The 184,751-nt window shown below is 70.7% G+C and carries 180 protein-coding genes, 1 tRNA gene, 5 pseudogenes and 1 riboswitch (1 of these 187 cut by a window edge); of the genes and pseudogenes, 81 read left to right on the forward strand and 105 right to left on the reverse strand.

Features of this window, described 5'->3' with window-relative positions; genetic code table 11:
* Positions 1 to 8, reverse strand: partial view of a hypothetical protein gene (locus ICC28_RS16505; RefSeq protein ID WP_188289328.1) — the start only. It extends 175 nt beyond the left edge of the window; the window shows 8 of its 183 coding nt (coding positions 1-8); it begins with the start codon at positions 6 to 8; its stop codon lies beyond the left edge, outside the window.
* 321 nt (positions 9 to 329) lie between these two features.
* On the opposite strand from ICC28_RS16505, the gene ICC28_RS16510 reads away from it, so the two are divergent.
* Complete coding sequence (locus ICC28_RS16510; RefSeq protein WP_188289492.1) at positions 330 to 2,378, forward strand: HelD family protein; 2,049 nt, start codon at positions 330 to 332, stop codon at positions 2,376 to 2,378.
* A gap of 245 nt (positions 2,379 to 2,623) precedes the next feature.
* On the opposite strand, the gene ICC28_RS16515 is transcribed toward ICC28_RS16510, so the two are convergent.
* Positions 2,624 to 3,319, reverse strand: coding sequence for a copper homeostasis protein CutC (locus ICC28_RS16515; protein WP_188289329.1), 696 nt, complete (start codon positions 3,317 to 3,319; stop codon positions 2,624 to 2,626).
* A gap of 145 nt (positions 3,320 to 3,464) precedes the next feature.
* Here ICC28_RS16515 and ICC28_RS16520 point away from each other — a divergent pair, with 145 nt between their 5' ends.
* Together ICC28_RS16520 and ICC28_RS16525 are read left to right on the forward strand one after the other, a co-directional pair.
* Positions 3,465 to 4,130, forward strand: coding sequence for a hypothetical protein (locus tag ICC28_RS16520; protein ID WP_188289330.1), 666 nt, complete (start codon positions 3,465 to 3,467; stop codon positions 4,128 to 4,130).
* Positions 4,131 to 4,139: 9 nt separating this feature from the next.
* Entirely contained in the window at positions 4,140 to 5,243 is a 1,104-nt protein-coding gene (locus ICC28_RS16525; RefSeq protein WP_223188951.1) for a GNAT family N-acetyltransferase, read from the forward strand.
* On the opposite strand, the gene ICC28_RS16530 is transcribed toward ICC28_RS16525, so the two are convergent.
* Both ICC28_RS16530 and ICC28_RS16535 read right to left on the reverse strand, forming a co-directional pair.
* A complete protein-coding gene (locus ICC28_RS16530) occupies positions 5,240 to 5,503 on the reverse strand; it encodes a DUF4031 domain-containing protein (RefSeq protein WP_188289331.1) in 264 nt (87 codons plus the stop codon). The genes ICC28_RS16525 and ICC28_RS16530 overlap by 4 nt on opposite strands.
* On the reverse strand, positions 5,500 to 5,895 hold the full coding sequence (locus tag ICC28_RS16535) for a hypothetical protein (RefSeq protein WP_188289332.1): 396 nt from the start codon (positions 5,893 to 5,895) through the stop codon (positions 5,500 to 5,502). The genes ICC28_RS16530 and ICC28_RS16535 overlap by 4 nt, the downstream gene beginning before the upstream one ends.
* A gap of 55 nt (positions 5,896 to 5,950) precedes the next feature.
* On the opposite strand from ICC28_RS16535, the gene ICC28_RS16540 reads away from it, so the two are divergent.
* The 4 genes from ICC28_RS16540 to ICC28_RS16555 all read left to right on the forward strand — a co-directional run bounded on the left by ICC28_RS16540 (position 5,951) and on the right by ICC28_RS16555 (position 10,280).
* Entirely contained in the window at positions 5,951 to 6,874 is a 924-nt protein-coding gene (locus ICC28_RS16540; protein WP_188289333.1) for a MurR/RpiR family transcriptional regulator, read from the forward strand.
* Between the two features lie 65 nt (positions 6,875 to 6,939).
* A complete protein-coding gene (murQ, locus tag ICC28_RS16545) occupies positions 6,940 to 7,869 on the forward strand; it encodes an N-acetylmuramic acid 6-phosphate etherase (protein ID WP_188289334.1) in 930 nt (309 codons plus the stop codon).
* Positions 7,870 to 7,884: 15 nt separating this feature from the next.
* A complete protein-coding gene (locus ICC28_RS16550; RefSeq protein WP_188289335.1) occupies positions 7,885 to 9,249 on the forward strand; it encodes a PTS transporter subunit EIIC in 1,365 nt (454 codons plus the stop codon).
* Positions 9,250 to 9,311: 62 nt separating this feature from the next.
* Positions 9,312 to 10,280, forward strand: coding sequence for an ankyrin repeat domain-containing protein (locus ICC28_RS16555; protein WP_223188953.1), 969 nt, complete (start codon positions 9,312 to 9,314; stop codon positions 10,278 to 10,280).
* 46 nt (positions 10,281 to 10,326) lie between these two features.
* Here the strand turns inward: ICC28_RS16555 and ICC28_RS16560 are convergent, their stop codons facing one another.
* The 5 genes from ICC28_RS16560 to thrC form a co-directional block, all read right to left on the reverse strand.
* Complete coding sequence (locus ICC28_RS16560) at positions 10,327 to 11,457, reverse strand: NADH:flavin oxidoreductase (RefSeq protein ID WP_188289336.1); 1,131 nt, start codon at positions 11,455 to 11,457, stop codon at positions 10,327 to 10,329.
* 199 nt (positions 11,458 to 11,656) lie between these two features.
* Positions 11,657 to 13,279: a chaperonin GroEL gene (gene groL, locus ICC28_RS16565; protein ID WP_188289337.1), complete on the reverse strand. Its 1,623-nt coding sequence runs from the start codon at positions 13,277 to 13,279 to the stop codon at positions 11,657 to 11,659.
* A gap of 323 nt (positions 13,280 to 13,602) precedes the next feature.
* Positions 13,603 to 13,806: a cold-shock protein gene (locus ICC28_RS16570; RefSeq protein WP_004986573.1), complete on the reverse strand. Its 204-nt coding sequence runs from the start codon at positions 13,804 to 13,806 to the stop codon at positions 13,603 to 13,605.
* 430 nt (positions 13,807 to 14,236) lie between these two features.
* Positions 14,237 to 14,512, reverse strand: coding sequence for a MoaD/ThiS family protein (locus ICC28_RS16575; RefSeq protein ID WP_188289338.1), 276 nt, complete (start codon positions 14,510 to 14,512; stop codon positions 14,237 to 14,239).
* A complete protein-coding gene (gene thrC / locus ICC28_RS16580) occupies positions 14,509 to 15,792 on the reverse strand; it encodes a threonine synthase (RefSeq protein ID WP_188289339.1) in 1,284 nt (427 codons plus the stop codon). Before thrC ends, ICC28_RS16575 begins: the two co-directional genes overlap by 4 nt.
* 18 nt (positions 15,793 to 15,810) lie before the next feature.
* Positions 15,811 to 15,949, reverse strand: a riboswitch (SAM riboswitch).
* Positions 15,950 to 16,125: 176 nt separating this feature from the next.
* On the opposite strand from thrC, the gene ICC28_RS16585 reads away from it, so the two are divergent.
* The 3 genes from ICC28_RS16585 to otsB all read left to right on the forward strand — a co-directional run bounded on the left by ICC28_RS16585 (position 16,126) and on the right by otsB (position 19,432).
* Positions 16,126 to 17,070, forward strand: coding sequence for a glucosyl-3-phosphoglycerate synthase (locus ICC28_RS16585; protein ID WP_188289340.1), 945 nt, complete (start codon positions 16,126 to 16,128; stop codon positions 17,068 to 17,070).
* Between the two features lie 62 nt (positions 17,071 to 17,132).
* Entirely contained in the window at positions 17,133 to 18,536 is a 1,404-nt protein-coding gene (locus tag ICC28_RS16590; RefSeq protein WP_188289341.1) for a trehalose-6-phosphate synthase, read from the forward strand.
* 44 nt (positions 18,537 to 18,580) lie between these two features.
* Positions 18,581 to 19,432, forward strand: coding sequence for a trehalose-phosphatase (otsB, locus tag ICC28_RS16595; protein WP_188289342.1), 852 nt, complete (start codon positions 18,581 to 18,583; stop codon positions 19,430 to 19,432).
* Between the two features lie 356 nt (positions 19,433 to 19,788).
* On the opposite strand, the gene ICC28_RS16600 is transcribed toward otsB, so the two are convergent.
* Together ICC28_RS16600 and ICC28_RS16605 are read right to left on the reverse strand one after the other, a co-directional pair.
* Positions 19,789 to 20,022 (reverse strand): DUF3263 domain-containing protein, encoded by a 234-nt coding sequence (locus tag ICC28_RS16600; RefSeq protein ID WP_188289343.1) that lies wholly within the window; start codon positions 20,020 to 20,022, stop codon positions 19,789 to 19,791.
* Between the two features lie 40 nt (positions 20,023 to 20,062).
* The gene (locus ICC28_RS16605) at positions 20,063 to 21,283 is read right to left on the reverse strand and encodes an ABC transporter substrate-binding protein (protein ID WP_188289495.1); all 1,221 of its coding nucleotides are present in this window, start codon (positions 21,281 to 21,283) and stop codon (positions 20,063 to 20,065) included.
* Positions 21,284 to 21,440: 157 nt separating this feature from the next.
* Between ICC28_RS16605 and ICC28_RS16610 the strand changes: the two genes are divergently transcribed.
* The 3 genes from ICC28_RS16610 to ICC28_RS16620 all read left to right on the forward strand — a co-directional run bounded on the left by ICC28_RS16610 (position 21,441) and on the right by ICC28_RS16620 (position 24,646).
* Positions 21,441 to 22,382: an ROK family protein gene (locus ICC28_RS16610; protein WP_188289344.1), complete on the forward strand. Its 942-nt coding sequence runs from the start codon at positions 21,441 to 21,443 to the stop codon at positions 22,380 to 22,382.
* The gene (gene nagA / locus ICC28_RS16615) at positions 22,382 to 23,599 is read left to right on the forward strand and encodes an N-acetylglucosamine-6-phosphate deacetylase (RefSeq protein ID WP_188289345.1); all 1,218 of its coding nucleotides are present in this window, start codon (positions 22,382 to 22,384) and stop codon (positions 23,597 to 23,599) included. The genes ICC28_RS16610 and nagA overlap by 1 nt, the downstream gene beginning before the upstream one ends.
* A 117-nt stretch (positions 23,600 to 23,716) precedes the next feature.
* The gene (locus tag ICC28_RS16620; RefSeq protein WP_188289346.1) at positions 23,717 to 24,646 is read left to right on the forward strand and encodes a 1-phosphofructokinase family hexose kinase; all 930 of its coding nucleotides are present in this window, start codon (positions 23,717 to 23,719) and stop codon (positions 24,644 to 24,646) included.
* A 6-nt stretch (positions 24,647 to 24,652) separates the two neighbouring features.
* Here ICC28_RS16620 and ICC28_RS16625 read toward each other — a convergent pair whose 3' ends face one another.
* The gene (locus ICC28_RS16625) at positions 24,653 to 25,603 is read right to left on the reverse strand and encodes a carbohydrate-binding protein (RefSeq protein ID WP_188289347.1); all 951 of its coding nucleotides are present in this window, start codon (positions 25,601 to 25,603) and stop codon (positions 24,653 to 24,655) included.
* Between the two features lie 119 nt (positions 25,604 to 25,722).
* On the reverse strand, positions 25,723 to 27,375 hold the full coding sequence (cdgB, locus tag ICC28_RS16630) for a diguanylate cyclase CdgB (protein WP_188289348.1): 1,653 nt from the start codon (positions 27,373 to 27,375) through the stop codon (positions 25,723 to 25,725).
* A 320-nt stretch (positions 27,376 to 27,695) separates the two neighbouring features.
* Between cdgB and ICC28_RS16635 the strand changes: the two genes are divergently transcribed.
* A complete protein-coding gene (locus ICC28_RS16635) occupies positions 27,696 to 28,274 on the forward strand; it encodes a flavin reductase family protein (RefSeq protein WP_188289349.1) in 579 nt (192 codons plus the stop codon).
* A 49-nt stretch (positions 28,275 to 28,323) separates the two neighbouring features.
* Positions 28,324 to 28,788: a GNAT family N-acetyltransferase gene (locus ICC28_RS16640; RefSeq protein ID WP_188289350.1), complete on the forward strand. Its 465-nt coding sequence runs from the start codon at positions 28,324 to 28,326 to the stop codon at positions 28,786 to 28,788.
* Between the two features lie 179 nt (positions 28,789 to 28,967).
* On the opposite strand, the gene ICC28_RS16645 is transcribed toward ICC28_RS16640, so the two are convergent.
* On the reverse strand, positions 28,968 to 29,468 hold the full coding sequence (locus ICC28_RS16645; RefSeq protein WP_188289351.1) for a hypothetical protein: 501 nt from the start codon (positions 29,466 to 29,468) through the stop codon (positions 28,968 to 28,970).
* Between the two features lie 71 nt (positions 29,469 to 29,539).
* On the opposite strand from ICC28_RS16645, the gene ICC28_RS16650 reads away from it, so the two are divergent.
* Positions 29,540 to 30,922 carry a M1 family metallopeptidase gene (locus ICC28_RS16650; protein WP_188289352.1) on the forward strand — a complete coding sequence of 461 codons (1,383 nt, stop codon included), beginning with the start codon at positions 29,540 to 29,542 and terminating at the stop codon, positions 30,920 to 30,922.
* A gap of 21 nt (positions 30,923 to 30,943) precedes the next feature.
* On the opposite strand, the pseudogene ICC28_RS16655 reads toward ICC28_RS16650, so the two are convergent.
* From ICC28_RS16655 to ICC28_RS16665, 3 genes and pseudogenes are all read right to left on the reverse strand, one after another.
* A pseudogene (locus tag ICC28_RS16655) lies at positions 30,944 to 31,048 on the reverse strand (M4 family metallopeptidase); the annotation flags it as partial.
* Between the two features lie 20 nt (positions 31,049 to 31,068).
* Positions 31,069 to 32,019 (reverse strand): GNAT family N-acetyltransferase, encoded by a 951-nt coding sequence (locus ICC28_RS16660; protein WP_188289353.1) that lies wholly within the window; start codon positions 32,017 to 32,019, stop codon positions 31,069 to 31,071.
* A 153-nt stretch (positions 32,020 to 32,172) separates the two neighbouring features.
* Positions 32,173 to 32,748: a TerD family protein gene (locus ICC28_RS16665; protein WP_188289354.1), complete on the reverse strand. Its 576-nt coding sequence runs from the start codon at positions 32,746 to 32,748 to the stop codon at positions 32,173 to 32,175.
* A 170-nt stretch (positions 32,749 to 32,918) separates the two neighbouring features.
* Here ICC28_RS16665 and arfB point away from each other — a divergent pair, with 170 nt between their 5' ends.
* A complete protein-coding gene (gene arfB, locus ICC28_RS16670) occupies positions 32,919 to 33,347 on the forward strand; it encodes an alternative ribosome rescue aminoacyl-tRNA hydrolase ArfB (protein WP_188289355.1) in 429 nt (142 codons plus the stop codon).
* A gap of 51 nt (positions 33,348 to 33,398) precedes the next feature.
* Here arfB and ICC28_RS16675 read toward each other — a convergent pair whose 3' ends face one another.
* From ICC28_RS16675 to ICC28_RS40570, 5 genes are all read right to left on the reverse strand, one after another.
* Positions 33,399 to 33,737 carry a hypothetical protein gene (locus tag ICC28_RS16675; protein WP_188289356.1) on the reverse strand — a complete coding sequence of 113 codons (339 nt, stop codon included), beginning with the start codon at positions 33,735 to 33,737 and terminating at the stop codon, positions 33,399 to 33,401.
* 213 nt (positions 33,738 to 33,950) lie between these two features.
* Complete coding sequence (locus ICC28_RS16680) at positions 33,951 to 34,265, reverse strand: barstar family protein (protein WP_223188996.1); 315 nt, start codon at positions 34,263 to 34,265, stop codon at positions 33,951 to 33,953.
* A 102-nt stretch (positions 34,266 to 34,367) separates the two neighbouring features.
* Positions 34,368 to 34,739 (reverse strand): ribonuclease domain-containing protein, encoded by a 372-nt coding sequence (locus ICC28_RS41515; RefSeq protein ID WP_188289358.1) that lies wholly within the window; start codon positions 34,737 to 34,739, stop codon positions 34,368 to 34,370.
* 167 nt (positions 34,740 to 34,906) lie between these two features.
* Complete coding sequence (locus ICC28_RS16690; RefSeq protein WP_188289359.1) at positions 34,907 to 35,653, reverse strand: class I SAM-dependent methyltransferase; 747 nt, start codon at positions 35,651 to 35,653, stop codon at positions 34,907 to 34,909.
* Positions 35,650 to 36,318: a hypothetical protein gene (locus ICC28_RS40570; RefSeq protein ID WP_223188956.1), complete on the reverse strand. Its 669-nt coding sequence runs from the start codon at positions 36,316 to 36,318 to the stop codon at positions 35,650 to 35,652. Before ICC28_RS40570 ends, ICC28_RS16690 begins: the two co-directional genes overlap by 4 nt.
* 70 nt (positions 36,319 to 36,388) lie before the next feature.
* On the opposite strand from ICC28_RS40570, the gene ICC28_RS40575 reads away from it, so the two are divergent.
* The gene (locus ICC28_RS40575) at positions 36,389 to 37,081 is read left to right on the forward strand and encodes a hypothetical protein (protein WP_223188957.1); all 693 of its coding nucleotides are present in this window, start codon (positions 36,389 to 36,391) and stop codon (positions 37,079 to 37,081) included.
* Positions 37,082 to 37,594: 513 nt separating this feature from the next.
* On the opposite strand, the gene ICC28_RS16700 is transcribed toward ICC28_RS40575, so the two are convergent.
* The gene (locus tag ICC28_RS16700) at positions 37,595 to 37,822 is read right to left on the reverse strand and encodes a hypothetical protein (RefSeq protein ID WP_223188958.1); all 228 of its coding nucleotides are present in this window, start codon (positions 37,820 to 37,822) and stop codon (positions 37,595 to 37,597) included.
* Between the two features lie 149 nt (positions 37,823 to 37,971).
* Here ICC28_RS16700 and ICC28_RS16705 point away from each other — a divergent pair, with 149 nt between their 5' ends.
* Together ICC28_RS16705 and ICC28_RS16715 are read left to right on the forward strand one after the other, a co-directional pair.
* Positions 37,972 to 39,312, forward strand: a complete 1,341-nt coding sequence (locus tag ICC28_RS16705; protein ID WP_223188959.1) for a tetratricopeptide repeat protein — start codon at positions 37,972 to 37,974, stop codon at positions 39,310 to 39,312.
* A gap of 668 nt (positions 39,313 to 39,980) precedes the next feature.
* Complete coding sequence (locus ICC28_RS16715) at positions 39,981 to 41,228, forward strand: tyrosine-type recombinase/integrase (RefSeq protein ID WP_188289498.1); 1,248 nt, start codon at positions 39,981 to 39,983, stop codon at positions 41,226 to 41,228.
* Positions 41,229 to 41,423: 195 nt separating this feature from the next.
* Here ICC28_RS16715 and ICC28_RS16720 read toward each other — a convergent pair whose 3' ends face one another.
* From ICC28_RS16720 to ICC28_RS16730, 3 genes are all read right to left on the reverse strand, one after another.
* On the reverse strand, positions 41,424 to 41,813 hold the full coding sequence (locus ICC28_RS16720; RefSeq protein ID WP_078861412.1) for a hypothetical protein: 390 nt from the start codon (positions 41,811 to 41,813) through the stop codon (positions 41,424 to 41,426).
* 5 nt (positions 41,814 to 41,818) lie between these two features.
* Positions 41,819 to 48,394, reverse strand: a complete 6,576-nt coding sequence (locus ICC28_RS16725; RefSeq protein ID WP_317454029.1) for a polymorphic toxin-type HINT domain-containing protein — start codon at positions 48,392 to 48,394, stop codon at positions 41,819 to 41,821.
* 477 nt (positions 48,395 to 48,871) lie between these two features.
* On the reverse strand, positions 48,872 to 52,588 hold the full coding sequence (locus ICC28_RS16730) for a LamG domain-containing protein (protein WP_317454030.1): 3,717 nt from the start codon (positions 52,586 to 52,588) through the stop codon (positions 48,872 to 48,874).
* Positions 52,589 to 52,957: 369 nt separating this feature from the next.
* Between ICC28_RS16730 and ICC28_RS16735 the strand changes: the two genes are divergently transcribed.
* Positions 52,958 to 53,602 (forward strand): hypothetical protein, encoded by a 645-nt coding sequence (locus ICC28_RS16735; protein WP_188289361.1) that lies wholly within the window; start codon positions 52,958 to 52,960, stop codon positions 53,600 to 53,602.
* Here ICC28_RS16735 and ICC28_RS16740 read toward each other — a convergent pair.
* Both ICC28_RS16740 and ICC28_RS16745 read right to left on the reverse strand, forming a co-directional pair.
* Positions 53,594 to 53,831: pseudogene (locus ICC28_RS16740) on the reverse strand (IS5/IS1182 family transposase); the annotation flags it as partial. The gene ICC28_RS16735 and the pseudogene ICC28_RS16740 overlap by 9 nt on opposite strands.
* A complete protein-coding gene (locus tag ICC28_RS16745; RefSeq protein WP_223188960.1) occupies positions 53,794 to 54,543 on the reverse strand; it encodes a pentapeptide repeat-containing protein in 750 nt (249 codons plus the stop codon). The pseudogene ICC28_RS16740 and the gene ICC28_RS16745, both read right to left, overlap by 38 nt.
* A 134-nt stretch (positions 54,544 to 54,677) precedes the next feature.
* Between ICC28_RS16745 and ICC28_RS16750 the strand changes: the two genes are divergently transcribed.
* Positions 54,678 to 55,841 (forward strand): FAD-dependent oxidoreductase, encoded by a 1,164-nt coding sequence (locus ICC28_RS16750; RefSeq protein WP_188289363.1) that lies wholly within the window; start codon positions 54,678 to 54,680, stop codon positions 55,839 to 55,841.
* Between the two features lie 88 nt (positions 55,842 to 55,929).
* Complete coding sequence (locus ICC28_RS16755) at positions 55,930 to 56,910, forward strand: zinc-binding dehydrogenase (RefSeq protein WP_188289500.1); 981 nt, start codon at positions 55,930 to 55,932, stop codon at positions 56,908 to 56,910.
* 31 nt (positions 56,911 to 56,941) lie between these two features.
* Here ICC28_RS16755 and ICC28_RS16760 read toward each other — a convergent pair whose 3' ends face one another.
* Complete coding sequence (locus ICC28_RS16760) at positions 56,942 to 58,348, reverse strand: NAD(P)/FAD-dependent oxidoreductase (protein ID WP_188289364.1); 1,407 nt, start codon at positions 58,346 to 58,348, stop codon at positions 56,942 to 56,944.
* A gap of 62 nt (positions 58,349 to 58,410) precedes the next feature.
* Between ICC28_RS16760 and ICC28_RS16765 the strand changes: the two genes are divergently transcribed.
* Together ICC28_RS16765 and ICC28_RS16770 are read left to right on the forward strand one after the other, a co-directional pair.
* A complete protein-coding gene (locus tag ICC28_RS16765; protein ID WP_223188961.1) occupies positions 58,411 to 59,334 on the forward strand; it encodes an aminoglycoside phosphotransferase family protein in 924 nt (307 codons plus the stop codon).
* Positions 59,335 to 59,343: 9 nt separating this feature from the next.
* A complete protein-coding gene (locus tag ICC28_RS16770) occupies positions 59,344 to 59,817 on the forward strand; it encodes a GNAT family N-acetyltransferase (RefSeq protein ID WP_188289366.1) in 474 nt (157 codons plus the stop codon).
* Here ICC28_RS16770 and ICC28_RS16775 read toward each other — a convergent pair.
* Both ICC28_RS16775 and ICC28_RS16780 read right to left on the reverse strand, forming a co-directional pair.
* Positions 59,801 to 61,558 carry an HEXXH motif domain-containing protein gene (locus ICC28_RS16775; RefSeq protein WP_188289367.1) on the reverse strand — a complete coding sequence of 586 codons (1,758 nt, stop codon included), beginning with the start codon at positions 61,556 to 61,558 and terminating at the stop codon, positions 59,801 to 59,803. The two genes, ICC28_RS16770 and ICC28_RS16775, sit on opposite strands and share 17 nt — an antisense overlap.
* Positions 61,555 to 61,728, reverse strand: coding sequence for a hypothetical protein (locus ICC28_RS16780; protein WP_188289368.1), 174 nt, complete (start codon positions 61,726 to 61,728; stop codon positions 61,555 to 61,557). Before ICC28_RS16780 ends, ICC28_RS16775 begins: the two co-directional genes overlap by 4 nt.
* Before the next feature lie 190 nt (positions 61,729 to 61,918).
* On the opposite strand from ICC28_RS16780, the gene ICC28_RS16785 reads away from it, so the two are divergent.
* From ICC28_RS16785 to ICC28_RS16795, 3 genes are all read left to right on the forward strand, one after another.
* Positions 61,919 to 62,956: an effector-associated domain 2-containing protein gene (locus ICC28_RS16785; RefSeq protein ID WP_188289369.1), complete on the forward strand. Its 1,038-nt coding sequence runs from the start codon at positions 61,919 to 61,921 to the stop codon at positions 62,954 to 62,956.
* A 129-nt stretch (positions 62,957 to 63,085) separates the two neighbouring features.
* Positions 63,086 to 63,256 (forward strand): hypothetical protein, encoded by a 171-nt coding sequence (locus tag ICC28_RS16790; protein WP_188289370.1) that lies wholly within the window; start codon positions 63,086 to 63,088, stop codon positions 63,254 to 63,256.
* Positions 63,257 to 63,274: 18 nt separating this feature from the next.
* Positions 63,275 to 65,077 carry an HEXXH motif domain-containing protein gene (locus ICC28_RS16795; protein ID WP_188289371.1) on the forward strand — a complete coding sequence of 601 codons (1,803 nt, stop codon included), beginning with the start codon at positions 63,275 to 63,277 and terminating at the stop codon, positions 65,075 to 65,077.
* Between the two features lie 15 nt (positions 65,078 to 65,092).
* Here the strand turns inward: ICC28_RS16795 and fxsT are convergent, their stop codons facing one another.
* From fxsT to ICC28_RS16810, 3 genes are all read right to left on the reverse strand, one after another.
* Positions 65,093 to 69,406, reverse strand: coding sequence for an FxSxx-COOH system tetratricopeptide repeat protein (fxsT, locus tag ICC28_RS16800; RefSeq protein WP_317454031.1), 4,314 nt, complete (start codon positions 69,404 to 69,406; stop codon positions 65,093 to 65,095).
* Between the two features lie 4 nt (positions 69,407 to 69,410).
* Positions 69,411 to 70,886 carry an effector-associated domain 2-containing protein gene (locus tag ICC28_RS16805; RefSeq protein WP_188289373.1) on the reverse strand — a complete coding sequence of 492 codons (1,476 nt, stop codon included), beginning with the start codon at positions 70,884 to 70,886 and terminating at the stop codon, positions 69,411 to 69,413.
* Between the two features lie 394 nt (positions 70,887 to 71,280).
* Positions 71,281 to 71,354: transfer RNA gene (locus ICC28_RS16810), tRNA-Thr, on the reverse strand.
* A 205-nt stretch (positions 71,355 to 71,559) separates the two neighbouring features.
* Between ICC28_RS16810 and ICC28_RS16815 the strand changes: the two genes are divergently transcribed.
* The 3 genes from ICC28_RS16815 to ICC28_RS16825 all read left to right on the forward strand — a co-directional run bounded on the left by ICC28_RS16815 (position 71,560) and on the right by ICC28_RS16825 (position 74,216).
* A complete protein-coding gene (locus ICC28_RS16815) occupies positions 71,560 to 72,648 on the forward strand; it encodes an ABC transporter ATP-binding protein (protein WP_188289374.1) in 1,089 nt (362 codons plus the stop codon).
* 205 nt (positions 72,649 to 72,853) lie between these two features.
* Positions 72,854 to 73,309 (forward strand): hypothetical protein, encoded by a 456-nt coding sequence (locus ICC28_RS16820; RefSeq protein WP_188289375.1) that lies wholly within the window; start codon positions 72,854 to 72,856, stop codon positions 73,307 to 73,309.
* Between the two features lie 181 nt (positions 73,310 to 73,490).
* Positions 73,491 to 74,216 (forward strand): NDP-sugar synthase, encoded by a 726-nt coding sequence (locus ICC28_RS16825; protein ID WP_188289376.1) that lies wholly within the window; start codon positions 73,491 to 73,493, stop codon positions 74,214 to 74,216.
* A gap of 6 nt (positions 74,217 to 74,222) precedes the next feature.
* On the opposite strand, the gene ICC28_RS16830 is transcribed toward ICC28_RS16825, so the two are convergent.
* From ICC28_RS16830 to ICC28_RS16860, 7 genes are all read right to left on the reverse strand, one after another.
* Positions 74,223 to 74,423 carry a hypothetical protein gene (locus ICC28_RS16830; protein ID WP_188289377.1) on the reverse strand — a complete coding sequence of 67 codons (201 nt, stop codon included), beginning with the start codon at positions 74,421 to 74,423 and terminating at the stop codon, positions 74,223 to 74,225.
* A gap of 199 nt (positions 74,424 to 74,622) precedes the next feature.
* Complete coding sequence (locus ICC28_RS16835; RefSeq protein ID WP_188289378.1) at positions 74,623 to 76,245, reverse strand: DoxX family protein; 1,623 nt, start codon at positions 76,243 to 76,245, stop codon at positions 74,623 to 74,625.
* Positions 76,246 to 76,475: 230 nt separating this feature from the next.
* Complete coding sequence (gene rlmB / locus ICC28_RS16840; RefSeq protein ID WP_188289379.1) at positions 76,476 to 77,417, reverse strand: 23S rRNA (guanosine(2251)-2'-O)-methyltransferase RlmB; 942 nt, start codon at positions 77,415 to 77,417, stop codon at positions 76,476 to 76,478.
* A 98-nt stretch (positions 77,418 to 77,515) separates the two neighbouring features.
* Complete coding sequence (gene cysS / locus ICC28_RS16845) at positions 77,516 to 78,910, reverse strand: cysteine--tRNA ligase (protein WP_188289380.1); 1,395 nt, start codon at positions 78,908 to 78,910, stop codon at positions 77,516 to 77,518.
* Positions 78,911 to 78,963: 53 nt separating this feature from the next.
* Entirely contained in the window at positions 78,964 to 79,461 is a 498-nt protein-coding gene (gene ispF / locus ICC28_RS16850) for a 2-C-methyl-D-erythritol 2,4-cyclodiphosphate synthase (RefSeq protein WP_188289381.1), read from the reverse strand.
* A complete protein-coding gene (ispD, locus tag ICC28_RS16855; protein WP_188289382.1) occupies positions 79,451 to 80,200 on the reverse strand; it encodes a 2-C-methyl-D-erythritol 4-phosphate cytidylyltransferase in 750 nt (249 codons plus the stop codon). The genes ispF and ispD overlap by 11 nt, the downstream gene beginning before the upstream one ends.
* Positions 80,201 to 80,565: 365 nt before the next feature.
* Positions 80,566 to 81,048 carry a CarD family transcriptional regulator gene (locus ICC28_RS16860; RefSeq protein ID WP_003953493.1) on the reverse strand — a complete coding sequence of 161 codons (483 nt, stop codon included), beginning with the start codon at positions 81,046 to 81,048 and terminating at the stop codon, positions 80,566 to 80,568.
* Between the two features lie 612 nt (positions 81,049 to 81,660).
* On the opposite strand from ICC28_RS16860, the gene ICC28_RS16865 reads away from it, so the two are divergent.
* Positions 81,661 to 82,320: a DUF461 domain-containing protein gene (locus tag ICC28_RS16865; RefSeq protein WP_188289383.1), complete on the forward strand. Its 660-nt coding sequence runs from the start codon at positions 81,661 to 81,663 to the stop codon at positions 82,318 to 82,320.
* A 90-nt stretch (positions 82,321 to 82,410) separates the two neighbouring features.
* On the opposite strand, the gene ICC28_RS16870 is transcribed toward ICC28_RS16865, so the two are convergent.
* Complete coding sequence (locus ICC28_RS16870) at positions 82,411 to 83,091, reverse strand: response regulator transcription factor (RefSeq protein ID WP_015659563.1); 681 nt, start codon at positions 83,089 to 83,091, stop codon at positions 82,411 to 82,413.
* Positions 83,088 to 84,338 carry a sensor histidine kinase gene (locus ICC28_RS16875; RefSeq protein WP_188289384.1) on the reverse strand — a complete coding sequence of 417 codons (1,251 nt, stop codon included), beginning with the start codon at positions 84,336 to 84,338 and terminating at the stop codon, positions 83,088 to 83,090. The genes ICC28_RS16870 and ICC28_RS16875 overlap by 4 nt, the downstream gene beginning before the upstream one ends.
* Positions 84,339 to 84,565: 227 nt before the next feature.
* Between ICC28_RS16875 and phoU the strand changes: the two genes are divergently transcribed.
* The 3 genes from phoU to ICC28_RS16890 all read left to right on the forward strand — a co-directional run bounded on the left by phoU (position 84,566) and on the right by ICC28_RS16890 (position 85,984).
* Positions 84,566 to 85,258: a phosphate signaling complex protein PhoU gene (gene phoU, locus ICC28_RS16880; RefSeq protein ID WP_188289385.1), complete on the forward strand. Its 693-nt coding sequence runs from the start codon at positions 84,566 to 84,568 to the stop codon at positions 85,256 to 85,258.
* A 196-nt stretch (positions 85,259 to 85,454) separates the two neighbouring features.
* Positions 85,455 to 85,619, forward strand: coding sequence for a hypothetical protein (locus ICC28_RS16885; RefSeq protein ID WP_188289386.1), 165 nt, complete (start codon positions 85,455 to 85,457; stop codon positions 85,617 to 85,619).
* 116 nt (positions 85,620 to 85,735) lie between these two features.
* A complete protein-coding gene (locus tag ICC28_RS16890) occupies positions 85,736 to 85,984 on the forward strand; it encodes an SCO4226 family nickel-binding protein (protein WP_188289387.1) in 249 nt (82 codons plus the stop codon).
* An 8-nt stretch (positions 85,985 to 85,992) separates the two neighbouring features.
* Here ICC28_RS16890 and ICC28_RS16895 read toward each other — a convergent pair whose 3' ends face one another.
* Complete coding sequence (locus ICC28_RS16895; protein WP_188289388.1) at positions 85,993 to 86,955, reverse strand: nuclear transport factor 2 family protein; 963 nt, start codon at positions 86,953 to 86,955, stop codon at positions 85,993 to 85,995.
* Positions 86,956 to 87,164: 209 nt separating this feature from the next.
* Between ICC28_RS16895 and ICC28_RS16900 the strand changes: the two genes are divergently transcribed.
* A complete protein-coding gene (locus ICC28_RS16900) occupies positions 87,165 to 87,461 on the forward strand; it encodes a ribosomal protein L7/L12 (RefSeq protein WP_188289389.1) in 297 nt (98 codons plus the stop codon).
* Between the two features lie 286 nt (positions 87,462 to 87,747).
* Here the strand turns inward: ICC28_RS16900 and ICC28_RS16905 are convergent, their stop codons facing one another.
* Positions 87,748 to 88,242, reverse strand: coding sequence for a nitroreductase/quinone reductase family protein (locus ICC28_RS16905; RefSeq protein WP_188289390.1), 495 nt, complete (start codon positions 88,240 to 88,242; stop codon positions 87,748 to 87,750).
* A 452-nt stretch (positions 88,243 to 88,694) separates the two neighbouring features.
* Between ICC28_RS16905 and ICC28_RS40580 the strand changes: the two are divergent.
* Both ICC28_RS40580 and ICC28_RS16910 read left to right on the forward strand, forming a co-directional pair.
* Positions 88,695 to 88,950 (forward strand): annotated as a pseudogene (locus tag ICC28_RS40580) (site-specific integrase); the annotation flags it as partial.
* A gap of 14 nt (positions 88,951 to 88,964) precedes the next feature.
* Positions 88,965 to 89,261, forward strand: coding sequence for a ribosomal protein L7/L12 (locus ICC28_RS16910; protein WP_188289391.1), 297 nt, complete (start codon positions 88,965 to 88,967; stop codon positions 89,259 to 89,261).
* Between the two features lie 80 nt (positions 89,262 to 89,341).
* On the opposite strand, the gene ICC28_RS16915 is transcribed toward ICC28_RS16910, so the two are convergent.
* The gene (locus tag ICC28_RS16915; protein ID WP_188289392.1) at positions 89,342 to 90,103 is read right to left on the reverse strand and encodes a phosphoglyceromutase; all 762 of its coding nucleotides are present in this window, start codon (positions 90,101 to 90,103) and stop codon (positions 89,342 to 89,344) included.
* A 151-nt stretch (positions 90,104 to 90,254) separates the two neighbouring features.
* Here ICC28_RS16915 and ICC28_RS16920 point away from each other — a divergent pair, with 151 nt between their 5' ends.
* The gene (locus ICC28_RS16920) at positions 90,255 to 91,511 is read left to right on the forward strand and encodes an MDR family MFS transporter (protein WP_188289393.1); all 1,257 of its coding nucleotides are present in this window, start codon (positions 90,255 to 90,257) and stop codon (positions 91,509 to 91,511) included.
* 54 nt (positions 91,512 to 91,565) lie between these two features.
* On the opposite strand, the gene ICC28_RS16925 is transcribed toward ICC28_RS16920, so the two are convergent.
* Both ICC28_RS16925 and ICC28_RS16930 read right to left on the reverse strand, forming a co-directional pair.
* Entirely contained in the window at positions 91,566 to 91,787 is a 222-nt protein-coding gene (locus ICC28_RS16925; protein WP_188289394.1) for a hypothetical protein, read from the reverse strand.
* Between the two features lie 297 nt (positions 91,788 to 92,084).
* Positions 92,085 to 92,510, reverse strand: a complete 426-nt coding sequence (locus tag ICC28_RS16930) for a DUF2000 domain-containing protein (RefSeq protein ID WP_223188962.1) — start codon at positions 92,508 to 92,510, stop codon at positions 92,085 to 92,087.
* 49 nt (positions 92,511 to 92,559) lie between these two features.
* Here ICC28_RS16930 and ICC28_RS16935 point away from each other — a divergent pair, with 49 nt between their 5' ends.
* Positions 92,560 to 93,360 (forward strand): helix-turn-helix transcriptional regulator, encoded by an 801-nt coding sequence (locus ICC28_RS16935; protein ID WP_188289396.1) that lies wholly within the window; start codon positions 92,560 to 92,562, stop codon positions 93,358 to 93,360.
* 18 nt (positions 93,361 to 93,378) lie between these two features.
* Entirely contained in the window at positions 93,379 to 94,044 is a 666-nt protein-coding gene (locus tag ICC28_RS16940; RefSeq protein WP_188289397.1) for a methyltransferase domain-containing protein, read from the forward strand.
* Here ICC28_RS16940 and ICC28_RS16945 read toward each other — a convergent pair.
* The 5 genes and pseudogenes from ICC28_RS16945 to mshA all read right to left on the reverse strand — a co-directional run bounded on the left by ICC28_RS16945 (position 94,026) and on the right by mshA (position 97,906).
* Positions 94,026 to 94,817 carry a hypothetical protein gene (locus tag ICC28_RS16945; protein ID WP_223188963.1) on the reverse strand — a complete coding sequence of 264 codons (792 nt, stop codon included), beginning with the start codon at positions 94,815 to 94,817 and terminating at the stop codon, positions 94,026 to 94,028. The two genes, ICC28_RS16940 and ICC28_RS16945, sit on opposite strands and share 19 nt — an antisense overlap.
* A 102-nt stretch (positions 94,818 to 94,919) precedes the next feature.
* Complete coding sequence (locus ICC28_RS40585; protein WP_223188964.1) at positions 94,920 to 95,132, reverse strand: hypothetical protein; 213 nt, start codon at positions 95,130 to 95,132, stop codon at positions 94,920 to 94,922.
* A gap of 336 nt (positions 95,133 to 95,468) precedes the next feature.
* Positions 95,469 to 95,982: pseudogene (locus tag ICC28_RS16950) on the reverse strand (ABC transporter permease); the annotation flags it as partial.
* A 93-nt stretch (positions 95,983 to 96,075) separates the two neighbouring features.
* Complete coding sequence (locus tag ICC28_RS16955) at positions 96,076 to 96,576, reverse strand: YbjN domain-containing protein (RefSeq protein WP_188289399.1); 501 nt, start codon at positions 96,574 to 96,576, stop codon at positions 96,076 to 96,078.
* Complete coding sequence (gene mshA / locus ICC28_RS16960) at positions 96,569 to 97,906, reverse strand: D-inositol-3-phosphate glycosyltransferase (protein WP_188289400.1); 1,338 nt, start codon at positions 97,904 to 97,906, stop codon at positions 96,569 to 96,571. The genes ICC28_RS16955 and mshA overlap by 8 nt, the downstream gene beginning before the upstream one ends.
* A 252-nt stretch (positions 97,907 to 98,158) precedes the next feature.
* Between mshA and ICC28_RS16965 the strand changes: the two genes are divergently transcribed.
* The 3 genes from ICC28_RS16965 (at position 98,159) to ICC28_RS16975 (ending at position 102,063) form a co-directional block, all read left to right on the forward strand.
* Positions 98,159 to 98,956 (forward strand): class I SAM-dependent methyltransferase, encoded by a 798-nt coding sequence (locus tag ICC28_RS16965; RefSeq protein ID WP_188289401.1) that lies wholly within the window; start codon positions 98,159 to 98,161, stop codon positions 98,954 to 98,956.
* Positions 98,957 to 99,384: 428 nt separating this feature from the next.
* Positions 99,385 to 100,488: a C40 family peptidase gene (locus ICC28_RS16970; RefSeq protein ID WP_188289402.1), complete on the forward strand. Its 1,104-nt coding sequence runs from the start codon at positions 99,385 to 99,387 to the stop codon at positions 100,486 to 100,488.
* Positions 100,489 to 100,773: 285 nt separating this feature from the next.
* Positions 100,774 to 102,063 (forward strand): PP2C family protein-serine/threonine phosphatase, encoded by a 1,290-nt coding sequence (locus ICC28_RS16975; protein ID WP_188289403.1) that lies wholly within the window; start codon positions 100,774 to 100,776, stop codon positions 102,061 to 102,063.
* A 30-nt stretch (positions 102,064 to 102,093) separates the two neighbouring features.
* On the opposite strand, the gene ICC28_RS16980 is transcribed toward ICC28_RS16975, so the two are convergent.
* The 4 genes from ICC28_RS16980 to ICC28_RS16995 all read right to left on the reverse strand — a co-directional run bounded on the left by ICC28_RS16980 (position 102,094) and on the right by ICC28_RS16995 (position 104,729).
* Entirely contained in the window at positions 102,094 to 102,438 is a 345-nt protein-coding gene (locus ICC28_RS16980; RefSeq protein WP_223188965.1) for a DUF2516 family protein, read from the reverse strand.
* A gap of 105 nt (positions 102,439 to 102,543) precedes the next feature.
* Entirely contained in the window at positions 102,544 to 103,203 is a 660-nt protein-coding gene (locus tag ICC28_RS16985; RefSeq protein WP_188289404.1) for a hypothetical protein, read from the reverse strand.
* Positions 103,204 to 103,283: 80 nt separating this feature from the next.
* The gene (locus ICC28_RS16990) at positions 103,284 to 103,889 is read right to left on the reverse strand and encodes a helix-turn-helix domain-containing protein (protein WP_188289405.1); all 606 of its coding nucleotides are present in this window, start codon (positions 103,887 to 103,889) and stop codon (positions 103,284 to 103,286) included.
* A gap of 114 nt (positions 103,890 to 104,003) precedes the next feature.
* Positions 104,004 to 104,729: a class I SAM-dependent methyltransferase gene (locus tag ICC28_RS16995; RefSeq protein WP_188289406.1), complete on the reverse strand. Its 726-nt coding sequence runs from the start codon at positions 104,727 to 104,729 to the stop codon at positions 104,004 to 104,006.
* Between the two features lie 156 nt (positions 104,730 to 104,885).
* On the opposite strand from ICC28_RS16995, the gene ICC28_RS17000 reads away from it, so the two are divergent.
* Complete coding sequence (locus ICC28_RS17000; RefSeq protein WP_188289407.1) at positions 104,886 to 105,995, forward strand: protein phosphatase 2C domain-containing protein; 1,110 nt, start codon at positions 104,886 to 104,888, stop codon at positions 105,993 to 105,995.
* 58 nt (positions 105,996 to 106,053) lie between these two features.
* Here ICC28_RS17000 and ICC28_RS17005 read toward each other — a convergent pair whose 3' ends face one another.
* The 6 genes from ICC28_RS17005 to ICC28_RS17030 form a co-directional block, all read right to left on the reverse strand.
* Complete coding sequence (locus ICC28_RS17005; RefSeq protein WP_188289408.1) at positions 106,054 to 108,090, reverse strand: HelD family protein; 2,037 nt, start codon at positions 108,088 to 108,090, stop codon at positions 106,054 to 106,056.
* 41 nt (positions 108,091 to 108,131) lie between these two features.
* A complete protein-coding gene (locus ICC28_RS17010; protein WP_188289409.1) occupies positions 108,132 to 108,755 on the reverse strand; it encodes a TetR/AcrR family transcriptional regulator in 624 nt (207 codons plus the stop codon).
* A gap of 34 nt (positions 108,756 to 108,789) precedes the next feature.
* Complete coding sequence (locus tag ICC28_RS17015) at positions 108,790 to 110,934, reverse strand: aminoglycoside phosphotransferase family protein (RefSeq protein ID WP_317454032.1); 2,145 nt, start codon at positions 110,932 to 110,934, stop codon at positions 108,790 to 108,792.
* A gap of 213 nt (positions 110,935 to 111,147) precedes the next feature.
* The gene (locus ICC28_RS17020; protein ID WP_317454033.1) at positions 111,148 to 111,993 is read right to left on the reverse strand and encodes a GntR family transcriptional regulator; all 846 of its coding nucleotides are present in this window, start codon (positions 111,991 to 111,993) and stop codon (positions 111,148 to 111,150) included.
* Positions 111,994 to 112,170: 177 nt separating this feature from the next.
* Complete coding sequence (locus ICC28_RS17025) at positions 112,171 to 112,971, reverse strand: HAD family hydrolase (RefSeq protein WP_188289411.1); 801 nt, start codon at positions 112,969 to 112,971, stop codon at positions 112,171 to 112,173.
* Positions 112,920 to 113,798: a winged helix-turn-helix domain-containing protein gene (locus ICC28_RS17030; RefSeq protein WP_188289412.1), complete on the reverse strand. Its 879-nt coding sequence runs from the start codon at positions 113,796 to 113,798 to the stop codon at positions 112,920 to 112,922. The genes ICC28_RS17025 and ICC28_RS17030 overlap by 52 nt, the downstream gene beginning before the upstream one ends.
* Before the next feature lie 151 nt (positions 113,799 to 113,949).
* Here ICC28_RS17030 and ICC28_RS17035 point away from each other — a divergent pair, with 151 nt between their 5' ends.
* Positions 113,950 to 114,138 (forward strand): hypothetical protein, encoded by a 189-nt coding sequence (locus tag ICC28_RS17035; protein WP_188289413.1) that lies wholly within the window; start codon positions 113,950 to 113,952, stop codon positions 114,136 to 114,138.
* 35 nt (positions 114,139 to 114,173) lie between these two features.
* Here ICC28_RS17035 and ICC28_RS17040 read toward each other — a convergent pair whose 3' ends face one another.
* The 3 genes from ICC28_RS17040 to ICC28_RS17050 form a co-directional block, all read right to left on the reverse strand.
* Positions 114,174 to 115,076, reverse strand: coding sequence for a winged helix-turn-helix domain-containing protein (locus tag ICC28_RS17040; protein WP_282702901.1), 903 nt, complete (start codon positions 115,074 to 115,076; stop codon positions 114,174 to 114,176).
* Between the two features lie 284 nt (positions 115,077 to 115,360).
* Complete coding sequence (locus ICC28_RS17045) at positions 115,361 to 116,605, reverse strand: GNAT family N-acetyltransferase (protein WP_188289415.1); 1,245 nt, start codon at positions 116,603 to 116,605, stop codon at positions 115,361 to 115,363.
* Between the two features lie 508 nt (positions 116,606 to 117,113).
* Positions 117,114 to 117,728 carry an aerial mycelium formation protein gene (locus ICC28_RS17050; protein ID WP_188289416.1) on the reverse strand — a complete coding sequence of 205 codons (615 nt, stop codon included), beginning with the start codon at positions 117,726 to 117,728 and terminating at the stop codon, positions 117,114 to 117,116.
* Positions 117,729 to 117,874: 146 nt separating this feature from the next.
* Here ICC28_RS17050 and dtd point away from each other — a divergent pair, with 146 nt between their 5' ends.
* A complete protein-coding gene (gene dtd / locus ICC28_RS17055; RefSeq protein WP_188289417.1) occupies positions 117,875 to 118,312 on the forward strand; it encodes a D-aminoacyl-tRNA deacylase in 438 nt (145 codons plus the stop codon).
* Here the strand turns inward: dtd and ICC28_RS17060 are convergent.
* Genes ICC28_RS17060 through ICC28_RS17070 form a run of 3 tightly spaced genes read right to left on the reverse strand, consistent with a single transcriptional unit; the run spans position 118,309 to position 120,347 of the window.
* Positions 118,309 to 119,274, reverse strand: coding sequence for a YgfZ/GcvT domain-containing protein (locus ICC28_RS17060; RefSeq protein WP_188289418.1), 966 nt, complete (start codon positions 119,272 to 119,274; stop codon positions 118,309 to 118,311). The genes dtd and ICC28_RS17060 overlap by 4 nt on opposite strands.
* A 10-nt stretch (positions 119,275 to 119,284) precedes the next feature.
* A complete protein-coding gene (locus tag ICC28_RS17065; RefSeq protein ID WP_188289419.1) occupies positions 119,285 to 119,722 on the reverse strand; it encodes a Fur family transcriptional regulator in 438 nt (145 codons plus the stop codon).
* Positions 119,723 to 119,771: 49 nt separating this feature from the next.
* A complete protein-coding gene (locus ICC28_RS17070; protein WP_188289420.1) occupies positions 119,772 to 120,347 on the reverse strand; it encodes an FABP family protein in 576 nt (191 codons plus the stop codon).
* A 255-nt stretch (positions 120,348 to 120,602) separates the two neighbouring features.
* Between ICC28_RS17070 and ICC28_RS17075 the strand changes: the two genes are divergently transcribed.
* Positions 120,603 to 120,965 carry a DsrE family protein gene (locus tag ICC28_RS17075; protein WP_188289421.1) on the forward strand — a complete coding sequence of 121 codons (363 nt, stop codon included), beginning with the start codon at positions 120,603 to 120,605 and terminating at the stop codon, positions 120,963 to 120,965.
* Here ICC28_RS17075 and ICC28_RS17080 read toward each other — a convergent pair.
* The 8 genes from ICC28_RS17080 to ICC28_RS17115 all read right to left on the reverse strand — a co-directional run bounded on the left by ICC28_RS17080 (position 120,959) and on the right by ICC28_RS17115 (position 126,948).
* On the reverse strand, positions 120,959 to 121,339 hold the full coding sequence (locus ICC28_RS17080) for a VOC family protein (protein WP_188289422.1): 381 nt from the start codon (positions 121,337 to 121,339) through the stop codon (positions 120,959 to 120,961). The genes ICC28_RS17075 and ICC28_RS17080 overlap by 7 nt on opposite strands.
* Before the next feature lie 10 nt (positions 121,340 to 121,349).
* The gene (locus tag ICC28_RS17085) at positions 121,350 to 121,610 is read right to left on the reverse strand and encodes a DUF3099 domain-containing protein (RefSeq protein WP_188289423.1); all 261 of its coding nucleotides are present in this window, start codon (positions 121,608 to 121,610) and stop codon (positions 121,350 to 121,352) included.
* Between the two features lie 144 nt (positions 121,611 to 121,754).
* Positions 121,755 to 122,042 (reverse strand): DUF1416 domain-containing protein, encoded by a 288-nt coding sequence (locus tag ICC28_RS17090; protein ID WP_188289424.1) that lies wholly within the window; start codon positions 122,040 to 122,042, stop codon positions 121,755 to 121,757.
* Positions 122,043 to 122,073: 31 nt separating this feature from the next.
* Positions 122,074 to 122,919: a sulfurtransferase gene (locus ICC28_RS17095; protein ID WP_188289425.1), complete on the reverse strand. Its 846-nt coding sequence runs from the start codon at positions 122,917 to 122,919 to the stop codon at positions 122,074 to 122,076.
* A gap of 450 nt (positions 122,920 to 123,369) precedes the next feature.
* Positions 123,370 to 124,107: a DUF2993 domain-containing protein gene (locus ICC28_RS17100; RefSeq protein WP_188289426.1), complete on the reverse strand. Its 738-nt coding sequence runs from the start codon at positions 124,105 to 124,107 to the stop codon at positions 123,370 to 123,372.
* A 492-nt stretch (positions 124,108 to 124,599) separates the two neighbouring features.
* On the reverse strand, positions 124,600 to 125,754 hold the full coding sequence (locus ICC28_RS17105; RefSeq protein WP_188289427.1) for a hypothetical protein: 1,155 nt from the start codon (positions 125,752 to 125,754) through the stop codon (positions 124,600 to 124,602).
* Between the two features lie 3 nt (positions 125,755 to 125,757).
* Positions 125,758 to 126,012, reverse strand: a complete 255-nt coding sequence (locus ICC28_RS17110) for a MoaD/ThiS family protein (RefSeq protein WP_188289428.1) — start codon at positions 126,010 to 126,012, stop codon at positions 125,758 to 125,760.
* Between the two features lie 39 nt (positions 126,013 to 126,051).
* Positions 126,052 to 126,948 carry an alpha/beta hydrolase gene (locus ICC28_RS17115; RefSeq protein ID WP_188289429.1) on the reverse strand — a complete coding sequence of 299 codons (897 nt, stop codon included), beginning with the start codon at positions 126,946 to 126,948 and terminating at the stop codon, positions 126,052 to 126,054.
* A gap of 183 nt (positions 126,949 to 127,131) precedes the next feature.
* Here ICC28_RS17115 and ICC28_RS17120 point away from each other — a divergent pair, with 183 nt between their 5' ends.
* The 6 genes from ICC28_RS17120 to ICC28_RS17145 all read left to right on the forward strand — a co-directional run bounded on the left by ICC28_RS17120 (position 127,132) and on the right by ICC28_RS17145 (position 132,603).
* Positions 127,132 to 127,911 (forward strand): winged-helix domain-containing protein, encoded by a 780-nt coding sequence (locus tag ICC28_RS17120; RefSeq protein ID WP_188289430.1) that lies wholly within the window; start codon positions 127,132 to 127,134, stop codon positions 127,909 to 127,911.
* An 83-nt stretch (positions 127,912 to 127,994) separates the two neighbouring features.
* Positions 127,995 to 129,029, forward strand: a complete 1,035-nt coding sequence (locus tag ICC28_RS17125) for a LacI family DNA-binding transcriptional regulator (protein WP_188289431.1) — start codon at positions 127,995 to 127,997, stop codon at positions 129,027 to 129,029.
* A 122-nt stretch (positions 129,030 to 129,151) separates the two neighbouring features.
* Positions 129,152 to 130,132: a S1C family serine protease gene (locus ICC28_RS17130; RefSeq protein ID WP_188289432.1), complete on the forward strand. Its 981-nt coding sequence runs from the start codon at positions 129,152 to 129,154 to the stop codon at positions 130,130 to 130,132.
* A gap of 10 nt (positions 130,133 to 130,142) precedes the next feature.
* Positions 130,143 to 130,316 (forward strand): hypothetical protein, encoded by a 174-nt coding sequence (locus ICC28_RS17135; protein ID WP_188289433.1) that lies wholly within the window; start codon positions 130,143 to 130,145, stop codon positions 130,314 to 130,316.
* 98 nt (positions 130,317 to 130,414) lie between these two features.
* Complete coding sequence (locus ICC28_RS17140; RefSeq protein WP_188289434.1) at positions 130,415 to 131,152, forward strand: response regulator transcription factor; 738 nt, start codon at positions 130,415 to 130,417, stop codon at positions 131,150 to 131,152.
* Positions 131,149 to 132,603, forward strand: coding sequence for a sensor histidine kinase (locus ICC28_RS17145; RefSeq protein ID WP_188289435.1), 1,455 nt, complete (start codon positions 131,149 to 131,151; stop codon positions 132,601 to 132,603). The genes ICC28_RS17140 and ICC28_RS17145 overlap by 4 nt, the downstream gene beginning before the upstream one ends.
* A gap of 90 nt (positions 132,604 to 132,693) precedes the next feature.
* Here ICC28_RS17145 and ICC28_RS17150 read toward each other — a convergent pair whose 3' ends face one another.
* The 5 genes from ICC28_RS17150 to ICC28_RS17170 form a co-directional block, all read right to left on the reverse strand.
* A complete protein-coding gene (locus tag ICC28_RS17150; protein ID WP_188289436.1) occupies positions 132,694 to 133,347 on the reverse strand; it encodes a hypothetical protein in 654 nt (217 codons plus the stop codon).
* A gap of 42 nt (positions 133,348 to 133,389) precedes the next feature.
* Positions 133,390 to 133,755: a hypothetical protein gene (locus ICC28_RS17155; RefSeq protein ID WP_188289437.1), complete on the reverse strand. Its 366-nt coding sequence runs from the start codon at positions 133,753 to 133,755 to the stop codon at positions 133,390 to 133,392.
* Positions 133,752 to 134,102, reverse strand: a complete 351-nt coding sequence (locus ICC28_RS17160; RefSeq protein ID WP_188289438.1) for a DUF6247 family protein — start codon at positions 134,100 to 134,102, stop codon at positions 133,752 to 133,754. Before ICC28_RS17160 ends, ICC28_RS17155 begins: the two co-directional genes overlap by 4 nt.
* A gap of 96 nt (positions 134,103 to 134,198) precedes the next feature.
* The gene (locus tag ICC28_RS17165; RefSeq protein WP_188289439.1) at positions 134,199 to 134,405 is read right to left on the reverse strand and encodes a DUF397 domain-containing protein; all 207 of its coding nucleotides are present in this window, start codon (positions 134,403 to 134,405) and stop codon (positions 134,199 to 134,201) included.
* Positions 134,402 to 134,605: a Scr1 family TA system antitoxin-like transcriptional regulator gene (locus ICC28_RS17170; protein ID WP_317454034.1), complete on the reverse strand. Its 204-nt coding sequence runs from the start codon at positions 134,603 to 134,605 to the stop codon at positions 134,402 to 134,404. Before ICC28_RS17170 ends, ICC28_RS17165 begins: the two co-directional genes overlap by 4 nt.
* Between ICC28_RS17170 and ICC28_RS17175 the strand changes: the two genes are divergently transcribed.
* The gene (locus ICC28_RS17175) at positions 134,604 to 135,008 is read left to right on the forward strand and encodes a Uma2 family endonuclease (protein WP_188289440.1); all 405 of its coding nucleotides are present in this window, start codon (positions 134,604 to 134,606) and stop codon (positions 135,006 to 135,008) included. The genes ICC28_RS17170 and ICC28_RS17175 overlap by 2 nt on opposite strands.
* A gap of 2 nt (positions 135,009 to 135,010) precedes the next feature.
* On the opposite strand, the gene ICC28_RS17180 is transcribed toward ICC28_RS17175, so the two are convergent.
* The 7 genes from ICC28_RS17180 to ICC28_RS17210 all read right to left on the reverse strand — a co-directional run bounded on the left by ICC28_RS17180 (position 135,011) and on the right by ICC28_RS17210 (position 143,407).
* Complete coding sequence (locus tag ICC28_RS17180) at positions 135,011 to 136,018, reverse strand: hypothetical protein (protein WP_188289441.1); 1,008 nt, start codon at positions 136,016 to 136,018, stop codon at positions 135,011 to 135,013.
* Between the two features lie 20 nt (positions 136,019 to 136,038).
* Positions 136,039 to 137,256 (reverse strand): ABC transporter permease, encoded by a 1,218-nt coding sequence (locus ICC28_RS17185; RefSeq protein ID WP_188289442.1) that lies wholly within the window; start codon positions 137,254 to 137,256, stop codon positions 136,039 to 136,041.
* Entirely contained in the window at positions 137,253 to 137,930 is a 678-nt protein-coding gene (locus ICC28_RS17190) for an ABC transporter ATP-binding protein (protein WP_188289443.1), read from the reverse strand. The genes ICC28_RS17185 and ICC28_RS17190 overlap by 4 nt, the downstream gene beginning before the upstream one ends.
* A complete protein-coding gene (locus ICC28_RS17195; protein ID WP_188289444.1) occupies positions 137,927 to 139,489 on the reverse strand; it encodes a hypothetical protein in 1,563 nt (520 codons plus the stop codon). The genes ICC28_RS17190 and ICC28_RS17195 overlap by 4 nt, the downstream gene beginning before the upstream one ends.
* 113 nt (positions 139,490 to 139,602) lie before the next feature.
* On the reverse strand, positions 139,603 to 140,100 hold the full coding sequence (locus ICC28_RS17200; protein ID WP_223188967.1) for a hypothetical protein: 498 nt from the start codon (positions 140,098 to 140,100) through the stop codon (positions 139,603 to 139,605).
* 223 nt (positions 140,101 to 140,323) lie between these two features.
* Positions 140,324 to 141,517, reverse strand: a complete 1,194-nt coding sequence (locus tag ICC28_RS17205; protein WP_188289445.1) for a DUF2993 domain-containing protein — start codon at positions 141,515 to 141,517, stop codon at positions 140,324 to 140,326.
* Between the two features lie 72 nt (positions 141,518 to 141,589).
* Entirely contained in the window at positions 141,590 to 143,407 is a 1,818-nt protein-coding gene (locus tag ICC28_RS17210) for a bifunctional metallophosphatase/5'-nucleotidase (RefSeq protein ID WP_188289446.1), read from the reverse strand.
* 166 nt (positions 143,408 to 143,573) lie between these two features.
* Here ICC28_RS17210 and mshD point away from each other — a divergent pair, with 166 nt between their 5' ends.
* The gene (mshD, locus tag ICC28_RS17215) at positions 143,574 to 144,512 is read left to right on the forward strand and encodes a mycothiol synthase (protein WP_188289447.1); all 939 of its coding nucleotides are present in this window, start codon (positions 143,574 to 143,576) and stop codon (positions 144,510 to 144,512) included.
* A 119-nt stretch (positions 144,513 to 144,631) separates the two neighbouring features.
* On the opposite strand, the gene ICC28_RS17220 is transcribed toward mshD, so the two are convergent.
* From ICC28_RS17220 to ICC28_RS17240, 5 genes are all read right to left on the reverse strand, one after another.
* Positions 144,632 to 145,258: an ABC transporter gene (locus ICC28_RS17220; protein WP_317454035.1), complete on the reverse strand. Its 627-nt coding sequence runs from the start codon at positions 145,256 to 145,258 to the stop codon at positions 144,632 to 144,634.
* A 185-nt stretch (positions 145,259 to 145,443) separates the two neighbouring features.
* On the reverse strand, positions 145,444 to 146,958 hold the full coding sequence (locus ICC28_RS17225; RefSeq protein WP_188289448.1) for an ABC transporter permease: 1,515 nt from the start codon (positions 146,956 to 146,958) through the stop codon (positions 145,444 to 145,446).
* Positions 146,955 to 147,815, reverse strand: coding sequence for an ABC transporter ATP-binding protein (locus ICC28_RS17230; protein WP_188289449.1), 861 nt, complete (start codon positions 147,813 to 147,815; stop codon positions 146,955 to 146,957). Before ICC28_RS17230 ends, ICC28_RS17225 begins: the two co-directional genes overlap by 4 nt.
* Positions 147,812 to 148,639 (reverse strand): zf-HC2 domain-containing protein, encoded by an 828-nt coding sequence (locus tag ICC28_RS17235; protein WP_188289450.1) that lies wholly within the window; start codon positions 148,637 to 148,639, stop codon positions 147,812 to 147,814. The genes ICC28_RS17230 and ICC28_RS17235 overlap by 4 nt, the downstream gene beginning before the upstream one ends.
* Positions 148,636 to 149,187, reverse strand: coding sequence for an RNA polymerase sigma factor (locus ICC28_RS17240; protein ID WP_188289451.1), 552 nt, complete (start codon positions 149,185 to 149,187; stop codon positions 148,636 to 148,638). Before ICC28_RS17240 ends, ICC28_RS17235 begins: the two co-directional genes overlap by 4 nt.
* Positions 149,188 to 149,298: 111 nt before the next feature.
* Here ICC28_RS17240 and ICC28_RS17245 point away from each other — a divergent pair, with 111 nt between their 5' ends.
* The 11 genes from ICC28_RS17245 (at position 149,299) to pstB (ending at position 161,159) form a co-directional block, all read left to right on the forward strand.
* Positions 149,299 to 149,685: a GntR family transcriptional regulator gene (locus tag ICC28_RS17245; protein WP_188289452.1), complete on the forward strand. Its 387-nt coding sequence runs from the start codon at positions 149,299 to 149,301 to the stop codon at positions 149,683 to 149,685.
* Positions 149,682 to 150,626, forward strand: a complete 945-nt coding sequence (locus ICC28_RS17250) for an ABC transporter ATP-binding protein (protein ID WP_188289453.1) — start codon at positions 149,682 to 149,684, stop codon at positions 150,624 to 150,626. The genes ICC28_RS17245 and ICC28_RS17250 overlap by 4 nt, the downstream gene beginning before the upstream one ends.
* A complete protein-coding gene (locus ICC28_RS17255) occupies positions 150,623 to 151,639 on the forward strand; it encodes an ABC transporter permease (RefSeq protein ID WP_188289454.1) in 1,017 nt (338 codons plus the stop codon). The genes ICC28_RS17250 and ICC28_RS17255 overlap by 4 nt, the downstream gene beginning before the upstream one ends.
* Positions 151,636 to 152,532 carry a hypothetical protein gene (locus ICC28_RS17260; RefSeq protein WP_188289455.1) on the forward strand — a complete coding sequence of 299 codons (897 nt, stop codon included), beginning with the start codon at positions 151,636 to 151,638 and terminating at the stop codon, positions 152,530 to 152,532. The genes ICC28_RS17255 and ICC28_RS17260 overlap by 4 nt, the downstream gene beginning before the upstream one ends.
* 302 nt (positions 152,533 to 152,834) lie before the next feature.
* A complete protein-coding gene (locus ICC28_RS17265) occupies positions 152,835 to 155,066 on the forward strand; it encodes an RNA degradosome polyphosphate kinase (RefSeq protein WP_188289456.1) in 2,232 nt (743 codons plus the stop codon).
* Complete coding sequence (locus tag ICC28_RS17270) at positions 155,047 to 156,225, forward strand: CHAD domain-containing protein (protein WP_188289457.1); 1,179 nt, start codon at positions 155,047 to 155,049, stop codon at positions 156,223 to 156,225. Before ICC28_RS17265 ends, ICC28_RS17270 begins: the two co-directional genes overlap by 20 nt.
* Positions 156,226 to 156,387: 162 nt before the next feature.
* On the forward strand, positions 156,388 to 156,786 hold the full coding sequence (locus ICC28_RS17275; protein ID WP_188289505.1) for an NUDIX hydrolase: 399 nt from the start codon (positions 156,388 to 156,390) through the stop codon (positions 156,784 to 156,786).
* A 265-nt stretch (positions 156,787 to 157,051) separates the two neighbouring features.
* Positions 157,052 to 158,176 carry a phosphate ABC transporter substrate-binding protein PstS gene (pstS, locus tag ICC28_RS17280; protein WP_188289458.1) on the forward strand — a complete coding sequence of 375 codons (1,125 nt, stop codon included), beginning with the start codon at positions 157,052 to 157,054 and terminating at the stop codon, positions 158,174 to 158,176.
* Positions 158,177 to 158,280: 104 nt separating this feature from the next.
* Positions 158,281 to 159,288 carry a phosphate ABC transporter permease subunit PstC gene (pstC, locus tag ICC28_RS17285; RefSeq protein ID WP_188289459.1) on the forward strand — a complete coding sequence of 336 codons (1,008 nt, stop codon included), beginning with the start codon at positions 158,281 to 158,283 and terminating at the stop codon, positions 159,286 to 159,288.
* Entirely contained in the window at positions 159,285 to 160,337 is a 1,053-nt protein-coding gene (gene pstA / locus ICC28_RS17290; protein ID WP_188289460.1) for a phosphate ABC transporter permease PstA, read from the forward strand. The genes pstC and pstA overlap by 4 nt, the downstream gene beginning before the upstream one ends.
* Positions 160,338 to 160,382: 45 nt before the next feature.
* Positions 160,383 to 161,159, forward strand: a complete 777-nt coding sequence (pstB, locus tag ICC28_RS17295; RefSeq protein WP_188289461.1) for a phosphate ABC transporter ATP-binding protein PstB — start codon at positions 160,383 to 160,385, stop codon at positions 161,157 to 161,159.
* A 108-nt stretch (positions 161,160 to 161,267) separates the two neighbouring features.
* Here the strand turns inward: pstB and ICC28_RS17300 are convergent, their stop codons facing one another.
* Positions 161,268 to 162,266: an inorganic phosphate transporter gene (locus ICC28_RS17300; protein ID WP_188289462.1), complete on the reverse strand. Its 999-nt coding sequence runs from the start codon at positions 162,264 to 162,266 to the stop codon at positions 161,268 to 161,270.
* A 7-nt stretch (positions 162,267 to 162,273) separates the two neighbouring features.
* Complete coding sequence (locus ICC28_RS17305; RefSeq protein ID WP_188289463.1) at positions 162,274 to 162,894, reverse strand: DUF47 domain-containing protein; 621 nt, start codon at positions 162,892 to 162,894, stop codon at positions 162,274 to 162,276.
* Between the two features lie 234 nt (positions 162,895 to 163,128).
* Between ICC28_RS17305 and ICC28_RS17310 the strand changes: the two genes are divergently transcribed.
* Complete coding sequence (locus tag ICC28_RS17310) at positions 163,129 to 163,491, forward strand: metal-sensitive transcriptional regulator (protein WP_188289464.1); 363 nt, start codon at positions 163,129 to 163,131, stop codon at positions 163,489 to 163,491.
* Between the two features lie 34 nt (positions 163,492 to 163,525).
* On the opposite strand, the gene ICC28_RS17315 is transcribed toward ICC28_RS17310, so the two are convergent.
* Together ICC28_RS17315 and ICC28_RS17320 are read right to left on the reverse strand one after the other, a co-directional pair.
* Complete coding sequence (locus ICC28_RS17315) at positions 163,526 to 163,702, reverse strand: hypothetical protein (RefSeq protein ID WP_188289465.1); 177 nt, start codon at positions 163,700 to 163,702, stop codon at positions 163,526 to 163,528.
* 78 nt (positions 163,703 to 163,780) lie between these two features.
* Positions 163,781 to 164,608 (reverse strand): hypothetical protein, encoded by an 828-nt coding sequence (locus tag ICC28_RS17320; protein WP_188289466.1) that lies wholly within the window; start codon positions 164,606 to 164,608, stop codon positions 163,781 to 163,783.
* 510 nt (positions 164,609 to 165,118) lie between these two features.
* Between ICC28_RS17320 and ICC28_RS17325 the strand changes: the two genes are divergently transcribed.
* Positions 165,119 to 166,705: an FAD-binding oxidoreductase gene (locus tag ICC28_RS17325; RefSeq protein WP_188289467.1), complete on the forward strand. Its 1,587-nt coding sequence runs from the start codon at positions 165,119 to 165,121 to the stop codon at positions 166,703 to 166,705.
* Positions 166,706 to 166,775: 70 nt separating this feature from the next.
* Here ICC28_RS17325 and ICC28_RS17330 read toward each other — a convergent pair whose 3' ends face one another.
* From ICC28_RS17330 to ICC28_RS17345, 4 genes are all read right to left on the reverse strand, one after another.
* Positions 166,776 to 167,483, reverse strand: a complete 708-nt coding sequence (locus ICC28_RS17330; protein ID WP_188289468.1) for a phosphatase PAP2 family protein — start codon at positions 167,481 to 167,483, stop codon at positions 166,776 to 166,778.
* Between the two features lie 204 nt (positions 167,484 to 167,687).
* Positions 167,688 to 168,695, reverse strand: a complete 1,008-nt coding sequence (locus ICC28_RS17335) for an NlpC/P60 family protein (protein ID WP_223188968.1) — start codon at positions 168,693 to 168,695, stop codon at positions 167,688 to 167,690.
* A 141-nt stretch (positions 168,696 to 168,836) separates the two neighbouring features.
* Entirely contained in the window at positions 168,837 to 169,193 is a 357-nt protein-coding gene (locus ICC28_RS17340; RefSeq protein ID WP_188289469.1) for a hypothetical protein, read from the reverse strand.
* 45 nt (positions 169,194 to 169,238) lie between these two features.
* Positions 169,239 to 169,766, reverse strand: a complete 528-nt coding sequence (locus ICC28_RS17345) for a hypothetical protein (protein WP_188289470.1) — start codon at positions 169,764 to 169,766, stop codon at positions 169,239 to 169,241.
* Positions 169,767 to 170,061: 295 nt separating this feature from the next.
* On the opposite strand from ICC28_RS17345, the pseudogene ICC28_RS17350 reads away from it, so the two are divergent.
* Positions 170,062 to 170,413: pseudogene (locus tag ICC28_RS17350) on the forward strand (DUF1330 domain-containing protein).
* A 9-nt stretch (positions 170,414 to 170,422) separates the two neighbouring features.
* On the opposite strand, the gene ICC28_RS17355 reads toward ICC28_RS17350, so the two are convergent.
* Positions 170,423 to 171,181 (reverse strand): PIG-L deacetylase family protein, encoded by a 759-nt coding sequence (locus tag ICC28_RS17355; RefSeq protein ID WP_188289471.1) that lies wholly within the window; start codon positions 171,179 to 171,181, stop codon positions 170,423 to 170,425.
* A gap of 25 nt (positions 171,182 to 171,206) precedes the next feature.
* Positions 171,207 to 172,121, reverse strand: coding sequence for an oxidoreductase (locus tag ICC28_RS17360; RefSeq protein ID WP_188289472.1), 915 nt, complete (start codon positions 172,119 to 172,121; stop codon positions 171,207 to 171,209).
* A 72-nt stretch (positions 172,122 to 172,193) separates the two neighbouring features.
* Between ICC28_RS17360 and ICC28_RS17365 the strand changes: the two genes are divergently transcribed.
* From ICC28_RS17365 to ICC28_RS17395, 7 genes are all read left to right on the forward strand, one after another.
* The gene (locus ICC28_RS17365) at positions 172,194 to 172,796 is read left to right on the forward strand and encodes a TetR/AcrR family transcriptional regulator (protein WP_188289473.1); all 603 of its coding nucleotides are present in this window, start codon (positions 172,194 to 172,196) and stop codon (positions 172,794 to 172,796) included.
* A 460-nt stretch (positions 172,797 to 173,256) separates the two neighbouring features.
* A complete protein-coding gene (locus ICC28_RS17370) occupies positions 173,257 to 173,565 on the forward strand; it encodes a hypothetical protein (protein ID WP_003991275.1) in 309 nt (102 codons plus the stop codon).
* A 189-nt stretch (positions 173,566 to 173,754) separates the two neighbouring features.
* Positions 173,755 to 174,585, forward strand: a complete 831-nt coding sequence (locus ICC28_RS17375) for a hypothetical protein (RefSeq protein WP_188289474.1) — start codon at positions 173,755 to 173,757, stop codon at positions 174,583 to 174,585.
* On the forward strand, positions 174,575 to 175,894 hold the full coding sequence (locus ICC28_RS17380; RefSeq protein WP_188289475.1) for a hypothetical protein: 1,320 nt from the start codon (positions 174,575 to 174,577) through the stop codon (positions 175,892 to 175,894). Before ICC28_RS17375 ends, ICC28_RS17380 begins: the two co-directional genes overlap by 11 nt.
* A gap of 23 nt (positions 175,895 to 175,917) precedes the next feature.
* Positions 175,918 to 177,459, forward strand: coding sequence for an SCO6880 family protein (locus tag ICC28_RS17385; protein WP_411158602.1), 1,542 nt, complete (start codon positions 175,918 to 175,920; stop codon positions 177,457 to 177,459).
* 11 nt (positions 177,460 to 177,470) lie between these two features.
* Complete coding sequence (locus tag ICC28_RS17390; RefSeq protein WP_188289477.1) at positions 177,471 to 178,886, forward strand: ATP-binding protein; 1,416 nt, start codon at positions 177,471 to 177,473, stop codon at positions 178,884 to 178,886.
* A 10-nt stretch (positions 178,887 to 178,896) separates the two neighbouring features.
* Positions 178,897 to 180,441, forward strand: coding sequence for a type IV secretory system conjugative DNA transfer family protein (locus tag ICC28_RS17395; RefSeq protein ID WP_188289478.1), 1,545 nt, complete (start codon positions 178,897 to 178,899; stop codon positions 180,439 to 180,441).
* A 33-nt stretch (positions 180,442 to 180,474) separates the two neighbouring features.
* On the opposite strand, the gene ICC28_RS17400 is transcribed toward ICC28_RS17395, so the two are convergent.
* A complete protein-coding gene (locus ICC28_RS17400; protein ID WP_188289479.1) occupies positions 180,475 to 181,020 on the reverse strand; it encodes a GNAT family N-acetyltransferase in 546 nt (181 codons plus the stop codon).
* A 94-nt stretch (positions 181,021 to 181,114) separates the two neighbouring features.
* On the opposite strand from ICC28_RS17400, the gene ICC28_RS17405 reads away from it, so the two are divergent.
* Genes ICC28_RS17405 through ICC28_RS17420 form a run of 4 tightly spaced genes read left to right on the forward strand, consistent with a single transcriptional unit; the run spans position 181,115 to position 184,741 of the window.
* Entirely contained in the window at positions 181,115 to 182,035 is a 921-nt protein-coding gene (locus tag ICC28_RS17405; RefSeq protein ID WP_188289480.1) for an ABC transporter ATP-binding protein, read from the forward strand.
* The gene (locus tag ICC28_RS17410; RefSeq protein WP_188289481.1) at positions 182,032 to 182,808 is read left to right on the forward strand and encodes an ABC transporter permease; all 777 of its coding nucleotides are present in this window, start codon (positions 182,032 to 182,034) and stop codon (positions 182,806 to 182,808) included. The genes ICC28_RS17405 and ICC28_RS17410 overlap by 4 nt, the downstream gene beginning before the upstream one ends.
* Before the next feature lie 17 nt (positions 182,809 to 182,825).
* Entirely contained in the window at positions 182,826 to 184,070 is a 1,245-nt protein-coding gene (locus ICC28_RS17415; protein WP_188289507.1) for a sensor histidine kinase, read from the forward strand.
* Positions 184,067 to 184,741, forward strand: coding sequence for a response regulator (locus ICC28_RS17420; RefSeq protein ID WP_188289482.1), 675 nt, complete (start codon positions 184,067 to 184,069; stop codon positions 184,739 to 184,741). The genes ICC28_RS17415 and ICC28_RS17420 overlap by 4 nt, the downstream gene beginning before the upstream one ends.
* Positions 184,742 to 184,751 lie beyond the last annotated feature (10 nt).

A 184,751-nucleotide genomic window follows, 5' to 3' on the forward strand; every position in this document is an offset into this window, starting at 1 on the left:
GCGCTCATGTCTCCATGGTGGATTCCCGGACATAAAGGGGGCATCGGCCCGGAGGGCGAACCGGTCCGCCGACGCGTAATACCCGGGAGGGAGGCGCCCCGTCAGGGAGGAGGGGGCGGGCTCCGGGCGTCCCCTAGGGGACGCCCGGCGGGATAATTCGTTGGCCTGCGTCCGGCCCGCTCACCTAGAATCTCCGCTCTTGCCCGCCTCCCTCTCGGAGTGCCGCCGCCCGGACGGAAACCGGACGGCTTCTCACGGCGCCCGTACGGCACGTGTCCGTACCGGAGCGTCCTCCTTCCCGCAGGTCTTCCGGAGGCATTCCCGTGTCCGTGTCCACGCCCGTCGACGACGACCCCCTCTCTCGTGAGCGCTCCCACCTCGCCTCCTCCCGCGCCGCCCTGCGCGCGATGCGCGAGGAGGTCGAGGCCCTCGACATCACCGACGTCACCGCGAACTGGGTCAACGCCGAGGTCCTCACCCGCCAGATCGACGAGCGGATCAAGGCGCTCGCCGACCTCAGCGACACCCCGCTGTTCTTCGGCCGCCTCGACTACCTGCACGCCCCGGGCGCGGAGGGTGCGGAAGGCGGCGAGGGCGAGCGGTTCTACATCGGGCGGCGGCACGTTCACGACGCCGTCGGCGACCCGATGGTGATCGACTGGCGGGCGCCGGTGTCGCAGCCGTTCTACCGGGCCTCGAAGAAGGACCCGATGGACGTCGGGCTGCGCCGCCGCTTCGGCTACACGGGCGGGGACCTGACCGCGTACGAGGACGAGCACCTGTCGGACCCGGCGGAGGCGGCCCGCACCAGCAAGCTGCTCCAGCAGGAGATCGAGCGGCCGCGTGTCGGGCCAATGCGGGACATCGTCGCCACGATCCAGCCGGAGCAGGACGAGATCGTACGGTCGGGTCTGGGCGGGACCGTGTGCGTGCAGGGCGGTCCTGGCACCGGGAAGACGGCGGTCGGCCTGCACCGGGTGGCGTATCTGCTGTACGCCCACCGTGAGCGGCTGGCCCGGACCGGCACGCTGGTCATCGGGCCGAACCGGTCCTTCCTGCACTACATCGAGCAAGTCCTGCCCGCGCTGGGTGAGTTGACGGTGCGGCAGGCAACCGTGGACGACCTGGTCGGGCAGCAGGTGGAGGTGCGCGGCGCGGACGACGCGGCGGCGGCGATCGTCAAGGGTGACGCCCGGATGGCGGAGGTGCTGCGCCGGGCGCTGTACTCGCACGTGACGATGCCGACGGAGCCGGTCGTGGTGGTGCGCGGGTCGCGGCGGTGGCGGGTGCCCGCGTACGAACTCGAAGACATCGTGCGGGAGCTGCTGGAGCGGGACATCCGGTACGGGGCGGCGCGTGAGGCCCTGCCGCAGCGGATCGCGCACGCCGTGCTGGTGCAGATGGAACGGTCCGGGGAGGCGCCGGACGACCGGGTCCAGGACGCGGTGGCCCGCAATACGGCGGTGAAGGCCGCGGTGAAGGCGGTCTGGCCGGTGGTCGAACCGGCGAAGCTGGTGCTGCGGTTGCTGACGGACGCGGAGTTCCTGGCGGAGCACTCGGAGGGGCTGCTGTCCGAGGACGAGCGGAAGACGATCCTGTGGGCGAAGCCGGTGCGGTCGGTGAAGTCGGCCAAGTGGTCCGCCGCGGACGCGGTGTTGATCGACGAGGCCGCCGATCTGGTGCAGCGGACGCATTCGCTCGGGCATGTGGTGCTGGACGAGGCGCAGGATCTGTCGCCGATGCAGTACCGGGCGGTGGGGCGGCGGTGCACGACGGGGTCGGCGACGGTGCTGGGGGATCTGGCGCAGGGTACGACGCCGTGGGCGACGCGGAGTTGGGCGGAGGCGCTGGCGCACCTGGGGAAGCCGGAGGGGGTGGTGGAGGAGCTGACGGCCGGTTTCCGTGTCCCTACGGACGTCATCACGTACGCGTCCCGGCTGCTGCCGCACATCGCGCCCGGGCTGACGCCGGTGGCGTCGGTGCGGGAGAACCCGGGGTTCTTCGAGGTGCGGGAGGCCTCGGGCGCGGGTGATGTGGTCGCCGCGTGCGAGGAGTTGCTGCGCAACGAGGGCTCTACGGGGCTGATCGCGGCGGACGCGCGGATTCCGGCGTTGGCGGAGGCGTTGGAGGAGGCGGGCCTCGGCTGTCTCGCGCCCGGTGAGGAGACGACCGCGGAGACCCGCCTGACCTTGGTCCCGGCGTCGCTGGCGAAGGGCCTGGAGTACGACTACGTGGTCCTCGACGAGCCGCAGGCCGTGGTGGACGGCGAGCCGGACGAGCGGACGGGGCTGCGGCGGCTGTACGTGGCGCTGACGCGGGCGGTGTCGGGGCTGGTGGTGACCCATTCGGCCCCCTTGCCACAGCAGCTGACGGCGTAATACCCCGGGACCTTCTTTCGCCCCCGCCGCCCCTACCCGTCCCGTCCCTGGGGGCTGCCGCCCCCAGACCCCCGCTTCGGCCCCGAAAGGGCCTCGTCCTCAAACGCCGGACGGGCTGGGTGATGCGGCCCTGCGCCGATCAGCGCCGTCCACCCTGCGGGCAGTCGTGCCGCTGGGGCGGCACGGGTGGGCGCAGGCGGCACCCCCGTAGCGCCGGGGTGCGCGTCCGGCCGCCGCGCTGGGGGTCACGCCGCGTCCAGCGTCCTCCGCCACTCCCGTACCGCGTCCGCGGAGACGGGGCCGGTCCAGCCCTCGGCACCACGGGCCGCGCCGCCGATGTGGAAGGCGTCGAGGCCGGCCGAGACGAGATAGGGGACGTGGGCCAGTTGCAGGCCGCCGCCGACGAGGATCCGTTGTTCGTACCCCGGCTCCCCTCTCCGCGCCGCCTCCGCCAGCAGCGCCGGCAGCCCCGTGCCGACGCCCGCGGAGGAGCCCGCGGTCAGGTAGGTGTCCAGGCCGGGCAGCCCGTCGAGGGCCTTCCGCACCGCGTCCCGGTCCGTCGCGTGGTCGATCGCCCGGTGGAAGGTCCACCGGCAGCCGCCCAGCGCCGCCACCACCCGCTCCACCGCATCGAGGTCGACGAGGCCATCCGCGTCGAGGAACCCGAGCACGAACTCCGAGGCCCCGGCCGCCCTCATCTCCTCCGCGACACCCACCAGCCGCCCGACGTCCCCCGCCGCGAACCCGTCCGCCAGCCGCAGCATCACCCGCAGCGGAATGTCGACGGCGGCACGGATCCCGGACACGGTCGCGGCCGACGGGGTGAGCCCGTCGGCCGCCATCTCGGTGACCAGTTCGAGGCGGTCCGCGCCTCCGGCCTGGGCGGCGACCGCGTCCTCGACGTCGAGGGCGATCACCTCCAGGAGTGCACGCTTGCTCATGGGGCCCCATTCGTCGGGTCGGCGACTACTACAACTGCTACAGGTCTAGTCCAATCTAACGGGTGTGCCGCCCGGAAGCCCCCCAACCCCGGTCTCCGGTCCCACGCCTGTCCCCACCTCCGCCCCCATCCCCGACAATGGGCACATGGCCGACCTCCACGCCCTGCGCACCCGCTTCGTCCGCGCCCTCGAAGGAGCCCGCAGCCCCGGGACCGCCGGCCCGGACCCCCTGCCCTACGCCGACGATCTCCTCGCCCGCTGGCAGGAGCCGCAGCGCCGGTACCACACGCTCGCGCACCTCACCGCGGTCCTCGACCACATCGACGTACTGGAGAAGCAAGCGGACGACCCGGACGTCGTACGGCTGGCCGCCTGGTTCCACGACGCCGTGTACCTCCCCGACCGCTCGGAGAACGAGGAACGCTCCGCCCGCCTCGCCGAACGCGCCCTGCCCGAAGCCGGCGTCCCCGGGGCGAAGACCGCCGAGGTGGCCCGCCTCGTCCGGCTCACCGTCACCCACGCCCCCGCCGACGACGACCTCAACGGCCAGGTCCTGTGCGACGCCGACCTCGCGATCCTCGCCGCGCCGCCGTCCGCGTACGCCGCCTACACGGCCGCCGTCCGTGAGGAGTACCACTTCGTGCCGAACGACGCCTTCCGCGAGGGCCGGGCCGCCGTCCTGCGCCAACTCCTCGCCCTGCCCCGCCTGTTCCGCACCCCGCACGGCACGGAGCACTGGGAGGCGACGGCCCGTTACAACCTCCGGTCCGAGCTGGAAATGCTGTCGCTCCCGTCGCCCCCGTCCGCATAGCCTGACCGCATGCGAAACGTGGGCGGGGAACGCGTGCAGGAGGCGGTGGCGGGCTCGGTGGCCCTGCTGCGGACCGTGACCGACCGGGACTGGGAGGGGGTCGGGGCGGGCCGCCTGGAGTGGAGTTGCCGCGCGACCGTCCTCCACATCGCCTCGGACCTCATCGCCTACGCCGGCCAGCTCGCCGGCCGTGCGCAGAGCGCGTACGTCCCCTTCGGCATCACCCTCGACGACGGCACCGACAACGACGGCCTGCTGGACGTCGTCGAGACCACCGGCGCCCTGCTCACCGCCGCCGTCCGTACGGCACCGCGCGAGGCGCGCGCCTTCCACCCGTACCCGTTCCGCAGCGCGAACCGCGAGGGCTTCGCCGCGATGGGCGTCGCCGAGGTGCTGCTGCACACGCACGACATCGCCGAGGGTCTCGGCCTGGCGTACGAACCCGCCCCGGAGCTCGCCGAGTTCGTCCTCACCCGGATCTTCCCGCAGGTCCGGCCCGGCCCCGACCACTGGCGCACCCTGCTGTGGGCCACCGGCCGCGGCGAGCTGCCGGACCGCGCGGCGCTCACCGAGTGGCGCTGGCACAACAACCTGGTGGTCCCGGCCGACCGCCTCACCCTCCAGGGCGTCACCCCCGCCTCCGCCGCCGACCTGGCCGCGGGTGGCGACGGTGGCTTCGCCTGGGTCGAGGACGGCCCGTGCGACGGCACCCGTGAGGCCGCGAAGATGGTCCTCAAGGCCTACGAAGGCGGCGTGCACCGCGCGGAGTTCGGGGTCTTCGCCCTCGTACGACGTGAGGACGGGCGGGCCGTCGGCGCCATGGGCTTCCACGGCGCCCCGGACGAGGACGGCCGCGTCGAGATCGGCTACGACCTCACCGAGTCGTCCCGCGGCAACGGCTACGCGACCGAGGCCCTGAACGCCCTCGCCGCGCACGCGCTCGCGCGGGACGACGTACGGGCCGTGATCGCGATCATCGACCACGACAACGTGCCGTCGCAGTCCGTGGTGACGCGGGCGGGGTTCACCAGGGCCGCCCTGGACGAGGAACGCGCGACGAGCGAGGGCCGGGAGGCGGACGGCCCGCTCCGGGTGTACGTGCGTACGGCCTAGGGCCGCCCTTTCGGCCTGCGCAACCCCGCCCCGTGCAGCAGCCGCACCACTTCCCGGCTGCTCACCTCCACCGCGCCCGCGGCCACCACGTCCGCGTACCGGTGCGAGGGGATGTCGTAGTGGTCCCGCTCGAAGGCCTTGCGGGGCACGCCCAGCCGGTCGGCGAAGGCGTGCAGCTCGGCGAAGGAGACGTCACTGACGAGGTGGGACCACATGCGGCCGTGTCCGGGCCAGGTGGGCGGGTCTATGTACACCGTCACGAGGACGCCGTCCCGTCGGCGGCCGACCCGAGCGCCCCGACGGCCGCGACCTTCACGCCCGCCTTGTGGCAGACCCAGTGCGGGTCGGGGCCCAGCTCCGGTTCGACGTCCAGGGCGTGCGGGTCGCCGGAGCCGCACACCGGGCACAGCGGCCAGCGGCCGTACCGTTCCAGCAGGGCGTCCTGGACGTCCTGGGCGACCAGACCGGCCACGTACTCCGCGCCCTCGGGCCACTGCTCGACCCACCACCGGCGTTCCACGACGGAGTCCTCGACCAGTGACACCACGTCCGCCTCGGCAACCTCCCCGGCGACCAGATCGGCGAGCACGAGCGCGCGTGCCGCGTGCAACGCCTGCTCCAGGGGGCTGAGCGGGTGGTCTGAGGGATCCATGCATCCATTGTGCGCACTCTTGACCACAACCCCGAGGCGAAAATATCTTTCACACGTGACCCAGCATGTGAAGGAAACTTTCGGGAACCCGGGTCAGCCCGGCGGCCCGCCCCCCGCGCCCGCCGCCCTCGCGGCCAAGGTGCGCACACTGGCGCCGTCGATGACCCGTTCCATGCAACGGGTCGCCGAGGCCGTCGCCGGTGACCCGGCCGGCTGCGCCGCCCTCACCGTCACCGGCCTCGCCGAACTCACCGGCACCAGCGAGGCGACCGTCGTCCGCACCGCCCGGCTGCTCGGCTACCCCGGCTACCGGGATCTCAGGCTCGCGCTCGCCGGTCTCGCGGCGCAACAGCAGTCCGGGCGGGCGCCCGCCATCACCACGGACATCGCGGTGGACGACCCCATCGCGGACGTCGTGGCGAAGCTGGCCTACGACGAGCAGCAGACCCTCGCCGACACCGCGGCCGGCCTCGACACCGCGCAGCTCGGCGCGGCGGTCACGGCCGCGGCCGCCGCCCGGCGCATCGACGTGTACGGCGTCGGCGCCTCGGGCCTGGTCGCCCAGGACCTCACCCAGAAGCTCCTGCGCATAGGGCTGATAGCCCACGCGCACAGCGACCCCCACCTCGCCGTGACGAACGCCGTCCAGCTGAGGGCAGGGGACGTGGCGATCGCGATCACGCACTCCGGGTCGACCGGCGACGTCATCGAACCCCTGCGGGTCGCCTTCGAGCACGGGGCCACGACCGTGGCGATCACCGGCCGTCCGGACGGCCCCGTCACCCAGTACGCCGACCACGTCCTGACCACGTCCACCGCGCGCGAGAGCGAGCTGCGCCCGGCCGCCATGTCGTCCCGGACCAGTCAGCTCCTCGTCGTGGACTGCCTGTTCGTGGGCGTGGCGCAACGGACGTACGAGACGGCCGCGCCCGCCCTCTCGGCGTCGTACGAGGCCCTCGCACACCGGCACCGGCGGTAACGGCGCCTCGCGCACCGGCGGTGGCCGACAGCACCCGCAGACATTCCGAAATGAGCCGCACCTCCATGACCTCCGCATCCCGTGATCTCCGCGCCGAGCTGGAGTCCCTGACCACCGAGGCCTTCCGCCCCGAGCTGGCCGACATCGACCGCCTCCCCACCCTCGACATCGCCCGCCTGATGAACGGCGAGGACACCTCCGTACCCGCCGCCGTGGCCGAGCGGCTGCCCGAGATCGCCGCCGCCATCGACGCCGTGGCCGAACGCATGGCACGCGGCGGCCGACTGGTCTACGCGGGCGCGGGCACCGCCGGACGGCTCGGCGTCCTGGACGCCTCCGAGTGCCCGCCCACCTTCAACACCGACCCGACACAGGTCGTCGGGCTCATCGCGGGCGGCCCGGAGGCCCTGGTCACCTCGGTGGAGGGCGCCGAGGACTCCCCGGAACTGGCCCGCGCCGACCTCGACGCGCTCGCCCTCACCCCCGCCGACACGGTGGTCGGCATCTCCGCCTCCGGCCGCACCCCGTACGCCCTCGGCGCCGTCGAACACGCCCGCGCCCTGGGCGCGTTGACCATCGGCCTGGCCTGCAACGCCGACAGCGCGCTCGCGGCCGCCGCCGACCACGGCATCGAGATCGTCGTGGGCCCGGAACTCCTCACCGGCTCCACCCGCCTGAAGTCCGGCACCGCCCAGAAGCTCGTCCTCAACATGCTCTCGACGATCACGATGATCCGCCTGGGCAAGACCTACGGAAACCTGATGGTCGACGTGCGCGCCTCGAACGACAAGCTGCGCGCCCGCTCCCGCCGTATCGTCGCGCTCGCGACCGGCGCGCGGGACGACGAGATCGAACGCGCCCTGGCGGCCACCGGCGGCGAGGTGAAGAACGCCATCCTGGTCGTCCTCGCCGGCGTCGACGGCCCGACGGCCGCCCGCCTTCTGGAGGAGTCCGACGGCCACCTGCGTGCCGCGCTGGCGGCGGCGGGCGGCTGACCCCAGTCTGCGGGGGTGAACACCTCCTCCCACGACACCGCCGCCGCCCTCCTCCCCCTGGTCGGCGGCCCCGCGAACGTCACCTCCGTCGCCCACTGCATGACCCGCCTGCGCCTGGGCCTGGCCGACGCCTCCCTGGTCGACGGGGACGGCGTACGGGCGGTGCCGGGTGTGCTCGGGGTCGTCGAGGACGACGACACGTACCAGATCGTGCTGGGACCGGGCGTGGTGACGACGGTGACCCGCGCCTTCGAGGCACTACTGCTCAAACGGTCACACCAACAGCGCAACGCGACCCCGGCGAAGTTGCTCCTGCGACGACTGGCGAACATCTTCGTCCCGCTGATCCCCGCACTGATCGGCTGCGGAGTGCTGGCAGGCCTGAACGGGCTGCTCCTGAACCTGGGTCGGCTGCCGGGCGTGACTCCGGCGCTGTCGGTGATCTCCGGCGCCTTCATGTCCCTCATCGCGGTGTTCGTCGGCTACAACACGGCGAAGGAGTTCGGCGGCACCCCGGTCCTGGGCGGAGCGGTGGCGGCGATCGTGGTGTACCCGGGGGTCGCAAACGTAACCGCGTTCGGCGTGCCTCTCGCCCCCGGCCAGGGTGGAGTACTCGGCGCCCTGGCGGCGGCCCTGCTGGGCACGTACGTGGAGAAGTGGTGCCGGGGACGCGCCCCCGCCGCCCTGGACGTCCTGATCACACCCACGGTGACGGTCCTGACCGCCGGCCTGGGCACGCTGTACGTCCTCATGTACGCGGCCGGCACAGTCTCCTCCGCCATCGGCACGGCATCGAACTGGCTCCTGGCAACGACGGGAGCATTCGCGGGCCTCGCCCTCGGCGGCCTGTTCCTCCCCCTGGTCATGCTCGGCCTCCACCAGGCCCTGATCCCCATCCACGCCACCCTGATCGAACAACAGGGCCACACCGTTCTGCTCCCCGTCCTCGCGATGGCGGGCGCGGGCCAGGTCGGCGCGGCGATCGCGGTCTACGTCCGCCTGCGCCACGACACCTCCATGCGCACGACCATCAAGTCCGCCCTCCCCGCGGGGCTGTTGGGCGTCGGCGAACCTCTGATCTACGGAGTCTCGCTCCCCCTGGGCCGCCCCTTCCTCACCGCCTGCGTGGGCGGGGCGGCGGGCGGGGCGTTCGTCGGCCTGTTCGCCATGCTCGGCACGAAGGTGGGGGCGACGGCGATCGGCCCCTCGGGCTGGGCACTGTTCCCGCTGCTGGCGGGGGGCGCGGGAGGGCTGTGGCGGACGGCCGCGATCTACGCGGGCGGGCTGCTGACGGGGTACGCGGTGGGCTTCGCAACGACTTATGTCTTCGGCGGCCTGCCGACCACCGGCAAGTCCCGCCCCGCTCCCGAGAGTCGGTGACCGCCCAGCACTGTCAGTGGCGCCTGCCACAGTGTCGGTACGGAGATCGAGAGGGGCGGGCGATGGTGGACGAGATGCACGGCTGGGCGGGGATGGAGTACGAGGGCTGGAAGGACCGCGAGGAGGTGCGGCGGCGGCTTGAGGCGGGGGCCGATCCTGAGCGGTGGGGGCGTGGAGGGGGGCGGCCGTTGCACCGGGCCGCCGTGTTCGGCTCGCCGGAAGTCGTCGCGGAGTTGGCGCGGCGAGTGGCGGACGTAGACGCGTTGGAGAACGGCACGACAGCCTTGTGGGACGCGGTCCTCGACGGTCGTACGGAGAACGCGCGGGCGCTGGCCGCCGCCGGGGCCGACCCGTGGTGGACGGGTTTCGGCGGCTGGTCGCCGGGACGGCTGAGCCTCGCCGGGCCGGAGCCGGGTCTGTTCCCGCTGCCCGAGGGGGTGCCGGGGCTGACGGAGGCCGAGCGAGCGGTGGTTGAGGAGGGGCGGCGGCTGAAAGCGGTCCTCGGGGACCTCTATTACGACGGCCTGGGCCTGGCATGCGTGGCCGGGATCGACGCCGAGGAGGCGATACGGCGTCTGGCGGCGACCCCGGCGGACGGCGGACTTCTGGACGAACTGCTGGAAGATCCGTACGCCTTCGACATGGACGAGTCACTGAGGATCGTCGGCGTGACGACCGTCCCCGGCGGATGCGTCGTCACCCAGCCCTGGGGCTACGCCCCGCAGCAGACGGTCGCCATGAAGCTGCTGTCGGAAGGCACCCTCGCCTACGGCCTGTACGCCAACCCCAAGAGCGGCAACCAGGGTTCCGTCTTCCGCGACGGCGTCGGCGAGGGCTGGGACCTCCACCCGGGCGGTGGGCCGTATCCCGAGGACAGCCCGGAGGACGTCCTGTTCGCCTACGTCCACCACTACAGCGCCGTCTCCTTCTCCCTCGCCTACGCCGGCCTGCGCCCGACCGACGCCCGTTGCGTCATGGGCCCGCCGGACGCGTGGGTGGAGCTGCCGGAGCGCGACTACTGGACGACGTGACACACGGCAGCCCCCAAGCCGGGCAAGCTACGAGGCCCGGATCGACTCAGCTCAACGACCGCAGCGACGCCACCTCGTACGGAGCCAGCTCGTCGAAGCGTCCGGCCAGCACCTTCGCGGCCCACTCCGGGTCCTGAAGCAGCGCCCGCCCCACCGCCACCAGGTCGAACTCGTCGCGCTCCAGCCGGTCCAGGAGGTCGTCGATGCCCTTCACCTGGGCGCCCTCGCCCTGGAAGGACTTGATGAACTCGCCGTCGAGGCCGACCGAGCCGACCGTGATGGCGGGCTTGCCGGTCAGCTTCTTCGTCCAGCCGGCGAGGTTGAGGTCGGAGCCGTCGAACTCGGGCAGCCAGTAGCGGCGCGTGGAGGCGTGGAAGGCGTCGACACCGGCCGCGACGAGCGGGGCGAGCAGGGCTTCCAGCTCCTGGGGGGTCTCGGCGAGCCGGGCGTCGAAGTGGTAGGACTTCCACTGCGAGTAGCGGAAGATCACCGGGAAGGACGGGGAGACCGCCGCCCGGACCGCGGCCGCGATCTCCGCCGCGAACTTGGTACGGGCCACCAGGTCACCGCCGTAGGCGTCGGTGCGGCGGTTGGTGCGGGACCACAGGAACTGGTCGATGAGGTAGCCGTGGGCGCCGTGCAGCTCGACGCCGTCGAAGCCGATGCGCTCGGCGTTCGCCGCGGCTTCCGCGAACGCGGCGACGACATCGTCGAGGTCGGCCTGGGTCATCGCCTTTCCGGCGCCCTCGGTGCCGTCCAGGCGGAGGCCGGAGGGGCCGACCGCGGGGGCGTCCGCGAACGGCGGGGCGCCCGCTTCACGCACCATGCCGATGTGCCACAGCTGCGGCACGATCTTCCCGCCCGCCGCGTGCACCTCCTCGGCGACCTTCGCCCAGCCCGCCAGCTGCTCCTCGCCGTGGAAGCGGGGCACGCGGTCGCTGTCACCGGCCGACTCGTGGCCGACGTAGGTGCCCTCGGTGACGATCAGTCCGACGCCCGCGGCCGCCCGGCGGGAGTAGTACGAGGCCACGTCCGCGCCCGGAACGCCGCCCGGGGAGAAGTTGCGCGTCATGGGCGCCATCACGATGCGGTTCGGGACGGTCAGGCCGTTGATGGTGACCGGACGGGACAGGACGTCGGCGGCCCGGGACCCGGGCTCGGCGGAGGTGGCAGTCACGCGGAGTACTCCTCGGTATGTGCATGCGCATGGACCAGGTTTACGGGTCAACAGCCCCGCCGACCACACCATTTCCGCCCGCTCTGTGACGCCGGACACACCCGAGGGCGGCACCCCCTGTGACCAGGGAGTGCCGCCCTCGGCGTGGTACAGCTACGGACTCGCGATCCTCGGTGGGACCAGAAGATCCCCTGAAGGATCAGAAGTCCATGTCACCGCCCGGCATGCCGCCCGGAGCGGCCGCGGCGGCCTTCTCCGGCTTGTCGGCGATGACGGCCTCGGTGGTGAGGAACAGCGCGGCGATCGACGCGGCGTTCTGCAGCGCGGAACGCGTCACCTTCGCCGGGTCGATGATGCCCTCGGCGACCAGGTCGACGTACTCGCCGGTCGCGGCGTTCAGGCCGTGGCCCGGGGTCAGGTTGCGCACCTTCTCCACCACGACACCGCCCTCGAGGCCGGCGTTGACGGCGATCTGCTTCAGCGGGGCCTCAAGGGCGAGCTTGACGGCGGCGGCACCGGTCGCCTCGTCACCCTCCAGCTCCAGCTTCTCGAAGACACCGGAGGCCTGCAGCAGGGCCACGCCACCACCGGCGACGATGCCCTCCTCGACGGCCGCCTTGGCGTTGCGCACGGCGTCCTCGATGCGGTGCTTGCGCTCCTTGAGCTCCACCTCGGTGGCGGCACCGGCCTTGATGACCGCGACACCGCCGGCGAGCTTCGCCAGGCGCTCCTGCAGCTTCTCGCGGTCGTAGTCCGAGTCGCTGTTCTCGATCTCGGCGCGGATCTGGTTCACGCGACCGGCGACCTGGTCGGCGGAGCCGGCACCGTCGACGATGGTGGTCTCGTCCTTGGTGATGACGACCTTGCGGGCGCGGCCCAGGAGGTCCAGGGTCGCGTTCTCCAGCTTGAGGCCGACCTCCTCGGAGATGACCTCGCCGCCCGTGAGGATGGCGATGTCGCCGAGCATGGCCTTGCGGCGGTCACCGAAGCCCGGGGCCTTGACGGCGACGGACTTGAAGGTGCCGCGGATCTTGTTGACGACCAGGGTCGACAGGGCCTCGCCCTCGACGTCCTCGGCGATGATCAGCAGCGGCTTGCCCGACTGCATGACCTTCTCCAGGAGCGGGAGCAGGTCCTTGACCGCGGAGATCTTGGAGTTGGCGATGAGGATGTACGGGTCGTCGAGGACGGCCTCCATACGCTCCATGTCGGTGGCGAAGTACGCCGAGATGTAGCCCTTGTCGAAGCGCATACCCTCGGTGAGCTCCAGCTCCAGACCGAAGGTCTGGGACTCCTCGACGGTGATGACGCCTTCCTTGCCGACCTTGTCCATGGCCTCGGCGATGAGCTCGCCGATCTGGGTGTCGGCGGCGGAGATGGAGGCCGTGGAGGCGATCTGCTCCTTGGTCTCGACGTCCTTCGCCTGCTCCAGCAGGGCGGCGGAGACGGCCTCGACGGCCTTCTCGATACCGCGCTTGAGGGCCATCGGGTTGGCGCCGGCGGCTACGTTGCGCAGGCCTTCCTTGACCAGAGCCTGGGCGAGAACGGTCGCGGTGGTCGTACCGTCACCGGCGACGTCGTCCGTCTTCTTGGCGACTTCCTTGACCAGCTCGGCGCCGATCTTCTCGTACGGGTCCTCCAGCTCGATCTCCTTGGCGATGGACACACCATCGTTGGTGATCGTGGGGGCGCCCCACTTCTTCTCAAGGACGACGTTGCGGCCCTTGGGGCCGAGGGTGACCTTGACGGCGTCGGCGAGCTGGTTCATACCGCGCTCAAGGCCGCGCCGCGCCTCCTCGTCGAACGCGATGATCTTGGCCATGTGAAGTGGTCCCTCCAGGACTGGGGGTGAGTACCGCAAATGGACCGCGCCCGCGCCCGCGACGGACGGCCTGCCTGCCTCGTGGTTCCTTGCCCCACCCGGCCAGCGGGCCTCACCGACCCGGTCCTCGTTGTCACTCTCACCTTCAGAGTGCTAACGCCAATGATTAGCACTCGACCCCTTCGAGTGCAAGGTGCGCCCGCGAAGCGGGCCGGTTGCGCCCGGAGCGCCGGCATGACGAAGGGCTCGTGCCCGAGGGGTGGGTACCCCGGGACACGAGCCCTTCGTCAGAAGACGTCGCTTGCGGTTCGTTGGTCGCGCGTTCAGGCAGTGACGCGAACCATGTCGGCCTGCGGGCCCTTCTGGCCCTGCGAGATCTCGAACTCGACCCGCTGGCCCTCTTCCAGGGTGCGGTAGCCGTCCATCTGGATCGCGCTGTAGTGGACGAAAACATCCGCACCACCGTCGACCGCGATGAAGCCGTACCCCTTCTCCGCGTTGAACCACTTGACGGTGCCCTGAGCCATGCCTAACTCCCCTATTACTGGCCCTTGCACAGATCCACACTTCGCAGATCCGGGTCAGACCTCACCCCCCACGGTTTGGGGGCGTGCGCCGGAACGCGTCGACCGCGGCTGAATGTATCTGTCCAACTGCCGTCTGCAACAGGTCAATCGGACGAGAATTCTGGACGCGCCCGGTCCGGAATGTGGTGAGAATTCGTCCGAATTCAGGGCAAGTCGGGCCCCACAAAAGGCACAGAAGGCGCAAAAGGCACGCACACTTTGGCTACTTCTCATCGCATGCGGAGTCCGGGCACATATGCGCCCGGCATGCGGGAAGCCGCTGTTTCCCCAACTCTATCGCGCTCAACCATGCAGAATTGCCCCCTCCGTTTCTCTTACGGAGAGGGCAATTCAACGAGCTGACAGTGACGGCGATTACCGACGGTAAGGGTCAGCCTCCGGCGACGGCCGGAATGATCGAGACTCCGGCGCCGTCCGGCGTCGCCGTCTCCAGGCCCTGCTCGAAGCGGACGTCGTCGTCGTTGACGTAGACATTGACGAACCGGCGCAGCTGACCCTGGTCGTCGAGCACCCGGGCGGCGATGCCGGTGTGGTTCTTCTCCAGGTCGGCGATGACCTCGGCGAGGGTGCCGCCCTCGGCGGTCACCTCGGCCTGGCCGCCGGTGTAGGTGCGCAGGATGGTGGGGATGCGGACGGAAACGCTCATGCGAGGCCAGCCTCTCGGAAAGAATCAAGGTTGGGACGGATCGTGGCGGTCAGGCCGGTGCCGGCCACCGCGTCGAGGGTCTTGAGGCCGTCGCCGGTGTTCAGGACGACCGTCGTCAGCGCCGGGTCCAGCAGGCCGTTCTCGATGAGCTTCTTCGTCACGCCCACCGTCACACCGCCCGCGGTCTCCGCGAAGATGCCCTCGGTCTGCGCGAGCAGCTTGATCGCGTCGACGACCTGCTCGTCCGTCACGTCCTCCACCGCACCGCCGGTCCGCCGCGCGATGTCCAGGACGTACGGCCCGTCCGCCGGGTTGCCGATGGCCAGCGACTTGGCGATGGTGTTCGGCTTCTGCGGGCGGACCACGTCGTGACCCGCCTTGTACGCCACCGACACCGGCGAGCAGCCCTCGGCCTGCGCGCCGAAGATCTTGTACGGCTTGTCCTCGACGAGCCCGAGCTTGATCAGCTCCTGCAGCCCCTTGTCGATCTTCGTGAGCTGCGAGCCGGAGGCGATCGGCACGACGAGCTGGTCGGGCAGCCGCCAGCCGAGCTGCTCGCAGATCTCGTACGCGAGGGTCTTGGACCCTTCCGCGTAGTACGGCCGCAGGTTGACGTTGACGAAGCCCCAGCCCTCGCCGGCCGGGTCGCCGATCAGCTCGGAGCAGAAGCGGTTCACGTCGTCGTAGTTGCCCTCGATACCGACGAGCTCACCGCCGTAGACCGCGGCCATGACGACCTTGCCCTGCTCCAGGTCGTGCGGGATGAACACGCAGGAGCGGAAGCCGGCGCGGGCGGCGGCGGCGCCGACGGCACCGGCGAGGTTGCCGGTGGAGGAGCAGGAGAGCGTGGTGAAGCCGAAGGCGCGCGCGGCCTCCAGGGCCTGGGCGACGACCCGGTCCTTGAAGGAGTGCGTCGGGTTACCGGAGTCGTCCTTCACATACAAACCGCCGGTGACGCCGAGTTCGCGGGCCAGATTGTCGGCCTTGACGAGCTTGGTCCAGCCCGGATTGAGGTTGGGCTTGTCGGCCACGTCCGCGGGGACGGGCAGCAGCGGCGCGTAACGCCAGATGTTCGCGGGGCCCGCTTCGATGCGCTTGCGGAGGTCCTCGGCGTCGTAGGCCGAGAAGTCGTAGGCGATCTCCAGCGGGCCGAAACACTCCTCGCAGGCGAAGACCGGTCCGAGGGGGACGCGGTGACCGCACTCGCGGCAGCTCAGGGCCGCGGCGGGACCGAGGTCGACGGTGGAGTTCCCGGTGGTTGCAACAGTCTGCACAGCCATGTGAGGCGAGGCCCTTTCTCCTCATCTTCCTCACGACGCATCTCGCCGTGAGACGGATTTGGCACCTTCCCTAGCCGGGAGCCTCGCGCGAACGAGACCGGCTGGAGGGTTGCCGGGGCTTCATCGGGCCGTATCCCTCTGCCCCTCTGGATGAGCGGTATGAAGTTGTGACAGCGGATGATCCCGGACATGCGATGGTCATCCGCGTTGTTCAAGACTGTAACCGACGCCCTGGACAGTTGAGATAGTCGTCCGAACCGCGAGATGGATCACCACGTGCGTCCCACGTGCATCCAGGGAACTCGCCAAGAGAACGCTAAGGAGCCGCGCACTGTGCTGGAAGAAGTCGAGCGCTGGCTGAGCACCCGCTCCTGGTCCGTGACGGACCGCCCCCTCCACCAGCTGCTGAACGCCAAGCAGCGCACGGGCCAGTCGGTCTCCGTCGTGCTGCCCGCGCTCAACGAGGAGGAGACGGTCGGTGACATCGTCGCCGTGATCCGTCATGACCTCATGCAGCAGGTCCCGCTCGTCGACGAGATCGTCGTCGTCGACTCCGGGTCGACCGACCGCACCTCCGAGGTCGCCGCGGCGGCCGGGGCAAGAGTCGTGCACCGCGACGCGATCCTGCCGCGCATCCCGACCGTCCCCGGCAAGGGCGAGGTGCTGTGGCGCTCCCTGCTGGCCACCGGCGGGGACATCGTCTGCTTCATCGACGCCGACCTGAAGGAGTTCCGGTCGGAGTTCGTCTCGGGGATCGTGGGCCCGCTGCTCACCGAGCCCGGGGTGGACCTGGTCAAGGCGATGTACGACCGTCCGCTCGGCCAGGCCGCCGGACAGGGCGGCCGGGTCACCGAGCTGATGGCCCGCCCGCTGCTGAACATGCACTGGCCGCAGCTCGCGGGCTTCGTGCAGCCGCTGGGCGGGGAGTACGCGGCCCGCCGCGGCCTGCTGGAACAGCTCCCCTTCCCCGTCGGCTACGGCGTGGAGCTGGGCATGCTCGTCGACGCCCTGCACCTGGTGGGCCTGGACGCGCTGGCCCAGGTCGACGTGGGCGTGCGCAAGCACCGGCACCAGGACGGGCAGGCGCTGGGCCGGATGTCCGCCGCGATCTACCGCACCGCCCAGCTGCGGCTGGCCCGCGGGCATCTGATCCGCCCCTCGCTCACCCAGTTCGAGCGGGGCGAGGACGGTTTCGAGCCGCGTACGTACTCCGTGGACACGGAGGAGCGGCCGCCGATGGTGGAGATCGTGGAGTACGCGTCGCGCAAGGTGGCGTAACGCACGTCGCGCCATGCGTCTCGTACGTTTGAGCGTTTCCGGCTCGGGCTAGGTTGAGGCGTATGGCTTCCACGCACGGTGCTGCACAGGTGCTGGTCGCGTCCAATCGCGGCCCGGTGTCCTACGAGGTGCAGGAGGACGGATCGCTGCACGCCAAGCGGGGCGGCGGCGGACTGGTGTCGGGCCTGTCGGCCATCGGCCCGGACGCCGGCGCCCTGTGGGTGTGCTCGGCACTGTCCGACGGTGACCGCGAGGCGGTTCGGCGCGGCGTCGGAGAGACGGGCGTACGGATGCTGGACATCGACGCCGAGGTCCATGCCGACGCGTACAACGGCGTCGCCAACTCCGTGCTCTGGTTCGTCCACCACATGCTGTACCAGACGCCGGTCGAGCCGGTGTTCGACAACGAGTTCTGGCGGCAGTGGGGGAACTACGCCCGCTACAACCGGGCCTTCGCGGAGGCGCTGGCCGAGGAGGCGGGCGACGGCGCGGCGGTCCTGGTCCAGGACTACCACCTCACCCTCGTCCCCGGGATGCTGCGCCGGCTGCGCCCGGACCTGCGGATCGCCCACTTCTCGCACACCCCGTGGGCACCGGTGGACTACTTCCGCATGCTGCCCGACCGGGTGGCCCGCGAGGTGCTGGAGGGCATGCTCGGCGCGGACCTGCTCGGCTTCCTCACCCACCGCTGGGCGGAGGCGTTCACCGCGTGCTGCACGGAGATCGTGGGCGGCCTCGGGGACACCCGGGTCGGCGTGCACGGCCTGGGCGCCGACGCGGACTTCCTGCGCGAGCGGTCGCACGAGGCCGACGTCGAGGAGCGGATGGCGGCGCTGCGCGCGGAGATCGGCGCGGGGCCGGACGGACAGCCGCGGAAGACGGTCGTGCGGGTGGACCGCACGGAGCTGTCGAAGAACATCGTGCGCGGCCTGCTGGCCTACCGGGAGCTGCTGACGGACTTCCCGTGGTGGCAGGAACGGGTGGTGCACGTCGCCTTCGCGTACCCCTCCCGGCAGGACCTGGCGGTGTACCGCGACTACACGGCGGAAGTGCGGCGGGTGGCGGACTCGATCAACGAGGAGTTCGGCACGGCGGACTGGACGCCGGTCGTGCTGCACGTCAAGGACGACTTCGCGCGCTCCCTGGCGGCGTACCGGCTGGCCGACGTGGCGCTCGTGAACCCCATCCGGGACGGCATGAACCTGGTCGCGAAGGAGGTGCCGGTCGTCTCCGACGAGGGCTGCGCGCTGGTGCTGTCGCGGGAGGCCGGGGCGTTCGAGGAGCTGGGCGAGGACGCGATCGTGGTCAACCCGTACGACATCGGCGGCACGGCGAACGCGCTGCACGAGGCCCTGGGGATGGCGGCGGACGAGCGGGCGGAGCGTACGAAGAGGCTGGCGGCGTCCGCGACGGCGCTGCCACCGGCGGCGTGGTTCCTGGAGCAGTTGCGCGCGCTGACGGGCTGAGATCTGCCGTGCGTGCCTCCGGCTCCCGTGGATAGGGTCCCCGTATGGGCAGCCACACGGACTCCACGGACGCACTGCCGACCCCTTCCACCCCCGCCGGGCGTGCGGGTCTTGACGCGATCCTCGCGCGGCCCGGCCGCGCGGTGATCGCGCTCGACTTCGACGGCACGCTCTCCCCGATCGTGTCGGACCCCGAACAGGCCCGCGCCCACCCCGACGCGGTGCCCGCGCTCGCCGCGCTCGCGCCGAAGGTGGCCGCGGTCGCCGTGGTCACCGGACGTCCGGCCGACGTCGCGGTCCGCTACGGCGGTTTCGCCGGCGTTCCCGGTCTGGAGCACCTCGTCGTCCTCGGCCACTACGGCGCCGAGCGCTGGGACGCCGTCTCCGCCTCCGTCACCGCCCCCGACCCCGACCCGGGAGTCGCGGCCGTCCGCGCCGAGCTGCCCGGAGTCCTCGACGGGGTCGGGGCCCGGCAGGGCACCTGGGTCGAGGAGAAGGGCAGCGCGGTGGCCGTCCACACCCGCCGCGCCGAGGACCCCCAGGCCGCGTTCGAGGCCCTGCGCGAGCCCCTCACCGAACTGGCCGCCCGCCACGGCCTGATCGTCGAGCCGGGCCGCATGGTCCTGGAACTCCGCCCGCCCGGCATGGACAAGGGCGTCGCCCTCCTCGACTACGTCCGCGAGATCGACGCCACCTCGGTCCTCTACGCCGGCGACGACCTGGGCGACCTCCCCGCCTACGCCGCCGTGGACAAGCTCCGCACCGACGGCACCCCGGGCCTGCTGGTGTGCAGCGGCAGCGGAGAGGTCCCGGACCTGGAGGAGAGGGCGGACGTGGTGGTACCGGGCCCGGCGGGGGTAGTAGCGCTGCTGAGAACCCTCGCGGCCCGGTTGTAGCCCCACCGTCCGGGCCCCCGCGGCCCGCACTCGGCGAGCCGACCGGCGCGCGGTGGCCCCGCGCCCCGGACGGCGGCTGCACCGTGCGCCACCCGCTGAAGCAGGGCACCCCGACCACGCCGGGCAGGCGGCTCCGGCCGGCGCACCAGCCCACGCTCACGGCTCCGAGCGGCGGACCCCCCACACCCGCACCCAGGACTCCGCCCGGCGGACACCCCGCACCCACGCACCCGTGCGCCCACCGGCGGGCGCACCGCGCCCAGGACGCCCCGACAGGCGGGCGCCCTGCACCCCACGCCCAGACCGGCGGGCTTCCCACCCCCGGCCCCACCGGCAGATGCCCCGCGGCCCCCCGTTCAGCGCTCCGAACGGCGGGTGTCCCGGACCCGTCTCAGGCGGTTCACCGTGATCGGGTCGTGGGCCAGGGCTCGTTGGTCGTCGAGGAGGGCGTTGAGGAGTTGGTAGTAGCGGACGGGGGCCAGCCCGAGTTCCTCGCGTATCGCGCGTTCCTTCGCTCCCGGGCCCGCGAAGCCCCGGCGCTCCAGCGCGAGGATCGCCTGCTCCCTGCGCCCCAGCGGCTCCTGTTCCATATCCCGCACCGTAGCCCGCGCCACTGACATCGGGGCGGGGCTACTGGGCGTTCTCCTCCGCCACCGCGGTGACCTGGAGCTCCCGGAGCACGGTCGACGGGTTGCCGCCGGGCCCGACCGCCTTGCCGATCCTCTGCTTGACCTCGGCGCTGACCGCGGCCCAGGAGATCCGGCCCACGGGGTACAGCTCGGAGGCGGGCAGGGCCTCCAGGAAGGGCTTGAGCTCGGTGTCCTGCTTCGACGAGCTCATGACCTCGGAGACGGAGTTCGTCACGGGCAGCAGGTCGTACTCGCGGGAGAACGCGAGCACGTTCTCCTCGTCGTAGACGAAGTCGAGGAAGTCGCCGACCTCCTCGGCCTGGCCGTTCTGCTTGAAGGCCATCATCCAGTCGGCGACGCCCATGGAGACCTTGCTCGGCCCGTCGGCGCCGGGCATCGGCACCATGCCGAACTTCACACCCTTGGCGGTGGCCGCCTTCATCAGCGAGGGGTGCCCGTTGAGCATGCCCACGTCACCATCGGTGAACGCCTCGAAGGCGGCGGCCCGGTTGAGGCTCGCGGGCGCGACGGGCCCGGTCAGGTCCTTGCCGACCAGCTCGTCCTTGAGCCAGCTGAAGGTCTTGACGTTCTCCGCGGAGTCGATGTCGTAGGTGCCGGCGTTCGGGTCGGTGTAGCCGCCACCGCCGCTGAGCAGCCACTGCATGGTCTCGGCCTGCGCTTCTTCGGGGCCCAGCGGGAGGGCGTACGGGTACTTCACGCCCTCCGCCTTCAGCGCCTCGGCGTCGGCGGCCAGCTGCTCCCAGGTCTGGGGCGGCTGGATGCCTGCCTGGTCGAAGAGGGTCTTGTTGTAGAAGAGCAGGCGGGTGGAGGAGGCGAACGGCATGCCGTACTGGGTGCCGTTGACCGCTCCGGCGGCGGCGAGCTGCGGCACGAAGTCGGCCTGGGTGGTGATGGAGAGCAGCTCGCTGGCCGTGTAGAGCTTGCCGGCCCGGGCGTAGTCGGCGTACGCGCCGATCTGCGCCATGTCGGGCGCCTTGCCGGCCTCGACCAGCTCCTTGACCTTGCGGTCGACATCGGTCCAGGAGTACACGCTGACGTCGATCTTCACCCCGGGGTGGGCGTCCTCGTACTCCTTGACCAGGGAGTCCCAGTACTTCTTGGAGCTGTTGGCCGCGCTGTCGCCGTAGTCGGCGGCGACCAGCCTCAGCGTCACCTCGTCCGAGCCCCCGGTGAGGCCGCAGCCGCCCAGGACCGCCGTCATGCCCAGCGCGGACACCACCGCGATCGTCCCTGTCCTACGCCGCTGCACCGCTCTTCAGCCCCAAATCCACCGCGAAAACTTTCGAAACGTCGTCATAAGGTCTACACCACGCGAGTGGACTAGACCTCTTGCGGGTCCGCGGTCCACACTGTCCCCCGTGAGACATGTCATCGCCCTCGACGTGGGCGGCACCGGGATGAAAGCCGCCTTGGTCGGGGCGGACGGCACGCTGCTGCACCAGGCCCGCCGGGCGACCGGCCGCGAGCGCGGCCCCGAGGCGGTCGTACGCACCATCCTCGACTTCGCCGCCGAGCTGCGCGCCCACGGCACCGAGCGGCTGGGCGGACCCGCGGCCGCCGCCGGCGTCGCCGTGCCCGGCATCGTCGACGAGGCACGCGGCATCGCCTCCTACGCGGCCAACCTGGGCTGGCGCGACGTACCCCTGCGCGAGCTGATCGGCGCCGAGCTGGGCATCCCCGTCGCCCTCGGCCACGACGTGCGCACCGGCGGCCTCGCCGAGGGCCGCGTCGGCGCCGGGCGGGGCACCGACCGCTTCCTGTTCGTGGCGCTGGGCACCGGCATCGCGGGCGCGATCGGCCTGGACGGCCGGGTGGAGGCGGGGGCGCACGGTTTCGCGGGCGAGATCGGCCACATCGTCGTGCGCCCCGGCGGCACCCCCTGCCCCTGCGGGCAGCACGGCTGCCTGGAACGGTTCGCGTCCGCCGCGGCCGTCAGCGAGGCCTGGGCCGCGGCCTGCGGGGACGCGGAGGCGGACGCCGCGGACTGCGCCAAGGCCGTCGCGTCCGGCGACCCGAACGCCGTACGGGTCTGGCAGCGGGCGGTGGACGCCCTCGCCGACGGCCTCGTCACCGCCCTCACCCTGCTGGACCCCCGCACCCTGATCATCGGTGGCGGCCTCGCCGAGGCGGGGGAAACCTTGTTCACACCACTGCGGGACGCCGTCCGGCAGCGGGTCACATTCCAGAAGCTGCCGGAGATCGTCCCGGCGGCGTTGGGAGACACCGCCGGATGTCTCGGGGCCGGCCTGCTGGCCTGGGACCTCGTCAACCACACCGACCGTACGGAGGTAACCCCCTGATGGCAGCCGACGCAGGGGCGCGGGGCCCAATTGAATCTGCGGCCACCGCCGCGCGGGCGCGACAAGCCCCCACCGGCCCGCAGACGATCCTCAAGGGGGCCCGAGTCGTACTCCCGACAGGAACCATCGGCGCAGGCCAAGTGATCGTCGAAGACACCCGCATCACCGCCACCGCCCACCCGCACGCGCACGTCATCGACGTAACCAACCACTACCTGGTCCCGGGCTTCGTGGACATCCACAACCACGGCGGCGGCGGAGCCTCCTTCACCTCGGGCACCGTCGACGAGGTGCTCACCGGCATCCACACCCACCGCCTGCACGGCACCACCACCCTCGTCGCCTCCACCGTCACCGGCGACATGGACTTCCTCGCCCAGCGCGCGGGACTGCTTTCCGAGCTGGCCGAGCAGGGCGACATCGCCGGCATCCACTTCGAGGGCCCGTTCATCTCCCCGTGCCGCAAGGGCGCGCACTCCGAGGAGCTGCTGCGCGACCCCGACCCGGCCGAGGTCCGCAAGCTGATCGACGCGGCGCGCGGCCACGCCAAGATGGTCACCCTCGCCACCGAACTGCCCGGCGGCATCGACTCCGTACGCCTGCTGGCCGAACACGGCGTCATCGCGGCCGTGGGCCACACGGACGCCAGCTACGAGCAGACGGTCGAGGCGATCGACGCGGGCGCCACCGTCGCCACGCACCTGTTCAACGCGATGCCCGCGCTCGGCCACCGCGCCCCCGGCCCGATCGCGGCGCTGCTGGAGGACGAGCGGGTCACCGTCGAGCTGATCAACGACGGCACGCATCTGCACCCGGCCGCGCTGGAGCTGGCGTTCCGTCACGCGGGCGCGGCCCGGGTCGCGTTCATCACGGACGCGATGGACGCGGCGGGCTTCGGCGACGGGCGTTACATGCTCGGCCCGCTGGAGGTGGAGGTGGCCGACGGCGTGGCGCGGCTGGTGGAGGGCGGCTCGATCGCGGGGTCCACCCTCACCCTGGACCGCGCCTTCAAGCGGGCGGTGACGGTCGACGGGCTGTCCGTGGCGGACGCGGTGGCCGCGCTGTCCGCCAACCCGGCCCGGCTGCTGGGCATGGACGACCGCATCGGCTCCCTGGAGCCCGGCAAGGACGCCGACCTGGTGCTGCTGGACTCCGCGTTCGACGTCAAGGGCGTGATGCGCAAGGGCGCGTGGGTGGTCGATCCCCAACTGGGCTGATTCATCCGGCAGGAGGAGGACGGCGGACGGCCCGAGGACTGGGCCGTCCGCCGTCTCTTTGGCATGATCGGGCCCCGTAAGAGACGGCACGCACATTTTCGGGGGAGGTCGGCCCGGGTGATCCTCACGGTCACGCTGAACACCGCGCTCGACATCACCTACCGCGTACGGGGGCTGCAACCCCACGCCTCGCACCGCGTCTCGGAGGTGACCGAACGCCCCGGCGGCAAAGGCCTGAACGTGGCCCGCGTCCTGGCGGCACTCGGCCACGAGGTCACGGTCACGGGCTTCGCGGGCGGCGCCACGGGCCGGGTCGTCCAGGACGGCCTACGGACCACCCGCGGCCTGGCGGACGCCCTGCTCCCCATCGCCGGGGCGACCCGCCGCACGATCGCCGTGGTCGACGAACACACCGGCGACACCACCCAGCTCAACGAACCGGGCCCGATCATCTCCCCCGCCGAATGGTCCGCCTTCCGCGAGGCCTACGACGATCTCCTCACGTCGGCCTCGGCGGTGGCCCTGTGCGGCAGCCTGCCGCCGGGGGTGCCGGTGGGCGCGTACGCGGGCCTGGTCCGCGCGGCGCGGGCGGCGGGCGTCCCTGTCCTCCTGGACGCCGCCGGAGAGGCCCTGCGCCGCGGGGTCGCCGCACGCCCCGACATCATCAAGCCCAACGCCGACGAACTGGCCGAACTCACCGGCTCCCACGAGCCGTTCCGCGCCACGCAGGACGCACGACGCCGGGGCGCCCGGTCCGTGGTGACCTCCCTCGGCCCCGACGGCCTCCTCGCCCACACCCCCGACGGCCACTGGCGCGCCACCCCTCCGGCCCGCGTCCACGGCAACCCGACGGGCGCGGGCGACGCGGCGGTGGCGGGCCTGCTCTCCGGCCTGGTGGAACAACTCCCCTGGCCCACCCGCCTGGCACGGGCAGCGGCCCTGTCGGCGGCGAGCGTCCAGGCACCCACGGCGGGCGACTTCGACCGGGGGACCTACGAGGAGTTGCTGGGGCGGGTGACTGTGGCGGGAGAGGTCACCGCCGCGTGATCAGGACTAGGAGTCGACCCAGCCCTCCACCAGCCATGCCTGGTCGATGAGGGCGTCGCACTGGTCGCCCTCCTCGCAGGAGACCTTGAACGTGTTGGTCCCCTTGTTGAGCTGGACGTAGTTGTAGGTCTTCGTCCAGCCCTTTTCGTAGTCGCCCTCATCGGCGTTCGCCCAGTTCTTCAGGCCGACCGGCGTGGTGGCCGGGGTGCCGTTGACCGTGAGGGTGGCGGTGCCGTCCTTGCCCGGGACGCTGTAGCCGACGTACAGGGTGTACTTGCCGGACTCGGGGATGCCGTTGGCGGTCCAAGTGAGGGACGCGCCGACCTTGTTGAAGCCGTCGACGTAGACACCGCCGGACGCCTTGGCTCCCTTGACGGCGGAGGCGGTGCCGGCGCCTCCTTCGAGCCGCATCGCCTTCGCGTCGATCTCGGGCAACTTCACCTCGTCCTCGGCGCTGTCGCTCCCCGTAGGCGTCGGTTCCGCGCTTTCGGACTGGGTCGGCGTGGAGCCCGCCTCGTTGCCGGGGTCGTCGCCCTTCTTGTCGTCGCCGCCCGCCATGGCGACCGCGATGCCGATGACGACCGCGGCGACGACCGCGATCGCGCCGATGAGGAGGCCCTTGGTGTTGGGCCCCCGGCCGCGGCCGGAACCGGAACCGGAGCCGCCGCTGTAGGCCGGCTGCTGGGGGGCCGTCGGGCCGCCGCCGTTGCCGGGGAAGGTCTCGGGGGCCGCGTAGTGGGCGCTCGGCTGGCCGTACGCGCCCTGCTGCTGCGGCACCGCCTGCTGCTGCCCGCCGTACGTGCGCTGGCCGACCGCGCGCACCCGGTTGACGGAGTTGGGGTAGCCGTAGCCACCGGACGGCGGCTGGGCGCCGTTGGCCTGCCCGTCGGCGTAGAGGTAGCCGAACGGGTCGTCGTCCTCGGGCGGCGTGCTCGCGCCGTTGTTGCCGGACGTCATCCCTCTGGTCTCCTCACCGGGTGCGGGCGATGCGGTACGTGTGTGACGAAGGGCGAGCCTACCCGCTCCGGCTGCCCCAAACGGGTGACTCAGACCGCATCAACTCGCTGACCTGGGGTTCACCCAGCGCGCCTGTGCTGTTTGGGACGAGATCGTTTCTCTACGTACATCCGTTCGTCGGCCGACTTCAGCACCTCGTCAGCCGTCATGCCGCAGTGCGCCCACCCGATGCCGAAGCTCGCGCCCACCCGCATGGCCCGTCCGTCGACCCGGATGGGCTGGATGATCTCGTTGCGCAGCCGTACGGCGAGGTCCTGGGCGTCGGCCCGGCCGAGCCCGTCGGCGAGGACGACGAACTCGTCGCCGCCGAGCCGGGCCACGGTGTCGCCGTCGCGGACGCCCCGGGAGAGCCGGCGGGCCACCTCGATGAGGACCGCGTCACCGGCGTTGTGCCCGAACCGGTCGTTGATCGACTTGAAGCCGTCGAGGTCGCAGAAGAGCACCGCGAGCCCCTTGGTGCCGTCGTCGCGCTCGCCCTCGGGGGCGACGGTGTGCACATGGTGGTCGTAGGCGTCGATGGCCTGCGCGCCGGGGCGGAAGTCGAAGCCGTGGCCGTTGACGTCGTAGACGGGATGGCCGTAGGCGGCGTCGAGGGATTCGAGGGCGCCGGGCTCGGTCTGGCGCTGACAGAGGCGGGCGGAGAGCCGGGAGCGCAGTTCGGCGGAGTTCGGCAGGCCGGTCAGGGAGTCGTGGGAGGCGCGGTGGGCGAGCTGGAGCTCGCGGCGCTTGCGCTCCTCTATGTCCTCGACGTGCGTCAGCAGAAACCGGGGGCCGTCGGCGGCGTCGGCGACGACGGAGTTGCGCAGGGAGACCCAGACGTAGGTGCCGTCGCGGCGGCCGAGGCGGAGTTCCGCCCGGCCTCCTTCGGCGGAGGTCCTGAGCAGGGTGCCTATGTCCTCGGGGTGGACGAGGTCGGAGAAGGAGTAGCGGCGCATCGCGGAGGCGGGGCGGCCGAGGAGGCGGCAGAGCGCGTCGTTGGTCCGCAGGATCCGGCCGTGCTGGTCGCCGCCCATCTCGGCGATGGCCATGCCGGAGGGCGCGTACTCGAAGGCCTGGCGGAAGCTCTCCTCGCTCGCCCGAAGCGCCTGCTGCTCGCGTTCGAGTCTGACCAGTGCCCGCTGCATATTCGCGCGTAGACGTGCGTTGCTGATCGCGATGGCGGCCTGGAACGCGTACATCTGGAGCGCCTCGCGGCCCCACGCGCCCGGCAGCCGGCCGTTGCGCGGCCGGTCCACGGACAGGACGCCGATCAGCTCGCCGGAGGCGCCGCCCTGCACGCCGGGCGTGTACATCGGCGCGAAGAGGCGGTCGGAGGGGTGCCACTCGTCCTCGAAGCGGGGCGCGGGTCCGTCGGTGTACCACTGCGGGACGTCGTCGTCGTCGAGGACCCAGCCCTCGGTGTGCGGGATGAACACCAGGTCACCCCAGTGCTCGCCCATGGCCAGCCGGCGGTCCCAGGACTCGCGGGAGCCGACGCGTCCGGTGATCAGCGCCTCGGCGGCGGGGTTGCCGGAGAAGGCGGCGACGACCAGGTCGCCGTCGGGGCGGACGAGGTTGACGCAGGCCAGCTCGTAGCCGAGGCCGGTGACCACGCCGTCGGCGACGGTCTGCAGCGTGTCCGCCAGGCTGCGGGCGGTGTTCATGTCCGCCATGACCTGGTGCAGCTGCCGCAGGGTCGCAAGACGGACGTACGGCTCCGACTCGGTCTCCATGCTCGCCCTCCCCCCGAGACCTCGCAGCGAATCAAGGGTTGTCTTCGGCGTCGTCCCCGCCACTGAATCACAGCGCGCTGCCCACTCGGTACACAGGGTCAACAATTAGTGCCCCTTGTGACTCAAGTCACAGCGAAAGATGAACAATTGAGCGGGGTTTCTGTGTTTTTCCTGTCCGTTTGCTGAACGCAAACTTTGTACGGAGCGCGACGGAGGGCGGTGGAGCGCTCCGCCCCCGCAGGGTCGGTCCGTGGTCCTAGGTCCGGTCTCGGCCCGGGGCCCGATGCGCCGCGCTCGCCGCGGAGACTAGCGTTCCGGGCGTGCCGAACATTCCCTCCGCCGCCCCGCCCCCGATCACCGCCCCGCCCCTCGACGGGCATGCTGAAGGGGTGAGCAACGACGAGTTCCGTGCCGCCATGTCCCGGCTGGCGTCGGGCGTGGTCCTGGTGACCGCCTTCGAGCCCCCGCTCGCCGCCGACGGCCCCAAGGGCGAGGACGTCGGCATGACGGCGACGGCGTTCCTGTCGGTCTCCCTCGACCCACCCCTGGTGCTGGTCAGCCTGCGCACCGGCTCCCGCATGGACGACCTGCTCGACGAGCAGCCCCTGTGGGCGGTCTCCGTGCTGTCCGAGAGCCAGCGGCACATCGCCGGCCGGTTCGCCATGAAGGGCCGCATCAGCGACCGGCTCCTCTTCGAGGACATCCCCTACGTACGCGGCGAGGCGACCGGCGCCCCGCTGGTGGGCGGGGCGCTGGCGACGCTGGAGTGCCGCACGGAGAAGAGCGTGGTCGCCGGCGACCACACGCTGGTGATCGGGCGGGTCCTGACCGCGTCCCTGCCCAGCGCCGAGGGAGGGCCGCTGATGTACTTCCGGGGCCGCTACCGGCAGTTGGGCTGACCCGGAAACCCGGGTGACCGCACCCGGCCACCCGCCCTAACCTGCGCGTATGACGTCCAGCACCCCCCGCCTCGAAGCGCTCACCCCCAAGAACCTCGACGCCGCCCTCGGCATACGCGTCCGCCCGGAGCAGGAGTTCGCAGTCGCACCGGTCGTGAAGTCCCTCGCCGAGGCGTACGTACACCCCGAGGCCTGGCCGCGACTGATCCTCGACGGCGACCGGGCGGTCGGCTTCGTCATGGCCTTCTTCGACATCGACTGGTACGAGAACGGCACCGCCCTCCGCTCCGGCCTGTGGCGCCTGAACATCGCCGACGGCGAACAGGGCCGCGGCTACGGCCGTTTCGCCGTCGACTCCGTCGCCGCCGAGATCCGCCACCGCGGCGGCAAGGAGCTCTACGTCACCTGGCACCCCGGCGACCACGGCCCGGAGAACTTCTACCTACGCCTGGGCTTCCGCCCCAACGGGGAGGTCGTGGAGGGGGAGACGGTGGGGGTGCTGGAGCTGGGCTGAGGGGGCGGGCCCGGTCGGACGAGGCCACTGCGGGCGAGCGGGCGGCGGGTGCCATGATGGGCGGCCGCCTGTCCGTCCAACGATCCCCTCAAAACACCGACAGTTGGTGTCGCGCGTGCTGGACGGTCAAGCGTGAGGGATGCGTGGCGGAGCGCGGCACCCTCACCGGGCGGGTGGGGTCAGCCCACCCGTGGAAACCGTGCCTGGAGCGTCCAGATCGCCGGGTTGTCCGCCAGGTCCTCGTGGAGGTCGCAGAGGTCGGCGATCAGGTCGTGGAGGAAGTCGCGGGACTCGCGGCGCAGGGCGGAGTGGGAGAAGGTGAGTGGGGGGTCTTCCGCGGGCATCCAGTCGGCCTCGATGTCGACCCAGCCGAAGCGGCGTTCGAAGAGCATGCGGTCGGTGGACTCGGTGAAGTCCAGTTCCGCGTGCTGGGGGCGGGAGGCCCGGGAGCCCGCCGGGTCGCGGTCGAGGTTCTCCACGATGTCGCACAGCGCCCACGCGAAGTCGAGTACCGGCACCCATCCCCAGGCTGTGGACAGTTCCCGGTCCGCCTTGGTGTCGGCGAGGTAGACGTCGCCGCAGAACAGGTCGTGGCGCAGGGCGCGGACGTCCGCGTTCCGGTAGTCCGTCTGGGGCGGGTCCGGGAAGCGGTTGGAGAGGGCGTAGCCGATGTCGAGCACGTAGGTGATGGTGTCACGCCCCGTACGAGGTCACGGCCGCGTAGGCGCCACGGCCTCGTAGGATCGCCACCGTGTCCTGGTTCGCGCGGCTGCGCCTGGTTTCCGTTCTGCTCACGCTCGCGCTCACGGCCTGCGGCGGTGACGGCGGACACGGCACTCCCGGCAGCTCCGGCCTGGGCGACCCGTACTTCCCGAAGGCCGGGAACGGCGGCTACGACGTCACCCACTACGCCCTCGACCTCGCCTACGACCCCGGCACCCGCCACCTCACCGGCACCGCGACCCTCACCGCCCGCGCCACCCAGGACCTGTCCGCCTTCAACCTCGACCTCAGAGGGCTGACGGTCGACCGCGTGACCGTGGAGGGCGACCGTGCCCGCTGGCACCGCACCGGCGACGAACTCACCGTCCGCCCGCCGCGCGGTCTCGCCGCGAGGGACACCTTCCGGGTCACCGTCCGCTACTCCGGCACCCCGGTCACGATCACCGACCCGGACGGCTCCGAGGAGGGCTGGATCCCCACCGTGGACGGCGCGCTCGCCCTGGGGGAGCCGATCGGCTCGATGACCTGGTTCCCCGGCAACCACCACCCCTCCGACAAGGCCTCCTACGCCATCACCGTCACCGTGCCCGAGGGCCTGCGGGCCGTATCCAACGGGGAGTTGACGAGCGAGCGGACCGAGAAGGGACGTACCACCTTCGCCTGGCGCGCCGCCGAGCCCATGGCGAGCTACGTCGCCACCCTCGCCGTCGGCGACTACGACATCCGCCGCTCGACCGCCGCCGGCGTGCCCGCGTACACGGCCGTCGTTCCGGAGGAGGCGGAGGCGAGCGCGAAGGTGCTGGCGAGGCTGCCGCAGGTCATGGAGTGGGCGGCGTACAACTTCGGGCCGTACCCCTTCTCCTCCACCGGCGCGATCGTCGACGGCCAAGGCGTCTCCGGTTACGCCCTGGAGACCCAGAACCGTCCCGTCTTCCCCGGCGCCCCCGACATCGCGCTGCTCGTCCACGAGATCGCCCACCAGTGGTTCGGCAACTCCGTCACCCCGCGCTCCTGGCAGGACATGTGGCTCAACGAGGGGTTCGCGACCTACGCCGAGTGGCTGTGGGAGGAGGACCAGGGCGGCGACACCGCCCAGGAGACCTTCGAGGCGCTGTACGACAGCGAGGACGCCGACCTGTGGGCGTTCCCGCCCGCCGAGCCGACCGGCCCCGGGCACATCTCCGACCGGCCCGTCTACGACCGCGGCGCCATGGTCGTCCACCAGATCCGCCGGGCGGTCGGCGACGATACTTTCTACGACCTCGTCCAGGGCTGGACGGCCGACCACCGCCACGGCACCGCGGACACCGCCGGCTTCACGGCCTACGTCGAGGAGCACGCACCGGACGTGGACTTCGGCCGCGTCTGGGCGGACTGGCTGTACGGGGAGGGGAAGCCGGACCGCCCGTGACGGTCCGGCCCCCGCGCGAGATCAGTTGACGTTGACCGCCTTCCAGGCCGCCGCCACCGCGTTGTACTCGGCGCTGCCCGAGCCGTACAGGTCGCCCGCCGCCATGAGGGTTGCCGTGCGGGCCGACAGCCGTTTCCGGCGATCCGTTATGCGGACGTCTCCCACTGCGTCAGAAGCGGGCCCAAGTCGGGCGGCCACACCGCGTCCGTGGCGGCGGCCAGCTCCTCACGCGTCCACCAGCGCCAGCCGAGAATGCCGTCCGCCGCGTGCTCGGCGGCCACTTGGGGCCCCGACGGTTCGCGGCGCGGGCCCCGGGTGACGTAGATGTGCTCGTACTGGCGGACGGGGATGTCGGCGCGGGTGAAGTCGTGCTCCCACGTGCACAGCAGCGGGCCCGCCGCCAGGTCCTGCCAGCCCGTCTCCTCGACCAGTTCGCGCAGGGCGCCCTGGCGCGGGGTTTCGTCCGCCTCCAGGCCGCCGCCGGGCAGTGCCCAGTGGATGCCGACCTCGCTGTTGTCGTACCGGAAGAGGAAGACCGCGCCCTCGGGGTCGACGACGGCGACACGGGCGGCCCGGCGCGGGGTGCGCAGGAGCTTGCGCAGGACCGTGCAGGGGCGGCCCCGTTGGCGGTCCTCGCGGTGGTCGAGCACCTCGTAGCCGAGGGACGTCCAGAAGGCGAGGCCCTTGGCATTGCCGGCGAGAACGGCGAGGCGTACGGCGGTGGCGCCCGCGGCGCGGAGACGCTCCTCGACGCCCTGCGCGATCCGCCGCCCGTGCCCCTGCCCGTGCAGGCTCGCGTCCACCATCAGCAGCCCGATCCACGGGTCCGGGTCGGCCGGGTCGGGGTGACGGGCGAGCGTGATGACGAGGCCGGCCAGCCGCCCCTGGACGCGGGCGAGCAGCACCTCCACGTCCGGGTGCGCCAATTCGTCGGCCAGCGCGGTCGCCACCTGCTCGGGGCGGATGTCGTCCGGGTCCGGGAAGTCGCCGCTGAGGGCGTGGAACTCGTGGTTCGAGGCGTAGAGCGCGGTGAGTTCGGTCAGCAGCGGGGCCGGGATGTCGTGGTCGGGGGTGAGGAGGAGCGGGTCGAGGTGCACGGGCGGGACGCTACCTGCTCGGGTCGCGGATGCCTTCGGATACGCGAGAAGCCGGGATACGTGGAAACCCCGGATATGCGGGGCCCCCGAAGGCCCCCGGACACGCGGGAACCCCCAGCCGAAGCCAGGGGTTCCCGTCTCGCGCTGCGTCCGTCAGACGTTCACGCCGAAGTCCTGGGCGATGCCCACCAGGCCCGAGGCGTAGCCCTGGCCGACCGCGCGGAACTTCCACTCCGCGCCGTTGCGGTACAGCTCGCCGAAGACCATGGCGGTCTCCGTGGCGGCGTCCTCGGACAGGTCGTAGCGGGCGATCTCGGCGCCGCCGGCCTGGTTGACGATGCGGATGTAGGCGTTGCGCACCTGGCCGAAGTTCTGCGAGCGGTTCTCGGCGTCGTAGATCGAGACCGGGAACACGATCTTGTCGATGTCGGCCGGGAGCCCGGCGAGGTTGACGTTGATCGCCTCGTCGTCGCCCGCGCCCTCGCCGGTGCGGTTGTCACCGGTGTGGACGATCGTGCTGTCCGGCGTCTGCTTGTTGTTGAAGAAGACGAAGTGGGCGTCGGAGTACACCTTGCCCTCCGTGTTGACCGCGATCGCCGAGGCGTCGAGGTCGAAGTCCGTGCCGGTGGTGGTGCGGACGTCCCAGCCGAGGCCCACGGTGACGGCGGTCAGGCCCGGAGCCTCCTTGGTGAGCGAGACGTTGCCACCCTTGGACAGGCTTACTGCCATGTTGGGAGTCCCTTCCCTTTGTATGCGTACGAGCAGTACGGCGGTACTGCATGAAGCTACAGCTACCCCTAGGAACGCGAGGGCGCGAGGGAAGGTTCCAGCCCTCTTTACTTTCTTTACCGACCGATATTCGCGTGACGTGGCCCGGACAGACGGGCGACCATGGGGGCATGTCCGGTCCTTACGTCATCCGCGGCTCCGTCTCGCTCCCCGAGGCCGAGCTCATGTGGCGTTTCTCGCGGTCGTCCGGGCCCGGCGGGCAGCACGTCAACACCAGTGACTCGCAGGTGGAGCTGCGCTTCGACCTCGCCCGCACCAAGGCGCTGCCCGACGTGTGGAAGCGGCGGGCACTGGAGCGGCTGGCCGGCCGTCTCGTCGACGGCGTCGTCACCGTACGCGCCTCCGAGCACCGTTCCCAGTGGCGCAACCGCGAGACCGCCGCCGTACGCCTCGCCTCCCTCCTCGCCGAGGCCACCGCCCCACCCCCCAAGCCCCGCCGCCCGACCCGCATCCCACGCGGCATCAACGAACGGCGCCTGCAGGAGAAGAAGCAGCGCTCACAGACCAAGCGGGGGCGGTCGGGGCGGGATTGGGGCTGAGCTGAACGCTCGGGGCGCGCGACCGGGCTGTCACATACGGAGCTTGCGCTCCTACCGAAGGTGCAGGCGCCGCATGATCGACCAGGACACCCACAGGTACAACAGCCATACGGCGCAGACGCAGCCGTAGACGAGCATCGCTGACGCGGACAGGTTGCCGTTCACGACGAACGCCAGCAGCAGCCCGATCGGTCCCGTGATCGCCAGCCAGAAGATCCTGCGGTTCAGGCTGGACTTGTCACCGCCACCGTCTACGCCCACGTCCGGCTCCGTCTCCAGCGCGACGTCATCGACGCCTTGGGGCACGCCCTCGGCGGCCAGGACGACGACCCTGACGACCCACCCACTGCGGTCGCCACCCGCTGACGTTGCCGTCAGCGTTGCCGTCAAACGCCATATGGAGCCCGGCCGGAAGGACTTCCGGCCGGGCTCCATATTCATTGCGCGGAGAAGCTGAGGTTTGGTGCGGGCGCAAGGAGAACCCGCATCACAGGATCTCAGCCTGTCACCCTCCAGAGATGATCACATCGGTCGGCGGCCAGCAATCACATGCAGTGAAGGAGCCACCGTCGGAGCTGCGCTGTGCTCAGGTTCAGCCAAGAACTACTCTCTTGAAACGAAGACACGAACCTGTTTTGGGCGTCCGACCGTAAACGCCTCATCAGTTAGAGACTCGGCGACTTCAGCCAGGACCGAACACGCATCCTCAAATTCCTTCGGAGAATCCTCGAAAAAACGCAACGAGTCTTCCCAAATGATCGCAATTTTCTGATCATCGGTTGAGTAGATCCCGCCCCAGAGGGAATCAGAAAGCGCGTCCAAGCTATGCGAGCTTACTACCGGGGGATCCAGCGGAAGTACCGCGCGAACGGCGTTGAAGAATGCCGCGCGACCACCCGCACCCCCGGCAGTGGTCATGGAGTACACGCGATACCCCTGCCGGGCGAGACCACTCGCAAGACAATAGATTTCATCACCACGGACCCACGTAAGCCCTGACTTAAAACCCGTCACGCCCTATCACCGAACCTGAACAAATGCCGGATCTCCAGAATCGCCATAGTGAGTCCACGTGTAGTACGTCTCACCCGTCTGATCGTTGCGGACCACGCGAAGAGGGCCAGCCCCTGGAGTGCCGGGTGGCGGCTCCACACGATACTCGCGGTAGGGAGAGCTACTCCCCTGTCCGCCAGGCAACTTCCCTTCGCGATTCCTAAATGGAATGCCCCATCTCCTTGCGGTCGGACCAGTAGGGACTGTTCCCGCGCCAATATGACTCAACGTGCGGCCAAGAGCAGCCTCTTCTGCCGGAGGGAGAGACCCGGGAGTAATCCGCGCCACTATCGGACAGTTGCTATTGTGAACGAGGACCGGAGTCTGCCCCGCCAGCACATAGTACGTGTGCTACGCGGTACCCCTCTACCTGCTTCTTCGCTGGTCAGCGCGGTTTTTGCGTTCCGCTGGCGTCCGTGGTTGTGCGGGGAAATCCGTGGCTGTTGCCGTCGCTACTGCCGTCAGGAGTCGGGCGGCGGTGCCGGTGCCTTTTCTCGCTCCGCCGGTCACCGCGGAGTTTGTCGGGCCACCGTGTATGCGGTGGGGCCGGTGAGCCCTGTCCCTGTGCCGTCGAGCATGTCCAGGACCTCGAAGCCGGCGGCCTGGGCGTAGCGTTCGAGCTCCTGGGGGAACAGGACGCGCCTGCGGATCTCGTCTCGGGCCTCGTCGCCCGAGGGGAGCATCCAGTGCCGGTGCATGGTGTTGATCTGGGTCCGCAGGTCCCACGTGTGGCGGATGGTGACGGTCGCGGGTCCCGTCGGGGTCTCGACCGTGGCGGTGGTCGGCTCGGTCCGGGTGATAGGGGCGACGGGGGAACACAGCACGAGCAGCGTTCCTGGCCGGGCGTGGGCGGCGAAGGTGGCGAAGACCTGGCTGATCGCCTCGTTGTCGTGTACGTAGGCGAGGCTGTTGCCCATGCACGTCACCACGTCCCTGCGGCTGCCGAGTCGTGCGGTGCGCATGTCACCGGTGCGGATGTCCAGCTCGGGCCGGGCTTGGTGGGCGTAGTCGACCATGCCGGGCTGGAGGTCCACGCCGATGCACTCGAAGCGCTTGGCGAGGATCTCCAGGTCGCGGCCGGTACCGCATCCGAAGTCGACCAAGGTCCGGGCGTCCGGCCGGTGCAGCTCGATCAGGGTCTGGCACATTCCGGCGCTCGTGCTGTCGGACTGGACCACGTCGTAGAGTGCCGGATCGCGGTACAGGAGGTTGGTGGCTTCCACGTGCTCCGCTTCCGTGTCGGGGCTGGTCACATGAGGCTTTGCAGTCCGACCTCCAGGGCGAGCACATCGCACAGCAGATCGGGGACGACCGGCGCGGAGTCAGCGTTCCTCCCCGCATTGGCGAGAGCCTTGCCGTCAACGTAGCCGAGGTCCACCAGGATGGACTCCTTCAGCATGTCGTCCAAGACCGGCAAGCCGTAGGAACGTAAACCCTTCTCCAAGACGGCCAGGAAGTTCTCCGGTTCGGTCGGCGCCGCCACCCACTCTGGCAGCCCGGCCCGCCGGATCCGCTCGCGGAACAACGCCTTGCCGCGCTTGTGCTCGTGCGGTAGCTGCTCCATGAACCGCACGATCCGCGGGTGTGCGAGCGGACTCACCGGCCATATTCCGGCCCGGAGGAATCCGGGGTTGTGCATCCCGAACGCCATCAGGGTCGGTACGGGCAGTACCGGGATGGGTGCCAGCTGCTCGTTCACCTCGGCGAGTGCTCGGGCTGCCTTGACTCCGAGCCACGGTACGGGTTCGGGTGTCGGCAGTTCGGCCTGTGTCCTGGAGTGGTGGGCGTTGATCTCGTCGCCGCCGCTGCCGGTGAACATGACCTCGCACCACCGGGCGGCTGCCTGCTCGCGCACGACATCGAACGCCTCCTGGTAGAAGGCTCCCGCCGGGTCGTGCGGCTTGCACAGAGCGCGCACGCCTCCGGGGCAGAAGGGTGGGTGCTGTATGGCCGGGGATGGCCGGGGTGGCCGTGTCGCTGAAGCCGCAGTGCTCCACAAGGGCCCGACGCCGCTCGCGCTGCTGCCTGCCAGTGTTCCCTCCCACCAGCAGGCCGAAACTGTACGCCTGGGGGAAGCGAGCTGCTTTCACGGCCAGGGCGACGTTCCCGGAGTCCGCTCCGCCGGACAGCTCAACGCCCACGCATCCGGTTGCCGTCGGCGCCTGGCGGATTACGTCGGTCAGCAACTCGTCCAGAGCGGCGAGTGGTTCAACGCCGGGACGCAGCGTACGTGGCTCAAGTACGTGTTCGGCGGGGTCGGGGTAGTGGATGCTGAGTCCCGAAGGGGTGAACGTGGCCGCTGCCCGTTCGGTGAGGCGGTAGACGCCTTGGAAGAGCGTCTCGGACGTGTAGCGGTGCTGCCTCGTCAGCGTGCGGGCGACGACACGCGCCACCAGACGGTCGGCCCGCAGATGCGGTCGCAGCAGTGTCAGGTCCCACGAAGCGTGCAGTTCGCCGGCCTTCTCTGTCAGATAGAGCGGGGCTGTACCGAAGACACCCGCCGCCAGTCGGGCTTGTCCGGGCTCCATGGTGAGTTCGACGAAGTCGGCCTCGTCCCGCTTGCACTCCTTCACGCGGACCCGTACGCGCGGCGCTTGGTCGTCGTTGACTTCCATGACGAGAGTGGACACGTTCGCAGGCTCGAGCCAGCTCTCGCCGTTGATCCAACGGGCGCCCTGTGATCTCCACTTGGGCTCCTGGAGATCGGCCAGGCGCAGACGCATCGACAGCATGTCGTCCCTTTCCGATGTCGTGCGGCGGGGCGGGGCCGCGTACGGCCCCGCCCCGCCTGGCGTCAGCCCTGGATCACTTGCTGCAGTGGTCGCCGTTGTTGTCGCCGCCGCCCGGCATCTTGTCGAGCAGCGCGGCCTCGACGGCCGGGACGCCGGTGATCAGGTCGCCGGTGAACAGCTCGTCCACGTTCATCGTTTTCTCCCTTACGGCTTTCAGTGGACTCCGCGGCGGATGCTGCGGAGTTGGACCCGTCCAGCTGCCGGACCCTTGCGAAGAAGGCAGCCGGGCGGGGTGCCCGCCGTTTGCAGTCGGCGGGCCCTCCCTCGTCACGGGTGGGGAGCCTGGATGCGGTGACGGGGAGGAGTCAGGTGGGTGGGGACGCGGCAGCCACGCCCAGGACGAAGCCGACCGATCCCGAGATGGTGATGATCAGGAGCGGTCCGGCGTAGCGGCCAGCCGATTCACAGCCGCTCCCCACGGCTGCGCTCGTTGACCTCGCGTACTGCGGCGCTCAGCCTCGCCGCCCCCTCCTCAAGCGTGGCACTGCGGTGCTGCGGGCAGAGACACAGCGAGAACCGGTTCGAACCCGGTCGCAGGTCCGCGCCCTCGTAGGTGTCGATCCTCAACACCCCATCCAAGCCCCGCTCCTCGGTCATCCGGGCCAGACAGGCCCGTGCTTCGCTTCTCATCCCTCAGCCCCTCAGACGACGGCTGCGGCGAGGACTCGCCGTTCCCTGCTGCCTGTACGCAACCGCACGATCACTCTCGGCGGTACCGTTGCCGCAGCGTCAGGACTTGAAAGCCTTGAAAGTTCGCAAGGACGCGGGGAGTTGAGGGCATGGCCAAGCGTGAACCGAACGCGGCTCTTGGGCGCATGCTCGCCGAGAGCCGCTGGACTCACCGCCAGTTCGCGCGGGCGGTGAACCGCGTCGGTACGGAGACCGGAATCCCTCTGCGTTACGACGAGTCGGCGGTGAGCCACTGGCTCGGCGGCACCGTCCCTCGCGGTGCGGTGCGCGGATGCATCCTCGAAGCCCTCTCCCGCCGCCTCGGCCGCCCCGTCACCCATGCCGAGGCCGGGCTGCCGGTTCCACGCGATCGCTCCTCCGCGGCTGCGGATACCGTGGAAGGGGTGATCGACCTGGGGAGGCTGGATATGGACCCGTCCCGGCGCAGCGTCCTGGGTGCCGGTCTGTTCTCCGTGGCCGTCACCATTCCCGGCTGGCCTGATGTAGTCGGGCGTGCCGATGCCATTCAGTCCGGCCGCACGAGTCGCATCGGCATGAACGAAGTGGACATGGTCATCGCCATGACCGAGCGCGTCTCAGAACTGGACGACGAGTTCGGCGGCCGTCACGCACGCCCCATGGCGGCCTCGTTCATGGTCAACACCGTGGCCTCCTACCTGCGTGCCGACGCACCCGAGGCCGTACGCAAGGCGATGCTGTCCGCCGCCTCGGACCTGCTCTACCTGACCGGCTACATGGCCGTGGACGAAGGGCTGCACGGTCTCGCGCAGCGCTACTACGTCAAAGCCCTGGAGCTGGCGGGCGCTGCCGAAGACCACTTGACGTACTGCACCACCCTGCGAGGCATGAGCGTCCAGGCAGTCGACCTCCGCCACGGCGCGAAGGCGATGGAGCTGGCCGACGCCGCTGCCGCTGCCTCCCCGAAAGCCGGCCCTCGGATGCTGGCCTTCCTCGTCGGCCAACAGGCACACGCCGCTGCCCAGACCGGCGACCGTACGGGCGCGTTGCGCTACATCCGGGAGGCCGAGGCGGCCATGGACCGCGCCGAGTCACGAGGCAAGGCGTTCGGCTCGTACGACCCCTCTTCGCTCAACTACCACGTCAGCCAGGTACGTTACGAACTCAGCGACAAGTCCGGAGCCGTCGAAGCCATGCAACAGGCGGACCGGCTCCGCCCCAGCACGTACCAGCGCACACGAGTACACCGCCGCGGCCTGCTGGCCGAGCGGCAGCTGGAACTCGGCCACCTGGAAGCGGCCTGCGCCACCTGGCACCAGGCCCTCGATGACTACCCCAAGGTGCAGTCCGGCCGCGCCGACGAGCGCGTGAAGGCGATGTTCGGTCTCCTGCGCCCTCATCTGAAGAACGCAACGGCCCGCGACCTGTACGACCGAGCACGGACGATCGCACCACCCTCGCTGGTCACCTGATCCCGCACCGCCTTCAAGCTCAGCCACAGAAAGTCAGCCACGGCGGCGGGCGCGCCGAGAGAGCACCCGCCACGTGTGCTTCCAGTAACCCCGCGCCGGCCTCAGCCCCGCCTCTTCGTTCCGTCTCGGCATCCGCCCTCCTCCGGCCTGACCGCTCGGCAGCGGAATGGCCTGCTCGATCTGCGGTCTCGCCTGTGACCGCACGCCGACGACGATCGCGGCTTTCGGCTGCCACGGCCTGACGTGGTGCTGTGTGGCGTTCGGCGCAGTCGGCCTGGCGCCGCCGCTGCGGACCGATGCGGTTGCTTCCGGGATCAGGGTCACCTCGCTTGCCTGCCACCGCGCGCCGAGTGGCCGGTGGGCGTCGCCAGCGGGGCGGCAGACAGGAGCGGGCGGCGGCCACCGGCCGCCGGCGCGCGGCGGCCCGCGTCAGCGGGGCGCCCTTCTTGATCAAGTAAAGAAACTCTGAACAGCTCTCCGGGAGTCGTCCCCCCTGCTGCCACGCCGTGGCGTGGTCCGGAGTCAGCGCCGGCGTCGACCTTCGGCAAGTCTGTCGCGCAGGAGCTGGGCCTTGGCGGCCTTCTCCTCGTCGGTGTAGTTGCCGCTGAGGCGCTTGCGTTGCTCCACGACGGCACGCATCGCGTCCCGGTGGGCTGTGGCGGCTTCGAATTCGGCGCCGGCCTTCGCGAGGCGTTCCTCGGCGGCCTCCAGTAGCCAACGGCGACGGCACCGTCTACCAGCGTAAGGACAGCCGCTGGGAAGCCGCCGGATACGTCCTCGCCCCCGGCAACACCCGTCGCCGTGTTCGCGTGTATGGCACCACCCGCAAGGAGGCCCTGGCCAAGCTCACCGAGAAGATCGCCAACAGCAACCGCGGCCTCCCCGTCCCCTCCGCGCAGGGCAGCGTGGCCGCGTATCTGACGTACTGGCTGGAGAACGTCGCCGTCCACCACCTCCGCGAGAACACCCACACCCGCTACACCGCCTGCGTCGACCGGTACCTCATCCCCGGCCTGGGTAAGAAGAAGCTCATCAAGCTCACCGCCAAGGACGTCCGCACCTGGCTCAACCAGCTCCGCACCACCTGCCAGTGCTGCACCCGCCACATCGACGCACGGCGCGACCAACCCCACTGCTGCGCCGTCAGCCGGTGCTGCTCCAAGCGGCTTTCTCCGCTGACGCTCACCTACATCCACTCCGTACTCAAGTCAGCCCTAGAGCACGCCGTGCGCGAGGAGGAGATCCCTCGCAACGTCGCCCGTAACGTCCGCACCGGGACCCCACGGCCTCGACGCTTCGAACCACTCACCGCCGACGAAGCCCGCCAGTTCCTCAACACCGCGCAAGATCACCGGCTGCGCGCACTGTTCGAGCTCGCTCTTCACACCGGGCTCCGCAAGGGTGAACTCCTCGGCCTGAACTGGGAGGACCTCGACCTCGACGCAGGTACCGCCGCCATCCGCCGCACACTCCAGCGCACCAATGCCGGCGGTCTCACCACCCTGCCCACCAAGACACGGGCCTCCGAGCGCCGCATCGCCCTCCCCGCTCGCTGCGCGCAGTCGCTGAAGCTCCACCGTGAGCAGCAGAAGCGCGAACGTGAGGCCGCAGGCACGGCGTGGCAGCACAGCGTGCACGTGTTCACCACTGCGCAGGGCAGACCGATTGACCCGACCAACCTCAGCCGCGTCTTCAACACGCTCCTCCGCCAGGCCGGCCTCCGCCGCATCCGCTTCCACGACCTCCGCCACTCGACCGCGACGCTGCTCCTGGAGCAGGGAGTCGAACTCGTCGTGATCAAGGAACTCCTCGGCCACGCCCACATCGGCGTCACCGCCACCGTCTACGCCCACGTCCGACTCCGCCTCCAACACGAAGCCGTGACCGCCCTCGGAAACGCTCTCGACCGCCCCTGACCCCGACGCACGGCAACGGCGGCGAACACCCCTGGTGTTCGCCGCCGTTGCCGTCAACTACTGCCGTCACGTGACGGCATAACAGGCGAAGCCGGTCACGCAAGGACCTCTTGATTTCGCTATAGCGAACATACAGAGTTCCGCAATAGCGCCAATCAGTGAACTGACGGTCACCTTTCTACGCAGATCCAGATGCTATTTCTTCGAGATCATCGAAATCCCACCTGTCGCTAGCGTGAACATCCGCGCGAGAACTCTCCGAACAGCAGGATCTCGATCGATTCGATCCAGAGATTTCAGCCTTGCCGGATCAAGGTCGATAGTGGCGACTCCGCCAGCATTCTGGTCACCATCCGTCGCGAAAAGCAGCAGACATCGATACGCCTGCACAACCCCTCCGCGCTCCTCCCGCATCAACGGCCGGAGCAAAACGGCGCCTTCCCTGACCTGACTCCGAAGCGCATCCACGGAGGACCATCGAGTTGCCCAGCCTCGCTCCTCCGCCTCTGCCTGGATCACCAGCAACGAGTCGAAGCTGATCTCACACACGCGGAAGTCGGGGTCCGTCAAATGGATGAGTGCCATCAGAACTAATCCCCATCGTAGACGTCGATACGAATCTGCGTATCCGGGTCAAGACTCCCGTCCCTGATCCTTCTCAGAACCTCGTCCTTGCGGTGATGACCTCCCAGAATCGTGCCATCACGCGAGACGAGGATTCCATCTCCCTCAGCAGCATTGTTGATGCCGTCCAGGAGCTCATCATTACTCAGCTCCTCGTGATACCACTGCGAAGCCGGGTCCCGGGTCTTCTGCCCATCGGTGTACTGGCCGAGATCACCAGCATTTTCGTGACGTGCAGATATTCCCGACCCGCTCGGCCCGCACCCCTTGCCATTGCTGTTGTGAACGAGTACAGGCGTGTCCCCAGCCAGCACATAGTACGCGTGCAAGTCAGCAACGGTGAGATTGTAGGTCACCGCTCGTCGAGTGAAGGCCTTATTGCCCGTAACGATCGCCGTATCGGCGTCGTCGGTGAGCAGTGTCATGCCCACTTTGAGATCACGGGCTTCGACCCAGCGCTTCTCCGAGGGCGACCAGAAGGGGTGCTCGTAAGTCGCTACGAGCTGCTCGACACCACCATCAGTCGCAATGGAGAGTTCGTTGAACTTTTTGTCTTCCTTTGTGCGAATGAGGTTCGTGACCTCACGCGGACCTACCTCACCCGTTTCCGGATCTGCCGCTAGGACCTTGTCGCCGACGCGAACATCTTCGATGTTCTTCGTTTTTCCATCGGCCATGAGCACATCCGTGCCGGCGAGGAAGCACTGACCACAGGTCGGCTTTTTCGTGTTCTTCGGGGTGGGCAGCCTTCCTAGTCCGCTACGCCCACCGACACCCATCTCGCTCATACCGGCGACCACGTTACTTGCGAAGAAATTGAAGAAGAACTCCTTCATAGACGGGCAGCCGGTTGCATGGCACGCGTCGAGGAGCCCCTTCCCCACAACAGTCTGAACATAGGTGTCGTCGGCGTTGTCGATGTAGAAGTCAAGCCCATAGATCGACTTGTTCAACTCTGCGTAGAAGTGCTGAATGAACTGTGCGGTCCCGGACCACTCGGCCGGTATATGAACACCGGGCAGCAGGGTGATGTAGCCGTCGCCGTTCGTGTCGGAATTGCGAGGCCCTTCATCCATCCAGGTGATATTGGTGTCCTTGGCGTTGGTGTTCGCGTGACCGGGGTTCGTCACGCCATCGCCGTTGCTGTCGTTCTTCGGGCAAGGCACATCGAACCCAGGACCGCATGCAATCTTTCGGCCATCGGGGTCGGAGAACGTGGCCGGGTTCTGCATTCCGTAGGAATAGCCGTTCAGCGTCTGGTGCAGATCGAGCTGGAGTACGGGGTCGACGCTGATGAACTGACCGAGGCTAGGGTCGTATTCCCGTGCCCCGATGTGAGTCAGGCCAGTGCTCGCGTCGGCCGACATGCCCAGGAATGCCTTGTCGTCCGGCCACACGCCCGTCACCTGGCCGCGGTTCGCGCCGAAGGGCGTGCTATAGCGCTTGCTCAGGCTCTGGCCGGCGTCGCCGGTGATGGCGACGGTGCTCGTGCCGTGGTGGTCGGCCGCGAGGAAGCTCAGCTTCTGCGTGCCAGTCTCGTTCGTACGCAGGGCAATGCTGGAACCGGCCGCACCGTAGTACCGGTTGGCCCACTTCTTTCCGGTCTTCAGATGCACTTCTGTGGCACCCAGGTAAAGGACTGTTTCACCGCCGGGGGCGTTGTCACGGCGGATGAGCAGAGCGCCGTCGGCGTCGTACACGTAGTTCGTGGATGTGGCTGATGCGTCGTCGGTCAGACGAACCAACTGGTCTTCTTTGCTCCAGTCGAGTGTCTGCGTGACGGTGGCGCCGGCCTTCTTGACGCGCTTCTCCGTGTTGCCCGTGTCGTCGTACGTGTACTGCGGAGCGACGCCGGTGCAGTTCCCGGACGTCGTGGTAGCGCTCAGGGCATGCGGTCGAGTCGAGTCGTAGCAGTAGGTGGTGGTGACTGGGGTGCCCGAGTTCTGGCGTTCGGTCTTTCGCTGGCCGGAAGCGGTGTAGGTGTAACTGGTCCAGTAGGGTGCGGGGCCGCCGAGATTGGCCGTGGTGCGCCCCGCGGGGGAACAGTTGGCGGTCTTGGGCGTCCAGGCTTCGCTCAGGCGACGGTAGGCGTCGTACGTAAAGCACTGGTTGTCGGCGCCCGTGCCCGTGTTCGCGCTGTCGGTGATCGCCGTGACGTTTCCGGCGTCGTCGTAGGTGTACGTCAGGTCCTGGACCGGGCCCCGGGTCTGGTCGTCCACGGCGGCCGTCAGGAGGCGGCGCGTGCCGCTCTCGTAGGTGTTCGTGAGGAAGACCCGCTTGGTTCCTTCGGCCGTTGATGTGCCGAGTTGGAGCTGGGCCGCTTGGCCGAGCGCCGTGTAGTCGGTCGCGAGCAGGTATCCCGAAATACCGGAGAGTCCGGTCTGGAGACCGGAGCTGTTGTAGCGATGGGTGAGTAGTTCGGAAGCAAGGCCCGCGGCTGCGGGTTCTCTGGTGGTCGCTACCGTGCCGTCAAGGCGGTAGTCGGTCTCGAAGGTGGTTGTCGGTGTGACAGCCTCGGAGGTCACCAGCGGGTCGTCTGACGGCAAGGTGAGGCTGATGGCCGTGGGCCGGTACAGGGTGTCGTATGCCGTGACCGCTTTGGTGTAGCGCTTGCCTGTCTTGCCGTTCTCGTACCGGATCGACTCGCTGGGCTGCCCCTTCAGAAGGGTGTCGTAGGTCCAGGCGGCGAGCTGGTTGGCGTCGGTCTGGGCGGTGTGCCACAGGCCGGTCTTGCGGCCGAGTTCGTCGTAGGAGTAGAGGAGAGTGCGGTCTTCGTCGTCTTTCGTGGTCTCGACCTGGTCGAGGGCGGTGTACGTCCTTCTCGTCGTGCCCTTGTCTGGGTCGACGGCCTGCACCTCGCGGCCGAAGAGGTCGTAGGCGTAGGACCACGCGGTCTGGTCGGGGCCGGTGATGGTTTCCGGTTTGCCGTCGCGTGTGTAGGTGTAGCGGACTCTTGTGTAGGGCGTACCGGTGGAGGCGCCGTACGCGGTGTCGTTCGGCTGAGTTCCGGCGTAGGTACGGGTCTCAGACGTACGGCCGAGGTGGTCGAGGATGGTGCGCGTGGCGTTGCCACCCGCTGGTGCGCTGGTTGCGGTCGAGTCCCCTGTGTAGGTGGCCGTGGTTTCCCACTTCTTCACACCTCCGACGAGGAAGGCCGTCTTGGTGGGCCGCCCAGCGCCGTCGTATTGGGTCTCGGTCTGCGCGCCACCGGCGTTGGGAACTTGCGCATAGGTGCCACTGGGGCTCTTGAGATTGTCGTAGACGTCCGTATGGGTCTGGTGGGCCAGACCGCGGCTGTCGTAGCGCGTCTCGGTGAGGATTCGACCACCCAGCGGAGACGGGGCTTGTATCTGGATCGGGCGTAGCTGGGAGTCGTAGAGGGAGTACGTCGTCGAGTAGTTCGTGCCGTCTGCCTTGAGCGTGGCCACGGAAGACCAGGGAGCCGCGTTGCGTGTGAGGCCGTAGTTGTATTTGGCGTTGGGGCTGGCGCCGCCGGACTTGGAACGGTTGGGCAGCCAGGTGGCGGTGATACGGCCGAGGGCGTCGTAAGTGTGCTCAGTGCGCTTGACGTTGGCGTCGAGTACGTAGTTGGTCGTGCCGCGGGCCGGGTTGTAGTTGGTGGTCGTCTGGTGTGACTGGTTGTTGGAGGCGAGCTTGGGTGCTCTGACGACCATGGTGGTGAGCGGTCCGGCGGCGGCTGGGTAGTACGTCGTCGTGGTGCTGTTGCCCTTGGCGTCCGTGACGGTGAGCGGCCGGCCGAGCTTCGCTGCTGTGTTGTCGTAGGTCGTGGTGTTCACGGTCTGCCAGCCGGTGGTGGCCGAAGGATTACGGTCGGCGGTTCCGGAGGCGGCTGGGTAGGCCTTGGCGCGGCCGGTCCAGGTGGCCAGGCCCAGGGACGGCACCTGGCTGGGCGCCCAGCCGGTTGCTGTGGGGTTGTCGTAGACGACGGCGACGTCCGACAGGACATCACCACGGCTGCCGGAGTTCGTCGGCAGCGTGAGGATGTCGTCAGTGTTGGCACAGGGCTTGGAGACGATTCTGTTGCGCGATACGAGACTGGTGAGCCCCTTGGTGGAGTTGCGGGCATACCACGTGCGTGTGCAGGTCTCATCTCCGGTCACGGCCCAGTTGCCATGGTCCTCGACACTGGTCGTCATGCCGTAGGTGGTGTCGTGGGAATACGAGGTGGCGGTGGTTCGCCATTTCTTCTCGACAGTCAGGTAGGTGTGGCTGTAGGTGCGAGCCGTCCTGACGAAGTGAGCTTTGGCGTTGGCGTACGACTTCTGCTGGCTGGCCGTCTGGTGGGACCAGAGGTTGTTGACGGTGGCAGTGATTGCGGTGGAGGCCCCGTTGTAAGTGATCTGCTGGCGCAGTTGGCCGGCATAGCGATCGTGGTCATCCAGGTCGGCAACGTCGAGGTCATCGGTGGTCGTGGTGGAGTCGTTGCTCAGGTCGATGCCCTTGACGACCGCGGTGCGTGTTGTGCCGTCCTTACGCTTGTCGCCGTTCATGCCCTGCATGAACAGCTTCACTGTCTTGGATCTGGTGGTCCCCGGGTCCCCTGTGTAGATGGTGACCTTCTGATAGCCGCGCCAGATGGACCAGGTGCGCTGGTCTTCCTTGGTGAAGGGGTCGTCGCTGTAGTGCCAGCCGGGGGTGGAGTAGTCGTAGGAGAGCTGGGTTCCGGGGTTTCCTGCGGCCGGATCGTTCGTGGTGATGGAGGTGACGCGGTACTTGTGGAACCAGTCCAGACCCGGGTCACCGCCGTTGATGGGCCAGTAGACCGGGTAGCAGGACAGGTTGTTGTTGTCTTCGGCCGCGGGCATGGTTCTGCCGCGGACGCACTCCGGCTCGGAGAGTGTGACGGACGTGATCGCGCCGGTCTCGGATGTGATGGAGGAGATCCTGGGCCGGGTAAGCGGAAGGATGTCGTCACTGGGCGAGTCAACCCGGTTGGGACGCTGTTGGTAGGTGAATTCGATCGGCGGCACGGACAGGGCGGTGCCATTCTTGCCCGTGCGCGTCAGCGACGTGAGCGTGAGGACCTGGTCCGAACTGTTGCCGATGTCCTGACCGTCGAAGAACGCTTGCGACAGGGTGTAGGTGTCGACTGGCTCGAAGGCGTCAGGTTCCGCAGCCCGCGACCAGAAGAAGGTGTCTATGCTGGACAGCCTTTTGCGTGTGAAGAAGGAGGGTCCAGTGGCCTGACAGTCTGTCTCGCTGGCTGAGCAAATGCTGTCGAAGGGCACATCGGGCCAGTTGTCCGCTGTGTCAGCGGTGAGGGACGAGCAGCTGGTGGTGCAGCGTTCCTTGTAGGTGAAGGTGACCTTGTCGGATGCCGGGGCGGTGAACAGCGTCTCGGCTCGCTGACCGTAGAGAATCTCCTTCAGGTAGCCGCCACGGACATACCGAGCGAGCGCCGTCTTGCTGCCGTTCTGCGCATAGTGGTTGCTCTCTGCGGCATACCAATAAGTGGCGGCGTTGCCGTGAACGTCCTGGACCAGGTCGAGGTTCCAGCGCCATGCCTGAGTCTCTACACGGTCCTTGAACTGGGTGCCTTTGCTGTAGCCAGGCTCTCCGCTGTCGTCACCGAAGACCGGCACCGTCCATGCCGAGTTCGTGCGCTCGGTCCCTGCACCGGGAAGCTTGTTCAGGCCGAAGGTGTAAGTGGTGCCATCACTGGTGGTCAGCTGCCAGTGCTCGCCACCCTCGTCGCCATTGTCCGCGCCCGTGAGACGGACGACCTTGGAGGCGTCGTCGTCCTTGAGACGCCACGTTCCACTGCTGTCGTCCTTGACGAGCTCTGTGGCCCTTCCGTTCAGCACGAGTGAGGCGTTGTCGTACTTCCAGCACAGGTCGAATTTGTCGGTCTGTCCGTCGTCGTCACAGGCACCGTACTTGCGCTCGATGTATGAGGAGGTCAGGTCGAAACCCTCGCCCACCAAGGAGCCTTGGTTGTTTGTGTTGGCGGTACGGCCGTCAATGCTGCCGGAGTCGTAGGACAAGGCCAGGGACGGCGCGGGGCCTGCTGCCGCAGGAGGTGTCGTGATCGGGTATGACCAGGTGAACGCGCCGGACGAACCGCCCGCCTCCCAGGTGGAGGAAGCCGCCAGCGAGGTCGCCTTGAAGTCCCCGGCACCTGCGGTGGAAGCAGTCGTTGAGGTGGCCATGAGCGCCATGACCGTCGGCGCGTCGTCCGACGCCGCCGCGATGCTGGTACGTGCGGTAACGGTCTCGGCGTGGACGTCGTTGTCCGTCGAGTTCTCCACCTGGGCGGCCCGGCACCGCTGCTTGCCGGGGGTTGTCAGCACACACGCGGGCAGCGTGACCAGGCCCAGGCGCGAGGACCAGTTTCCGCCCACGGCAGAGGCGAAGGAGCTGTAGTCGACCGTGATCCGCGCAGCGCCGGCCTCTTCGGCCTCGACCGTGAACAGCAGGCCCGTCACTCCGGCTCTGCGAGCCGTCTTCTGATCCAGGACCCTGACCTTCACGTCGCCTGCGGCGCGCGTACGTGCCTGCCGCGAAGACACGCTGGCCTTCACCGCCGTAACGGTGACGGGGCCAGCGTCCGTTCGGGGAGAGCTCGTCAGCTTGCTCTCGGTCACGGACGGCGCGGGCCAAGCCGTGCGGCGCTCGGTGTCCGCCGATGCGATCAAACGTTGGTTGGCCCTCTTCTGCCTGGCTGCATGAGCCCGGGCCGCCTTGGCTCGGGGTGAGTTCACCTCCACCACACGCGTCGGTTCAACTTCGGGGACATCAGGGCGGCCCGGCAACTCTGCGGCTGCGGCCAGCGGGGTGAGCGGTGCCGGGACTGACAGGACAACGGCCAGCAGCACCGTCAGCGCTGCGCGCCGACCTCGAAGGCCTGGGCGGGGCAGGCGAAAAGACACGGGAAGGCTCTCCAGACGAGAAAGGGCAGCCGATGTGTGACTGGAAACGTGGAAGAAAGAGGGCTGAGCGTCTTGCAGGCGGATCGGCTGCCGTCCGCCGCGCATCGAGCCGCGGACGGCAGCCGTTGATCAGTAGCCGACGAGGGTTTCCACTTGGGTGGCGTCTTCTACCGCACCCGCCCACAGCCTGATGTCTGTGATCCGGCCGGGAAGGAAGTGGCTCCAGGCGCTGCTCGACCAGCCCTTGCCGGCCGCGAACTCGCCGCTACCGACAGATGCCGTGTACGCCACCGGGTCGCCTTGAGGACCGCTGCCGACGTAGAGGGTGATGGTGCGCGTGTGGGCGTCGTACGCTCCGACCAGCCCGACCTCAGCATCCAGGACAGCAGTCTCCGTACTGTGCACTGAGGTACCGCTGCCGTCAGCTGTCAGACGGCCGAAGTGCCAGCGTGCCTCCGGCACACTCCGCATCACTTGGTTGCCTTCGTCGTCGAGAACCGGGTAGCCCTCATCGTCGACCACTGGCTCACTGGCCATGCCGGTCTTCTCGACCCACAAGCTCCATGAGGAGCCACTCGCTGTTCGTTGGCCGAGGACTTGAGCACGGTGTCCGATGGGCTTGTCAGCCAAGGCGTCGGACACGACTTCGACCTTCGCCGCCACGGTGAACGAGCCAGTGTCCGACACCAGGGAACGAGAGGCGGTGGCCCCACCGGTAGTTCCGTTGAACACCAGTGCCTCACCATCGAGAGACGCGCCTGAAGACAGGCGCAGCTGATTGCCGTATCCGCTCAGATCCGGCAGAGACGTGCCATCCGCATCGTCAGGCGCGTAGTGGGCCACCAGTTCCGCATACGCCTTGCCATTGGCGTCCTTGAAACTGGCCTCTCTCGCGATCTGCACGGCGCCCTTGGCGGCCTGCCAGACCGACACCTCGTCCACTTCACCGGTGAAGTAGTCGGAGTAGGCACCCTTGTACTTCGCCCGGCCGATCTGCAAGGCGCCACTGGACGACCACGCACCGGTGGTGAGGGTGTCGCTGCCCTGCTTGGCTCCGTTGACGTACAGAGTGAGCGTCTTGGCGGTCGTGTCGACAACCGCAGCCAGATGGGTCCACACCTTGGGCTGCGGAACCTCTGTGGAATCGACACGCTGATTGTCCACGGCAGTGATGGCGCTGTCGGCATCCGACAGACGCAAGCACCATCGGTCGACGTTGGCGCAATATCCCAGGAAGAACGAGCTGGAGTGGCCGCCGTCCTGCCCCAACACCGTCTGAGTGGTGCCGGTGGCGCCCAGTCGCACCCAGGCGGCCACTGTGTACGACGCCTGGGTCTCCAACACCTTCCCGGCTGTGGCCGCGTAGGACTGGCCTCCCAGGTACAAAGCCTTGTCCTCGCCTGTCACGTTGTTCTCCGTGACGACCCCGCGGCGGCCGGTGTCCACCCGGGTGCCACCGTTGATCGTCGCGTCATCGCGGTAACTGGCCTCAGACGCAGAGACATCAACTGCAGCGCCCGCTGGCTCGTTGAAGGTCCACGCGCCAACCGGGCCATCGCTCTCCTTGACCAGGAAGCGCACTGCGTTCTCGCCACCCGGCCGCCCTGCCGCGTCTTTCGCTTGAACGGCCAGCGCCATAGTGCCCGAGTCGATCGGAGTGATCGGTTCTGTGACCGTCGCCCCGGTTATCCAGTCGCCCCACTTGCTGTCGGTGGACAGCTTGTATCGATAGGCGACGTTCGTATCTCCGCTGGCCGGTCCGAAGGTCACCCTGCCCGAAATATTCGGTCCGCCTGCCGGTGTGCAGGATGCGGGTAGACAGGGGCTGTATACGGTGTTGAAGGTGATCGTGGGAGGCTCTGGTCGGGTGCTGTCCACGGTGAAGTAGCAGTACGGTGTCCAGCCGCTCGTCAGCTTGCTGGCTCCCTTGTTGTAATAGGAGCGCGTGACGGCCCGGTAGCGATACTGCTTGTGATCGGCCAGCGTCGCGTTCCAGACCTTGTTCTGGTCGACACCGTCCCCTACGTAACCCGTGACAGGACTCTCTGATCCGGTAGTCGGCTCTTTCGCGTCCGACCACGTTCCGTCCTCGTTCTTCACATCGACATCGAAGTACACGCGCAGGGACGCTCCGCTCTCCCCGCCCGCAGCAGTCTGCGGCGTCGCCGCAAGCTTGGGCTGCGAGTAGGTCCACATCGTTGGGGCGGAGGCATTCTTGGAGCAGATTTCAGTGGTGCCGGCTTCCAGCCCGTACTCTGTGGGCACTGCGGGCTTCCCGACATAGTCCACGACGATCACTGCATCGTCATCGAACCGCTTCCAAGCGATAGGGTCCGACTCGTCTTTCGCCTTCAGCATCAGCGTCAGCGTCGAGAACTTGCCGTCGGCGAACGCCTTCACCGTGGGCGTCAGGTTCTCGTCCGGCTCGTCCGGGTTATCGCGAAACGTGATCGGCGCCCGGGGCTGCGAGGGCGAACAGAGGCTCCCTCGCCCCGCCGACACGTGACGGTCGCCCATCTGGTCCCAGGAATTGTCGGCCTTCGGCCCTCCCGGCCCCGGCCATTTCGAAGACGACGAGATGCCGTCGGTGCGTTCCAAGTCAACCCAACGGGCGTCGCATGAGAAGGACCACGTCTCGGTGACCTCGAAACGTGCGTCCAGAATGTGCTTACCCTTGAGCTTGCCCGGCGTGAACTCGAAATACATGCGGTTCGTGTAAGCACTACCGGAGGTGCAGTAGTAGACGAAGCCGCCGATCACAGCCGAGCTGCACCGGCCCACGCTCATGCCATTGTCGCCGCCGGAGAAGTTGTAGAAGACGTCGCCGTCCGAGGACAGCACCGTACGTTCGGACTCGTTCAACTCCACGGAGGGATCGATGTAGAGCGGCAGTTCTGCGCTAGTGGTCGCGTTGATGAGGCCGCTGTCCGGTGTGACCGTCACCGCAGACGGACTCACGTCGACCTCCATCACAGCCGACTCGTCACCTGACCCAGGGCCTGACAGCGGATCACCCTCGTCCACGGGGCCCGCTGGCCGCATCTCGGGGTCCGCGGGCGCCTCTTCCTGACCGGCCTGAGCGAGCGGCTTCACCATGACCGTTTGAGCACTCGGGCCACTTACTTGCGCGCTTGAGGTCGTGGCACCACCAGCCGAGTTCCACATACGGGCCGACGGCGAGCGGAAGACCACCTGACCATTGCCGTCGACCGCCCCCATGCTGCCTGCGGAACCCTCACGAACCCGCAAACCGGTGACATCCATCGAGTACTCGATCGAGGTCAGTCTGGAATCATTGGCCGCTTCGACAGTCTCGATCTCCAAGACCTGCCGGAAACCCTCCACCGTGGCAGTGAGGATCAGGTTTACGTCCGGGAGCACGTCGTCGTAGATCGCCCGCTGTCCCGCGAGGCGCGGCTCGGGCAACTCGCCCGGCCAGCCCAGGGTCACCGACTTGCCCCCCTCGGCGATGGTCACCAGCTCCTTGCCATCGCCCCCGGGCGAGAAGGTCAGGTCTACCGCTGCAGCCTTCGGCCGAATGATCCTGTCCGCCCCTCGCACCAACGTGGCATCCGGCGCGGTCCAGCCGCCTCCAGGCTTCGCCACCCGCACCGGGACGATCGACTTCTCCAGCGTGAACGTTTCCCCATCGGGGTTGGCGAATACCGTCTCGCGCTCAGTGCGTTCACCGATCACCTCGACTCGTTCGCCGGTCGCGGCCGCATCGAGGTGCGCCTGCTGCGCCTCCGGCAGACCGTCGACCTCCGCAGCGACAGCTGGCGCGACGAGCACGGGCATCGAGCCAAGAAGCGCCAGCACGGCCAACCACGACAGGCTGCGTCGCACGCCTCGGCTGCCTCTTCGAGGCCGCAGCTTCCCGGACGACACGCGTCCACCCCCCCCGTTCACAAGATTCACACAGGTGAGCGAACGAGACAGCAGCCGGTAGTAACTGTCAAGTTACGCGCAGTGTTTAACCCGAGTATGCCTTAAAAGTCGGGTGCTTCGGATTTGCGCCCACTGAAGCCGCTGGTTACTACATGCACTTATCTGGGCGATAAGTAATCTATGCAGGATTCTGACTGCCTGAACGCATAGCGACGCGACCACTCCCCATGAAATAGCCGTATGCTCCCACCACCATGAGGAGAGGTTGAAGAGATGCGGTGGAGAACTGGAAACCGGCGGACGCGCGCCCTGGCCGGAGCGGGAACAGTGGCCATGCTCATCGCTGGCTGCGGATCAGAGCAGGACAATTCCAACGATGCGCCTGCAGCAGCCAAGGTGCGCCCTAGCAATACATCGGTCGCCACGGAAAGCGTGGTTAGTGATCGCGTATTGAACATACCAGACATCAAACAGCTCATGCCGAACACAGAAAACCTGCCCGGCTGGAAAATGATCAGCAGAAGGGCTACGAAGAACCGGATTCTGTGCGACGGAGTTTTCGCAAATTCCTGCAAGGGTACAGTGGGTCTCGGCTATTCCGATTTCACGCACGGAAAGGCCACACCCGAGAAATTTGCACGTATCAGCTTCAACGTTTATTCTTGCCGCAACGAGCTGGCCGCAAAGAAACTCTACGGCGAATTGCCCTTGGATGGCGGAAAGCTAAGCACTGGCCCTGAAGGTATCGGGGACCAGCAGGCCGCCGCACGGGGGAAAGCTGGCGAGGTCACAACCGTTCAGAGCAAAGTACGAGTCAATAACACGGTCATATGGGTTTATGTCACGGGCTCGGAGCAGACCGCCACCGTTGAACGTCTCGACGCCGGAGTGCGGTTGCTCTATGAGCGGGTACGGCAGGCCAAGCAAGGCATCACGCCTATAGTCAGTGAGCCTTTTCCAACCTCACTCTGAGCTGGCCGGATGAAGGGTGAGGGCGGCCTGGACGAGGCTGGTGATCCGGGTGGTCGAGCACCGCAATTCGCGAAGGATGCGTGAGGGCTTGAGGTACGGCGACGGCCTGCTCGACGAGGGCCCGGATCTTTGCGTGAGACCGGTTCACCGCTGTCTGGCCCGCAGAGGGAGCCTCCCGCCGCCCACCCCCGTCACCCCTCCACCCTGATCCCCAACTCCCCCGCCAACACAGCCGCCAGCTCCACCAGTTGCCCCGTACTGATCACCGCCCCCGCCAACCGGTCCACCCCGCGCGCGATGTCCAGCTCCGCCACTCCCCGCAGGTCGACGTCCGTCAGCGTGACCCCGGTCAGATCCACCCGCTTCAGCGCGCAGTCGGCGAACTCGACCCGTTCCAGCCGCGCCCCACCGAAGTCCGGCTCGACAAGCACGCACCCCTCAAAGACAACGTCCCGGAGCCGGGCCCCTCGCAGGTTCAGGTAGTCGATCTTGCCGCCGCGGACCACCACCCGCTCCAGCACGGCACCGTGCAACTGCGCCCCGCCCAGCCGGGCGTCGACGACCTCCACGTCCCGCAACGTCGCCTCGGACAGGTCGGTGCCCACCCCCCGAATCCCGGTGAGCACCGAGTCCAGGACGCGCGCATGACGCAGCCGCGTCTCGTCGACCGCGCAGCCCGTCAGCGCGCAGTCCATGAAGCGCGCGCCCCCGCCGTCCTGCCCCGCGAGGTCCCGCTCGCGGAACTCCAGGCCGTCGTAGTCCCCGTCCGGCTCCAGATCACCCCCGTACGGCTCCAGCGGCGGCAGCCGCAGCTCCGGGCGCCGCGCCGCCTTCACCCTCGCGCCACTGCCACCGCCGTCACCTCTGCCACCACCGCCACCGCCGCCACCACCGCTGCCACCGCTGCTGCCACCGCTGCCGTTCGACCTCGTAGTCGCCATGCCCCCCATGCTGCACCCCAGCACCGACAACGCCCGCCCAACGCCCTGACCTGCAAAAACACACCCCATGTCACACCCCGCCCCCACAACGCGTCGTATGGACACGAGGCACCCCATCCCAAGGGAGACCAGCCATGCACCGCATCACCGTCATCGGCGGCGGCTTCGCCGGACTCACCGCCGCCGTGACCGCCGCCGAGGCGGGCGCCAAGGTCACCGTGTACGAGGCCCACCACACGCTGGGCGGGCGGGCCCGGACCGCCGAGGGCCCGTACCGTACGAACGAGGGCCCGCACGCCCTCTACAGCGGCGGCCCGCACTGGACCTGGCTCAAGCAGCGCGACCTGCTCGGGGAGCTGGCCCCGCTGCCGCCCCTGGAGGCCGCCCGCCTCCGCCTGCGCCACAAGGGCGTACTGCGCCGCACCCCGCCCTTCGCGATGCTCAAGCTGCTGCGCCGCCGCCTGCCCCCGGCCCCCGCCGACGTCGACTTCCTGACCTGGGCGAGCGACATCGCCGGCGAGGAGGGCGCCCGTGCCGCCGCCCACTACTCGGCCGTCGCGCTGTTCCACCACGACCCCGGCTCGCTGTCCGCCGCGTTCGTGCAGGAGCGCCTGCGCCGCGCCACCAAGCTGCCGCCCGAGGCGCACTACCCGCGCGGCGGCTGGGCCTCCGTGATCGACCGGATGGCGAGCCGTGCCTGGAACCTCGGCGTGCGGATGGAGACCCTGTCCCGGGTGACCACCCTGCCGACGGACACGCCGGTCGTCGTCGCCACCTCCCTCGACGCCGCCCGCCGCCTCCTCGGGGACGAGAGCCTGACCTGGCCGAGCGGCCGTACCGCCCTCGTCGACCTCGCCGTACGCACCCGGCGCGGGGACGCGTTCGCCGTGTCCGACCTGGACTCCCCGGGCTGGATCGAGCGGTTCACGGCACAGGACCGGACCCTCGCACCGGCCGGCGAGCAGTTGATCCAGGGTCAGATCCCGCTCGCGCCGGGTGAGTCGAGGGCGGCCGGCGCGGCCCGTGCCGAGGAGCTGCTGGACCTGGCCTTCGAGGGCTGGCGCGAGCGCGTGACCTGGCGGCAGGAGGCGGTCGCGAACGGCCGTACCGGCGCCGTCGACCTGCCCGGCCGCAGTTGGCGGGACCGGCCCGCCATCGACCGCGGCGACGGTGTGTATCTCGCGGGCGACCAGGTCGCCGCCCCCGGTGTGCTCTCGGAGGTCTCCTTCAACAGTGCGCTCACGGCGGTGTCGTTGGCGCTCGGCCGGAAGCCGGCCCTTGACCTCAAGCATGCTTGAGGTTGAAGAGTGGACGGCGCACGGCAACCGCAACCGCACCAGCACCAGCACCAGCACCAGCACCAGCACCAGCGATGGGGGATCCCTGATGCACGCCATCCGTCTGCACGCCTTCGGACCGACCGAGAACCTCACCTACGAAGAGACAGAAGACCCGCTGCCCGGGCCCGGCCAGGTCCGTATCGCCGTCGCCGCGGCCGGTGTCCACCTCCTCGACACCGCGCTCCGCGAGGGCATGCAGGGCCCGGCACCGGCGCCCACCGTCCTGCCCACCGTTCCCGGACGCGAGGTCGCTGGCGTGGTCGAGTCCCTCGGCAAGGGCGTCGACGGCCGGTGGCTCGGGAAGAATGTGGTCGCCCACCTCGGCTTCGCGCCCGGCGGCTACGCCGAACTCGCCGTCACCGACGTCGAACGCCTCCACGAACTCCCGGAGAACCTCGACTTCGCCGAGGCGGTCGCCATGATCGGCACGGGGCGTACGACGATGGGGATCCTGCAGTTCGCCGAGCTCGGCCCTGACTCGGTCGCCGTGATCCCGGCCGCGGCAGGCGGCATCGGCACCCTCCTCGTGCAGTACGCCAAGAACGCCGGCGCCACCGTCGTAGGGCTGGCCGGCGGGCCCGGGAAGACCGCCCGCGTCCTGGCGAACGGCGCCGACTTCGCCGTCGACTACAAGGACCCGGACTGGCCCGGGAAGGTCCGCGCCCACCTCGGCGGTCGGGCCGCCACCGTGGTCTTCGACGGCGTCGGCGGCAGCGTCGCACGGGAGGCCGTCGCCCTGCTCGGACCCGGCGGCAGGCACATCGTCTTCGGCTGGTCCGGCGAAGGGCTGCACGACGGCGAGCCCTACCTCGTCGAGGGAGTCTCCGAGCAGGTACTCGGCCCCGTGATGCTGAGCCGGGCGGGCGGCGCCAATCCCGTACGCACCCTGGAACTCCGCGCCCTCGCCGAAGCCGCCGCCGGCCGCCTCACCCCGGCCGTGCAGCGCTTCCCGCTCGCCGAGGCCGCCGCCGCACACCGGGCGCTGGAGAACCGGGGTACGACGGGCAAGGTGGTCCTGGAGCCGTAACGGACCACAAGAAGCAGACCGCGCCCCCTCCTCAGTGCCGCCCCGCCACCCGGTCCGCCGCCCGCGCCAACCGCGAAGACTCCGCCGACCGTCCCGCCGACTCCCGCCGGTCGGCGGCGCGGTACACGGCGTACAGGCCCTGCACCCCCAGCCAGCGCAGCGGCTCCGGCTCCCACTTGCGCACCTTGTGGCCGACCCACGGCAGGTCGGTCAACTCGGTGCGTCCGCCCTGCCCGGAGTCCAGCTGGACCAGGTCCCGCAGGGTGCGGGCCGCCAGGTTCGCCGTGGCCACCCCCGACCCGACGTAACCTCCCGCCCACCCGAGCCCCGTCGACCGGTCCAGCGTCACCGTCGCGCACCAGTCCCGCGGCACTCCGAGCACCCCCGACCAGGCGTGCGCGACCCGCACCCCGGCCAGTGGGGGAAAGAACGCCAGCAGGATCTCCCGCAGGGCGGCGATCGTCGCGTCCTGCGTCCGCCCGTCGTTGTCGGTCCGCGATCCGAAGCGGTACGGAACTCCCCGGCCGCCCAGGGCGATCCGCCCGTCCGCGGTCCGCTGGGCGTACATGTACGCGTGGGCCATGTCCCCGAGCGTCTCCCGCCCGTCCCAGCCCAGCGCCTCCCACTGCGCGTCGGTCAGCGGCTCCGTCGCGATCATCGACGAGTTCATCGGCAGCCAGGTCCGCCTCTCGCCCCGGAGCGCCGCCGTGAATCCCTCCGTGCAGCGCAGGATGTAGGGGGCGCGGACCACCCCGTACGGTGTCACCGCGTGCTTGGGACGGATCTCCGTCACCGGTGTCCGCTCGTGGATCACCACGCCGAGCGCCTCGACCGCCGCCGCTAGGCCCTTGACCAGCTTCACCGGGTGTACCCGCGCCCCGTGCGGCGTCCACGTCGAGCCGACCGCGTCCGCGACCCGGATGCGCTCGGCGGTCTCCCGGGCGCCGTACAGTTCCCGGTCCTTCTCCCCGAACGCCAGCTCCGCCTCGTGGAAGGCCTTCAGCCGCGCCAACTGGGCGGGAGTGCGGGCGACTTCGAGCACCCCGCCCTGGTGGACGTCCGCGTCGATGCCCTCCGCCGCCGCTACGGCGACGACCTCGTCCACCGTGTCGTTCATCGCCCGCTGCAGCGCCACCGCGGCGTCCCGGCCGTGCAGCTTCGCGTACCGGTCGCGTCCCGCGATGCCGTTGTACAGCCAGCCGCCGTTGCGCCCGGACGCGCCGTAGCCGCAGAACTTCTGCTCGAGGACGGTGATCCGGAGGAAGGGGGCGGCCTTCTTCAGGTAGTACGCCGTCCACAGTCCCGTGTATCCGCCGCCGACGACCACGACGTCGGCGGCGGCGTCCCCGGAGAGCGGTTCCCGCACCGCGGGGAGGCCGTCGTCCGCGTACCAGAAGGAGATGCCGCCGTTGACGACATCGCTGCCCGAGCTGCTCATGGCCGGGACGTTAACCGGTGCGGGCGGCCGCTGTCTCCTTCGGATTCCGCGGTTTTATTCGCATGCGGTACGGCCCTGGCGTCGTTATCGTCCGATGCGTGATCGACGTTCCGGAAGCCCTGGCCACAGCGCAGTCGGAGTACAACGGGGCGGCGGGCCGCGCCTTCGTGGCCGGTCTGCCGGAGCTGACGGCGGAGTTCGTCCGGCGCTGGGACCTGGTGATCGACGGCCCGCCGATGCACGGCGTCGCCGCCCTCGTCGTCCCCGTCGTCCGCGCGGACGGCATCCCGGCCGTCCTCAAGCTCCAGCTCCTCGACGAGGAGAGCCGGGGCGAGCCGGTCGCGCTGCGCCTGTGGAACGGCGACGGGGCGGTACGGCTCCTCGACCACGACCCGGCCACCCACACGATGCTCCTCGAACGCCTGGACGAGCGGCGGATGCTCGCGCACCTGCCCGACACCCACGAGGCCGTCCTGATCATCGCCCGTCTGCTGGCCCACCTCACCGCGGGCCCCGCCCCCGACGGCATGCGCCGCCTCGGTGACATCGCGCGGGACATGCTGGAGCGGACGCCCCGGGCGCTGGACCGCGTACCGGACCCGGAGGCCCGCGCCATCGTCGCCGACTGCGCGGCCGCCGTACGGGAGGTCGTCGACGAGCCCGGCGACCGCCTCCTGCACTGGGACCTGCACAACGAGAACGTCCTCGCCTCCGACCGCGCCCCCTGGCTCGCCATCGACCCCAAGCCACTGGCCGGGGACCCCGGCTTCGAACTGTGGCCCGCCCTCTACAACCACTACGACCCCGACGACGTCCGCTGGCGCTTCGACGCCATGACGGACGTCCTCGCCCTGGACCGCGGCCGGGCCCTCGCCTGGACCCTGGGCCGCCTCCTCCAGAACTGCCTGTGGGACATCGAGGACGGACGCCCCCTGGACCCCGACCAGCTCGAAATGGCCCGGCGCCTGCGCGGCCGACGGAGTTAACCTCCCCGCATGATCCGCACCGCGACCCCCGCCGACATCCCCGTCATCCACACTCTGGTCCGCGAACTGGCCGAGTACGAGAAGGCCCCGGACGAGGCGAAGGCCACCCAACAGCAGCTCCACGAAGCCCTCTTCGGTGACCGCCCGGCCGCCTACGCCCACATCGCCGTCGACGACACCACCGGCGAACCGGTCGGCTTCGCGCTGTGGTTCCTGAACTTCTCCACCTGGCGCGGCGTCCACGGCATCTACCTGGAGGACCTCTACGTCCGCCCCACCGCCCGCGGCGCCGGCCACGGCAAGGCCCTGCTCACCGAGCTGGCCCGGATCTGCGTCGAGCGCGGCTACCAGCGCCTGGAGTGGTCGGTCCTGAACTGGAACGCCCCGTCCATCGCCTTCTACGAGTCCCTGGGCGCCCGCCCGCAGGACGAGTGGACGGTGTACCGGCTGACGGACGAGGCGCTGCTCAGGCTGGGCGGCTGACCAGCCCCCGGGCGGTCTCCAACGGGTCGGCGTCCGCGCCGAGTTCGGCGTGCACGGCCATCACCAGCTCCGGCCGGGCCAGCACCGCCTCGCCCGCCGGGTCCCCGGCCGCCCGCGCGGCGAGCCCGAGCCCCACCCACGTCTCGGGATCGCCGCCGCCGCTCAGGATCCGCTCCCGGAAGGCGCGCAGTGCCCCGGCGGTGTCCCCCGTGACCAGCGCGATGTCCTCGGCCCGTGCCCCGCTGACCGCGGCCCCGGGGTCGGCGCGCAGGGCTTCGAACCCCGCCGGGTCGGCCAGCAGCCAACGCAGCAGTACGGCCCGGGTGTCGAAGCCGCGGGCGGGGCTGCCGGGGACGAGGGCGGGCCGGTACTCGGAGGCGGCGGGCCCCGGTGCCGACACCCGCAGAGCCTCCGGCACGCTTCCGGCGCGCCCCTTCTCCCTCACCCCGGCGCAGGCCCGCGCCACCACCCCCGGATCGGGCCGCAAGTGGTACGCCCGCCAGGTCGCCCGATGGTCTGCGACGGCCAACTCGGCTGCGGCCAGGGCGGGTTCCGGCACCGGCTCCGCCAGCCACGGTTCCAGCCGGGCGGTCAGCCCGGCCACCAGTCGGCGGCCCAGGTCGGTCAGGCCGTCGGACGGGGCGATGGCGTGCAGGGCGTGTGCGGTCTGGGCCCGCCACAGGGCGAACTCGAACCGGCCGAGCGGATGCGTGCGCCGCCGCCAGAACCCGGTGACGCCGTAGAAGGCGTACACCCCTTGCAGCAGGCCGCCCAGGGGCCGCGGGTCGTCGCGCCAGGGGGCGTAGTGCAGGCGGCGGTCGGCGCCCTGGTCCTCGTAGAGGGTGAACAGGTGCATGAAGGCGCTGAGTTTGTTGTGCTGGAACTCGTGCACCAGGGTCGAGGCGAGCTGTTCGCCGTCGTCGGGGACGGAGGCGAGCGCGGCTCCGAAGGCGTCGCCGGAGGAGGCGCTGTGCGGGCGGAAGCGTTCGGCGCGCGGGCGTGGCACGAGGGTGACCAGCCCGCCGGCGAGGGCGCGGGCGTCCTCGGCGTCCAGGCCGCGCAGGATCTCCCAGGCCTCGGTGAACAGGTCCTGCCAGACATCGGCGGCGACGGGCTCGGCGGGGACCGGCCCGCGCAGGGTGCGGTACGGGTCGGTGTCGTCCAGCAACAGTGCGCAGCCGTCGGCGTCCAGCCGCGTCAGGGCGTGCCAGTCGGGCCCGTCGAGCGGCCGCCCGGCGACCAGGACCCGCCCCGCGACGGCGGACACCTCGGCCGTGTCGGCCGCGCCGGCCACCCGCATCGCGCCGAGCCCGGGCAGTACCGCCCACCCGTGCCGTACGGGGACGGCGGCCCGGAAGTCCAGGCCGGCGCCGATCGCCGCGCTCGCCGCGAGGGCGTGCAGATGGCCGAGCTCCGCCCACAGGGGTGCGTCACCGTCGGCGGTGCCGCGCAGCCGGCGCAGGGTGTGCGCGGCCCACACGCCGACCGCCGGATAGGCCAGCAGCTCCTCGACGACGTCTTCGGCGGCCGCGCGGGCCCGCGTCAGCAGCCGCCAGGCGTCGGCCGGGGGCGGCAGGGGTCCGGTGGGAGCGTCGGCACAGGCGTCCAGCAGGGCCCGCAGGACGAGCAGCCGCCAACTGCGTTCGCTCGCCCGCAGCGCGGACACGGTCGCGGGCCCGCCCGTGCCGCCCAGCAGTTCCTCGAACGACTCGGGCGCGAGGACGTGGAGGCCCGGCGTCACCGTTCGTCGCGCTGCGGGTTGTAGCCGCCGAGGCTGCTCGCCGGGTCGTCGATACGGCTGAGCAGGCGCCGCAGGGAGCCGTCCGCGGCCGGGAGAGGCATGGCGGGCCAGGCGTCCAGGGGAACACCACTGAGGTCGATCAGCTCGGACTCGACTCCGGACTTCTCCATGACGCCGCCCATTTCAGTTTTTAAGCTTTTTGCGCTTATTTAAGGGGTTTTAAAGTGCCTCAGCGACCTTAATGCATCACAGGAGACACACAGGTTCGCAGCACCGAATCTGCTCAGATCGAGTGACAGCGGGACCGGTTCGGGTATGGATCCGGTGTAACTCAACCCGCGGATATGACCGAGGAGTTGCGTGACGGGCGGACTGGACGCGGCGCGGGTGGCGGAGGTGCTGGTGCGCCCGGCCACCGGTCTGCCCGTGCGGCGCGGCTCCGGCTACCGGGTGGGCGACCGCTGGGTCCTCACCGCCGCGCACGTGGTCCGCGACGCCGGTCCGAGCGCGACGGCCGTACGGTTCGGCACCGGCGCTGCCGACGCACCGCCCGCCCCGGCCCGCGTGGCGCTCGCCTCCGACAAGGCCGACGTGGCCCTGCTGGAACTCACGGACCGGGCACCGGCACCCGCCACCGGACCGCCCGCCTACGGCGCCGTACCGGCGTCGGACCTCGCCCTGCCCTTCACAGCCGTGGGCTACCCCCGCCTCACCCTGCGCCGACCCCACGCCCCCTGCCACGCGAGCGGAACGATCTCCGCCCTCTCCGCCCACCGCTCAAGCGCCCTCGAACTCACCGTCACCCCACCGGAGTCGGCCCCCGACCCGGACCGCTCGCCCTGGGAGGGCATGTCCGGCGCGGCGGTCTGGTACCACGACACCCTGATCGGCCTGATCGGCGCCCACCACCGGACCGACGCCCCGAGCCGTCTCACCGCGGTGCGCGTCGACCGCTGGTACGACCTGCTGACCCCCGCCGAACTGACCGCCCTGCACCACTTCGCCGGCCTCCCCGCGACCCCCGGCTCCCTCACCGCCCCCTCCCCCCACCCCACCCTCTCCGACCTGCCCGCCGACCTGCCCCTGCGCGAACTCGACGGCCTGGTCACCGCGTTGACCGCGATTCCCGCCGTCAGTGACCGCACGGCCCTGGCCCTCGTCCTGGACAGCATCGACCCCGTGATCGCGGCCATGAGCCCCCGCTCCCCCGCCCTGCGCCCGGACGTCTTCGGAATCCTGAGCACCTGCCTGCGCTATCGCGGGACCTTGGACCAACTCCTGGAAGCGATACGGTTGGTTGAGGGCGACTCCGCCGGGGTGGCCCGCATGGACCAGGAGGCGGTGGAGTTGACCCGGCGCCACCGCGGAGCCGACGACCGACGTCGTCCACACGCATGACCTGATATCGCAGCGCTGTGCGGGCCCAGGGTTTCATCCCTCGTGCGGCGGGCCATTATCAGGGGGATGTGAGCAGCCGCATCGCACATACAGCCGGGGGGAAGGGGTTTGGCCGTCATGGAGCCATCTGTGGCCGCCGTCGAGTCCAACCTAGTCGATCTCGCGGGGGTGTCTCTTGAAGCGCTGCGCTCCATGGACAGTCGAATTCTCGCCGAGTCGCTGGAGGAGCTGCGGCCGGGAATCGACCACCAACTGGCCAGCGTCAGTGAAATCGACGGCGGGGCCGAGCGTTTCGACTGACGCCGAGGGGGACTGCCGGTGAGTGCCGAGCAGTCCCTGCCGCACCATCGCCTGCCGCCCGACGCCCTGGCCGAGCTGATTCGCGGCGAGGGAGGACCGGCCGCGCTCGACCTCCTGCTGAGAGCCGAACGCAGCCGCCGACTGCTCCTGCTGCGGATGCTCGACGACACCACGGACCTCGGCCCCGCCTGGGACCTCCTCAGCGCGGCCCAGCAACACCACCCCACCGCCGTCAACGACCTCCTCATGTACCCCCAGACCGGAATGTGGCTGGCCACGACGCTGCGTCGGCTGCGGGGAAAGGAGCCGCAGGACGAGCCGCCCCTGTGGGTGGTTCTCGGCCACTTCGCGGCCCTCGCCGCGGCGGCGGCTCTACGCGCGAAACTCGACTTCGCCATCCAGGTGCCGGTGCGGCACGGCCGGGTACCGCTGCCCACCCTCGGCTGCGCGATGTTGCCGGTGTCCGAGCCGTGGGCGACGGCGACGGTGCGCAGCCGGTCCGGACAGACCGTGGTCGCCGTACCCGGGTGCGAGGTCGCCGTACCGACCGACCCCGGTACGGCCGGACCGGGATGGCATCCCCTGCACCACGTCTCGGTCGGTCCGGCAGAGCGGCGGCTGGAAACCGTCCTGGACGATGTCGACCCGTACCGGACGTACCCGCGGCCGACCGAGCCGCGCCCCCTGTCCGAGGAGACGGCCGCGCACTGGCGGAGGACGCTGGAGCGGGCCTGGGCGGTGCTGCTGCGGGAGCTGCCCGAGACGGCCGCGGCCATGCGGTCGGGGCTGCTCTCGCTGACGCCGACAGCGGCAAGGGAAAGGTTTCGGCCACGCAGCGTATCCGCGGGGGACGCCTTCGGCGGTATCGAGGCCTCCGAGCCGGACGACGCCGCCCAGCTCGCCGCCACCCTCGTACACGAGTTCCAGCACACCAAATTGGGCGGTCTGCTGCACCTCGCTCCGCTGCTGACGCCCGCCCCCGAAGGAACCGGGGAACTCTGGTACGCGCCCTGGCGTGACGATCCCAGGCCTCTGGAAGGCCTGCTCCAGGGCATTTACGCCTTCGCGGGGATCGCCCGTTTCTGGAACGCACACCGAGTGGCGCCGTCCGCGCACAGCCCCCTGGCGCACTTCGAGTTCGCCCTGTGGCGGGCCCAGACAGCGACGGCCATCGAGCAGGTCCACCGTCATCCGCGCTGCACCCCGCTCGGCAGGGCCCTGTTGGTCGCGCTGCGCGACCAGTGCGCGCAGTGGCTGGCGGAGCCGGTGCCCAAGGAGCCGCTCGCACTGGCCCGGCTGTGCGCCGACGACCATGCCGCTCGCTGGCGGGCCCACCACCGGCGGCCCCCCGCCGCGGCCGTGCGGGCAGCGGTGCACGCGTGGCAGCGCGGGGCGAGCGGGCCGCCCGCCTCCCTGGCGGCCGAGCCCGAGGTCGTGCCCGACCCCTCGGCCCGCTGGCTGGACAGCCTGGCGGTCCTCGTCCGCTACCGGCTCAGCGCAACGGCCGACGACCGGCGACCCGACGCTGCCGCCACCGAGGTCACCGGGGCGCTCTCCGGCGACGCTCTGCTGGCCGCCGGCGAGGCCACGGCAGCCCGGCACGCCTACACGGCACACCTGAAGGCGGAGCCCGAGGCAGCCGGAGCCTGGGCGGGCCTCGGCCGCGCCCTCGCCGCGGAGAACACCGAGCCGACGGCCGCCCACCTGCTGTCCCGCCACCCGGAACGCGCACGGGCGGTGCACCAGGCGCTGCTCCGGGTCACGGACTCCCCGCCGGACCCGGTCCGCCTCGCGGCCTGGCTCGGCTCACCGCCGGCCTGACCGCGACGGACCGGCTCACATCGGCATGGGGTCGATGTCGCAGTCGGTCCGCTGCCGGGCCCGGGCCTGCACCGTCGCAGGATGGGGGGCGGCCTCCGCGGTGCTGAGGCGAGGCGCGTCCAGGGCCTGCTCCATGCGGGCCAGCGTGTCCGCGCGCAGTGCCTCGCCCGCCTCCCTCTCCCCCACGGCGACCAGGTCCAGGGACAGGTTCGCCGCCCCCACCAGAGTGGTCGGATGCCCCTCGCCCAACCGCGCCCGGCACAACTCCAGGGTCCGCTCACCGAGTTCGCGGGCCTCCGCCGGCTGCCCCAGCGCGCTGAGGTCACTGGCCAGGTTGATGGAGCAGGCCAGCACGATCGGATGATTCTCGCCCAGACGACCGGTGAGCGACTCCAGCGCGGCCTCGTCTAGCTCCTTCGCCTCCTGCGCCCGTCCCAGCAGCCGCAAGGTCACCGCCAGGTCGACATCGGCCGCCGCGATGTGCGGGTGATGGGCCGGGAAGACCTTGCGGAAGCGCTCGCGGGCCGTCTCGCCACGCTCGCGGGCCTCCTCCAGTTCGCCGTTGTGGCGCAGCGCCACGGACAACGTGAGCGCGGCCAGCAAGGAGTCGGGGTGGGTGTTGCCGTAGCGGCGGGTGAGCTGTTCGGAGGCTTCGCGAGCCAGTTCCAGCGCGGCGGCGTGGTCGCCTTCCTTGCGGCTGGCCTCGCTCAGCTGCCGGATCCTCTCCAGCGTCGTGGGGTTGCTGGAGCCGAACGTCGCCCGGTATCCGTCCACGACGGCCTGCTGCAAGGACCGCGCGCCCACGTAGTCACCCGTCTCGCGGACATCGACGGCGACGCTCGCCTCGGTCACCAGTGACTGCTGGTGATCGCGGCCGAACAGGCGGGTCTTCATGGCGTGCGTGCGCCGGTCCAGCTCCAGCGCACGCTGGAAGTCGCCGACCACGCGCAGGCTCACCCCGAGGTTGTGGGCGGTGACCAGCGTGGTGGGGTCGTCCTCGCCGAAGGCGCGCCGGGCCCGGTCGTACGCCATCTCGTCCAGTTCGGCACCGGCGGCGAATTCGCCCTGGGCGCGCCGGACCGCGGCTTCCAGGTTCAGTGCCACCAGGGCGTCCTCGCGATTGTCCTCCCGGTCCGTGGGCGCCGTGCGGGTGTAGACGTGCCTGAGCCGGGAGACGACGCGGGAGGCGTCGTCGTAGCGCCCCACCCGCAGGAACACGAAGCCCAGCCACCAGCCGATCAGCAGCGTCTGCTGGTCCTCCTCGCCGAAACGCCGCTGCCAGGTCTCCCAGGCCTGCTCCGAGAACTCCAGCGCGACCCGGTGGTCTCCCCAGTACCACAGGTACTTCGCGACGTTCATCACCAGCTCGCGCACCCACGGCTGGTCGGACTCGATCGCCCCGGAGGCGATCACATGGCCGTACAACTCCGCGTACCGCGGCCAGTTGGCGGACTGGCTCGGTCCCTTGGGGTCGGCTGCGGCCAGAAGGGTGTGGGCCCCATTGCGCATGCGGTTCTGTTCCTCGGGGGTCATGCGGTGGATCAGCACGGCCTGGACCAGGCGGTGCATCTCGATCGAGTTGGTCCGGTGGTCGATGCGGGCGAGGGAGTAGCGGTTGATCTCCCGTATGGCGCGGGCCAGGCGCATCGGGTCGTTGAGGGCGCGGTCGAGTTCGGGGTCGATGGTGGAGCCGCCGAGACCGGAGAAGATCGAGCGCGAGATGGGGTCGGGCGCGAAGTAGGAGCACAGTTGGAGCAGGCGCAGCGCGGTGCGGCTGCGGGTCTCCAGGTGGTCCAGGGAGACGTTCCAGGCGGCGGCGACCGGCAGCTGGTAGTCCGGCGGCGGGGAGACCTCGAGGAGTTCGGCGCGCTTGTGCTCGAAGAGGCGGAGGTATTCGGAGACCGGCATGCCCGTCTCCGCCCGCCAGGCCGCCGCCTGTTCCAGCGCGAGCGGCAGGTCGCCGAGGGCTTCGGCGAGGCGGTCCGCCTCGGCGTCGTCGAGTTCCTCGGAACCGGAGCGGCGCAGCAGCTCCTTGCTCTCCTCGCGGGTGAAGACGTCGACTTCGAGGGAGGGGCCGACCACGCTCCAGCGCCGGTTGCGGGAGGTGACGAGGATGGTGCCGCTGCCGCCGGTGGGGAAGTAGTCGCGCACCCGCTCGGGGCTGTCGGCGTTGTCGAAGATCAGCAGCCAGCGGGAGTACGGCCGCCCCTCGCGCAGCGCCTCCCGCAGCGCGGGCGTCGCGATGTTGGCCTCGGCGCTGGTGACCAGGCCGAGCCGCTGGGCCAGTTCCACCAGGGCCTGCCCGATCTGGCCCGGCCGCTCGGCGGGGATCCACCACACCACGTCGTACTCGGACTGGTGGCGGTAGGCGTACTCGATCGCCAGCTGGGTCTTGCCGACGCCGCCCATGCCGTGGATGGCCTCGGGCAGCACGGTGGTGGTGCCCTCGCGCAGTCGCTCGCTGAGCCGTTCCAGAAGGTCCACGCGGCCTGTGAAGTTCGGGTTGCGCGGCGGGATGTTGCCCCAGACGCGCGGCGTCGAACGCCCGCTGTCCACCGCGGGCTGCGTGTGCGTGGCGGTCATGGCCGTGGCTCCTTCTGAAGATGTCCCGGCCTCGGCCGGTGCGTGCACGGAGGGTCGGCGGGCGGCCGGGCCCGGGTGCTTGCGCAGGCTGACGCTGTTCTGTCGGTCGTACTCGCGCAGTGCCCTGGCCAGCCGCTTTGCCCTCGGCAGGAACTTGCCGGAGAGTGCCCTGAGCGCTGCCAGTTCCACGCGCAGGAACGCCACGTTGCGCCGGGTCACGGACGGCACGTCGGCCGTCTCGAACAGCTCCTCGGCGTCGGGCAGCACCGGTTCGGTGCCCTCGGCCCGGGCGGCCAGCAACTCCCGTACGTCGTGCAGCACTCGGGCGGTGTCCCTGCGGCGGGACAGCGCCAATAACTCCTGGCGGATGTTGGGGCCGAAGACGAAGGCCACGTCGGCGGCGCGCTCGGCGTCCGCGCCCGCGGGCCGCACCAGGCCGCTCATCAGCAGCTCCGCGAGATGGGCGGGCCCGGCGCCCGGCAGCGAGGCGGTCACCGCGCTCATCACCGGCAGCGTGAGCGGGGCCGCCGCGAGCCGGGTGGCCAGCGCGAACGCGGTCGGCGAGACGGCCGCGCGGAACTCCGAGACCCGCTCCCAGGCCGGTACGGCACTGGCGGGGTCGGGCACGTCCTGCACCCACGGCACGGCCCGCGCCGCGTCGGCCCGCCGCTTCCAGTCACGGGCCCTGAGCCCGGACATCTCCACCCAGCCGTCGGTCCGCCCGGCCACCAGGTCGACCCAGCCGGACAGGGAGCGCTCGGTCAGCTCCAGCACGGGCACCGGCACCACCCCGGCGCGCGCGTCGGGGTCGTCGACGGGTTCGAGGGGGGAGGTGCGCAGCTCCCAGCGCAGCAGGTCGTTGGGCGCCCAGGACCCGGCGCTGCTCAACCGCATGCGGTGCACGTCCAGGCCGGTGCGGGACCACAGCTGCTGCGGCAGCAGGTGCAGCACCGACAGCGGCTCGCTGCGGCCGAGTTCACGCAGCAGCGGCAGCACCGCGTCCGACCGCCAGCCCGCGGCCAGCCCGTCGGTCAGCACCAGCACCACCCGGTGCTCGGAAGGGCTCGGCGGCAGCCGGTCCAGCCGGATCCGGGCCGGCTCGGTGTCATCCGAACTGAGCAGTCGTACGGTGGTGATCTCGCCCAGCCGTTCCTGGTGGGCCAGTTCCCCCACCAGCTCGCCGACCGTCTCCTCCCAGACCCGCATCGTCACGTGGTCGTCGACGACGAGCAGCACGGAGGGAGGGGCCGCGGACGGCGACCGCTCCAGCTCGCTCAGAGCATGCGGAACGGCGTCGAGTGAGGCTTCGTCGTACGCCGGCCCAGCCGCTGATCGTGGGACATCGTCACACTGCATAAGCGCTCTCAGAGCGTCCGGTAAGGCCCGAGGACGGAGGGAGTGCCGAAGAGGGGATCCCGAGGGCGCGGGCATGCGTGACATCCACGTGCCAAGCCTGGCAGTGGTCTGCATGGTGTGCAAGACGGCAGGCCACAGGGGGTTGCAGCACGAGCTGGACAGTCGCTCGCCTGATGGAACGCGCCCCCCTGCGGTGTCGAGCACGCCTGGCCTGTGGGCCTGTCTCGGCTCCAGCGTGACACCGCGCAGTGCCCGGTGCAAGGCCGTCTGCCACTCTGCCGAAAGGAGTGTCCGAGGGCCTGCCGAGAGGAACGCCCCAGAACCTGTCGACCGGAGTGCCCCGGGACCGTCGGAAGGCCGTGGCCGGCGCCGTGCGCTCTGCCCGGTCATCGGCCTACACCGGCCCTACGGGGCCCGGCTTGCGCTCGGGGTCGTCGAGCAGGATGGCCAGATGCCGCCCCACGTGCCCGTCCCAGCGGTCGGGGCCGAGGGCCAGCGCCTCCTGGCGCCACTTCCCGACGCGTTCCGCGAGGCTGCCGAGCCCGCGGTCCTGGAGGATCTCGCCGATGGCGTCCTGGAAGCCCGGGTCGGAGCAGTCCGTGCGGTGCCAGACCATCGCGGGCACCCCGGCCCGCAGCCCGGCGAGCACCTCGCGGCGGCCGGTGCCGCTGTCGTCGCCGGGCGGCTCGCTGAGCACCAGGCAGACCGCGTGCCGGTCCTCCTTCAGCTCCCGCTCCAGATGGAAGAAGTACGCCCCGTCCTGCGCCGGGCGGCTCCAGTGCGGATGGCTGTCCGCCGGGCGCTCCTTCAGCTGCCGCCACTTGTGGTGCCACGGCCGGTGCCAGGCGGCGCGCTGCAGCCGCTCCAGGCTGCGCACCAGGACCGGGTAGTCCATGGCCAGCGGGGTCGGGTCGGGGTGGTCGGACTCCTTGGACCACCACTCGACCGGCTCGTTGAGCAGTTCCCAGGGCAGGACGAACTCCAGGATCACGGGCTGGCGCAGATCGGCCCAGCGCGCCTCGCAGTCCTCGATCAGCCGCTCCACCGCGCCCGGCAGCTCCTCCCGGCGCAGACGGACGGTCTCGCCGCGCACGGGATGCCAGCCCTCGGAGTCGGACTGCCGCCAGTGCGAGAGGTAGTAGCAGTCGGCCTCGATACGGTCCGGCTCGAACTGGATCATCAGATAGGCGGGGACCAGCGAGGGCGGGGACTGCGGGAACTCCGAGTGCTGCCACTGCGCCAGCAGGCTCTCCAGGCCCAGCTCCTGCGCCTGGCGGCGGTTGAAGCGCCGCAGCACCTCGGCGGCGTCCGCCCGGCCCTCCTCCATCAGCCGGTCGGCGGACAGGGCGAGGAAGGCCATGTTGAACGGCAGCTCGTCGGCCGGGGAGTTCTCACCGGCCAGCCGCAGGAAGACCTGCCAGCCGTTCTGGCACCAGGCGGGCAGCTCCTGCACCCGGGAGCGGCTGGCCCGCCTGGCCATCGGCGACAGCTCCGAGGCCCGCAGGGACTGCAGGACCGGCCGCAGCGGAGCGAGGTCGGCGTTGTTGAAGAAGTCGACGGCCTCCCACTCGTCCACCAGCGGCCACAACGCGGCGACGCTCGCCGACTGCTGCTCCACGTACTCCAACGCCCGCACCAGACAGGCCGGCCCGTCGCCGACCGCCGTACTCGCCTTCACCACGTGCAGCAGCCACGGCCGCAGCCGCTCCCCGCCGTACGGTTCCACGGGCGAGCCCAGTTCGTCGGCGAGCATCTCCCGCCATAACTCGCGGCTGCTGGTCTGTCTCACCGTGGCCGAGTCCTGGAGGGCGTCCACGATGGAGACGACCAGCTCGTTGCGGACCCGTTCCGGACTGCGGCGCCCTGTCACCCCGTACCTCCCGGCGCGGTTCCCCTCGTTGTGCCGACCAGGGTACGGCCGTGGGGCGGGGCGTGGCAGCGGAGTGGACAGGACAGGCCCCGCGGGGGGAGAGAAGAGTCCGGCACCTGCCGGGTGCGCGTTCCCCGGCCCGGTCGGCGAGTCCGGCTAGCCGAAGAGGATGTCGCCCACGGTCTCAAGCCAGTACCGCACCTGGTGCCGCCGCCGGCAGAACCGCTTCGGACGCCTCCATCGGCGCCGGTCCAGCGGCCGATTGCACTCCTTGCACCGCTTCATGCGGATCGCGGATCCCCCACCCATGCCGGACACCGTAACGGCCCACCGGATCGCCTGCGCGAACGCCCCGCGATCATGGATCGCGGGGCGTTCGCGCAGGCGGAGAAAGAGCCCCCTGTCGGATTCGAACCGACGACCTTCGCTTTACAAGAGCGGCGCTCTGACCAGCTGAGCTAAGGAGGCGCGCACCTGCGTGCCCGTGCAGTGTACCCACGTCCCGGCGTGCCCCTGTCGAAAATTTCCGCGAAGTTCACAGGGCGCCGGGTACTGACAGACCAGGTGAACGCCAGGTACCGTCCAAGGCCAGTCCACTCACATGGACTACACCACCACCTTCCTACAACGGATCGTCCGGCACGTTCCTGCCGGTAGAAGGGGGCCCATTCCCATGGCCACTGTCTCGTTCGACAAGGCGACCCGGATCTACCCGGGTTCCGAGAAGCCCGCCGTAGACGCGCTCGACATCCAGATCGAGGACGGGGAGTTCCTCGTCCTGGTCGGCCCGTCCGGCTGCGGCAAGTCCACCTCGCTGCGCATGCTGGCGGGGCTCGAAGACGTCAACGGCGGCGCGATCCGCATCGGTGACCGTGACGTCACGCACCTGCCGCCCAAGGACCGGGACATCGCCATGGTGTTCCAGAACTACGCGCTGTACCCGCACATGACGGTCGCCGACAACATGGGCTTCGCGCTCAAGATCGCCGGTGTGCCGAAGGCGGAGATCCGCCAGAAGGTCGAGGACGCGGCGAAGATCCTGGACCTCACCGAGTACCTGAGCCGCAAGCCGAAGGCGCTCTCCGGCGGTCAGCGCCAGCGTGTCGCCATGGGCCGCGCCATCGTGCGTGAGCCGCAGGTGTTCCTCATGGACGAGCCGCTGTCGAACCTCGACGCCAAGCTCCGCGTCTCGACCCGTACGCAGATCGCGTCGCTGCAGCGCCGCCTCGGCATCACCACCGTCTACGTCACCCACGACCAGGTCGAGGCCATGACGATGGGCGACCGCGTGGCCGTGCTGAAGGACGGTCTGCTGCAGCAGATCGACTCGCCGCGCAACATGTACGACCGCCCGGCCAACCTCTTCGTCGCCGGCTTCATCGGCTCCCCGGCCATGAACCTGGTCGAGGTCCCGATCGCCGACGGCGGCGTGAAGTTCGGCAAGTCGGTCGTCCCGGTCGACCGTGACGCGCTCTCCGCCACCACCGACAAGACCGTCACCGTCGGCGTCCGCCCCGAGCACTTCGAGGTCGCGGGCGCGGACTCGGACCTGGGTCTGGCGGTCACCGTGAACGTGGTCGAGGAGCTGGGTGCCGACGCCTACGTCTACGGCACCGCCAAGGTCGGCGAGGAGTCCAAGGACCTCGTGGTCCGCGTGAGCGGCCGTGCCGTCCCGGAGAAGGGCAGCACGCTGCACGTCGTCCCGCGCTCCGGCGAGGCCCACGTGTTCTCGACCTCCACCGGTGCGCGCCTCTCCGACTGAGGCGCGGACCGGGTGAAACGCCCGGGTTGACGGGAAGGGCCCCGCAGGCTGCTGCGGGGCCCTTCCCGTTGTCGACAAATACCCCGGCAGACCGGTCATTTCGAGCAGCGGGCGTCAACGCACTACCCAAAAAGCGGCACCATTTCGTCCCCCGAACCGGTGACTAAATGTCGCCAAATCATTACCGGACGCTACCCTCACTCGCGTGAAGCACTCCACTAACCAACAGACGCGTCGCGGCCGGGGCCCCGCCCGCCTGATCGGCCGCTCCCTCGCCCTCGTCCTGCCCGTCGTCCTGGTGCTCTCCGGGACCCTCGCGGTCACCCGGGTCAACTGGTCGGGGAACCCCTCGGACTCGGTGCTCACCGCGTCGGACGCCTCGGTGTCGGACGCCAAGCCGGGCGACACGCCCCGTGCCCCGCACGACGTGCTGCGCGACCGGTTGCTGACCGAGCTCCAGCGGGAGGACCCGGGCGTCGCGCTCACCCACCTCCAGGAGGCCGTCAACGGCCGCCCGTCGCTCGCCAAGCACTGCGCCTCCATCGCCCGCGCCCTCGGGCACGCCGCGGTCCGCCTGTACGGCCCGACCCGCGCCCAGTCCTACGCCCGCCCGGTCTGCGACACGTCGTTCGCGTCGGGAGTGCTGGCAGCGCACAGCTGATGACGAGGGGCCTGCGTCCCTGACGGGCCCGTCAGGGACGCAGGCCCGTCAGGAGCGCGGGGCTGTATTCATGTGCGGCTCCGCCGCGCGGGCGCGACCAGCCCCCACGACGCCGCACCCGCAAACACACAGAACCCCCCGAGCTCATAGGCGCACGCCCGGTCCCGCCTACAGTTCGCCCATGACGACCGCCGCCCCTCACCCCGTACAAGCCGTGATCCTCGCCGGAGGCCAGGGCTCCCGGCTGCGCCCGTACACCGACGACCGCCCCAAGCCCATGGTCGAAATCCCCGGCACGGGCACGCCGATCATCGGTCACCAGCTCGCCTGGCTCGCCGAGGAGGGCGTGACCGACGTCGTGGTCAGCTGCGGCCACCTGGCGGACGTACTCAAGGAGTGGCTCGCGTCGGCGGACCTCCCCGTGCGGGTGACCACCGTCGTCGAGGCCGAGCCCCTCGGACGCGGCGGCGGCCTGAAGTACGCGGCCGCTCACCTGCCGTACCCCGACCGGCCCTGGTACGCCACCAACGGGGACATCTGGACCCGCTTCTCGCTGCGGGACATGGCCGGCTTCCACACCGAGCGGGACGCGGTCGCGACCCTTGCGCTGGCACGGCCGCGCATCCCCTGGGGGGCCGTACGGACCGACGGCTTCGGACACGTCACGGACTTCATCGAGGCGCCGCCGACGACGTACGAGATCAATGCGGGCGTCTACGTCTTCGCGCCGGAGTTCGCCGCGCTGCTGCCCGAGCGCGGGGACCACGAGCGGACGACGTTCCCGCGGCTCGCGCGGGAGCGGAGGCTGGCCGGGTTCCCCCTCCCCCAGGGCGCGTACTGGCGGGCCATCGACACGGCGAAGGACCTGACCGAGGCGGCCAGGGAGCTGGCCGCCCTCAAGTCCTGACGCGCCTCACCGACACAGGGCCTCCACCGGCCGGATCCGGGCCGCGCACATCGTCGGGCAGAGCCCCGCGAGCACACCGGCGACCAGGACGCACGCCGGGGCCGCGGCGAGCGTGCCGGTGTGGCCCACCGGCGCCCAGGCGCGGACCGTCGGCGCCCCGGCATGGAACCACCGGCGTGCCGTTGTGGCCCACCGGCATCCCGGCATGGAACCACCGGCATCCCGGCGCGAACCACCGGCGCCCCGGCGCGGACCACCGGCATCCCGGCGCGAACCACCGCAACGACGGCCACGGTGAACACGCCGAAGCACGGCGAAGGCCGACACGGAGTTCGTGTCGGCCTTCGGCTCAAGGGTTCGTCGTGTCAGCCGGTGGGCTACCCCAGAATGCCGCCCACCGGCCCGTCTACCCCAACAGGCCGCCCACCAGGCCCGGTTCACCGGAGGTGGATCCTCCGCCTCCCGAGCCGCCCGGCGTGCCGCTGCCGCCGGTGGTGCCGCCCGAGGTCGGGCCGGAGCTGGTGCTCGGGGCCTCGTCCACCGGGGTGGTCTGCTGGGGCGGGGCCTCGCCCGTGGTGCCCTGGGTCTGGCTCGGGGACGTGCCCGCGGCGCCCGCGGTGCTGGTGTCCCTGGTGGCGCCCGGCGTCGTGGCGGCGCCTGCCGTCGGTGACGAAGTGGCGCCCTGGGTGGGCGAGGTGGAGGCCGACGGGGTGCGCTTCTGCTTCCGCCCGGGCTCCGAGGGGAGCGGGGAGCCGGGCAGCTCGTTGCGCGGGGCCTCGCCGGGCCCGGGGACGACCACCCGGTCGGCGTCGCGCACGGCACCGCCGAGCAGCGAGCCGAGCAGCAGGGTCAGGCCTACGACGATGGCGGTGACCAGAGTGCCGCGGCGCAGCACATAGCGGCGCAGGTCCCAGATGTCGGCGCGGGGACCGAGCCGCCGCCAGGCGTTGCCCGCGAGCCGCCCGTCGACGGAGTAGACGGGGGCGCCGGCGATGATCAGCGGGGACCAGGCGGCGAGGTAGATGATGTCGGGGGCGTCGTAGGCGGGGACGCTCTTCCAGCTCACGGTGACGAGCAGCGCGGCCGACAGCAGCGCGCCGATCACGGCGGCGACCCGCTGCCAGCAGCCCAGGACCGTGAGGACGCCCACGATGACCTGGAAGAAGGCGATGACCAGGCCGGAGCCGACGGGGTGCTCGAGGGCGAACTGCCGCAGCGGCTCGGCGACTTCCCAGGGGTGCAGGGTGTTGAGCCACTTCACCATCGAGCCGCGCTTGCCGCCGTCGAAGTAGACGGGGTCGCACAGCTTGCCCATGCCGGCGTAGATGGAGATGAAGCCGAGGAAGATGCGCAGCGGGAGGAGGACCACGCCCAGGTTCATCCGGCGGCCCGGGTAGTAGGCGTGCCGGGCCGGTTCGTCGCCGGAACGCCCGGTCCGCGAGTCGTCGCCGGAATCCGCGAACCGCTGCTCGTCGTAGGCGAGTTCCTCGTCGTAGGAGCTGCCCACCGGGCGCATGTCGGGCAGCAGCCGGGTGGCGTCGCCGTCCGGCGGGGTGCGCTGGGCGCCGACGACGGGGGTCTCCACGGTCTGGGCGAGGTCGTCGTAACCGTCGTCGCCGTAAGGGCCGTCTGCGATGTCCACGCGCGGGATGACCTGGGTGGCGCCGGCGTCGTTCGGTTCCTCGCCGTGGCGGACGCTGCCGCCCCGCACCGCCTGCAGCAGCCGGTGGGCGCCGGTGTCGTCCGGGGCGGACTTGCCGCTCCAGACCACCGGCCGACGGCGGGCGCCGGTCGCCGCGCCGACCGCGGGGATGCGGGCGGTGTCCTCGCCGGCGGTCAAGTCCCGTGCGATCCGCGGTGATTGGGTGCGCCGCGTCGACGCGCCCAACTGCACGCGGAAGCTCGCATGATTGACGATGATCTGCGCCGGATCGCTCGGCACCTTCACCATGCTCAGCGCGGGAGCGTCGTCGAATCCCGACGAGCGGTCCCCCGTGGGTGTGCGGGGTGTTCTGGTGTCCACACTCATCTAACCGAGTGACGTGTGTTTAGGACACTGCTTTGACCTCCCGGATCTGTCCGGACCGCGTCAAGCTCACGCCGCGCGGCCGGATTACCCCGCACGGGTGACGCCCCCCGACACCAGTCCGGACCGAGCGCTCCGCCGGAAGCACGGCGACGGACCGTCGTTCGTCCGCGGCACCGCCGTAGCCGGTCGCACAGTTCCCCGCGCCCCTCCGGGGCGCCCCCGTGCCCGTCTCAGGCGCGGCGTCGTGCCGTCTCGTACAGGACGATGCCCGCCGCCACGCCGGCGTTCAGGGACTCGGCGCCGCCCGGCATCGGGATGCGGACGCGGAAGTCGCAGGTCTCGCCGACCAGGCGGGACAGGCCCTTGCCCTCGCTGCCGACGACGATGGCGACGGGGCCGCCGAGGGCCTCGAGATCGCCGAGTTCGACCTCGCCGTCCGCGGCGAGACCGACGACGACGATGCCGGCCTTCTTGTAGGCCTCCAGCGCGCGCGTGAGGTTGGTGGCGCGGGCGACCGGCGTACGGGCGGCGGTGCCGGCGGAGGTCTTCCAGGCGCCGGCGGTCATGCCGGCCGCGCGCCGCTCGGGCACCACGACGCCGTGGCCGCCGAAGGCGGAGACGGAGCGCACGACGGCACCGAGGTTGCGCGGGTCGGTGACGCCGTCCAGGGCGACGATCAGCGGGTCCTCGCCGTCGTCGAACGCGGCGCTCACGAGGTCCTCGGGGTGGGCGTACTCGTACGGCGGCACCTGCAGGACCAGGCCCTGGTGGTTGAGGCCGTTCGTCATCCGGTCCAGCTCGGGACGCGGGGCCTCCATGAGGTTGATGCCCCCGCGGTCGGCCGCGAGCTGGAGCGCCTCGCGCACCCGCTCGTCGTTGTCGATGAACTGCTGGACGTAGAGGGTGTTCGCGGGCACGCCCTCGCGCAGCGCCTCGACGACCGGGTTGCGCCCGACGACCAGCTCGGACGTGCCCTTGCCGCCCCGGCCGCGCGGCGCCGGACGGCGCTGGACCTGCTTGGCCTTGGCGGTGGCGATGCGGTTCTTCTTGTGCCCCTTGCGCATCTCGGCGGGCGGCGTCGGACCCTTGCCTTCCAGGCCCCGGCGCCGCTGGCCGCCACTGCCGACCTGCGCGCCCTTCTTGCCGGACATGCGGCGGTTGTTCGCGGCCATGACCTACCTGTCTGTGTGGAGAGATGGAACGACGGAAAAGTCGTATGTCTATGCAGTGTGCCGCCCGGAGGGCCGGGCGGCACAATCGATCACTGCGCTCAGCGCGCGCCGAGGCTCCAGCGCGGCCCCTGCGGACCGTCCTCGATCGCCAGCCCGGACTCCTTGAGCCGATCCCGGATGGCGTCCGCGGTGGCCCAGTCCTTACGGGCCCGCGCGGCTTCCCGCTGGTCCAGCACGAGGCGTACGAGGCTGTCGACCACGCCGTGCAGATCGTCGCCCCGGTCGGACTCCCCCGCCCACTGCGCGTCCAGCGGATCGAGGCCGAGCACGCCGAGCATGGCGCGCACCTCGGCGAGGCGGGCCACGGCGGCTTCCTTGTCGTCGGCGGCGAGCGCGGAGTTGCCCTGCCGGACGGTGGTGTGCACGACGGCCAGCGCCTGCGGGACGCCCAGGTCGTCGTCCATCGCCTCGGCGAAGGCGCTCGGCACCTCGGCGGCCGGCGCGACGGGCCCGGCCAGCTCCACCACGCGCTGCACGAAGCCCTCGATCCGGGTGAACGCGGCCTCGGCCTCGCGCAGGGCCTCCTCGCTGTACTCGATCATCGAGCGGTAGTGCGGGGTGCCGAGGTAGTAGCGCAGCACGACGGGCCGCCAGTGCTTGACCATCTCGCTGACGAGCACGGAGTTGCCCAGCGACTTGGACATCTTCTCGCCGCTCATGGTGACCCAGGCGTTGTGTACCCAGTACTGGGCGAAGTCGTCGCCGAAGGCCTTGGCCTGCGCGATCTCGTTCTCGTGGTGCGGGAAGACCAGGTCCAGGCCGCCGCCGTGGATGTCGAAGGCGGAGCCCAGGTACTTGTGGGCCATCGCCGAGCACTCCAGGTGCCAGCCGGGACGGCCGCGGCCCCACGGGGTCTCCCAGTCGGGCTCGCCCGGCTTGCTCGCCTTCCACATGGCGAAGTCACGCGGGTCGCGCTTGCCGGAGACGCCCTCGTCGGGCTGGCGCAGGTCGTCGATGTCCTGGTTGGACAGCGCCAGGTAGTCCGGGAAGGAGCGCACGTCGAAGTAGACGCTGCCGTCCGCCTCGTAGGCGTGCCCGCGCTCGATCAGGCCGCGCATCATCTCGACCATCTCGGTGACATGACCGGTGGCGCGCGGCTCGTACGTCGGCGGCAGGCAGCCGAGTGCGGTGTAGCCGTCGTTGAACGCGCGCTCGTTCTCGTAGCCGATGGACCACCAGGGGCGGCCCTGGTCGGCGGACTTGGTGATGATCTTGTCGTCGATGTCCGTGACGTTCCGGACGAACGTGACGTCGTAGCCGCGGTACTCGAACCAGCGGCGCATGATGTCGAAGTTCAGCCCGGAACGGATGTGCCCGATGTGCGGTGCGGCCTGCACGGTGGCGCCGCAGAGGTAGATCGAGACACAGCCCGGCGTGAGCGGGGTGAAGTCACGGATCTGCCGGGCGCTGGTGTCGTACAGGCGAATAGTCACGGGTCCAAGGGTAGTAGGCGTTCCCCTGTGCCTCCGACGGTTGTGGACAACGCTCACCCCGCCGATCTGGCCACCAGCGCGGTCGCCACCGCCATCAGACCTTCACCCCTACCGGGGAAGCCGAGACCGTCCGTCGTGGCGCCCGACACCGAAACGGGTGCCCCGGCCGCCTCCGAGAGGATCTTCTGGGCCTCGTCACGGCGCTTGCCGATCTTCGGGCGGGGGCCGACGACCTGCACCGCGATGTTGCCGATGACGAAGCCGGCCTCGCGGACGATCCGGGCCGCCTCCGTCAGCAGGGTGACGCCGGAGGCGCCGGACCACTCGGGCCGGCCGGTGCCGAAGTGCTGTCCGAGGTCGCCGAGCCCGGCGGCGGAGAAGAGCGCGTTGCACGCGGCGTGCGCGACGACGTCGGCGTCGGAGTGGCCGGCCAGGCCGGTCCCCTCGCCCTCCCACTTCAGGCCCGCGCACCACAGCTCGCGGCCCTCCTCGAAGGCGTGGATGTCGGTGCCGATGCCGACCTGGGGAAGCAGCGGCGCCTCAGAAGCCATCGTTGAGCCTCCTGCGCGCGAGGACCGCCTCGGCCAGCACCAGGTCCAGCGGCCGGGTGACCTTGAATGCCTCCTCGTGGCCGGGCACGACCACGACGGCGCCGCCGAGCTGCTCGACCATGCTCGCGTCGTCGGTCACGTCGTCGGTGACCGTCTCGTGGGCGCGGACCAGGGTCGCCCGGTCGAAGCCCTGCGGTGTCTGCACGGCCCGCAGCCGGGCCCGCTCCGGGGTGGCGACGACCGGCTCGGGCGCGCCCTCCGCGGCCGGCCCGACCTCCTTGACGGTGTCGGCGAGCGGCAGGGCGGGGACCACGGCCACCGCGCCCTCCCGTACGGCCTCGATCACGGCGTCGACCGTGTCCACGGGGACCAGCGGGCGGGCCGCGTCGTGGACGAGGACGATGTCGTACTCGGGCGGCAGGGCGTCCAGGCCGAGGTGCACGGATTCCTGGCGGGACTCGCCGCCCGGGACGACGACGAAGTCGGTCCGGTCGGGCAGCGCGTGCGCGTCGAGCAGTGACTTCACCTCGGCGGCGCCGTCCGGCGGGGCCACGACGACGACCAGGGAGACGGCGCGGGACGCGGCCATCGCGCGTACCGCGTGGATCAGCATCGGGGTGCCGCCCAGCGCGCGGAGTGCCTTGGGCGCGCCGGGGCCGAGACGTACGCCTCGGCCGGCGGCCGGAATCACCGCCGCGGTACGGGCCTGCGCGGGCGTGGGGCGCGATTCGTCAGACATCGGTTCCTGTCAGGTTTGTGTGCTGGCCTTGCGTGGGTATGGCCTGGGAAGTGCCGGGCGCGACGCCTTGACCGGACCCTTCCGTGACCCCGGTCGAGCCTGCTGCCCGGGCCCGGCACGCCAAGTATCGGGGGAACCTTCCCCGAAGGACGCCTTGAAGCACGTACAAGAACGTCTTGTACCAAGAACGCCTTGTACTGGAACGCCCCGAGGCACGTACGGCGGTGGGACGGTACGCACAAACGCACATGCCGCAGCGCCCGGCGACTGTGAATACGTCATCGGGCACCGCGGCATTTCAGTGTGCTGCTGACTGAGCTTGTGCTGCTGAGTGAGCTGAGCGGGCTGGCTGCCTGCCGGCTGTGTCAGGACGCGAGAACCTCGTCGAGCAGGGCCTCGGCCTTGTCCTCGTTGGTGTTCTCCGCGAGAGCGAGCTCGCTCACCAGGATCTGGCGGGCCTTGGCGAGCATGCGCTTCTCACCGGCGGAGAGTCCGCGCTCGCGCTCACGACGCCACAGGTCACGCACGACTTCCGCGACCTTGATGACATCGCCGGAGGCGAGCTTCTCCAGATTTGCCTTGTAGCGACGCGACCAGTTCGTGGGCTCCTCGGCGTACGGCGCGCGCAGCACCTCGAAGACCCGGTCCAGTCCGTCCTGACCGACCACATCACGCACGCCGACGAACTCCGCATTGTCCGCTGGCACACGCACCGTCAGGTCACCCTGGGCGACCTTCAGCACCAAGTAGGTCTTGTCCACGCCTTTGATCTGGCGAGTTTCGATGGCCTCGATCAGCGCGGCCCCGTGATGGGGATAGACCACGGTGTCGCCAACCTTGAACGTCATGTGACAGGTACCCCTTCCGTGGCTATCCAGGGTAACACGGAAACTGCGGGTTCTGAATGGCGTTTTCGCAGGTCAGGGCATATCTCGGGGCTTGACAACAGTAACAGGAACGTGCTTCGCGGACCGATCGGAAGACGGTATTCGCAGGTCGGAGCGGCTCTCCGGGGGAGGAGAAACGCGCACGTTACACGCATCCACAGGCCCTGCCAAGCGGATGAACGTCCGCATATGTCCGGTTCCAAGTGTGCGACTTCCGCTACTCCGTTCGGTGTCCGGAGTCGGGTACCAGACGAATCCGGAATTGATCACGAGGAGCGCTCGACGCACAGTCGGTGATCAATTTCGGGACGGTCGTGCATTCCTGCACGGAAAATCTGCACATCGGCGCCGCGGCTATGCGCACGGGACTTATGCGAATGCGGGAGGCGCGTGGAGCCAATGTGACTCATGGGTCAACCGCGACGGACGGGACGGGTGAAGGAGTGGCTCTTCGCGGCTCGGGGGAGGGTCGGGTGCGGTCGCGCGGGAACGGCTCGGTAACCTAAAGGCCGCTGACAGACACTTAGGGCGGCTTTACGCGCCCCCCGTTCGAGTCAAGGAGTTGCCGCCGCCGTGAGCAGCAGCCTTCGACGCGGTGCCCTCGCCGCCGCCGCCATCGCGTTCTCGATCGCCTCGCTCGCCGCGTGCGGTGCCGGCAACAACGCCCAGACGCTGGAGATCAAGCCGGACAACGCGGCCACCGCGGTCGGCGACATCAAGATCCAGAACGCCATCGTCGTCACCCAGCCCGACCTGGAGTCGACCGGCCCCGCCGTCATCGCCGCGACCCTCTTCAACGACGGCACCACCGCCCAGAAGCTGGAGTCGATCACCGTCGACGGCAGCGGCAAGGCCGACCTCAAGCCCGCCAAGGGTCAGAGCCTGACCATCCCGGCCGGCGGCTCCCTGGTCCTGGGCGGCGAGAACAACGCCTCCGCGGTGCTGGACAGCGGCCGTGAGGCCATCAAGGACGGCGACGCCCAGAAGATCACCTTCACCTTCTCCAAGACGGGTGAGGTGAGCCTGCGCGCCTTCGTCGTGCCGGCCGAGAGCTACTTCAAGGACTGGGGCCCGGCCGAGGTCCCGGCCGCGCCCGGTGAGGAGACCGCGTCCCCCACGACGGAGCCCACGGGCGAGGCCACGGAGGAGGGCGCGGAGGGCGACGGCTCCACCGCCACCCCGGCCGACTCCGCCTCGGCCTCCGCGACGGAGGAGGCAGCGGCCGGCCACTGACGCCGCATACGGCTGTACGACGAAGGGCGGGACCTCGCGCAGAGGTCCCGCCCTTCGTCGTAGCCGTATGCGGCGTATGTACGGCGTTGTTTACGGCTCGAACTTGTAGCCCAGGCCGCGCACCGTCACCAGATAGCGGGGCGCGCCCGGGTCCGGCTCGATCTTCGCGCGCAGGCGCTTGACGTGGACGTCGAGGGTCTTGGTGTCGCCCACGTAGTCGGCACCCCAGACGCGGTCGATGAGCTGCATGCGGGTCAGGACGCGGCCCGCGTTGCGCAGGAGCATCTCCAGCAGGTCGAACTCCTTCAGGGGCAGGTCGACCTTGGAGCCGGAGACGGTGACCACGTGCCGGTCGACGTCCATGCGGACCGGGCCCGCCTCCAGCGCGGCCGGGGTGACCTCCTCCGGCTCCCCGCGGCGGCGCAGGACGGCCCGGATACGGGCGACCAGCTCGCGGGAGGAGAACGGCTTGGTGACGTAGTCGTCGGCTCCTATCTCCAGCCCGACCACCTTGTCGATCTCGCTGTCCTTGGCGGTCACCATGATGACGGGGACGTTGGAGCGGCCGCGCAGCTGGCGGCAGACCTCGGTGCCCGGCAGGCCGGGCAGCATCAGGTCGAGGAGGACGAGGTCGGCGCCGTTGCGCTCGAACTCGTCGAGTCCGTCGGGCCCGGTGGTCGCGACCGCGACCTCGAAGCCCTCCTTGCGGAGCATGTACGACAGGGCGTCGGAGAAGGACTCCTCGTCCTCGACGACGAGCACACGGGTCACGGAAGGACCTCCGGGGCGGAAAGCGGTTCGTACGAATCATGGATGGACTGCCCGGCCTCGTCGTCGAGGGCGGGATTCTGCGACGCGCGGTCACGGGCCGCGCCCGCCTCCGGCAGCCTCAGAGTGAAGGTGGAGCCCTGTCCCTCGGAGCTCCACACCGTGACCTCCCCGCCGTGCGAGGCGGCCACGTGCTTGACGATCGCCAGCCCGAGTCCCGTACCGCCGGTGGCGCGGGAGCGGGCCGGGTCCACGCGGTAGAAGCGCTCGAAGATGCGCTCCTTGTCCTTGTCGGAGATGCCGATGCCCTGGTCGGTGACGGCGATCTCGATGAGGTCCCCGCCGGGCGCGGTCACGCGGCGGGCGGCGATGCCGACGCGGGTGCGGGCGGGAGAGTAGTTGACGGCGTTCTCGACGAGGTTGCCGAGGGCGGCGGCGAGCTGGCCGCGGTGGCCCCAGATGCTGAGGTCCGCGGTGCCGCCGGAGGCCATGGTGATCTGCTTCGTCCCGGCGGCGTGCCGGCAGCGGTCGACGGCCTCGGCGACCAGCTCGTCCACGCGCACGGGCTCGGCGTCCTCCAGCGGGTCGTCGTTCTGGACCCGGGAGAGGTCGATGAGCTCCTGGACGAGGTTGGTGAGCCGGGTCGCCTCGATCTGCATGCGCCCGGCGAACCGCTCCACGGCCTCCGGGTCGTCCGAGGCGTCCATGACGGCCTCGGACAGCAGGGAGAGCGCGCCGACCGGGGTCTTGAGCTCGTGGCTGACATTGGCGACGAAGTCGCGCCGTACCGCCTCTATCCGGCGGGCCTCGGTGAGGTCCTCGACGAGCAGGAGCACCAGCCGGGAGCCGAGCGGCGCCACCCGGGCGGAGACGGCGAGGGCCTCGCCGCGTCCGGTGCCGCGCCGGGGCAGGTCCAGCTCGACCTGGCGTATCTCGCCGTCGCGCCGGGTGTCCCGGGCCATCCGGAGCATCGGCTCCACCGCCAGCTTGCCGCCGCGCACCAGCCCGAGGGCGTAGGCGGCGGAACTGGCCTTCACGACGGCGTCGGCCTCGTCCAGGACGACCGCCGAGGAGCGGAGCACGGACAGGACCGTGTCCACGCCCGGCGGCAGCACCGGGTCGGTGTGCAGGGAGGTTCTGGTGGGTCGCGCCTGGTCGCGTTCGCTCCAGCGGAACGCCAGCATGGCGACCACGCCGGTGAGCACCCCGGCGATCGCTGCCGCTGCGGCGACCGCCGCGTTCACGTCCATGCCTCAAGGTTAGGCACGGGATCGCTCCAGGCCACAGCCATCGGAGTGCGAGCTCGAACACTCGTCGCCCAGAGTTCACCCGGGAGCTAGTAATGGTTCATTTGGGGTGACGGAAACCGACGCGTAGGGGGCCGAACGTGGGACCGTGGGGTTCGCACCGGCGGTCCGTGCCGGGGCCTCGGCCCCCGGAGCCCCCGAAGAACACGTACGTACGAGAGGGAACCCTGATGCGGGACGCGTACCACGAGGAACTTGACTCGATCAGCGACAGCCTGGTGGAGATGGCCCGCCTGGTCGGGTCGGCGATCGGGCGCGCCACGACGTCGATCCTCGACTCCGACCTGAAGCTGGCCGAGAGCGTGATCGAGGCGGACCAGAAGGTCGACGACCTCCAGCACGAGCTGGAGGCGCGGGCGATAGCGCTGCTCGCCCGTCAGCAGCCGGTCGCGACGGATCTGCGGATCGTCGTCACCTCGCTGCGGATGTCGGCCGACCTGGAGCGCTCGGGCGACCTCGCCCAGCACGTGGCGAAGCTGACCCGGCTGCGCTACCCCGAGCGGGCCATCCCGCACGACCTGCACGCCACGATCCTGGAGATGGGCCAGCTCGCGCAGCGCCTGATGGCGAAGGCGGCCGAGGTGATCGTGACGAAGGACGTCGACCTGGCGCTCCAGCTGGAGACCGACGACGACGAGATGGACCTGCTGCACCGCACCCTCTTCCAGCACCTGATGGACGAGCGCTGGAAGCACGGCATCGAGACCGCCGTCGACGTCACCCTGCTGGGCCGCTACTACGAGCGGTTCGCCGACCACGCGGTGGCGGTCGCCAAGCGCGTGGTCTTCCTGGTGACGGGCGAACACGCGGACGAGCTCCAGGGGACGGATGTGGCGTCGGTGGCGGGGGTGGAAGGGGCCTGAGAACGAGGGGCCTCCTCCCCTGCGGGGTCTGATGGCGGGCGGGCCTCCTCCCGCACGGGGATCTGGGCACGCCCGGATCCTGCGCGGGAGGGCGCCCGGTTGCCGGACGGGGCGCGTGGAAGCCTCAGTGCGCCGTTGATGCGCCCAGCGGAGCGGGCATGCAATGGGCACAGGCACGAGCCCTGAAGGAGGGACCATGGCCGAATCCCCCAGCACGCCCGGCACGACGCCCGACCCCACGCAGGAGCAGCGGACCGAGCAGCCCGCCGAGATCAGGAACCTGATGCTGATCGGAGCGTGCGGCTGCGGGTCGGGCTGCGGCTGCGGCTGCCAGTCCGGCAATCCGTGCCAGTGCGGATGACGTCCCTACGACGTTGAAGGGCCCCGGCGCAGGCCGGGGCCCTTCGTCGTGCCGACGGGCGGCTCGGGGCGCAGTATGGAGGGAGGGGCGGGCGTCCGAGAGGAGGTGGGCCGGTCATGGCGCAGTTCATGGACGTGCACCACGGGATGCAGGGCATCACCGCAGAGCAGCTGAACGAGGCCCACAAGGCCGACCTCGCCATCGAGAAGGACGAGGGCGTGCACTCCGAACGGGCCTGGGCGGACCCGGAGTCCGGCATCGTCTACTGCCTCTCCGAGGCACCCTCGGCCGAGGCCGTCCAGCGCGTCCACGAGCGCGCCGGGCACAAGGCCGACGAGATCCACGCGGTGCCGCTGTCGATCTGACCCGGTTCCTAGAACATCGTGTTGTCGTTCGCCGAAGTCTCCGGCACGTCCTGCAGCGCGTCCCAGTGCTCGACGATCTTCCCGCCCCGCACCCGGAAGAGATCGACGACCGCCTGACCCCGCTCACCCGGTGCGTTCACGTAGTGGCTGTGGACCGCGACCAGGTCTCCCTCCGCGATCACCCGCTTCCGCGCGACCGTCAACTGCGGGAACTGCTCGAAGTAGCCGCCCAGCCCCGCCCTCACTCCCTCCACGCCGTCGGCGATGTTCGGGTTGTGCTGGTGGTACTCAGGGCCCCAGTAGCGGTCGAGCGCGGACAGGTCCTTGTCGACCAGGAGTTGGTCGAAGGCCTTGGTGACCAGCTTCTTGTTGTACCCGGTGACCCACCTCGCCCCCGGCTTCTCCGTCCGCGGCCAACTCTCCGTCGAGAACATGTCGTTGCCGTTGACCGAGCTCTCCGGCACGTCCTGCCCCACGTCCCAGTGCTCGGCGATCTTCCCGCCCTGGAAGCGGAAGATGTCGAAGACGGCGGTGCCCCGCGTGCCCGGCACCATGACGACGTTGGAGTGCACGAGAACGAGGTCGCCCTCGGAGATGACCCGCTTGATGTCGTACTTGGCGTCCGGGAACTGCTGGTGCAGCGCGACGCCGAGGTTCTTGAGCGTTTCGGCGCCGTCGGGGGCGAACGGGTTGTGCTGGATGTAGTCCGGGCGTACGTAACGGTCGACGACGGCCGTGTCGCCCTCCTCGAACACCCCCTTCAACACCCGGGCGACGACGGCCTTCTGGTAGCCGAGGCGGGCGTGGTCGCCGTATCCGGCGTGACCGGCGTGGCCGGCGTGGCCGACGGCGGCAGCAGGCGCTGAGGCGGGGACGGCGACGGCTACGGCCGGCACCGCGGCGGTGGCCAGCAGTGCGGCGGAGGCGGCCGCAGCGACGAAGGTCCTGCGGACAGAGGTGGTGGGGGGCACGGCACTCTCCAGGCAGTTGAAAGTTCAAGCTGACACTTGCCAAAGGAAAGCACTAACCAGGAGTTAGCGTCAAGATCCCGGGGTCGAGCGCTTCCGGCCCGCGGTCGACGCGGGCGCCGGACACGGCCTGCGGCAAGGCGAGCCCGAGAACCCGTGACTGCCGCCCTCGAAGGCGCGTACGCTCGCGTTCACCGAGGCAGGAGGGCGAGATGTCCGACGAGGGGTCCACCGAGTACCACGTCCCGCTCTGCGACGACCCGTCCCACGAGGTGCTGCTCATCGACTGCGGACCCCGCGAGACGGACGCGATCCGAGCCGTGCACAAGGTGACCGGGCTCAGCCTGTGGCACAGCCGGGCACTGGCACGCCGAGCACCCGTCACCCTCCTTCAGGGGCTGTCCGCGTACAGAGCCCAGTCCGCCGTCGCCGTACTCCAGAGCGCCGGCGCCCGAGCGGAGTGGCGCCAGGAGCCGAAGCCCGCACGGCGCACGACCACATCGCCGTAACCCGCTCAGAGGCGGCCGGGGACTGGTCAGATGTGATGGACTCGTGCGCCTGGTGGTCGTCGTTGGTCGTCATTGGCCACTGTCGAGCGGCATCGAGCGGCATCGGACTGTCGGGGGAACCGAGGGTGGTTCGAGCGTTGACCAGGGCAAATGGTCGGGACAGGGCCTCTGGTGCGGTTGTCGTGCGGTCTGACCGACGTCTGCTCGCAGGCAGGCGCTGCTGAGCACGGAGGGGTGGACGCCGTTCCCCTTGAGGTGCCGGTTGGAATGATGAGGCGTCGGCCGATCAGTTGCCCTGCGTAGGGTCCGGCACACTGGCTCGGGGCTCCAGAACCACCACCGCAGTGTCGTACGGCCGGCGTGCCGCGTAGGCGTCCAGATTCTTGTCGATCTCGCGCCACCTGGCCCACAGCCGTGACCGCTCATCACCCAGTGCGGCGCGACCGTGAACCAGCCGCTGCCCGTCGACCAGATCGGCGGTCACGTCCGGGTGGGCCTGCAAGTTGAGCCACCAGGCGGGCTCGGCCTCACCCCACCCGTTCATCGCGAGCGAGACCAGGTTCGGACCGTCTTCGAAGTACCCGATGATGACGCTGCGCCGACGGCCCGTGCGGCGGCCGGTGGTGGTCAGCCGCAGGGCGCCCCAGCCGTTGGCACGTGGCCGCCATAGGCCGAAGCGGCCTCCGAAGACCCGGTACAGACCCCGATGCGCGTACCAGGCCAGACGGATGACCCAGCGCGGCGGCAGCCAGGGTTTCTTGGCCCGTTGCTCGACCGACATGGCGACCTCCCGCCTGCCCGACAGCCTCGGTTGTGCACACGACGCTAACCGCGGTCGTCAACGGCCGGTAGAGTCGAACAGCCCTTTCGTGAACGGCGCCGAATGCGACGGAAACTGAGACGGACGGCGGGGCCTACCCCGGTCGCCGTGCACGTTCGCGGTCGAGCATGCGAACACTCCGGGTACGACCCTTGTGGTCACCACCGGCCAGCCACATCCGAGCAACTGGATCGGCGGTGAGGCAGAGCTCGTACTGCCGTCTGCTGTGGCTGCGGCTGTTCGGCTTGCCCTGTGTGAGGGGTGGACTCCGACGGCTATGGGCCCTGCGTTCCACCTCTACCAGCCCGTCGCCTTCTCGCCCTCGGCACAACGCTGTCCGGCAAGTCCATGTACCTGCGCCACCTCATCACCGGACTCGCCCCGTAACCGGTCGCCCTCGTCGGCATCGACTGCATGTCTGGCGTACGTCCCTCAACGAGGAGGTGTGGAAGCGGGCGCTTGCTGCGGCTGGGGCCATCCCCGAGCGGCAGCCAGGTGAGTCGTACGCCGAGTCTCGCGAGAACGGCACGCACGCGCTTCGGCACTTCTACGCCTGGGTGGTCCTTGACGGCCCTCCGCGTGTACGCCCATCTGATGCCGTCCAGCCAGGAGCGCACTCGAAAAGCCGTGGCTGGCGTTCTCGAGGGCGCGTACGCTCCCGTTCGCTGAGGCAGGAGGGCGAGATGTCCGACGAAGAGGCCACCGAGTACTACACGCTGCTCTGCGACGACCCGTCACACGAGGTGGTCCTCGTCGACTGTGGGCCCCGCGAGATGGATGTGATCCTGGCCGTGCGAAAGGTGACCGGGCAGAGCTTGTGGCACAGCCGGGTCCTGGCGCGCCAAGCCCCCGTGACCCTCCTTGGGGGTCTGTCTGCGTACCGGGCTCAGTCCGCTGTCGCTGTTCTCCAGAACGCCGGCGCCAGAGCGGAGTGGAGACAGGAGCCGGAGCCCGGAGAGCGCACGGCCCCATCGCCCTGACGGCCCGGAGACGGCCCAGAGGCAGCGAAAAGCCCCCTTCCGGCGGAGAAACCGCAGGAAGAGGGCTTACTCGTGGGCTCTTACTTCTTCTTGCCCTGGTTCTTGACCGCCTCGATGGCCGCTGCGGCCGCCTCGGGGTCGAGGTAGGTGCCGCCGGGGTTGAGGGGCTTGAAGTCGGCGTCCAGGTCGTAGGCGAGGGGGATGCCGGTGGGGATGTTCAGGCCCGCGATGTCGGCGTCGGAGATGCCGTCGAGGTGCTTGACGAGGGCGCGCAGGGAGTTGCCGTGGGCGGCGACGAGGACGGTGCGGCCCGCGAGGAGGTCGGGGACGATGCCGTCGTACCAGTACGGGAGCATGCGGACGACGACGTCCTTCAGGCACTCCGTGCGCGGGCGCAGCTCCGGCGGGATCGTCGCGTAGCGGGGGTCGTCCGACTGGGAGAACTCGGTGCCGTCCTCCAGCGGGGGCGGCGGGGTGTCGTAGGAGCGGCGCCACAGCATGAACTGCTCCTCGCCGAACTCGGCGAGGGTCTGGGCCTTGTCCTTGCCCTGGAGGGCGCCGTAGTGGCGCTCGTTCAGACGCCAGCTGCGGTGGACCGGGATCCAGTGGCGGTCCGCGGACTCGAGGGCCAGCTGGGCCGTGCGGATCGCGCGCTTCTGGAGGGACGTGTGGACCACGTCGGGGAGAAGATCGGCGTCCTTCAGAAGCTCGCCGCCGCGGACTGCCTCCTTCTCGCCCTTCTCGTTGAGGTTGACGTCCACCCAGCCGGTGAACAGGTTCTTCGCGTTCCATTCGCTCTCGCCGTGGCGGAGGAGGATCAGCTTGTACGGTGCGTCGGCCATGTGTAGGAGCGTAATCGAAGGTTTTGATCGCTTGCGCGTCCGCTCGAAGAGCGGACGGTTGACGGGTTCTGTTAATTGAGTGGTCCGCGACGGCCCCTCCTGCGTAAGTTGCGCATACCGCTTGTGACTCTTACACCTCTGGGAGACAGCCATGTCCGTCGCCGCCCTGCGACGTGCCGCCCGGGAGACCGTCTCCGGGCTCCCCCGTGAGTTCTGGTGGCTGTGGACCAGCACCCTGGTCAACCGGCTCGGCGCCTTCGTCGCCACCTTCATGGCCCTGTACCTGACCCTCGACCGCGGCTACTCCGCCTCCTACGCCGGTCTCGTCGCCGCCCTCCACGGCCTCGGCGGCGTGATCTCCTCCCTGGGCGCCGGGGTCATGACGGACCGGCTCGGGCGGCGGCCCACCCTGCTGGTCGCCCAGGCCTCCACCGCCGCCTCCGTCGCGCTGCTCGGGTTCATGCACCACCCCGTCGCCATCGCGGGCGTCGCCTTCCTCGTCGGCATGGCCTCCAACGCCTCCCGGCCGGCCGTGCAGGCGATGATGGCCGACATCGTGCGCCCCCAGGACCGGGTGCGGGCGTTCTCGCTCAACTACTGGGCCATCAACCTCGGTTTCGCCGTCTCCGCCATGGCCGCCGGGTTCATCGCCGAGTACAGCTACCTCGCCGGGTTCCTGATCGAAGCGGCCATGACGGCCGTCTGCGCCGTCGTCGTCTTCGTGAAGCTGCCCGAGTCCCGGCCCGAGAGCGGCGGGACCGTCAAGGCGGGGGACGCGGTCGGCCTGGGGACCGTGCTGCGCGACGGGCGCTTCATGGGAGTCGTCGGGCTGTCGTTCCTGGTCGCGCTGATCTTCCAGCAGGGTTCCGTGGGACTGCCGGTGGCCATGGGCGAGGCGGGCTTCACCCCGGCCGACTACGGCCTCGCCATCGCCGTCAACGGCGTACTCATCGTGGTCCTGCAGATCCCGGTCACCCGGTTCATCGAGCACCGGGACCCGCGGCGGCTGCTCGTGATCTCGTCCGTCCTCGCGGGCTACGGCTTCGGCCTCACCGCCTTCGCCGGGTCAGTCGGCGTCTTCGCGCTCACCGTCTGCGTGTGGACCCTCGCCGAGATCGTCAACGCGCCCACGCAGACCGGGCTCGTCGTCCGCCTCTCCCCCGTGCACGGACGCGGCCGCTACCAGGGCATGTACACCATGTCCTGGGCGGTGGCCTCCCTCGTAGCCCCGCTGATGTCCGGCTTCGTCATCGACCACTACGGCGCCGAGTGGCTGTGGGGGCTGTGCGCCGTCATCGGCACGCTGGCGGGGCTCGGGTACGCGGTCCTGATGCGGCGGCTGCCGGCCGAGGAGCCGGTCGTCGAGGCCCCGGCGGCGCCGAAGCCCGACCTCAGCAGCACGGCCTGAAGCCCTCCGCCGGGGATTGTTCCCCCGGCGGAGGGCGGGTCCGCGAAGCCGCGATCAGATGGTGACCGTGACGCCGACCTGCTGGTACTGCGCGGCCGTGGCCAGGGCCTGGCCCTGGACCGCGCCGACCTGGGCGCCGACCTCGGACAGCACGTCCGCGCTGCTGACGACCGTGGGACCGGCGGTCACGGTGGCCTCGGGGTGCACGCCGCCGGAGACGGAGTCGAGGTCGGCGTCGGAGATCTCAAGGGTCTCGAACCGGGGAGCGGAGTTCATGGGGAAACTGCCCTTCACATGGGTGTTCACAGGGGAATGGATCCCGTTGGGGACGGGTGCGAGGGATCAAACCACGGAGTGCTCCGGCCCTCCACCCAACCACCGCCGCCACCCGGGCAGTTCGCTCCGCGGCCTCCGCATCCGTGCGAACGCGGGCACGAATCGGGGGCCGTATCTCTACACGCCGCTTCCCACAACAGCCCCCACAGGCCTTGCCGTCGCCGCCGCGAACAGGACATCTCCGCACCAACGGAACCCACCTACCGGCGAGTTGCGCACGCCCTGTGCAGATTCCGGTCACGGGTGCATCCGCGCCCCCTTCAACACCTTGTCCACCGCGTTCCGCGGCCCGTACACCGCCAGTCCGACCACATCCAGCTCCCGCGTCGGCACCGCCCGCACCGCCGCCCGGTTGTCGCGGTCGTTGCCCGTGACGAACAGGTCGCTGGTGAAGACCGCCCGGGGCAGCGCGCGGGACAGCACGCGCGCGTGGGCCGCCGTCAGCGTCTCCTTGGTGCCCTCGAAGACCAGCACCGGCTGGCGGAACATGGGCAGGTACGGGACGCCGTCCGCGTCCTCGTAGGGCTCGCCGATCACCTCGGGCAGCTGGGCGCCCAGGCCGCTGACCAGGAACGCGGTGACGTTCAGGCGCTGCCAGATCTCCAAATCCGCGCGCAGCAGGACGGCGATCTTGGTGTCGTACCGGAGGGGTTCAGTGGTCATACGACGAGACTGCCGACCGGTGCGCGACGGTGTCTTGTACGTTCTTTGCATGGCCGCCCGGCAGGAAGTCACCGCGTGGCGTCCCCGTGTGCCGGGCGTCACGGAGGTCTTCCACGCCCGCTTCACCGAGTACGCGTATCCGATGCACGTCCACGAGGCGTGGACGCTGCTCATCGTCGACGCCGGGGCCGTACGGTACGACCTCGACCGGCACGAGCACGGCACCCCGCACGACACGGTCACCCTGCTGCCGCCGCACGTCCCGCACAACGGCTCCCCGGCCGGCCCGGGCGGCTTCCGCAAGCGCGTCCTCTACCTGGACGGCACCCACCTCGGCGACGAGCTCATCGGGGCCGCGGTGGACGGGCCGGACCTGCGCGATCCCGTACTGCGGCGGCGGGTGGGGCAGTTGCACACCGCGCTGGCGCGGCCCGGCGAGGAGCTGGCGGCGGAGAGCAGGCTGACGCTGGTGGGCGAGCGGCTGCGGTCGCATCTGCGGCCCCTCGGCGCCGCGCACCCCCGGCGGGCGGATCCCCGCCTGGCGCGGCTGCTGCGCGAACTCCTCGACGAGCGCGTCGTGGAGGGCCTCGCGCTGGACGAGGCGTCCGCGCTGCTGGGGGCCCATCCGGCCCATCTGGTACGGGCGTTCAGCACCGCGTACGGCATCGCGCCGCACCAGTACCTCAACTCCCGCCGGGTCGACCGGGCGCGCCGGCTGCTGCTCGACGGGCGGCCGGCCGGGGAGGTCGCGGTGGCGACCGGGTTCTACGACCAGGCCCATCTCACCCGGCACTTCCGGAAGTTGGTGGGAGTGACCCCGGGCCGGTACACCCGCGCGCGGGAGCGCTGATCGCCGTACCCTCCCTGCATGGACTGGCATGCGTGGCACGACGCGTACGACGCCCCCGACTCCTGTCTCAGCCGACGCCTGGCGCTCGTCCAGGAACGCATCCGTACCGCCCTCGACGAGGCCCCGCCGGGTCCGCTCCGCGCGCTCAGCCTCTGTGCCGGTCAGGGGCGTGACCTGATCGGGGCGCTCGCGGCGCATCCGCGCGGCGGCGACGTGCAGGCCCGCCTCGTCGAACTCGACGAGCGGAACGTGGCGGCGGCCCGGCGGCTGGCCGCGGCCGCCGGTCTGCCCGGGGTCGAAGTCGTCGCCGGGGACGCCGGGTTGACCGACCACTGCGTCGGCATCGCCCCGGCCGACCTGGTCATGCTCTGCGGCGTCCTCGGCAACCTGACGGACGCCGACACCGAACGCGTCCTCGACCACTGCGTGCGGCTGTGCCGGACGGGCGGCACGGTGGTGTGGACCCGGACCCAGCACTACGACACGCGCGTGTGCGAGTGGCTGGAGGAGCGGGGGTTCGAGCGGGTGTGGGTGACCGGCCCCGACATCCCCTACGGGGTCGGGGCCCACCGCTTCACCGGCGAGTCCCTCCCCCTCGTCCCCGGGGAGCGCATGTTCACGTTCGTCGGCTACCAGGCCCTGCGCCGACCGGCCCCGGGCACGGCTCAGGTGACGTCTACGTAGTCGCCCTTGGCCTTCGCGCCGCCCGTCGTCGCCGTCTCGCCGAACGCCCAGCGCCAGTAGCCGTCGGCGGAGGCGGTGACCGTGGTCTTCAGGTAGCCGGCGGAGCTCGCCCGCACGTACTTGACCGTCTTGTACGTGCGGGTGCCCGCCTGCCGGAACTGGAGCTTGGCCAGCTTGCCGGGGAAGCCGACGTAGGTGTGCTTGACCCAGTCCGCGCGCTTGGCGCTGCCCTTCACGGTGATCGTCGCGCCCTTGGCGACCGGCTCGGGGGAGGCGTTGACGGTGGCCGTGGCCCGCCGCTTGACCGGAATGCTGCCGAAGCCGGTCAGGTACTCCTCGGCGTCGGGCTGGCCGTCGGAGCCCCAGGTCCGGGCGGAGACGGCGATCTTCCAGGTGGTGGCGTCCTTGTTGGAGTCCAGGCGGTACGGCGGGTCGATGTAGAGCTCCCCGTCGGCGAACCCGTTGTCGTAGAAGGTGACGCTGCCCGTGTAGATGCCGCCCTTTTCGGCTCCTTGGGCGGCCGTGACGTCGTGGTACAGGAAGGGGAACGCGTCGATCTCGGAGTACGAGTAGCCCGAGGGCTTGGAGACGTTGAACGTGAAGTCGGGGGTGACCTCGGCCTTGGTGCCCACGATGATCGGCTTGCCGTTGTTGATCACCAGGTTCTTCACGGTGATGCCGGTGTCCGACGCTTCCGCGACCGGGGCGGTGAACGCCACGAGGGCGAGCGCTCCCGCGAGTGCGGCCGCGGTGCCGGATCTGCCTGCGCGCATGTACAACCTCTTCATAAGTGTGATTGGTATTGGCTGCGGCAGGCTAACAACAGGCGTACAGCCTCTGGGGCGTCGGAGACGAGCATGTGCGGTTGTGCGCGTTCAGCCGCGGGCGACCCACGGCTGCCACTTCGTGCTCGCGGCGATCTCCGTGACCTGTTCCATGGTCAGCGGCGGAGTGTTCACCTGCGCCGGGCCGTGCTTGCTGTCCGTGCCGTTCGAGACGATGATCACGATCCGGGTGCGGTCCTCGCGCAGGACATCGGCGGTGCGCCGCACGAACGTCCCGTCCGTGTCCTCGTAGGCGATCTGCACCGAGCCGTCGTGGTGAGTGGGAAGCCGCCCTGCACACTGACCTGCACCTCGGCCGTCCCGCCGGCCGCGGTCATCAGGAGCACCGACACCGAGCGTGAGTCCCGCCGCGCCCCACTGGGCCTGCCTGCGTCGCCCGAGCCGACGCCCCCTGCTCACGTCCGCGCTCGCATTCCTCATGACGCCGCGGGGGGCTGGTCTTGTACGTGTCCCGTGCGAGAAGTTCGTCTGAAGCGGCGGGTCGTGCACACAGACGAATGCCGCGGCCTCACCCACCACACAGTGGAAGAAGACCGCGGCCTGTGACAGAGCCCACCGCATCGAACGGACGGCGGTCCATCGGCGCAGTGCCTCCGCCGGCTGGATACGAGCAGCGCGCCACGCAGGGTAAAGGCCAGCCACCAGTCCGGTGACCAACCCGATGGCCGGAGCGGCGACCACGGTCAGCGTGCCAAGGCTGGTGCCTATAAGACCGCCCAGGGCGCCCAACGAGCCGGATTCTGCCAAGAACTGAAGGGTGATGTGACCGCCTCTGGCTCCCAGGGCCCGCCGCCGACCGATCTCGCCGGGGCGCTCCAGAACGGCCACCAATGTCGTGTGGGCGATTCCGACCGCACCAATGACGAGACAGATCGCGGCCAGCAAAAGGAACAGCTGTTGGAGATCCGAGGTCACGTTTCCGCGGAGGGTCTTGGGACCGGGCGGGGGTGGGCCTTGAAGTACTCGGCGTGGTCCGGGCGCAACGCTGTGGCGCCAGCCTGGCCACCTGTTGGGCTGCTCCGATCTCGGTTGAGATCAGCATCTTTGCCCCGCCCGCAGCAGGTTCGCCCCACAGTTCCTGCGCCGTGGACCGGGAAGACGCGATTCCTCAGCCGACGGCGCCTGCAAGTCGACTGAATTCCCTTCAGGAACAACCGCGACTTCTGCGTCAATTCAGACCAGTGCCTCACGCCGACGGGCGACGGAGCAGATGCGTGAACGCGTCCAGGTTGTGGGTCGGTTCGCCTCGGGACACGCGCCACTCGTACTCGCGGCGGATGGCGCTCGCGAAGCCCAGTTCCAGGAGGGTGTTGAAGGCGCCGTCGGTGGCTTCGAGGACCTGGCCGAGGAGGCGGTCGAGGTCCTCGGGGGTGATGGTGGAGAGGGGGAGGCGGGCGGTGACGTAGATGTCGCCGAGGTGGTCCACGGCGTAACCGATGCCGTAGAGCTTGAGGTTGCGCTCCAGGAGCCAGCGGTGGACGCCGGGTTCGTTCTCGTCGGGGTGGCGGATGACGAAGGCGTTCAGGGAGAGGGTGTGGCGGCCGAGGAGGAGGGAGACGGTGGTGGAGAGTTTGCGGGTGCCGGGGAGCTGGACGACGTAGGTGCCGGGCTCGGGGCTCTCCCAGGAGAGTTCGGCGTCCTTGAGGAAGCCCTCGATCACCCGCGCTGCGTTGTCTGCCTCAGCCATGGTGCGAGCGTACGCGACGGCGGTGGGCCTGGGCCGCGGCCGTGTAGACGTCGGCCGTGGCGGCGGCCGCGGTGTCCCAGCCGAAGGACTGGGCGTGCCGGGCGGCGGCCTCGCCCATCCGGGCGGACAGCAGGGGGTTGTCGGCGAAGTCGCTCAGCACGCGCGCGTAGGCCGCGGGCTGGTGGCCCTGGACGAGGAAGCCGGTCTCTCCGTCCCGTACGGCCACGGGCAGGCCGCCGACCGCGGCCGCGAGGACCGGTGTGCCGGCCGCCTGGGCCTCTATCGCGACCAGGCCGAAAGACTCGCTGTAGGAGGGCATGACGAGGACCGAGGCCGCCCGGAACCAGTCCGCCAGCTGGTCCTGGCCGACCGGCGGGCGGAAGCACACCACGTCGGCGATGCCGAGGCGGGCCGCCAGCTTCTGCAGGCCCTCCGGCTTGGCGAGGCCGCTGCCGCTGGGGCCGCCCACGACCGGGACGACCATGCGGGAGCGCAGCTCGGGCCGCTCCTCCAGGAGGACGGCCACCGCGCGCAGCAGCACGTCCGGGGCCTTCAGGGGCTGGATACGGCCCGCGAAGAGCGGGATCAGGGCGTCCTGGGGCAGGCCGAGGCGGGCGCGGGCGGCGGCGCGGCCGTCGGCGGGCGAGAAGCGGTCGAGGTTCACGCCGGGGTGGACGACGGCGACCTTGGCGGGTTCGGCGCCGTAGTGGCGTACGAGTTCGTCGGCCTCCTCCGCCGTGTTGGCGATGAGGCGGTCGGCGGCGGCGACGATCTGGGTCTCGCCGATGACGCGGGCGGCGGGCTCGGGGGTGTCGCCGGCGGCCAGGTTGGCGTTCTTGACCTTGGCCATGGTGTGCATGGCGTGCACCAGGGGGGCGCCCCAGCGCTGGGCGGCGAGCCAGCCGACGTGGCCGGAGAGCCAGTAGTGGGAGTGGACGAGGTCGTAGTGGCCGGGGCGGTGGCCGGCCCACGCCTGCATCACGCCGTGCGTGAAGGCGCACAGCTGGGCGGGGAGTTCCTCTTTCGCCAGGCCCTCGTAGGGGCCCGCGTCGACGTGGCGGACCGTGACGCCGGGGGCCATTTCCACCGTCGGCGGGAGCGCGGCGGTGGTCGCGCGCGTGAAGATCTCCACCTCGATGTTGATCGCGGCGAGGCGCTGCGCGAGCTCCACGATGTAGACGTTCATGCCGCCGGCGTCGCCGGTGCCGGGCTGGTGGAGCGGTGAGGTGTGTACGGAGAGCATCGCGACGCGGCGCGGGCGGCGGTGCAGGCGCAGCCGCGGGGGTGCCGCCGGGGAGCGACGCCCGAGCCTGCTGACGTAGTGGCTCACGTGGCGGTCCTCCTCGCTGCGGGCATGCCTCTGGGAGGACGTGCGGGCCCTCCACAGGGGTGGAACAGCGGAGGGGGCCACTCCATTTCCCGTCGGGGTGTTTTTGCCGAATCATTACCTGTGGTCGCTCAACCGTTCGAGTGCGGTCGAGGTTCCCTCGCGCCACACGCCCTCGCGGCGCGTCGTGGCACAGGGGCGTACGACGCCCATCGGGCCCGACGGGACGCGCTACGGCCGCATACCCTCGTACGTATGACAGCCCGCGCAGCCGCCGCCCGCCCCGTGGGAACGGTGACGCGCGGGACGACCAACCCCAACCGCCTGCGCCGCATGGACCGCTGGATCGCCGCGGTGCACGGCGCCGAGCTGCGCCGCGCCGACGACCTCGTCGCCGTCGACCTCGGGTACGGGGCGGCCCCCTGGACGGCGGTCGAACTGCTCGCCCGGCTGCGGACTGCGGCCCCAAGCGCGCGCGTGGTCGGCGTCGAGATCGAACCGGCCCGGGTCGCGGCGGCCCGGCCGTACGAGCGCGAGGGGCTCGTCTTCCGGCACGGCGGCTTCGAGATCCCCATCCCCCAGCGGCCGCTGCTGATCCGGGCGGCCAACGTGCTGCGCCAGTACGACGAGGCCGAGGTCGCCGCCGTGTGGGAGCGGCTGTGTTCCCGGCTCGCGCCGGGCGGGCTGCTGGTCGAGGGGACCTGCGACGAGATCGGGCGCCGGCACGTATGGGTCGCGCTCGGGCCGCAGGGTCCGCGGACGGTGACCTTCGCGACCCGGCTGGGTTCCCTGGAACGCCCCTCGGACCTGGCCGAACGGCTGCCCAAGGCGCTCATCCACCGCAACGTCCCCGGCGAGCCGGTCCACGCCTTCCTCCGCGACTTCGACCGCGCCTGGGCCGCCGCCGCGCCCTACGCCTCCTACGGCGCCCGCCAGCGCTGGCTCCGCGCGGTACGGGACCTCACGGCCGACTGGCCGGTGACGGACGGACCGTCGCGCTGGCGACAGGGCGAAGTGACGGTGGCGTGGGGGGCGTTGGCGCCTCGGGGGTGAGTTGGCGGGGGGGACTTGGCGAAGGGCGTGACTCGGCGAAGGGCGTGACTTGGCGAAGGGCGTGACTTGGCGGTGGGGTGGGTCGCGCGGCCCGGCGCTGTCGGGGTGCCGCCTGCGCCCACCCGTGCCGCCCCAGCGGCACGACTGCCCGCAGGGTGGACGGGCGTGCGCGGCAACCCGCCGCGCCGAGGCCGCCGTACCACCCCTGACCTGCGGGGAACGAACTCCGCGAGTCGTTCGTCACAAAGGCGGGGAGATCGTGAACGTGGGGGCGGGAGAAGGGGGAAGCAGCAGAAGCCACGCGTGGCCGGGGATGGTCACTGGTGGCGCTGCGTCTGTCGTGACCTCTGTCGCTTTGCGCCACGGCATGGCACGATCCCCCAGACGTCCGCAAGTTACTGACGGTTAACCAGGTTGGGGGAAGAGGTATGGGTACGGGCAGGCGCGGCCTGATCACTGCTGCCGTCACCGTGGTCTGCGCGGTCACCGTGCTGGCGGCACCCGGCACCGCGTTCGCGAATCCGAGCCCCGCACCCACATCGAGCGCGACGCCGAGTCCGACGTCGACCCCCTCCGCTCCCCCGACTCCCGTGACCAACGAGGAGCTTGAGGCCGTACGCGAGAAGCTCGACCGGCTCTACCACGACGCGGCCGTCGCCACCGACGCCTACAACGCCGCCGAGGAGAAGGCCGAGAAGCAGTCGGCCGAGATCGTGGCACTGGCCAAGAAGATCGTCCAGGGCAAGAAGAAGCTGAAGAAGCTCAAGGACCGCGCGGGCGCCGCGGCCGCCTCCCAGTACCGCACCGGCGGACTGTCCGACGAGGCCCAGTTGATGCTCAGCGACGACCCGCAGGAGTTCCTCGACGGCGCCGGCCGGGTGATCCAGGGGCAGCGCGCCACCAAGGGCCTGCTCGCCGAAATGACCCGCGCCCAGAAGGACTTGGAGCTGTACGCCAAGGACGCCTCCGCCCAGTGGGAGAAGCTGGAGGCCAACCGCAAGGCCAAGGCCAAGGCGAAGGCGAAGGTCAAGAAGCAGATCGCCGCGGCCGAGAAGCTGGAGTCCGAGCTGGAGACGGAGGAGAAGGAGCGCCTCGCCGAGCTGGAGAGGAAGGCCGCCCAGGAGGCGCAGACCGAGTGGCTCGACTCCGGCATCCTCGACGAGATCGACGGCGAGGCGACCGCACAGGGCAAGCGGGCCGTCGAGTTCGCGACCGCCCAGCTCGGCAAGCCGTACGAGTGGGGCGCCGAGGGCCCCGACAGCTTCGACTGCTCGGGCCTGACCTCGCAGGCCTGGGCCAGCGCCGGCCAGGGCATACCCCGCACCTCGCAGGCGCAGTGGCAGCAGCTCAAGCGCATCGACACCAAGGACATGCGCCCCGGCGACCTCATCGTCTACTTCGACGACGCCAGCCACATCGGGATGTACGTCGGCGACGGCACGATGATCCACGCCCCGCGCCCCGGGCGCACGGTGACCCTGGCCGGGGCGGGCTCGATGCCGATCCTGGGCGTGGTGCGGCCGGGCACCTGAGCGCGTTTCCCGTGTCTCCGTTCTCCGTCACATGACCCCGGTCACGTGACGCACCGCACGGCCGGCCGCGCCCCCGCTCCGGACGGACGTGACCTTCGTCATCCCCGCGCCCTTTCCGCCCTGCCCAACTGCGATACGGAACGCGGCATATGACGGCGGCGTGGAGTCCACCGACGTGGCCTGCACCATTCCTTTACGGCGCCGACTACCGCTATGGTCCCCGTCGGTGGGTCGAGGTCCCTCGTACCCGCCATGCCCTCGGGGGGAGGGAAGGAACTCACAACCATGCCCGTACCCGTACCGCGGCAGAGAGCGATCCCGGCCGTGGAAAGTGGTCAGGCGCAGGGCACGCCCACGGCCGGCGGCCCCTCCAAGGACGACACCCACGCCAAGGACGGCACCCACACGAACCTGACGCTGCTGCTGATCGAGGACGACCCGGGCGGCTCCACGGTCCTGCCCGAGCTGCTCGACCGGTCCGGCAGGCCGATCCGGGTCCGCGCCGCCCGCAACCTCACCGAGGCCGAGCGGCTGCTCACCGACGACGTCCACTGCATCCTGCTGGACCTCGCGCTGCCCGCCCCCGGCCAGGGGGAGGGGGACGACGAGCTCGCCGTACTCAAGCACGTGCTGGAGCTGGCGCCCCGGCACGCCGTCCTGGCGCTCACCGCGTCCGAGGACGCCGAGCGCGGCGCCGAGGCAGTGCGCGTGGGCGCCCAGGACTACCTGCTGCGCGACGAGCTGGACGGCCGGCTGCTGAGCCGCGCGATCCGGTACGCGGTGGAGCGGAAACGTTCCGACTCGGCCGAGCGGCGGCTCGCCGAGGGCCGGGTGCGGGCGCAGGAGAACCGGCGCCTGGAGCGCGGCCTGCTGCCCACGCCGCTGCTGGAGGGCTCCTCGCTGCGGTTCGCCGCGCGCTACCGGCCGGGACGTTCGCGCGCCCTGCTCGGCGGTGACTTCTACGACGTCGTCCGCACCGCGGACGGCACCGTGCACGCCATGATCGGCGACGTCTGCGGGCACGGCCCGGACGAGGCCGCGCTCGGTGTGGAGCTGCGGATCGCCTGGCGGGCGCTGACGCTGGCGGGGCTGTGCGGCGACGAGCTGCTGGGGACGCTTCAGCAGGTGCTGGAGCACGAGCGGGCGGACGACGAGATCTTCGCGACGCTGTGCACGGTGGACATCGCGCCGGACGGGCGGCGGGCGGGCCTGTGCCTCGCCGGGCACCCGTCACCGCTGCTGGCCCGCCCCGGGCGGGCGGCGCGGCTGCTGCCGTACGACAACAACGGGCCCGCGCTGGGGCTGCTGCCCGGGGCCCGGTGGCCGCGGATGCAGGTGGAGCTGGGGCCCGAGTGGAGCCTGATGCTCTACACCGACGGCCTGATCGAGGGGCGGGTCGGCGCGGGCCGGGAGCGGCTCGGGCAGGACGGGATGGTGTCGATGGTCCGGCGCCAGCTGTCCGAGGGACTGCGGGGCGAGGAGCTGCTGCGCGCGGCGGTCACCGAGGTCCGGGAGCTCAACGGGGGCGAGCTGACCGATGACGTGGCCGTGCTGCTGCTGGACCGGGCGGGCTGAGGCGCCCGCGCCGGCGGCGAGTCTGCGGGGTCAGCGCCCGCCGTTCCACGGGCCGTACGGGCCGTCGCTGCTGCTGCCGCCGCCACCCCCGCGTCGGCGGCCCCAGCCGCCGCCGGAGACCTGGATGAGGGCGGGGCGTACGTCCACGAGGAAGACGATCGAGGCGATGAGGCCCGCGATCTGGAGGAAGAGCATCGGGATCAGGAGGTTCACCGCGACCGCGATGCCGAGGATGATCAGCCAGAAGCCCTTGCTCTGCTTGCTGGACGCGCGGTACGCGTCCTCACGGAAGAGGGCGGCCATCACGAACGCCACCACGGCGAACGCCAGCATCGCGAGGTAGAGCAACCACATCAACCCTGCGAACCCCTGCATCAGCACAACGTCCACCACCCGACTCGGCTCGTCCCTACGCGGTCACCGTACCCGTAGAACGGGCCGGACACCCCCAAGGTGCCCGGCCCGCCCGGATGCCGCCGATTACTTCGCGGGCGGCGTCGTCTTCTTCGCGGTGGTCTTGCGCGGCGTGGTCTTCTTGGCGGCGGGCTTCTTCGCCGGGGCGGCCGCGGCGGACTTGGCCTCGGCGGGCTTGTCCTCCGCCTTGTCCTCCCCCTTGACCTCGACCGGCTCGGCCTTCGGCTCGACGGCCACGGCGAGCTCCTCGATCTCCTCGGCCATCTCGCCGCGCCAGGTCTTCACGGTCTGCTCGCCGTGCTCGGCGACCTTCTCGTAGGTCTCGCGGGCCTTCACGGCGTACTCGGCGGCGACACCGACACCGCGCAGCGCGAAGTCCTGGGCGCTCTCGCCGAACTTCTTCAGGTCGGCGTCGATCGTGGTGCCGAGCTTCTTCAGGTCGCCGTCGAGGGTGTTGAAGAACTCGGTGACCTTCGCCTGCAGGGTCTCCTGCGTCTCCTTGACGCGGGCACCGGCCTCCTTGGCGCGCGAGGCGGCCTTCTCCTGGACGGCCTTCGGGTCGGTGTTGCGTACGGCGTCGATGCGGGCCGGGGCCTCGGCGCGCAGCTGCTCCACCAGACCGGGCACCTTCTTGGCCTCCTGGAAGGCCAGATCACCGGCGCCGGCGAGGAAGTAGAGCGGGGTCGGGTCCGTAACGGCCTTGCGGATGTCGTCGGTGATGGCCATGGTGATGGTCCTCCCGGATCACTTGCAGTTGAGGGTTTTTTTGTGTCCCGCGGCGGTGCGACCGGCCGATGAAGCTCGGCTCAGCCTGCCGACTGCTGCGGGTCGTGCGGATCTTGCTCGTTCTGCGTGCTCTGCGTGCTCTGCGTGTTCTGCGTGCTCTGCCGCTTGGGCGAACTCCGTCGCTTGCGCGGTCTCTGCTCCGCGGCGTCCTCGCCGCCACCGGACGTGCGGGTACGGCGCTCCACGGGCCCGGCGTCCTCGCCGTCCTGATCGTCCTGATCGCCCGTCGCACCGTCGCTCAACGAGACGTCCCCGAGGGGGGTTTCGTCCGGCATCCCGAACCCGTTCTCCTTGCGGAAGGACTCGTAGATCTGGAGCAGCACCTGCTTCTGCCGCTCGTTCAGCGTGGGGTCCGCGAGGATCGCGGCCCGCGTCTCCACCTCGTCCCGGTCCCGCTCCGCGTCCAGGATCCCGGCGCGCACGTACAGCGTCTCGGCGGAGATCCGCAGCGCCTTGGCGACCTGCTGGAGCACCTCCGCGCTCGGCTTGCGCAGCCCGCGCTCGATCTGGCTCAGATACGGATTGGACACCCCGGCGGCCTCCGCGAGCTGCCGCAACGACAGCTGCGCATTGCGCCGCTGCTCACGCAGATACTCACCGAGATTGCCGACGTTGAGCGTTGCCATACCTCCACCCTGCACCACCCACGCTAACTATTGCAAGCACCCGCTTGCAAAAGTGCGCTACGTCATGCCGGGCTCCACCGCTACAGAGACAACCCGGGTGCCCCCTCCCCCCTCCTACGAACGCCGCGCGACGAAGACCAGCTCCTTGCCCGGTCTGTCGGGTGCGTCGCGTACGGCCTGCACCGTGTATCCCTGGGCGACCAGGTCCGCCTCGACCTCCTGCCGGTCGCGGAAGCGCAAGGTGGAGTCCGACGTCAGTACCTGGCCGTCGGAGGCGAACACGTAGGTCCAGCGGAACGTCACCAGTGGTTCGCTGACGTCGATCAGCTGGACCCAGCTCTGGACGGCGCCGACGTCCGGGATGTGCGTCACGCGGTACGAGGCCTCGCGGTTCCAGTGCTCCCAGGCGCGTCTGGCCGGATCCCGGGTCTCGAACACCAGACGACCGCCGGGCCGCAGTGCCTCGTACGCGCCCCGCAGGGTCTCGCGCCATGCCTGCGGATCCTGGATCTCCTGGGCGGCGTTCGCCGTCATCGTGGCCAGGTCGGCCCGCATCGGCGGAAGGGTCGTGGCATCGCCGCGGATCCAGTGCACTCGCTCGCCGCCCGGTTTGGCTCGGGCCACGTCGAGGGAGGCCTGGGCGGGATCGACACCCACGACGTGGATCCCGCGTGCGGCCAGCAGAAGCGCGAACACGCCTGTTCCGCAGCCGATGTCCAGCACTCGACGTGCTCCGAACTCCTCCGTCATCCGGACGTACGCGTCGAGATCGCTGCGATCGGGGTCGAGTGGGTCGTAGATCGCGGCGAGCCGTGGGTGCGTGAAACATTCGTCGGCCATGCGGCCCAACGTACGGACTGCCGAGTCGGGACGCCCTCCGACCGGGTGGGAGACCATCGGCCCGGGCCGGGCAGAACCCTTGGTTGACCTTCACCTTGGGGGAGCCCGCAGCATCGGTGGGGCCGGGCGACGTGCCCGGCACGAGGAGGAGCGGGCATGGAGTTGCTGACCATCGGGGCGTTCGCGAAGGCGTCCCGGCTGTCGCCGAAGGCGCTGCGTCTTTACGACGAGCTCGGTCTGCTGACTCCCGCCCGCGTCGACCCGGTGACCGGCTACCGCCTCTACGCACCCGAGCAACTGGAGCAGGCCCGACTGGTCGCCTGGCTCCGACGGCTCGGGATGCCTCTCGCCCGCATCCAGCAGGTCTGTGCGCTTGCGGCAGGTCCGGCGGCCGAGGAGGTCCGCGCGTTCTGGGCCCAGGTCGAGGCCGACACCGCCGCACGGCGGGACCTGGCCGCCTTCCTCATCGACCACCTCTCCCGGAAGGACCCTGCCATGTGCCCGACCACCGAGCCCCTCGGCATCCGTTACGCCGCCCTCTCCGACACCGGCCTGGTCCGTGAGAGCAACCAGGACACCGTCTACGCGGGGTCCCGCCTGCTCGCCGTCGCCGACGGCTACGGCAGCGGGGGCGCTCCGGCAAGCGCCGCCGCAGTCGACGCGCTCAAGAGCCTCGAAACCGACAGCATCCCGGCGGGCAGTCTCCTCAACGTCCTCGAAGACGCGGTCGACCAGGCCGAGCGGGCCGTGCACGGCGTCTTCGGCGGGCTCTCCCCTTCTCCCAAAGACGCCGAGGACGCCGAAGACGCCGAAGACGCCGGGACGACGCTCACCGCGATGCTCTGGACCGGCTCGCAGCTGGCCCTCGTCCACATCGGCGACTCCCGCGTCTACCTCCTGCGCGACGAAGAGCTGTTCCAGATCACCCACGACCACACCATGGTGCAGTCGATGGTCGACGAAGGGCGCCTCAGCCCGGAGGAAGCCGCCTCCCACCCCCAGCGGTCCCTGCTGATACGTGCCCTGGGCCGAGGAGCCGACTCCACACCCGACATGCGCCTGCACGACGCCCGGCGAGGAGACCGCTACCTGCTCTGCTCGGACGGTCTGTCCACCGTCGTGCCGAGCGAAGAAGTCCGCCGAGTGCTCTGCGACGTCAGCGAGCCCGAGCGGGCGGTCCGCGAACTCGTCGCCCTCGCCAACGGCCTCGGCGGCCCCGACAACGTCAGCTGCGTGGTGGCCGACGTGACGGAGCTCCCGCGGTAGGAGCGAGCGGCATGCGGGGCGAGTTGCTGTGCGGGTGAGCCGCCCCTGACGGGGTCCGTCAGAACGGCAGCTCCGCGGTGTGCACCACCTCCAGGGTCGACACCGACCGGGTCAGGGCCACGTACAGGCGGTGCAGGCCGCGGGGTTCGGACGCGGCGATCGTCTGCGGCTCCACGACGACGACATGGTCGTACTCCAGGCCCTTGACAAGGCTCGCCGGTACCACGGTCAGCCGGTCGGCGGGGGTGAGCGTCGTGCGCAGGCGGGGTACGTCGGCGTCGGCCGCGACGACGCCGACGGCGCCCTCCCGCGCGAGGGCGTCGCGTACGGCGGCGGCGACCGCCGCGGGCAGCTCGGCGGCCGGCACCCGCCGCAGCCACAGCCCGCCGTCCCGGCGCAGGGAACGAGCCGGCGGCACGTCGACGTCGAGGCGGGCGAGCAGCCGGTTGGTCAGTTCCGCGACGGCGGCGGGCATGCGGAAGCCGGTGGTGAGCGGGACCAGGGCCGCGTCCGGCTTGCCCAGGTGGCCGAGGAGTTCCGGCCAGGAGCGCGCCGCCCACGGTGTGGTCCCCTGGGCCAGGTCGCCGAGGACCGTGAGCGATCCGAAGGCCGCCCGCCGGGCGACGGCCCGGCACTGCATCGGGGAGAGGTCCTGCGCCTCGTCGACGACGATGTGGCCGTACCCCTCCGGGTGCTCGATCAGTCCGGCCAGCTCGTCGAGGAGGACGAGGTCGGCGGGCGACCAGCGGGCCGACTTCCAGGTCCGCGGCGGCTTCGCCCACAGCAGCGCCTGCTGCTCGTCGGCGTCGAGCAGGCCGTCGGCGGCCGCCGCCAACTCGTCGGGCCCGGAGAGGAGTTCGGCGAGCACCTCCTCCGGCCGCACCCGCGGCCACACGGCGTCGACGTACGCGCCGACGCCCCGCCGCCCGCTCATCGCGCGCACCCAGGCGTTCGGCCGGGGCCCCGCCCGCCGCTCGGCCTGCCGCCGCAGGCACCCCACGGCCCGGGTCCGCACCCGCTCCCGCCCGACCTCGTACGGCAGTTCCTCGGCGCGTACCTCCCGCCCGACCTCGTACGGCAGTTCCTCGGCGCGTACCTCCCGCACGATCGCGGCCAGTTCGTCGGCCTCGACCCGCCAGCGGTAGGAGCCGTCCGGTACGACGAGGGGGGCGGCGTTGTTGTCGTCCACGCGCGCGTACTGCGCCCGGCGCAGTACGCGGGCCGTCCGGACGTCGTGCTTGAGGGCCGCGGCCCGTTCGTCGTCGGTGCCGGTGGCGGGGCGGCGGGCGATCTCCTCTTCGAGGGTCGCCTGGCGTACGCCGGTCTCGCCGAGGGCCGGGAGCACCTCGGAGATGTAGGAGAGGAAGGTGCGGTTGGGGCCGAGGATCAGCAGGCCGGAGCGCTGGATGCGCTGGGGGTGGGTGTAGAGCAGATAGGCGGCGCGGTGCAGGCCGACGGCCGTCTTGCCGGTGCCGGGGGCGCCCTGGACGCAGACGGAGACACCGGCGTCGGCGCGGACGAGGTCGTCCTGCTCGGGCTGGATGGTCGCGGCGATGTCCCGCATGGGGCCGACCCGGGGCCGTTCGATCTCCCGCGCGACGATCTCGCTGACCTGCGACTCGCCCCGTGCGAGGTGCTCGTCCTCCAGCCCGGTGAGGTCGGCGGAGTCGCCGCGGCTGCCCGCCGCCCAGCCGAACCTGCGCCGTACGGCGACGCCCTGCGGGTCGCGGGCGCTCGCCTGGTAGAAGGCCCGGGAGACGGGGGCGCGCCAGTCGACGACGAGGGGCGGGGCAGCGGGGTCCTCGGTGATCCGCAGCCGGCCGACGTGGTAGCGCTGCCCGGTGTGCGGGCCGTCGCCGAAGTCCAGGCAGCCGAAGAACAGCGGTCCTTCGGGCAGTTCCCGCATGGCCTTCGCGCGGCTGCGCAGCCGGTAGCCCAGGACCTCGGCGTCGGCCCCGGAGGCGGAGACGTCCTCGCCGACGACGATCTGTTCGTCGGCGTGGGCGGCCATGGCGGCGAGGGCGGCCCGGCAGCGGTCGTGGTGGATGCGTTCGTGGCGGAGGGCGTCCTGGAGGGCAGGGTCGGCTGACGTCATTCCACCGAGCGTAGCGAAATAACGTAACCGAGTTAAATTTTTTACCGAGTCTCGCGTGTGGTGGTGAGCCCCGGCAGCCCCTTCTCCAGCAGCCCGAACGCCCGCTCGGCGGCGGCCACCGCGTCCGCCTTCACCTCCGCCGCCCGCTCCCCGGCCGCGATCCGCCGCCAGTTCTCCTGCGCGAGCACCCGCTGTACGGCGATGATCTGCCCCGCGGCCAGCCGCCCGTCCAGGCCTCCGCCGAGCGCCTCGGCGAGGGCGGCCTCGGACCGCTCGAACCAGCCGAACATCCGGGCCATGAGCGCGGGGGTGCCGTACAGCAGGGAGTGGAAGGCGAGCACCTGCGGATGGTCGTTGAGCCCGGTGATCGGATCGCACCGCTCAAGACCGTCCAGGAAGTGCCGCCGCAACGCCTCCAGCGGCGTCGGCCCCTCCCCCGCCACCCGCGCGGCCTCCCCCTCGTGATCGGCGATCCGGTACAGGACCAGGTCCTCCTTGGCCGGGAAGTACCGGAACAGCGTCGGCTTGGAGATCTCGGCGGCCGCGGCGACCTCCGCGACGGACACCGCCTCGAACCCCTTCTCCAGGAAGAGCCGCACGGCGATGTCCGACACGGCCTCGTACATCCGCCGCTTCTTGCGCTCCCGCAGGCCGGTCTCACTCATGGGTCGAGCGTACGCAGTGCGGCACGCCGCGGTCTCAGGCCAGGGCCCGGGTCAGGAAGCGGTTCGGGGTCAGGCGGGTGCGCAGGCCCAGGATGCCGACGGCGGCCTTCAGGGTGACCGCGTAGGCGTCCACGGCACGGCGGACGTTGGGCGCGTCCAGGCTGGTGCCGGTCACCAGGCGGTCCAGGTCGACGTACGCGGAGCGCAGGATCTCGACCCGCTGGTAGGCACGCCAGTCACCGCGCCAGCCCGCGGTGTGCTCCGGCGCCAGCCTGGACGCCCAGCGCCCCTGCATGCGCTCGCGCAGGTGCTGTCGGACGGGGGTGAGGTGTATGTGCCGGACGAGGTCGTACAGCGGGTCGCCCACCACCGCCATCTCCCAGTCGATGATGGTCAGCCCCCGGCCGTCGGGCGCGCACACCAGGTTCCACGGGTTCAGGTCGCCGTGCAGCAGGACGGGGGTGCGCTCGCGCACCTGGTACTGGGCCAGCACCCGGTCCAGCCGCTCGGCGTCGGGCAGCCCCAGCAGCCGGGCGAGCTGCTGCGACTCCTTCGGCAACTCGGCGACGAGCTCTACGAGTTGACCGCACAGCCAGGGGTAGAAGCGCCCCTCGCCCGCGGTCGGGTCGACCTTCTTGTAGTCGACCGTCGTCAGGGCGTGCAGCTGGTCCACCAGGCAGTCCGCCTGGAGCAGCCGCAGTCCGTCCACCGGGTGGGCGGGGCGCAGCCCGGAGTCGAGGGGCGGGCCCTCGTAGGAGTGGATGGCGAAAGGTTCCCGCCGACTGCACTTGCCGAGGGCGAGGACTCTGGGCGCCGAGACCCCGCACTGCGACTCCTCGATGACGCGGAGCACGGCGTGCTCGCTCAGGTATCCGCGCTCGCGCCGGCAGACGTTCGCCACCTTGCGGCGCACCACCACCGGGAAGTCCGTACCCGGTACCCGCACCACGGAGTTGAGGTGCCCGGTGCCCTTGAAGACCCGGTTCGCCGGGGCCGCGCCCTCGGCGTGCAGCGCCTCGGTCACGGCGGAGTCCGGGAACTCCGACCGCTCGGGAACCCGGCTGTCCCGGGTCCAGCCGCGGTTCCGGTCCCGCGGCGCCCCCTCGCCGAGTCTGGCCTCCCGCCACCGGTGCAGGATCGTCTCGATCTCCTGCTCGCCCGGCAGGTTCCTGAGCTCGAGCGGCCCGGCCGCCGCCCCGAGCGCCCGGTGCACCGACGCCGTCGCCTCGTCCAGGCTCCTCTGGTCGGGCGAGTCCAGCAGGGACCGTGCGGCGCGCATCACGTCCGGGTAGACGGACTGCGCCCGCTCGAAGGCGACGTAGCGGCGCAGGTCCTTGGCCATGCCGCGGGTGGCCGCGGGGTGGATCCGTTCCATGGCGTCCGCCCAGGCCCCGGTGACCTCCTCCCACTGGTGGTCCGGATAGCGCATGCGCACGAGATGCGTGGCGAGGTCGTGCAGGGGGTCGCCGTAGGTCGCCAGCTCCCAGTCGACGCAGATCAGCGGCGGGGCTCCGCCGTACGACACGATCAGGTTGTCCCGGTGCAGATCGGCGTGGAGCAGGCTGTACGGACGTGGGGCCAGCTCCGGCACGCGGTCGGCGAAGCGTTTCAGGGCGTCCTCGGGCACGCCCAGGGCCACGAACAGGCCGCCGAAGTCGTCCCAGTTGGGCTGCCGGATCTGCCGGTCCGCCATGCGTGCCAGGGTCCGCAGGAAGCCGCTGCTGTCCCCGTGGTCGCGCGGCCAGCCGAACGGCAGCGGCGGCAGCGTCCGCGGGCACACCTCGGTCATCCGGGCGAGCAGGTGGGCGAGTTCGGTGACGAGTTCGCCGTCCACGGCTCTGCCGTTGCCGCACACGGTGGACAGCGGGACGCCCTCCACATAGCTGTGGATGGCGAACTGGCTCGTCCGGACCAGGCACTTCGGGGCGGGCAGGACACTGCCGACGGCGTCGAGGATCGCGGCCTCGTCCTGCCAGGTCCTGATCACCACCGGCAGTGTCCTGGGCTGCCGCATGCGCACGGTCACCGAGGTGCCGGCTTCGAGGCCGAGGTGCGGGGCGGCCTCCTCGGTCACCGGCAGGACGTAGTTCTGGTTGTGGTGTCCCCGGGCCGACTGGCCCTGCTGCGTGGCCCGCAGCACGAGGGACCAGATCTCCGAGGGGGTGGTGCGTTCTCCCACGTGGGGAAGGGGCAGAGGTGGTGCGCCCACAGGTCGCTCCGGTGCATCGCGAGAGGCGGAAGGGTCTGGCAAAACCTAGGTGCGGGCGGTATCAGGCACGCCCGGATCCGGGCGGGAGGGGCACAAGGGGGTGGAGGGCCGCTCTGCCTCATACACGTGCGCGGAGGAACGATCGCTCAGCGGTGCGCGCATGCTAGCGCACGGCACCGGGCGCTACCGGGAGAGTTGGTGCCACACCGAGTCGAACCAGACGCGCATGCTGTCCACGAAGACGGAGCCGGGCGAGTCCGGGTCCTCGTCCTTGATGTGGTGGGTCAGCGTGGCGCCGAGGCCCAGCACGTCGTAGGACTCGATCACCTCGCCGGTGTCCAGCTCCATGGGGCGCACGATGACCTCGTACATGCCGTGCAGGGCCTCGACGCCGTTGAGCAGGTAGAGCTTGAAGGCGGGGGTCAGCGGGGCCTGCCGGATGTCCACGTCGATGTGCTGCACGTACTCCTCGGTCCTCAGATCCCGCAGCAGGCGTCGCAGCGAGGCGGTGTACCGGCGGCTCATCTCGCGCATGCGCTCGCCCGGGCGCGGGTCGGAGGGGTCGTCCCGGGACCGGGGGTAGGGCATGACCATGTCCTCGGCGGGCAGCAGCATGCGCAGCGCGATGCTCCGGGGCTGGATCTCGGCGCGCCGGATGCGCTCCGCCTGGAGGCGGATGTGCGCCTCCAGGGACTCCGAGGTGAGCGTGTAGACGTCCAGGGTGACCTCGGGGCGCTCGAACGCCTCGCTGATCAGGGGGCCTAGCGTGACCGGGCCGAAGTTGCGGCGGGCGGCGGGCGGGGACTGGATGCGGCGGGTGTCGGTCACCACCCGGGAGCCGCTGCCCTGCCGCGACTCGATCCAGCCCTCGCCGACCAGTTCCCGCAGGGCGCGCTGGACGGTGTCGCGGGAGACCCCGAACTCGGCCGCCAGTTCCCGCTGGGAGGGCAGGTTGACGCCCATCGGGTAGGTGCCGTCGGTGATCCGGTTCCTGAGCTCGCCGGCGAGCCTCTCGTACTCCTTGTCCACCACTGGACCGTACCGCCCGCCCTGCAACCGCACACCGGCATCCGGCCAATTGGGCTGCACTGCGCGCGAGTTGGTTAGGCGATCTACCGGTAGGGGCAGACCCACATCAAGCAACCAGTCCAATTGGACGGCAAGTTGAACGCACCAATCCGGATGACGGAAAGGCCGAGGCCGATGTCAGCCCTGCCCGCGGATCACCCTCAGCAACGACCACAGCGACCCCACCACCGCCGTAGCCCCGGCCTCCCGCAGCAGCCCCTCCTTGCGCCCGTTGCGCGCGTAGCCGAGGAACGGGACCCCGGCGCTGCGCGCGGCCTCGTGGTCGGAGGGGGTGTCGCCGATCATCAGGGCCGCGGAGGGGGCCGCACCCATCGCGTTCAGGGCGCGGTGCAGGCAGTGGGGGTGGGGTTTGAGGTGGTGCAGGTTCTGGGTGCGGCCGTAGACGTGCGGGGCGAAGCAGCCCTCCAGGCCGCGGCCGGAGAGATAGGTGCGCACCACGCGCGGGGAGTTGTTCGTGACGACGGCCAGCCGCGCGCCGACCGCCGTCCAGGTGCGGATCAGCGGGTCGGCGTACGGGGTCGGCATCGCGGAGGCCGTCGCCCGCAGTTCCTCCTTGGTGAGACGTTCCTCCAGCTCGGCCACCAGGTCACTGCCGGGGTGCCGGCGGTCCACGGCGCGCAGCACGACGTGCGGGTCGAGGGTCTCGCGTTCGCGCTCCGTCAGCAGACCGTGCAGGCCCCGCCCCTCCAGCCACTCCACGAGGTCGGTCGCCACCCGCTCGGCCGCGTGACCGGCGAACAGGCGGCAGACGGGCCCGTCGAAGTCCCAGAGGACCACACGGGCGTTCCCGACCAGCTCCCGGAGCATGTCCGGGTCGCTCTCCGCCTCGGCCGCCACCGGTTCAGTCTGCCTCGTATCAGAAGTCACTAGGAGAGTGTCAGGTCCGTGGTGATGGTTTCCCAGAGGGCGTCGAACCACTTCTGGGATTCCTCCACAAAGGCCGCGTCCCGCTCCGCCGCCTGCTTGACGAAGGAGAAGAGCAGCGACTGGGAGCCGAGGGCGTCGTACATCTCCAGGGTCTGGCTCTCCCACTCCTCCGCCCGCTCGGTGAGCACGTAGTAGCCGATCAGCGCCTCCACACCGTTGAGCAGGTACAGCTTCACCGGCGGGGTGAACGGCAGGGCACGGTAGGCGACATGGACGTCGATGCCGTGTGTGGAGCGGAAGGACTGGAGGTTGTGACGCAGCACCTGGGCCTGGGCGTTGCGCATCGACAGCCAGCGCTTGTGCACCGGATCGTCCTCGCCGTGGGCCTCGACCAGGCGGGGGAAGGCCAGAGTGATCTCCCGGGAGGGGAGCAGGATGCGTACGTCGATCGACTCCGGGCGGACGGTGCCCGCATGGATCCGGCGCAGCGGCTCGCCGAGCGCCAGCATCAGGGTCTCGGCGGTGTGGCAGACGACGTCCACGCGCACCCGGCGGGCCGAGAACGCCTCCACCAGGCGGGGCGCGAGACCCACCATCGTCGGCTTCGGCTCGCCGCGCGCGGGGCCCGGTGCCGCGATGCGCGGTGGGCTGCCCTTGCTCACGTTGCTGAGCAGGCCGTCCTCCTGGAGGGCGCGCAGGGCCTGGCGGACGGTGCCGCGCTCCACGCCGAACTCCTCGGCGAGTTCGGCCTGGGTGGGCAGGCGGTCTCCCGCCTTGAGGTCTCCGACGCGGATGCGTTCCCGCAGGATGTCGGCGATTTCCTGGGGCGAGAGCCTTCTGCTGCCGTTCACTGCCACGTTCTCCTGGGTCACGACCAAACGCTACAACTCCATCCCATCTATGGGGAGTTGTTCGTAACTTGTTTATGAGTACTAACCAAGTGGGGACAACATAATCAAAGTTGGCACCAACTTGGCCGAGTTGGCGGAACCCTGGGATCAAGTTGGACGTCCAGAAGGGGGAACCATCGTGCCCGCTCTCGCCCTCCTCGCCGCCGTTGTCGTCGTCGGCATCGAACAGACGGTGCAAGTCGCCTACGGCACCACCGGCCTCGTCGGTCTGCTCCTGCTCACCATAGGCGTCAAGGCCAAGAGCCCGGCCGTCAGCTCCGTCGGCGCCGTCGTGCTCGCCCTCCTGGTCTCGGGACCGGCCCTGTGACCGTGCGGTACCCGGATCAGCCGCCCTGGGGGCGATCAGCTCGTGAACAGCAGTTCCGAACTGATCGTCTCCCACAGCGCGTTGAACCACAGGTGCGACTGCTCCACGAACGTGGTGTCCCGCAGCGCGGCCCCCTGCTCGAAGGCGAACAGCATCGACTGGGTGCCCTCGGCGTCGTACATCTCCAGGTGTTCGTGGTCGATCTCCTCCTCGCGGCGCGTCAGCGTGTAGTAGGCGAAGAGCGCCTCGGCGCCGTTGAGCAGGTAGAGCTTGACCGGCGGGGTGAAGGGCAGCGCGCGGAAGGTGACCCGCACGTCGATGCCGTGCGTGGACCGCAGGGCGAGCAGATTGTGCCGCAGCACCTGGCCCTGGGCGTTGCGCTGGGCGAGCCAGTGGCGGCGCAGCCGGCCCGCGGCCGTCACGTCGACCGGGGCCGGGAAGGCGAGGTCGATCTTGCGGCTCGGCAGCAGGACGCGGACGTCGACCTTGGCCGGATTCAGCTCTCCCGCGTGGATCCGGCGCAGCGGTTCGCCGATGGCGAGCGTGAGGGAGATGGAGGTCAGACAGAGGGCGTCGATCTCGACGTGCGGGGCGGCGAAGGCCTCCGCGATCCGGGGCGCGAGGGCCACCATCGTGGGCTGCGGCGGTGCTCCGGGGCCGGTCAGCGCCCGGCCGGGGTCCAGGGCGACGGTGGCCGGGCTGCCCTTGGAGACGTTGGTGAGCAGCCGCTCCGACTGCAGGATGCGCAGCGCCTGGCGTACGGCTCCGCGCTCGACACCGAACTCGTCGGCCAGCCGGGCCTGGGTCGGCATGCGCTGGCCGGGCCGCAGTTCGCCGGATCTGATCCGGGCGCGCAGCGCGTCGGCCACGTCACGGTGGGACTTCTGTGGCCGCTGCGACCTGTCCCGCCCATTGACGGAGGCGTGTTTCGGGTCCACGACAAAACGGTACAACTTCCCGCCATCTTTGGGCAGTTCACGGGAAGGTGGTTATGAGCCGCTTCCCAACGGCCATAAGAAGAGTGAAGTTGGTCGCCAACTTGAGCAACATGGTCAAGCTTTTTCAGGGGTTGGCGGTCCGAGGCCCAGAATCCGGCTGACCGGGCTCCCTTCCGGAGGGGAGCCGGGAGCCCGGCCAGTCTGCACCACCGCACAACAACCACAACTGAACAGCACGCTACGGATGAGTACGGAGGAACAGGCCTGTCATCGGCAGGAAGGGGCTAGAACAGGTCCGGGCACCAAGGCCGCCCGGACGTACGCAGCAGGGCGTCGGCCAGCCGGGCGGCGCCCGCTCGTTCTTCCCGCACCCGGCCGAGCGCGGCCAGCCGTACGGCGGACTGGTCGCCGAGCCACAGCGTGGCCAGGTCGGAGAGGCCGAGGACGAGGTCCGCGCCGTCGGTGGTGGGCGCACAGCTTCCGGCGCCGTCCGCGTCCGCCTCGACGCGGTACCGGCCGCCGCCGTCCACGACGTCCAGCACCAGCGTCCCGGCGCTGTCGTACGTGCGCGCCTCCATGGCCCGTACGACGTCCAGGATCCGCACCCACAGCCAGTCGGCCTGGGTGGTGAGCCGGGCGGCGCGCGGGTCGGGCAGGAAGTGCGGCAGCAGGTCGTCGGGGGACCGCCAGCCGCTCTTGACGGTCGTGATCCAGTCGATCGAGCACAGGTAGTGCCACAGGGCGCGTTCGGCGGCCGGGGTGACCCCGATCAGCCACTTCACCACCGCCGTGTTGAGCGGCTGCTTGCCGTCGCCCCAGTGGTGGTCGGCCGTGTACGCCACCATGCCCTCGACCTCGCCCGCGGCCGAGCGGTACACCGCGTAGTAGGGCTCGACGAAGTTGTGGAAGAACTTCACGACGCCGGTGGCCGTCTGCCACCACAGGTCGTCGCGGCTGACCGCGCCGGGCTGGGCGCGGCGCAGTCGCTCGTGCAGCTCGGGGCCGAGCTTGCGTACGTCGGCGGCGTCCACGAGGTCGATACGGCCGCCGTCCTCGGGGCCGGACCAGCGGGGGTCGAGGCCGGCCCGGGGCACGTCGACCGTCCACTCGGCCAGGGTGGTGGCGGGGCCGAAGCCGAAGCGGCCGTAGATCGGGTACTCGGCGGCGATGAGGGTGGCGACGACGTCACCGCGCTCCCTGGCGGCCGCGAGGTCCCGTTCCATCATGCGGCCGAGCAGGCCGCGGCGGCGGTGGGTGGGCGAGACGGTGACGTTCGAGATGGCGTCGGCCTGGACGGATGCGCCGCCGACGGCGGTGAGCTGCTGGTCGAAGGAGCGGAACGTGGCGACGCAGCGGTCGCCGTCGAACGCGCCGAGCAGGCGGCCGGGGACGAACCAGGGCTGGCGGGCGGCGAGTTGCTCCTCGGTGAGGGTCGGCTCGCGCAGGAAGCCGGTGTTCAGGGCGCGGTGCCAGTCGGCGAGTTCGGCCTCGGTGACGGGGTGGATGTCGATGTCAGCGGCGCGGGTCATGGACTCACGGTAGGCGCGGGCCTGCGGGGCTGTCGCGACGTTTTCCCTCGCCCCCGCCGCCCCTACCCGTCCCGTCCCCGGGGGCTGCGCCCCCGGACCCCCTCATCGGCCTGAACGGCCTCGTCCTCAAACGCCGGACGGGCTGTCTGCACCGACCGGCGCCGACAAGGGACCCGGGGCTGCCGCCCCCGCGGGTGGGTGGGGGCTCGGGACGGCCACCGCCCCGTCCTCGAACGCCGGACGGGCTGGATGCACCGACCGGCCCCGACAAGAGACCCACGGCTGCCGCCCCCGCGGGTGGGCGGGGGCTCGGGACGGCCACCACCCCGTCCTCGAACGCCGGACGCGCTGGATGCACCGACCGGCCCCGACAAGAGACCCACGGCTGCCGCCCCCGCGGGTGGGTGGGGGCTCGGGACGGCCACCGCCCCGTCCTCGAACGCCGGACGGGCTGGATGCACCGACCGGCGCCGACAAGGGACCTGGGGCTGCCGCCGCTGCGGGTGGGTCAGACCAGGAGGTCGTCCACCTGGGCCTCTCCCTCTCGGTAGCGGCGGGTGATTTCCGCGCTGCAGTCGTCGGTGGTGCGTTGGAGGTGTTGACGGCGGCGGGAGACCTGTTGTTCGTAGCGGACGAGGCGGGCCATGGCCTCGGTCAGCTCGGGGTCCGTGCGGGCGCCGAGGTCGGAGAGTTCGACCTCGGCGAGCATCTCCGCCGCCAGCAGCCGGTACTCCTCGCTGTGCGGCGTCCCGAGCGTGACATGGCGGGCGGAGGAGCGGTACCGGGCCGGCGCGTCCCGGAGGATCTCCGGGAGCCGCTCGACGACGGAGGCCGCACCCCGCGGCGAACGGCGGGCCAGCTCGGCCCGCAGGATGTCGATACGGCCCTGGAGCAGCCGCCTTACATAGCTGAGGTCGGCCTCGTCGCGCTGCGCGTCCCGGCGCAGGGTGCGCAGCTCGGACAGGCTCAGCACGGTCAGGTCGTGCTCGGGCGGATCCGCGGGCAGCCGCGGGCCGTCCACGTCCGTGGCGCTGCGCTGCACGGGCGGCCGGAGACGGCCCAGCTCCCCCGTGCGGGTCAGCGAGACAGCCCCGGGCTGCTGCCCGGTACTCGGTGTGCTCATGTGCCTCTACCGTCCCCTCGACCGGCGTGTGGAAGCATCGTGCCACCCCAAGTGGCCGCTATGTGACCGAGTGCCCCCGATCGGCCCCAGATGGGGGGTTAAGGATCAAATAGAGATCCGGAAAAGCGGTACGGCATCATGGCCGCATGCGTGCAGTGGTGCAGAGGGTGGACGGCGCGAGCGTCGTCGTGGACGGGGAACACGGTCCGGAAACAGTGGGGGCGATCGAGGGCGAGGGGCTGTGCGTCCTGGTCGGTGTCACCCACGAGGACACGAAGGAGAAGGCGGCCCAACTGGCCCGTAAACTCTGGTCGATCCGCATGCTGGACGACGAGAAGTCGTGCAGCGACATCGACGCCCCGCTCCTCGTCATCAGCCAGTTCACCCTCTACGGCGACGCCCGCAAGGGCCGCCGCCCCACCTGGAACGCGGCCGCCCCGGGCGACGTGGCCGAGCCCCTCGTCGACGAGGTCGTCTCCCAACTCCGCGCCCTGGGCGCGACGGTGGCGACGGGCCGCTTCGGCGCCAGGATGCGTGTGTCCCTGACGAACGACGGCCCGTTCACCGTGCTCCTGGAGATCTAGGGTTCTACGACGGCTTCCTGGGCGGCCGCCGTGTCGCCCGCGATCAGCCGCGCGTCCAGCGGGACGTTGCGCTTGACCAGGGCCAGGGCGACCGGGCCCAGCTCGTGGTGGCGTACGGACGTGGTGATGAAGCCGACCTTGCGGCCGTCGGGGTCCTCGTCGGCGAGCCGGAGCTGCGTGCCGGCGGGCGGGAGGCGGACCTCGCTGCCGTCGAGGTGGAGGAAGACCAGGCGGCGCGGGGGCTTGCCCAGGTTCTGGACGCGGGCGACCGTCTCCTGGCCGCGGTAGCAGCCCTTCTGCAGGTGCACCGCGGTGCCGATCCAGCCCAGCTCGTGCGGGATCGTACGGTGGTCGGTCTCGAAGCCCAGGCGCGGGCGGTGGTGCTCGACGCGCAGGGCCTCGTAGGCGAGGAGGCCGGCCGGCGGGCCCGCCTTCTCCGCGAAGGACTCCAGGTCGGCGCGGGGCAGGAAGAGATCGCGGCCGTACGCGGTCTCGCGGACCACGGCGTCCTCGGGGACCTCGGCGATCGAGCCGGCCGGCAGGTGCACCACCGCGCGGTCGGCGGTCCGGTCGGCGACCTCGACCCGGTAGAAGAACTTCATCGACTCCAGGTACGCGATCAGCGCCTCCTGGGTGCCGGGCTCCACATGGGCCCAGACCGTCGAGCCGTCGTCCACCAGGTACAGCGCGTGCTCGATGTGGCCGTTGGCGGAGAGGATCAGCGCCTCGGTGGCCTCGCCCGTGGGCAGTTCGCTGACGTGCTGGGTGAGCAGCAGGTGCAGCCAGCTGAGGCGGTCCGCCCCGGTGACGGTGACGACCCCGCGGTGCGAGAGGTCGACGAAGCCGGTGCCGTCGGCGAGGGCACGCTGCTCGCGGAACAGATCGCCGTAGTGGGCGGCGACGCCTTCGTCCACGCCCTCGGCGGGGACGGCGCCGGGCAGGGTCAGCAGAGGGCTCTTCATAGCGCTAAGCCTACGACTCGGTAGTTGAAGTCTTCATTGAACAGTCCTTGCACCGTCCGAAGATCGCGAAATGCTTCATGTCCGTGTCGAAGCCGAAGGTCTCCCGCAGCTTGGCCGTGAAGTCCGCGGCCACGGAGACGTCCGCCTCGATGACGTTCGTGCAGTCCCGGCAGACGAGGTGGATGTGGTGATGCCGGTCCGCGAGGTGGTACGTCGGCGCCCCGTGCCCCAGATGCGCGTGGCTGACCAGCCCGAGCTCCTCCAGGAGCTCCAGGGTCCGGTAGACCGTGGAAATGTTGACCCCCGACGCCGTCTTCCGCACTTCGGCGAGGATGTCGTCGGGGGTCGCGTGCTCCAGGGTGTCCACGGCTTCGAGCACGAGTTGCCGCTGCGGCGTCAGCCGGTAGCCGCGCTGCCTGAGATCGCTCTTCCAGTCGGTGCTCACCACACCGACGAGTGTAGAACTACGTCAGCCCTCCGGGGCTGGCGTCCGGGGCTCACTTGAAGAACGCGATCCCGTCGTCCGGCATGTCGTCGGGGAGGGCCTTGGCCCAGCGCTCGACGTCCTCCGGGGTGACGACCTTCTTCAGGTGGGCGGACATGTACGGGCGCAGCTCGACCTCGGGGGTCTGCTTCTCGCCGACCCACATGAGGTCGCTCTTGACGTAGCCGTAGAGCCGCTTGCCACCGGTGTACGGGCCGGAGGCGGCCGTACGCGCCACGGCGTCCGTCACCAGGTCGATCTGCGGCTTCTTGTCGGCCATCTCGCCGTACCAGACCTCCACGACGCCGTCGTGGCGGACCATGGTCACCTCGACCTTGCGGTCGGCGTCGATGCGCCAGAAGCCGTGCTCCGTCTCCAGCGGGCGGACCTTGTTCCCGTCGTTGTCCAGGACCCAGGTGTGGGACCGGTACTCCAGGAAGTCCCGGCCGTCGTGCGTGAAGGCCACCTCCTGGCCGAAGTTGCACTTCTCGGAGCCGGGGAAGTCGTGCACGCCCGCGCCCGCCCAGTTGCCGAGCAGGAAGGCGAGGGGGACGAGGTCCTTGTGGAGGTCGGACGGGATCTCGATCATGGGTGGCAGTTCCTAGACGTGGGTCAGCGCTGGCCCTGGTAGAGCTTCTTCACGGTCAGTCCGGCGAAGGCGAGGACGCCGACGGCGACCAGAACCAGCAGGATCTCGAAGAAGAGGATCACGGGTTGCTCCTTGATGAGCGTACGGGCGATTGCACAGGGCCGGGGCCCAGCTTACGCGGCCGGGCTCCGGACCACCGGGCGAGGTCGGCTCCGGCGGCGGCCGAAGGGAGACGGGGTTGATTACGATTCGGTCATGGCGAAGAAGCTCGTGATCAAGGTGACGGCCGGGGCGGACGCCCCCGAGCGGTGCTCGCAGGCGTTCACGGTGGCCGCGGTGGCCGTGGCCAGCGGTGTCGAGGTGTCGCTGTGGCTGACCGGTGAGTCCGCGTGGTTCGCCCTGCCGGGGCGGGCCGCCGAGTTCGAGCTGCCGCACGCGGCCCCGCTGCCCGACCTGGTCGAGTCCGTCCTCGCGGGCGGCACCCTCACCCTGTGCACGCAGTGCGCGGCCCGCCGGGACATCACGGAGAAGGACGTCATCGAGGGCGTACGGATCGCGGGTGCGCAGGTGTTCGTGCAGGAGGCGACGGCGGACGACGCGCAGGCGCTCGTCTACTGAGACGCGGCCGTCCACAGGCAGAACGGATGGCCCGCCGGGTCGAACAGCACCCGTACGTCGTCCTGCGGCTGGTACTCGGCGAGCCGCGCCCCTTCCGCGAGGGCCCGCGCGGTCTCGCTCTCCAGGTCGTCGACCTCGATGTCCAGGTGCAGCATCATCTGCTGGTCGCCGGGCTTGCGGCCGGGCCAGAGGGGCGGCACGTACCCGGGCTCGGTCTGGAAGGCCAGGCCGGTGCCTCCGCCGGGCGGTCCGACGAGCACCCAGTCGCGCTCCTCGGCGCGTACGACGTACCCGAGCAGGCGGAGGTAGAAGTCGGCGAGTGCACGCGCGTCGGGCGCGTCGAGCACCACCGTGGAAAGCCTCGTGGGCGACATACGCGCCTTCTTACTGCCGTCGCCGCTTGCCGTCCAGTTCGTCCCACCACTCGTCGGACTTCGGGTCGCCGGACGGGTCGTCCCACCAGCGGTCCTCGGGGCCGCGGCGGTTGGCGACCATCGCGGCGAGCGGCGGGATGACCATCGCCACCAGGCACATGCCGACGGCGACCGGCACGGACCACAGGCGTACGACAGCGCAGGCCACGACGAAGAGCGTGAGGCACGTGCCCATCATGACGAAGTAGAGGTGGCGCCGCCGCGCGTACATGAGTCCAGCGTAGGACGATTCCGACCGGCGGCGACCGGGGCCGACGAACCGGAGGCCGGCGCGGGACGGAGATGGCTGAAGGGCCGCACCCCCTGGCGTCCAACCCGTGGGGTGCGGCCCTTCAGCCGTTCATGAGGTGCCGCGTCAGACGGCGATCGCGACCTCCGCCAGGCCGCCCTGCTGGGCGACGACGGTACGGTCCGCGCTGCCGCCGGGGACGAGCGCCCGGACGGTCCAGGTGCCCTCGGCCGCGTAGAAGCGGAACTGGCCCGTGGCGGAGGTGGGGACCTCCGCGGTGAACTCGCCGGTCGAGTCCAGCAGACGGACGTAGCCGACCACCGGCTCGCCGTCCTTGGTCACCTGGCCCTGGATGGTGGTCTCACCGGGCTTGATCGTCGAGGCGTCGGGGCCGCCGGCCTTCGCTCCGCACATGATGTTCTCCTGGGGGTGTTGAAGGTCGGGATTACTTGTTGGCGCCGAGCTCGATCGGCACGCCGACGAGGGAGCCGTACTCGGTCCAGGAGCCGTCGTAGTTCTTGACGTTCTCCACGCCCAGCAGCTCGTGCAGGACGAACCAGGTCAGCGCGGAGCGCTCGCCGATGCGGCAGTAGGCGATGGTGTCCTTGGCCAGGTCGACCTGCTCCTCGGCGTAGAGGGCCTTGAGCTCGTCGTCCGACTTGAAGGTGCCGTCGTCGTTGGCGTTCTTCGACCACGGGATGTTGCGGGCCGACGGGACGTGGCCCGGACGCTGCGACTGCTCCTGCGGCAGGTGGGCCGGGGCCAGCAGCTTGCCGGAGAACTCGTCGGGCGAGCGCACGTCGACCAGGTTCTGCGCGCCGATGGCGGCCACGACGTCGTCGCGGAAGGCGCGGATGGAGGTGTCCTGCGGCTTGGCCTTGTACTCGGTGGCCGGGCGCTGCGGGACGTCGGTGCCGTCGACCAGCTCGCGGGCGTCCAGCTCCCACTTCTTGCGGCCGCCGTCGAGGAGCTTGACGTTCTCGTGGCCGTAGAGCTTGAAGTACCAGTAGGCGTAGGACGCGAACCAGTTGTTGTTGCCGCCGTAGAGGATCACCAGCGTGTCGTTGGCGATGCCCTTCGCCGACAGGAGCTTCTCGAAGCCCTCCTGGTCGATGAAGTCGCGGCGGACCGGGTCCTGCAGGTCCTTGGTCCAGTCGATGCGGATCGCGTTCTTGATGTGGTTCTTCTCGTAGGCGGACGTGTCCTCGTCCACCTCCACGATCGCGATGTTGCTGTCGTCCAGGTGCTCCTGGAGCCAGTCGGCGTCGACCAGGACGTCGCTGCGGCTCATGCTCGTTCTCCTCCGGGGCAGTTGCGGCGGGGTGTGCAGGGTGAGAGGTCGGCGCGGTCCGGGTGCGGACGGCGCACGGGTGCCCAGGGCAGGGCGGCGGTGAAAGCGAGGCGTCGGTGCGCTCGCGTCAGAAGGGGCGACAGAGCATGGCGGCGACGCGGCACAGGTCTACTGCCCGCCGCTTCGTGAGATCCGCCTGTCGCTTCATAGCTGCCGATCGTAGGGACGGACAGGCGGGCGTGTCACCGGCGTGTCGCATTCTGAGACGCGATCGTCCGCGATGTGGGAATGGATCAGCGTCGAAGCGGTCGCCGCACGGCTTCCGTGGGGATGTATCCGTCGTCACAGCTACGGTGCGGACGGCGGCGTCTCGCCTTTCGGACGGTCGGTGTCCATGGACGGGGTCCGGGCCGCCGTACTGGCCGGAGAAGCCGGTGTCCGGCTGCCGTACTACCCCGCGAGGCGGACGTTCGAACCCTTCACGGTGATCTCCACGCCGTTCTTCGCGGCCTCGACCTTGTCCAGCCGGATGCCGCCGGGGAGTCCGTCGATCTTCTGCTCGAAGTCGGTGATGTCGCGGGCCCGGGACTCGGCGATCTCGACACCGCCGAAGCTGGGCAGCGAGTCGGCGTGCACCTTGACCGTGTCGCCCTCCACCGTCACCGAGCTGAGCACGTACACCGGGTTGGGCAGCTTCACGCCGAGCACGGTGGCCTCGACGGCGACCCTGATCCTGCCGCCACCGCCGTCGGACAGGCCCACGACACTGGCCGTGACGCCCGGACCGACCTCCGTGGGCTCGGACTTGGCGGTCTTGAGCAGCTCGTCGTAGGTGATGGAGGCGGTGCCGGTGGCGGTGGCCGCGGTGGCGGAGCTGTAGTCGCCGGAGAACGCGACGCCCTTCATGTTCGCCCTGAGCCCGTCGATGCGGATCGTCTCGCCGTTGGCGCCCGCGGTGGCCTCGTAGTCCTCTATCCCGACCTCGACGTCGTCCAGCTCCCCGCTGACGACCTGGGTGAGGAAGGGAAAGCCCTTGATGGACACGTCCGGGGTGGCCGCCAGGTTCTCCGTCGTCCTCAGCCGGTCCGCGGCCTCGCCCTCCGCGAAGCCGACGGCGAGACGGTCGGCGAGCACGAAGAGTCCGCCGAGGACGACGACAACGATCAGCGTTATCCGCAGTGCGCGCATGTTCCGGTGTTCCCCCACCTAGGCGGTCACTGACGACCGGGTGGCCGCCTTCGGCGAGCGTAACCCTGCGGTGTGCGTCGACCGCGTGATTGTCGATCACCTGTGACAGGGGTGGGCGGGTGCGGGTGGGTGGCTTCGGGTGGGCGGGTGCGGGTGTGTGGGGGCCGGTCGCGCAGTTCCCCGCGCCCCTATAGGGCGCGGCAGCCTGCCCCCCGCCCGCCAGCGGAGCGTGGCCGACTCCACGCCGGCGGGTGCGGGTGCGTGGGGGCCGGTCGCGCAGTTCCCCGCGCCCCTATAGGGCGCGGCAGCCTGCCCCCCGCCCGCCAGCGGAGCGTGGCCGACTCCACGCCGGCGGGTGCGGGTGCGTGGGGGCGGTCGCGCAGTTCCCCGCGCCCCTATAGGGCGCGGCAGCGTGCCCCCAACTGCCGGCGGAGCGTGGCCGAATCCGCGCGGGCGGGTGCGGGTGGGCAGTTCTCCGCGCCCCTTCGGGGGCTATGTCAGTGCGCGGCCCAGGAGGTACACCGCTGGTGCTGCCGCTGCGAGGGGCAGGGCCACGCCCGCGGTGAAGTGGACGAACCTCGACGGGTAGTCGTAGCTGGCGACCCGGTGGCCGATCAGGGCGCAGACCGCCGCGCCCGCGCCCAGCAGCGCGCCGTCCGAACCCAGCCCCGTCATCCCGCCGACGGCGATGCCCGCACCCGCAGCGGCGAGCAGCGAGACGATCACGGAGGCCGCCGTCGGCAGGGGCAGCGCACGGGCGAGGACGGCCACCGCGACCGCCGCGGCGCCCACCGTCACCGCATCCGCCTCGGCCGCCAGGTGGCCCGCCGCCAGGATGGCCAGCGCCGCCGAGGCGACCGTCGCCATCAGGCCGTACATCCGCTCGTCGGGGTCGGCGTGGGAACGGAGCTGGAGGACCAGGGAGAGCAGGACCCAGACGCCGAGCGTGCCGAGGATCGCCGAGGGCGCGCGGTCGGACGCCAGCAGCGCCGCGTCCGCCGTGAGCGCGCCGAGGAAGGCCAGCGCGATGCCCTGCCGGGCCGGCCACATGCCGTTCAGCCGGAACCAGCCGGCCGCGGTGACGGCCTGCAGGACGACGAGCGGGAGGAGCAGGGCGTACGTGCCGACCGCCGCCGCGCCCGACAGCAGCAGCCCCAGCAGCGCCGTGAGCGCGGCCGGCTGCATGCCGGGTTCGATGATCGGGGAACGCCCTTCGAGGCGGGCGCGCTGTGCGTCGGTGACCCGGGCGTTGCCGCCGAGGGTGGCGGGGCCGTAGTCGGCGGGCGAGGGAGCGGCCGGCTGGGGATCGGGGATTGGCTGGGGCTCAGGGATTGGCTGGGGCTGGGACTGCGGCTGCGAGTACGGCTGCGGCTGCGGCTGCGGGTGCGGGTGCGGGTGCGGGTGTGCGTAGGCGCCCGCGTCGTACCCCTGCGGCGGCAGGTACGCCGTGTCCGCGGCCACCGGCGCGACCGGTGCCTGCAGCTGCGTCTCCCAGGTCTGCCCCTGCCACTGCTGGGTGTGCTGCGGATCCTCGTACCCCTGCTGCGGTGCCGGGTACTGCTGCTGGTACGGCTCGTACCCCTGGTACGGCTGGTACCCCTCGTTGCCCTGCGGGTACTGCTGCCCCTCGTACGGCTGGTTGGTCATCGCTCACCCTCCTGCGAACGGCGGAAGCACCTCGACCGTGCCGCCGTCGGCCAGCCGTACCGTCTCATGTCCGCGGGTGCCCACGGGGTCACCGTCGATGAGGAAGGAGCACCGCTGCAGCACGCGCGTCAGTTCCCCGGGGTGTCGCTCGCGCACCGCGGCGAGCGCGTCGGCGAGCGTGGCCGCGTCGTACGGCTCCTCGGCGACCCCGGCCGCGGCCTTCGCGGCGGCCCAGTAGCGCACCGTGACCTTTGCCATCTGGTTCCTCAATCAATCCGACGGTGGACAGCGTTCAGGCTAGCCCGCCCGGCCGACGGCCCAGTCCCCGATGCGGGCCAGCAGGTCGTCGGCGGCCGCGTGCTCGGCGTGCCCCATGCCCGGCTCCAGCCAGAGGTCGGCGTGGCCGTCGGCCGCCTCGGCCAGCATGCGCGGGTGGTCGACGGGGAAGTAGCCGTCCCGGTCGCCGTGCACGATCAGCAGGGGCGTCGGCGCGATGCGCGGCACCGCCTGGACCGGGGACAGCGGGACGGGATCCCACTCGCGGTGGTGGATGCGGGTACGGAGTCCGTAGCGGCCGACGAGGCGGCCCTCGGGGCGCATTACCAGCCAGTGGAGCCGGCGCATAGGGGCCGTGCCCCGGTAGTACCAGCGAGCGGGTGCGCTCACCGAAACCACCGCATCCGTATGCGCTTCCGTGCGCCCCTCACGCTCCGAACCGGGTTCCGGACCCCGCCCCGCCCCGTGCCGCCCGTACAGCGCCGCGTGCCGCAGCACCACCGAGCCGCCCATGGAGAAGCCGACGGTCGCCACACGCGTGTGCCCGAGTTCGCGCGCCCAGGCCACCGCCGCGGCCAGGTCGAGCACCTCCCGGTCCCCCACCGTGGACCGCCCGCCCGACCGGCCGTGTCCCCGGAAGGAGAACGTGACCACGGCCCCGTACTGCGCGAACGCCCCCGCGATCCGCCGTACGTGCGGCCGGTCCGCGTCGCCGGTGAAGCCGTGCGCGATCACGAACGCCAGGTCGCCGGAGGGCGGCGCCCCGGTGTCGTATACGACCGCACCCGGGTCGTATACGGAATCGATCGTCACCCCGTCGTCCGTGTACAGAAACGTCCGCTTAGGGGTGCGTCTGCTCGTCTCAGAGTTCGGAACAGCCGTCGAACGCGCCACATGACCTGCCGGACCCGTTGTCATGTGGGCTATTCTGCTGGGCAGAGGACTCGGGCAGTGAAGCCCCCGGGTCCTTTTGTGCTTTCGGAAGCGTTGTATACGACGCGGGAAACCGCCGGTGTACAGGGCCCCCGGGCGCGCAGAGCAGTCAACGCACTACCGCTGTGCCGCAAACGTCCTCGCAGGGACCGAGGAGGAACCAGACGTATGAGTTCTCTGCTGCTCCTGACCAATGCCCTCCAGCCGTCGACGGAGGTGCTCCCGGCCCTCGGCCTGCTCCTGCACAACGTGCGAGTGGCACCGGCGGAAGGCCCCGCCCTCGTCGACACCCCCGGCGCCGACGTCATCCTCATCGACGGCCGCCGTGACCTGCCGCAGGTGCGCAGCCTGTGCCAGCTGCTGCGCTCCACCGGCCCCGGCTGCCCGCTCATCCTGGTCGTCACCGAGGGCGGCCTCGCCGCCGTCACCGCCGACTGGGGCATCGACGACGTCCTGCTCGACACCGCGGGCCCCGCCGAGGTCGAGGCACGCCTGCGCCTGGCCATGGGCCGCCAGCAGATCGTCAACGACGACTCCCCCATGGAGATCCGCAACGGCGACCTGTCGGTCGACGAGGCCACCTACAGCGCCAAGCTCAAGGGCCGCGTCCTGGACCTGACCTTCAAGGAGTTCGAGCTCCTGAAGTACCTCGCCCAGCACCCGGGCCGCGTCTTCACCCGCGCCCAGCTGCTGCAGGAGGTCTGGGGCTACGACTACTTCGGCGGCACCCGAACGGTCGACGTGCACGTACGACGCCTGCGCGCCAAGCTCGGCCCCGAGCACGAGTCGCTGATCGGAACCGTCCGGAACGTCGGTTATCGATTCGTTACTCCCGAGAAGGGGGACCGTTCCGCCGAGGAGGCGCGGGCCAAGTCGGACCGGCCAAAGCCGGAGGATGCGGACGAGACGGCCGCTCTGGACGCCACCGAGGTCAGCGCGGACGCCTAGACGGCGCTCGGCGGGGGTATGGGGGCACAGGGAAGCCCCCGTACGCCCTGCCCAGGGCGGGTCCATCCGCGTAGACTCCGCGCGTGGCCAAGGTGACTCGGGATGATGTGGCGCGGCTGGCAGGGACCTCCACTGCCGTCGTCAGCTATGTCATCAACAACGGACCCCGGCCGGTCGCCCCGGCCACGCGCGAGCGTGTCCTCGCCGCGATCAAGGAACTGGGGTACCGGCCGGACCGGGTCGCCCAGGCGATGGCATCGCGGCGCACGGATCTCATAGGCCTGATCATCCCGGACGCGCGCCAGCCCTTCTTCGGGGAGATGGCGCACGCGGTCGAGCAGGCCGCCTCCGAGCGCGGAAAGATGGTCCTCGTCGGCAACACCGACTACATCGGTGAGCGCGAGGTCCACTATCTGAGAGCCTTTCTCGGCATGCGGGTCTCCGGGCTGATCCTCGTCAGCCACGCGCTGAACGACCTCGCCGCGGCGGAGATCGAGGCCTGGGACGCGCGCGTGGTGCTGCTGCACGAGCGTCCCGAGGCGATCGACGACGTCGCCGTCGTCACGGACGACCTGGGCGGCGCGCAGCTCGCCGTACAGCACCTGCTGGAGCACGGCTACGAGTACGTGGCCTGTATGGGCGGCACCGCCGAGACCCCGTCGGTCGGCGACCCGGTCTCCGACCACGTCGAGGGCTGGCGGCGCGCGATGGAGGCGGCCGGCGTGCCCACCGAGGGGCGGCTGTTCGAGGCGCCGTACAACCGGTACGACGCCTACCGGATAGCGCTCGACCTCTTCTCCGGCCCCCGGCGCCCCCCGGCGATCTTCTGCTCCACCGACGACCAGGCCATCGGTGTGCTGCGCGCGGCGCGCGAACTCCGTATCGACGTGCCCGGTGAGCTGGCGGTGGCCGGGTTCGACGACATCAAGGAAGCGGCGCTGGCGGATCCGCCGCTGACCACGGTCGCGAGCGACCGGCCCGCCATGGCGCGGGCAGCGGTCGACCTGGTGCTGGACGACGGGCTGCGGGTGGCCGGATCCCGGCGGGAGCGGTTGAAGGTGTTCCCTTCGCGGCTGGTCGTGCGGCGGTCGTGCGGCTGCGCCCAAGCCCCTGCATGAGGGTTTCCTGAGAGCCCTCGCCAAGCTCCGAGAACCGCCCTTACATCGGGCATACGCGGTTCTGCCGGGCTTCTCAGTCAGCGCTCAGGAAGCTCTCATGGTCGGGCCACATGCTCATTTCCATGACCGAGAGCTTCCGCCGCAGCGGCGAGTACGAGGACCCGTCCACCTCCTCCCCCGTGAACCCCGAGTGGCCCGCCCCGCCGGCGTACCCGCCCGCTCAGCCGGTCGCCACCGCTCCGAGGAAGCGGACCCGGGGCCCCGTCGCCCTCCTCGCCGCCGTCGCGCTCGTCGCCGCGGCCGTGGGCGGCGGCACCGCGTACGCCGTCCAGGAACTGACCGGCAGCGACACCGTCGCCGCGAGCACCACCACCAGCGTCGTGCCCTCCAGCAAGAAGGGCGACATCGCGGCCGTGGCCGAGGCGGTCAGCCCGAGCATCGTCGAGATCAACGCCACCTCGCGCTCCGGCGAGTCGACCGGGTCCGGCGTGATCATCACCGGTGACGGTGAGATCGTCACCAACAACCACGTCATCGCCGGCGACTCCACGATCAAGGTGACGACCAGCGACGGCAAGGAGTACACCGCGCAGGTCGTCGGCACCGACTCCAGCAAGGACCTCGCGCTGATCAAGCTGGAGAACGCCTCCGGCCTGAAGGCGGCGAGCCTCGGCGACTCCTCCGCCGTGCAGGTGGGCGACCAGGTCGTGGCGATCGGCTCCCCCGAGGGCCTGACCGGCACCGTGACCAGCGGCATCGTCTCGGCGCTCGACCGCGATGTCACCGTCTCCACCGACGGGGGCCAGCAGCAACAGCAGCCGGGCGGCGGCTGGCCGTTCGAGTTCGGCGGCCAGGAGTTCAACGGCGACACCGGCTCGTCCACGACGACGTACAAGGCGATCCAGACCGACGCCTCCCTGAACCCCGGCAACTCCGGGGGCGCGCTGATCGACATGAGCGGCAACATCATCGGCATCAACTCCGCGATGTACGCGTCCGCCTCGTCCTCCTCCGACGCCGGCAGCGTCGGCCTCGGCTTCGCCATCCCGATCAACACCGTCAAGTCCGACCTGGCGAAGCTGCGCTCGGGCTCCCAGGAGTAAGGGGTACGTCATGATCAAGCAGGTCTCCCACACCGTCGCCGACCCCGACCCGGCGAGCCTCGCCCTGGCACTGGAGGTGGCGTACGAGCTGCACGCACCCGTCACCTCGAGGGCCCCGGAGCTGGCCACGGGCCGCCCGACGGCCCGCAGCCGCACCCGCCGCCGTACGACGGCCCGCGCGTAATCCGCCTGGGTAAATCCGCCTCTCAACGCACCGGCCACCGGCATGCGAGGCTGAAGGTGTCGTTGAACCGTCCCTCCGCACCCGAGGAACCCGCAGCCATGAGCCCCGCCGAAGGCGACCGTGACCCCCAGCGCATCCTGATCGTCGACGACGAGCCGGCCGTACGCGAAGCACTCCAGCGCAGCCTCGCCTTCGAGGGATACGACACGGAGGTCGCCGTCGACGGCGCCGACGCCCTGGAGAAGGCCATCGCCTACCGGCCCGACCTGGTGGTCCTCGACATCCAGATGCCCCGGATGGACGGCCTGACCGCCGCGCGCCGCATCCGCGGGGCGGGCGACACCACCCCGATCCTGATGCTGACGGCCCGCGACACGGTCGGCGACCGCGTCACCGGACTGGACGCGGGCGCCGACGACTACCTGGTCAAGCCCTTCGAACTCGACGAACTCTTCGCCCGCGTCCGCGCCCTGCTGCGCCGCAGCTCCTACGCGGCGGCGGCCGGCGCGGGCCCGGCGGAGGACGACGAGGCGCTGACCTTCGCGGACCTGCGCATGAACCTCGCGACGCGGGAGGTGACCCGGGGCGGGCGGCCGGTGGAGCTGACCCGTACCGAGTTCACCCTGCTGGAGATGTTCATGGCGCACCCGCGCCAGGTGCTGACCCGCGAGCAGATCCTCAAGGCCGTCTGGGGCTTCGACTTCGAGCCGTCGTCGAACTCCCTCGACGTGTACGTCATGTACCTCCGCCGCAAGACCGAGGCGGGCGGCGAGCCCCGCCTCGTCCACACCGTGCGCGGCGTCGGGTACGTCCTGCGCCAGGGCGGCGCCGAGTGAGAAGAGTGCTACGGCGCTTCCGCGCGCTGCCGATCCGCTCGCGGCTGGCGTTGCTGGTGGCGGCGGCGGTGGCGTTCGCGGTGGCGGCGGTTTCGGTGACGTGCTGGTTCATCGTGCAGGGGAAGCTGTACGAGGAACTCGACAACGACCTGGAGTCGAGCGTCGGCCGGTCGCAGCCCGAGGCCGCGGTGGCCGCCGCCCTGGACGCCTGCGCACAGTCACCCTCCGCCGCGGCCGTCTTCGGACCGCGGTTCAAGGGCTACTCCCAGCTCGTGCAGTCGGACGGCACCGCTTGCCTGTACGGCAGCTCCGGGGCCCTGGTGAAGGTCACCGGCAGCGACCGGAAGGTGGCCGAGGCCCCGCAGATCGGCCGGGGGGCGCTCCGCAACGGGACGGACAAGGACGGAAACCCGGTACGGGTGCTGACCACCGCCCTGGTCGTGAACAGCGCCGACGGCCACTACGTCGTCAAGGACACCGCACTGCTCATCGCCGTGCCCATCAGCAGCACCAAGTCCACCCTCAACGAACTCGCCCTCATCCTCCTCCTCGTCTCCGGCGTCGGAGTCCTCGGCGCGGGAGCCGCGGGACTCGCCGTCGCCCGCGCGGGCCTCCGCCCCGTCGACAAACTCACCGAGGCCGTCGAACACGTGGCCCGCACCGAGGACCTGAGCGTCCGCATCCCCGTGGAGGACGACAGCGAGGACGAGGTCGCGCGCCTGTCCCGCTCCTTCAACTCGATGACGTCCTCCCTGGCCAGCTCCCGCGACCTCCAGCAGCAGCTCATCGCGGACGCCGGCCACGAACTGCGCACCCCCCTCACCTCCCTCCGCACGAACATCGAACTCCTTACCCGCAGCGAGGAGACGGGCCGCCCGATCCCTCCGGAGGACCGCAAGGCGCTGATGGCGTCGGTGAAGGCACAGATGACCGAACTCGCCTCCCTGATCGGCGACTTGCAGGAGCTGTCCCGCTCGGAGGGCCAGCGCGGCGAACGCGTCCAGGTGGTGTCGCTGCAGGACACCGTCGAGTCCGCCCTGCGCCGCGCCCGCCTGCGCGGCCCGGAGCTGACCATCACGGCCGACCTCCAGCCCTGGTACGTCCGCGCGGAACCGGCGGCGCTGGAGCGCGCGGTGGTCAACATCCTCGACAACGCGGTGAAGTTCAGCCCCGGGGCCGGCACCGTCGAGGTGTCCCTGGCCGACGGCGTCCTCACCGTCCGCGACCACGGCCCCGGCATCCCCGCCGAGGAACTCCCCCACGTCTTCGACCGCTTCTGGCGCTCCCCCTCGGCCCGCGCCCTCCCCGGCTCCGGCCTCGGCCTCTCCATCGTCGCCCGCACGATCCAACAGGCGGGCGGCACGGTGTCACTGACCCCGGCGGAGAACGGCGGCACGGTGGCGACGGTACGCCTGCCGGGGGCACCGGTGCCGCCGCCGGAGGTCCCTTAAGGGGCGTGGTCAACGGTCTCCGCGAGCTTGTCGCGTGCAGACAGTCAAGCCCGGCGTCGAACCGGGCTTCCCTTCGACATGGCTCCTCGGTCAGCCGGTGATGGAGAAGAACATCGTGTCCTGGGTGTACCAGTCGATGTTCTTCGTGGCGTACTCCCACTCGCTGTGCTCGAACTCCAGCTTCTCGATGATCTGTTGGGTGTCGTACCGGAAGCTCTCGTCCATCCGGTCCAGCACCGCACGGTAGGCATCGGCGGCGGGCTTGGCCTTGGCCAGGGGGAGCATGCCGATGTGAGGACCGTCGAAGGGGTAGGGGATGTAGAAGGGGATCTCCCGGGGCGGGCCGGAGAACAGGTGGTCGTGCAGCAGCAGATCGGCGCTCACGCCCAGGCGGCGCAGTTCGTCGTCGAGCAGGCCGAAGAAGGTCGACGGCTTGGAGTACACGCCGAAGTCGGCGGGATCGGACGCGTTGCAGTCGATGATGTGCTGGAGGGCACGGTAGTAGGCACCCGCCGCGTACTCCGCGTCCGAACTCGCGTGGCCGGCCACGAGGTGGTCCAGCGCCTCCGGTATGGGCAGGCCCCAGTCGATGTCCTGCTGCTCCAGGGCGAGTTGGCTCCGCTGCGCCATCTCACGCATCGCGCCGAGACGCCGCTCCTGGTCAGAGGTGAGGTTCCCGGCGGCTCCGAGGAACGCCAGGACGTGGGCCTTGTCAGCCGTGCTGTACGAGATGATCCGACTCATGATCACCATGCTGCCAGCCACCACTGACAATCGACTCGGCCCCTAGACTTCGTCGCCACGCGTGGCTGGCTCGTCCCACGCGGGCCCCTGCCAAAAGATCTCTTCGACCACGATCTGCGGATCTTCGGTTCGGCGGACGAAGGTGTACTTCAGCCAGCCGTTTCCCTCGTCGAAAAAGCAGACGTGGCGCCCCTTCGGATCAGCGGACCGGACCGGCACGACCCACATACCCTCCGGAAGCCCGGCATCAGCGTCGATGCCGCGGAAGTACGGGTCTTTCGCCGTGACCAGTTCAGAGCGCGCCGCGAGGGCGATCTCACGAACACGGTCGGGCAGCGCCTCGAAGCCGGCGAGAGCATCGATCCGCCAATCCGCTTGCCACGGCGGTCCCATGAACCCATCAGTCACTCGCCGGGCTCCAGTTCTTGGAGCTGGTGGTGAATCCTCGCCGCCTCTTCGAGGAGAGCTTTGGCTTCGGCGATATCTGTGCACTCGTACGCGGCTCGGTGCTCGAGGTCGCGAACATGAGCGTCCAGCTCGGGGTCGCGAGCGAGGGCGTACTCACCCCACCACAGGGCCATGAACGCAGGCACCGGCCCGAGGTTGTAGGCGTCGGCGATCGCCCGCTTCCAGTGCGCGTCGAAGTCAGGAAGAAGCTCGGGAGTGTGCTCCGCAATGGCCTCGCGCAGCGCCTTCGGGGTCCGCTCGGGCATGGGGGGGACGTCAGGACCGAGTTCCGCAGCGTGGGGAGCCATGATCGATGTCCTCCTTCGACGTGCCGTGTCTACGACCATAACGAGGTCACCGTCCCCGCGCCGTCCCGCCTTTCCAGCCGCTTCACCCGAGGGGGACTACACCCGCCCCGCCTTGACGCCCCCCATGAACGCGGACCACGACGACGCCGAGAAGACCAGCGGCTGGGACGACGGGGTCTTGCTGTCGCGGACCGGGACTATGCCGGGGTGGTCGTCGGTGACCTCGACGCAGTTGTTGTCTCCCCCGTCGCTGTAGGACGACTTGCGCCACACGGCGGTGCCGAGGTCGGGGGTGTGCTTCATGATCTGTACTCCTCCAGTACGTCCCTGATGAACGCGAGCGAGTCAGACGGTGACAGCGCCACGTCCCTGAGCCGATCGTAGGACAGTCGGTACTGCAGGACTCCGTCCGGTTCCTCGGTCAACTCGCCCCGGGTATTGCCTTCCACGTAGGCAACACCGCTGCCGTCCTTCTGCCACAGCAGTGTCAGCGATGCGTACATGTGTTACCAGGACACCAACATCATTCACCAGCGCAAGGGGTGGGTCCCGGACGCCTTTGTCGCCCCTGAAGACTTGGAGTCGTGCGCGGATGAAGACCACCTGGGCGTTCTGGCCAAGGCGGTCCACCTCGTCGTCGAAGTCGTCTCCCCCGGCGACCGCAACCAGGACCGCGACCGCGTCCGCAAGCGCCGCGAATACGCGCGCGCAGGCATCCCCGTGTACGTCCTCGTCGACGACTACGACGGTCAGGGCGCCGTCACTCTCTTCACCCGCCCCCGCCCCGACAAGGCGGACTGGGAGGACATCCACCGCGTCCCCTACGGCACCGAGGTCACCGTCCCCGAAGGCCCCGCCAAGGGGTTTGTGATCGGCGAGGCCATCACCGGCGCCAGGCGGGTCTGAGGTCAGGCGTCCAGCAGGGTTCCCGGCAGGTCGAACCGCTTGGTCCGGCCGGTGGCCAGGTCCACCCGGGTGACCGTCCGCTCCGTGTAGAGGAGCCAGCCCGCCGGTGTGGGCGCGAGGGCGAGGGCCGCGGCGACGCCCTCGACCCGCGCGCGGTGCAGTTGCTTGCCGCTGACGGCGTCCAGCTCGACGATCTGCGTGTCCTCGCCGGTCGACACCGCGAGCACGAGCGAGGAACCGGTCGCGGCCACCGCGTCAGGACGGCCACCGGCGACCGAGACCGTCGTCGCGGTGTCGGTGCGTGTGAGGTCCGTCCGGAGAGGGCCGGAGGCGGACGACCGCGCGCCCACGACGACCGGACGGCCGGACGGGCAGGCCAGGTCCATGATCTCCAGGTCCGAGGGGACGGGTACGGGGGTCGTCTCGCCGTCGTGCATGTCCACCGCGTAGACCTGTCGGTCGTCGTCGGCCAGGCAGACCGTGTCCGCGCCCGGATCCGACGCGGCGAGCCCGATCGTGCCGGGGATCCTCAGCTCACGCCGGGTGCTCCAGTCGGACGGGTCCTTGACCAGGACGCCGGACGTACCGGCGCGGTCGGGCAGGCCCGGCACCTCGGCGACCAGGTTCTTCCCCGGGAGCACACGCCGTAGCCGCTCGTCGCCCGCCATGCCGTCGAGGACGTGGTCCGTCCGGTTGATCACGTAACGGCGGTCCGGGCCGCCACCGTCCCGGGGGACGCTCAATAGCCAGCGGCCGTCGGCCAGTTCGACGATCCCGGGGCTCACCGCATCCGTGTCGTCCGCCTGTTGCGGCACGACCACCAGACTCTCCGCCCGCCCCGCCCGCGCATTCACCCCCACCACCGTCACCAGCCCGTCGACCCGCGCCAGCGCGAAGGTCGTGGCACCCCGCCAGTCGTGCCCCAGCTCCACTCCACCGGGGCCGGCGCAGGCCGCGGTCAGGGCGAGCGTCGAACAGAGCGCAGGCAACAGGCGGGTACGAGCACGCATCGACCGAGGCATCGAACCGCTCACCAGTCCTTCATCGCATCGGTGGGGGACATCCTCGCGGCCCGGCGGGCCGGGCCCAGCGCCCCCGCCGTCACCACCAGTACCGTCAGCGCGAGGAGCAGGAGCAGAGTGACCGGCGAAGGCAGCGGCACCCAGTCCCCGGCATAGGGGGCAAGGTCTGTACTGCCCCTCATCAGTGCCGCACCGGCAGCGCCGAACACGGCGCCCAGGGCCGTTCCGATCAGTGCCGCCACGGCACCGGCCAATGCCATCTCCGTCACGAGCATCGTCAGTACCGCTCGCGTGCGGAAGCCGACCGCCTTGAGAATCCCGATCTCCTGCGCACGACGACGCGACAGCGCGCCGGTCACCGTCACGGCACCGGCGAACGCCAGCACGCCGAGCACCCCGAGCAGCACCTGGCCGACCACCTTCACCAGCTCCAACACAGCGGGAAGCGCCTCGAGTTGCTGACGCAGTGTGGCCGCCGGATAGCCGAGCTGCTGCACCGACCGCATCACCCCCGGCACGTCCGCCGCCGACCGCGCGACCACGGTCAACTGGTCGTAGCCGATGGTTCCCAAGTACTCGCTCTCCGGCTGTCCGGAACGCTGCGCCGCCCACTTGATCACGGTGGAGTCGGCCACGTATGCCGCGTCCGGGCCGTCGAGCTGCCAGGACGGGTCGTACACACCGACGAGGCGGGCATGGCTGGTCACCCCGGTGCCTTCGCCGGGACGGACGTAGCGGATGGTCTCCACCTCGATCTCCTGGCCCACCAGCTTGCTCAGGTCCATCCCCTGGGAAGCGGCGGGCGCCACGATCTCTCCCGGCTTCAGGGGGAAGAGCCGCTCCCGCACGGACTTGGACACCGGTGGAGTGAGCACGGACCGGTAGGTGGTCGCGTACAGCAGGGCCGTGCCTCCGGCCTCGGTCGACACTCCGAAGGACACCTGCGCCCGGTGCTCGACGGACGCGACGTGCGGCAGTTTCGCCAGCCGCTCGGCAGTCCGATCGGTCAACTGGGGGGTCTCGGGCCGATCGTCAGGCCGGTCGACGGTGATGCTGCGGTTGGCCGCGCTCTCCGTCACCCCTGTGTCGGTGGCACTCTGCGCCCGGTCCACGACGCCCAGCGCACCGAGGCAGACACCGGACGCCACCGCGACCATGACCATCAGGCCGTACAAACGGCGCCGCAGGGCACGGACGTTGGCCAGCGCCATGGCGAAGACGCTCATGCGGCACTCCCCTCGGCCACCAACGCGCCCGCGTCCAGCCGGTGTACGCGGTCCGCTGCCTCCGACACCGCCGGATTGTGCGTGACGAGCAGCACGGCCCGTCCCTCGTCCGCCAGTTCGCGGAACAGGCCCAGCAGGGTCTCCTCGCTCCGTGTATCGAGGTTCCCGGTGGGCTCGTCCGCCAGCACCACGGGCGGGTCGTTGATCAACGCGCGTGCCAGGGCGACCCGTTGCTGTTCACCGCCCGACAGTTCGCTCGGCAGATGGTGGGCGCGTTCCGCGAGCCCCACTCGGTCCAGGAGCGCACGGGCGTGCCGTTCGCCGTCGGCACCGCGCCCGGTGTACGGCAGCACGACGTTGCGCAACGCCGAGTGCTGCGGCAGCAGGTTGTACGACTGGAAGACGAACCCCAGCCGAGTGCGCCGCAGGTCGGCCAGAGCGCCGTCGGCGAGCCCCGAGGTATCCGTGTCCGCGACGAAGACACGGCCGCTGTCCGGCGGAGTCAGCAGCCCGAGGATGTGCAGGAGCGTGGTCTTTCCCGAGCCGGAATGGCCGACCAGGGCGGTCACCTCTCCTCCCCGCACAGCGAGATCGACATCGCGCAGGATGTCGACCCTCTTTCCCCGGAGGGTGTAGGCCTTGCCCACACCCTCCGCCCGCAGCAACGCGCTCACCGTCGTGCTCCCGTTCTCTGTCCGTTTCCTGTGGCTGCCGGGCCCCAGCCCATGACCCCGCCCAACTGCCGGTCCAGCGCCCACACGCCCCAGGTGGTCTTGAGGTCGCAGGCGGGGTCACCGGCACCGACCTGGTACACATCGGGCAGCCCGGGGCAGCCCCGGTAGGGCGTGACTCCGCTGCCAAGGGCTTCCTCCAACTCCGCGTCCAGTACTCCGCCGAGCAGCGAATACGCCCGTACGACCAGGCTGTAGTCGTAGAGGGAGGGGAAGCGGCCCGGGTTCCGGGCCCATGGCTGTAGATCGCGTGCGTCCATCCAGGTCGGGCCGCGCTCGTGCAGTCCTGCGTCGGCCAGGCCGACGGTGACCGTGGCCGCGGCCACCACCGCGCCCGGAGTGTCCGGCTTCCATGTGCCGATCTCGGGCGCGCCGATGTCGACCCCGGCATCGGCGCAGTTGAGGGCAGTGCGCTGCCACCGAGTGGCGTTGTTCTCGGTCACGGTGGTGGGCAGCACCGCGTCATCGGCGCACAGACGCCGAGCGTCCTCACTCGTGGGACCGCCGGACGCAACCCTGCGCAAGGCCGCCCGGGCGAGGCGCTCGGTGTCTTCGCGGCTCGCGTTGCCCGCCTTTTCCTCGCGGTCGAGAGCCGCGAGGAGCCGTGGGTCCCTGCGGGACCAGCCAGCGAGTGCGCGAAGCCGCTCGACGAAGAGAGAGGCATCGGGGTTGCCGAGATAGGCGGCCGGATCGCGTACGGTCCCGTCGTCGATGCGCGCCTCGTCGAGCCGCCGTCCGACGGGCGCGAACAGGCTGTCGGGCGAACCGGCCGTCTTCAGTACGCGCACCAGACAGTAGAGCTGCTCGTACGGCAGACCGGCTGCGCCTTCGCGCAGCACTGCCTCCCAGATGCCCCGGTCGATGCGGGGGCGCCTGCCTGCTGCCTCCTGGATCAGAACGTAGTGATACGTGTCGTTCAGCCGGTCCGTTCGACCGGCAGGGGTGAGAGAAGCCCAGTCGTCGGTACGCGGCGCAGCGACGGTGGTGAGGACATGGGGCACCGGCCGGTCGAGCAGACGCAGGGCGCTCGCCAGCGCGGCGCCCTGGTCGAGTGGCATGCTCTTCGCCGCACGGGAGTGCAGCCACCTGGCGGTGGCGTCCCGGTCGGCCGTCGGCACGTCCCGGAGTTCTTCCAGCGCTTCGAGTACGTCGAGCGCCGCCCAGGTGGCGCCGAGCCGGGCCGCGTCCGTGTCATCACCCAGCGCGGGGTCCGTGTACCAGCCGCCCCTCGCCCTGAGCCGCTTCACGGCCCTTGCGTCGCCCGCGCCGAGCGCCTCCGATGCACCGGCTCGCCGTAGGGGGACGAGCCAGTTGCGGCCCCACAACGGGGAGGATGCCAGCGCCTCTCTGCGCAGTGAGGCAACGCGGGCCGCCGAGGCGCTCGTCCTGGGGCGGCGACCCAGTTCGTCCAGGGTCCGCAGGGCGTAGGACTGCGCTTCGGGGCCCGCCGGCTGCTCCTGCAGAAAGGGCGGGTAGTGGTAGCCGTTCTGCCGACTGACCAACCGATCGAACTGCCGTGCCGCAGAACCCCGTTCGGGCCCCGAGGGCTCGGGTGCGGATGCGGATGCGCACGAGGCCAGCAGGGCTACGGCCACGGCGGCCCCGGCGTGCCTCATCAGGAGGCGCCGGCGTAGGCGCACTTCTCGCTGACCTTGATGGCGCCGGTCACCTGGGCCGACCCGCAGCTGCGGGTCGACACGTACAAGGTCGACTTGCTCGGGCGCATCTGGCCGTAGGTGTCGGAGATACGGGCGTGCGTGTTCTTCCAGCGCACCTCGCCGAGGGATTTGCTCACCATCGTCAGCGTGGCCTCGGGGTTCTTCGAGATGGCGACGGAGACGCCGACGCCGTGCGCTTCCAACTCGGCGCGGTTCTGGATCCACCTCGCCCGCTTGGGGTTGTTGCCGGTCATCTTCGTGGACGCCTTCCAGTCGCAGGCGTTCGCGTAGACGGCACAGTGCCAGGCATTGGTCACGATCTTGTTGCCGCCCGGCAGGCCCACGGACGTGGCCGCGGAGGTCGCCTGAGTCGGCGTGGCCGAGAGCACCAGGGCAACGGCCGCCAAGACGGCGGCAGACACGTGCGGCAGGCGTGTGCGCATCCTGATGTTCATGTGGTCGTCTCCCTCGGGGTCCGTTGCGGTGGGCCTCATGAATACCGTTGGACGATCCCGCTGCACATCTTGTCGATCATCACAAAGAGTGAATGACCTGGGAAAACACCTCGCAAGGGTCACGGCAGCGCTGCCCGCTGACGCGCCCCTGGCACGGCTCGCCCCTGCAGGCTCACCGTCTTTCCCGATCAGGACGCATATCGTCCCGACCACTTCCGTTAGCTCACCCGAACTCCAGCCCCGCCCCCGCCAGTCGCACCCTGATCCCGTCCTCCTCCACCCGTACGTCCGTCAGGCGCAGGGCGCCGTCGCCAGGGGGGTTGGGGAGTTGGAAGGCGAGGGTGAGGCGGTCGGTGAGGGTGGGGCGGGCGAGTTGGGGGAGGGCTTTGACGAGGGTGGGGTCGAGGCCCAGGCGGGAGAGTGCTTGCGGGTGGTCCAGGGCCAGGTCCAGGAGGTTTACGCGCATGGCCTGGTGGGTGAAGCGTGGGGTGCCGGTGAGGCGGGAGAGTTCGGTGTCGGAGCGTAGGGCCGTGCTCACGGCGGAGTCCGGTATGCCCAGCCTGCGTACGACCGACGGTACGGAGAGCAGGGCCTTGGCCTTGTCGGTCTCCTCCGCCAGGCGGCTCGCCGTCTCGCGGGTCAGGTGCAGGCCCTGGGAGGCGCCGGTGCCGGGGCGGTAGGTCGCCAACTTGCCTATGTCCAGGCGCATTCCGCCGATGTCGGTGCCGATGCCCCGGTCGCCGTCCCGCCGGATGCGCGCCTCGGCCCGCAGCCGCAGATCGTGTCCGGCGACCGGCAGGGTGCCGTCCGCCCGGATCCGGTCGCGGCCCTGGCCGGTGAACTCGACCTGGGACACGCCGAGTTCGCGGTTCAGGTCGGAGAAGGAGAGCAGGACGTCACCGTCCAGCGCGGGAACCGCCGCTCCGCGCACGGCGGTCAGGCCGTCCGCGTCCAGTCGTACGTCCCGTGCCGTCGCCGTCACCCGGGCCAGGGAGACCCGGTCGGCGGCCACGTCCGGCACGGTGATCCGGACCGACTCCAGCCGTTTGTCGGCGAGTTGGGTGAGGAAGGGGAAGCCGCCGATCTCCACTTCGGGAGCGGCGGCCAGGCCCATGCGGTCCTTGAGGGCGTCCGCGGCCCGGTGTTCGGCGTAGAGCACGGCCCAGCGGTCGCCGAGTACGAGGAAGGCGGTGACGGCCAGGAGGCCGACCACCGCCTTCGCCGCGAACGGCAGCCCCGCGAGCCGGCCGCGGCGGCGTCGACGACGGCCGCCGCGGCGGTGGTTGGGCGGGGACCAGTCGTCCTCGCCGACCGGCTCCGGCCGGAGGATGTCCTCCAGCGGGCCGTCGTCGAGGGCGCCCAGCTCCTCGTAAGGGTTCGCTACGGGATGCGTCTCGGTGTGGTGGGGGGTACGCATCGGTTCATACGACCATGCGCACCGGACCCACCCGCAACCGATACCCCCGGTATGCGATTCAGCTCACGATGCTCAGCTCACGACCGTGATCCGGTTCGTCACCGGCGGCGCGATCGGGTTCGTGGGCGAGGAGTTGGCCGTCAGGTACTTCTCCAGCGCCGCCAGGTCGTCCGTGCCGATCAGGTCGTTCGTGCCCTGGCCCAGCGTGGTGATGCCGTCGCCACCGCCCGCGAGGAAGCTGTTGGTCGCGATGCGGTAGGTGGCGGCCGGGTCGATCGCGGAGCCGTCGAGGCGGATCGAGTCCGTGACGACGCGGTCGGCGCCGGTCTTGGTCAGGTCCAGCGTGTACGTCAGGCCCTTCGACGGCAGCAGGATCTTCGGCGCGGCCGCGTTCGCACCGCTGACCTGCTCCTTGAGGATCTGGATCAGCTGGGCGCCGGTGAAGTCCTGCAGGTTCACCGTGTTGGAGAACGGCTGGACGGTGAAGCCCTCGGCGTAGGTGACCACGCCGTCGCCCTCGGTGCCCTTGACCGCGTAGGTCAGACCGGCCCGCACACCGCCCGGGTTCATCAGGGCCAGGTCGGTCTCCGGGTCCAGCTCCTTGCCGTACGCGAACTGCGCGTCCGCGATGAGGTCGCCCATCGGGGACTCGGTGCCGGTGTTGGGGATGTCGGCGGTGATGTAGCCGATCGGGCGGTTGCCGATGGGCGCCGCGAGGGTGTTCCACTTGGCGATCAGCTCGGTCATGTCCGGCGCCTTGGCGACGGTGCGGGTGACCACGTGGTTCGCCGACTTCACGGACGTACGGGCGATGTCGCCGGTCCAGCGGTCGTACGTCAGCGTCGTGTCGGTGTACAGCCGGCCGAAGGCCGCGGCCGAGGTGACCGTGCGCGGCTTGCCCGACGGGTCGTTGATCGTGCAGGCGTAGGCCGCGTGCGTGTGGCCGGTGACCAGCGCGTCGACCTTCGGCGTGATGTTCTTGGCGATGTCCACGATCGGACCGGAGATGCCGTCACCGGCGCCCGGGGAGTCGCAGTCGTAGTTGTACGCGGTGGAGGCCGGGGCGCCGCCCTCGTGGATCAGCGCGACGACCGACTTGACGCCCTTGCGCTGGAGCACCCGGGCGTACTTGTTGATCGTCTCGACCTCGTCCTTGAACTTGAGGCCCTTGACGCCCTCGGCGGAGACGATGCCGGGGGTGTTCTCCAGGGTCACACCGATGAAGCCGATCTTGATGCCGTTCTTCTTCCACACCGTGTACGGCTTGAGGATCGGCTTGCCGGTCTTCTCGTCGAGGACGTTGGCGGCGAGGTAGGGGAAGTTCGCGCCGGCGAAGCGCTTGTCCGTGTAGCAGCCGTCGACGGGGTGGCAGCCGCCGTTCTGCAGGCGGGCCAGTTCGCGCGCGCCCTCGTCGAACTCGTGGTTGCCGACGGACGTGACGTCCAGCTTCAGCTTGTTGAGCGCCTCGATGGTGGGCTCGTCGTGGAACAGGCCCGAGATCAGCGGGGAGGCGCCGACCATGTCGCCGCCGGCGGCGGTGATGGAGTACTTGTTGCCCTTGCGGGCCTGGCGCAGGTGGGTGGCGAGGTACTCGACACCGCCCGCGTCGATGGTCTCGGTGGTGCCGTCCTCGTGGAGGTGCGTGACCCGGCCGGAGGAACCGGACGGCGGCTCCAGGTTGCCGTGCAGGTCGTTGAAGGACAGCAACTGCACGTCCTGGTAGCGGCCCGGCCAGTGGCTGCCCCCCTTCTTGCTGTCCTTCTCCCCCGCGGACGCGGTCGCCGGCAGCGCGGCGGTCAGGGCGCCGACGGTGGCGAGGCCCGCCGCGGCGGCGAGGATGAGATGCGTCCGCCGTCTGCGGTTCCGGTGCTGCTGAGCCATGGCTGGCATACGCCCCCCTGTGGGTCGTGTGTGTCGTTTCGTGCCCTGTGCGGACAGTGGCCCCGTCCCGGCGCAGCCTAGAGTCAACGCGCGTAGCGCGGTAGGTGGTTCATGGTTACATCCTGGTTTCCCTTTTGCCGCCGCATTGCGGGGGCCTCGGCTTACTCTCGTACGCATGACCAGCGACGACACCGCACTGCCCGGCCGGAACCGCGCCATCGCAACCCATTCCGCACTCGCCCCGGGCCAGATCGAGGCCGTGCTCGCCCTGCTCGCGGAAGCCGCCCGCAACGACGGCCAGCAGGCCGTCTCCGAACAGGGGCGGCTGCAACTGCGCGGCGGGGAGCGGGAGGGCGTCTCGCACCTGCTGCTGACGGTCGACGACGAACTCGTGGGATACGCCCAGCTGGAGGACACCGACCCGGTGGAGGCGCCGGCCGCCGAACTGGTCGTCCACCCCGCGCACCGGGGGCACGGCCACGGACGGGCGCTCGGTACGGCGCTGCTGGCCGCGTCCGGCAAGCGGCTGCGGGTGTGGGCCCACGGCGGGCACTCGGCCGCGCGCCATCTGGCGCAGGTGCTGGGGCTGACGCTCTTCCGCGAACTACGGCAGATGCGGCGATCGTTGGCCGACCTGGAGCTGCCCGAGCCGGGGCTGCCGCAGGACGTGACGATCCGGACGTTCGTGCCCGGACAGGACGACGCGGCCTGGCTCGCCGTGAACGCCGCGGCCTTCGCCCACCATCCCGAGCAGGGCTCCCTCACCCAGCGCGACCTCGACGACCGCAAGGCCGAGCCGTGGTTCGACCCGGCCGGGTTCTTCCTCGCCGAGCGCGAGGGCGCGGACGGGCGCGAGCTGATCGGCTTCCACTGGACCAAGGTGCACGCCGAGGACGGCCTCGGGGAGGTCTACGTCCTCGGCGTGCGGCCGGGCGCGCAGGGCGGCGGGCTCGGCAAGGCGCTCACCGCGGTCGGCCTGCGGCACCTGGCCGGACAGGGGCTGCCCACGGCGATGCTGTACGTCGACGCCGACAACAAGGCCGCCGTGTCGGTGTACGAGCGGATGGGCTTCGAGACGTACGAGACGGATCTGATGTACCGCACGGAGACGTGACACCGGCGGCAGCCCCCACGCCGGGGTGACGTCCCGCCCGGGCCCACAGCCCGGGCGGGACACGCACCGTCCGATCCGCGCCCTCCGGACCGGCTCCGCACCGGGTCCGCCGCACGACGTCAGCGGCGGACCCGCAGCCTCCGGACCGGCTCCCTCCCCCAGACGACCCACCCCAGGGCTGCCCCCGCCACCACCACGGCCCATCCCTGGTGGGCCGTGGCCCACCCCGGGGCGCCCGGCGCCGCGAACATCTCCCAGTCGTCCGGCATGAGGAGCGGGGCCACGACGGCGACGACGAGCAGGGCGGCGGCGACTGCCGTGCCGGGGCGCGGTTCGTCGGTGACGCGCAGCGCGCCCGCGGCACCGGCGAGGGCGAGGGCGCAGATGGCCGCCGCCTGGAGGGTTACGGCGCCGACCGGTGGCCGCAGCTCCGCGGGGACCGTCAGGACGGCCGCCGTCCACCACAGAGCCGCGACCGGCGCCACCAGCGCCAGGCGCAGTGCCTGGCGGGCGGGCCGGGGCGTGGGGACCACGGCCGTGGTGTGGCGGGCGGGGTCGTCCAGGAGGAACGCCAGGCCCAGCGCGAAGGCGAGGGCGGCGGCACGCAGCGCGTTGAGGGCCACCCACGCGTCGACCCCGTCGGGGAAGAGCCGCGTCGTCCCCACGACCACCAGTCCCGCGGCGGCCCCGACCCCGAGCGCCCGCCAGGGCAGGGTGCGCAGGACTGGTATGAGCAGGTCCCCCACTCCCCGCAGACCCCCCGTTCCTCGTTGGTCCCCGACTCCCCGCCGGTCCCCCGCTCCCCGCCGGCCCCCTATTCCCCGCAGACCCCCCGCTCCTCGCCGGTCCCCCGCTCCCTGCCGGTCCCCTATTCCTCGCAGACCCTCCACTCCCCGCCGGTCCCCCACTCCCCGTTGGCCCCGCAGCCCCCTCACTCCTCGCACCCGTCCTTCTCCGTGATGCCCTTGACGCCGAGGAGCTCGGCCGCCCGCGCGGTGCTCACGCCGGGTGCCGTGAGTTCCGTCCAGGCCTCCTTGACCTGGGCGGTCACCTCGGCCCTGGGCCGGGTCAGCAGTTCGCGCACGACGTCGGTCTGGTCCGCCGACATGGACAGCGGGTACGACGGCCCCAGGACCACGGCCCCGCCGGTGATGCTGTCGTCGACCCGGACGAGCCGCATCGCGTCCAGGGGTTCGTCCTGCCAGCCCAGGGCGAGCCACATCACGGTGACCATCCGCCCGTCGCACAGCTCGACGCCCTTCTCCTCACTGCCCGCCACCAGCACGGCGGCGACGGCCGCGGAGAACTCGGGGACGCGCGGACCGCCCCACCGCGTGCCCACGGTGACCTCGTGCGCCCCTGTCAGCGGCTGAAGGGTGGAGTCGGCCGACAGGCCGTAGCGCGCCTCGACCCGCTGGCGGACGACGAGCGGCTGCTTGTGGGCGGTGCCGCCGGCGAGGTTCTCGACCTCGTCCACGACCTCGGCCCAGACTCCGGTGCGCGAGGTCCACTCGGGGAAGGCGCAGTACGTCGACAGGCCCCGCTGCACACAGGACTGCTTCGGGTCGACCGTCGCCCGTTCCCGCGCGGCGATCAGGTCCGCCGAGTCCCCGCCGGACTGGGCGTAGGCGCCGAGCAGGGCCAGGGCGACGGCCCCGGCGAGGCCGACGCGGACGGACCTGATCCGGCGGCCGTCGCCGGCCAGCACCGCGAGCAGGCCGGCGGTCAGGGCGAGGCCCAGCAGGTACACCGCGTGCCAGGCGGCCGGGCGGCCGAGCAGGTCGGAGGGGAGGGTCTCGGAGCCGCCCTCGCCGACGACCGGGAAGAGCCAGCGGGTGTCGTCCGCGGGGTCGCCGGGTGTGGTGCCGAGGACGAGGAAGAAGAGGAGGAAGACGATGAGCGTCGGGGCCACCACGGAGGACTTCAGCCACCGGGCCATCAGGACCCCGGCCGCGCCGAACAGCAGGACCGTCAACGGTCCGACGAGCAGCTCGCTGACCGAGCCGCGTCCGACCGCGCCCGGCTTGAGGGACTCCCAGCCGAACTGCACGCCCACGAAGACCGCGGTGATCAGGGCCGCGGGCACCACGGACAGTACGTGGGCGACCGTGCGGCGCCATGCGGGGATCACCAGCGTGACGAAGTGCCGTTCGGTGTCCCAGCGCAGGGAGCGCAGGGCGGCCCGGTGGGTGGCGAGCAGGACGGCGAGCCCGACGAGCAGCGGGGTGCCCTGGGTGTCGCGGTCGGCGTCCTGGAGGGCGGGGAAGCCGTCGTAGGAGTCGTGGGTGTGCCAGATGATCCAGGCGAGGTGGAGGGCGAGGGCGATGAGGACCGGGACGGAGCGCAGAAGGCGGCGGGCCTCGAAGCCGGCGAGGGCGAGGACGCCGGCCGTGGGCGAGGGCTCCGGCACTGCCTTGGCGGTCGTGGATTCGATGGTCATGGTCATGCCGTCACCGCCGTGGACTCGCCGTCGAGGGTGAGCAGGTAGCCGTCCTCCAGGGTGGGTTCGAGGAGGTCGGCGCCGGGCGGCGGATCGCCCACGTTGCGGAAGGTGCCCGTGCCGGTGCGCCAGCCCGCCCGCGCGTCCGGGGCGCGTTCGGTGCTGCTCCAGACCCGGCCGGCCGCCCGCGCGGCCAGCTCGCCGGGCGTGCCGTCGAAGCGGATGCGGCCGCCGGCCATCACCAGCACGCGGTGGCAGAGCATCGCCACGTCCTCGGTCTGGTGGGTGGAGAGCAGCACGGTCCGGCCCTCGCCCGCCCGGGCGATCAGCTCCCGGAACCGCATGCGCTGTTCGGGGTCGAGGCCGACGGTGGGCTCGTCGAGGACGAGGAAGCCGGGGTCGCCGACGAGGGCCGCGGCGAGCGCGACCCGCTGCCGCATGCCGCCGGACAGCTTCCTGATGCGTCTGCCGCGTACGTCGCCCAGGTCGACCTCCTCCAGCACCCGCCGCACCTCGCGGTGGCGGGCGGCGCGGTCGGTGAGCTCCTTGAGGATGGCCACGTAGTCGACGAACTCGAAGGCGGTGAAGTCCGGGTGGAAGCCGGGCGCCTGCGGCAGGTAACCGAGCATCCGCCGGACCTCCTGCCGGCCGCGGGCGGTGCCCGGATCGTGCCCGAGGACCGTGAACGCCCCGTGCTGGGCGGGCACGGCGGTGGCGAGCACCCGCAACAGGGTGGTCTTTCCGGCGCCGTTGGGCCCGATCAGCCCGGTGACGCCCGGCGTCAGCCGCAGCGAGACGTCGTCGAGGGCGCGGGTGGAACCGTAGTGGAGGGCGAGGCCCGAGGCGGAGACGGTGGGAGTCATACGGCGCTCCTGTGGAAGACGTCGAATCGGTCACGTACGAGGAAGAGGAGGCCGACGGCGAGGGCGGCCACGGCGGCGGACACGCCCTGTCCGGCGGCGGTGAACGGCGCGAGCTGGCTGTCGGTGCCCGACTTGGCGGCCTCGGCGCTCACCAGCAGTGCCAGCCACGCGCCGCCGACCAGCAGGGGCGCCAGGACCGGCCCGAGCCGTGCGGTCAGCGCGAGGGAGGCCGCGGTCAGGGCGAGCGCGGGCAGCAGCCAGGCGAGGGCGCGCAGGCCGTAGGCGGGCAGGGCGAGCGTGGCCAGGCCGTTGAGGCCGAGTCCGGCGACGAGCACGGCGAGCGTACGGATCATCAGCAGCCGGAATCCGTGCACGGGACTGACGACCGCCATCTCGTACGTCGGATCCAGCGCGGGTCCGTAGCTCAGCGCGACGCCGGCCAGCGGCAGCATCGGTGCGAGGGCGAGGAACAGGGTGGGCGAGTCGGCCGAGTACACCACGCCGACGGTCGTCAGCAGCAGGAGGACCACCGACGCCAGCCAGGAGCGGCGCAGCACGGGCGTCGCCGCGAGCAGCCGCGCGGTGTGGTCGGCGACGCCGAGCCGCATGAGCAGCGCCTCCAGGAACCCCGGCCGGGGCGCGTCCAGTTCGGCGTCCAGCCGTTCCCAGCCCGCGTCGAGCGCGCCGGGGTCGGCCGCCTCGGCGAGCACGGCACGGCAGGCGGCGCAGGCGGCGAGGTGGGTGTCGGCGGACCACAGCAGCGGGGGTGTCAGCTCGCCCTGTGCGTAGGCCCGTACGTCGTCTTCGTCCAGGTGCCAGGTCATGCCAGTGCCTCCCGCAGTTGCTTGCGGGCCCGCATGGCCCGCGTCTTGACCGTCCCCGGCGGGATGCCCAGGACGACGGCCGCCTCGCGGGTGGTCAGCCCGTCGATGACCGTGGCCTGGAGCACCGCGCGCAGCTCGGGCGAGAGCCTTATGAGGGCGCCGGCGAGGTCCCCGTGCTCAACCCCCGCGAGCACGCGGTCCTCCGCCGACGCCTCCTCCCGGTGCCGCAGCCGCGCCAGCGCCTGCCGCAGCCGTCCCCGCGCCCCGTCGCCGCGCAGCGCGTCGACCAGCCGGCGCGAGCCGATCCGCCACAGCCACCCGGCTGCATCGCCGGAGTACCCGTCCTCCCGGTAGCGGGCGGTCCCCCGCCACACGGCGAGGAACGTCTCCTGCACGACGTCGTCGACGATCCCGGCGTCGGCGCACCGGCCCCGCAGTCGCGCGGTCAGCCAGGGCGCGAACCGCCGGTACAGCTCCTCGAAGGCGCGCCGGTCCCTGTCCGCCGCGATGGCTCGCAGCAGGTCGCCGTCGCTTCTCGTTTCGCTCACATCACCTCATCGGACGAGGCCGGTCGATCGGTTCACACTCCACGCCTTGACTTTCGCATCAGCTTCCACCACCCTTTCACTACTTATTTAGTGAAAGGGTGGTGGAAGCGAGTGGTCGAATACCGCATCGACCGGCGCAGCGGCGTCGCCACCTATCTCCAGATCGTTCAGCAGACCAAGCAGGCCCTGCGCCTGGGCCTGCTCGCACCCGGCGACAAGCTCCCCACGGCCCGCGAGGTCGTGGAGGCCACCGCCATCAATCCGAACACCGTCCTGAAGGCCTACCGCGAGCTGGAGCGCGAGGGGCTGGTCGAGCCCCGCCGCGGCCTCGGCACCTTCGTACGGAAGTCCCTGAGCACCGCGCCCGCCGACTCCCCGCTGCGCGCGGAACTGACGGACTGGGCGGAGCGGGCCCGGGCGGCGGGCCTGGAACACGACGACGTGGCGGCGCTCTTCACCGCCGTACTGGACGAGCACTTCAAGGGGGACAAGGCATGACGGACATCGCCATCGAGGCAACGGGACTGAGTAGGACGTTCGGCGCGTGGCGGCGCCCCACAGGGGCGCGCGGAACTGCGCGAGCGACCGCAAAAGCGCCGCGGCACACCAACGGCCTCGCACAGCTCGACTTCCGGCTCCCGGCCGGAGGCATCTGCGCCGTCGTCGGCCCCAACGGCGCCGGCAAGTCCACCCTCCTCGCCCTCGCCGCCGGACTGCTCCGGCCCACCGAAGGCACCGTCTCCGTGCTCGGCACCACCCCCGCGGCGGCCCGCGAACGTCTCGCCTACGTCGCCCAGGACAAGCCCCTGCACCCCCAGCTCACCGTCGCCGACACCCTGCGCCTGGGCCAGGAGCTCAACCTCCGGCGCTGGGACGCCGCCACCGCCCGGCGGATCGTCGCCGACGGCGACCTCGACCCCGACGCCAAGATCCGCACCCTCTCCGGCGGCCAGCGCACCCGGGTCGCCCTGGCCCTCGCCCTCGGCAAGCGCCCCGAGCTGCTGCTTCTGGACGAGCCGATGGCCGACCTCGACCCGCTGGCCCGGCACCAGCTCACCGGCACCCTCATGGCGGACGCCGCGGACCACGGCACCACCGTTGTCATGTCCTCGCACGTCGTACCGGAGCTGGAGGGCTCCTGCGACCACCTGCTGCTGCTCGGCGCCGGCCGCGCCCGCCTCTCCGGGCCGCTGGAGGACCTGCTCGCCGCGCACACCCTGGTCACCGGCCGGGCCGAGGACCCCCTCGACCCACCGCACACCGTCGTCGAGTCCCGCACCACCGGCCGCCAGCGCACCGCGCTGATCCGCCCCCAGGGCCCCGTCGGCCCCTCCTGGCAGCCCACCGAGCCGACCCTGGAGGAGCTCGTCCTGGCCCACCTGCGCTCCCCCGACGCCCCGGCACTCCACCTGGACTCCGCCGAGGAGGCCGCCGCATGACCACGACCGTCACCGTGGAGGCCCCCGCCACCCGCACCGCGCCCCGCCCCGGGGGCCTGCTCTGGGCGATGCTGCGGATCCACCGCTCGGCCCTGTGGTTCTGGCTGATGCTGATGGCCCTCGCCGGCGGAGCGCTGCTGTGGGTGTACGGGCCGGGTGCGGACGCCGCCTGGGAGGAGTACCGGCAGATGCGGTGCGGCTCCGACAGCCCCGGCCGCTCCTGCGACTACACCGGTCCCGCCATGAGCCGCTACGACCTGGTCCTCGGCACGACCGGCAGCCTGATGAGCCTCGTGCCCCTGCTGGCCGCCGCCTGGGCCGGCGGCGCGCTCATCGCCCGCGAACTGGAGACCGGCACCGCACGGCTGGCCTGGACGCAGTCCGTGAGCCCGGCGCGCTGGCTGGCCGCCAAGCTCGCCGTGCCGGCCGCCCTGATCGCCGTAGGCATGCTCACGCTCACCCTGCTGCACCGTCTGGTGTGGACCACGGGCGGCGAGCTGCACCGGACCTTCGGCTTGCGCATGTGGCACAACGACGCCGTCTTCGCGGCCAACGGCACCCTCGCCACCGCCTACGCCCTGCTCGGCCTCGCCGTCGGCGCCCTGGTCGGTCTCCTCCTGCCGCGCGCACTGGCCGCGCTCGGCGTCGCGGCCACGGTCGTGCTGGTCCTCCTGATCCAGCTCATGGACCTGCGCCCGCACCTGTGGCCGGTCAAGACCGCGCACCTCAGTAACGACTACTACATCAACCACGACTACTCCGGCGCCCTCGGCACGGTCACCGGCGACGGCGCCCTCACCTCCACCGGCGCCCGGGTCCCGGTCCCGGACTGCGTGGGCGAACCCCGCTGCCTCAGCGACCGCGACATCACCGGCTTCTACGTCGACTACCACCCGCCCGCCCACTTCTGGCCCCTCCAGCTCATGGAGACCGGCGTCGTCCTCGCCGTCGCGGCCGTCGCCGTCGCGGCCTCGTTCTGGCTGCTCAACCGCCGCACCGGAGCCACCGCATGACCGCCGTCACCGCCGCGACCGCCACCGCCGTACGCCCCGCACCCCGCCCCACGGGCCTGCTCTGGGCCGTGCTGCGGCTGCACCGGGCCGCGCTGGTGCTGTGGGGCCTGGCGCTGGCCGCCGCGACCGCGTACCTGGTCTGGATGGCCGCCATCGCCGACGAGGCCGAGCGGGGCAACAGCGCCTGCGCCACCCCGGCCACCGACCGCCTGCCCTCCTGCGCCTCGGTCGAGGCGATCACCGCCGACGAGACGTACTCCCACGGCCTCGCCCTGATCACCGGCCTCCTCTCCTACGTCATGTTCCCGGTCGCCGCCTGGGCGGGCGCCGCGCTCATCGGCCGCGAACTGGAGAACGGCACCGCACGGCTCGCCTGGACGCAGTCGGTCACCCCGGTGCGCTGGCTGGCCGCCAAGCTCGCCGTCCCGGCCGCCCTGATCGCCGTGGGCACCGGCACCGCCGTGCTGCTCAACGTCTGGGCCCGCGGGGAGGACAACCCGAACCTGGTCGGGGACTGGTACCACCCGGACGTCTACATCGGCACCGGCCCCACCGCCGTCGCCTACGCCCTGACCGGCCTCGCCCTCGGCGCGCTCGCCGGAATGCTCCTCGGCCGGGCCCTGCCCGCCGCCGGGACGGCCTTCGTCGCCGCACTCGTCCTCTACAACGTGCTGCAGGCCCGCCGCGAGGACCTGTGGCCCGCCCTCACCCGCCCCAGGACAGCGGAACTCCCCCGCTCCGCCTTCCAGGTATCCAGCACCCCGACCGAGGTGACCCTGCACCCGCAATCCCACTTCTGGCCCCTCCAGTACGTGGAGAGCGGCATCCTCCTCACCCTCACGGCCGCGTCCGTCGCGGCCGCCTTCTGGCTCCTGCGCCGCCGCACCCGCTGAGCCCACCGCACGCCCCTCCTACGGGGGGAGGGGCGTCCGGTGCCCCGGGAGCAGCCGCGCATTCGACGCCGAACCCGGGTACGTGACCCGGGAGCCGCCCCGCGATATCCCGCACGCCATGTCTCCGTAACCGCGGGTTCAGACGACCTTGCGACGCTCGGCCAATGAAGCCCGCCGTGCCAGAGCCTTCGCCGACCCCGGAGGGGACCGCGGGGAACGGGGACGCCCGACGCCTCGCCGCCGTGCTCCCACCCGCGTCGTCCGACGCGCCCGTATCGCCGGGAGCGCGGAAGAATGGGGCCATGAGCCAGCCCAACGCCCAGGCACCGGTCCAGCACGCCCAGCCCTCCGTGGGCTCCATAGCCGCGCACCGCTCGCGCACGGTGGCCGGTTCGGTTTCCGACCTGGAACCCGACATCGACGCCGACCTCGATGCCTACGAGGAGGCGCCGACCGACGGGCAACCGCTGCCCCAGGGCCGCTTCCTGGACCGCGAGCGCAGCTGGCTGGCGTTCAACGAGCGGGTCCTCGAACTCGCCGAGGACCCGACGACCCCGCTGCTGGAGCGGGCCAACTTCCTGGCGATCTTCGCCAGCAACCTGGACGAGTTCTTCATGGTCCGGGTGGCCGGCCTCAAGCGCCGTATCGCCACCGGCGTCGCCACCCGCTCCGCCTCCGGCCTCCAGCCGACCCAGGTGCTGGAGATGATCTGGGCCCGCTCGCGCGAGCTGATGGCCCGGCACGCCGCCTGCTTCCACGAGGACGTCGCCCCCGCGCTCGCGGAGGAGGACATCCACCTGGTCCGCTGGAACGAACTGACGGAGAAGGAACAGGCCCGCCTGTTCACCCTCTTCCGGCACCAGATCTTCCCGGTCCTCACCCCGCTTGCGGTCGACCCGGCCCACCCCTTCCCGTACATCTCCGGCCTCTCCCTGAACCTGGCCGTCGTCGTACGCAACCCGGTCAGCGGCCACCGCCACTTCGCGCGCGTCAAGGTGCCGCCGCTGCTCTCCCGCTTCCTGGAGTCCAGCCCCGGCCGCTACGTCCCCATCGAGGACGTCATCGCCGCCCACCTGGAAGAGCTGTTCCCGGGCATGGAGGTGCTGGAGCACCACGCCTTCCGCATCACCCGCAACGAGGACCTGGAGGTCGAGGAGGACGACGCCGAGAACCTCCTCCAGGCCCTGGAGAAGGAACTCATGCGGCGCCGCTTCGGGCCGCCGGTGCGCCTGGAGGTCGAGGAGTCCATCGACCGCGAGGTCCTCGACCTGCTCGTACGCGAACTGAAGATCACCGAGGCCGAGGTCTACCCGCTGCCCGGCCCTCTGGACCTCACCGGCCTGTTCCGCATCGCCTCTCTGGACCGGCCCGAGCTGAAGTACCCGAAGTTCGTCGCCGGCACCCACCGCGACCTCGCCGAGGTCGAGTCGGCGTCCCCGCCCGACATCTTCGCGGCCCTGCGCAGCCGGGACGTCCTGCTGCACCACCCGTACGACTCCTTCTCCACCTCCGTGCAGGCGTTCCTGGAGCAGGCGGCCGAGGACCCCGACGTCCTCGCCATCAAGCAGACCCTGTACCGCACTTCGGGCGACTCCCCGATAGTCAACGCCCTCATCGACGCCGCCGAGGCCGGCAAGCAGGTCCTCGTCCTGGTCGAGATCAAGGCCCGCTTCGACGAGCACGCCAACATCAAGTGGGCGCGCAAGCTGGAGGAGGCGGGCTGCCATGTGGTCTACGGCCTGGTCGGCCTGAAGACCCACTGCAAGCTGTCCCTGGTGGTCCGCCAGGAGGGCGACACGCTACGGCGCTACAGCCACGTCGGCACGGGCAACTACCACCCCAAGACGGCACGGCTCTACGAGGACCTGGGCCTGCTGACGACGGATCCGCAGGTGGGCGCCGACCTCTCGGACCTCTTCAACCGCCTGTCGGGCTACTCGCGCCGGGAGACCTACCGCCGTCTCCTCGTCGCCCCCAAGTCCCTGCGGGACGGCCTGATCTCGCGGATCAACAAGGAGGTCCAGCACCACCGTGCGGGCCGCCCCGCGTTCATCCGCATCAAGGTCAACTCGATGGTCGACGAGGCGATCATCGACGCCCTGTACCGGGCATCCCAGGCGGGCGTGCCGGTCGACGTCTGGGTGCGCGGCATCTGCGCCGTGCGCCCGGGCGTGGCGGGCCTGTCGGAGAACATCCGGGTCCGCTCGATCCTCGGCCGCTTCCTCGAACACTCCCGGGTCTTCGCCTTCGGCAACGGCGGCGAGCCCGAGGTGTGGATCGGCAGCGCCGACATGATGCACCGCAACCTCGACCGCCGCATCGAGGCACTGGTCAGGGTCACCGACCCGGCCCACCGGGCGGCCCTCAACCGGTTGCTGGAGACCGGCATGTCCGACACCACCGCCTCCTGGCACCTCGGCCCGGACGGCGAATGGACCCGGCACGCGACCGACGCCGAAGGCCAGCCCCTGCGGAACGTCCAGGAGATGCTCATAGACGCCCGGAGGCGCCGGCGTGGCACAGCAACACCTTGACCCGACGGACCCCACGGCCGCGCAGGTGACCGGCGACGCCCTCGCGGGCTACCTGCGCACCCAGGCCATGGAGTTCCTTCGAGCCCTGCGGCTGCACCGGGAGACCGGCGGCGCCGACCCCGGCCGGGCGAGGTCCCGTGCCGGGGAGCACGGCGCGGACGAGTCCGTCGACGCGGCCCGCGCCCTGCGCCGCTCGGCCCGCCGCATCAGCGGCAGCCTGCACACGTTCCGCCCCCTGCTGGACGTCGACTGGTCCGAACGCATGCGCCCCGAACTGGCCTGGCTCTCCGGCACCCTGGCCCTGGAACACGCCTACGCGGCCCGCCTGGACCGCCTCCTGACGGCCCTGCACCGCCTGTCGGGAGCGACGGCGTTCCCCGCACAATCGACAGGCGCAGCTGTGGGCGGTCGTTCCGCTGGGGCGGAACGGGTGGGCACAGCGGAACCCGGCACCGCCGGCCCCCAGTCCCACCCGACGCCCACCACGGCCAACGGCGCCAAGGAAGCTCCGCTCAACGCCCCGCCCCCCGCAGAACGCGCCAACCTCACCGTGGGCGCGGCCAAGGCCGGCGCCCTCCTGGACCGCCAGCTCACCCTCGCCCGCACCCGGGCCCACAGCAGCGCCCTCCAGGCCCTCGGCTCCTCCCGCTTCCACGCGGTGGCCGACAGCATCGCCGTACTCGCCAGCGAGGTCCCCCTCACCCGCGCCGCCCCCACCACCGCCCTGCACCCCCTCGCCACCGCGGCGGAGGAACGCCTCACCGACGCCGTCGCCGCGCTCCCCCTCCTCACCGCCGGCCACCCCTACAACGCGGAGGCCCTGATCCACGGCCTGTCCCCGGACCCGGCCCCGCACCCCCAGGACGCCCCCTGGCACCAGGTCCGCCTGCTCCTGCGCCTGCACCGCTACGCCCGCGAGGTCCTGCACGGCGAGGACGCCGTGGACGTATCGCTGCTCTCCGCGAGCCAGGCCCTCGACCTGCACCGGGACGCCTCGGAGGCAGCCGCCGCCGCGGCCTCGGCGGCCCGCACCCCGCGCATCGCCCCCGCGACGGCGTACGCCCTCGGCGTGCTCCACGCCGACCAGCGCCACGAGGTGGAGGCGGCACGTTTCGCGTTCCAGCGTTCCTGGCAGAAGCAGACGGTCGGCACATCCTGAAGCCCCCGGCGAGGAGGCGGTGAACCCCCGGTGCCCCAGACCGACGACACCACGGACAGCACCACCGACAGCACCACCGGCAACACCTCGGACAACACCACCGAAGACACCACCGGCAGCACCACGGACAACACCACCGGCAGCACCACCGACGACACCGTCGTGCAGGCGGCCGGCTGCGTCCTGTGGCGTCGCTCCCCGGTCGACGGCGAGCTGGAGATCTGCCTCGTCCACCGGCCGAAGTACGGCGACTGGTCGCATCCCAAGGGCAAGCTCAAGCACGGCGAGGACCCCCTGGCCGGAGCCCTGCGCGAGGTCGAGGAGGAGACGGGCCACCGCGCCGCCCCCGGCGCCGAGCTGTCCACCCTCCACTACCTGGCGAACGGCCGCCCCAAGCAGGTCCGCTACTGGGCGGCCGAGGCCGTCTCGGGCGGCTTCACCCCGAACACCGAGGTGGACCGGATCCTCTGGCTGCGCCCCGACGCCGCCCGGCACCGCCTCACGCAGCCCCGCGACCGGATCCTGGTGGATGAGCTGGTGCACGGTCACCCGACTGCATAAAGTGCCGACAAAACAGCCGACAAAACAGAAGAACCGGACACCGGCCGGAATCACTCCGTGTCCTCGACGTAAGCGTTCCGTGACCTCACCGCACCGTCCACAGGGGTTCACCCCGCGTTCATTTACGGCCATCGGCGCCTTCACCTGATCTGCCTAATTTCGGCCTTACGCGGTGTGGCGCGCGCTCCGCAAGACGCGTCCGCATCCCTCAGTCCTCGCACGCCGCCGAATTCAGGACGGCGGCTCCTGGAAGGAACTCCCTCAAGTGAAGCTTCAGCGCATGAACCGGCGGGCCCTCACCCTCGGTGCTCTCGCCGTCTCCGGCGCCCTGGCCCTCACGGCGTGCGGCTCCGATGACACGGGCAACGGCGGTGACAGCACGTCCTCCGCGACCGCCGCCGCCGGCAACATCAAGTGCGACGACGCCAAGGGTCAGCTGCTCGCCGACGGCTCCTCCGCGCAGAAGAACGCGATCGACCTCTGGGTCAAGCAGTTCACCCAGGCCTGTGGCGTCCAGATCAACTACAAGGGCGGCGGCTCCGGCGCCGGCATCACCGCGTTCACCCAGGGCACGGTCGCCTTCGCCGGCTCCGACTCCGCCCTGAAGCCCGAAGAGGTGGAAGCCTCCAAGAAGATCTGCTCCGGCGGCCAGGGCATCGACCTGCCGATGGTCGGCGGCCCGGTCGCCGTGGGTTACAACGTCCCGGGTGTCGACAACCTGGTCCTGGACGCCAAGACCCTCGCCGAGATCTTCGACAGCAAGATCACCAACTGGAACGACGCGGCGATCAAGAAGCTCAACCCCGAGGCCGAGCTGCCCGACCTGAAGATCCAGGCCTTCCACCGCTCGGACGAGTCCGGCACCACGGACAACTTCACCAAGTACCTGGCCGCCGCGGCCCCCGACGACTGGAAGTACGAGCCCGGCAAGGCCTGGCAGGCCAAGGGCGGCCAGTCCGCCGCGCAGTCCTCCGGCGTCGCCCAGCAGGTCAAGCAGACCTCCGGCGCCATCAGCTACATGGAGCTGTCCTACGCCAAGGACGGCATCAAGGCCGCCTCCATCGACACGGGCGCCGGCGAGCCGGTCGCGGCCACCGTCGAGAACGCCACCAAGGCCATCGCCGCCGCGAAGGTCGTCGGCACGGGCACGGACCTCGCCCTGGAGCTGGACTACGCCACCAAGGCCGAAGGCGCCTACCCGATCACCCTGGTCACGTACGAGATCGTCTGCGACAAGGGCAACAAGGCGGAGACCCTGCCCGCCACCAAGGCGTTCCTGAACTACATCGCGAGCGAGGACGGCCAGAAGGTCCTGGCCGACAACGACTACGCCCCGATGCCCGACGAGATCATCACCAAGGTCCGCGAGACCATCTCCAACCTGAGCTGACCTGAGTGTGCGGTCCGGTCCCCGCACGGGACCGGACCGCACCGTCCGGTGCACCGCCGCCAGGAGCCGCGCCCCGCGTGCGACTCCGCAGACCGGAGAACCCGATGAACACCACTTCGCAGATAACCGACGCACCACCCCCCGCACCCCAGCCGACGGTGACCGAGCGCAAGCGCACGGCCCGCGGCGCCACCCGCCCCGGCGACCGCGTCTTCCTCGCCCTGTCCCGCGGCTCCGGCATCTTCCTGCTGGCGATCATGGCCGCGATCGCGGTCTTCCTGACCTGGCGCGCCGCCATCGCCATCAGCGACAACGAGGGCAACTTCCTCACCACCTTCGAGTGGAACACCAGCTCCCAGCCCCCGGTCTTCGGCATCGCGGTCCTGGCCTACGGCACCGTCGTCTCCTCGATCATCGCCATGGTCATCGCCGTCCCGGTCGCCGTCGCCATCGCGCTGTTCCTCACGCACTACGCCCCGCGCAGGCTGAGCGGCCCGATCGCCTACGTCATCGACCTGCTCGCCGCCGTACCGTCCATCGTGTACGGCCTGTGGGGCGCCCTGATCCTCGTTCCGTACATGGACGGCCTCTTCGGCTGGCTCAACGACTACTTCGGCTGGACCGGCATCTTCGACTGGGACGGCGGCGCCGCCCGCTCGATGCTCACCGTCGGCATCCTGCTCGCGATCATGATCCTGCCGATCGTCACCAACGTGAGCCGCGAGGTCTTCGGCCAGGTCCCGCAAATGCACGAGGAGGCGGCCCTGGCCCTCGGCGCCACGCGCTGGGAGGTCATCCGCATGTCGGTGCTGCCCTTCGGCCGCTCCGGCGTGATCTCCGCCTCGATGCTCGGCCTCGGCCGCGCGCTCGGCGAGACGATGGCCGTCGCCACCGTCCTGTCGCCGGACTTCCTGATCCACGGCAGCCTGCTCAACCCGGGCGGCGGCACCTTCGCCCAGAACATCGCCAGCAAGTTCGGCGAGGCGACCGAGTTCGGCCGGGACGCGCTCATCGCCTCCGGTCTGGTCCTGTTCGTCATCACCCTGCTGGTCAACGGCGCGGCCCGAGCGATCATCGCCCGCCGCAAGGAGTACTCGGGGGCCAACGCATGAGCACCGCAGTCCAGCACCCCAGCTCCCTCCAGGGCGCCCGGCTGCCGAAGTGGTCCCCCTGGGCCATCGCCGCCGGCTCCCTCGCGGTCTCCGTCGGCGGCAGCCTCGCCGCCGGGATCGAGAGCCGGATCCAGTGGGGCCTGATCGCCGCGCTGCTGTTCCTGCTCGGTACGTACGTCTTCACCACCCGCGTCGAGGGACGCCGCCAGGCCAAGGACCGGATCGCCACCTCGCTCGTCTGGGTCGCCTTCCTGCTCGCCGTGGTCCCGCTCGTCTCCCTGGTGTGGACGACCGTCTCGCGCGGTGTGAAGGTCCTCGACATCTACTTCCTGACCCACTCCATGGGCCTGACCGCCGACTCCGAGGCGGGCGGCGGCATCTACCACGCCATCATCGGCACCCTGGAGCAGGTCGGCATCGCCACCCTGATCGCCGCGCCGGTCGGCGTGCTCACCGCGATCTACCTGGTGGAGTACGGGCGCGGCGCCCTCGCCAAGGCCGTCACCTTCTTCGTCGACGTGATGACGGGCATCCCGTCCATCGTGGCCGGTCTGTTCATCCTCAGCCTGCTGCTCATCCTGGACATGGGCTTCTCCGGCTTCGCCGGCGCGCTCGCCCTGGCGATCCTGATGATGCCGGTGGTCGTCCGCTCCACGGAGGAGATGCTGAAGCTCGTCCCGAACGAGCTGCGGGAAGCCTCCCTGGCCCTCGGTGTCCCGAAGTGGCGCACCATTATGAAGGTGGTCCTGCCGACCGCGATCGGCGGCATCACCACGGGTGTCATGCTGGCAGTGGCCCGCATCGCCGGCGAGACCGCTCCGGTCCTGCTGCTGGTGTTCGGCAACTCGTTCATCAACAACAACCCGTTCGACGGACCGCAGGCGTCGCTGCCGCTGTACATCTACCAGCAGTACTCGCAGAGCGCCGGCTCGCCCGCCGCGTACGACCGAGCCTGGGCGGCGTCCCTGACGCTGATCGCCTTCGTGATGATCCTGAACCTGGTGGCCCGCGGCATCGCCCGCTGGAAGGCCCCGAAGACCGGTCGCTGACGCGGCCATACAGCGACCGACTGATCTGGAAGTGAAGTACTAATCATGGCCAAGCGAATCGACGTAAGCGGACTGACCGCCTACTACGGCTCCCACAAGGCGATCGACGACATCTCGATGACCGTCGAGCCCCGCTCGGTGACGGCCTTCATCGGCCCCTCCGGCTGCGGCAAGTCGACGTTCCTGCGCACCCTGAACCGCATGCACGAGGTCACCCCCGGCGGCCGTGTCGAGGGCAAGGTGATGCTGGACAACGAGGACCTGTACGGCGCCGGCGTCGACCCGGTGACGGTCCGCCGCGAGGTGGGCATGGTCTTCCAGCGCCCGAACCCCTTCCCCACGATGTCGATCTTCGACAACGTGGCCGCGGGCCTGCGCCTGAACGGCAACTACAAGAAGAGCGAGCTCAGCGACATCGTCGAGAAGTCGCTCAAGGGCGCCAACCTCTGGAACGAGGTCAAGGACCGGCTGAACAAGCCCGGCTCCGGCCTGTCCGGTGGTCAGCAGCAGCGTCTGTGCATCGCCCGCGCCATCGCGGTCGAGCCGAACGTCCTGCTCATGGACGAGCCCTGCTCGGCCCTCGACCCGATCTCCACCCTCGCCATCGAGGATCTGATCGGCGAGCTGAAGGAGCGCTTCACGATCGTCATCGTGACGCACAACATGCAGCAGGCGGCCCGTGTCTCGGACCGCACCGCCTTCTTCAACCTCTCGGCGGTCGGCCAGCCCGGCAAGCTCATCGAGATCGACGAGACGGAGCGCATCTTCTCCAACCCGTCGGTCCAGGCGACGGAGGACTACATCTCGGGCCGCTTCGGCTGAGCCTCCCCGATCCCCTCGCGGTGCTGCATGGCGGTGCCACCGCGAGGACGGAAAGGGCCCGCCCCCTGGCTCCCGGGGGGCGGGCCCACTCGTCTGTCCTGCGTGACCTCACAGGAAGGCGAGGTGCACGATCCCGAACGAGGCGGCCGCGACCGTGGCCGCCGCCGGCATGGTGATGAACCAGCCGAGGATGATGTTCTTGGCGACGCCCCACCGCACGGCGTTGACCCGCTTGGTGGCGCCCACGCCCATGATCGCCGAGGTGATCACATGGGTGGTCGAGACCGGCGCCGTGAACAGGTACGCCGTGGTGAACATGATCGACGCGCCGGTGGCCTCCGCGGCGAACCCCTGCGGCGGATCCAGCTCGATGATCTTCCGCCCCAGCGTCCGCATGATCCGCCAGCCGCCGGCGTAGGTGCCCAGCGACAGCGTCACCGCACAGGCGATCTTCACCCATACCGGGATCGGATCGCCGTAGTCCTCGACATCGGCGATGACCAGCGCCATCACCACGATGCCCATGGTCTTCTGCGCGTCCTGCAGACCGTGGCCGAGCGCCATGCCGGCCGCCGACACCGTCTGCGCGATCCGGAACCCGCGCTTGGCCTTGTGCGGGTTGGCCCGCCGGAAGATCCACATGATCCCGGTCATGACCAGATAGCCGACCCCGAGCCCCACCAGCGGCGAGATGAACATCGGGATGACGATCTTCTCCAGCACCCCGTGCCAGTACACGGTGGTGCCGCCGGCCAGCGCGGCCCCCACCATGCCGCCGAACAGGGCATGGGACGAGGACGAGGGCAGCCCGAAGTACCAGGTGATGAGGTTCCAGGTGATCGCGCCGATCAGGGCCGCGAAGAGGATGCCCATCCCCTTGGACCCCTCGGGCGTCTGGATCAGCCCCTCGCTGACGGTCTTGGCGACGCCGGACCCCAGGAAGGCGCCACCGAGGTTCATCACGGCGGCCATGAGCAGCGCGGCCCGCGGTGTCAGCGCCCGGGTGGACACCGACGTGGCGATGGCGTTGGCCGAGTCGTGGAAGCCGTTCGTGTACGTGAAGAAGAGCGCGACCCCGATGGTCACGACCAGAGCGAAGGTGTCCATGGACGGTTCAGGACTCCTTGACCGCGATGGTCTCCACCGTGTTGGCCACGTGCTCGAAGGCGTCGGCGGCCTCCTCCAGCACATCCACGATCTGCTTGAGCTTCAGCACCTCGATGGCGTCGTACTTGCCGTTGAAGAGATGGGCGAGCAGCTTGCGGTGGATCTGGTCCGCCTGGTTCTCCAGCCGGTTGACCTCGATCCAGTACTCGGTCAGGTTGTCCATGGTCCGCAGGTTCGGCATGGCCTCGGCGGTCAGCTCCGCCGCCCGCGCCAGCACCTCGATCTGCTGCTCGACGCCCTTGGGGAGTTCCTCGACGTTGTAGAGGACGACCAGGTCGACGGCCTCCTCCATGAAGTCCATGATGTCGTCGAGGGACGACGCGAGGGAGTAGATGTCCTCGCGGTCGAACGGCGTGATGAACGAGGAGTTCAACTGGTGGAAGATCGCGTGCGTGGCGTCGTCACCTGCGTGTTCCGCGGCCCGCATACGCTCTGCGATCTCGGCCCGGGCGGAGGTGTCCGCCCCGAGCAGTTCCATGAGGAGCTTCGAGCCCGTGACGATGTTGTCCGCGGACGCGGCGAACATGTCGTAGAAGCTCGTCTCCCTGGGGGTCAGACGAAAGCGCACGTGGGGTCCTCGGGGTGCTTCGGTTTCGGTCAGGCTGATGCTAGGCGCATCATCCGGCCACGGCTAATGGGCCGTCCCCCAGTGTCGCCCATCAGGCAGAGTGTTCAGCACGGGGGCGGCCCGGTGGTCCAGTCCAGCCGCCGCCAAAGGGCTTCGATGGCATCGGCCACAGGCCCTATACCCGGCAAAGTTCGGTACGATATACCCAGTAGGGGTATGCATCTGGAGGACGCAATGACGACGACCGAGGCCGGCGCCACGGCGCCCTCCGAGCTCGCGCCCGAGCACGGAAACGGGCACGAGAACGAGCACGCCACGCACGGCTACCACCACCAGAAGGACGAGCACCTCAAGCGCCTGCGCCGCATCGAGGGCCAGATCCGCGGCCTGCAGCGGATGGTCGACGAGGACGTCTACTGCATCGACATACTCACTCAGGTCTCGGCCTCCACGAAGGCCCTCCAGTCCTTCGCGCTCCAGCTCCTGGAGGAGCACCTGCGCCACTGCGTCGCCGACGCGGCCGTGAAGGGCGGCGGCGAGATCGACGCGAAGGTGGAAGAGGCCACGAAGGCGATCGCGCGCATGCTGCGCACCTGAGCCCGGCCCGCGGGCCGAAAGGGGCGCCCCCGGCTCACTCGCCGGAGGCGTCCCCGCGCTCCTGGTCCACTTTCAGCACCTCGTCGATGCTCTCAAGGCTGAGCCGGTCCTCGGCGGCCGAGGCCGCGATGATCAGGTCTCCGCACAGCTCGATCTCGGCGAGGGCCACGTGGTCCTGAACTGCCGTACCGCCGACCGGAGCCACGTGCATCACCTCTTCTCTGCCGTCACCGACTTCCTAGAGTAGGGAGCGGCCTACGCACCGCGCATGGCACGGAAGGGCTAGTCCTTATTCGGCGATCTTCCCGGCGTAGATGTCCTCACGATCCGGCAGCCGTACGTCGACGGCGACGCCGAAGTCGTAGAGCAGCGTCGTCGACGCCACCGCGACGCTGTCCCGCACGCCGCCTTGCGCGTTGACGAAGCTGAACCGGTGCCGGACCTTGCGGATCCGCCCCTGCTCGTCGAGGTAGACGTCGAAGGGCACCTGGCTGCTGGCGAACCCTTTCGCCGCCGCGGCGAGCGAGTCCCGCCCACCGGGCGAGGCGCTCTCGGCGGCCCGCCGCAGATCGGCGGTACCGCGGTAGTGCCGCACGGCGACCCCCGCCAGCTGCTCGTCCCCGACGAAGGTCACGGACCGCGCCCCCCGCAGCAGTTCGGCGGCTGCGAAGGGATCGGTGACCCCACCCGTGACCAGATTCCCGTCCGAAAGCCCAGCGGTCTCCACCCTCACCCACTTGTCGTCCGGCACCCCGGCCCCCCGGTTCTTCATGTACAGGGCCCCCGGCGCGAGCAACTCCGTGATGGGCCGGTGGACGGTCTCCCCCGCCGGATCCTGCGGCAGCAGCACCCGCAGCCGCCCCATCTGCTTGCGGTAGTCGTAGACCCCCTCGCCCCGAATGGTCACGCGGGTCCCGCCGGTCGCCATCTCCATCGACGTACGGGTCTTGGACGTACGAGCATCCAAGAGCCGCTGCGCCGCACCGCGCACGGCTTCGACGTCTCCCCCGCCCGGGGACTCAGCCCGCTCGCCCCCGCCGCACCCCCCGCAGACCACCCCCACGAGCCCCGCCGCGACGACGGCCGCCCCCCTCCGCCTGTTCTGCCGCACCGCCATCGCCTGCCTCCGTCACGGGCCCCCTGTCCGCCCCGTTAACGACGCGTCAGCGGCCTCGGTAACGTGGTCGGCGTGGCCCACCAGGACAGACCGCCCGCCCCCTCCGAACACCACACCACCACCACCGACCGAGGCCCCTTCTGCACAGCCCAATGCACCTGCGGCTGGCGAGGCCCAGCCAGAAGAGCCCGAAGCCAGGCCCGCACAGACGCGGAACAACACTCAACGGGCACATAGAAACGCAGGCCGATCCATCCAGCCCGCCGGGCACATAGAAACGCAGGCCGATCCATCCAGCCCGTCCGGCGTTTGAGGACGAGGCCGTCCAGGCCGAACGGGGGTCCAGGGGGCAGAGCCCCCTGGCGGGGTCGAAGGGGCGGAGCCCCTGGGGACGGGACGGGTAGGGGCCGCGGGGGCGAAACAAACCCGGCACCCACCCCCACAAGCCCGCACCATGGAACCCCACCCCCCACCACCCCGTCTCGTTCCACGTAACCCTCGGGAGGCGACATGGAACGGCGCACCTTCATAGCCGGCGGCGCAGCCGCACTCGCGGCAACCGCAACAGCAGCCTGCACAGGCACAGGCACAGGCACAGCCCCCACCCCCGGCACCCCCACCCGCTCCACACCACCCCCCGCCAACCCCCCACTCCGCACCACCGCCACCACCTCCACCACCGCCCCCACCACCTGGTCCGCCCTCGCCCGCTCCCTCGACGGCCCCCTCATCCGCCCCGGCGACACCGCCTGGAAGGCCGCCCGCCAGCTCTACAACACCCGCTTCGACACCCTCAAACCCGCCGCCGTCGCCTACGTCGCCCACCCCGACGACATCCGCACCGCCCTCTCCTACGCCCGCGCCCACCGCCTCCCCGTATCGATCCGCAACGGCGGCCACTCCTACGCCGGCTGGTCCTCCGGCAACAACCACCTCATCCTCGACGTCTCCAAGCTCAACCGCGTCCGCGCCTCCGGCACCACCGCGGTCATCGGCGCCGGCGCCAAACTCATCGACGTCTACCGGGCCCTCGCCGCGAAGGGCGTCACCATCCCCGCCGGCTCCTGCCCCACCGTCGGCGTCTCCGGCCTCACCCTCGGCGGCGGCCACGGCGTCGTGTCCCGGGCCTACGGCCTGACCTGCGACAGCCTCACCCAGGCCACCCTGATCACCGCGGACGGCAAGCAGCTCACGGCGAACGCGACCGAGAACAAGGACCTCTTCTGGGCCCTGCGCGGCGCCGGCAACGGCAACTTCGGCGTGGTGACAGAGCTCCGCTTCAGGACCCACCCCGCCCCCCAGGCCGTCACCGCGTACCTGTCCTGGCCGTGGTCGAAGGCCGCCAGGGTCCTGAAGGCCTGGCAGGCGTGGGGCCCCACCCAGCCCGACGAGATCTGGTCGTCGTTCCACCTCGGGAACGCCGCCGGCGGCACCCCGACCGTCTCCGTCGCCGCGTTCTCCCTCGGCACCTACCGCGAGCTCCAGAACGCCGTGGACCGCCTCGCGAACGCCCCCGGCGGCCCCGGCCCCGCGACCAGCGTCTCCCTGCGCCGCCGCTCGTACGAGGAGTCGATGGAGCTGTACGCCGGCTGCTCCTCCTTCGCCACCGACGCCCAGTGCCATCTCCCCGGCCCGACCCCCGGCCGCTCCCCCCAGGGCGCCCTGCGCCGCGAGACGTACGCGGCGAAGTCGGACTTCTTCGACCGCTCGCTCCCGGCCGCCGGCGTCCAGACCCTGCTCAAGCAGATCCAGGGCGTCCGCGGCGGCACCGGCAGCATCGCCCTCACCGCCCTCGGCGGCGCGGTCAACCGCGTCTCCCCCACCGCGACGGCCTTCGTCCACCGCCGCTCGCGGATGCTGGCCCAGTACATCGCCGCCTGGCAGGCCGGCACGGGCGGCGCCACCGCCCGGTCCTGGCTGACCTCGGCCCACGACGCGATGAAGCCGTACGCGTCGGGCGCGGCGTACCAGAACTACACGGACCCGAGCCTGAAGAACTGGCGGAAGGCGTACTACGGAGACGCCGCGCCCCGCCTGGCGAAGCTGAAGAAGCAGTACGACCCGACGGGCTTCTTCACGTTCCCGCAGGCACTCTGAACGGAGTCAGCCGAACCGAGCCGAACCGAACCGGAGCCAGCCGAGCCGGAGTTGCTCCTCGCCCCCTGGGTCAGGCGGCGAGGTCCCGTTCCTCGGCCGACTTCTCCTCCCGCGCGCGCGGAACAAGGCCGCCCTGACCGTCGTACGACGAAGCCTTCCGCGACCGCACGAGCCAACCCACCCGCGGCGACCGCTCGATGGCCTTCATCAGCGGTGTCAGCAGGGCCGCGGCGACCGGGGACAGCAGCAGGGTGACGGCCGTGCCGAGGGCGAAGCCGCCGACGACGTCCGTCGGGTAGTGCACGCCCATGTAGACCCGGCAGAACCCTTCGAGCAGCCCGAGCGCGATCCCGACGAGCCCGAACTTCCGGTTGGCGACGAAGAGTCCGACACCCATCGCCATGGTGATCGTCGCGTGGTCGCTCACGAAGGAGTAGTCGGTCTTGCCGGAGACCAGGACTTCCAGTCCCTGGTGGTCGAGGAAGGGCCGGGGCCGCTCCACGAAGCCCCGTATCGGCACGTTGACGAGAACGGCGATGCCCGCGGCGAGCGGTGCCCAGACCAGCGCGGCCACGGACGAGGCGGCGTCCTCGCCGCCCCTGCGCCGCACGGTCCACCAGCACCACACCACGAGCAGCACCATGGCGAGCAGCAGTCCGTACTCGCCGACGTACTCCATGACCCGGTCGAACCAGTGCGGTGCGTCCTTGGCCAGGCCGTTGATGTCGTAGAGCAGCTCGACGTCGGGGTTCGACCCGGATGCGGCGAGTCCAGCCATGGTGCTGCGGCCCCTTCGTCGTCTCTCTCGGCACACCTGTGCGTGCGCCGCTCTGCCACCCCCGTGGTTGTAGATCCGCGCTCGGCTACGTCAACAGGAACGCACGGTCCCCATCAATACGTTCCACACTCCACGGAATGATCACGCAGACGTTATCGAAGAGAGATACGTTGCCGCAGCTCAGGGGGTGGCTTCACGGTGCGTCTACACGGCCGTGGGGAGCGCTTTCGCGCCATCTTCGGTGACGCGGGTGGCGCCGAAGTAGTCAGGGGTGTCGATCCGGTCGAACCGGATCACCGCACCTGTTCTCGGGGCGTCGATCATGTACCCGCCGCCCACATAAATCCCCACATGCCGGATGGCCCGGGAGTTCGTGAGGTCGTCCGAGAAGAACACGAGGTCCCCCGGCAGCAGTTCCTCTCGGGAGGGGTGCGGGCCCGCGTTGTACTGGTCGTTGGCGACCCGGGGGAGCGAGATCCCGACACTTTCGTAGGCGGCCTTGGTCAGTCCGGAGCAGTCGAACCGCCCGCCGTCCTCGGCGGTGCCGTCACCGCCCCACAGATACAGCTTGCCGAGCTGCTTCTGCGCGAAGTCGATGGCCCCGGCGGCCTGCTCGGACGGATCCACCCGGCCGACGGGAGCGGCGAAGCTCTCCTCCAGCGTCGTGATCGTCTTCACGTAGTTCTGGGTCTCCTTGTACGGCGGCACTCCCCCGTACTTGATGACCGCGTACGCCCCGGCGTTGTAGGACGCGAGCATGTTGTGCGTCGGGTTGCCGGGCACGTCCTTCACGTACTTGGCGAGCGTGCAGTCGTACTTGGCGGCCGAGGGGATCGCGTCGTTCGGGTCCCAGACGTCCCGGTCGCCGTCCCCGTCGCCGTCGATGCCGTGCGTGGCCCAGGTGCCCGGGATGAACTGCGCTATCCCCTGCGCCGCCGCCGGGCTCTGCGCCTTCGGATTGAACCCGCTCTCCTGGTACAGCTGGGCGGCGAGCAGCGCCGGGTTGATGGCGGGGCAGAGATTGCCCCACTTCTCCACCAGCGCCGAGTACGCGGCCGGCACCGCCCCCTTGGCCAGCGCCTTGGACCCGCCGCTCACCCCGTTGACGAGGTTCCCCGCGACGACGAAGACCCCGACGACGAGCAGCATCACGAAGCTCAGCCCCGCCGCGACGGAGGCACCCGCCACGATCCACGCCTTACGCACCGTCAACCGCCCCTCGCCACCCGGGACTCCGCTCGGAGCCCGCCCGACCGGAATCCGCCCGCGTCAGTCTAGGAGCTTCCCCGCCGGAATCCGCTGCAACCGGCGGAGAACCGCCGGTTGCAGCGAAGGGCCTCGCGGTCGGTCGTCTCAGTCGTCGGCGAGGTGCTTGATCTTCTCGAAGGGGTACGCCCCCACGATCACCACGACCATGCCGTAGAGCGCGAAGACCGCCAGCCCCCAGGTCGAGACCGACTTGCCGCCCCCGCTCAGGACGACGCTGCCGATCGGCACGAGCGGCGCCAGGCTGAGCACCGCGGCGCCGGTGCACCAGAAGGCCACCAGGTGGTTGGCCCGCTTCCTGAGCGCCGGGTCGGCCTTCACCTCCGCCGGGACGTCGTATCCGAGGGACCGGTTGCAGACCTCACCCCGGTATCCGACGCGGGCCGCCAGAAAGCTGGCGAGCCCCAGCGCGCAGAAACAGCCGAAGATGAACATGTAGGCCATGGGTACCTCTGGATCTCGTCGTGCCCGGCGACTCTGGGGCCTGTCCTAGCGGACGTACTTGATGATGAAGGCGATGACCATGTTGATGGCCTTGTTCTTGACCCAGTTGGGCAGCACCTTCCAGGCCCAGCCGCCGATCTCGCCGCCGAGGCAGCCGATGATGGCGTTGCGGACGTAGTCCTTCTTGCTGGAGGCCTTGCCGGCCGCGATGTCGCTGAGCACGGACGTGGGGATGCTGGCCAGCGCACCCCGGGCGCACCATGCGGCGGCGCCGATCGCGACGGCCGCGATGGGGAACGCGCGCGTCTGGCGGCCCCTCGTGGCGGAGGCCGACCCGCCCATGGCCTTCGTGATCTCGGCGAGGGCCTCGGCGCCCATCTCCTGCTCGATGAACTTCCGCTGCTCCGCGGTGAGCGCCGGCGCGGGCGCTTCGGCCGTGGCGGCCTGGCGGGCCACGTCGGCGCGGGTGCTGTCGGCGGCCGTGGCGGCGGGAGCCGCGGCGGCGAGCAGGGCCGAGCTGGTGACAGCGGCGATGCCCGCCAGAGATATACGGCGCAGGACAGTGGTACGCATTCTTTTTCCCCTGAGTTTGGTGCTTCCTCACCTCCTGGTCACGGAGGTGATCAGCTACGCACCCTGACACCCTTCCGCGCCTGGCCACAGCCCTGTCACCTATGCCGATGATCACGGCACCGACGAGGAACTCACAGCCTGCCGCACGCATCTAGAAGAAAATCGGCCACGATGACCGAAAGCGATTGCTACCCCCGCCGGGCGGCCCCCATGACCTGACGGGTAATCGACTCCCGCCACCCCTCCTTGCGACGATCGCCCCCACGAGCCGAACCCGCCGGAAGGGACCACCGCAGTGACCGCCTACGCCATAGCCCACCTGCGCGACGCCGCCCCGCACCCCGACATCGCCGAGTACATCGAGCGCATCACCGCCACCTTCGAGCCCTACGGCGGCCGCTTCCTCGTCCACGGCACACAGCACGAGACAAAGGAGGGCAACTGGCCCGGCTCAGTCGTGATGATCGCCTTCCCCGACCTCGCCGAGGCACGGGCCTGGTGGAACTCCCCCGCCTACCAGCAGATCGCCCCCCCTGCGCACCCGGCACATCGAGGGCGACATCATCCTCGTAGAGGGCGTCGCCGAGAACTACGACCCGACCACCACGGCCAGGACCATGCGGGAGGCCGCCCTGACCACCGAATAGCCGGCCCCCCTACACCGTCAGTTCCGTCGCACCCAAGACACCGGACACGCACTCCTGCCGGATGTACCACTCCGTACCGAGGATGCTTTCCCGGACGTCGTCCGGAAGACCGCCCAACAGCCCGGGCGCCGCCCCACGCTCCACCTCACTGCGATGCGCCCGTACGGCAGCCCACTTCCGCTCCAGCCAGGGCCGTACGTCGACGGTGGCCGTGACCCGGTCGTCCGGCACGGTGTTCATGCCCTTGCCGTCCAACCCGAAGACGCTCAGCGCCCGGACGGCCGAGTGCGGGTGCGTGGCCAGGTACAGCGCGCTCGGCTGCCAGGGGGCACCGGCGTCCGGATACAGCCGTTCGAGCCCAGCCGCCTGCACCGCCAGTACGGTCACGCGGTGGGCGTGCACATGGTCCTCGTGACCGCTCAGACCGCCGTACGCGTCATGCGTGACCACGATCTGCGGGCGGAACTCCCGCAGATGGGCCACCAGCCGCCCCACCGACTCCTCCAGCGGGGCGTCGCAGAACCGCGGGCTGCCGGGCGCGGACCGCGGCACCCGGGCGTCCGCGTAGCCGAGCAGGCGCGGCTTGCCGGCACCCAGGATGCGCAGCGCCTCGGCGAGTTCCGCGGCGCGCCGGGTATCCGCGGCCCAGGTCGCCGTCACGACCGCCGTGCGGGCGCCCGCCGCGGCGTGCCGGGCGAGCACTCCGCCGGAGAACAGCGACTCGTCGTCGGGGTGGGCGAAGACGGCGAGCAGACTCGGCACCGGCATGCATGGACCACCCTCCGACGGGAGCTCAGGCGTTGGACGCCCCCACGGTCAACGGATACACCACACCCGTCAGTTCCTCCGACACCGTCCACAGCCGCCGCGCCACACCGGCATCGCTGGCCGCCGCCGACCGCCCCACCAGCGTGGGCGCACCCCGGAACTCGCCCAGCCCGTCCGGCCCGACATAGCTCGCCCCGGGCAGGTCCTGCGTCGCGGCGTACAGCGTGGGCAGCGCGCCCGCCCGGTCGTCCTGCGCGAAGAGCCGGTTGCCGACCTTCATGAAGGCCCGCGCGACCGAACTGCCCGCGTGGCTCTGGAGGTTGGTGGCGGAGTACCCGGGATGCGCGGCGAGCGCCCGCACCGGCGACCGGGACTCGGCCAGCCGGCGCTGGAGTTCCAGCGTGAACAGCAGGTTGGCCAGCTTCGACTGGGCGTAGGCGCGCTGCGGGTTGTAGGCGGTGTCCAGGTTCAGGTCGTCGAAGTGAATCCTGGCCCCGCCCCAGCGATGGGCGCCGGAGGCGACGGTGACGACGCGGTCGGTGACGTACGGCAGGAGCAGGTTCGTCAGGGCGAAGTGCCCGAGGTGGTTGGTGCCGAACTGCATCTCGAAGCCGTCCTTGGTGCGCTGCTTCGGGAGCATCATCACGCCCGCGTTGTTCACCAGCAGGTCCAGTGGGCGGCCCTCCCAGGAGTCGGCGAACTCCCGTACGGAGGACAGGTCCGCCAGGTCCAGCCGCCGCACCTCGGTGCTCCCCTTCACCTTGTTCGCGGCCGCCCGCCCCCGCTCGGGATCCCGTACGGCGAGGACCACATGAGCGCCCGCGCGCGCGAGCGCGTCCGCCGCGGTGAGGCCGATGCCGCTGTTGGCGCCGGTGACGACGGCGGTACGGCCGCCGAGGTCGGGAAGGTCGTTCGCGTTCCACTTGCGCTTGTCAGCCATGCCCTCGAATGTAGGCGCCGACAACAATGCTGTCAACGACAACAAAGCTGTCGTCGACAACATCGGGATACGATGGCCCACATGCCCGAGAGCCGCCCCTACCACCACGGAGACCTCCGCTCCACCCTCCTCGCCGGTGCCGAACGCACCCTGCGCGAGAAGGGAGTCGGCGCGCTCTCACTGCGCGAACTGGCCCGCGAGGCCGGCGTCAGCCATGCCGCACCCGGCCGCCACTTCAAGGACAAGCAGGCCCTGCTCAACGCCCTCGCCCTGGCCGGCTACGACCGCCTGGACCAGACCCTGCGGGCTGCGGACGACCCCGCCCTCCCCCTCGAACCCCGGCTCATCGCCCTCGCCCGGGCCTACCTCGGCTTCGCCATCCACAACGCCGAGCTCCTGGAACTCATGTACGCCCGCAAGCACGACCCCGGTGCCTCCGAGCAGATGACGGCCGCCGTCGACCGCACGGTCGGCGCCCTCGCCCGCGTCCTCGCCGACGCCCAGGCGCGCGGCGAGATCACCGAGGGAGACCCCGAACGCCTCACCCTCGTCACCGGCACCAGCCTCCACGGCCTCGCCGCCTTCACCGCAGCGGGCATGCTCGCCGCCGAAGAGGCCCTGGCCTCCACCGAGGAACTGGTCCACACCCTGCTGCACGGCCTCAAGCCCCGCTGAACCGCTGTCCGGGCGTCACTCGTCGGCGATCTCGTAGCCGTGGACCTCTTCTTCCCTCCCTCTGCCACAGCCGCAGCCGCCGAGCCCCCTGCCCAACCGGCGATAGCCTTCACCCCGGGAACATCGGCACGCCCCGTCACCCGACCGGTCGTCAGAAACGGCGTGGTCGGCGGGACATGCCGCAAGAGGGGTCAACGACGGAACCACACACAGGTTCCGCTCCCACCTCGTTGCCCGGCGTGACCTGCCGTGATACACAGAGTGACCATACGACCACTCGTATACCGCCACACGCCTCCCGAGAGGGCCGGGCGCCGGGCGGTGGCAAGCTATTCGTACGAAACCCGCCAACCAATGACGCCAAGTCGACATACGACGGCGAAATTGTCGGCGACAATGAGGCCTGACCTCTGCGCCCGTGCAGAGGAAGCGGAACTACCCAACAGGGGCGGTGACTTACATGCTCTTTGCGGCCGACAAGGGAGACATCAACACCATCATCGGCGGGATCGCTCCGGACTGGGGGCCCTTCGGCAGCCTGGGCAACGAGGCCAAGGTGATGATCGAGGTCGTGATGGCCGTCGCCATCCTGCTCTGCCTCGGCATCGCCATCTGGGGCGCCGCCAAGCAGCGCATCGGTGCGACCGCACTCCGCGACACCTTCAGCGCGGAGCAGGGCAAGGGCCTCATCATCGCGGGCCTGACCGGCGTCTTCATCATCGGCTCACTCGGCACGCTCTTCACCATCGTCTACGGCATGGCCGTATAGCCACCGACGTCCACTCCTCCTTCCGGGCACGCCAGGTCCGGTCCGGTCCCCTCCATCCCACCCGCCCGTCGTGCCCACCGGCTGAGGTTGCGTTTCCCTGATGTCGAGTCACCACACCGCGCCCACGCGGGAACCAGCACGGCTACCGTCGTACTCCTACGGCTACGACGGCGAGGGGGCGTGCCCGGCATGAGCCTCGGAGACGACCGCGAGCCCTCCGGCGGTTACGGCGGCACCGGCCAGACCCGGACCCGGCTGCCCGAGGGCGGCGGCGATGTGTACGGAGGCGCGCGGCGGAGCGGCCGTTCGTCGTCCCGGAGTCTGGTCACCGTGGTCGGCGTGGTCGTCCTGCTCATTGCGGCGATCGCGTTCGCCAACCGTGGAGGAGACGATTCCGCATCCACGGGAGGAACCGAGAACAAGCCGGAGACGTCCAGCACGGCAGCGAGCGGCGAGCGCCCGGTGCAGTCCAGGGCCGGCGGGATCCCGACGGGGTTCGGACAGGACGAGGAGGGGGCGCAGAGCGCGGCGGCGAACTATGCGGTGACGCTGGTCTCGGCCGACATCCTCAACCCCGCCCGCCGCACCGAGATCGTGCGGCAGGTCTTCCTCACCGACAAGCAGGCGGAGCTGGAGGACAAGTTCAACGCCGCCTACTCCGAGGAGTTCCTGAGCAACCTCGGCCTCGACAAGGACGGCAAGGCCACGGGAGGCAACACCTACATCTCCCGCACCATGCCGGTCGGCACGAAGGTCACCACCTACTCGGACAGCGCGGCGACCGTCGAGGTGTGGTGCACGGGGGTGTTCGGCACCGCCGGGGAACGCTCGACCACCCCGGTCACCAGCGACTGGTTCACCCTCACGTTCCAGATGCGCTGGGTGGACAGCGACTGGAAGGTCGACAGCTTCTCCCAGAAGGACGGACCGGCCCCCGTTCCCAGTGATGACAAGGCATCCAGCGCCGACGAGATGGCCAAGGCCGTCCAGGAGTACGGAGGCTTCACCTATGCCCGGTAAGCCGCGCTTCGCGCTCAAGGTCGCCGCCGCAGTCGCCGCCGTACAGACCACCGCCGTACTCCTGGCCACCCGTGCCGCAGCGGCACCGACGCCCACACCTACCCCGTCCGCCAACAACTGTGACCTCCTGTCAGGTCAGGCCAGGGAGATCTGCGAAGGCGACTCCGGCGGCTCCGGCCGCTCCCCCTCCCTGGCTCCCACCACCCTCGACCCCCTCTCCTCCCTGGCCAAAGGCTGTGCCGACGCCGCCTCATGGACCGTCGACAAGCTGAGCGAGGCCGTGAAGGACACGGCGAACGTCGACTTCACGAACCCGAAGTTCCTTCAGCAGTACGCGGTCGTGTTCGCGGCGTCGACGATCCTCACGCTCCTCCTGTGGCTGCTGGCGGTGGCGAAGAGGGCCGTGCGGGGCGTGCCGCTGACCACCGCGCTCAGCGAGGCCATCGGGTTCCTCTGGCTGACCGTCCTTGCCTCAGCCTTCACCCCCCTCATCCTCTACACGGTCGTCTCGGCCACCGACGGCGTCTCCGAGGTACTCGCGAAGGCCACCGGGGACCAGACGGACACGTTCTTCGGCACCTTCTCCGGCGCGTTGGAGAAGGGCGAGGACATCGGCGGCGGACCCATCATGCTGATGGTCGTGTCGCTGGTCAGCATCCTCGCCGCCGGTGTGCTCTGGCTGGAGCTGGTCATCCGCGCCGCCCTGCTCTACGTAGGCGCCCTCCTCGGCACCGTCGTCTACGCGGGCCTGGTCGACAAGAACCTGTGGGGCCACGTCCGCCGCTGGGCGGGCATCATGATCGCCGTCATCCTGGTCAAGCCGGTGATCGTGATCGTGCTCGGGCTGGCCGGCGCGCTCTCCGCCGACGACGGCCCCGACGCCTTCTCCGCGGTCGTCTCCGGCCTGGCGATCATCCTGCTGGCCATCTTCGCCTCGGCGATGATCTACCGCTTCGTCCCCGGCTTCGGCGACGAGATCGCCGGTTCCCGCAACAACCGCATCATGCAGGGCGCCGAGAGCAAGGCCGCCGCAGTCATCAGCTCCCCCGCGACCCTGGTCGCCCAGGGCATCAAGACCCACAGCGCCCGCGCCGACAACAACGGCGGAGGCCAGTCCTCCGCCGCCCGCCCCGCCAACCAGACCACCGGCGGACTCGCCGCGCACAGCTCCCGACCCGCGAACGGAGGCGGCGGATCTGTCCCCTCCGCCGCACCCGTCCCCCGCTCGGGCGGCAGCCCGGTGAACACCCCGCATGCCAGCAACACCCGCAACAGCAGTACCAACCGCACGGGAGGTGAAGGGCGTTGACGGCTGATTCCCACTCGGCCCATGTGTCCCATCCGGTCACGCCCCGCCGTACATATCTGATCGGCCGCGCCCGGCCGAACGCGATCGTCGGCCGCAACCGCGAGACCGGCGAGATCGCGTTGATCATCCTGGGCGCGTTCCTCGGCATGATGTGCGGACTCCTCGTCCCCGTCCTGTCCCTGCGCATCGTGCTCCTGATGGGCTTCCCGATGCTGGCGCTCGCCGCGGTCTACGTGCCGTACAAGCGCCGGACGTTCTACAAGTGGTTCGAGATCAACCGCAGCTTCAAGCGGACCGTGCGCCAGGGCACCGTCTACCGGTCGTCCGCCATGGAGGCGGGCACCCGGATCGACGGCCGCGAGGTCGAGATCGGCCCGCCGCCCGGCATCGGCCGCATCACCTGGCTCGCCGCCCCGTTCGGCCCCGACGAGATCGCCGTACTCCTGCACGCGGACCGCCGTACGGTGACCGCTGCCATCGAGATCGAGGGGCCCGGCGTCGGCCTGCGCGACTCCGAGGACCAGGAAGCGCTCGTCGACCGCTTCGGCACCCTCCTCAAGCACGTGGCCAACGGCGACGGCTTCGTCACCCGCCTGCAGATGCTCGCCCGCACCCTCCCCGCCGACCCCGACGCCCACGCCAAGGACGTCGCCGTACGCGGGGACGACAAGGCGCTGCCGTGGCTGCAGACGTCGTACGACCAGCTCCAGTCGATGGTGTCGACCAGCAGCGAGCAGCACCGCGCCTACCTCGTCGCCTGCATGCACTACACGCGCGAACTGGCCGCCGAGGGACACGCCATGGCGCGGGCCGCCCGCCCGCAGCAGGGCCGGAAGATCGACAAGGACGCCGGTCTCGCCGTCGTCATGGCCCGCGAGCTGACCGACATCTGCTCGCGGCTGCAGGAGGCCGACATCCGCGTACGGCAGCCGCTCGGGCAGGGACGGCTGGCCTCGCTGATCCACTCCATGTACGACCCGGACCACCCGATCGACCACATCCAGGCGATGACGAAACGTAATGCCTGGCCGGCCGAGCTCGACGCCATGGAGCCCACCTACCTCCAGGCCAAGACCCGGGAGTCCTCCACCCGCGCGCCCTGGTGCCACGCCACCGCCTGGGTGAAGGAGTGGCCGATGACCCCGGTGGGCGTGAACTTCCTGGCGCCGCTCCTCGTCCACACCCCGGACGTCATCCGCACGGTCGCCGTCACGATGGACCTCGAACCCACCGAGATCGCCATCGAGCGCATGCTGACGGAGAAGACCAACGACGAGGCGGAAGCCTCCCGCGCCGCCAAGATGAACCGGACCGTCGACCCGCGCGACATCGCCGCCCACAACCGCCTCGACCAGCGGGGAGAGGACCTGGCGAGCGGCGCTGCCGGGGTCAACCTCGTCGGCTACATCACCGTCTCCTCCCGCTCCCCCGAGGCCCTGGCCCGCGACAAGCGGACCATCCGCGCCTCGGCCGGAAAGTCGTACCTGAAGCTGGAGTGGTGCGACCGCGAGCACCACCGCGCCTTCGTGAACACGCTCCCGTTCGCCACCGGCATTCGAAGGTAGGGGCCACAAGCATGCGGGATCCGCTGTCCGTCCTCACCGACGCCTTCACCTCGTTCCTCTTCGGCAAGGTCGAGACGACCCGGCTGCCCGTGCGCACGTCGACCGGGCAGGCCCAGGCCGTCTACCTGCCCACGGCCGCGCCCGGCCTCGGCGACTCCGGCGTCATCATCGGCCGCGAGGTCTACTCCGGGAAGGGGTACATCTACGACCCCTTCCAGCTCTACGGCCAGCAGCTGCCCGCCCCGCACTGGCTCGTCCTCGGCGAGTCCGGCAACGGCAAGTCGGCGCTGGAGAAGACGTACGTTCTCAGGCAACTGCGCTTCCGCGACCGCCAGGTCGTCGTCCTGGACGCGCAGGGCGAGGACGGCGTCGGTGAATGGAACCTGATCGCGCAGGAGTTGGGGATAACTCCCATCCGGCTGGACCCGATGGCCGCCCTGGACCACGGCATCCGGCTCAACCCGCTCGACCCCGCGATCACGACGACGGGCCAGCTCGCGCTGCTGCGCACCATCATCGAGGTCGCGATGGGCCACGGCCTGGACGAGCGCTCCGGCTTCGCGCTCAAGGTCGCCCACGCCTACGTCAACGAGACGATCGTGGAACGCCAGCCGGTGCTGACCGACATCGTCGAGCAGCTACGGCACCCGGAGCCCGAGTCGGCCGAGGCGATGAACGTCGACATAGACGACGTACGGGCGTGGGGCCTGGACGTCGCGCTGGTGCTGGACCGGCTCGTCGACGGTGACCTGCGCGGCATGTTCGACGGGCCGACGACGGTCGGCATCGACCTGGACGCGCCGCTCATCGTCTTCGACCTGTCCCACATCGACCGCAACTCCATCGCCATGCCCATCCTCATGGCGATCGTCGGCGTGTGGCTGGAGCACACCTGGATCCGCCCCGACCGGAAGAAGCGCATCTTCCTGGTCGAGGAGGCCTGGCACATCATCAACAGCCCGTTCGTGGCCCAGCTGTTCCAGCGGCTGCTGAAGTTCGGGCGGCGGCTGGGTCTGTCGTTCGTCGCCGTCGTCCACCATCTGTCGGACGTTGTGGACGGCGCCGCGGCGAAGGAGGCCGCTGCGATCCTGAAGATGGCGTCGACCAGGACGATCTACGCCCAGAAGGCGGACGAGGCGAGGGCTACGGGCCGGGTGCTCGGACTGCCGCGCTGGGCCGTGGAGATCATCCCGACCCTGACCCCCGGTATCGCGGTCTGGGACGTCAACGGCAATGTCCAGGTCGTCAAACACCTGGTCACCGAGACGGAACGCCCGCTGGTCTTCACCGACCGCGCGATGACGGAGTCGTCCGCCGACCGCGATCTGGCCGACGACGCCCTGCGCGCCGCCGAGCTGGAGGCGGAGGAACGGGCGGCGGCCTTCGTGGAGCAGCACCTCGGCGACTCCGAGTCGACGGTGGCGTGAGGGAGACGGCGTGCGCGCACAGGACCAGCGACGGGAGACTCCGGGCGGCATCCCCGACGGACTGCTGATCGGCATACTCGCCTTCCTCCTCGGCATGACCCTGCTGGTGTGGACGGCGACGGGCCTGGCCGGCCTGTTCGCGCACGGCGGCTGGCCGACCGGCGTCATCTTCACCCGCACCCCGCTGGCCATGCGTCACCTCTTCGGCGCCCCGCACGACCTCGCCGGCGCCTGGCCCGACACCCCCGAGGCCGAACTCTCGGGGTACGGCCTGTTCTGGGGCCTGTTCATCGGCCAGCTGATGGTGCTGATCGTGCTGGCCGTCTTCGTGATGGGAACGGTGGCGCGGTGGCGCGCGGTCAGGGCCAGGCAGCGTGCGGCACGCCAGGCGAAGCCGGCGCCGGAACCGACTTCCGGGCCGCCGATCTCGTACGAGCCGCAAGGCCCCTACGGAACACAGGACCCGTACGGGACACAGGGCCCGTATGGGACACAGCCCCCGCACGAGGTCCCCGCGCCGAGACCCCACCAGCCGCACCCGCCTGTCGCGGAGCCGGTCCAGGAACCGCCCCTCGCGGCACCGCCCCCACCCCTCTTCGGCGGTGAGCGGACGGGGACGGGAACGAGCGGCTGGGAAAAGATCCTCGTAGCGCCGAGGGAATCCCGCCACCACACCGCCGCCCAGGCCGTACGGGACGCGGAGGGCGCCGCCCTCGTCATCACCTCCGACCCCACGCTCTGGCAGGAGACCAAGGACGCGCGAGCCAAGCTGGGCCCGGTCCACGTCTACGACCCCGCCCACCTCTGCGACACCCCGGCCCGTCTGCACTGGTCCCCCACCACGGGTTGCGAGGACAAGCAGACCGCGGCGACGCGGGCGGCCGCCCTGCTCGCCCCCGTCCGCCCCACCGCACGCCTCGACACGGCCATGGCCGACGTGGCCGAGACGCTGCTGCGGAGCGCCCTGCACGCCGCCGCCGTGGACGGCCGCACCATCCGCCACGTCCACCGCTGGTCCCAGGGCACCCAGATCCAGGACGCCGTCCGCATCCTGCGTACGAATCCCAAGGCGGCCCCCGGCGCCGCGGGCGAGCTCGAAGCTGCTCTCACCGCCCATCCCGAACGCCGGGACATGGCCCAGCAGTTGACGACCCGGGCCCTCGCCTCCCTGCTCATGGTGAACATCCGCGAGGCCTGCACTCCCAACCGAACAGATGCACTCGCCTTGGATTCCTTCGTCGACGAAGGGGGCACGCTTTATGTGGTAGGGGAATCCATCGAGGATCCGCGTACCAACCCCGGTGCGATGCCCCTGCTCACCGCCCTTGCCTCAAGCGTGGTCGAGCGCGGCCGGCGCATGGCCGAACGGTCATCCTCCGGTCGCCTCGACCCACCACTCACCCTCGTCCTGGACGACGTCGCGGCGGTGGCTCCGCTTCCCCAGCTCCCGGAGCTGCTGGCCACCGGAGCGGACCGGGGTCTGCCCACCCTGGCCCTGCTCCGCTCCCGCGAACAGGCCCGCACCCGCTGGCCGAACGCCGAACTACCGGTGTGACCGGGACCGTTCACACACGAACGCCCGTCGCGCTCAAGGCCCTTCGAGCACGAACTCCAGCTCCGACTCCCCCGGAACCCCCGGCATCGGCACGACGACCCCTGTGGGCACGAACCCCACCCGGCGGTAGAAGCGCTGCGCCCGCCCGTTGTCCTCGTGCACGATCAGCCGCGCCCGCTCGGCGCCGTGCGCCCACGCCCACTCCAGAGCGGCGTCGAACAGCACCTCGGTGAGCCCGCTCCCCCGCTCCTCGGGCCGTACGAACACCCCGACGAGATGCCCCTGCTTCCGCTCCACCGGAAACCCGGCCCAGTCCGTCGTACCGGGCTCCTCCAGCAGCACGGTCACGGTCCCGACCCACCGCCCGTCCGGCGCCTGCGCGACGACCGTCTGCAACCCGTCGGCCCCCTCGGCCCCACGGGCCGTCCGCTCCTGCCAGAAGGAGTCCGGCCGCCCCACGGCCTCCTCGTACGTCTCCAAAAACGCCAGCGGCGCCACCGGGTCCTGAAGCGCCGCAAGCCGCAACTCCTTCACCGCAGCCCACTCGTCGGCACGCACGGACCGGATCACATAGCTCATGCCGGTCACAGTAGTACCGGGGTACTACCCCCCTCACCTCGAATACCGCCCCCGGTCCGACGCCCAGCGCCGCCGCGCCCAGCAGCATCGAAGCATGATTACGGCCCACCACCTCACCAAGCGCTACGGCGACCGGACAGCCGTCTCCGACCTGACCTTCACCGTCCGCCCCGGCGCGGTCACCGGCTTCCTCGGCCCCAACGGCGCCGGCAAGTCCACCACCATGCGGATGCTGCTCGGCCTGGACACCCCGACGTCCGGCCACGCCACCATCGGCGACCGCGCCTACGCCGACCACCCCGCGCCCCTGCACGAGGTCGGCTCCCTCCTCGAGGCCCGCTCGATCCACCCGGGCCGCACGGCGTACCACCACCTGACCGCGCTCGCCCTCACCCACGGCATCCCCAGGTCCCGGGTCGAGCACGTCCTGGACCTCACCGGTCTGACCGAGGTGGCCCACCGCCGGGTCAAGGGCTTCTCGCTGGGCATGGGCCAACGCCTGGGCATCGCAGCCGCGTTGCTGGGCGACCCGGCCACGGTCATCCTCGACGAGCCGGTCAACGGCCTCGACCCCGAGGGCGTCCTGTGGATCCGCAACCTCCTCAAGTCCCTTGCCGGCGAAGGCCGTACGGTCCTTGTCTCCTCGCACCTGATGAGCGAGATGGCCCTGACCGCCGACCACCTGATCATCATCGGCCGCGGCCGTCTCCTCGCCGACACGACCGTCGAGGACTTCGTACGGCAGTCCGGCGCCCGCACGGTCAGGGTCGTCACCCCGGAGGCCGCCGCCCTCGTACGACTGCTCTCCGCACCCGGCGTCGAGATCACCACCGACTCCCCCGGCACCCTGGACGTACGGGGCGCGGACGCCGAGCTCATCGGGCGCGCGGCTGCCGCCCACGGCATCCCCCTCTTCGAACTCACCCCGAGCACCGCCTCCTTGGAGGAGGCGTTCATGGATATCACGCGCGACTCCGTCGAGTTCGCCGCGACCGTGGAAGGAGCAGCGGCATGACCGCCACCGCCCTGGGCATCACTCCGGCCCGCGTCCTGCGCGCCGAATGGCACAAGCTGTGGACGGTCCGTTCCACCTGGATCAACCTCACCCTCGTCCCGGTCCTCACCATCGGCGTGGGCCTGGCCATCGGCGCCAGCTACGAGTCCGGCGGGGGCGACTCGGACGTGGACGTCGTCCTCCTCACCCTCCTCGGCATGCAGTTCACGACGATCATCGTGGGCGTCGCCGGCATCCTGTCCACCGCGGGCGAGTACTCGACGGGCCTGATCCGCTCCACGCTGACGGCCGTACCGCGCCGCCTGCCGGTCCTGTGGTCCAAGGCCGCCGTGCTCGCCGCGGTCACCTTCACCCTCGTCCTGGCCACCAACTTCCTCACCTTCCTCCTCGCCCAGACCCTCCTCTCCGGCACGGACCAGGAGGCCTCCCTCGGCGACCCGGGCGTCGTCCGCGCCCTCGTCGGCAACGCGGCCGGCCTCGCCCTCCTCGCCGTGACCGCCCTCGGCATCGGGTCCCTCATCCGCTCCGTCCCGGGCAGCATCGGCGTCCTCATCGGCGGCATCCTGATCCTCCCGGAGATCCTCCGGATGCTTCCCTACGACGTGATCGACGACGCCGTCCGCTACTTCCCCGCCAAGGCCCTCGACGCCCTCACCCACGCGGAACCGACCTCCGCCACGGCCTCGCCGGGCGCCGCCCTGCTCGCCCTCGCCCTCTGGGCGACGGCCACGCTCACGACGGCGGCACTCCTGCTGAGGCGACGGGACGTGTGAGCCTCCGGGACGTCACCATGAACACCATGGCGGAGAACCGAACGGCCGAGCCCCTCACCCAGTACGTCCAACGGGCCATCACGCGGGTGCGCGCCTTCGACCGGCGCCGCCCGCTCCCGTGGGACCTGCTGGTCACCGGCTTCTACGTGACCGCGGCCCTCATCGACTTCACCAGCGGCGGCTGGAAGACCATCACCGAGAACGCCTCCCTGCCCGACTGGCTGATCCTCAGTCTGTCGCTCGGCTTCTCCGTACCGCTGCTGTGGCGCCGCACCCACCCGGTCGCCGTCCTCGCCGTCATGGTCCCGGTCGCGGTCGTCAACTCGGCGACCGGCGCCATGCTCCAGGCCTCGCTCATCCTCCTCGTGGCCCTGTTCAACGCGGCCCTGCGCGTCCCCATGCGCACCCTGCTGTGGCTCTACGGCATGGTCCTCGTGCCGTTCGTGGTGGCGGCGTTCCGCTACCCCGCCGAGCAGGGCCCCGAGCAGAACCTCGTACCGGCCGCGATGAGCCTCGCCCTCTCCGCGGTGATCGGCATCGCCGTCCGCACCCGCAAGGACTACCTGGACTCCCTCGTCGAACGCGCCCGCCAGCTGGAGGTGGAACGCGACCAGCAGGCCCGCCTCGCCACCGCGGCCGAACGCGCCCGTATCGCCCGCGAGATGCACGACATCATCGGACACAACCTCTCCGTCATCACCGGCCTCGCCGACGGCGGCCGCTACGCCGCCGCCAAGTCCCCCGAACGCGCCGCCCAGGCCCTCACCGCCATCGCCACCACCAGCCGCCAGGCCCTCACCGAACTACGCCGCCTCCTGGACGTCCTGAGCGAGGAGGAACCAACGACGGAACCGGACCTCACTCCCCAGCCGGGCCTCACCGACCTGACCCGCCTGATCGAAGGCGTCCGCACAGCCGGCCTCCCCGTCCACACCACCATCAAGGGCACCCCCACCATCACCCCCGGCCGCCAGCTCACGATCTACCGAGTCATCCAGGAAGCCCTCACCAACACCCTCAAACACGGCGGCCCCAACGCCACTTCACACATAGAGATGTCCTACGACGAAGGCGGCGCCGTCACCGTGACGGTGACCGACACCGGCCGCGGCGGCGACCTCAACGGCACCGCGGGCCGCGGCCTGCCCGGAATGCGCGAGCGAACGGCCCTGTACGGCGGCACACTTGAGGCCGGCCCACGCCCAACCCCCGAACAGGGCTGGCGCGTCCACCTTCACCTACCGGAGGAACCCCCGCAGTGACCACGGTCCTCATCGCCGACGACCAGCCCCTCCAGCGCTTCGGCTTCCGCATGCTGCTGGAGAGCCAGGACGACATGACGGTCCTGTCCGAGGCCGCGAACGGCAACGAGGCAGTCCGGCTGACCGCCCAACACCACCCCGACGTGGTCCTGATGGACGTACGCATGCCCGGCCTCGACGGCATCGAGGCCACCCGCCGCATCATCGCCACCGGCGCCCGCACCCGCGTCCTGATCCTCACGACCTTCGACCTCGACGAGTACGCCTACTCCGGCCTGCGCGCCGGCGCCTCCGGCTTCCTGGTCAAGGACGCCCAGCCGGAGGAGCTGCTGGCGGGCATCCGCGCGGTCGCGACGGGCGACGCGGTAGTGGCCCCCAGCCTCACCCGCCGTCTCCTCGACGCCTACGCCCACCACCTCCCGACCGGCGGGCCCACGGACGGAGCCCTCGAACCGGAGGACCCCCGCCTCGCCCCTCTCACGGAACGCGAACGCGAGATCCTCACGGTCATCGGCATGGGCTGGACGAACACCGAGATCGCCGACCGCCTCCACCTGGCCGAGTCGACCGTGAAGACTCACGTAGGCCGCGTACTCGCCAAGACGGGTTCACGGGACAGAATCCAAGCGGTGATCCTGGCGTACGACACGAAGCTGGTGAAGCCGTCCTGAAGTGCCCCGA

The organism is Streptomyces sp. TRM68416 (assembly GCF_014596915.1).
Lineage (GTDB): Bacteria > Actinomycetota > Actinomycetes > Streptomycetales > Streptomycetaceae > Streptomyces.

Coding starts and splice junctions, on each gene's coding strand:
- ICC28_RS17085 (WP_188289423.1), bottom strand. CDS start 121,610: ATGTACGCGCGGCGGCGCCACCTCTACTTCGTCATGATGGGCACGTGC.
- otsB (WP_188289342.1), top strand. CDS start 18,581: ATGGGCAGCCACACGGACTCCACGGACGCACTGCCGACCCCTTCCACC.
- ICC28_RS17005 (WP_188289408.1), bottom strand. CDS start 108,090: ATGACGTCAGCCGACCCTGCCCTCCAGGACGCCCTCCGCCACGAACGC.
- ICC28_RS17405 (WP_188289480.1), top strand. CDS start 181,115: ATGATTACGGCCCACCACCTCACCAAGCGCTACGGCGACCGGACAGCC.
- ICC28_RS17180 (WP_188289441.1), bottom strand. CDS start 136,018: ATGCGTGCTCGTACCCGCCTGTTGCCTGCGCTCTGTTCGACGCTCGCC.
- ICC28_RS17140 (WP_188289434.1), top strand. CDS start 130,415: ATGAGCCCCGCCGAAGGCGACCGTGACCCCCAGCGCATCCTGATCGTC.
- pstC (WP_188289459.1), top strand. CDS start 158,281: ATGAACACCACTTCGCAGATAACCGACGCACCACCCCCCGCACCCCAG.
- ICC28_RS16915 (WP_188289392.1), bottom strand. CDS start 90,103: ATGGCCGACGCACCGTACAAGCTGATCCTCCTCCGCCACGGCGAGAGC.
- ICC28_RS16825 (WP_188289376.1), top strand. CDS start 73,491: ATGACGACCGCCGCCCCTCACCCCGTACAAGCCGTGATCCTCGCCGGA.
- ICC28_RS16680 (WP_223188996.1), bottom strand. CDS start 34,265: ATGACCACTGCCGGGGGTGCGGGTGGTCGCGCGGCATTCTTCAACGCC.
- ICC28_RS16555 (WP_223188953.1), top strand. CDS start 9,312: ATGGTGGACGAGATGCACGGCTGGGCGGGGATGGAGTACGAGGGCTGG.
- ICC28_RS17360 (WP_188289472.1), bottom strand. CDS start 172,121: ATGGCTGACAAGCGCAAGTGGAACGCGAACGACCTTCCCGACCTCGGC.
- ICC28_RS17345 (WP_188289470.1), bottom strand. CDS start 169,766: ATGCGTACCACTGTCCTGCGCCGTATATCTCTGGCGGGCATCGCCGCT.
- ICC28_RS17045 (WP_188289415.1), bottom strand. CDS start 116,605: ATGACCCGCGCCGCTGACATCGACATCCACCCCGTCACCGAGGCCGAA.
- ICC28_RS17250 (WP_188289453.1), top strand. CDS start 149,682: ATGACGGACATCGCCATCGAGGCAACGGGACTGAGTAGGACGTTCGGC.
- ICC28_RS16995 (WP_188289406.1), bottom strand. CDS start 104,729: ATGGCCGACGAATGTTTCACGCACCCACGGCTCGCCGCGATCTACGAC.
- ICC28_RS16515 (WP_188289329.1), bottom strand. CDS start 3,319: ATGAGCAAGCGTGCACTCCTGGAGGTGATCGCCCTCGACGTCGAGGAC.
- ICC28_RS17415 (WP_188289507.1), top strand. CDS start 182,826: ATGAACACCATGGCGGAGAACCGAACGGCCGAGCCCCTCACCCAGTAC.
- ICC28_RS16600 (WP_188289343.1), bottom strand. CDS start 20,022: ATGGAACAGGAGCCGCTGGGGCGCAGGGAGCAGGCGATCCTCGCGCTG.
- ICC28_RS17310 (WP_188289464.1), top strand. CDS start 163,129: ATGACGACGACCGAGGCCGGCGCCACGGCGCCCTCCGAGCTCGCGCCC.
- arfB (WP_188289355.1), top strand. CDS start 32,919: ATGTCCGGTCCTTACGTCATCCGCGGCTCCGTCTCGCTCCCCGAGGCC.
- ICC28_RS17235 (WP_188289450.1), bottom strand. CDS start 148,639: ATGACCTGGCACCTGGACGAAGACGACGTACGGGCCTACGCACAGGGC.
- ICC28_RS16940 (WP_188289397.1), top strand. CDS start 93,379: ATGGACTGGCATGCGTGGCACGACGCGTACGACGCCCCCGACTCCTGT.
- pstB (WP_188289461.1), top strand. CDS start 160,383: ATGGCCAAGCGAATCGACGTAAGCGGACTGACCGCCTACTACGGCTCC.
- ICC28_RS17075 (WP_188289421.1), top strand. CDS start 120,603: ATGGCGAAGAAGCTCGTGATCAAGGTGACGGCCGGGGCGGACGCCCCC.
- ICC28_RS16720 (WP_078861412.1), bottom strand. CDS start 41,813: ATGGCACTCATCCATTTGACGGACCCCGACTTCCGCGTGTGTGAGATC.
- ICC28_RS16705 (WP_223188959.1), top strand. CDS start 37,972: ATGGCCAAGCGTGAACCGAACGCGGCTCTTGGGCGCATGCTCGCCGAG.
- ICC28_RS16860 (WP_003953493.1), bottom strand. CDS start 81,048: ATGACGTTCAAGGTTGGCGACACCGTGGTCTATCCCCATCACGGGGCC.
- ICC28_RS16955 (WP_188289399.1), bottom strand. CDS start 96,576: ATGGCTGAGGCAGACAACGCAGCGCGGGTGATCGAGGGCTTCCTCAAG.
- ICC28_RS17120 (WP_188289430.1), top strand. CDS start 127,132: ATGAGTTCTCTGCTGCTCCTGACCAATGCCCTCCAGCCGTCGACGGAG.
- ICC28_RS16755 (WP_188289500.1), top strand. CDS start 55,930: ATGCACGCCATCCGTCTGCACGCCTTCGGACCGACCGAGAACCTCACC.
- ICC28_RS16525 (WP_223188951.1), top strand. CDS start 4,140: ATGCGAAACGTGGGCGGGGAACGCGTGCAGGAGGCGGTGGCGGGCTCG.
- mshD (WP_188289447.1), top strand. CDS start 143,574: ATGACCAGCGACGACACCGCACTGCCCGGCCGGAACCGCGCCATCGCA.
- ICC28_RS16665 (WP_188289354.1), bottom strand. CDS start 32,748: ATGGCAGTAAGCCTGTCCAAGGGTGGCAACGTCTCGCTCACCAAGGAG.
- ICC28_RS16605 (WP_188289495.1), bottom strand. CDS start 21,283: ATGACGGCGGTCCTGGGCGGCTGCGGCCTCACCGGGGGCTCGGACGAG.
- cdgB (WP_188289348.1), bottom strand. CDS start 27,375: ATGGAGACCGAGTCGGAGCCGTACGTCCGTCTTGCGACCCTGCGGCAG.
- ICC28_RS16965 (WP_188289401.1), top strand. CDS start 98,159: ATGACAGCCCGCGCAGCCGCCGCCCGCCCCGTGGGAACGGTGACGCGC.
- ICC28_RS17130 (WP_188289432.1), top strand. CDS start 129,152: ATGACCGAGAGCTTCCGCCGCAGCGGCGAGTACGAGGACCCGTCCACC.
- ICC28_RS17225 (WP_188289448.1), bottom strand. CDS start 146,958: ATGACCATGACCATCGAATCCACGACCGCCAAGGCAGTGCCGGAGCCC.
- ICC28_RS17355 (WP_188289471.1), bottom strand. CDS start 171,181: ATGCCGGTGCCGAGTCTGCTCGCCGTCTTCGCCCACCCCGACGACGAG.
- ICC28_RS16535 (WP_188289332.1), bottom strand. CDS start 5,895: ATGGATCCCTCAGACCACCCGCTCAGCCCCCTGGAGCAGGCGTTGCAC.
- ICC28_RS17110 (WP_188289428.1), bottom strand. CDS start 126,012: ATGGCAAAGGTCACGGTGCGCTACTGGGCCGCCGCGAAGGCCGCGGCC.
- ICC28_RS16770 (WP_188289366.1), top strand. CDS start 59,344: ATGATCCGCACCGCGACCCCCGCCGACATCCCCGTCATCCACACTCTG.
- ICC28_RS17390 (WP_188289477.1), top strand. CDS start 177,471: ATGCGGGATCCGCTGTCCGTCCTCACCGACGCCTTCACCTCGTTCCTC.
- ICC28_RS16835 (WP_188289378.1), bottom strand. CDS start 76,245: ATGAGTGTGGACACCAGAACACCCCGCACACCCACGGGGGACCGCTCG.
- ICC28_RS16815 (WP_188289374.1), top strand. CDS start 71,560: ATGGCCACTGTCTCGTTCGACAAGGCGACCCGGATCTACCCGGGTTCC.
- ICC28_RS17260 (WP_188289455.1), top strand. CDS start 151,636: ATGACCGCCGTCACCGCCGCGACCGCCACCGCCGTACGCCCCGCACCC.
- ICC28_RS16640 (WP_188289350.1), top strand. CDS start 28,324: ATGACGTCCAGCACCCCCCGCCTCGAAGCGCTCACCCCCAAGAACCTC.
- ICC28_RS17370 (WP_003991275.1), top strand. CDS start 173,257: ATGCTCTTTGCGGCCGACAAGGGAGACATCAACACCATCATCGGCGGG.
- thrC (WP_188289339.1), bottom strand. CDS start 15,792: ATGGCTGTGCAGACTGTTGCAACCACCGGGAACTCCACCGTCGACCTC.
- ICC28_RS16780 (WP_188289368.1), bottom strand. CDS start 61,728: ATGGAGAAGTCCGGAGTCGAGTCCGAGCTGATCGACCTCAGTGGTGTT.
- ICC28_RS16765 (WP_223188961.1), top strand. CDS start 58,411: ATGCGGTACGGCCCTGGCGTCGTTATCGTCCGATGCGTGATCGACGTT.
- ICC28_RS17100 (WP_188289426.1), bottom strand. CDS start 124,107: ATGCGCGCACTGCGGATAACGCTGATCGTTGTCGTCGTCCTCGGCGGA.
- murQ (WP_188289334.1), top strand. CDS start 6,940: ATGACCTCCGCATCCCGTGATCTCCGCGCCGAGCTGGAGTCCCTGACC.
- ICC28_RS16575 (WP_188289338.1), bottom strand. CDS start 14,512: ATGAGCGTTTCCGTCCGCATCCCCACCATCCTGCGCACCTACACCGGC.
- ICC28_RS17205 (WP_188289445.1), bottom strand. CDS start 141,517: ATGCGTACCCCCCACCACACCGAGACGCATCCCGTAGCGAACCCTTAC.
- ICC28_RS16830 (WP_188289377.1), bottom strand. CDS start 74,423: ATGCCGGGATGCCGGTGGGCCACAACGGCACGCCGGTGGTTCCATGCC.
- ICC28_RS16970 (WP_188289402.1), top strand. CDS start 99,385: ATGGGTACGGGCAGGCGCGGCCTGATCACTGCTGCCGTCACCGTGGTC.
- ICC28_RS17210 (WP_188289446.1), bottom strand. CDS start 143,407: ATGCCAGCCATGGCTCAGCAGCACCGGAACCGCAGACGGCGGACGCAT.
- ICC28_RS17165 (WP_188289439.1), bottom strand. CDS start 134,405: ATGAAGCACACCCCCGACCTCGGCACCGCCGTGTGGCGCAAGTCGTCC.
- ICC28_RS17115 (WP_188289429.1), bottom strand. CDS start 126,948: ATGACAACGGGTCCGGCAGGTCATGTGGCGCGTTCGACGGCTGTTCCG.
- ICC28_RS17060 (WP_188289418.1), bottom strand. CDS start 119,274: ATGAAGAGCCCTCTGCTGACCCTGCCCGGCGCCGTCCCCGCCGAGGGC.
- ICC28_RS17315 (WP_188289465.1), bottom strand. CDS start 163,702: ATGCACGTGGCTCCGGTCGGCGGTACGGCAGTTCAGGACCACGTGGCC.
- ICC28_RS17185 (WP_188289442.1), bottom strand. CDS start 137,256: ATGAGCGTCTTCGCCATGGCGCTGGCCAACGTCCGTGCCCTGCGGCGC.
- ICC28_RS16750 (WP_188289363.1), top strand. CDS start 54,678: ATGCACCGCATCACCGTCATCGGCGGCGGCTTCGCCGGACTCACCGCC.
- pstA (WP_188289460.1), top strand. CDS start 159,285: ATGAGCACCGCAGTCCAGCACCCCAGCTCCCTCCAGGGCGCCCGGCTG.
- ICC28_RS17230 (WP_188289449.1), bottom strand. CDS start 147,815: ATGACTCCCACCGTCTCCGCCTCGGGCCTCGCCCTCCACTACGGTTCC.
- ICC28_RS16925 (WP_188289394.1), bottom strand. CDS start 91,787: ATGAACTCCGCTCCCCGGTTCGAGACCCTTGAGATCTCCGACGCCGAC.
- ICC28_RS16625 (WP_188289347.1), bottom strand. CDS start 25,603: ATGACGTCCGGCAACAACGGCGCGAGCACGCCGCCCGAGGACGACGAC.
- ICC28_RS16905 (WP_188289390.1), bottom strand. CDS start 88,242: ATGTCGGTCGAGCAACGGGCCAAGAAACCCTGGCTGCCGCCGCGCTGG.
- ICC28_RS17300 (WP_188289462.1), bottom strand. CDS start 162,266: ATGGACACCTTCGCTCTGGTCGTGACCATCGGGGTCGCGCTCTTCTTC.
- ICC28_RS16875 (WP_188289384.1), bottom strand. CDS start 84,338: ATGGACGTGAACGCGGCGGTCGCCGCAGCGGCAGCGATCGCCGGGGTG.
- rlmB (WP_188289379.1), bottom strand. CDS start 77,417: ATGGCCGCGAACAACCGCCGCATGTCCGGCAAGAAGGGCGCGCAGGTC.
- ICC28_RS17320 (WP_188289466.1), bottom strand. CDS start 164,608: ATGGCGGTGCGGCAGAACAGGCGGAGGGGGGCGGCCGTCGTCGCGGCG.
- ICC28_RS17375 (WP_188289474.1), top strand. CDS start 173,755: ATGAGCCTCGGAGACGACCGCGAGCCCTCCGGCGGTTACGGCGGCACC.
- ICC28_RS17340 (WP_188289469.1), bottom strand. CDS start 169,193: ATGGCCTACATGTTCATCTTCGGCTGTTTCTGCGCGCTGGGGCTCGCC.
- ICC28_RS17050 (WP_188289416.1), bottom strand. CDS start 117,728: ATGAGCACACCGAGTACCGGGCAGCAGCCCGGGGCTGTCTCGCTGACC.
- ICC28_RS17365 (WP_188289473.1), top strand. CDS start 172,194: ATGGCCCACATGCCCGAGAGCCGCCCCTACCACCACGGAGACCTCCGC.
- ICC28_RS17095 (WP_188289425.1), bottom strand. CDS start 122,919: ATGAGCCGCAGCGACGTCCTGGTCGACGCCGACTGGCTCCAGGAGCAC.
- ICC28_RS17255 (WP_188289454.1), top strand. CDS start 150,623: ATGACCACGACCGTCACCGTGGAGGCCCCCGCCACCCGCACCGCGCCC.
- ICC28_RS16980 (WP_223188965.1), bottom strand. CDS start 102,438: ATGCAGGGGTTCGCAGGGTTGATGTGGTTGCTCTACCTCGCGATGCTG.
- ICC28_RS16930 (WP_223188962.1), bottom strand. CDS start 92,510: ATGACCACTGAACCCCTCCGGTACGACACCAAGATCGCCGTCCTGCTG.
- ICC28_RS16700 (WP_223188958.1), bottom strand. CDS start 37,822: ATGAGAAGCGAAGCACGGGCCTGTCTGGCCCGGATGACCGAGGAGCGG.
- ICC28_RS17200 (WP_223188967.1), bottom strand. CDS start 140,100: ATGAACATCAGGATGCGCACACGCCTGCCGCACGTGTCTGCCGCCGTC.
- ICC28_RS17070 (WP_188289420.1), bottom strand. CDS start 120,347: ATGATCGAGATCCCGTCCGACCTCCACAAGGACCTCGTCCCCCTCGCC.
- ICC28_RS16910 (WP_188289391.1), top strand. CDS start 88,965: ATGTCCGACGAAGAGGCCACCGAGTACTACACGCTGCTCTGCGACGAC.
- ICC28_RS17150 (WP_188289436.1), bottom strand. CDS start 133,347: ATGAGTCGGATCATCTCGTACAGCACGGCTGACAAGGCCCACGTCCTG.
- ICC28_RS17000 (WP_188289407.1), top strand. CDS start 104,886: ATGGAGTTGCTGACCATCGGGGCGTTCGCGAAGGCGTCCCGGCTGTCG.
- groL (WP_188289337.1), bottom strand. CDS start 13,279: ATGGCCAAGATCATCGCGTTCGACGAGGAGGCGCGGCGCGGCCTTGAG.
- ICC28_RS17265 (WP_188289456.1), top strand. CDS start 152,835: ATGAGCCAGCCCAACGCCCAGGCACCGGTCCAGCACGCCCAGCCCTCC.
- ICC28_RS16935 (WP_188289396.1), top strand. CDS start 92,560: ATGGCCGCCCGGCAGGAAGTCACCGCGTGGCGTCCCCGTGTGCCGGGC.
- ICC28_RS16985 (WP_188289404.1), bottom strand. CDS start 103,203: ATGGCCATCACCGACGACATCCGCAAGGCCGTTACGGACCCGACCCCG.
- ICC28_RS16990 (WP_188289405.1), bottom strand. CDS start 103,889: ATGGCAACGCTCAACGTCGGCAATCTCGGTGAGTATCTGCGTGAGCAG.
- ICC28_RS16920 (WP_188289393.1), top strand. CDS start 90,255: ATGTCCGTCGCCGCCCTGCGACGTGCCGCCCGGGAGACCGTCTCCGGG.
- ICC28_RS16760 (WP_188289364.1), bottom strand. CDS start 58,348: ATGAGCAGCTCGGGCAGCGATGTCGTCAACGGCGGCATCTCCTTCTGG.
- ICC28_RS16885 (WP_188289386.1), top strand. CDS start 85,455: ATGGCCGAATCCCCCAGCACGCCCGGCACGACGCCCGACCCCACGCAG.
- ICC28_RS17160 (WP_188289438.1), bottom strand. CDS start 134,102: ATGGCTCCCCACGCTGCGGAACTCGGTCCTGACGTCCCCCCCATGCCC.
- ICC28_RS17105 (WP_188289427.1), bottom strand. CDS start 125,754: ATGACCAACCAGCCGTACGAGGGGCAGCAGTACCCGCAGGGCAACGAG.
- ICC28_RS17330 (WP_188289468.1), bottom strand. CDS start 167,483: ATGGCTGGACTCGCCGCATCCGGGTCGAACCCCGACGTCGAGCTGCTC.
- ICC28_RS16520 (WP_188289330.1), top strand. CDS start 3,465: ATGGCCGACCTCCACGCCCTGCGCACCCGCTTCGTCCGCGCCCTCGAA.
- ICC28_RS17325 (WP_188289467.1), top strand. CDS start 165,119: ATGGAACGGCGCACCTTCATAGCCGGCGGCGCAGCCGCACTCGCGGCA.
- ICC28_RS16975 (WP_188289403.1), top strand. CDS start 100,774: ATGCCCGTACCCGTACCGCGGCAGAGAGCGATCCCGGCCGTGGAAAGT.
- dtd (WP_188289417.1), top strand. CDS start 117,875: ATGCGTGCAGTGGTGCAGAGGGTGGACGGCGCGAGCGTCGTCGTGGAC.
- ispF (WP_188289381.1), bottom strand. CDS start 79,461: ATGGCTTCTGAGGCGCCGCTGCTTCCCCAGGTCGGCATCGGCACCGAC.
- fxsT (WP_317454031.1), bottom strand. CDS start 69,406: ATGACCGGGCAGAGCGCACGGCGCCGGCCACGGCCTTCCGACGGTCCC.
- ICC28_RS16570 (WP_004986573.1), bottom strand. CDS start 13,806: ATGGCTCAGGGCACCGTCAAGTGGTTCAACGCGGAGAAGGGGTACGGC.
- ICC28_RS17010 (WP_188289409.1), bottom strand. CDS start 108,755: ATGAGTGAGACCGGCCTGCGGGAGCGCAAGAAGCGGCGGATGTACGAG.
- ICC28_RS17135 (WP_188289433.1), top strand. CDS start 130,143: ATGATCAAGCAGGTCTCCCACACCGTCGCCGACCCCGACCCGGCGAGC.
- ICC28_RS17410 (WP_188289481.1), top strand. CDS start 182,032: ATGACCGCCACCGCCCTGGGCATCACTCCGGCCCGCGTCCTGCGCGCC.
- ICC28_RS17175 (WP_188289440.1), top strand. CDS start 134,604: ATGTGTTACCAGGACACCAACATCATTCACCAGCGCAAGGGGTGGGTC.
- ICC28_RS16900 (WP_188289389.1), top strand. CDS start 87,165: ATGTCCGACGAGGGGTCCACCGAGTACCACGTCCCGCTCTGCGACGAC.
- ICC28_RS17400 (WP_188289479.1), bottom strand. CDS start 181,020: ATGAGCTATGTGATCCGGTCCGTGCGTGCCGACGAGTGGGCTGCGGTG.
- ICC28_RS16945 (WP_223188963.1), bottom strand. CDS start 94,817: ATGCGCGCAGGCAGATCCGGCACCGCGGCCGCACTCGCGGGAGCGCTC.
- ICC28_RS17380 (WP_188289475.1), top strand. CDS start 174,575: ATGCCCGGTAAGCCGCGCTTCGCGCTCAAGGTCGCCGCCGCAGTCGCC.
- ICC28_RS17090 (WP_188289424.1), bottom strand. CDS start 122,042: ATGTGCGGAGCGAAGGCCGGCGGCCCCGACGCCTCGACGATCAAGCCC.
- ICC28_RS17170 (WP_317454034.1), bottom strand. CDS start 134,605: ATGTACGCATCGCTGACACTGCTGTGGCAGAAGGACGGCAGCGGTGTT.
- nagA (WP_188289345.1), top strand. CDS start 22,382: ATGGCAGCCGACGCAGGGGCGCGGGGCCCAATTGAATCTGCGGCCACC.
- phoU (WP_188289385.1), top strand. CDS start 84,566: ATGCGGGACGCGTACCACGAGGAACTTGACTCGATCAGCGACAGCCTG.
- ispD (WP_188289382.1), bottom strand. CDS start 80,200: ATGTCTGACGAATCGCGCCCCACGCCCGCGCAGGCCCGTACCGCGGCG.
- ICC28_RS17080 (WP_188289422.1), bottom strand. CDS start 121,339: ATGTCGCCCACGAGGCTTTCCACGGTGGTGCTCGACGCGCCCGACGCG.
- ICC28_RS16745 (WP_223188960.1), bottom strand. CDS start 54,543: ATGGCGACTACGAGGTCGAACGGCAGCGGTGGCAGCAGCGGTGGCAGC.
- ICC28_RS16890 (WP_188289387.1), top strand. CDS start 85,736: ATGGCGCAGTTCATGGACGTGCACCACGGGATGCAGGGCATCACCGCA.
- ICC28_RS16590 (WP_188289341.1), top strand. CDS start 17,133: ATGGCTTCCACGCACGGTGCTGCACAGGTGCTGGTCGCGTCCAATCGC.